This is a genomic window from Mycobacterium sp. IDUB_17, from assembly GCF_055419465.1.
In genome coordinates, this window is the sequence record NZ_JBVAXS010000003.1 from 679882 (window position 1) to 909575 (window position 229694).

Annotated in this window: 207 protein-coding genes, 3 tRNA genes, 1 other RNA gene and 6 pseudogenes (1 of these 217 running past the window's edge); 115 read left to right on the forward strand and 102 right to left on the reverse strand. The window is 67.1% G+C overall.

Features of this window, described 5'->3' with window-relative positions:
* Window positions 1–265 precede the first annotated feature (265 nt).
* From ACZYZ7_RS16270 to ACZYZ7_RS16305, 8 genes are all read right to left on the reverse strand, one after another.
* Entirely contained in the window at window positions 266–2368 is a 2103-nt protein-coding gene (locus tag ACZYZ7_RS16270; protein ID WP_450072540.1) for a P-loop ATPase, Sll1717 family, read from the reverse strand.
* Window positions 2369–2741: 373 nt separating this feature from the next.
* Entirely contained in the window at window positions 2742–3317 is a 576-nt protein-coding gene (locus ACZYZ7_RS16275) for a TetR/AcrR family transcriptional regulator (RefSeq protein ID WP_135459339.1), read from the reverse strand.
* 25 nt (window positions 3318–3342) lie between these two features.
* Window positions 3343–3807, reverse strand: coding sequence for a GreA/GreB family elongation factor (locus ACZYZ7_RS16280; protein ID WP_450072541.1), 465 nt, complete (start codon window positions 3805–3807; stop codon window positions 3343–3345).
* Window positions 3808–3904: 97 nt separating this feature from the next.
* A complete protein-coding gene (locus ACZYZ7_RS16285) occupies window positions 3905–5155 on the reverse strand; it encodes an NAD(P)/FAD-dependent oxidoreductase (protein WP_450072542.1) in 1251 nt (416 codons plus the stop codon).
* A 74-nt stretch (window positions 5156–5229) separates the two neighbouring features.
* On the reverse strand, window positions 5230–6765 hold the full coding sequence (locus ACZYZ7_RS16290; protein WP_450072543.1) for a PucR family transcriptional regulator: 1536 nt from the start codon (window positions 6763–6765) through the stop codon (window positions 5230–5232).
* A 3-nt stretch (window positions 6766–6768) separates the two neighbouring features.
* Entirely contained in the window at window positions 6769–7791 is a 1023-nt protein-coding gene (locus tag ACZYZ7_RS16295) for a S1C family serine protease (RefSeq protein ID WP_135459335.1), read from the reverse strand.
* Between the two features lie 52 nt (window positions 7792–7843).
* Window positions 7844–8605, reverse strand: a complete 762-nt coding sequence (locus ACZYZ7_RS16300; RefSeq protein ID WP_450072544.1) for a hypothetical protein — start codon at window positions 8603–8605, stop codon at window positions 7844–7846.
* Between the two features lie 83 nt (window positions 8606–8688).
* Window positions 8689–8774: transfer RNA gene (locus tag ACZYZ7_RS16305), tRNA-Ser, on the reverse strand.
* A 70-nt stretch (window positions 8775–8844) separates the two neighbouring features.
* Here ACZYZ7_RS16305 and ffs point away from each other — a divergent pair.
* Window positions 8845–8939, forward strand: an RNA gene (ffs, locus tag ACZYZ7_RS16310) — signal recognition particle sRNA small type.
* Window positions 8940–8974: 35 nt separating this feature from the next.
* Window positions 8975–10258 (forward strand): aspartate aminotransferase type Ic, encoded by a 1284-nt coding sequence (locus tag ACZYZ7_RS16315; protein ID WP_450072545.1) that lies wholly within the window; start codon window positions 8975–8977, stop codon window positions 10256–10258.
* 21 nt (window positions 10259–10279) lie between these two features.
* Here ACZYZ7_RS16315 and ACZYZ7_RS16320 read toward each other — a convergent pair whose 3' ends face one another.
* Window positions 10280–10927: an MmpS family transport accessory protein gene (locus ACZYZ7_RS16320; protein ID WP_450072546.1), complete on the reverse strand. Its 648-nt coding sequence runs from the start codon at window positions 10925–10927 to the stop codon at window positions 10280–10282.
* An 80-nt stretch (window positions 10928–11007) separates the two neighbouring features.
* On the opposite strand from ACZYZ7_RS16320, the gene ACZYZ7_RS16325 reads away from it, so the two are divergent.
* Window positions 11008–13119 (forward strand): DNA polymerase III subunits gamma/tau, encoded by a 2112-nt coding sequence (locus ACZYZ7_RS16325; RefSeq protein WP_450072547.1) that lies wholly within the window; start codon window positions 11008–11010, stop codon window positions 13117–13119.
* A gap of 6 nt (window positions 13120–13125) precedes the next feature.
* Here ACZYZ7_RS16325 and ACZYZ7_RS16330 read toward each other — a convergent pair whose 3' ends face one another.
* The 4 genes from ACZYZ7_RS16330 to ACZYZ7_RS16345 all read right to left on the reverse strand — a co-directional run bounded on the left by ACZYZ7_RS16330 (window position 13126) and on the right by ACZYZ7_RS16345 (window position 17644).
* Window positions 13126–14055: an AraC family transcriptional regulator gene (locus ACZYZ7_RS16330; protein WP_450072548.1), complete on the reverse strand. Its 930-nt coding sequence runs from the start codon at window positions 14053–14055 to the stop codon at window positions 13126–13128.
* Between the two features lie 34 nt (window positions 14056–14089).
* The gene (locus ACZYZ7_RS16335; RefSeq protein WP_450072549.1) at window positions 14090–14839 is read right to left on the reverse strand and encodes an SDR family oxidoreductase; all 750 of its coding nucleotides are present in this window, start codon (window positions 14837–14839) and stop codon (window positions 14090–14092) included.
* A gap of 86 nt (window positions 14840–14925) precedes the next feature.
* Entirely contained in the window at window positions 14926–16239 is a 1314-nt protein-coding gene (locus ACZYZ7_RS16340) for a class I SAM-dependent methyltransferase (protein ID WP_450072550.1), read from the reverse strand.
* Window positions 16240–16252: 13 nt separating this feature from the next.
* Window positions 16253–17644 carry an FAD-binding oxidoreductase gene (locus tag ACZYZ7_RS16345; protein WP_450072551.1) on the reverse strand — a complete coding sequence of 464 codons (1392 nt, stop codon included), beginning with the start codon at window positions 17642–17644 and terminating at the stop codon, window positions 16253–16255.
* A 65-nt stretch (window positions 17645–17709) separates the two neighbouring features.
* On the opposite strand from ACZYZ7_RS16345, the gene ACZYZ7_RS16350 reads away from it, so the two are divergent.
* Window positions 17710–18150 carry an SRPBCC family protein gene (locus tag ACZYZ7_RS16350; protein WP_135459321.1) on the forward strand — a complete coding sequence of 147 codons (441 nt, stop codon included), beginning with the start codon at window positions 17710–17712 and terminating at the stop codon, window positions 18148–18150.
* Between the two features lie 24 nt (window positions 18151–18174).
* Here ACZYZ7_RS16350 and ACZYZ7_RS16355 read toward each other — a convergent pair whose 3' ends face one another.
* Window positions 18175–18903, reverse strand: coding sequence for an Rv3717 family N-acetylmuramoyl-L-alanine amidase (locus ACZYZ7_RS16355; RefSeq protein ID WP_167858209.1), 729 nt, complete (start codon window positions 18901–18903; stop codon window positions 18175–18177).
* Window positions 18904–19051: 148 nt separating this feature from the next.
* Between ACZYZ7_RS16355 and ACZYZ7_RS16360 the strand changes: the two genes are divergently transcribed.
* From ACZYZ7_RS16360 to ACZYZ7_RS16375, 4 genes are all read left to right on the forward strand, one after another.
* Window positions 19052–19384 carry a YbaB/EbfC family nucleoid-associated protein gene (locus tag ACZYZ7_RS16360; protein ID WP_135459319.1) on the forward strand — a complete coding sequence of 111 codons (333 nt, stop codon included), beginning with the start codon at window positions 19052–19054 and terminating at the stop codon, window positions 19382–19384.
* A complete protein-coding gene (recR, locus tag ACZYZ7_RS16365; RefSeq protein WP_135459316.1) occupies window positions 19385–19996 on the forward strand; it encodes a recombination mediator RecR in 612 nt (203 codons plus the stop codon). It abuts the gene before it with no gap.
* Window positions 19997–20101: 105 nt separating this feature from the next.
* The gene (locus ACZYZ7_RS16370) at window positions 20102–20989 is read left to right on the forward strand and encodes a hypothetical protein (RefSeq protein ID WP_450072552.1); all 888 of its coding nucleotides are present in this window, start codon (window positions 20102–20104) and stop codon (window positions 20987–20989) included.
* Window positions 20990–21035: 46 nt separating this feature from the next.
* A complete protein-coding gene (locus ACZYZ7_RS16375) occupies window positions 21036–21743 on the forward strand; it encodes an MBL fold metallo-hydrolase (RefSeq protein ID WP_450072553.1) in 708 nt (235 codons plus the stop codon).
* 81 nt (window positions 21744–21824) lie between these two features.
* On the opposite strand, the gene ACZYZ7_RS16380 is transcribed toward ACZYZ7_RS16375, so the two are convergent.
* Both ACZYZ7_RS16380 and ACZYZ7_RS16385 read right to left on the reverse strand, forming a co-directional pair.
* Window positions 21825–22526 (reverse strand): type 1 glutamine amidotransferase, encoded by a 702-nt coding sequence (locus ACZYZ7_RS16380; RefSeq protein ID WP_135460318.1) that lies wholly within the window; start codon window positions 22524–22526, stop codon window positions 21825–21827.
* A gap of 5 nt (window positions 22527–22531) precedes the next feature.
* Window positions 22532–23752 (reverse strand): MurT ligase domain-containing protein, encoded by a 1221-nt coding sequence (locus ACZYZ7_RS16385; RefSeq protein WP_463741328.1) that lies wholly within the window; start codon window positions 23750–23752, stop codon window positions 22532–22534.
* Window positions 23753–23826: 74 nt separating this feature from the next.
* Here ACZYZ7_RS16385 and ACZYZ7_RS16390 point away from each other — a divergent pair, with 74 nt between their 5' ends.
* The gene (locus tag ACZYZ7_RS16390) at window positions 23827–24816 is read left to right on the forward strand and encodes a DEDDh family exonuclease (protein WP_463741329.1); all 990 of its coding nucleotides are present in this window, start codon (window positions 23827–23829) and stop codon (window positions 24814–24816) included.
* Between the two features lie 34 nt (window positions 24817–24850).
* Here the strand turns inward: ACZYZ7_RS16390 and ACZYZ7_RS16395 are convergent, their stop codons facing one another.
* The 3 genes from ACZYZ7_RS16395 to ACZYZ7_RS16405 all read right to left on the reverse strand — a co-directional run bounded on the left by ACZYZ7_RS16395 (window position 24851) and on the right by ACZYZ7_RS16405 (window position 28403).
* The gene (locus tag ACZYZ7_RS16395) at window positions 24851–25237 is read right to left on the reverse strand and encodes an SHOCT domain-containing protein (RefSeq protein ID WP_135459305.1); all 387 of its coding nucleotides are present in this window, start codon (window positions 25235–25237) and stop codon (window positions 24851–24853) included.
* Window positions 25238–25287: 50 nt separating this feature from the next.
* Window positions 25288–27117, reverse strand: coding sequence for a 2-isopropylmalate synthase (gene leuA / locus ACZYZ7_RS16400; protein WP_135459303.1), 1830 nt, complete (start codon window positions 27115–27117; stop codon window positions 25288–25290).
* A gap of 227 nt (window positions 27118–27344) precedes the next feature.
* Window positions 27345–28403 carry a lytic transglycosylase domain-containing protein gene (locus ACZYZ7_RS16405; RefSeq protein WP_463741330.1) on the reverse strand — a complete coding sequence of 353 codons (1059 nt, stop codon included), beginning with the start codon at window positions 28401–28403 and terminating at the stop codon, window positions 27345–27347.
* Window positions 28404–28677: 274 nt separating this feature from the next.
* Here ACZYZ7_RS16405 and ACZYZ7_RS16410 point away from each other — a divergent pair, with 274 nt between their 5' ends.
* On the forward strand, window positions 28678–28896 hold the full coding sequence (locus ACZYZ7_RS16410) for a hypothetical protein (RefSeq protein WP_450072557.1): 219 nt from the start codon (window positions 28678–28680) through the stop codon (window positions 28894–28896).
* A 13-nt stretch (window positions 28897–28909) separates the two neighbouring features.
* On the opposite strand, the gene ACZYZ7_RS16415 is transcribed toward ACZYZ7_RS16410, so the two are convergent.
* The 7 genes from ACZYZ7_RS16415 to ACZYZ7_RS16445 form a co-directional block, all read right to left on the reverse strand.
* Window positions 28910–29554: a helix-turn-helix domain-containing protein gene (locus tag ACZYZ7_RS16415; RefSeq protein WP_135459298.1), complete on the reverse strand. Its 645-nt coding sequence runs from the start codon at window positions 29552–29554 to the stop codon at window positions 28910–28912.
* Window positions 29555–29570: 16 nt separating this feature from the next.
* On the reverse strand, window positions 29571–30755 hold the full coding sequence (locus tag ACZYZ7_RS16420; RefSeq protein WP_463741331.1) for an NAD(P)/FAD-dependent oxidoreductase: 1185 nt from the start codon (window positions 30753–30755) through the stop codon (window positions 29571–29573).
* Window positions 30752–32044, reverse strand: a complete 1293-nt coding sequence (locus tag ACZYZ7_RS16425) for an FMN-binding glutamate synthase family protein (RefSeq protein WP_450072559.1) — start codon at window positions 32042–32044, stop codon at window positions 30752–30754. Before ACZYZ7_RS16425 ends, ACZYZ7_RS16420 begins: the two co-directional genes overlap by 4 nt.
* Complete coding sequence (locus ACZYZ7_RS16430) at window positions 32044–32730, reverse strand: protein glxC (protein WP_463741332.1); 687 nt, start codon at window positions 32728–32730, stop codon at window positions 32044–32046. The genes ACZYZ7_RS16425 and ACZYZ7_RS16430 overlap by 1 nt, the downstream gene beginning before the upstream one ends.
* A complete protein-coding gene (locus tag ACZYZ7_RS16435; protein WP_450072561.1) occupies window positions 32718–33587 on the reverse strand; it encodes a class II glutamine amidotransferase domain-containing protein in 870 nt (289 codons plus the stop codon). Before ACZYZ7_RS16435 ends, ACZYZ7_RS16430 begins: the two co-directional genes overlap by 13 nt.
* A 13-nt stretch (window positions 33588–33600) precedes the next feature.
* Entirely contained in the window at window positions 33601–34905 is a 1305-nt protein-coding gene (gene glnT / locus ACZYZ7_RS16440) for a type III glutamate--ammonia ligase (protein ID WP_463741333.1), read from the reverse strand.
* A gap of 133 nt (window positions 34906–35038) precedes the next feature.
* On the reverse strand, window positions 35039–36298 hold the full coding sequence (locus ACZYZ7_RS16445) for an ammonium transporter (RefSeq protein WP_450072563.1): 1260 nt from the start codon (window positions 36296–36298) through the stop codon (window positions 35039–35041).
* Window positions 36299–36486: 188 nt separating this feature from the next.
* Between ACZYZ7_RS16445 and ACZYZ7_RS16450 the strand changes: the two genes are divergently transcribed.
* From ACZYZ7_RS16450 to ACZYZ7_RS16460, 3 genes are read left to right on the forward strand one after another with little or no spacing between them, the layout of a single operon-like run.
* Complete coding sequence (locus tag ACZYZ7_RS16450; protein WP_463741334.1) at window positions 36487–37800, forward strand: cytosine permease; 1314 nt, start codon at window positions 36487–36489, stop codon at window positions 37798–37800.
* Window positions 37797–38486, forward strand: a complete 690-nt coding sequence (biuH, locus tag ACZYZ7_RS16455; RefSeq protein WP_418028956.1) for a biuret amidohydrolase — start codon at window positions 37797–37799, stop codon at window positions 38484–38486. The genes ACZYZ7_RS16450 and biuH overlap by 4 nt, the downstream gene beginning before the upstream one ends.
* Complete coding sequence (locus tag ACZYZ7_RS16460) at window positions 38483–39205, forward strand: GntR family transcriptional regulator (RefSeq protein WP_463741335.1); 723 nt, start codon at window positions 38483–38485, stop codon at window positions 39203–39205. The genes biuH and ACZYZ7_RS16460 overlap by 4 nt, the downstream gene beginning before the upstream one ends.
* 7 nt (window positions 39206–39212) lie before the next feature.
* Here ACZYZ7_RS16460 and ACZYZ7_RS16465 read toward each other — a convergent pair whose 3' ends face one another.
* The 3 genes from ACZYZ7_RS16465 to ACZYZ7_RS16475 form a co-directional block, all read right to left on the reverse strand.
* On the reverse strand, window positions 39213–40481 hold the full coding sequence (locus ACZYZ7_RS16465; protein ID WP_450072567.1) for an alpha/beta hydrolase: 1269 nt from the start codon (window positions 40479–40481) through the stop codon (window positions 39213–39215).
* 108 nt (window positions 40482–40589) lie between these two features.
* On the reverse strand, window positions 40590–41534 hold the full coding sequence (locus ACZYZ7_RS16470) for a UTP--glucose-1-phosphate uridylyltransferase (RefSeq protein ID WP_135459275.1): 945 nt from the start codon (window positions 41532–41534) through the stop codon (window positions 40590–40592).
* Window positions 41535–41578: 44 nt separating this feature from the next.
* Window positions 41579–42178, reverse strand: coding sequence for a nitroreductase family protein (locus ACZYZ7_RS16475; protein WP_450072568.1), 600 nt, complete (start codon window positions 42176–42178; stop codon window positions 41579–41581).
* Window positions 42179–42265: 87 nt separating this feature from the next.
* Between ACZYZ7_RS16475 and ACZYZ7_RS16480 the strand changes: the two genes are divergently transcribed.
* The 13 genes from ACZYZ7_RS16480 (at window position 42266) to speB (ending at window position 54798) form a co-directional block, all read left to right on the forward strand.
* The gene (locus tag ACZYZ7_RS16480; RefSeq protein ID WP_450072569.1) at window positions 42266–43531 is read left to right on the forward strand and encodes an aspartate kinase; all 1266 of its coding nucleotides are present in this window, start codon (window positions 42266–42268) and stop codon (window positions 43529–43531) included.
* Between the two features lies 1 nt (window position 43532).
* Window positions 43533–44567 (forward strand): aspartate-semialdehyde dehydrogenase, encoded by a 1035-nt coding sequence (locus ACZYZ7_RS16485; protein WP_135459269.1) that lies wholly within the window; start codon window positions 43533–43535, stop codon window positions 44565–44567.
* A 65-nt stretch (window positions 44568–44632) separates the two neighbouring features.
* Complete coding sequence (locus ACZYZ7_RS16490) at window positions 44633–45715, forward strand: DUF4185 domain-containing protein (RefSeq protein ID WP_463741423.1); 1083 nt, start codon at window positions 44633–44635, stop codon at window positions 45713–45715.
* A gap of 157 nt (window positions 45716–45872) precedes the next feature.
* On the forward strand, window positions 45873–46334 hold the full coding sequence (locus ACZYZ7_RS16495) for a hypothetical protein (protein WP_135459265.1): 462 nt from the start codon (window positions 45873–45875) through the stop codon (window positions 46332–46334).
* 50 nt (window positions 46335–46384) lie between these two features.
* Window positions 46385–46822: a Fur family transcriptional regulator gene (locus tag ACZYZ7_RS16500; protein WP_463741336.1), complete on the forward strand. Its 438-nt coding sequence runs from the start codon at window positions 46385–46387 to the stop codon at window positions 46820–46822.
* Window positions 46823–46935: 113 nt separating this feature from the next.
* A complete protein-coding gene (locus ACZYZ7_RS16505; protein WP_463741337.1) occupies window positions 46936–47463 on the forward strand; it encodes a hypothetical protein in 528 nt (175 codons plus the stop codon).
* Window positions 47464–47480: 17 nt separating this feature from the next.
* A complete protein-coding gene (locus ACZYZ7_RS16510; protein ID WP_463741424.1) occupies window positions 47481–48122 on the forward strand; it encodes a sensor domain-containing protein in 642 nt (213 codons plus the stop codon).
* 77 nt (window positions 48123–48199) lie between these two features.
* Window positions 48200–49471, forward strand: a complete 1272-nt coding sequence (gene egtA, locus ACZYZ7_RS16515; protein WP_463741338.1) for an ergothioneine biosynthesis glutamate--cysteine ligase EgtA — start codon at window positions 48200–48202, stop codon at window positions 49469–49471.
* On the forward strand, window positions 49468–50742 hold the full coding sequence (egtB, locus tag ACZYZ7_RS16520) for an ergothioneine biosynthesis protein EgtB (protein WP_463741339.1): 1275 nt from the start codon (window positions 49468–49470) through the stop codon (window positions 50740–50742). The genes egtA and egtB overlap by 4 nt, the downstream gene beginning before the upstream one ends.
* Window positions 50742–51434, forward strand: coding sequence for an ergothioneine biosynthesis protein EgtC (gene egtC / locus ACZYZ7_RS16525; RefSeq protein ID WP_463741340.1), 693 nt, complete (start codon window positions 50742–50744; stop codon window positions 51432–51434). Before egtB ends, egtC begins: the two co-directional genes overlap by 1 nt.
* Window positions 51431–52396, forward strand: a complete 966-nt coding sequence (gene egtD / locus ACZYZ7_RS16530; protein ID WP_463741341.1) for an L-histidine N(alpha)-methyltransferase — start codon at window positions 51431–51433, stop codon at window positions 52394–52396. The genes egtC and egtD overlap by 4 nt, the downstream gene beginning before the upstream one ends.
* A complete protein-coding gene (egtE, locus tag ACZYZ7_RS16535; protein WP_463741342.1) occupies window positions 52393–53508 on the forward strand; it encodes an ergothioneine biosynthesis PLP-dependent enzyme EgtE in 1116 nt (371 codons plus the stop codon). The genes egtD and egtE overlap by 4 nt, the downstream gene beginning before the upstream one ends.
* A 300-nt stretch (window positions 53509–53808) precedes the next feature.
* Complete coding sequence (gene speB / locus ACZYZ7_RS16540) at window positions 53809–54798, forward strand: agmatinase (RefSeq protein ID WP_135459248.1); 990 nt, start codon at window positions 53809–53811, stop codon at window positions 54796–54798.
* A gap of 70 nt (window positions 54799–54868) precedes the next feature.
* On the opposite strand, the gene ACZYZ7_RS16545 is transcribed toward speB, so the two are convergent.
* The gene (locus ACZYZ7_RS16545; protein WP_463741343.1) at window positions 54869–55651 is read right to left on the reverse strand and encodes a carbon-nitrogen hydrolase family protein; all 783 of its coding nucleotides are present in this window, start codon (window positions 55649–55651) and stop codon (window positions 54869–54871) included.
* A 164-nt stretch (window positions 55652–55815) separates the two neighbouring features.
* Between ACZYZ7_RS16545 and ACZYZ7_RS16550 the strand changes: the two genes are divergently transcribed.
* On the forward strand, window positions 55816–57345 hold the full coding sequence (locus ACZYZ7_RS16550; RefSeq protein WP_463741344.1) for an APC family permease: 1530 nt from the start codon (window positions 55816–55818) through the stop codon (window positions 57343–57345).
* Window positions 57346–57358: 13 nt separating this feature from the next.
* Here the strand turns inward: ACZYZ7_RS16550 and ACZYZ7_RS16555 are convergent, their stop codons facing one another.
* The 4 genes from ACZYZ7_RS16555 to ACZYZ7_RS16570 form a co-directional block, all read right to left on the reverse strand.
* Window positions 57359–58375 carry a LacI family DNA-binding transcriptional regulator gene (locus tag ACZYZ7_RS16555; RefSeq protein WP_450072580.1) on the reverse strand — a complete coding sequence of 339 codons (1017 nt, stop codon included), beginning with the start codon at window positions 58373–58375 and terminating at the stop codon, window positions 57359–57361.
* Window positions 58372–59391, reverse strand: a complete 1020-nt coding sequence (locus ACZYZ7_RS16560) for a polyprenyl synthetase family protein (protein ID WP_167858021.1) — start codon at window positions 59389–59391, stop codon at window positions 58372–58374. The genes ACZYZ7_RS16555 and ACZYZ7_RS16560 overlap by 4 nt, the downstream gene beginning before the upstream one ends.
* 113 nt (window positions 59392–59504) lie before the next feature.
* Entirely contained in the window at window positions 59505–60188 is a 684-nt protein-coding gene (locus tag ACZYZ7_RS16565; protein WP_135459237.1) for a class I SAM-dependent methyltransferase, read from the reverse strand.
* An 18-nt stretch (window positions 60189–60206) separates the two neighbouring features.
* Window positions 60207–61676 carry a glutamate--cysteine ligase gene (locus ACZYZ7_RS16570; RefSeq protein ID WP_135459235.1) on the reverse strand — a complete coding sequence of 490 codons (1470 nt, stop codon included), beginning with the start codon at window positions 61674–61676 and terminating at the stop codon, window positions 60207–60209.
* A gap of 74 nt (window positions 61677–61750) precedes the next feature.
* Here ACZYZ7_RS16570 and ACZYZ7_RS16575 point away from each other — a divergent pair, with 74 nt between their 5' ends.
* Window positions 61751–62887 (forward strand): acyltransferase family protein, encoded by a 1137-nt coding sequence (locus ACZYZ7_RS16575; protein ID WP_450072582.1) that lies wholly within the window; start codon window positions 61751–61753, stop codon window positions 62885–62887.
* Here the strand turns inward: ACZYZ7_RS16575 and ACZYZ7_RS16580 are convergent.
* Together ACZYZ7_RS16580 and eccE are read right to left on the reverse strand one after the other, a co-directional pair.
* Window positions 62835–63524: a DUF5336 domain-containing protein gene (locus tag ACZYZ7_RS16580; RefSeq protein ID WP_135459231.1), complete on the reverse strand. Its 690-nt coding sequence runs from the start codon at window positions 63522–63524 to the stop codon at window positions 62835–62837. The genes ACZYZ7_RS16575 and ACZYZ7_RS16580 overlap by 53 nt on opposite strands.
* A 15-nt stretch (window positions 63525–63539) precedes the next feature.
* Window positions 63540–65243 (reverse strand): type VII secretion protein EccE, encoded by a 1704-nt coding sequence (eccE, locus tag ACZYZ7_RS16585; RefSeq protein ID WP_450072584.1) that lies wholly within the window; start codon window positions 65241–65243, stop codon window positions 63540–63542.
* 62 nt (window positions 65244–65305) lie between these two features.
* On the opposite strand from eccE, the gene eccB reads away from it, so the two are divergent.
* Window positions 65306–66805 (forward strand): type VII secretion protein EccB, encoded by a 1500-nt coding sequence (gene eccB, locus ACZYZ7_RS16590; protein ID WP_463741345.1) that lies wholly within the window; start codon window positions 65306–65308, stop codon window positions 66803–66805.
* 8 nt (window positions 66806–66813) lie between these two features.
* Here eccB and eccD (ACZYZ7_RS16595) read toward each other — a convergent pair whose 3' ends face one another.
* On the reverse strand, window positions 66814–68319 hold the full coding sequence (gene eccD / locus ACZYZ7_RS16595; RefSeq protein ID WP_450072586.1) for a type VII secretion integral membrane protein EccD: 1506 nt from the start codon (window positions 68317–68319) through the stop codon (window positions 66814–66816).
* A gap of 45 nt (window positions 68320–68364) precedes the next feature.
* Here eccD (ACZYZ7_RS16595) and eccCa point away from each other — a divergent pair, with 45 nt between their 5' ends.
* From eccCa to ACZYZ7_RS16675, 16 genes and pseudogenes are all read left to right on the forward strand, one after another.
* A complete protein-coding gene (gene eccCa, locus ACZYZ7_RS16600) occupies window positions 68365–72366 on the forward strand; it encodes a type VII secretion protein EccCa (RefSeq protein ID WP_450072587.1) in 4002 nt (1333 codons plus the stop codon).
* Window positions 72363–73799 (forward strand): type VII secretion integral membrane protein EccD, encoded by a 1437-nt coding sequence (eccD, locus tag ACZYZ7_RS16605; RefSeq protein WP_463741346.1) that lies wholly within the window; start codon window positions 72363–72365, stop codon window positions 73797–73799. The genes eccCa and eccD (ACZYZ7_RS16605) overlap by 4 nt, the downstream gene beginning before the upstream one ends.
* Window positions 73796–75178: a type VII secretion-associated serine protease mycosin gene (mycP, locus tag ACZYZ7_RS16610; protein ID WP_135459220.1), complete on the forward strand. Its 1383-nt coding sequence runs from the start codon at window positions 73796–73798 to the stop codon at window positions 75176–75178. The genes eccD (ACZYZ7_RS16605) and mycP overlap by 4 nt, the downstream gene beginning before the upstream one ends.
* Window positions 75179–75256: 78 nt before the next feature.
* Window positions 75257–76669: pseudogene (locus ACZYZ7_RS16615) on the forward strand (MinD/ParA family ATP-binding protein); the annotation flags it as partial.
* Window positions 76670–76920: 251 nt separating this feature from the next.
* The gene (locus ACZYZ7_RS16620; RefSeq protein ID WP_463741347.1) at window positions 76921–77385 is read left to right on the forward strand and encodes a YbaB/EbfC family nucleoid-associated protein; all 465 of its coding nucleotides are present in this window, start codon (window positions 76921–76923) and stop codon (window positions 77383–77385) included.
* A 4-nt stretch (window positions 77386–77389) separates the two neighbouring features.
* Complete coding sequence (locus tag ACZYZ7_RS16625) at window positions 77390–77686, forward strand: hypothetical protein (RefSeq protein WP_135459213.1); 297 nt, start codon at window positions 77390–77392, stop codon at window positions 77684–77686.
* A gap of 56 nt (window positions 77687–77742) precedes the next feature.
* Window positions 77743–84717, forward strand: a pseudogene (locus tag ACZYZ7_RS16630) (alpha/beta hydrolase); the annotation flags it as partial.
* Window positions 84718–85410: 693 nt separating this feature from the next.
* A pseudogene (locus ACZYZ7_RS16635) lies at window positions 85411–86163 on the forward strand (glycerophosphodiester phosphodiesterase); the annotation flags it as partial.
* A gap of 528 nt (window positions 86164–86691) precedes the next feature.
* Window positions 86692–87192 (forward strand): annotated as a pseudogene (locus tag ACZYZ7_RS16640) (alpha/beta hydrolase); the annotation flags it as partial.
* Between the two features lie 3468 nt (window positions 87193–90660).
* On the forward strand, window positions 90661–95208 hold the full coding sequence (locus tag ACZYZ7_RS16645; protein ID WP_463741425.1) for a toxin glutamine deamidase domain-containing protein: 4548 nt from the start codon (window positions 90661–90663) through the stop codon (window positions 95206–95208).
* Window positions 95205–95465, forward strand: a complete 261-nt coding sequence (locus ACZYZ7_RS16650; protein ID WP_463741348.1) for a DUF7161 family protein — start codon at window positions 95205–95207, stop codon at window positions 95463–95465. The genes ACZYZ7_RS16645 and ACZYZ7_RS16650 overlap by 4 nt, the downstream gene beginning before the upstream one ends.
* Window positions 95466–95467: 2 nt before the next feature.
* Window positions 95468–95704, forward strand: a complete 237-nt coding sequence (locus tag ACZYZ7_RS16655) for a hypothetical protein (protein ID WP_135459207.1) — start codon at window positions 95468–95470, stop codon at window positions 95702–95704.
* Between the two features lie 5 nt (window positions 95705–95709).
* On the forward strand, window positions 95710–97248 hold the full coding sequence (locus ACZYZ7_RS16660) for a hypothetical protein (RefSeq protein ID WP_463741349.1): 1539 nt from the start codon (window positions 95710–95712) through the stop codon (window positions 97246–97248).
* A 104-nt stretch (window positions 97249–97352) separates the two neighbouring features.
* The gene (locus ACZYZ7_RS16665; RefSeq protein ID WP_450072324.1) at window positions 97353–98306 is read left to right on the forward strand and encodes a WXG100-like domain-containing protein; all 954 of its coding nucleotides are present in this window, start codon (window positions 97353–97355) and stop codon (window positions 98304–98306) included.
* A gap of 2 nt (window positions 98307–98308) precedes the next feature.
* Window positions 98309–98755 (forward strand): YbaB/EbfC family nucleoid-associated protein, encoded by a 447-nt coding sequence (locus ACZYZ7_RS16670; RefSeq protein ID WP_450072325.1) that lies wholly within the window; start codon window positions 98309–98311, stop codon window positions 98753–98755.
* Window positions 98752–99048, forward strand: a complete 297-nt coding sequence (locus tag ACZYZ7_RS16675; protein ID WP_135459201.1) for a hypothetical protein — start codon at window positions 98752–98754, stop codon at window positions 99046–99048. The genes ACZYZ7_RS16670 and ACZYZ7_RS16675 overlap by 4 nt, the downstream gene beginning before the upstream one ends.
* A gap of 4 nt (window positions 99049–99052) precedes the next feature.
* Here the strand turns inward: ACZYZ7_RS16675 and ACZYZ7_RS16680 are convergent, their stop codons facing one another.
* The 13 genes from ACZYZ7_RS16680 to ACZYZ7_RS16740 all read right to left on the reverse strand — a co-directional run bounded on the left by ACZYZ7_RS16680 (window position 99053) and on the right by ACZYZ7_RS16740 (window position 108681).
* A complete protein-coding gene (locus tag ACZYZ7_RS16680; protein WP_463741350.1) occupies window positions 99053–100822 on the reverse strand; it encodes a hypothetical protein in 1770 nt (589 codons plus the stop codon).
* A gap of 2 nt (window positions 100823–100824) precedes the next feature.
* Entirely contained in the window at window positions 100825–101157 is a 333-nt protein-coding gene (locus tag ACZYZ7_RS16685; RefSeq protein ID WP_463741351.1) for a hypothetical protein, read from the reverse strand.
* Between the two features lie 21 nt (window positions 101158–101178).
* Window positions 101179–102105, reverse strand: a complete 927-nt coding sequence (locus ACZYZ7_RS16690) for a 3-oxoacyl-[acyl-carrier-protein] synthase III C-terminal domain-containing protein (RefSeq protein WP_463741352.1) — start codon at window positions 102103–102105, stop codon at window positions 101179–101181.
* A 94-nt stretch (window positions 102106–102199) separates the two neighbouring features.
* On the reverse strand, window positions 102200–102988 hold the full coding sequence (locus ACZYZ7_RS16695) for a hypothetical protein (protein WP_135459192.1): 789 nt from the start codon (window positions 102986–102988) through the stop codon (window positions 102200–102202).
* 96 nt (window positions 102989–103084) lie between these two features.
* A complete protein-coding gene (locus ACZYZ7_RS16700; RefSeq protein WP_135459190.1) occupies window positions 103085–103375 on the reverse strand; it encodes a hypothetical protein in 291 nt (96 codons plus the stop codon).
* A gap of 31 nt (window positions 103376–103406) precedes the next feature.
* Window positions 103407–103676, reverse strand: a complete 270-nt coding sequence (locus ACZYZ7_RS16705) for a WXG100 family type VII secretion target (RefSeq protein ID WP_055118232.1) — start codon at window positions 103674–103676, stop codon at window positions 103407–103409.
* Between the two features lie 77 nt (window positions 103677–103753).
* A complete protein-coding gene (locus ACZYZ7_RS16710; RefSeq protein WP_463741353.1) occupies window positions 103754–104566 on the reverse strand; it encodes an ESX secretion-associated protein EspG in 813 nt (270 codons plus the stop codon).
* Window positions 104563–105645 carry a PPE domain-containing protein gene (locus tag ACZYZ7_RS16715; RefSeq protein WP_463741354.1) on the reverse strand — a complete coding sequence of 361 codons (1083 nt, stop codon included), beginning with the start codon at window positions 105643–105645 and terminating at the stop codon, window positions 104563–104565. The genes ACZYZ7_RS16710 and ACZYZ7_RS16715 overlap by 4 nt, the downstream gene beginning before the upstream one ends.
* A gap of 48 nt (window positions 105646–105693) precedes the next feature.
* Window positions 105694–105987, reverse strand: a complete 294-nt coding sequence (locus ACZYZ7_RS16720) for a PE domain-containing protein (RefSeq protein ID WP_135459183.1) — start codon at window positions 105985–105987, stop codon at window positions 105694–105696.
* Window positions 105988–106011: 24 nt separating this feature from the next.
* Window positions 106012–107190 carry a hypothetical protein gene (locus tag ACZYZ7_RS16725; protein WP_463741355.1) on the reverse strand — a complete coding sequence of 393 codons (1179 nt, stop codon included), beginning with the start codon at window positions 107188–107190 and terminating at the stop codon, window positions 106012–106014.
* A 135-nt stretch (window positions 107191–107325) separates the two neighbouring features.
* Window positions 107326–107610: a hypothetical protein gene (locus ACZYZ7_RS16730; protein WP_135459179.1), complete on the reverse strand. Its 285-nt coding sequence runs from the start codon at window positions 107608–107610 to the stop codon at window positions 107326–107328.
* Between the two features lie 403 nt (window positions 107611–108013).
* Window positions 108014–108367 (reverse strand): YbaB/EbfC family nucleoid-associated protein, encoded by a 354-nt coding sequence (locus tag ACZYZ7_RS16735; protein WP_450072332.1) that lies wholly within the window; start codon window positions 108365–108367, stop codon window positions 108014–108016.
* On the reverse strand, window positions 108364–108681 hold the full coding sequence (locus ACZYZ7_RS16740; protein ID WP_463741356.1) for a hypothetical protein: 318 nt from the start codon (window positions 108679–108681) through the stop codon (window positions 108364–108366). The genes ACZYZ7_RS16735 and ACZYZ7_RS16740 overlap by 4 nt, the downstream gene beginning before the upstream one ends.
* Before the next feature lie 69 nt (window positions 108682–108750).
* On the opposite strand from ACZYZ7_RS16740, the gene eccA reads away from it, so the two are divergent.
* Together eccA and ACZYZ7_RS16750 are read left to right on the forward strand one after the other, a co-directional pair.
* Window positions 108751–110559 carry a type VII secretion AAA-ATPase EccA gene (gene eccA, locus ACZYZ7_RS16745; RefSeq protein ID WP_135459173.1) on the forward strand — a complete coding sequence of 603 codons (1809 nt, stop codon included), beginning with the start codon at window positions 108751–108753 and terminating at the stop codon, window positions 110557–110559.
* A gap of 54 nt (window positions 110560–110613) precedes the next feature.
* Window positions 110614–111603: pseudogene (locus ACZYZ7_RS16750) on the forward strand (MinD/ParA family ATP-binding protein); the annotation flags it as partial.
* A gap of 6 nt (window positions 111604–111609) precedes the next feature.
* Here ACZYZ7_RS16750 and ACZYZ7_RS16755 read toward each other — a convergent pair.
* A complete protein-coding gene (locus tag ACZYZ7_RS16755) occupies window positions 111610–112329 on the reverse strand; it encodes a class I SAM-dependent methyltransferase (protein WP_135459169.1) in 720 nt (239 codons plus the stop codon).
* Window positions 112330–112430: 101 nt separating this feature from the next.
* On the opposite strand from ACZYZ7_RS16755, the gene glpK reads away from it, so the two are divergent.
* Window positions 112431–113897 carry a glycerol kinase GlpK gene (glpK, locus tag ACZYZ7_RS16760; protein ID WP_286175351.1) on the forward strand — a complete coding sequence of 489 codons (1467 nt, stop codon included), beginning with the start codon at window positions 112431–112433 and terminating at the stop codon, window positions 113895–113897.
* Window position 113898: 1 nt separating this feature from the next.
* Here the strand turns inward: glpK and ACZYZ7_RS16765 are convergent, their stop codons facing one another.
* The 3 genes from ACZYZ7_RS16765 to ACZYZ7_RS16775 all read right to left on the reverse strand — a co-directional run bounded on the left by ACZYZ7_RS16765 (window position 113899) and on the right by ACZYZ7_RS16775 (window position 115910).
* Entirely contained in the window at window positions 113899–114579 is a 681-nt protein-coding gene (locus ACZYZ7_RS16765) for a hypothetical protein (protein ID WP_450072335.1), read from the reverse strand.
* Between the two features lie 20 nt (window positions 114580–114599).
* A complete protein-coding gene (locus ACZYZ7_RS16770) occupies window positions 114600–115322 on the reverse strand; it encodes a PadR family transcriptional regulator (protein WP_463741357.1) in 723 nt (240 codons plus the stop codon).
* A 69-nt stretch (window positions 115323–115391) separates the two neighbouring features.
* Window positions 115392–115910, reverse strand: a complete 519-nt coding sequence (locus ACZYZ7_RS16775) for a PadR family transcriptional regulator (protein WP_135459161.1) — start codon at window positions 115908–115910, stop codon at window positions 115392–115394.
* Window positions 115911–115968: 58 nt separating this feature from the next.
* On the opposite strand from ACZYZ7_RS16775, the gene ACZYZ7_RS16780 reads away from it, so the two are divergent.
* A complete protein-coding gene (locus ACZYZ7_RS16780) occupies window positions 115969–117279 on the forward strand; it encodes a carotenoid oxygenase family protein (protein ID WP_463741358.1) in 1311 nt (436 codons plus the stop codon).
* 9 nt (window positions 117280–117288) lie between these two features.
* On the forward strand, window positions 117289–118458 hold the full coding sequence (locus tag ACZYZ7_RS16785; protein ID WP_450072338.1) for a cation:proton antiporter: 1170 nt from the start codon (window positions 117289–117291) through the stop codon (window positions 118456–118458).
* Here ACZYZ7_RS16785 and ACZYZ7_RS16790 read toward each other — a convergent pair.
* Together ACZYZ7_RS16790 and ACZYZ7_RS16795 are read right to left on the reverse strand one after the other, a co-directional pair.
* A complete protein-coding gene (locus tag ACZYZ7_RS16790) occupies window positions 118430–119356 on the reverse strand; it encodes an AraC family transcriptional regulator (protein ID WP_463741359.1) in 927 nt (308 codons plus the stop codon). The genes ACZYZ7_RS16785 and ACZYZ7_RS16790 overlap by 29 nt on opposite strands.
* Window positions 119357–119373: 17 nt before the next feature.
* Entirely contained in the window at window positions 119374–120126 is a 753-nt protein-coding gene (locus ACZYZ7_RS16795) for a class I SAM-dependent methyltransferase (protein ID WP_450072340.1), read from the reverse strand.
* Window positions 120127–120224: 98 nt separating this feature from the next.
* Here ACZYZ7_RS16795 and ACZYZ7_RS16800 point away from each other — a divergent pair, with 98 nt between their 5' ends.
* Window positions 120225–120704 carry an anthrone oxygenase family protein gene (locus ACZYZ7_RS16800; RefSeq protein ID WP_463741360.1) on the forward strand — a complete coding sequence of 160 codons (480 nt, stop codon included), beginning with the start codon at window positions 120225–120227 and terminating at the stop codon, window positions 120702–120704.
* Here ACZYZ7_RS16800 and lfrA read toward each other — a convergent pair.
* From lfrA to ACZYZ7_RS16815, 3 genes are read right to left on the reverse strand one after another with little or no spacing between them, the layout of a single operon-like run.
* On the reverse strand, window positions 120695–122221 hold the full coding sequence (gene lfrA, locus ACZYZ7_RS16805) for an efflux MFS transporter LfrA (protein WP_463741361.1): 1527 nt from the start codon (window positions 122219–122221) through the stop codon (window positions 120695–120697). The genes ACZYZ7_RS16800 and lfrA overlap by 10 nt on opposite strands.
* Before the next feature lie 24 nt (window positions 122222–122245).
* Window positions 122246–122821, reverse strand: coding sequence for a TetR/AcrR family transcriptional regulator (locus ACZYZ7_RS16810; protein ID WP_135459148.1), 576 nt, complete (start codon window positions 122819–122821; stop codon window positions 122246–122248).
* A gap of 52 nt (window positions 122822–122873) precedes the next feature.
* Window positions 122874–123707 carry an RDD family protein gene (locus tag ACZYZ7_RS16815; RefSeq protein ID WP_450072343.1) on the reverse strand — a complete coding sequence of 278 codons (834 nt, stop codon included), beginning with the start codon at window positions 123705–123707 and terminating at the stop codon, window positions 122874–122876.
* 32 nt (window positions 123708–123739) lie between these two features.
* Here ACZYZ7_RS16815 and ACZYZ7_RS16820 point away from each other — a divergent pair, with 32 nt between their 5' ends.
* Window positions 123740–124732, forward strand: coding sequence for a stage II sporulation protein M (locus ACZYZ7_RS16820; RefSeq protein ID WP_463741362.1), 993 nt, complete (start codon window positions 123740–123742; stop codon window positions 124730–124732).
* On the opposite strand, the gene ACZYZ7_RS16825 is transcribed toward ACZYZ7_RS16820, so the two are convergent.
* Genes ACZYZ7_RS16825 through ACZYZ7_RS16845 form a run of 5 tightly spaced genes read right to left on the reverse strand, consistent with a single transcriptional unit; the run spans window position 124729 to window position 129676 of the window.
* Window positions 124729–126051, reverse strand: coding sequence for a DUF58 domain-containing protein (locus ACZYZ7_RS16825; protein ID WP_463741363.1), 1323 nt, complete (start codon window positions 126049–126051; stop codon window positions 124729–124731). The two genes, ACZYZ7_RS16820 and ACZYZ7_RS16825, sit on opposite strands and share 4 nt — an antisense overlap.
* Complete coding sequence (locus tag ACZYZ7_RS16830) at window positions 126051–127010, reverse strand: AAA family ATPase (protein ID WP_210115595.1); 960 nt, start codon at window positions 127008–127010, stop codon at window positions 126051–126053. The genes ACZYZ7_RS16825 and ACZYZ7_RS16830 overlap by 1 nt, the downstream gene beginning before the upstream one ends.
* Window positions 127007–128119 carry a DUF4350 domain-containing protein gene (locus ACZYZ7_RS16835; RefSeq protein ID WP_463741364.1) on the reverse strand — a complete coding sequence of 371 codons (1113 nt, stop codon included), beginning with the start codon at window positions 128117–128119 and terminating at the stop codon, window positions 127007–127009. Before ACZYZ7_RS16835 ends, ACZYZ7_RS16830 begins: the two co-directional genes overlap by 4 nt.
* The gene (locus ACZYZ7_RS16840; protein ID WP_463741365.1) at window positions 128116–128703 is read right to left on the reverse strand and encodes a DUF4129 domain-containing protein; all 588 of its coding nucleotides are present in this window, start codon (window positions 128701–128703) and stop codon (window positions 128116–128118) included. The genes ACZYZ7_RS16835 and ACZYZ7_RS16840 overlap by 4 nt, the downstream gene beginning before the upstream one ends.
* A 1-nt stretch (window position 128704) precedes the next feature.
* Window positions 128705–129676 carry a DUF7847 domain-containing protein gene (locus ACZYZ7_RS16845; RefSeq protein ID WP_463741366.1) on the reverse strand — a complete coding sequence of 324 codons (972 nt, stop codon included), beginning with the start codon at window positions 129674–129676 and terminating at the stop codon, window positions 128705–128707.
* 39 nt (window positions 129677–129715) lie between these two features.
* Between ACZYZ7_RS16845 and ACZYZ7_RS16850 the strand changes: the two genes are divergently transcribed.
* Together ACZYZ7_RS16850 and ACZYZ7_RS16855 are read left to right on the forward strand one after the other, a co-directional pair.
* The gene (locus ACZYZ7_RS16850; protein ID WP_463741367.1) at window positions 129716–130390 is read left to right on the forward strand and encodes an SIMPL domain-containing protein; all 675 of its coding nucleotides are present in this window, start codon (window positions 129716–129718) and stop codon (window positions 130388–130390) included.
* 20 nt (window positions 130391–130410) lie between these two features.
* A complete protein-coding gene (locus tag ACZYZ7_RS16855; RefSeq protein ID WP_463741368.1) occupies window positions 130411–130875 on the forward strand; it encodes a GatB/YqeY domain-containing protein in 465 nt (154 codons plus the stop codon).
* A 6-nt stretch (window positions 130876–130881) separates the two neighbouring features.
* Here the strand turns inward: ACZYZ7_RS16855 and ACZYZ7_RS16860 are convergent, their stop codons facing one another.
* Window positions 130882–131676: an acyl-CoA thioesterase gene (locus ACZYZ7_RS16860; RefSeq protein WP_135459130.1), complete on the reverse strand. Its 795-nt coding sequence runs from the start codon at window positions 131674–131676 to the stop codon at window positions 130882–130884.
* Between the two features lie 36 nt (window positions 131677–131712).
* Window positions 131713–132210, reverse strand: a complete 498-nt coding sequence (locus ACZYZ7_RS16865) for an SRPBCC family protein (protein ID WP_463741369.1) — start codon at window positions 132208–132210, stop codon at window positions 131713–131715.
* Between the two features lie 69 nt (window positions 132211–132279).
* Here ACZYZ7_RS16865 and ACZYZ7_RS16870 point away from each other — a divergent pair, with 69 nt between their 5' ends.
* The gene (locus tag ACZYZ7_RS16870; RefSeq protein ID WP_463741370.1) at window positions 132280–133413 is read left to right on the forward strand and encodes a serine/threonine-protein kinase; all 1134 of its coding nucleotides are present in this window, start codon (window positions 132280–132282) and stop codon (window positions 133411–133413) included.
* 48 nt (window positions 133414–133461) lie between these two features.
* Here ACZYZ7_RS16870 and ACZYZ7_RS16875 read toward each other — a convergent pair.
* The 4 genes from ACZYZ7_RS16875 to ponA2 all read right to left on the reverse strand — a co-directional run bounded on the left by ACZYZ7_RS16875 (window position 133462) and on the right by ponA2 (window position 138305).
* Window positions 133462–133535, reverse strand: a tRNA-Pro gene (locus ACZYZ7_RS16875).
* A gap of 244 nt (window positions 133536–133779) precedes the next feature.
* A complete protein-coding gene (gene cds1, locus ACZYZ7_RS16880; RefSeq protein WP_450072353.1) occupies window positions 133780–134886 on the reverse strand; it encodes an L-cysteine desulfhydrase Cds1 in 1107 nt (368 codons plus the stop codon).
* Complete coding sequence (locus ACZYZ7_RS16885; protein ID WP_450072354.1) at window positions 134883–135827, reverse strand: metallophosphoesterase; 945 nt, start codon at window positions 135825–135827, stop codon at window positions 134883–134885. Before ACZYZ7_RS16885 ends, cds1 begins: the two co-directional genes overlap by 4 nt.
* 27 nt (window positions 135828–135854) lie before the next feature.
* Window positions 135855–138305 (reverse strand): transglycosylase/D,D-transpeptidase PonA2, encoded by a 2451-nt coding sequence (ponA2, locus tag ACZYZ7_RS16890; RefSeq protein ID WP_450072355.1) that lies wholly within the window; start codon window positions 138303–138305, stop codon window positions 135855–135857.
* Between the two features lie 325 nt (window positions 138306–138630).
* Here ponA2 and ACZYZ7_RS16895 point away from each other — a divergent pair, with 325 nt between their 5' ends.
* From ACZYZ7_RS16895 to ACZYZ7_RS16915, 5 genes are all read left to right on the forward strand, one after another.
* Entirely contained in the window at window positions 138631–138960 is a 330-nt protein-coding gene (locus tag ACZYZ7_RS16895; RefSeq protein ID WP_090430830.1) for a WhiB family transcriptional regulator, read from the forward strand.
* Between the two features lie 94 nt (window positions 138961–139054).
* Window positions 139055–140668 carry a PucR family transcriptional regulator gene (locus ACZYZ7_RS16900; protein ID WP_463741371.1) on the forward strand — a complete coding sequence of 538 codons (1614 nt, stop codon included), beginning with the start codon at window positions 139055–139057 and terminating at the stop codon, window positions 140666–140668.
* A gap of 123 nt (window positions 140669–140791) precedes the next feature.
* Window positions 140792–142159, forward strand: a complete 1368-nt coding sequence (locus ACZYZ7_RS16905) for a diaminopimelate decarboxylase (RefSeq protein ID WP_463741372.1) — start codon at window positions 140792–140794, stop codon at window positions 142157–142159.
* Between the two features lie 26 nt (window positions 142160–142185).
* Complete coding sequence (locus ACZYZ7_RS16910) at window positions 142186–143598, forward strand: amino acid permease (protein WP_450072358.1); 1413 nt, start codon at window positions 142186–142188, stop codon at window positions 143596–143598.
* Window positions 143595–144455 carry a serine hydrolase gene (locus ACZYZ7_RS16915; RefSeq protein ID WP_450072359.1) on the forward strand — a complete coding sequence of 287 codons (861 nt, stop codon included), beginning with the start codon at window positions 143595–143597 and terminating at the stop codon, window positions 144453–144455. Before ACZYZ7_RS16910 ends, ACZYZ7_RS16915 begins: the two co-directional genes overlap by 4 nt.
* On the opposite strand, the gene bagB is transcribed toward ACZYZ7_RS16915, so the two are convergent.
* Both bagB and bagA read right to left on the reverse strand, forming a co-directional pair.
* Window positions 144422–145555, reverse strand: a complete 1134-nt coding sequence (bagB, locus tag ACZYZ7_RS16920) for an ArsA family ATPase (protein ID WP_450072360.1) — start codon at window positions 145553–145555, stop codon at window positions 144422–144424. The two genes, ACZYZ7_RS16915 and bagB, sit on opposite strands and share 34 nt — an antisense overlap.
* On the reverse strand, window positions 145555–146586 hold the full coding sequence (gene bagA / locus ACZYZ7_RS16925; protein WP_450072443.1) for an ArsA family ATPase: 1032 nt from the start codon (window positions 146584–146586) through the stop codon (window positions 145555–145557). The genes bagB and bagA overlap by 1 nt, the downstream gene beginning before the upstream one ends.
* A 44-nt stretch (window positions 146587–146630) precedes the next feature.
* Between bagA and ACZYZ7_RS16930 the strand changes: the two genes are divergently transcribed.
* The 3 genes from ACZYZ7_RS16930 to ACZYZ7_RS16940 are packed head-to-tail and all read left to right on the forward strand — an operon-like array spanning window position 146631 to window position 148026.
* Window positions 146631–146792, forward strand: coding sequence for a DUF4177 domain-containing protein (locus tag ACZYZ7_RS16930; protein ID WP_018603531.1), 162 nt, complete (start codon window positions 146631–146633; stop codon window positions 146790–146792).
* A complete protein-coding gene (locus ACZYZ7_RS16935) occupies window positions 146789–147244 on the forward strand; it encodes a RidA family protein (protein WP_135459106.1) in 456 nt (151 codons plus the stop codon). Before ACZYZ7_RS16930 ends, ACZYZ7_RS16935 begins: the two co-directional genes overlap by 4 nt.
* Entirely contained in the window at window positions 147241–148026 is a 786-nt protein-coding gene (locus ACZYZ7_RS16940; protein WP_450072361.1) for an MBL fold metallo-hydrolase, read from the forward strand. Before ACZYZ7_RS16935 ends, ACZYZ7_RS16940 begins: the two co-directional genes overlap by 4 nt.
* Window positions 148027–148099: 73 nt before the next feature.
* On the opposite strand, the gene crp is transcribed toward ACZYZ7_RS16940, so the two are convergent.
* Entirely contained in the window at window positions 148100–148774 is a 675-nt protein-coding gene (gene crp, locus ACZYZ7_RS16945) for a cAMP-activated global transcriptional regulator CRP (protein ID WP_003883807.1), read from the reverse strand.
* A gap of 507 nt (window positions 148775–149281) precedes the next feature.
* On the opposite strand from crp, the gene nth reads away from it, so the two are divergent.
* Genes nth through marP form a run of 4 tightly spaced genes read left to right on the forward strand, consistent with a single transcriptional unit; the run spans window position 149282 to window position 152606 of the window.
* On the forward strand, window positions 149282–149962 hold the full coding sequence (gene nth / locus ACZYZ7_RS16950; protein WP_463741426.1) for an endonuclease III: 681 nt from the start codon (window positions 149282–149284) through the stop codon (window positions 149960–149962).
* Between the two features lie 6 nt (window positions 149963–149968).
* Window positions 149969–150616: a TlpA family protein disulfide reductase gene (locus tag ACZYZ7_RS16955; protein ID WP_450072362.1), complete on the forward strand. Its 648-nt coding sequence runs from the start codon at window positions 149969–149971 to the stop codon at window positions 150614–150616.
* 11 nt (window positions 150617–150627) lie between these two features.
* The gene (locus tag ACZYZ7_RS16960) at window positions 150628–151404 is read left to right on the forward strand and encodes an NUDIX hydrolase (RefSeq protein ID WP_463741373.1); all 777 of its coding nucleotides are present in this window, start codon (window positions 150628–150630) and stop codon (window positions 151402–151404) included.
* A gap of 11 nt (window positions 151405–151415) precedes the next feature.
* Window positions 151416–152606 (forward strand): acid resistance serine protease MarP, encoded by a 1191-nt coding sequence (marP, locus tag ACZYZ7_RS16965; RefSeq protein WP_135459093.1) that lies wholly within the window; start codon window positions 151416–151418, stop codon window positions 152604–152606.
* Here marP and ACZYZ7_RS16970 read toward each other — a convergent pair whose 3' ends face one another.
* A complete protein-coding gene (locus tag ACZYZ7_RS16970; protein WP_463741374.1) occupies window positions 152607–153542 on the reverse strand; it encodes an alpha/beta fold hydrolase in 936 nt (311 codons plus the stop codon).
* Entirely contained in the window at window positions 153542–154048 is a 507-nt protein-coding gene (locus tag ACZYZ7_RS16975) for a phage holin family protein (protein ID WP_450072365.1), read from the reverse strand. Before ACZYZ7_RS16975 ends, ACZYZ7_RS16970 begins: the two co-directional genes overlap by 1 nt.
* A 174-nt stretch (window positions 154049–154222) precedes the next feature.
* Between ACZYZ7_RS16975 and ACZYZ7_RS16980 the strand changes: the two genes are divergently transcribed.
* Entirely contained in the window at window positions 154223–154858 is a 636-nt protein-coding gene (locus tag ACZYZ7_RS16980) for a S1 family peptidase (protein WP_450072444.1), read from the forward strand.
* Window positions 154859–154924: 66 nt separating this feature from the next.
* On the opposite strand, the gene acs is transcribed toward ACZYZ7_RS16980, so the two are convergent.
* A complete protein-coding gene (gene acs / locus ACZYZ7_RS16985) occupies window positions 154925–156886 on the reverse strand; it encodes an acetate--CoA ligase (RefSeq protein ID WP_463741375.1) in 1962 nt (653 codons plus the stop codon).
* A 126-nt stretch (window positions 156887–157012) separates the two neighbouring features.
* On the opposite strand from acs, the gene ACZYZ7_RS16990 reads away from it, so the two are divergent.
* Window positions 157013–157753, forward strand: coding sequence for a Fic family protein (locus ACZYZ7_RS16990; RefSeq protein WP_135459085.1), 741 nt, complete (start codon window positions 157013–157015; stop codon window positions 157751–157753).
* Between the two features lie 427 nt (window positions 157754–158180).
* On the opposite strand, the gene ACZYZ7_RS16995 is transcribed toward ACZYZ7_RS16990, so the two are convergent.
* Window positions 158181–159038, reverse strand: coding sequence for an HAD-IB family hydrolase (locus tag ACZYZ7_RS16995; RefSeq protein WP_463741376.1), 858 nt, complete (start codon window positions 159036–159038; stop codon window positions 158181–158183).
* Window positions 159039–159460: 422 nt separating this feature from the next.
* Between ACZYZ7_RS16995 and ssd the strand changes: the two genes are divergently transcribed.
* From ssd to ACZYZ7_RS17030, 7 genes are read left to right on the forward strand one after another with little or no spacing between them, the layout of a single operon-like run.
* Window positions 159461–160546, forward strand: coding sequence for a septum site-determining protein Ssd (ssd, locus tag ACZYZ7_RS17000; RefSeq protein WP_463741377.1), 1086 nt, complete (start codon window positions 159461–159463; stop codon window positions 160544–160546).
* The gene (locus ACZYZ7_RS17005; protein WP_450072368.1) at window positions 160543–161703 is read left to right on the forward strand and encodes a TadA family conjugal transfer-associated ATPase; all 1161 of its coding nucleotides are present in this window, start codon (window positions 160543–160545) and stop codon (window positions 161701–161703) included. The genes ssd and ACZYZ7_RS17005 overlap by 4 nt, the downstream gene beginning before the upstream one ends.
* On the forward strand, window positions 161700–162485 hold the full coding sequence (locus ACZYZ7_RS17010) for a type II secretion system F family protein (protein ID WP_450072369.1): 786 nt from the start codon (window positions 161700–161702) through the stop codon (window positions 162483–162485). Before ACZYZ7_RS17005 ends, ACZYZ7_RS17010 begins: the two co-directional genes overlap by 4 nt.
* Window positions 162482–163063, forward strand: a complete 582-nt coding sequence (locus ACZYZ7_RS17015) for a type II secretion system F family protein (RefSeq protein ID WP_463741378.1) — start codon at window positions 162482–162484, stop codon at window positions 163061–163063. Before ACZYZ7_RS17010 ends, ACZYZ7_RS17015 begins: the two co-directional genes overlap by 4 nt.
* Before the next feature lie 27 nt (window positions 163064–163090).
* Window positions 163091–163294 (forward strand): DUF4244 domain-containing protein, encoded by a 204-nt coding sequence (locus tag ACZYZ7_RS17020; protein WP_463741379.1) that lies wholly within the window; start codon window positions 163091–163093, stop codon window positions 163292–163294.
* Between the two features lie 50 nt (window positions 163295–163344).
* On the forward strand, window positions 163345–163617 hold the full coding sequence (locus ACZYZ7_RS17025) for a TadE family type IV pilus minor pilin (RefSeq protein WP_450072372.1): 273 nt from the start codon (window positions 163345–163347) through the stop codon (window positions 163615–163617).
* Between the two features lie 31 nt (window positions 163618–163648).
* On the forward strand, window positions 163649–163960 hold the full coding sequence (locus tag ACZYZ7_RS17030; protein ID WP_450072373.1) for an Rv3654c family TadE-like protein: 312 nt from the start codon (window positions 163649–163651) through the stop codon (window positions 163958–163960).
* Here ACZYZ7_RS17030 and ACZYZ7_RS17035 read toward each other — a convergent pair.
* Complete coding sequence (locus ACZYZ7_RS17035; RefSeq protein WP_450072374.1) at window positions 163957–164982, reverse strand: PAS domain-containing protein; 1026 nt, start codon at window positions 164980–164982, stop codon at window positions 163957–163959. The two genes, ACZYZ7_RS17030 and ACZYZ7_RS17035, sit on opposite strands and share 4 nt — an antisense overlap.
* 294 nt (window positions 164983–165276) lie before the next feature.
* Window positions 165277–167613, reverse strand: coding sequence for a DEAD/DEAH box helicase (locus ACZYZ7_RS17040; RefSeq protein ID WP_450072445.1), 2337 nt, complete (start codon window positions 167611–167613; stop codon window positions 165277–165279).
* 303 nt (window positions 167614–167916) lie between these two features.
* On the opposite strand from ACZYZ7_RS17040, the gene ACZYZ7_RS17045 reads away from it, so the two are divergent.
* The 3 genes from ACZYZ7_RS17045 (at window position 167917) to topA (ending at window position 171720) form a co-directional block, all read left to right on the forward strand.
* A complete protein-coding gene (locus ACZYZ7_RS17045) occupies window positions 167917–168120 on the forward strand; it encodes a cold-shock protein (protein ID WP_003882601.1) in 204 nt (67 codons plus the stop codon).
* Window positions 168121–168215: 95 nt separating this feature from the next.
* Window positions 168216–168809, forward strand: a complete 594-nt coding sequence (locus ACZYZ7_RS17050; protein WP_450072375.1) for a hypothetical protein — start codon at window positions 168216–168218, stop codon at window positions 168807–168809.
* A gap of 103 nt (window positions 168810–168912) precedes the next feature.
* Window positions 168913–171720, forward strand: a complete 2808-nt coding sequence (topA, locus tag ACZYZ7_RS17055; RefSeq protein WP_450072376.1) for a type I DNA topoisomerase — start codon at window positions 168913–168915, stop codon at window positions 171718–171720.
* A gap of 5 nt (window positions 171721–171725) precedes the next feature.
* Here topA and ACZYZ7_RS17060 read toward each other — a convergent pair whose 3' ends face one another.
* Window positions 171726–173363 carry an adenylate/guanylate cyclase domain-containing protein gene (locus ACZYZ7_RS17060; RefSeq protein WP_210115710.1) on the reverse strand — a complete coding sequence of 546 codons (1638 nt, stop codon included), beginning with the start codon at window positions 173361–173363 and terminating at the stop codon, window positions 171726–171728.
* Window positions 173364–173412: 49 nt separating this feature from the next.
* On the opposite strand from ACZYZ7_RS17060, the gene ACZYZ7_RS17065 reads away from it, so the two are divergent.
* The 3 genes from ACZYZ7_RS17065 (at window position 173413) to ACZYZ7_RS17075 (ending at window position 175348) form a co-directional block, all read left to right on the forward strand.
* Complete coding sequence (locus ACZYZ7_RS17065; RefSeq protein WP_135459062.1) at window positions 173413–174621, forward strand: DNA polymerase III subunit delta'; 1209 nt, start codon at window positions 173413–173415, stop codon at window positions 174619–174621.
* Window positions 174622–174677: 56 nt separating this feature from the next.
* Window positions 174678–174753: transfer RNA gene (locus ACZYZ7_RS17070), tRNA-Thr, on the forward strand.
* Between the two features lie 64 nt (window positions 174754–174817).
* Complete coding sequence (locus tag ACZYZ7_RS17075) at window positions 174818–175348, forward strand: hypothetical protein (RefSeq protein ID WP_463741380.1); 531 nt, start codon at window positions 174818–174820, stop codon at window positions 175346–175348.
* Here the strand turns inward: ACZYZ7_RS17075 and ACZYZ7_RS17080 are convergent.
* The 6 genes from ACZYZ7_RS17080 to ACZYZ7_RS17105 all read right to left on the reverse strand — a co-directional run bounded on the left by ACZYZ7_RS17080 (window position 175345) and on the right by ACZYZ7_RS17105 (window position 180175).
* A complete protein-coding gene (locus ACZYZ7_RS17080) occupies window positions 175345–175713 on the reverse strand; it encodes a carboxymuconolactone decarboxylase family protein (protein ID WP_135459058.1) in 369 nt (122 codons plus the stop codon). The genes ACZYZ7_RS17075 and ACZYZ7_RS17080 overlap by 4 nt on opposite strands.
* A 27-nt stretch (window positions 175714–175740) precedes the next feature.
* Window positions 175741–176232 carry a hypothetical protein gene (locus ACZYZ7_RS17085; RefSeq protein ID WP_463741381.1) on the reverse strand — a complete coding sequence of 164 codons (492 nt, stop codon included), beginning with the start codon at window positions 176230–176232 and terminating at the stop codon, window positions 175741–175743.
* A gap of 119 nt (window positions 176233–176351) precedes the next feature.
* The gene (locus ACZYZ7_RS17090) at window positions 176352–176777 is read right to left on the reverse strand and encodes a hypothetical protein (RefSeq protein ID WP_463741382.1); all 426 of its coding nucleotides are present in this window, start codon (window positions 176775–176777) and stop codon (window positions 176352–176354) included.
* Window positions 176774–177754, reverse strand: coding sequence for a hypothetical protein (locus ACZYZ7_RS17095; RefSeq protein ID WP_463741383.1), 981 nt, complete (start codon window positions 177752–177754; stop codon window positions 176774–176776). Before ACZYZ7_RS17095 ends, ACZYZ7_RS17090 begins: the two co-directional genes overlap by 4 nt.
* A gap of 36 nt (window positions 177755–177790) precedes the next feature.
* On the reverse strand, window positions 177791–178354 hold the full coding sequence (locus ACZYZ7_RS17100) for an EspA/EspE family type VII secretion system effector (RefSeq protein WP_463741384.1): 564 nt from the start codon (window positions 178352–178354) through the stop codon (window positions 177791–177793).
* Window positions 178355–178411: 57 nt separating this feature from the next.
* Window positions 178412–180175, reverse strand: coding sequence for a hypothetical protein (locus tag ACZYZ7_RS17105; protein WP_463741385.1), 1764 nt, complete (start codon window positions 180173–180175; stop codon window positions 178412–178414).
* Window positions 180176–180231: 56 nt separating this feature from the next.
* On the opposite strand from ACZYZ7_RS17105, the gene ACZYZ7_RS17110 reads away from it, so the two are divergent.
* From ACZYZ7_RS17110 to ACZYZ7_RS17120, 3 genes are read left to right on the forward strand one after another with little or no spacing between them, the layout of a single operon-like run.
* Entirely contained in the window at window positions 180232–181173 is a 942-nt protein-coding gene (locus ACZYZ7_RS17110; protein WP_135459046.1) for a GDP-mannose 4,6-dehydratase, read from the forward strand.
* A gap of 39 nt (window positions 181174–181212) precedes the next feature.
* Window positions 181213–182994 carry an N-acyl-D-amino-acid deacylase family protein gene (locus ACZYZ7_RS17115; RefSeq protein ID WP_463741386.1) on the forward strand — a complete coding sequence of 594 codons (1782 nt, stop codon included), beginning with the start codon at window positions 181213–181215 and terminating at the stop codon, window positions 182992–182994.
* Between the two features lies 1 nt (window position 182995).
* Window positions 182996–183577: a TetR/AcrR family transcriptional regulator gene (locus tag ACZYZ7_RS17120; RefSeq protein ID WP_450072384.1), complete on the forward strand. Its 582-nt coding sequence runs from the start codon at window positions 182996–182998 to the stop codon at window positions 183575–183577.
* Here ACZYZ7_RS17120 and ACZYZ7_RS17125 read toward each other — a convergent pair.
* The 6 genes from ACZYZ7_RS17125 to ACZYZ7_RS17150 are packed head-to-tail and all read right to left on the reverse strand — an operon-like array spanning window position 183574 to window position 192433.
* A complete protein-coding gene (locus ACZYZ7_RS17125; protein ID WP_463741387.1) occupies window positions 183574–184869 on the reverse strand; it encodes a tetratricopeptide repeat protein in 1296 nt (431 codons plus the stop codon). The genes ACZYZ7_RS17120 and ACZYZ7_RS17125 overlap by 4 nt on opposite strands.
* Window positions 184862–185212 (reverse strand): DUF2304 domain-containing protein, encoded by a 351-nt coding sequence (locus ACZYZ7_RS17130; RefSeq protein WP_450072386.1) that lies wholly within the window; start codon window positions 185210–185212, stop codon window positions 184862–184864. The genes ACZYZ7_RS17125 and ACZYZ7_RS17130 overlap by 8 nt, the downstream gene beginning before the upstream one ends.
* Complete coding sequence (locus ACZYZ7_RS17135; RefSeq protein WP_463741427.1) at window positions 185209–185895, reverse strand: glycosyltransferase family 2 protein; 687 nt, start codon at window positions 185893–185895, stop codon at window positions 185209–185211. Before ACZYZ7_RS17135 ends, ACZYZ7_RS17130 begins: the two co-directional genes overlap by 4 nt.
* A 24-nt stretch (window positions 185896–185919) precedes the next feature.
* A complete protein-coding gene (locus tag ACZYZ7_RS17140; protein ID WP_450072387.1) occupies window positions 185920–187170 on the reverse strand; it encodes an MATE family efflux transporter in 1251 nt (416 codons plus the stop codon).
* Window positions 187167–188504 carry a M1 family metallopeptidase gene (locus tag ACZYZ7_RS17145; protein ID WP_463741388.1) on the reverse strand — a complete coding sequence of 446 codons (1338 nt, stop codon included), beginning with the start codon at window positions 188502–188504 and terminating at the stop codon, window positions 187167–187169. Before ACZYZ7_RS17145 ends, ACZYZ7_RS17140 begins: the two co-directional genes overlap by 4 nt.
* The gene (locus ACZYZ7_RS17150) at window positions 188501–192433 is read right to left on the reverse strand and encodes a Pls/PosA family non-ribosomal peptide synthetase (RefSeq protein ID WP_463741389.1); all 3933 of its coding nucleotides are present in this window, start codon (window positions 192431–192433) and stop codon (window positions 188501–188503) included. The genes ACZYZ7_RS17145 and ACZYZ7_RS17150 overlap by 4 nt, the downstream gene beginning before the upstream one ends.
* A gap of 239 nt (window positions 192434–192672) precedes the next feature.
* Here ACZYZ7_RS17150 and ACZYZ7_RS17155 point away from each other — a divergent pair, with 239 nt between their 5' ends.
* The 3 genes from ACZYZ7_RS17155 to ACZYZ7_RS17165 are packed head-to-tail and all read left to right on the forward strand — an operon-like array spanning window position 192673 to window position 194963.
* On the forward strand, window positions 192673–193641 hold the full coding sequence (locus ACZYZ7_RS17155; RefSeq protein WP_135459031.1) for a TerC family protein: 969 nt from the start codon (window positions 192673–192675) through the stop codon (window positions 193639–193641).
* Window positions 193642–193696: 55 nt separating this feature from the next.
* Window positions 193697–194104 carry a hypothetical protein gene (locus ACZYZ7_RS17160; protein WP_135459029.1) on the forward strand — a complete coding sequence of 136 codons (408 nt, stop codon included), beginning with the start codon at window positions 193697–193699 and terminating at the stop codon, window positions 194102–194104.
* Between the two features lie 19 nt (window positions 194105–194123).
* Entirely contained in the window at window positions 194124–194963 is an 840-nt protein-coding gene (locus tag ACZYZ7_RS17165; protein WP_450072390.1) for an SDR family NAD(P)-dependent oxidoreductase, read from the forward strand.
* A 34-nt stretch (window positions 194964–194997) separates the two neighbouring features.
* Here ACZYZ7_RS17165 and ACZYZ7_RS17170 read toward each other — a convergent pair whose 3' ends face one another.
* Complete coding sequence (locus ACZYZ7_RS17170; RefSeq protein ID WP_167858015.1) at window positions 194998–195519, reverse strand: 2-oxo-4-hydroxy-4-carboxy-5-ureidoimidazoline decarboxylase; 522 nt, start codon at window positions 195517–195519, stop codon at window positions 194998–195000.
* 61 nt (window positions 195520–195580) lie between these two features.
* A complete protein-coding gene (locus ACZYZ7_RS17175; RefSeq protein ID WP_450072392.1) occupies window positions 195581–196069 on the reverse strand; it encodes an inorganic diphosphatase in 489 nt (162 codons plus the stop codon).
* Window positions 196070–196196: 127 nt separating this feature from the next.
* On the opposite strand from ACZYZ7_RS17175, the gene dacB reads away from it, so the two are divergent.
* From dacB to ACZYZ7_RS17205, 6 genes are all read left to right on the forward strand, one after another.
* Window positions 196197–197576: a D-alanyl-D-alanine carboxypeptidase/D-alanyl-D-alanine endopeptidase gene (dacB, locus tag ACZYZ7_RS17180; protein WP_135459019.1), complete on the forward strand. Its 1380-nt coding sequence runs from the start codon at window positions 196197–196199 to the stop codon at window positions 197574–197576.
* Complete coding sequence (locus tag ACZYZ7_RS17185) at window positions 197564–198640, forward strand: zinc-dependent metalloprotease (protein WP_450072393.1); 1077 nt, start codon at window positions 197564–197566, stop codon at window positions 198638–198640. The genes dacB and ACZYZ7_RS17185 overlap by 13 nt, the downstream gene beginning before the upstream one ends.
* The gene (tilS, locus tag ACZYZ7_RS17190) at window positions 198619–199578 is read left to right on the forward strand and encodes a tRNA lysidine(34) synthetase TilS (protein WP_463741390.1); all 960 of its coding nucleotides are present in this window, start codon (window positions 198619–198621) and stop codon (window positions 199576–199578) included. Before ACZYZ7_RS17185 ends, tilS begins: the two co-directional genes overlap by 22 nt.
* 37 nt (window positions 199579–199615) lie before the next feature.
* Window positions 199616–200203 (forward strand): hypoxanthine phosphoribosyltransferase, encoded by a 588-nt coding sequence (gene hpt, locus ACZYZ7_RS17195; protein WP_135459015.1) that lies wholly within the window; start codon window positions 199616–199618, stop codon window positions 200201–200203.
* Between the two features lie 45 nt (window positions 200204–200248).
* Window positions 200249–202474 carry a molybdopterin-dependent oxidoreductase gene (locus ACZYZ7_RS17200; protein ID WP_463741391.1) on the forward strand — a complete coding sequence of 742 codons (2226 nt, stop codon included), beginning with the start codon at window positions 200249–200251 and terminating at the stop codon, window positions 202472–202474.
* Window positions 202475–202890: 416 nt separating this feature from the next.
* Window positions 202891–203196 (forward strand): hypothetical protein, encoded by a 306-nt coding sequence (locus ACZYZ7_RS17205; protein WP_463741392.1) that lies wholly within the window; start codon window positions 202891–202893, stop codon window positions 203194–203196.
* Here ACZYZ7_RS17205 and ACZYZ7_RS17210 read toward each other — a convergent pair.
* On the reverse strand, window positions 203193–203915 hold the full coding sequence (locus ACZYZ7_RS17210; protein ID WP_135459009.1) for an SIMPL domain-containing protein: 723 nt from the start codon (window positions 203913–203915) through the stop codon (window positions 203193–203195). The two genes, ACZYZ7_RS17205 and ACZYZ7_RS17210, sit on opposite strands and share 4 nt — an antisense overlap.
* Window positions 203916–204040: 125 nt before the next feature.
* Window positions 204041–204964: an alpha/beta fold hydrolase gene (locus ACZYZ7_RS17215; protein WP_463741393.1), complete on the reverse strand. Its 924-nt coding sequence runs from the start codon at window positions 204962–204964 to the stop codon at window positions 204041–204043.
* A gap of 91 nt (window positions 204965–205055) precedes the next feature.
* On the opposite strand from ACZYZ7_RS17215, the gene ACZYZ7_RS17220 reads away from it, so the two are divergent.
* The 14 genes and pseudogenes from ACZYZ7_RS17220 (at window position 205056) to ACZYZ7_RS17285 (ending at window position 218285) form a co-directional block, all read left to right on the forward strand.
* Window positions 205056–206081 (forward strand): alpha/beta hydrolase family protein, encoded by a 1026-nt coding sequence (locus tag ACZYZ7_RS17220; RefSeq protein WP_463741394.1) that lies wholly within the window; start codon window positions 205056–205058, stop codon window positions 206079–206081.
* Window positions 206078–207286 carry a saccharopine dehydrogenase family protein gene (locus ACZYZ7_RS17225; protein WP_463741395.1) on the forward strand — a complete coding sequence of 403 codons (1209 nt, stop codon included), beginning with the start codon at window positions 206078–206080 and terminating at the stop codon, window positions 207284–207286. Before ACZYZ7_RS17220 ends, ACZYZ7_RS17225 begins: the two co-directional genes overlap by 4 nt.
* Window positions 207283–208168: pseudogene (locus tag ACZYZ7_RS17230) on the forward strand (PaaX family transcriptional regulator C-terminal domain-containing protein). Before ACZYZ7_RS17225 ends, ACZYZ7_RS17230 begins: the two are co-directional and overlap by 4 nt.
* A 124-nt stretch (window positions 208169–208292) precedes the next feature.
* Window positions 208293–210593: an ATP-dependent zinc metalloprotease FtsH gene (ftsH, locus tag ACZYZ7_RS17235; protein WP_463741396.1), complete on the forward strand. Its 2301-nt coding sequence runs from the start codon at window positions 208293–208295 to the stop codon at window positions 210591–210593.
* 19 nt (window positions 210594–210612) lie between these two features.
* Entirely contained in the window at window positions 210613–211230 is a 618-nt protein-coding gene (gene folE, locus ACZYZ7_RS17240) for a GTP cyclohydrolase I FolE (RefSeq protein WP_450072401.1), read from the forward strand.
* Window positions 211231–211274: 44 nt separating this feature from the next.
* Window positions 211275–212084, forward strand: a complete 810-nt coding sequence (gene folP / locus ACZYZ7_RS17245; RefSeq protein ID WP_450072447.1) for a dihydropteroate synthase — start codon at window positions 211275–211277, stop codon at window positions 212082–212084.
* On the forward strand, window positions 212077–212448 hold the full coding sequence (folB, locus tag ACZYZ7_RS17250; protein WP_450072402.1) for a dihydroneopterin aldolase: 372 nt from the start codon (window positions 212077–212079) through the stop codon (window positions 212446–212448). The genes folP and folB overlap by 8 nt, the downstream gene beginning before the upstream one ends.
* Complete coding sequence (folK, locus tag ACZYZ7_RS17255; protein WP_450072403.1) at window positions 212445–212981, forward strand: 2-amino-4-hydroxy-6-hydroxymethyldihydropteridine diphosphokinase; 537 nt, start codon at window positions 212445–212447, stop codon at window positions 212979–212981. The genes folB and folK overlap by 4 nt, the downstream gene beginning before the upstream one ends.
* Complete coding sequence (locus ACZYZ7_RS17260; RefSeq protein WP_450072404.1) at window positions 212981–213457, forward strand: DUF3180 domain-containing protein; 477 nt, start codon at window positions 212981–212983, stop codon at window positions 213455–213457. The genes folK and ACZYZ7_RS17260 overlap by 1 nt, the downstream gene beginning before the upstream one ends.
* A gap of 78 nt (window positions 213458–213535) precedes the next feature.
* Entirely contained in the window at window positions 213536–215059 is a 1524-nt protein-coding gene (locus ACZYZ7_RS17265; RefSeq protein ID WP_463741397.1) for a DUF6779 domain-containing protein, read from the forward strand.
* Window positions 215060–215141: 82 nt separating this feature from the next.
* Entirely contained in the window at window positions 215142–216113 is a 972-nt protein-coding gene (locus tag ACZYZ7_RS17270) for a Rossmann-like and DUF2520 domain-containing protein (RefSeq protein WP_135458977.1), read from the forward strand.
* Window positions 216110–217054: a pantoate--beta-alanine ligase gene (gene panC, locus ACZYZ7_RS17275; RefSeq protein ID WP_450072407.1), complete on the forward strand. Its 945-nt coding sequence runs from the start codon at window positions 216110–216112 to the stop codon at window positions 217052–217054. The genes ACZYZ7_RS17270 and panC overlap by 4 nt, the downstream gene beginning before the upstream one ends.
* Window positions 217054–217470, forward strand: a complete 417-nt coding sequence (panD, locus tag ACZYZ7_RS17280) for an aspartate 1-decarboxylase (protein ID WP_135458973.1) — start codon at window positions 217054–217056, stop codon at window positions 217468–217470. Before panC ends, panD begins: the two co-directional genes overlap by 1 nt.
* On the forward strand, window positions 217470–218285 hold the full coding sequence (locus tag ACZYZ7_RS17285; RefSeq protein ID WP_135458971.1) for a type III pantothenate kinase: 816 nt from the start codon (window positions 217470–217472) through the stop codon (window positions 218283–218285). The genes panD and ACZYZ7_RS17285 overlap by 1 nt, the downstream gene beginning before the upstream one ends.
* Here the strand turns inward: ACZYZ7_RS17285 and ACZYZ7_RS17290 are convergent.
* Window positions 218269–218415 carry a hypothetical protein gene (locus ACZYZ7_RS17290; protein ID WP_463741398.1) on the reverse strand — a complete coding sequence of 49 codons (147 nt, stop codon included), beginning with the start codon at window positions 218413–218415 and terminating at the stop codon, window positions 218269–218271. The genes ACZYZ7_RS17285 and ACZYZ7_RS17290 overlap by 17 nt on opposite strands.
* A gap of 23 nt (window positions 218416–218438) precedes the next feature.
* On the opposite strand from ACZYZ7_RS17290, the gene lysS reads away from it, so the two are divergent.
* The 6 genes from lysS (at window position 218439) to ACZYZ7_RS17320 (ending at window position 225063) form a co-directional block, all read left to right on the forward strand.
* Complete coding sequence (gene lysS / locus ACZYZ7_RS17295; RefSeq protein WP_135458969.1) at window positions 218439–219962, forward strand: lysine--tRNA ligase; 1524 nt, start codon at window positions 218439–218441, stop codon at window positions 219960–219962.
* A 131-nt stretch (window positions 219963–220093) separates the two neighbouring features.
* Entirely contained in the window at window positions 220094–220435 is a 342-nt protein-coding gene (gene lsr2, locus ACZYZ7_RS17300; RefSeq protein WP_135458967.1) for a histone-like nucleoid-structuring protein Lsr2, read from the forward strand.
* 313 nt (window positions 220436–220748) lie between these two features.
* Entirely contained in the window at window positions 220749–223277 is a 2529-nt protein-coding gene (gene clpC1 / locus ACZYZ7_RS17305; RefSeq protein ID WP_450072408.1) for an ATP-dependent protease ATP-binding subunit ClpC, read from the forward strand.
* 221 nt (window positions 223278–223498) lie between these two features.
* Window positions 223499–223714: a CbtB domain-containing protein gene (locus ACZYZ7_RS17310; RefSeq protein WP_463741399.1), complete on the forward strand. Its 216-nt coding sequence runs from the start codon at window positions 223499–223501 to the stop codon at window positions 223712–223714.
* Between the two features lie 24 nt (window positions 223715–223738).
* Window positions 223739–224509, forward strand: a complete 771-nt coding sequence (locus tag ACZYZ7_RS17315) for a CbtA family protein (RefSeq protein ID WP_463741400.1) — start codon at window positions 223739–223741, stop codon at window positions 224507–224509.
* Complete coding sequence (locus ACZYZ7_RS17320) at window positions 224506–225063, forward strand: histidine phosphatase family protein (RefSeq protein ID WP_463741401.1); 558 nt, start codon at window positions 224506–224508, stop codon at window positions 225061–225063. The genes ACZYZ7_RS17315 and ACZYZ7_RS17320 overlap by 4 nt, the downstream gene beginning before the upstream one ends.
* 11 nt (window positions 225064–225074) lie before the next feature.
* On the opposite strand, the gene ACZYZ7_RS17325 is transcribed toward ACZYZ7_RS17320, so the two are convergent.
* The 4 genes from ACZYZ7_RS17325 to ACZYZ7_RS17340 are packed head-to-tail and all read right to left on the reverse strand — an operon-like array spanning window position 225075 to window position 228698.
* Window positions 225075–225587 (reverse strand): hypothetical protein, encoded by a 513-nt coding sequence (locus ACZYZ7_RS17325; RefSeq protein WP_135458957.1) that lies wholly within the window; start codon window positions 225585–225587, stop codon window positions 225075–225077.
* Window positions 225584–227023 carry a serine/threonine-protein kinase gene (locus ACZYZ7_RS17330; protein WP_463741402.1) on the reverse strand — a complete coding sequence of 480 codons (1440 nt, stop codon included), beginning with the start codon at window positions 227021–227023 and terminating at the stop codon, window positions 225584–225586. Before ACZYZ7_RS17330 ends, ACZYZ7_RS17325 begins: the two co-directional genes overlap by 4 nt.
* Window positions 227024–227041: 18 nt before the next feature.
* Window positions 227042–228406, reverse strand: coding sequence for a serine hydrolase (locus ACZYZ7_RS17335; RefSeq protein ID WP_450072413.1), 1365 nt, complete (start codon window positions 228404–228406; stop codon window positions 227042–227044).
* The gene (locus ACZYZ7_RS17340) at window positions 228381–228698 is read right to left on the reverse strand and encodes an antibiotic biosynthesis monooxygenase family protein (RefSeq protein WP_064883921.1); all 318 of its coding nucleotides are present in this window, start codon (window positions 228696–228698) and stop codon (window positions 228381–228383) included. The genes ACZYZ7_RS17335 and ACZYZ7_RS17340 overlap by 26 nt, the downstream gene beginning before the upstream one ends.
* A gap of 39 nt (window positions 228699–228737) precedes the next feature.
* On the opposite strand from ACZYZ7_RS17340, the gene ACZYZ7_RS17345 reads away from it, so the two are divergent.
* Entirely contained in the window at window positions 228738–229499 is a 762-nt protein-coding gene (locus ACZYZ7_RS17345) for an alpha/beta fold hydrolase (RefSeq protein WP_463741403.1), read from the forward strand.
* Here the strand turns inward: ACZYZ7_RS17345 and ACZYZ7_RS17350 are convergent.
* Window positions 229482–229694, reverse strand: partial view of a hypothetical protein gene (locus ACZYZ7_RS17350; protein WP_135458951.1) — the 3' portion only. Its footprint extends 18 nt past the window's final position; only the last 213 of its 231 coding nucleotides appear in the window; the start codon falls outside the window, past its right edge; it ends in the stop codon at window positions 229482–229484. The genes ACZYZ7_RS17345 and ACZYZ7_RS17350 overlap by 18 nt on opposite strands.

The window sequence follows — 229694 nt, forward strand, 5'->3', positions numbered from 1 at the left end:
TCACTCCCACGATAACTTCTGGCGGTGCCTCAGACGCTGGAATCGTGCGGAGTAGCTTCTACCGCTCCCTTCGGGTGGAAGGAAAGGCGGACCGCACAGTGACGCCCCTGGGGTGCGCCCTCCGGCGCGCTCTGCCTCGCCTCGAACTGCCAGCGTCCTCTTTCCTTGGAACGAGCCGGACAAGCGTTTGCCGATTGTGCAATTGCCAGGCCCTCTAGCTAGGGCGTATGTCTCACGTCGCTTCGGGATTCCGCCAGGCCAGCTTCTACGAGATTGCCCGAACGGTGTGGTCGTAGCGATCCTGTATGTGGTCGTCCTTGGTGACTCCGTTGCGTGCTTGACGCAGGAAGACGTTGAGGTCCTTTTCATTCAGGACCAGCATAACTCCGTTATTTCCGGCCGTGCGCTTTATATGCTCCATATAATGCTTTTTCAGTTCACCCCTGAACACAATGACAATGAATCTTCCAGTTGTGTCGTTCAGGTAGTACGCGGCTTGTTGAAAATCGCTGGCTTGTAATTCTGAGTAATTCTTGCATTCGAAGATTACTTGCGTGGCGTTGTAGCGCGTCCTTGCCATTTCCCAAAATCCGAAGCTCGCCCGGTTGGATGCCATCCAGTCGCGCCGGATCGTACCATCAATTTCTCGGACTTGAGCCTCTATATTACAGAGGGGGCGGTAGAAGCAGAGCCTAAGAACTTCGCCGACAAGATCTTCGAATGCGTCCGCGCCTTCGCGCCCGTGTGGGAGCGACTTAAGGGTCTCGATCAATCCATTAACCTTGTCCCGGTATTCTTCGGGATTGAGTGCTCCAGGCAACTCCAAGATCATTCCTGATCGACGTAGCTTCTGACCTTCCGTGAAACTGCTGACAAGCACATCTTGTAAATCGAGCGCCTCGTAATACGACGGATGGATACGGACTTCTGTGCCTATCGAAATCGGAGGGGGGGTGGTATCTCGCGGCCCCAGTGAACGGAAAATCGGCTCTGCTTTGTGTCGTGTGGACTTCTTATCTAAAATGCCAGCGAAGCCGATGTCGTAGAGGAGGCGCGTAAATCGATCGACAGTAGAGTATTCGTAAATCCACTCTTTGCATGAAGAGACGACTTGAGTATCGTCCAGAAGTTTATTGAGGAAGTCCTCCATCGCATTGATCGTAAATGTGGTGCCGAGGCCATAGAAGCTTTCGAGTACCACCGCAATCTGTGGATAGTTTTCCTGATATTCATCGCTTAAGTCTTTGAGCCTACTGTCCGAAAATCGCCGGCGAGCGTCCTGCAGGTCTTCGATCATCACCTGGGAATGCTTGCTACCTTGAGCGTTGTCAAGAGCCAGGGTGCAATATGTCAGCACGTCGCGAGGTCGATGCTGGCAATATTCGAGTATGAGTTCCTTCGCGTGATCGCCGTCTTCGAAGAATGCGTTCCAAGTGGTACCCCCCAGTGCGAGCTTACTATTGAGGGGAGCGTTTATCCTGCGCTCGATCATCTCCACTAGTTGTGCGGGTGTCCAATCTAGCCCGACGACACAAGTTTCCAGCCGTGAGAATTCGCTGTCGAAAACGCGGACACGCTCAAATATATTTTCGCGCAAGAAGATTAAGACTCGGGCTGCTGCCGCCTGTGTGTTCACCTCGAGTGCTGCGTGCATTAATGCTGTTAGGTATAGGACAGCCTGCTGGCTGCCATCCCAGAAGTCGTCGATGGCGTCCAGAACTATCGTGTAAGGGCTATGGATGTGCGCATTATTCACCGCCTTTAATGCGCTTTTCGTTGCGGACATTTCTGTGAGCCATGCGATGTCATCTTCGGTCTGCAGACCGCGTGTATAGGAGGCGATGAAGTGAAGCACGCGGATGTCGAAATCCATGTCGCCGTAACGCTCACGTTCTTTACGGGCGAAATCAGGGATGGAGCGGGATTCCGAAGGCTTTCCAAAATGATCTAACAGGATTTCGTCTACTAAGGCCCGCTTAAATGCGGCTATGAGTGAACGGAATGGCTTTTGGTTCGCATCGGCGAAGTCGTGCAGCGGTAGAGTTAAACTGCTCGGACTGAAAATCTCCGGACGGATTAGGCGCAGATTTTGCACGCGGTCTTGCAGATAGCGTGTAGTTGCAGTCTTTCCGGTTCCTCGCCGGCCTACGAAAAAACAGTGCGGGTTGTCGTGATCGGAGGCAGCCTTCAGAGCGGCAGTCTGTACGTACACTTGGGGATTTGTTAGATAGGTGTCGTACTCTGCGAATGATTGCCCAAGATGGATGCGGTCCAACGCCTTGCGAGGCAAGTTAACTGGTCCGGCCGTATTGCTAGAGTATGTCGGCCGAGGACTTCTACTGTCTGTCGATCGCGCCCTCTTCGCCATCCGTGCAATTTATCTCAGAATCCGATTATTCGCCTCGATTTCAATCGGTGGCGGATTCGCTTGCGGTGGATATGCGCTGCAGTGGAGGGGAGGCCAGGAGAAGCGGGGTCTGAAACGGTCGCGATGCTGTACCGGACGCGCGGGCCCCGCCGGGAACGGATGCCTGCAGAAGGCACTTGTCGCGTGTCGTGTCGCTGAGGACTGGGCAGATAACCTTGCCCACAACGCGCGTAGGCGACCTGCATTCTTGCTGTACAGTGCAACGCTCAAGTGACCGAACTATCCCAAGATGCCGGGCGAGCCGCCGCGGGTGCAGCCGAGCAAGAAGGTCGCCGAGAACTGGGACGAGGATGGGAATCCCAAGTAGTGGACCTCAGGCCGTGGGTGTCCCCAGCATGAGGTCCAGGAATCGTTCGGAGCGGTCGGCGGCGGTCAGGGCATCGGCTGAGTCCATGAGATGCAGCACCCCGATACCCGTCGCGAAAGTGGCCTGGCCGCGCAGGGCCGCGTCCTCGGGGCTGAACCCGTAGTCGAGGTAGGCCTTCGTGACGGCGACCAGGACCCGGTGATCGGCCGCCCGCACGTTGGCCGCGGCGACGTCGTCGGACCTGGCCCACTCCCGCATCGCGCGTTCCAAGGTCCAATGCTGCGGGCTGAGCAGTTGCTTCATCATTTGCGACAGCCGTTCGCGCGGCGGCAGATCTTCGAGTTCGGCCAGCGAGCGACGGTCCTGCTCCAGGAACGCATTCCACGACGCCACCAGGGCGGCCCGGTAGCCCTTCATGTCGGTGAAGTGCCAGTAGAAGCTGCCCCTGGTGGCGCCGATCTGCTCGCAGAGCCGCTCGATCTTCAGCGCCCGCATCCCGTCGGAGGCGAGCAGGGCGTACCCGGCCTGGATCCAGTCATCGGCGGTCAAGCTGCCGGGCGTGCCCTTGCGTTCGCCTGCCATTCGGACAGAGTAAGGCGCGCGCACCCTACCCCGCGGTTGACAGGTGCATCCCGAACGGCACCGCCCTGATCAGGGTGACGGGCACAGCCTCGCCGCTGGGTACCGGGTAGTGGCGCTGCTCGCCGGGGCGCGCGCCGACGATGGCCTCACCAAGCGGTGAGTTCACCGAATAGACCTCCAGATCGCCGTATTCGGCGCCGCGGATGCCCAGCAGGAACGTCTCGACCTCGTTGGTCTCGTCGTAGCGCACGGTCAGCACCATGCCCGGCTCGGCCACCCCGTCGTCGGGCGGCGTCTCGCCCACCACAGCGTTGAGCAGCTGATCATGGATCTGCTGGATGCGGGTCTGGCGGGCCCGCTGGACAGCCACTTGGTTCTCGTCCGAGTCGGACGGGGCTTCGGTCGAGATCAGGTCCCGCAGCGCCGACAACTCGGTCTGCAGGCGCTCGTAGGCCTGTGGGGACAACCAAATACGTTGGCTGACAGTCATTGTGGTTTCCTTCCGATGAGGCGGATATGCCGTCAGGGGCGGGCTTGCGCGCCGCCCCTGACGGCTTGTTGGCCCGTCAGGGCAATGTCGTGGGCCGTCAGCGCAGCGGGTCGAATTCCCGTAAGGCTTCGGGTTGTTTTCCGGTGGTGATGTGTTCGGCAAGTAGCCGGCCGGTGACCGGGCCGTGGGCCAGGCCCCACATGCCGTGGCCACCCGCCACGTAGATGCCTTGTGCCACTTCACCGATCAGCGGGCGCCCGTCCGGGGTGACCGGACGCGGGCCCACCCAGACGTCGGTGCGGGCCTCCCAGTCCACGCCGTCGAGCAGTGGGGCAGCGGAAGCGACGATCGCGTCGACCCGGGGCGGTTGCAGCGGATCGTCGGGGGAACGGAATTCCATGGTTCCGGCCACCCGAAGCCCGCCCTGGTACGGCGTGCAGGCCACGCGCGCGTCAGGCAGGTAGATGGGCCCGAGAATCGGGTGGTGGACCGGCACTGTGAACGAGTAGCCGCGTCCCGCCTGCACCGGCGTGCGGACCCAGGGCTTGGCCAGTTTCGACAGCCATGCGCCGGTGGCGATCACCGCGGTGTCGGCCCACAGGGAACGATCCGCCATATCCACGTTCACGCCGGCGCCCTCGGCCCGAACGTCGGTGACCTCGCCGATGACCAACTCGGCGCCCCTGTCGACGACGGCATCGCCGAGGGCCTGCACGAACCGGCCCGGGTCCACGAAGCGCTGGCCCTCCACGTTGATGCCCGCGGTGATCGCCGCCGATGCCACCGGCACATGCTGGCGCAGCGTTTCACCGGACAGGCCGGTCACGGTCACGGTCTGTCCGACCGCGGCCATCCGGCGCAGCTCGGTCATGAGATGTTCGGCCTGTTGGGCGGTTTCGAACAGTGCCGTGATCGGGCCGTCGGTGGTGGGTACCGATACCCCGTTGGATGTCAGTACGTCGTAAGCCTCGAGGCACTCCTCGTTGAGCGGCACATTGGCTTTCGCGACCCTGGTCCACGTCGAGAGCCGGCAATTCATGGCGAACCGGGCCAGGAATGCCAGCAGTCGGGGCCCCGAGGTCAGCGGGATATGCAGGGGCGCGGTCGGATCGAACAGTGACCGCAGGCCATCGCGCAGCACGGCCGGGTCGTTGAGCGGGATGGTCAGCGTCGGAGAAACCCAGCCGGCATTGCCCCACGACGCGCCTGCCGCCACGCCGCGGCGGTCGACAACGGTGACCTCGACCCCGCGTTCCTGCAGAAACCATGCCGTGGACAGGCCGACGATGCCCGCACCCACGACGACCGCTGATCGCGGTCCGCCGTCAATACGCTCCAGCCCATCCATGCCCCCATGGTGAGGCCGACCAGGCGTTTCGCGTTTGCAGGATCTCGACAAACAGTAGGGGTGTGATTGTCGAACTACGACAATTCTTCAGTGGCGGCCAGTTCGATCATCATCGCCAACCGCTTGCGGGCGTCGTCCAGGTCGAGCTGGGTCAGCTCGACCATCTTGCGCAGCCGGTAGCGCACGGTGTTCTCGTGGACGCCGAGTGCGCGGCCGGCCTCGGCCAGATCGCCCTGGGCCTCCAGCCAGGCCCGTAGCGTCCCCGCGTACTGCGTGCCGTGGGCCTGGTCGTGGGCCCGCAACTCGGCGACCGGACCGCGCTGCGGGGCACGGCCGGAGCGGGCCGCGATCCGAAGCCGTTGCAGCAGGATCTCGTCCCAGGCCTCGTCGTAGACCGGCGCCGGACCCTCACGCCGCACTTCGTGCAACGCCAGGCACTCGTCGGCCTCGCTGCGGGCCAGCGCCAGCTCAGCAGCGATGGCGGGACCACTGATCCCGGCCAGTACGGTCACCCGCTCGGGCAGCGCGGCGCGTAATCCCGTCACCCAGTTGCTGGCGGCCTCGGCCTCGGCGCCGGGCAGCACGGTGTAGACGGTGTTGCCGGCCAGGGCGCTGCGGCCGGGACGTGACCAGCCGAAGCCGGCGGTCGCTCGCTCGAATGCCAGCAGCAGCGCGGCGTGCCGCTCGTCGGTGGTCTGGGCCCGCAGCGCGATCACGCGGAGCGGCGTCTGCGGCAGACCGAGCCGGCTGGCCGCCGTGGTGGCGTCGGCGGCACCCTCGAGTAGGCGGATGACGAGTTCCGACTCCACCTGACGTTCCAGGTCGGCGCTGGCGCGTGAACGCAGTAGGTGCAGGGCGACCATGCGAGCGCCGTCGGCCAGTGCAGCCCGGCGCGCGTCGGGCAACGGCTCGGCACACGTCACCCAGATCGAGCCGAGTAGTTCGCGACCGGCACGGGCGGCCACCACCATCCGGCCAGTCAGGCCGCGTTCGTCGTCGCCTTCGACGAATATCGGCTCGTCGGATTCGGCCAGATGCCGGAACACCCCGCGGGCTTCGAACAGGGCGCGGAGCCGTTCCGGTGCCCCGCGGCTCAGGATCGTCTCGGCGCGGGCCGGATCGGCGTGCTGTTGCAGCCGCGAGTACGCCAGCACCGAACTGCGCCGGTCCTCGATGGTGACCGAGCCGCCCACCGCATCGGCCAGGCTGTCGGCCAGCGCGAACAAATCGGTTGGGCCGCGCCCGGATTCGGTCTCCCGGCCCTCCAGTACCACGCCGTAGACCACGGCCGCCAGCTCGCTCCAGGAGACTTCGGGTTCCACCGTCATCACCGCGATGCGGTCGTCGGCGACCGGCTCGTCGTCGTCGGGGGTGTGCGCACCGCGAACCAGCACCACCACGGCGCGCGCCGCCGAGGCCCACTGCACCGCCTCGGCGACCGAGGAGGCCCCGACCGCCAGCAGGACGTCGCCGATCACCTGGCCGGGTTCGTGCATCACGACGCTGCGCAACTCGGTCGAGCGCGGCGCCGGGGAGGTTCCATTTGCCGGGGCGCGCAGCCGCACCCCGTAGCCGCCCAAGACGTTGATCAGGCGGTCCAGTGTGACCACGGATTACGGCCCAGCGGCGAGCGTGGCCTTGCCGGTGCGTTGCTGGCCGGCCTGGTCCAGCCACGTCAGGCCCACGACGTCGCCCGGGTAGTGCTGATCGAGAACCAGCGTCAGGGTGCGGGCCGAATCCAGCCGGGCTCCCTCGATGTTGGTGAGCAGATCGCCCGGGATCAGGCCGGCCGCTTCTGCCGGACCGCCGGGAATGACGTCCTGGACGATCACGCCGCCGTTCTGGCGCTGTGCGGTGCGCACCCCGACGCCGAGCATGGTCGGCGGTCCGATGTGCACCGAGGGTGACGGGATGCGGGCGCGGATCTGTCCGGCGATGCCCATCGCGTCATTGATCGGGATCGCGAATCCCTTGCCGCCGGGACCCATTCGGAAGTTCACCGACGCGGCTGTCGTCATGCCGACGACCTGGCCGGCATCGTTGACGACCGGGCCACCTGAATCGCCGGCGCGTACCGGTGCGGCGAACTCGAACAGCCCGTTGATCTCATCGCTGGTGCCGGTCAGCTCGTCTTCGGCGTTGACGGTCCGGTTGAACGCGCTGACGGTGCCGATCTCGCGGGTCAGCGGCGCGCCGCTGCCCCCGGCATTGCCGAGTGCGACCACCGGCTGACCCGGTGCCAGCACCCTCGAATCGCCGATCGGGGCCGGTGGCAGCCCGGCTGCTCCGTGCAGCTGCAGCACCGCGATGTCGTTCTGACGGTCGTAGCCGACCAGGTCGGCGGGGAAACTCTGGCCGCCGACCGTGGCGCTGATCGAGTTGGCCCCTTGGACGACGTGATAGTTGGTCAGCACCTCGCCGCTCGGGGACAGCACGATGCCGGTGCCGATGCCGTAGGCCTGCTGGTAATCCACTCGGGTGTCGATGCGCGCCACCGATGGTTCGATCTGGGTGGCCACGGCCTCCGGGTCACCGGGTGCGGCACCGGCAGGTGCTGACGGGGCGACGACGGCAGCCGCGGCGGCAAGGGCCGCCGCGACAATCACTTTGAACGAATGTGAGCCCACTTTGCTCATGTACCCATCTTGGCTGGGCAAGAACCCGATGTCGACGCGATTGGTGTGTGTGTCAGTCTTCGGTGGCGACTTCGCCGCGCGAGCGCAAGCCCCGCCGCTTGGTGCCGCTCTTGCTGGACGGCCGCCGGTTACGCAGAGATGCGCCTGCCGGCTCCTCGTCCTCGGTGGCCTCTTCGGCCTCTTCGGCCTCTTCGGAAGCTTCGCCTTCTTCAGCCTCTGGCTCAGCCTCGGTCTCTTCTGCGTCAGCGTCAGCTGCGGGAGCCTCTTCGGTCTCCTCGACCTCGTCCGCGTCGGCAGCCTCATCGGTATCAGCCTCGGCCTCGGCGCCGGCCTTCGTGCGCCCGCGGCGCTCGGCCTTCTCGCGGGTCTTGACCGGCTTCGGCGGCGGGGGCGGCAGTTCGGCGACAAACGCCAGGTAGAAGCTGAAGATGCCGAGCAGGGCGATCGCTGCGGCGGCGCCGTATATCCCGAACAGCCACGGTCCGAAGCTGTCCAGTGACAACCAGATCTCGGAGACCGCGGTGCCGACGATCAGCACTGCCGCCGCGACGTGCAGGGAGATCGAGGCGGTCCGCAGGCGCAGCGCCAACTCCGGGGTGGCCAACTCGGGACGCTTGGTCCGCTGCAGGGTGAACACCACGGGCAGGGCCGCGAGACCGATCAGCACCCCGGTGACGATGCGCAGGATCAGCCCGAGCGTCGGCGAGGTCTGACCCATCAGTTCGGGCCATCGCGGAAGAACGAAGAAGAAGAACAGGCCGGCGGCCACGATCGAAAACGACACGTGCCAGATCACCGCGACGGTGCGGCCCATACTCCTCCTCGGGTACTTAATTGGGCCGGGGTGCGAACTGCTGATCAGGGTTGATTCAGCAGTTCGCACCCCGGACCCGAGCGCGGAGGATAGGGGATTTGAACCCCTGAGGGCTGTTAACCCAACCCGCGTTCCAGGCGAGCGCCATAGGCCACTAGGCGAATCCTCCGTCGGCAATCCTAACTGACGCCCGGACCGGTCCCGTACGCGCCGGGGATAGGGGCGGGTATTACACTCGCTGTGGACCCCGCGCGGCGTCCATCCTGTGAACTCCCCCAGGGCCGGAAGGCAGCAAGGGTCAATGGGCTCTGGCGGGTGCGCGGGGTCCCCTTACGTTCCAGTTCATTCAGCTTCTGTGAAAGGCGCGCGGTGTCGTTCCAGTCCCTCGGCCGCGACGATCTGCTCGCGCAGCACGAACTCCAACAGCGCAACTACGCAGAGCTCCAGGCCAAAAAGCTGAACCTGGACCTGACCCGCGGCAAGCCGGCCCCCGAGCAGTTGGACCTGTCCAACGCGCTGCTGTCGCTGCCCGGCTCGGAAAAAGACTCCTTCCGTGACCGCGAAGGCACCGATACCCGCAACTACGGCGGCCTGCACGGTCTGCCCGAACTCCGGGAGATCTTCGGCGAGCTGCTCGGAATCCCGGTGCAGAACCTCATTGCGGGCAACAACGCGAGCCTGGAGATGATGCACGACGCCATCGTGTTCTCGCTGCTGTACGGCGGGGTGGACTCGGTGCGGCCCTGGGTGCAAGAACCCGTCATCAAATTTCTCTGCCCGTCGCCCGGCTACGACCGCCACTTCGCGATCACCGAGTCCTTGGGAATCGAGATGATCGCGGTGCCGATGCGCGAGGACGGTCCCGACGTCGACCTGATCGAGGAACTCGTCGCGGCCGACCCGGCGATCAAGGGCATGTGGTGCGTTCCGGTGTACGGCAATCCCACCGGGGCCACCTATTCCTGGGAAGTTGTCCGGCGCCTCGTCCAAATGCAAACGGCAGCAAACGATTTCCGGTTGATGTGGGACAACGCCTACGCGGTTCACACCCTGACCGGCGAGTTCATCCGTCAGGTCGACGTGCTGGGCCTGGCCGAAGCGGCCGGCAACCCGAACCGTCCGCTGGTATTCGCCTCGACCTCCAAGATCACCTTCGCCGGGGCGGGGGTCAGCTTCCTGGGCGGCTCGCTGGGCAACATCGCCTGGTACCTGCAGCACGCGGGCAAGAAGACGATCGGGCCGGACAAGATCAACCAGCTGCGCCACAGTCGCTTCTTCGGCGACGCCGACGGCGTGCGCCTGCAGATGCAGCGCCAACGCGAGCTGATCGCCCCCAAATTCGCCCTGGTCGCCGAGATCCTTGAGGACCGGTTGGGGGAGTCGAAGATCGCGTCGTGGACCGACCCGAAGGGCGGCTACTTCGTGAGTCTCGACGTGTGGCCCGGCACTGCCAGGCGGACCGTCGCGCTGGCCAAGGACGCCGGGATCGCGGTCACCGAGGCGGGTTCGGCCTTCCCGTACCGCAAGGACCCCGAGGACAAGAACATCCGCATCGCGCCGACGTTCCCGTCGCTGTCCGACGTGCGTGAGGCGATCGACGGCCTGGCCACCTGCGCGCTGCTGGCGGCGACCGAGTCACTGCTGGACGACTAGGGGGGTCGAAGCCGCGGCAGACTATCCGGGCTTCACCAGGCAGAAGGTCTGGGCGTGGGCGCCGTCGCTGGTTCGCTCATCCTTGATCTTGTCGTCGATGGTGATTCGGCAGCCGATTGAGTCACCGTCGCTCTGGGCCACGATGTTGGGGAGGACCGAGGGGCCGGTGGACTCCAGCGTCAGCGTCCACGGCAGGGCCGCGCCGTCGATGCGCTGCGGAGTGGCGTCCTGATCGAGGTAGTTGATGTCGACGGAGGAACCGTTGCCCCAGACCTCGTAAGTGATCCGCTGGCGGATGCCCGTCTCGGGGTGCTTGGACTTGGTCCCGGCCGAAGCGGCACCGGGGGAGGTGTCGGTGCGGGTCGCGCTCACGACGATCATGCCGCCCACGATCGCGATCGAGGCCAGCGTGCATATCCAGCCGATGATGATGGCAGCCATGGCCAGGCCGGCGCCGCCCTCGTGGTTGCGCCGGATCTGACCACGGGCGACATAGCCGAGGACGAGCCCGACGGGCGAGATGAGCAGCGAGAAGACGAGGGCAGCGATCGCTGTGCTGTTGGTTGGCGGCGGGGCCGGTGGGTACCCGGTCGGCGGCATCGGGTAGCCGTACGGCGGTTGCACATAGGGCGGCTGCGGGTAGCTCACTGGAATCCCCCCCAAGGGCATCGACGATGGGGGTGAGCGTAACAACGCCGGGCGGGCAGGCGCCGACACGCTGCGTCAGAGCGAGTCGGTAGCCTTCTCCCGTGGCTCTTTACCGCAAATACCGGCCAGCAAGCTTCGCGGAAGTCGTTGGCCAGGAACATGTCACCGAGCCGCTATCTACTGCGCTGACAGCAGGGCGGATCAACCACGCCTACCTGTTCTCCGGGCCGCGCGGATGCGGCAAGACGTCCTCGGCGCGCATCCTGGCCCGTTCGCTGAACTGTGAGCAGGGGCCCACGCCCACACCGTGCGGCGTGTGCGATTCGTGCGTCGCGCTGGCGCCGAACGGCTCGGGCAACCTTGACGTCACCGAACTCGACGCGGCCAGCCACGGTGGCGTCGATGACACCCGCGAACTGCGCGATCGCGCGTTCTTCACCCCCGCGCAATCGCGGTACCGCATCTTCATCATCGACGAAGCGCACATGGTCACCACGGCCGGTTTCAACGCGCTGCTCAAGATCGTCGAGGAGCCGCCCGAGCACCTGATCTTCGTGTTCGCCACCACCGAACCGGAGAAGGTGCTGCCGACCATCCGGTCGCGTACCCACCACTACCCGTTCCGGCTGCTGGCCCCGCGCACCATGCGCCCACTGCTCGAACGCATCTGCGCCGAAGAGAACGTCAACGTCGACGACGCGGTGTATCCGTTGGTCATCCGAGCCGGCGGCGGCTCACCCCGCGACACGCTGTCGGTGCTCGATCAGCTGCTGGCCGGCTCCCAACAGGGCGCCGACGGTAACCACATCACCTATCAGCGGGCGCTCGCGCTTCTCGGTGCCACCGACATGGCGCTCATCGACGATGCGGTCGAGGCGCTGGCGGCCGGGGATGCGGCCGCGCTGTTCGGTGCGGTGGAAGCGGTGATCGACGCCGGTCATGATCCGCGGCGGTTCGCCACCGATCTGCTGGAACGCTTCCGCGACCTGATCGTGCTGCAGGCTGTTCCCGACGCGGTCACCCGCGGTGTCGTGGACGCGCCCGACGACGTGCTGGAACGGATGCGGGAGCAGGCGGCCCATATAGGCGCGGGCACGTTGACCCGGTACGCGGAGGTGGTGCACGCCGGCCTCGGCGAGATGCGCGGTGCGACCGCGCCTCGGTTGCTGTTGGAAGTGGTGTGTGCCCGGTTGTTGCTGCCCTCGGCGCATGACACCGAATCGGCGTTCCTGCAGCGCATCGAACGCATCGAGAACCGGCTGGATATGTCAATCCCGGCCGGGGAAATGTCGACTTCGCCGTCGCCCCCGGCTTCGGCCGCCAGGCCCGCCGCCCCGACCGCCGACCCAGCGGCCCCGTCCGCTGCGGAGCCGACCAAGACGTTCACCCGTCGTAGTCAGGCTGCTCGGGAACCGGAAGCTGCCCCGACACCCGCACCACCGCCTGCGCCCGCTCCTACGCCAGCAGCCGCGCCGGAACCGGCAGCCGCGCCGGAACCGGCAGCCGCGCCGGAACCGGCAGCCGTGCCCGAACCGGCAGCCGTGCCCGAACCGGCAGCCGTGCCGGAACCGGTGGCTGCGCCGCCGCCACCACCACCTGCTGCGGACTCCGAGCCCGAAATTCCCCTGCCGCCCGAGCCCGAGTTCGAGCCAGATCTCCCACCGGAACGTGCGCCCGAATCCGAGCCCGCGCCGGTGGCTGCGCCCGGTGCGCTGGACACGACCGCCGTACGTAACGCGTGGGCGGAAATCCGATCCAAGGTTCGCGTCCGCAGCAAGACGCTCGACGCGATGATCAACGATGTCATGGTGATGGCGCTCGACGGCAATACGCTTGCCTTGTCCCATGTTTCGCCGCAGCTTGCCAAACGCATCACCGAGTCACACAACGCCGAAGTGATCCGGGAGGCGCTCAAGGATGCCTTGGGTGTCGACTGGCAGATCCGGTGCGAGGTCCGCCAACCAGAAACTCCGGCCTCCGTCGCCCCGTCAAAGGCCGCCAAGCCCCCGCCAAGGGTGCCGACCCGGCCGGGCCGTGTCATTCCCGAACCCGACCCGGAGCCGGATCCTGAACCGCCGTCGTCCCCGGAGCAGGAAGAGGAAGAGATGCTCGCCGAGGCCTCGCAGAGTGAGGCCGGGCCGCGTCGCGACCCCGAGGAGGTCGCGCTGGAGCTGCTTCAGAACGAGTTGGGTGCGCGAAAGATCGAGAGCTGACGCTGCTCAGTCCCCGCTGCCGCGGGCGTATTCGCGTGGAGCGCGTCCGGTCACCCGGGTGAACGCGGTGGTGAACGCACTGGCCGACTGGTAGCCGGTCCTGGTCGCTATCTCGCCGATCGAGAGTTGTTCGGATTGCAGCATGTCCTTGGCCAGCGCTACCCGCCACTCCAGCACGTACTGCATCGGTGGCATCCCGATCGTGCTCGCGAAACGTTCCGCGAACACGGCGCGGGACATGTTCGCGGTGCGGGCCAGCTTCTCGACTGTCCAGTGCTCGGCGACGCCGTCGTGAATCTCTCGCAGGGCACCGGCGAGCTGAGGATCGGAAAGCCCGGCGATCAGTCCGTGCTCGCCGGCGGTGGGCCGTTCGGTTCGGAACCGGCAGGCCTCGATCAGCAGCACCTCGACGAGCCGCTCGAGAATCGGTTCGCGGCACGGACGTTGGGCGATCGCCTCGTCCGTGATGAGTTCGACGATCCGGTTCAGGCGGTCCGAGCCGGATTCGTCGTGGCGGATGAGAATCGTTGGCGGAAGGAGCTTTACCAGCAGCCTGGCGTTGGCCCGATCGAAGCGGAAGTATCCGCCGAGCATCCGCATCGGCCCCGGTCCGTCCGTCGGCCCGTAGTGGGAGTCGGCGGTCGGATGGAGCTCTACGTCGGTCGGTGCCAACACCGGATCGCTGGCCATCACGAAACTCGGCGTCTCGGGCAGTAGCAGGAAGTCGCCCGCGGAGAGTTCGACGGGATCGATCCCGTCCGGGCTGAGCCAACAACTCCCCGCGAGCATCAGGCAGAAGGACGGTTCGGCATAGCGCGGCTTGCGGATACTCCAGTCGCCGGCACCGCTGACCACCTTGGACAGCACGACCTGGGGACGCAGCAACGGAATGATCGCTTCGAGCGGATCAGAGCTGCGGGCGATGTCTGCCGGCATGCCGCCAAGATATCGCCCGCACGACGCTGATCGTCTACGTTGCCGCGCTGCCGGCCAACGCCACCGCGTCGGCGCCCGCCGGGAACCGCAGGCAGCCGGTCGTGTCGGTCGCGGCCCGGTAGACGGTCTCGGCGACATCGGACTCGGTCGTGAAGACGGTGGCCTGCCCGAACGCCGCCAGGATCGGCGCGGCGAACGCCTGATACGGCTCGGGAATCAGTCCGTCCATCCGCGTTGCGCCGTTGCTGGTGAAGCTCGTCGTCGGCCCGTAGCCCGGTTCGACAAGTTTCGCCGCCACGTTCACCGCGTCGAGCTCGAGTGCGAGCGACGCGGTGAACCCTTCGATCGCCATCTTGCTGGCGGTGTACACCGCGGCCAACGGCATCGCGGTCAGAGTCACGCTCGATGTCACGTTGACCACCACCCCGGATCCGCGCGTTCGCATCTGCGGCAGCACAGCCTGTGTCATGGCCATTACGCCGAATGTGTTGGTTTCGAACACTTCCCGGATCGTCTCCATCGGCATGGGCTCGAAGGTCCCGACAACGCCGATGCCCGCGTTGTTGACCAGCACGTCGATCGGGCCACTGGCTTCGAGCGCCGCCGAGATGCTGTCGGGGTCGGTGACGTCCAACGCCACCAGCTGGATTCGGTCCGAATCCGGCAGTAGCCCGGCGCGCGGTGTACGCATCGTGGCGATCACGTTCCAGCCGTTGGCATGGAAGTGACGGGCGGTTTCGAGTCCGTACCCTGATGAACAACCCGTGATGAGAACCGTTTTCATGGTTCAAACGGTATGGGGTCCTCGCAAGACGTTCAATAACGAATAGTCCGAAAAACGTTACTGATCGTCTTGATGGGGCTGGCGTTCTAGGGCGCCCACCAGGGCCGCAGCGGCAGGCCGCCGTCGTTGCCGCGGTCGTCGAGTTTGACGGCCAGAACCTGGTGTAGCTGAACCACATTCGTCTCGAAGCCGAGCCGGGAGCCGGCCATGTACAGGCCCCACACCTTGGCGGTGGGGAGCCCGACCTCGGCGACCGCCTCGTCCCAGTGCTCGACCAGGTTGGCGCACCAGTCGCGCAGCGTCATCGCATAGTGGTTGCGCAGGTTCTCCTCGTGCATGACCTCCAGGCCGACGTCCTGCACCTCGGTGATGATGCGCCCCGAGCCGGTCAGCTCGCCGTCCGGAAACACGTAGCGGTCGATGAACCCGCCTGCGGCCGCTCCGCTTCGGTTGTCATGGCGGGTGATGCAGTGGTTGAGCAGGAGCGCACCGGTACGCATCTTCGACTTCAGGAAACCGAAGTACGACGGGTAGTTGTGCACGCCGATGTGCTCGGTCAGGCCGATCGAGGACACCGCGTCGAACCCGGTTTCGGCGATGTCGCGGTAGTCGCTGTGACGCACCTCGGCGAGGTCCTCGAGGCCTTCCTTGACGATGGCCTCCTGCGCCCACCGGGCCTGCTCCATGGACAGCGTCACCCCGAGCGCATTGACACCGTGGCGCGCGGCGTATCGCACCATGCCGCCCCAGCCGCAGCCGACGTCGAGCAGGCGATCGCCGGGTTGCAGCCGCAGCTTCTCGAACACCAGGCGGTACTTGTTGTCCTGCGCCTCTTCCAGGCTGGCATCGGCATCCGGGTAGCACGCGCAGGTATAGGTCATCGACGGCCCGAGCACCCACTCGTAGAACGTGTTCGAAACGTCGTAGTGGTGATGGATCGCCTCGGCGTCGCGGGTCTTGCTGTGCCGCAAGCCTTCTACCACCCGCCGCCACCGCGGCAGCGCTTCCTGGGGCGGCGGCGCGATGGGCTTGAGATGCTCGATGCCGATGGACCGGACGATGTTGGCCAGCACCCGTGCGGGCGGACGCTTGAACGCCATCTTCTCGGCCAGTGCGCACAGCAGCGGGTACGGGTCGCCGGGATGCACCCCGTACAGGTCCAGGTCGCCGGACACGTAGGCGCGGGCCAGGCCCAGATCCCCCGGGGCGGTCGCCAGGTACGTGGTGCCGCGCGGGGTCTTGAGGTCCAGGCCGAGGGTGGCATCGCTGGGGCCGGAGGTACTGCCGTCGTAGGCGGTGAATTTCAGTGGCTGCGAGCCGGAGGCGAAGATCTCCAGGATCTCGGCCAGGCTGAGCTTGTGATCGCCTGCGTGCGTCGAGTGTTCTTTGAAGGTGGTCATCGCTGTTCTCCGTTCATCGGCGCAACACGGCTTTCGAGTACAGGTCAAACAGGCGTGAATCGGGGTCGTAGGACTTCTTGACGGCCTTGTAGGTCTCTCCGCCGTAGAGCTGGTCGAAATCCTCACGCGGGTAGTAGGAATCGGAATACAGGGACTTGTGTCCGTCGAGCTCGCTGACCTTGGTCTCGATCAGCTTGTTGGTGTGGCCTTCCACCGGGCCGACCGGTACCGAGGACCAGAATCCGACGTTGACGTAGGTGTGGTGGGCGCGAAGGGGATACAGAGGCCAGCCCGCGGTATGGCGGTCGTCATCGCGTAACCGCAGTGGGCACAGCCAGATCGGTTCGATCGGCACGTTCTCCAGGAACCACGCAAGGAACCGTTCACAGTTCTCGATGGGCACCTCGATGTCCTGTACCACCCGCTCGCGGGGTGGGCGTCCGTTGCGCTTTTCGATCCGGTCGGCGATGTTGAACCGCTGGTCGTAGCCGATGAGTTTCCAGTAGAAGCTGCTGCGTCGTAGCCGGCGTGGCCAGAACCGCCGGATCGTGGGGTGCTGCGCGCCGAATGCCCGCGAGCACCAGAACCAGTCGGTGTCCCACCGCCACAGGTAGTCGTGAATCGTCAGCCGGTCGTGCTTCTCACCCCGCGCGTGCTGGATCGAGCGGTAGTAGATGTCCTGGCCGGTGTAGTCGCTGACCGGCCCCGGCGTCGTCGTCTTGAAACCGACGCACAGGTAGCTCTCGTCGGCGCTGAACACCACGCCGTCGAGGTAATCGACCGGTTCGCCGTCGAGTCCACCGGTCTCGATGATCCGATCCATCGCGGCGACGAGTTCGGTCAACGAGTGAAAGCGCAGGTGGCGCAACGCGACAAATGGTGTGACGGGTTCCAGCTCGATCCGCAGCCGGGTTGAATAACCCAGCGTGCCATACGAATTGGGGAATGTCCGAAACAGGTCGGAATGCTGTTCCGGTGAGGCGGTGACGATCTCGCCTGTTCCGGTGAGAATGTCCATCTCCAGCACCGATTCGTGTGGCAGACCGTTGCGGAACGAGGTCGACTCGATGCCGAGCCCGGTGACCGCGCCACCGAGCGTGATGGTCTTGAGTTGCGGTACCACCAGCGGTGCCAGGCCGTGTGGCAGCGTCGCCGCCACCAGGTCCTCATAGGTGCACATGCCGGCCACGTCGGCGGTGCGGGCTTCGGCGTCGACCGCAATCACATCGGTCAACCCCGATACGTCCAGACCCTTGACATCGCTGCGATCTCGCGCACGGAACAGGTTCGACGTGGGCTTGGCAAGCCGCACCGTCGAATTGGGCGGTATGGCGCTGTAACTGTCCAGGAGGCGCTGCACGCCAAGGGCATGGACAGCTTGTGCGTCAGTCGTAACAACAGACACACATATACGCTAGTCGGAGGTTGCCGACGATGCGACCGCAGACACGAGTTGAAGGAGTTTCAGTCATGGGACAGGTCAGTGCGGTCAGCACGGTTCTGATCAACGCCGAGCCGGCCGCTGTGTTCGCGGCGATCGCGGACTACCAGACCGTGCGCCCGAAGATCCTCTCCTCGCACTACCGCGACTACCAGGTGCTCGAGGGTGGTCAGGGCGCCGGCACGGTGGCCAGCTGGAAGCTGCAGGCGACCGAGTCCCGGGTGCGTGACATCAAGGCGTCGGTGGACGTGGCCGGTCACACGGTGATCGAGAAGGACGCCAACTCCAGCCTGGTGACCAACTGGACCGTCGCCCCCGCGGGCGCCGGATCGTCGGTCAACCTCAAGACCAGCTGGACCGGTGCCGGCGGGGTCAAGGGCTTCTTCGAGAAGACTTTCGCGCCGCTTGGCCTGCGCAAGATCCAGGACGAGCTGCTGGCCAACCTGAAGAAGGAAGTGGAGGGCGCGTAGCGCCTGACCATCTGGGGCGGCGAGCTATCGCTGCTGGCTGCCCAGATAGGCGGCGACACCCCGGGCGATTGCCTCGGCATACTTCTGCTGGCCGTCCGGAGTCTTCATCAGTGCCGAGTCGACCGGGTTCTTCATGTTGCCGCACTCGACGAGGATCGACGGGAACTGCGCCAGGTTGAGCCCGGCGATGTCCGAGCGGGCGTCCAGGCCACCCGAACCGATGTAGGTGGCGGGTGGGATGCCCGACGCCGAAAGCTGATCGCGCATGGTCTGGGCGAACTGCACCGACGGCCCGGCCTGCACGTTGTTCAGTGGCGGCGACGAGTAGAGCACGTGGAAGCCGCGGCCGTTGGGCGGGCCGCCGTCGGCGTGGATGGACACGATGGCGTTGGGCCGCAGGGCGTTGGCCATCGAAGCTCGTTCGTCGACGCACGGCCCCAGCGCGTTGTCGTTGCCGCGCGACATGGCGGTGCGCACACCCATCTGGTTCAGGATGGCGCGTACCCGCAGAGTGGTGTCCCAGGTGAAGGTGTGCTCGGGGTACCCGTCCGCGGTGGAGGTGCCGCTGGCCTGGCAGTCCTTGGTGCCGCCGCGGCCGGTGGGCACCTGGCGGCTGATCGACGCGTCGTTGGCGCCGTTGTGGCCGGGATCGAGGAACACGATCATGCCGGCGATGTTCGAGGGAGCGGCGTTGGCGTGGGGAGCGTCGACGATCGCCGGGACAGCCGCGGCGATGAACACGCTGCTGACCATCGCGGTGCCGACACGCACGCAGGCTGGGACTCGCACGGGCGCCACGCTAGCCCGCACGCCGACTAGGCTGAAAGTCCGAATCGCCGCCGACAGGCGAGAGCAACCAAGTCGAGACCAAGACGCAATCAACACGGCAAGGGGACCACTCATGCAACCCGGAGGCACGCCCGACATGTCGGCCCTGCTGGCGCAGGCGCAGCAGGTACAGCAGCAGCTCATGGAGGCGCAGGAGGCGCTGGCCAACTCCGAGGTGCACGGCCAGGCCGGCGGCGGGCTCGTACAGGTCACGGTCAAGGGCAGCGGTGAGGTGATCGCGGTGGCGATCGACCCCAAGGTCGTTGATCCCGAGGACGTCGAGACCCTGCAGGATCTCATCGTCGGTGCCCTTGCCGATGCCTCCAATCAGGTGACCACCCTGGCGCAGAGCCGCCTGGGCCCGCTGGCCGGCGGGCTGGGTGGGTTCGGACTTCCGGGACTCTGAGTGTTTGAAGGCCCGGTCCAGGACCTGATCGACGAGCTCGGCAAGCTTCCCGGGATCGGGCCGAAGAGCGCGCAGCGGATCGCGTTTCACCTGCTGAGCGTCGAGCCGCCGGACATCGATCGGCTCACCGCGGTACTGGGCCGCGTCCGTGACGGCGTCACTTTCTGTGCGGTGTGCGGCAACGTCTCCGACGAGGAACGCTGCCGGATCTGTAAGGACCCCCGCCGCGACGGCTCGTTGGTGTGCGTGGTCGAGGAGCCGAAGGACGTGCAGGCCGTCGAGCGCACGCGCGAATTCCGCGGTCGCTACCACGTGCTGGGCGGGGCGTTGGATCCGTTGTCCGGCATCGGGCCCGACCAGTTGCGCATCCGGGAGCTGCTCAACCGGATCGGTGAACGCGTCGACGGCGTCGATGTGGCCGAGGTGATCATCGCGACCGATCCCAACACCGAGGGCGAGGCGACGGCCACCTATCTGGTCCGGATGCTGCGCGACATCCCCGGCCTGACCGTCACGCGTATCGCCTCGGGCCTGCCGATGGGCGGTGACCTGGAGTTCGCCGACGAGCTCACGCTCGGCCGGGCGCTGGCCGGCCGCCGCGCGATGGCCTGACACCTATTTGCGCCGAAACGGTATTCCAGCAGAAAAAGTGCGAGTAGCTGCCTGCTGGATTACAGCCTCGGCGAGCTTGTCTCACCCCCGCGCCAGTATCTGCGCATGGGGGAGGTATTCGTCGGCACAGAAGCCATCGCAAATGGTGTCGTGACCCGATATGAGCTGCAGCGCTGGTATCGGCCGATTTATCCGAATGTCCACACTCCCCGAAATCATGTGCCCTCATTACGGGACAGAACGGTGGGTGCGTGGCTGTGGACGCATCGCGAAGGCATCGTGTCCGGGGTCGCGGCCTCGGCACTGCACGGAGCCGAGTGGGTCGACGATGACGTCGCGATCGAGCTCATCTGGGACTGCACTCGACCACCACGCGGCATCATCGTCCGGCACGAACGTATCGCTGATGACGAGATGACCTGTGTTGCGGGCATACCGGTGACGACACCCGCACGTACGGCCTTCGACCTCGGGCGTTTCCTGCCCCGCAAGAAGGCCATCCAACGCCTGGATGCCCTGATGCGCGCGCGCCCGTTCTCCGCCGAGGAGGTGCTGTTACTGGCCAAGCGCTACCGGGGCGCACGCGGGGTGGCGAGGCTCAAAGCTGTACTGCCGTTGGTCGATGGTGGCGCGGCGTCACTTCCGGAGACCCGCCTGCGCCTGCTCTACATCGACGCCGGGCTGCCACGGCCGACAACGCAGATCACGGTCGTGGACGAGTGGGGCCGGTTGGTGCGCACACTGGACATGGGCTGGGAGGAGTTCCAGGTCGCCTCGGAGTATGACGGCGGTCAGCATCAAACGGATCGGGCACAGTACGTCAAGGATCTGCGGGTGCTGCCGAAACTTGAGCAGCTCGGATGGGATGTCATGCGAGTCATCAAGGAGGACCGCGAAGCAGACGTGGTCCAGCGGGCCTACCGGGCATTGAAGGCGCGTGGTTGGGACGGCACTCTCCGCGAAACTGTATTCCGGCCGCGAAAGTACGGGTAGCGGCCCGCTGGAATGCAGTTTCGGCGTGAGCCACTAGCGTCGAGTCATGCCCGACCTACTTCAGATGGCGCCCTCGCTCTATCGTCTGCGCATCCCCGGCGGCCAGGCTCATCTGCTCAACAGTTACCTGTGGCTGGACGGTGAAGGTGTCACGCTCATCGACACCGGTTGGCCGGACAGCTCCGGTCTGATCGCTGAGGCGCTGGCCGTGCTCGGGATGCGACGTCTGCACGTCAGGCGCATCGTGCTCACTCACTTTCACGAGGACCATTGCGGTGCCGCGGCCGAGATCGCCGATTGGGGCGATGTGGAGGTCGTCGCGGGGGCCGCGGATGCGTCCTATGTCCGCGGCGAACCGGGTCCGCTGCCGGTGCTGACCGACTCGGAGCGGACGCTCCGCCCCGACTTCGACGCGTCACCGCACGGCCCGGCCTGCCGAGTGGACCGCGTGGTCGAGGACGGCGACGTACTGGACTTCGCGGGTGGTGCCCGGGTGATCGGGGTCCCCGGCCATACCCCGGGCAGCATCGCGCTCTATCTCCCGGATGCCGACGCCGTGCTGACCGGGGACACGGTCGCCGAGTTCAACGGCCAGGTGATCGTGGGCGTTTTCAACACCGACCGCACCGAGCTCACCGACTCGGTGTCCAAACTCGCGGCCACGGGCGCGCAGCGCGCCGGATTCGGCCATGGCGAGCCGATTCTCACCGACGCCGCAGCCCACATCGCCGCTGCGGTCGATGTTTTCGCATAAAGCCGCCGCGAAACGGTATTCCGGCAGGGAAAGTGCGAGTAACGGTCTGCTGGAATACCGTTTCGGCTGAAGAGAGGCGAGCTACACCCGGCGCGGGGCCGCCAGGCGTTCGCGGCGCAGCAGGTCAACCTCGGGCAGCTCCAGCGGCGGCAGCTCACCGACCACCCGAGACAGCAGATGGTCGGCAAGTTCCGGATTGCGGGCCAGGCACGGCCCGTGCAGATAGGTCGCCACCACGCTGCCTTGCACCGCACCGTCGTAGCCGTCGCCCAAGCGGTTGCCCGCACCTTTGGTGACCGCGGCCAGCGGACGGGCGTCGGAACCGAGAACCGTTCCGCCACGGTGGTTTTCGAATCCCGTCAACGGCTGGGTGAGCCCGTCGAGCAGGGGCTTGGAGGCCACCTCGCCGATGGTGCGGGCTTCTTGCGGGGAGGTGGTGACGTCGAGCAGTCCGACGCCTTCCACCCGCTCACCGGCCGACGTCTCGTACCAGTGGCCGAGGACCTGGATCGCCGCGCAGATCGCGAGCACCGGCGCACCCCGCGAAACCGCTTGCTGCAGACCGGGATACCGGATCAGGTGTTTGGTGGCCAGGCGCTGCGCATAGTCCTCGGCGCCACCGAGGGTGTACAGATCCAGCGAGTCGGGCACCGGGTCGGCCAGGGTGATCTCCACGATCTCGGCGTCGATACCGCGCAGCCGCAACCGCTGTTGCAGCACCACCGCGTTGCCGCTGTCACCGTAGGTCCCCATCACGTCGGGCAGCACGAGCCCGATCTGCACAGCACTCACGAGATCCGCCGATTCAGTTGCAGGAACGCGGTGTAGTTGGCGATCACCTCGACATGCCCGGGCGGGCAGGAGTCGATCGCGGCGATGGTGTCGTGCACCAGTGAATGCTCGACGCCGGCGTACCCGAGCCGCACCGCGAGGTCGGTGCCGCGCTCACCGGCGGCGACGACGACAGTGTCGTCGAAGTGTTCGAACCGGACATCCCACAGCCAGGACAGGTCCTCGCCGTCGGGCACCTGCCCGTTGACCGAGATGACGACTCCGGCGCCGTGCTTGTCCACCATGGACAGGGCTTCCTGCCAACCGGCCGGGTTCTTGGCCAGCAGGATCCGGGCGGTGTGTGTGCCGATCTGCACGGTGCGGTACCGCCCGGCGACCTCGTCGACGCCGGAGACCGCGGTCACCGCGGCAGCAGGGTCGGCGCCGAGGGCGACGGCGGCCGCGACGGCCTGGGTGGCGTTACCGCGGTTGACGGCGCCGGGCAGGGCCAGCGTCATCGGCAGGACGAGGCCGTCCGGACCGTAGATGTGGGTGTCGTCGAACCACCACTGCGGGCTGGGCCGCTTGAAGTCACTGCCGGTCGAGTACCAGTCCCGCCCGTTGCGCTCGATGATCTCGCCGGATCGCGGACAGCTCACCGAGTCGCCCGCCCAGCTGCCGCCGGCGGCCACCCACACGACATTGGGGCTGTCGTAGGCGGCCGAGGTCATCAGTACGTCGTCGCAGTTGGCCACGATCACCGCGTCGCGATGGCGGGCCAGGCCGCCGCGCAGGGTGCGTTCGATGTGGTTGATCTCACCGACCCGGTCCAGCTGGTCGCGGGACAGGTTCAGCAGGACGATCACCGCCGGCGACACCGCATCGCTGACGTGCGGGACGTGCATCTCGTCGACTTCCAGGGCGGCCAGAGTGGCTTCGCGGGCCCCGGCCAGTGCCGCCACGAGCCCGGCGTCCATGTTGGCGCCCTCGGAGTTACTGGCCACCGGGCCCAGCGTGGCCAGGGCGGCCGCGGTCATCCGGGTGGTGGTCGATTTGCCGTTCGTGCCGGTCACGATCACGCTACGGCGGTCCTGGCCCAGTTGACGCAGGATCGATCGGTCCAGCGTCATCGCCACCAGGCCGCCGATCATCGCGCCCGCGCCGCGCCCGGTGACCCGCGACGCCCAGCGCGCGGTTGATCCGGCGGCCAGTGCGGCACGCCCGCGAAGGGTCAGCATTCCGGCGATTTTAGGGGCACGACACGCTGCCGCGCCGCCCGAGGTTGTCGGGCCCGCGTGCCATCCTGGCGAATATGAGCAGCGCGTGGGGCAGACCGGCGGATGAGCCGGGCGCGGGCTGGGCCGTCGTCGACGTGGAGACCACCGGGTTCCGCCCGGGTCAGGCACGTATCGTCAGCGTCGCCGCCCTCGCGGTCGGGGATGACGGAAATGTCGAGCGCAGCGTGGCCACCCTGCTGAATCCGGGGGTGGATCCCGGGCCCACCCATGTGCACGGGCTGACGGCCGAGATGTTGGAAGGCCAGCCGACGTTCGGGGCTGTCGTCGACGAATTGAGCGACATCCTGCGCGGGCGCACGCTGGTCGCGCACAACGTGGGCTTCGATTACAGCTTCCTGATCGCCGAGGCCGAGTTGGTCGGGGCGGCGCTGCCGATCGACAGCGTCATGTGCACCGTCGAGCTGGCCCGCCGGCTGGCACTGGGCACCGACAACCTGCGCCTGGAGACGCTGGCCGCGCACTGGGGCGTGAGCCAGATGAAGCCACACGATGCCCTCGATGACGCGTTGGTGCTGGCGCAGATCCTCAAGCCCACCCTGGCCCGGGCCCGGGACCGCAAGATCTGGCTGCCGCTGCGGGAGGTGAGCCGACGCAGCTGGCCCAACGGCCACATCACCCATGAGGAGCTGCGACCGCTGAAGGTCCTGGCTTCGCGGCTGCCGTGCGAGTACGCAAACCCGGGTGTCTATGTGCCGGGGCGGCCGCTCGTCCAGGGCATGCGGGTGGCGCTGTCGGCGGAGGTGGCGCGCACCCATGAGGAGCTCATCGAGCGCATCCTGCACGCCGGGCTGGCATACACCGATCTGGTGGACCAGCAGACGTCGCTGGTGATCTGCAACGAATCCGCGCCTGATCAGGGCAAGGGCTATCAGGCCGTGGAGCTCGGTGTGCCACTCCTCGACGACGAGACGTTCATGGGCCTGCTGGCCCATGTCGTCGGTGGCGCCAACGTCGAGGAGTTCTGCGACACCCCCGCGGACAGCGATCAGTACACGCTTTTCTGATTCGCCGCCCGCCGGGGCGTCCTGCGTCAGAACCTCAGCCCAGCGCCTTGGCCTTCAGCCCGTCGAACTCGGCCTGGCTGATGGTGCCGGCATCCAGCAGCGCCTTGGCGTCGGCGATCTCCTGAGCCGGGGATCGGCCGGCCGCCTGCTTGATGTAGTCGTCGGTTTCCTTCTTGGCCGCCAGCGCCGCCGCCTGCGCGCGCTCGGACATGCCTTTACCCCGGGCGATCAGGTACACCAGCGCGGCGAGCCACGGGAGCACGATCAGGAAGACCACCCACAGAGCCTTGACCCAGCCGGAGGTCTTGTGATCACGCCAGAACAGATCGGTGAGGATCTGGAACAGGACCAGCAGGTATGCGATCCAGGCGAAGATGATCAGGAAATGCCAGAGGAAATCCCATGTTGAGCCCCAGTCCATGGACTGCTCCTTGTACTTGGCGGAGGCGCAGTGATCTACGCCGACGTCAGCTAAGCACGCGCGGCGCGGTTGACAGCAGATACGACCGCACGAAGTGATGCAGTTGTGATCGAAGTCGCGATGCCGACGCCCCAGACGGTCCGACCGCCGATCGACGCCTCGACGTAGGCCGCGGCCTGCGCCTCTTCACCTGAGGACATGGCGTGCTCGGAGTAATCCAGCACGTTGATGTCGTAGCCGATGGCTCCCAGGGCATCGACGAACGCCGCCAGCGGGCCGTTGCCGGCACCGATGATCTCGCGCTCGACGCCGTCGATCTTCACGATCGCGGTGATGGTGTCGGTGCCACCGTCCACCTCGGAGGCCACGACCTTCTGGCGAATGCGCTCCAGGGGGATGATCGGGGCCAGGTACTCCTCGGAGAACGCGTCCCAGATCTCCTTGGGCGACACCTCGCCGCCCTCGCCGTCGGTGATCTGCTGAATCGCCTGGCTGAACTCGATCTGCAGCCGGCGCGGCAGCACCAGGCCGTGGTCGGCCTTCATGATGTAGGCCACGCCGCCCTTGCCGGACTGCGAGTTCACCCGGATCACGGCCTCGTAGGTGCGGCCGACGTCCTTGGGGTCGATCGGCAGGTAGGGGACCTGCCACAGGATGTCGTCCATGTCGGCGTCGGCCTCGTCCGCGTCCACCTTCATCTGGTCCAGGCCCTTGTTGATGGCGTCCTGGTGGCTGCCGGAGAACGCGGTGTAGACCAGGTCACCGCCGTAGGGGTGACGTTCGTGCACGGGCAGCTGGTTGCAGTACTCGACCGTGCGCCGGATCTCGTCGATGTTGGAGAAGTCGATCTGCGGATCGACCCCTCGGCTGAACATGTTCAGGCCCAGGGTCACCAGGCAGACATTGCCGGTGCGTTCGCCGTTGCCGAACAGGCAGCCCTCGATCCGGTCGGCGCCGGCCTGGTAGCCCAATTCCGCTGCGGCGACGCCGGTTCCGCGGTCGTTGTGCGGGTGCAGGCTCAGGATGATCGAGTCGCGCGGGGCCAGGTGCCGGCTCATCCACTCGATCGAATCGGCGTAGACGTTCGGGGTGGCCATCTCGACGGTGGCAGGCAGGTTGACGATCAGCGGCCACTCGGGAGTGGGCTTGACGATGTCGGCGACGGCGTTGCACACCTCGACGGCGTACTCCAGCTCGGTGCCCGTGTACGACTCGGGGGAGTACTCGAAGCGCCACCGGGTCTGCGGGTACTTCTTGGCCTCCTCGACACACATCTGGGCGCCGTCGGTGGCGATCTTCTTGACGGCCTCACGGTCGGCGCGGAACACCACGCGGCGCTGCAGGATCGACGTCGAGTTGTAGAAGTGCACGATCGCCTGCGGGGCTCCCGCGCAGGCCTCGAAGGTGCGTTCGATCAGCTCGGGCCGGCACTGGGTCAGCACCTGGATGGTGACGTCGTCCGGGATCGCGCCGTCCTCGATGATCTCGCGGACGAAGTCGTAGTCGGTCTGGCTCGCTGACGGGAAGCCGACCTCGATCTCCTTGTAACCCATCCGGACCAGCAGGTCGAACATACGGCGCTTGCGCGCGGGGCTCATGGGGTCGATCAGGGCCTGGTTACCGTCGCGCAGGTCGACCGCGCACCACATGGGCGCCTTGTCGATGACGCGGTCCGGCCAGGTGCGGTCGAACGGGACGCCGGCGCCGAAGGCCGGGCTGCCGCCGGGGACCTCGTCGGCGAAGCTGCGATAGCGGCTGACCGGCATGGATGAGCCGCGCTGGGTGTTCCAGACGGGCTGTCCGGGGTTGGGGGCGCCGGCCGGCGTATTGATCGCGCGAACCGAACTGAAGGCATCTGCAGAGATGTCGGGGGTGGTCATGTTTTTGCTCCGGGAGTTGAAAGGGGACCCGACCGGCGCATCGCAAAAACCCGCGACAGGAAGCCGGTCTGATCAGACCCCGTCGCGGCGTCCGAGAAGGAGCACCCGCTGCACGCGCTCAACTGTACGCCCGGGGGATTGGTTGGCCAAAATGCCGCCAGATGCCAGCGGCCCGGCCGTTATGCCAGGGATTGCGGTCATTGGGGTGGCCGGTCGGGGCCGCGGCGTCAGCGCGCACCGCCGGAACGGCCGTTGCCGAACTTGACCTTGGGTGTGGCGGTGCCAGTGCTGTGCCGGGACCCGCTCGTCGTGCTCGTGTTGGTGGAGCCCGAGTGCGGCACCGAAGATCCCGGCCGGGGTGTCGCTGAACCGGTGTCCCCGGCGTCGTCTCGACGCACGGTCTTGTCCGGCGTGGCGGTTTCAGCCGACCCGACGGCCGATGCGGCGGGGCCGACCGCGCGAACAGCGACGCTCGGAGGCTGCGGCGCGGTGAGCGGCGGCAGGTTCACCGGAGCCACACCGGTGGCGTAGGCCCGCGCCCAGCCCAGCACGTTGGCGACGTAGGCCATGGAGTGGTTGTAGCGCAGCACCGCGGTGGTCTGCTGCGCCTGGTCGCGCAGGTCCGCAGCATCGCTGCAGAGGTAGCGGGCCGCGGCCAGGGTGGCATCGAACAGGTTGTGCGGATCGGCCCGGCCGTCGCCGTCGCCGTCGGCGCCGTGCAGCAGCCACGTGCTCGGCAGGAACTGCATGGGCCCCAGCGCGCGGGCGTAGGTCGTGCCGCCGCCAAAGCTGCTGGCGACGATGATCTCGTTGCCCGGCAGTGAGCCGTCGAGGGTGGGGCCATAGATGGGACTGACGGGGTCACCGCGTTTGCCGGCGGCGCCGCCGAACGCATGCGTGGACTCGACGTACCCGATCCCGGCGAGCAGGTTCCAGGTCACACCGCAGTCGGGTTGGCTCTGCGCCATCATGGCGTCCGCGTTCTGGTAGGCCGCCAGTGCGATCGCGGGGATGTGCACCGCGCCCGGTGCCTGAACCTCCGGGGGTGGCGGTGGCCCCGTCGTAGCCGGCGCCGCGGCGGTTGGACGCGCCGACGGCGTCGCCGCCCAGGGTTGGCCGGCGAGGTCGGGCAACGGCAGGACCGCGGCCACCGGCCGTACCCGGTTCTCCTGGGTCAGGCCGACCAGGCTGGGCGCGACGGCGACCGCGCTGGTCAACGCCATCCGAACGATCACGGCGAGGCAGGTGGAGGCGTCGCGGACCGCTCGACGGGCACGGTGGCGCATAGCACAACAGTGACACCCGCGCCGCTGCCTGCCAACTCCCGACACACCGGGCCCCATCGCCGGTCAGAGGCTCGTCGCGGCGTCCGACAAGGCGCACCCGCTGCACGCGGTCAGCTGACCTGCACTTCCCCCGATCGGGGGAACGCAACTTCACCCACGTCACCGCCCGATCGCCCGACAGACCCAGAGCCGTCCAGGCCGCACTCTTGTCTCAGTGGCCGAACAAGCCGCAACTGAAAACCAAAACCCAACTGAGACAGAAGGATTCACGACAATGGCGAACTTCACCAAGGCTCTGGCACTGCCCGTCCTGTCCGCAGGCATCCTCGGCGCCGTCGCGCTGGGCCTGGCCGGCACGGCTGCCGCTCAGGAGCCGTCCGGCTCGGGCAACCTGTACAGCCCCGACACCTACGCGACGCCGGCTCCCGGCATGAAGCCCGGTTGGCACAACCACCACGGCCCGCAGCGGATCATCAGCCTGTACGAGCAGTGACCGAAGCGGTGGTTCACACCTGCGAATCGGGGAAGGCGATCACCGACAGGAACCGGATCGGCAGTTCGATCAGGTCAACCGGTCCGTGAGCGCCTTCCCCGTCGATCTGCAGGGAATCGCCCGGCTGCAGCCGATACACCGAGCGGCTGTGGCTGTAGTCCATGACGCCTTCGAGCATGTAGATGAACTCGGTGCCGGGATGTTGGAACAGCGGGTACGTCTGACTCTTCTCGGTCAGCGTGACGTACAGACATTCCAGGCGCTTGTGCTCCCCGCGCAGGGAGCTGAGCAGTTGGTATTCGTGACCCTGCTTGGTGCCGTTGCGCACGATCTCCGGGCCGGTGCCGGCCTTGACGAATGCCGCCGGACGTTCGACGTCGGCCCCGCGGAACAGACTGGTCACCGGAACGTCGAGACCCTTGGCGAGCAGCGCCAGGGTGGACAGGCTGCATGAGGTCTGGGCGTTCTCGATCTTGGACAGCATCGCCTTGGAGATGCCCACCCGGGCGGCCATGTCGGCGACGGTGAGCCCGTGCTGCTGGCGCAGTTGACGGACGTTGCGTCCGATCGCCGCCTCGAATTCCAGTTCCTCGACCGGTTCGTTCGGATCGCGGTCGCGAGCTGTGCCGGTGTTGCGCAGCAGCGGGACGTCACTCAACTTGTACGCCCCCGGTCTATCGCATCTCCCCAGCCCCGACGTACGGGTACCGGCTCTTGAGCAAATTGTCCTCTGCGAACCGGGCGAGGAGGAAATCCGACTCGGGTATCCGCGGGTCGCAGCTGCGCCCCTCGATCACAAGGTCGGCGACCAGCCTGCCGACCGCCGGCGCGATCTTGAAGCCGTGCCCGCTGAATCCGGCCGCCACCAGCAGGCCGTCGATACCGGTCGCGGAGATGACGGGGTTCCAGTCCGGCGTGACGTCGTAGCAGCCGGCGTAGCTGCCGGTGATCGCCGCGTCGGGGAAGCCGGGAAATCGGGTGCCGACCTTGTCGACGGTCAGCTCGATGAAGTCGTCGGTGGCCCGGTTCAGGTAGTCGTCCGGGTCGGCGAGCTCACAGTGCGCCAGGTCGCTGTTGCCGAACAGGATCTCCCCACCCAGCTCGGGCCGGACGTACTGCAGCGACACCAGATCGGAGAACACCGGGACTGCGCCGATCGGCACCCCGGGCGAGATGGTGACGATCTGCTCCCGAACCACCCTGATCGGCACGTCGACGCCATAGGGGGCCAGGAACGGCCGGGTCCATGCGCCGGTGGCCACGACGACGGTGCCCGCCGAAACCCTTGTGCCGTCGGCCAGTTCGACGCCGGTGGCCCGACCCTCGTCGAGCACCAGCCCGGTGACGTTGGCGCCCTGGCGGATTCGCACCCCGGCTGCCCGAGCCGTCACGGCGAACGCCTGTGCGGTCTGGTAGGCGTCACCGTATCCGCCGCGCTCCTCCCAGCCGAAGGCCGCGAACTGTTCCAGATCGGCCCACGGCCACAGCTCGGCCACCTCGGAGGCGTCGATCTCCTCGGTCTGCACCCCGACCTCGCGTTGGGCGGCAAGGCTCTTGCGCAGATTGTCGACGTTGGGTTCCCCGACGCCGACGACATAGCCGGTCTGCCGAAATCCGATGTCGGTCCCGAAATACTGTTCGGCTTTCTCGAACACCTCGAGGCCGACGGTGGCCATGGCGGCCAGCGAGCTGACCCCGTAGTGGCAGCGCACGATCCCGCTGGATTTCCCGGTCATCCCGGAGCCGACGGTATTGCGCTCCAGGACAGTCACATCGGTGACGCCGCGTTGGCTCAATGCCCAGGCCGCCGCCGCGCCCTCCAGGCCGCCACCGACGATGACCACATCTGCGGTACTCACGAGCCCGGAATCCAGTTCGTGCCCGCCAGCGGAACCCGGGCCATCGCCGCCGCCTCGATGGTCACTGCCACCAAGTCCTCGGGCTCCAGGTGGCACACGTGGGCCTTGCCGCAGGCCCGGGCGATGGTCTGGGCTTCCATGGTCAGCACGCGCAGGTAGTTGGCCAACCGTCGGCCGCCCTCGACCGGGTCGAACCGGGCGGCCAGCTCCGGGTCCTGGGTGGTGATACCGGCCGGATCGCGTCCGTCCTGGAAGTCGTCGTAGAAACCGGCCGCGCTGCCGAGCTTCTCGTACTCGGCGGCGTAGCGGGGGTGGTTGTCACCCAACGCGATCAGTGCGGCGGTGCCGATCGCGACCGCGTCGGCGCCCAGCGCCAGTGCCTTGGCCACGTCGGCGCCCGAGCGGATGCCGCCGCTCACGATCAATTGAACTTGGCGATGGACCCCCAGTTCCTGCAGGGCCTGCACCGCCTGCGGCACCGCGGCCAGGGTCGGGATGCCGACGTGTTCGATGAACACCTCCTGGGTGGCGGCGGTGCCGCCCTGCATGCCGTCGACCACCACCACATCGGCCCCGGCGTGTACGGCCAGCTTCACGTCGTAATAGGTGCGGGTGGCCCCGACCTTGACGTAGATGGGTTTCTCCCAGTCCGTGATCTCCCGCAGCTCATTGATCTTGATGGTGAGATCGTCGGGACCGGTCCAGTCCGGGTGCCGGCACGCACTGCGCTGGTCGATCCCCTCGGGCAGGGTGCGCATCTGGGCCACCCGCGGGGAGATCTTCTGCCCCAACAGCATTCCGCCGCCGCCGGGCTTGGCGCCTTGGCCCAGCACCACCTCGATGGCGTCGGCCTTGCGCAGGTCGTCGGGGTTCATCCCGTAGCGCGACGGCAGGTACTGGTACACCAGGTGCTTGCTCTGCCCGCGCTCCTCAGGCGTCATGCCGCCGTCGCCGGTGGTGGTCGACGTGCCCGCCTCGCTGGCCCCGCGGCCCAGGGCCTCCTTGGCCGGCCCGGACAGCGCGCCGAAGCTCATGCCCGCGATGGTGACCGGGATATCCAGGTGCAGAGGATGTTTGGCGTGCCGGTTGCCGAGGATCACGTCGGTGCCGCAGCGTTCCCGGTAGCCCTCCAGCGGGTAGCGCGACATCGACGCACCCAGGAACAGCAGGTCGTCAAAATGCGGCAGCCGTCGCTTGGCACCCCAACCGCGGATGTCGTAGATGCCGGTCTCGGCGGCGCGCTGGATGTCGGCGATCGTGGATCGATCGAAGGTGGCGGATTCGCGCATCAGTACTCACTCGCATGGTCGACGTGGAAGTGGTAGAGGTTCCGGGCTGAGCCGTAACGGGTATAGCCCGCGGTGTCGTCGTCGCTGAAGCCACTGGCTGCCAACAACTCCGCGAGTTCGGCATGGTGCTCGGCACGCATCGGTTTGGCGATGCAGTCGGCGCCCAGGGAAGCCACCTCGCCGCGCACGTAGATGCGGGCCTCATAGATCGAATCGCCCAGCGCCTCTCCGGCGTCGCCGCGCACTACGAGCCGGCCGGCCTGGGCCATGAACGCGCTCATGTGGCCGATGCTGCCGCCCACCACGATGTCCACGCCTTTCATCGAGATGCCGCACCGCGCAGCGGCGTCTCCCTCGATGACCAGCAGCCCGCCGTGCGCCGTCGCACCCGCGGACTGTGAGGCATTTCCGGTGACGCGGACCGTGCCGCTCATCATGTTCTCGGCCACCCCGGTCCCGGCGTTGCCGTTGATCGTGACCTCGGCGAGCTGGTTCATCCCGGCGGCGTAGTAGCCGACGTGGCCTTCGACCGTCACCCGCAACGGGGCGTTGAGGCCGACGGCCACATTGTGTGCGCCGTCGGGGTGCGCGATGACGTAGTCACCCTCGACGCCCGGCTGATGCAATGCGGCGTTGACCTCACGCAATGGTGTTGTGCGCAGGTCAAACCCAACTAACGTGTCCATGCGTAGACCACCTCCGGTTCCGGTTCCCAAATGCGTGCCTGCTCGACCCCGGGGAGCCCGGCCAGCGCGCGGTACTCACTGGCCATCGCCACCCAGTCGGCCGTCTCGGCGATCACCGCTGGCTTGCACGCGATGGCGTCACGCACCACCGCGAATGAGTCGTGATCGGAGACCAGCAGGGTGTAGAAGCCATCAAAGGCTGCGAGGAGCTCCTTGAGCGCGGTCGCCACATCCCGGCCCGCGGCCAGCTGCTCGGCCACGAACCGGGCGCCCACCTCGGTGTCGTTCTCGCTGTCGAACGCCACCCCGGCCCGGCGCAGCTCGCGGCGGATGGTGGCGTGGTTGGCGAAAGACCCGTTGTGCACCAGGCACTGTCCGGGGCCGACGGTGTACGGATGGCAGCCCGACGGCGTCACCGCCGACTCGGTGGCCATCCGGGTATGGCCGACGCCCTGCCAGCCCTGCGCCTTGGCCAGGCCCCAGGCCTCGGTGAGGGCGCGCGGATGACCGACCCCTTTGAGCACCGCCAGATCGGCGCCGAACCCCGAGATCAACGCGGTCGGGTAAGCCGCCCGCACCAGGCTCAGCAGTTCCTCGGAGTCCATGTCGGCCGACAGCAGGTAGGTCGAATCCACCTGCACCACATCCACATCCGGACCCAGCTCGGGTGCCTCGGCGATATCGGTGACCGAGACGCAGCCCTGCCCGTACGGCGACCACTCCGGGTCCCCGTAGACCGCGATTCCCGCCGAGTCGGCACCGCGGTCGGACATCTCGCCCAGCATCGCGGCCAGCAGTTCGCCGAGCCGCGGGTACAGCTCTGGTGTGCGCAGGTGTAGCCCCACGATCCCGCACATGTTGTTCTCCCTTCTAGAAAGCCGTCAGGTATTGGTCGATTTCCCACGGCGTGACGGTGCCGTGGTAGGCGAAGAACTCCTCGCGTTTGACGCCGGCGAAGTAGGAGGCGACCCCGTCGCCCGCGACGTCGAGCACGCCGGTGACGATCGGATCGGTCTCCAGTGATTCGATCGCGTGCAGCAGCGTGGGTGGCAGGGCCGCCGGTCCCTGGGCCCCCACCGCTCCCGGGTCGAGGCTGCGCTTGACGCCGTCGAGCCCGGCGCCCAACGCCGCGGCGATGGCGAGATAGGGATTGGCCGAGCCGTCGCCGCCGCGCAATTCGATTCGTTGACTGTCGGGCACGCGGATGTAGTGGGTGCGGTCGTTGCCGCCGTAGCTGGGCTTGCGAGGGGCCCACGAGGCGCCTGATGCGGTCGAGATGGCACCGGTTCGCTTGTAGGAGTTGACGGTTGGCGCGACGACGGACTGCAGCGCGCAGGCGTGGTCGAGGATGCCGCCGATGAACGCGTACGCCGTCTCGGACAGGCCGAGGCCCCGCTCGTCGGCGTCGGCGGGGAAGACCGGCGTCCCGGCGCTGGTCAGTGACAGGTGCAGGTGCAGCCCGCTGCCGGTGCGGTCGGCGAACGGCTTGGGCATGAAGGTGGCCACCATGTCCCGTTCGGCGGCGATCATCGACAGCAGGTAGCGCAGTGTGATCACCCGGTCGGCGGTGGTCAGCGCGTCGGAGAACTCGAAGTTCTGCTCGAACTGCCCGTTGCCGTCCTCGTGGTCGTTGGCGTAGTTGGACCAGCCGAGGCTGTTCATCGCGGTGGAGATCGCGGTGAGGTGTTCATACATCCGGGTGACGCCGCGCGCGTCGTAACAGGGTTGGGCGGCCGTGTCCGCCGCGTCGGCGGTGGCCAGGGTGCCATCGTCGTTGCGGCGCAGCAGGAAGTACTCGACCTCGGCGCCGACCCAGGGTTCGAATCCCGCGTCGGCGGCGCGCTGGATCAGGCCCTTGAGGATGACCCGCGGCGCGTATGGCCACGGTGCGCCGCCGACGTGGGGGTCGCAGTGCACCAGGGCCAGGCCTTCTTTGATGAACGGTATCGGGGTGAACGATGCGGGATCGGGGATGGCGATCAGGTCGGGGTCTTTGGGTTCCTGGCCCATGGCGCCGACGGCGTAGCCGGCGAAGCCGACGCCCTCGGTGGCCAGAAGCTCGACCGATTCGACGGGAACCAGTTTGGCGCAAGGCTTTCCGCGCAGGTCGACGAACAGCGCGAGGATGAATTTGGTACCGGATTGTTCGGCGAGGGCGGCGAGATCGGAGGGCATAGCACCAGCACTTTCGTCTCTTGTTATGAATCAAAGTATCACAGTAGGAAACATCGGCAAGCCGAGGAAACCCCGGTCACCGGCTGCCGTGAGAGCGGCCCACGGCAGCCGGGCCGGGGAATCGTGGGTCAGGTCAGGCGAATTCGAGCTCGTAGGCCGAATCCCGGTGGAACGTGGTGTCGATACCTTTCTCCTCTGCCTCGGGGGAGATGCGGATACCCATGGTTTTCTTGAGCACGTAGGCGATGACGAACGCGACCACGAACGAGTAGGCGGCCACCGCGCCCGCGGCGATCGCCTGTTTCCACAGCTGGTCGAGGCCCCCGCCGTAGAACAGGCCACTGACCTTGCTGGGCATGGCTTCGCTGGCCAGGAAGCCGATCAGCAGGGTGCCGATCACGCCGCCGACCAGGTGGACACCCACCACGTCCAGGGAGTCGTCGTAGCCGAGCTTCTCCTTGAGGCCCACCGCGAGCACGCACACCGCACCGGCGATGGCGCCCAGGATGATGGCGCCGACCGGCGTCACCGCACCGCAGGCCGGGGTGATGGCCACCAGGCCGGCGATGGCGCCAGAAGCGGCGCCCACGCCGGTGACGTGGCCGGTCTTGACCTTCTCCACCGCGATCCACGCCAGGGTGGCCGCGCAGGTGGCGACGAAGGTGGTGACCATCACGATGGCCGCGGAATTGCCTGCGGCGAGGGCGGATCCGCCGTTGAAGGCGTACCAGCCGGCCCACAGCATTCCGGCGCCCAGCAGGGTCAGCGGGACATTGTGCGGCTTGCGCAGCTGGCCGAACAGGGCGGACTTGCCCAGCACGATGGCCAGCGCCAGGGCGGCCGCGCCGGCGTTGATGTGCACGGCGGTACCGCCGGCGAAGTCGATGGCGTGCAGCTTGTTGGCGATCCAGCCGCCGACGGAGTCGTCCGAGAACGTCTTGTCAAAGGCGAACACCCAGTGCGCGACAGGGAAGTACACCAAGACGGCCCACACGCCGGCGAATACCATCCACGCGCCGAACTTCATCCGGTCGGCGACCGCGCCGGAGATCAGCGCCACGGTGATGGCTGCGAAGAGTGCCTGGAACAACGAGAACAGGCTGACCGGAAGGCCGTTGACCGAGGTCATCGGCTCCACCAGATCCTTCATGCCGGCGAATTCGGTGAAGCTACCGACCAACCCGGTGCCGCCGATCGAGCTGCCGAAGGCCATCGAGAAGCCGAACAGCACCCACAGCACGCCCACCAGGGCGACCGCGCCGAACGTCATCATCATCATGTTGGTCGAGCTCTTGACCGAGACCATGCCGCCGTAGAACAGGGCAAGGCCGGGGATCATCAGCGTGAGGCCGATGATGCAACACAGCATGAACGCCGTGGTTCCTGTATCCATCAACATCTCCTGGGGGTGGCGGCCCGGACGGGCCGATCACTGGGAGTTGACGACGTTTCTGTTACGTGGACCGGCTCGTTGTGTTGCGGTGACGTAAACCTCGGCGCTGCAAGGCGGTGAGGACCCCGTTACGGAACGTTCATCGACAGAAACGCCGGAGAAATCCGTATACCGCACCGTATACAGCCATGGATACAGCGCACGCCGAACATCATTCGGCGCTTGGTGAGGAGTACGAGAACCAGCCCGTCCCGGTGTCCGCCCGCAAATCACTGTTCGCGGTGTCGGCGGTTTGGGTCGGATTCCCGATGATCATGACCTCGGCGGTGTTCGCCGGCATCGTCGTCTACAACCTCGGCTTCGTCGCCGGAATGGCGGCGATCCTCGTCGGCGACCTCATCCTGATGGGCTACGTGGGCACGCTGAGCTACCTGGCCGGTCGCTCCGGTAAGAACTTCGCGCTCACGGCGGCAGACACCTTCGGAGCCAAAGGCTTTCGCATCGTGTCGGCATTCCTGTCCGCGCTGGTGATCGGCTGGTTCGCCTTCCAGACGGGCATGGTGGGGTCCACGCTCAACCTGTCCATGGGGTGGAGCGCACCGTGGATCACGCTGCTGGCCGGGGTGCTGTTCGTGGCGCTGACCTTCGTCGGGATCCGGGCGATCTCGTGGATCGGCGTGGTCGCATCGGTCCTGTTCATCCCGCTCGGTGTGGTCGCCGTGGCGTTGGCCGCGGCCGATCACGGCATCGGCTCGGCCCTGTCCTACGGCGGTGGAGCCGGGGCGAGCCCGTTCAGTTTCGGTGTCGCCGTGACGATGGTCTTCGCGTGCTTCGCCGACTCGGGAACCATGACCGCCGATTTCACGCGGTGGGCCCGCAACGGTAGGGAAGGTGCACTGGCGGCGTTCGCCGCATTCCCGGTGGCCTACTTCATCGCTCAGCTGGCCGGCGCGCTCGTGGTCGCACTCGGTGCCGCCGCCGCGGCCGACACCGCCGGAGGCGACTTCCTGCATGTCCTGGTCAGCGCCGGGGGAGTCCTGGTGCCGTTGGCGATCGTGTTCGTCTTCGTCAACCTGGGCAGCGTGTGTGCACACTGCCTGTACAACGGGGCTGTCGGATTCGGCAATATCACCGGAAAGACCATGCGCCAGTTGACGATCGTGCTCGGCATTATCGGAACCGTTGCCGCCGTCGCCGGTATCTGGTCGTACTTCGCAACCTGGCTGAACATGCTCGGGGTGCTGGTACCCCCGATCGGCATCGTGCTCATCCTCGACCAGCTGGTGTTCTCCGCCAGGCGCACGTCGTCGACCGCCGGGCTCTACTGGAAGCCGTTCGCCGCGTGGGCGATCGGCGCCGGGGGAGCGCTGCTGACGCACTACTACGCGCCTCAGCTGTCCGATGCGGTCGTGGCGATGGTTGTCGGCGGCCTGGCCTTCACCGCCCTGGCGTACCTGCCGGTGCGCACCGAGCAACCCGTTCTCGTGGGAGAGACCGCATGACCGTCACCATTGCCGCCAACCCCTATGCGTGGCCCTACGACGGTGACATCCCCACCGGGCGAACGGCGTTGATCAACATCGACTGGCAGGTCGATTTCTGCGGTGAGGGCGGATACGTCGACACCATGGGCTACGACCTGTCCCTGGTGCGTACCCCGCTCGGCCCCGCGCAGGAGGTGCTCGCGGCGGCCCGCGCCGCCGGGCTGTTCATCGTCCACACCCGTGAGGGCCATCGGCCCGACCTGTCGGACCTGCCTGCCAACAAGCGCTGGCGCTCGGCCCAGATCGGTGCCGAGATCGGCTCGGCCGGGCCGTGCGGACGGATCCTGACCCAGGGCGAGCCGGGCTGGCAGTTGGTACCCGAGATGGCTGCTCTGCCAGGCGAACCCGTCATCGACAAGCCGGGTAAGGGAAGCTTCTACGCGACGGATCTGGAACTGGTGCTGCGCAGCCGCGGCATCACGCACATCATCTTCACCGGGATCACCACCGACGTCTGCGTGCACACCACCATGCGTGACGCCAACGACCGCGGATACGAATGCCTCGTCGTCTCCGACGCCACCGGTGCCACCGACTACGCCAACCACGTTGCGGCGCTGAACATGATCACCATGCAGGGCGGGGTGTTCGGGGCGCATGCCACCAGCTCCGATGTGGTGGCCGCGCTCAAGGAACTGCAATGACCACGGCCCAAGTGGAGGAACCGGTCTCCCTGCGCGACCGCGTCTACCTCGACCTCGGCAAGAAGCTCATGGTCGGTGAGATCGACCATCGCACCCGGTTGGTCGAGTCCCAGCTGTGCGAGACGCTCAACGTCAGCCGGACCCCGCTGAGAGAGGCACTGGTCCGGCTGCACGCCGACGGCATGCTCGAACGCAGGCCCGACGGGTACTACCCGGTCGCGCTGGATATCCCGGGCGTCCGCGACCTCTACGAGCTGCGCATCACCATCGAACTGCGCGGCATCACCCGGATCCTGGAAACCGATGAGCTGCACTACGACAAGGACCGGCTCGCGACATTGCGCGCGGAGTGGCTGGATCTGAAGGCCAGCCCGCCCCCACCGGACGGTGACATGGTGCTGCGCGACGAGTCATTCCACCTCGAGCTGTGCGCGGCATCCGGGAACAAGGCGATGGTGGCCACGCTCGACAACCTCAACCGGCGGATCCGGCTGATCCGGATGTATGACTTCGTCACCGAGGAACGGGTGATCGCCACGATCGACGAGCACCTTCAGATCGTCGACCTCCTGCTCGATGATCAGCTCGACGCCGGCCGCACCGCCTTGCACGAGCATGTCGGGGCGAGTTTCGACGTGGTCGAGCGGCGTGCACTGCGAGCGCTGAGCGCCCGAGCGCTCGGCCAGTCCGTCACCTCGCTGGAGGCACTCTGGAAGTAGCGGTCGGCTAGTTCCCGTCCGATCCGGGCAGCGGTCGTTCTCGCACACTCGGCGTACCGAGCCGCCAGGCCAGCCAGGGCAGCGCTGCATCGAATGCCGTACTGGCCGCCTGGAAATCGTGCCCGCCCTTGTAGCCCACCACGGAGCATTCGACGTTGTAACCGCTCAGCAGGGCGCACAGCTTGTTGGCGTTGGAGGCGTGCTCCTCGGAGAACGTGTCCCACCCGGCGATCGCCTCCTCGGATGGAGGGGTGGTCGTGGGGTCACGGTGGACGGTCGGTGTGCTTTCGCCGACGCCGAGCCACGCCGCCATGGTGTCGTACGGGCCGTGCCGGGTGATCACCGTCTTGGGGTCGAACGCTTCCCAGGCCGCCTGGTCGCCGCCGAAGAGTCGTGCGATGGTCTGGTCTTTGGTGCCCGCATTGGGCCCGAGGGTGCCGTCCAGCCAGACGAAGGCGCTGAACATCTCGGGATTGCGGACTGCGGTGTTCAGGGCGCACGTCGCACCCGAAGACCACCCGGCCAGTCCCCAGTTCTCGGCTTTCGGGCTGACCCCGAAGCGTGAAATCAGGTAGGGCACGAGGTCTTTGGTCAGGTGGGACGCGGCGTTGCCGCGGGTCCCATCGACGCATTCGGTGTCATTGCTGAACTTGCCTGCGATGTCGGGGAATACGATGACCGGCGCATTGCCGTGATGCAGTCCGGCGAAGTCATCGAGCGTCTGCAGGGCGCCGGTCGACTGCAGCCAGTCGTTGGGATGGTTGAACTCGCCGCCCATCAAGATGACCGCGGGTAGTTGTGGCGGCGGGTTGCTGGCGAACCAGGCCGGCGGAAGATAGACCACCTCGGTCCGGTGTTCGAAACCCGATGCGTCGCCTGGGATGTTGACCCGCACCACCGTGCCGCGCGTCGGTACCTCACCGGACTGCTGAAGCGCGGCGAGCTGGGATTCGTCGATCCACTGTTCCGGCTCGGTTTGGGTCAGCCGGAGCCAGGCAGCCCGAACCGTGGGGAAGTAGCCGGTCGCGGTGTTGAGCGCGGCCAGACCGCACACCACCATCAACACCACGGACAGCACCGATACCAGCCGGCGCCACCACTCACTGCCATGCCAGCCGGCGATCAGCACAGTCACGGCGAATCCGAACATCGCCGTCCAGAAAATCGTGCCGAACGAGATGGCGTCGGCGGACCAGCCCTGTTCCCGGACGAACAACCGCGCGGCCGCGGCGAGACCGACACCGACGAGCACTGCGACGAGCAGCCAGCGCTGCATCCACTCCCGCGACCGCCCGCGACCGCCCGCGACCGACTGCGACCACGATCGCGATCAAGGCAAGCAGCTGCAGAGTTATCGGAATCAGGCCGTTGGTCAGGGACAGGTTCATGTGGGTGGGCTGTCTCCGATCTCCCGTGAAAGCTTGTGCAGCAGCGGGTCCGGATCGTCGGCCGATTTCCGTAGCACGGGGCCGTATTCGGGATGGGCCAGCGCGAAGGCGAACTGTGCGACCAGGTAGTCGGCCGGATTGCCGGTGTCATACCAGTGCCCCTGGATCACCTGGCCGTAGACGGCATGGTCTCTCGCGTAGGCGTTGATCGCGTCGGTCAGGTAGATCTCGCCCGACTTGGGCTGCTCATACCAGCGCTTCGTCTGCTCGCGAAGCTCATCGATGATGCCCGGAGTGACGACATAGCCACCGATCGCGGCATAGCCTGACGGGGCCTCGTTCGGCTGGGGTTTCTCGACGATTCCGGTGATCCGGAGTAACCCGCCGTCCAGATCCTCCTTGATGACCGGCACGCCGTACCGGCGTGAATCCGCTGGGGCCATCGGCATCAACGCCAGCACCGGGGACGACGTCTGCTCGTAGGCCCGGATCAGCTGCTGGGCGCGCGGCACCTCGGCGACGAAGACGTCGTCGGGCCACAGCACCAGGACGGGCTCGTCACCGAATGAACGTGAGGCATTGAGCACCGGGGTGCCGTTGCCGTACGGACCGTGCTGATGGAGGTACGTGATGTGGCCCAGCGCGGACAACTCGCCGACCTCTTCGACGGCGTCGGCGTATGCGTTCTTGCCGTCCGCGCGCAGCTGATCGACCAGCGTCGTATTCGGTCGAAAATGCTCCTCTATCAAGGTCTTTCCACCGGACACCACGATCGTGATGTCGGTGATCCCGGAATTGACCAACTCGCGCACTGTGTGTTCGATGACCGGCTTGTCGCCGACCGGCAGCATCTCCTTGGGGATGGCCTTGGTCAGCGGCAGCAGCCGTGAACCGATCCCGGCGGCGGGGATGACGGCTTTGCGGATGGCCTGTCGTGCCATGTGTTCCTCTCCCGGTGCTTCACCAAAACTAGCCGGTGCGCCCGTCAGTCGAGCGGAATTCCCCAGCTCCCCGCAAACACAATCTGCTCCAGCGGTAGCCGTTCGCGGGGCCGGCCGTCCCGTTCGGCGATCGCGGGGTCGGTCTTCGAGTAGTCGCCGAGCACGCCGATGGCGATGACGGCAAGCGGCCGCACGCCGTCCGGAATGCCGAACGCTGCCCGGGCGCCGTCGACGTCGAAGCCGGCCATCGGGTGGGCGATCAGCCCGCGGGACACCGCCTCGATGGTCAGCTGCGCGATCGCGGCGCCGGCGTCGACGCAGGCGTAACGCGCGGTCCGCTCATCTTCTCCCTGGTCGGCGCACACCAGGATCAGCGCCGAGGCCGCATGCGCGTAGCTGTTGCCGCGTTTGAGCAGGCCGGTCAATGTAACGAAGGTCTCATCGCCCCGCCGGCCCACCAGGAACCGCACCGGCTGGCGGTGGCCCCAGCTGGCGGCCCAGCGGGCCGCCTCCAGGAGTGCGGTGAGTTGGTCAGCGGTAATGGCGGCATCGGGATCGAACGCCCGGGGGCTCCAGCGGGCCGCGATATCGGGATGGATCGGCACGCTGGTGCTGGCCAGTCGGCCGTTCGGCGTGTCAGGCACGTGAGCCAAGCTACCGGCGGGGAAAATCGCGTGCGCGTCTCCCTTATCCTTGTCTCGACTCATTCCAGCGTTCTGAAGGGTTGGACAGTGGCGCTCGTCGTACAGAAGTACGGTGGATCGTCGGTATCGGATGCCGATCGGATCCGTCGCGTGGCCGAGCGCATCGTCGAGACGAAGAAGGCCGGCAACGACGTCGTCGTGGTGGTCTCGGCAATGGGCGATACCACCGACGACCTGCTTGACCTGGCCCGTCAGGTCTCCCCGGCCCCGCCGGCGCGCGAGATGGACATGCTGCTGACCGCCGGTGAGCGCATCTCCAACGCCCTGGTCGCGATGGCCATCGAGTCCCTCGGTGCGCAGGCCCGCTCGTTCACCGGGTCGCAGGCCGGCGTCGTCACCACGGGCACCCACGGCAACGCCAAGATCATCGACGTCAGCCCCGGCCGCCTGCGCGATGCGCTGGACGAGGGCGTCATCGTGCTGGTCGCCGGGTTCCAGGGCGTCAGCCAGGACAGCAAGGACGTCACCACGCTGGGCCGCGGCGGCTCGGACACCACCGCGGTCGCGCTGGCCGCGGCGCTCAAGGCCGACGTCTGCGAGATCTACACCGACGTCGACGGCATCTTCACCGCCGACCCGCGCATCGTGCCCAATGCCCGCCATCTCAACGCCGTTTCCTTCGAGGAGATGCTCGAGATGGCCGCGTGCGGCGCCAAGGTGCTGATGCTGCGCTGCGTCGAATACGCCCGCCGGTACAACGTGCCGATTCACGTTCGCTCGTCGTACACGGACAAGCCCGGCACCATCGTCAAAGGATCGATCGAGGACATCCCCATGGAAGACGCCCTTCTGACCGGAGTAGCCCACGACCGCGGGGAGGCCAAGGTCACCGTCGTCGGTCTGCCCGACGTACCCGGGTATGCCGCCCAGGTGTTCCGCGCGATCGCCGAGGCCGACGTGAACATCGACATGGTGTTGCAGAACATCTCGAAGGTCGAGGACGGCAAGACCGACATCACCTTCACCTGCCCGATGGACAACGGCCCGACGGCCGTGGAGAAGCTGACCGCGCTCAAGGACGAGATCGGCTTCAGCCAGGTGCTCTACGACGACCACATCGGCAAGGTGTCGCTGGTCGGTGCGGGCATGCGCAGCCATCCCGGCGTCACCGCCAAGTTCTGCGAGGCGCTGGCCGAGGTCGGCGTGAACATCGACCTGATCTCCACTTCAGAGATCCGGATCTCGGTGCTGGTCAAGGACACCGAGTTGGACACGGCCGTCCGCGCGCTGCACGAGGCCTTCGATCTCGGCGGCGATGACGAGGCCGTGGTCTACGGCGGAACGGGGCGCTGAGATGGTCTCGATCGGAGTCGTCGGTGCGACCGGCCAGGTCGGCCAGGTCATGCGCGCCCTGCTGGAGCAGCGGAACTTCCCGGCCAGCTCGGTCCGGTTCTTCGCCTCGGCGCGGTCCGAGGGTAAGAAGCTGACCTTCCGCGGCCAGGAGATCGAGGTCGAGAACAGCGAGACGGCCGACCCGTCCGGTCTGGACATCGCGTTGTTCTCCGCCGGTGCGACGATGTCGCGCGTGCAGGCCCCGCGGTTCGCCGCGGCCGGCGCCGTCGTCGTCGACAACTCGTCGGCCTGGCGCAAGGACCCCGAGGTTCCGCTGGTTGTCTCCGAGGTGAACTTCAAGCGCGACGCGGGGCTGCGCCCCAAAGGCATCATCGCCAACCCGAACTGCACCACCATGGCCGCCATGCCGGTGCTCAAGCCGCTGCACGAGGAAGCCGGGCTGACCCGCTTGATCGTGTCGAGCTACCAGGCGGTGTCGGGCAGTGGCCTGGCCGGTGTCGAAGAGCTCGCATCGCAGACGCGCGCGGTGGTCGAGGGAGCAGAGCAGCTCGTGCACGACGGGTCGGCGCTCACGTTCCCCGCGCCGGTTAAATACGTTGCGCCCATTGCGTTCAACGTGATCCCGCTGGCCGGTTCGCTGGTTGACGATGGCTCCGGTGAGACCGACGAGGACCAGAAGCTGCGCAACGAGAGCCGCAAGATCCTGGGCATCCCGGATCTCCTGGTGAGCGGCACCTGCGTGCGCGTTCCGGTGTTCACCGGACACTCGCTGTCGATCAACGCCGAATTCGCCCAGCCGCTTTCGGTCGAGCGTGCCAAGGAACTGTTGGCCGCAGCGTCGGGAGTGAAGCTGGTCGATGTACCGACCCCGCTGGCCGCCGCCGGCGCCGACGAGTCATTGGTCGGCCGGATCCGGCAGGATCCGGGTGTGCCCGACGGGCGTGGTCTCGCGCTGTTCGTGTCCGGCGACAACCTGCGAAAAGGTGCCGCGCTGAACACGATTCAAATCGCCGAGCTGTTGGCCGCCGAGCTTTAAACGCCGCCTTGCGCCGAAACCGCATTCCAGCAGGGGTTCTCTCGGTTTTTCTCTGCTGGAACGCCATTTCGGCGACACCGGCAGCGGGTGCGAACCCGGGCTTCGGGCTGGGCGACCCGGTGGTACCGCCGCTGGCTCCCGGTCAGGTGTTGCGCATCGGGCCGAGTGCCGGGACCGGTACTCCCACCCGTGATTACGGGATCGGCGCGACGGACCTCTGTGAGTTCATGGAGTTCCCCAGCCGGGTGCTCCAGGTCTGTGGTGACAGCTTCGCCGGGCAGGCCGTGGGCTTCGGCGGTTGGCACTCACCGGTGGCGCTACATGTCGATGCCGATTCGATCGAGGATGCGGGCGGTGTGCGCTACCGCGGTGTCACCGGCGTGGACAAGCCGTTGCTGGCCGATCCTGCCCCGCCGGGTGGATCCCAGTTGCCGGCCGGCGTGATCTCGATCAACCGCGAGAACTACATGATGGTGACGACCACCCACAATCTCGTGCCGCAGAGCTCCCGGTTGGTGAAAGCAGATGCGGCCCAGCCGAATTGGCCGACGGTGCCCGGCTCGGTGCGCGACGCCAAGTATCAGGGCGGCGCCCAGTCGCAGATCACCGGCTACTACGACCCGGTCCCGGCGCCGGATTCACCGAGTGGGTGGGTGTACATCCTGGCCAACAATTTCGACCGCAGTAGCCCGCCGTTCCTGTACCGGGCCAACCCGAAGACCTTCACCGACCGGGCCGGCTGGCAGGGCTGGTCGTCGGCGGGTGGTTGGGGCAAGCCGCCGACGGCATTGTTCGCCGACCGTACGGGGGAGATGAGCATCCGGCAGATCGACGGCAAGCCCGTGCTGTCGTACTTCAACGCCACCAACGGAAACATGGAGATGCGGGTCGCCTATGACCCCACCGGACTGGGTACTGCACCCGTGACGACGGTGGTGTTCGCCAGTGCCTGGCCGGACCCGGTCGACTCGTTGCCCCCGCCGGAGGTCAACCAGCTGGCGCAGCCCTATGGCGGCTATATCTCACCGGGCTCGACGCTGGATCAGGTCCGGGTGTTCGTCAGCCAGTGGAACACCATGGCCCGCGGCGGCACGCCGTACCGCGTGATCCAGTACGCGGTGAACCCGTTCAAGCCGTGGGAACAGTAGGTCAGCGTGAACGAGCGCGCCGATTTCTACCGTCGGGCTGTAGTCAGCGGTGCGAGCAGCCGTGGTGCAGAAAACGGCGGGGCAGTCTCGGGTCTTTCAAAGCTGATTCACAGCCAATTCTTGATCAGCACCTCAGCAGCGCTCGCATGCTCGTGTCATGACTGAAACACCCCCTGATCCTGCGACCGAACCCGTCGCTACCACCGAGCCGGTGGCCGCCGCTCCCGCACCTGTGGCTGCCCCGCCCGCCGAGAACAAGCCGAGCCGCCTCATGCAGGCGCTGGCCTGGGTGGGCATCGCGGCCGGCACGGTGTTCATCGTCGCCGTGGTCTTCGGCACCGGGTTCTTCCTCGGTGCGCATTCCGGTGGCGACGGCCATCACCACCGCGGCGGTCACGACCGTGGCGGCATGATGATGTTCCACCGCGGCGGACCGGACGGCGGACCGGGGCGGATGGGACCGGGGCACGGCATGATGCCGCCGTGGGGCCCCGGTGGGCCCGGCTCATTCGGCCCGGGTGGCCCCGGTGGATGGGGTCCCGGTGGACCCGGCGGTCCCGGCGGTGGCTCGGAACGCCCTGAGACCCCGCCGACACCGGCACCGCCTGCGCGACCATAATCACAGCCCGCTCTTTTGGACTGACTCCAAAGAGCGCGCATACTGGAGCCGTGACCACGGTGCATGAACACGACCCCAAGGCCCTGTTGCGGGCTGCCGGGCTGCGTGTGACCGCGCCGCGGGTCGCGGTTCTCCAGGCGCTGGCCGACAATCCGCACTCGACTGCAGACGATGTGGCCGGCCTGGCCCGCGAGAACCTCGGCTCGGTATCGACCCAGGCGGTCTACGACGTCCTGCGAGCCTGCGTGAATGCGGGTCTGGTCCGTCGTATCGAACCCGCCGGCTCCTCGGCACGCTACGAGACCCGCGCCGGCGACAACCATCATCACCTGGTCTGCCGGGTGTGTGGTGTGGTTGCCGACGTCGACTGCGCCGTCGGGGAGACCCCGTGCCTGGAACCCTCTGACCTGGCCGGTTTCGCGGTTGACGAAGCCGAGGTCGTGTTCTGGGGCGTCTGTGCGGATTGCCAGGCGGCCGCCCCCAACTAGACCACTCTGCAGCCCAACGGACGCCCCGGCCACTTCCCCTTGGTGGCCGGGGCGCCTGGCTTTTCGCCCAAGCACTGGGTGGCGTTCCCGGAATCGTGAGATTCTCGCTAACCATGACGCGCAATCGGTTCCTGGTTGCCGCACTGCTCGCAGTGCCGGTCCTGGCCGCCGGCTGCGGTATGGGCACCGCACCTGAGCGCGGCGCGGCCATGGTCTTCGCCGTGGGCGATTGCGTGAGCGTCCCGGCCACCACGCCGGCTGCTCCCGAGGTGACGCGGGCCGGCAAGGTGTCCTGCAACGTCGACCCCAGCTACACCGTCGGTGCCATCGCCGACGGCACCGGGACCTGCCCTAGCGCCGAGTATCAGCATCTGCCCGCAGAGATCGCCGATCCGTCGACCGCCCGCCTGTGCCTGGTCCCCAATCTGGTCGCCAGTCACTGCTATGAGCTCGGTATGCCCGCCGGCATGGTGGCGCTGGCCGACTGCACCGCCCGTACCGACCGCGGCCCCGGGGTGACGGTTCAGGTGACCCAACGACTCGACGTGCGGGACGGATCGGCCTGCCCTGCCGAAACAGGGCACTACGCCTGGCCTTATCCGTCGCCGGCGCGAACCTATTGCACGAGGACGGTTCACTAACTGGCATGATCGAGGCCATGCGTGCCGTGACTGTCGGTTTCGGACTGGCCGGTCTCGTGCTGGCATTGGCTGCACCTGCTGGTGCGCGTCCCTCGGATCCTGGTGTGGTGTCCTACGCCGTCATGCCCAAAGGTTCGGTGGGCAACATCGTCGGTGCTCCGATGCGGTGGGAGTCCGAGTTCACCGATCCGTTCCAGGAGTACTCGGTCGACATCCCGGTGTGCAACAACTGGGCCGATATCGGCCTGCCTGAGGTGTACAACGACCCGGACCTCGCGTCGTTCAACGGAGCGACCACCCAGACCGCGGGCGATGACCAGTCTCATTACGTCAAGCAGGCGGTCGGGGTGTTCGCGACGCCGGAGGCCGCTGACCGGGCGTTCCACCGGGTGGTCGACCGCACCAACGGCTGCTCGGGCCAGACCACCGCGATGCACCTGGACAACTTCGTGACCCAGGTGTGGACCTTCACCGGCGGTCCGGCGAGCGCCACCGACGCCGATTGGGTGAAGCAGGAGGCCGGCACGGACCGCCGCTGTTTCAACACCACCCGCAAACGGGAAAACGTGCTTCTACAAGCCAAGGTGTGCCAGTCCGGCAACGCCGGCCCCGCGGTCAACGTGCTGGCCGGCGCCATGCAGAACACGCTGGGGCAGTAGAACGTGTCGGTCCTATCTGGATGATGGAACACAACCGAACCGATTGACTCCGGTGAGGACCGGGAGGGGTGGTTGCGATGGCGGTACCCGCCAGGGCTGATGCGGCCCATCTACCTCCCGTCGAGTTCACCGGTGCCGAGGACGCCGCGGCGTTCATCGAAGCCAGCTGCCTGCACGATGGGCCGGTCGGCCAGGTGGGCCTGGAGATCGAGGCGCACTGTTTCGACCTTGACGATCCGTTGCGGCGCCCAGGCTGGGGTGAGCTTTCCGAAGCCATCGCCTCGGTGCCCGCGCTACCCGGCGGCAGCCGGATCACCGTCGAACCCGGCGGCGCCGTCGAGCTCTCCGGCCCTCCGACCGACGGACCCTCAGCCGCGATCACCGCACTGCTCGCCGATCGGGCCGTGCTGCGCGCGGAGTTCGAACGCCGCGGCCTGGGGCTGGTGCTGCTGGGCGCCGATCCGGTACGGCCCACCCAACGGGTCAACCCCGGCCCGCGCTATCAGGCCATGGAGAAGTTCTTCGCAGCCAGCGGATCGGCCGCGCCCGGCGCCGCGATGATGACATCGACCGCTTCGGTTCAGGTCAACCTCGACGCCGGCCCGCGGGATGGCTGGGCGCAGCGGGTGCGGCTGGCCCACGCGCTCGGTCCGACGATGATCGCCATCACCGCGAATTCGCCGATGCTGGGCGGGCAATTCACCGGCTGGCAGTCCTCACGGCAGCGGGTGTGGGGGCAGCTGGATTCCGCACGCTGCGGGCCGATCCTGGGCGCCGACGGCGATGATCCGGCCAGTGACTGGGCGCGCTATGCGCTGCGGGCGCCTGTCATGCTCGTCAACACTCCAGATGCCGTCCCGGTGACCAACTGGGTCCCGTTCGCCGACTGGGCCGACGGGCGCGCGGTACTCGGCGGCCGCCGCCCCACTGAAGCCGACCTCGAATACCACCTGACCACGCTGTTCCCGCCGGTGCGGCCACGGCGCTGGCTGGAGATCCGCTATCTCGACAGCGTGCCGGACGCCCTGTGGCCCGCCGCGGTGTTTATGACGACGACTCTCCTGGATGATCCGGGGGCCGCCGCGATCGCCACCGAGGCGACCGCACCGGTGGCCACGGCATGGGACCGGGCCGCCCGGATCGGACTGGCCGATCGCCGGCTGCAGGAGGCGGCCGTCGCATGCGTGTCGGCCGCGGCCGAGCGCGCTCCGGCCGATCTAGCGGAATCGATGGGGCAGTTGATGCGTTCGGTCCAGGAGGGGCGCTGCCCGGCCGACGATTTCGCCGACCAGGTGGTGGCTCACGGAATCGCTTCTGCGATGAGCCAACTGGTGAAGGGCGAGCTTTGACCACACGCGAGACGCTGGCGCAGCAGCTCACCAGGGCGCGGGAACGTACCCTGCATCTGGTCGACTTCGACGACGCTGAACTGCACCGCCAGTACAGCCCGTTGATGAGCCCGCTCGTCTGGGACCTCGCCCACATCGGTCAGCAGGAGGAGCTGTGGCTGCTGCGGGGCGGGAACCCGGACCGCCCGGGCATGCTGGATCCCGAGGTGGACCGGCTGTACGACGCCTTCGTGCACTCGCGGGCCAGTCGCGTCGGCCTGCCGCTGCTACCGCCGGCGGACGCCCGAACCTATTGCGCGACCGTGCGATCCAAGGCGCTCGATGCCCTGGACGCATTGGACACAGACGATCCCGCGTTCAACTTCGGTCTGGTGATCAGTCACGAGAACCAGCACGACGAGACCATGCTGCAGGCGCTGAACCTGCGGGCCGGGCCACCGCTGTTCGACACCGGCAGCGCGTTGCCCACCGGCCGTCCCGGGCTGGCCGGCACGTCGGTGCTGATCCCGGGCGGGCAATTCGTGCTCGGTGTCGACGAGCTCACCGAACCGCATTCGTTGGACAACGAACGTCCGGCGCACTCCGTCGACGTGGCGTCATTCCGGATCGGCCGGGTACCCGTCACCAATGCCGAATGGCGCGAGTTCATCGACGACGGCGGCTATCAGCAGTCCCGTTGGTGGTCGGAGCGCGGTTGGGCCCATCGTCAGGAAGCGGGTCTGGCAGCGCCCGAGTTCTGGGGGCCGGACGGCACCCGCACCCGGTTCGCCCACATCGAGACCATTCCGGCTGATGAACCCGTCCAGCACGTCACGTTCTTCGAAGCCGAGGCGTACGCCGCCTGGGCCGGGGCCCGGCTGCCTACCGAAGTCGAATGGGAGAAGGCCTGTGCCTGGGATCCGGTGGCCGGGGTCCGGCGCCGATTCCCGTGGGGCGCTTCCGAACCCACCAACGCGCTGGCCAACCTCGGGGGCGATGCGCGTCGGCCCGCCCCGGTGGGGGCGTATCCGGCCGGTGCATCGGCCTACGGTGTCGAGCAGATGTTGGGTGATGTCTGGGAATGGACGACGTCCCCGCTGCGGCCGTGGCCCGGCTTCACGCCGATGGTGTACGACCGCTACACCGAGCCGTTCTTCGACGGTGACTACCGGATCCTGCGCGGCGGTTCGTGGGCGGTGTCCGCAGACATCCTGCGGCCGAGCTTCCGCAACTGGGACCATCCGATCCGGCGTCAGATCTTCTCCGGTGTGCGTCTGGCCTGGGACGCCTGATGTGCCGGCATATCGGGTGGCTGGGCGCGCCGCGATCGCTGGCCTCGCTGATGTTGGACCCGCCGCAGGGCCTGCTGGTGCAGTCGTATGCCCCGCGTCGCCAGAAGCACGGGTTGATGAACGCCGACGGTTGGGGTGCAGGGTTTTTCGACGACGGAGCGCCGCGTCGGTGGCGTAGTGACAAGCCGTTGTGGGGCGACGCCTCGTTCGCGTCGGTGGCACCGGCGTTGACCAGTGGGTGCGTGGTCGCGGCCGTGCGCTCGGCGACCATCGGCATGCCGATCGAACCCTCGGCTTCGGCGCCGTTCACCGACGGACACTGGCTGCTGTCGCACAACGGGGTGGTGGACCGTGCGGTGCTGCCGTTGACTGCTGCCGCCGAATCCACCGTGGACAGCGCGGTGCTGGCCGCGCTGATTTTCGCCCGGGGCGTGGATTCGTTGGGTGACACCATTGTCGAGGTAGGGGCCCTGGATCCGAACGCCCGGCTGAACATCCTCGCTGCCAACGGTTCTCGTATGGTGGCCACCACCTGGGGCGATACCCTGTCGATGCTGCGGCTGCCGGATGGCGTCGTGCTCGCCAGTGAGCCCTACGACGACGATCCCGGCTGGTCCGACATCCCGGACCGCCATCTGGTGCACGTCTCTGACTCGCATGTCGAGCTCACCCCACTGAAAGGTTCGGTATGACGCTCACCCTGTCCAACTATCTGGCGGCCGATTCCGCCGTCACCGCGCTCCGTCGCGATGTGCGCGAGGGGCTGGCCCAGTCGCCGAAGATGCTGCCGCCCAAGTGGTTCTACGATTCGGTGGGCAGCGATCTGTTCGACCAGATCACCCGGCTGCCCGAGTACTACCCGACCCGCACCGAGGCGCAGATCCTGCGGGACCGCTCGCCGGAGATCACCGCGGCCGCCGGTGCCGACACCCTCGTCGAGTTGGGCAGCGGCACGTCGGAGAAGACAAGGATGCTGCTCGACGCCATGCGCGACGGCGGCCAGCTGCGCCGGTTCATCCCGTTCGACGTCGACGCCGGCGTGCTGCGGGCCGCCGGCGACGCTATCGGCCAGGAGTATCCGGGCATCGAAATCGATGCGGTATGCGGTGATTTCGAAGAACACCTGGGCAAGATCCCGTCGGTGGGACGCCGTTTGGTGGCGTTCCTCGGCTCGACCATAGGCAACCTGACGCCCGGCCCGCGGGCGGGTTTCCTGATGTCACTGGCGGAGACCCTGCAACCTGGCGACAGCGTGTTGCTGGGCACCGACCTGGTCAAGGATTCCGGCCGTCTCGTCAGCGCCTACGACGACAGCGCCGGTGTCACCGCGGCGTTCAACCGCAATGTGTTGTCGGTGGTGAACCGTGAGCTCGACGCTGACTTCGATCTCGACGCCTTCGAGCATGTGGCGAAGTGGAATGCCGACGAGGAGCGCATCGAGATGTGGCTGCGGGCGGATGCGCCGCAGCAGGTCAGGATCGCAGGCCTGGATCTCGACGTCGCATTCGGTGCCGGCGAGGAGATGCTGACCGAGGTGTCCTGCAAGTTCCGGGCCGACGGGGTTGCCGGCGAGCTCGCGAAAGCCGGTTTGCAGCAGACACATTGGTGGACCGATGAAGCCGGTGACTTCGGCCTGTCGTTGGCGGTGAAATGAGCCTCGCACAGCAGTGGACTGATGCCCGTCCCAAGGTCGCCGGTTTGCACCTCGACAGCGGCGCGTGTTCGCGGCAGAGCCTCGCGGTCATTGATGCCGTCGCCGCACATGCCCGCCATGAGGCCGAGGTCGGCGGCTATGTGGCCGCCGAGGCGGCAGCGCCGGTGCTCGCGGCGGGCCGGGCTGCGGTCGCGGCGCTGACCGGACTCGACGCCGCCGATGTGGTCTACACGTCAGGGGCCAGCCACTCGTTGGACCTGCTGGTCGGCAGCTGGCCGGGGGAGCGCACGCTGGCCTGCCTGCCCGGCGAGTTCGGGCCGAACCTGGCGGTCATGGCCGCCAACGGTTTTCAGGTGCGCGCCTTACCCGTCGATGGGGACGGTCGGGTCGTGATCGACGAGGCGGCCCGCGTGCTGGCCACCGATCCACCGGCTTTGGTGCACTTCACAGCGCTGGCCAGTCATCGTGGCGTGGCTCAGCCGCTGGCTGAGATGGTCGCGGTGTGCCGTGAGGCGGGCGTCCCGATCGTGGTGGACGGCGCGCAGGCATTCGGGCATCTTGACTGCAACGTCGGCGCCGACGCGATCTACTCGACGTCGCGCAAATGGATCGCCGGGCCACGCGGAGTGGGGTTCCTGGCCGTGCGGCCGGAACTGGCTGAGCGGCTGCAGCGGCGGCTGCCGCCCGCGTCGTGGGATGTTCCGGTGAGCGTGCTGGCGAGCTTCGAGCACGGTGAGCACAATGCCGCGACCCGCATCGGTTACTCGGTGGCGCTGGGTGAATACCTCGCTGCTGGACTGGAAAACGTCCGCGGCCGGCTGGCGGAGCTGGGCCGCACGGCGCGGCAGGTCCTCGCCGACGTGCCCGGCTGGCGGGTGGTGGAACCCGTGGATGAGCCGACTGCGATCACCACGCTCGAGCCCACCGATGGTGCCGATCCGGTTGGGGTGCGCGCGTGGCTGATCGCCGAACGCGGAATCGTCACCACCGCATGTGAACTCGCGCGGGCGCCGTTCGAGATGACCAAGCCGGTGCTGCGGGTCTCGCCGCATGTCGACACGACGGCCGAGGACTTGGAACAGTTCGCCTCGGTGCTGCGCGACGTGCCTTAGAGCCGCGTCGAGATCACGTCCAGTCGCGCCGGGCTGCGGCCGAGCACCCGAAGAGCTACCCCGGATTGGGAACCGCCCCGACCTCCGCCGCCTGAACCCGACGACCCACCGTTCTGAATTGAACGGCTACGTCACCGGGTCGGCAGCGGGTCGCAGTACTCCCTAGACGTCGGTGGAGTCGAATGCTACGGTCGTGCCGAATCGTTTCGGCAGACATGCCCCCGGGGCGATGGATGTCCAGACGGTTCTGCCAAATGGACGTGCGAGTGTCTGCTCGTGTGAAGAAAAGTGAGGAAAACCATGACTGAGGTGACTGCGGGCTCATTCGACGAGACCATGTGGAGCGGGCTCTTGCATGGAGGCCACGGCGGAACTTTCATGGGTGTGCCGAGCATCGAACTCGACCGCGACGTGATCAGGGCGTCTGGTACGAAAGCGGTCGTTTACGGATTCCCGTTCGACGCTACGACGATCAGCCGGAGCGGCGCGAACTATGGCCCTCGCGCGATTCGCGAGACTTCGGTGCAGTTCACGAACTTCCAGGCGACCTACGATTTCGACCTGTTCGCGCATCTACCGCTCGCCGACGGTGGAGACTGCAAAGTCGCTCTCGGCAACACCGTGAAGACATTCGAGCGGGTAGAGGCTGACATCGCCGAGATCGTGGCGGGCGGAGCCATTCCGGTGGTCTTCGGCGGCGATCATTCGGTGAGCATTCCGGTCGGCAAGGCCGCCAAACGACCGGGTACGAGCCCGGGATGGGTGCAGTTCGACACGCACCTCGACGCCGCACCGAACGTCGGTGGCGAGGAGCTGAATCATTGCTGCACCATCACCCGCGCGGTCGATAACGGCTACGACCCGTCGAAGATGGTGCTCGTCGGCATCAGCGGCTGGATGAACCCGAAGACCGAGTTGAAATATTGCCGTGACCACGGCATCCGGGTCATCTGGCTGGAAGATATCTGGGAGCACGGTGCCGCCTGGGTGGTCGATCAGATTCTCGAGCGCATCGGCGACGACGGGTTCTACCTGACGTTCGACGTCGATTCGCTCGACGCCGCCTACGCGCCAGGAACCTGCGCTCCGACACCGGGTGGAATGACCATGCGCGAGGCGCTGGAGATCACTCGCGGTATCTCGCCGGCCGGGCTTATCGGCGTCGATGTCGCGGAGGCGCTTCCGGCGCATGACCATTCGACCCGGACTCAGCTGATCGCTGCTCGCGTCGTACTGGAGGCACTCGCCTTCCACGCGGGGTCGCCCCGCACGCCGGTAAGAGTCGGCTGAGGTGACGTGAACGGGTGCGGGTTCGGGCTGAGCAGGCCCGGGCCCGCACCCGTGTGTGCGTCTACTGCTTCTACGATTCGTACAGTTCGGGGCGGCGCTGACCGAGCATGTCGATCACTCCGTCGCTGCTCATACCGACCTCCACCTCGGCAGTCAGGCCGCCGGTCTCGACGGAGTCGAGTGAGGCGAGCACGGAGCCGTCCCGGTCGATGATCCGGCTCGATCCGCAGAAGCTGTGTCCCGATTCGCTTCCTACCCGGTTCGCGTAGGCCAGCGGGACGCGGTTCTCCAGTGCGCGAGCGCTGCTTGCGATGACATGATCGCGCTCGTAGGGGTGCATGTTGGCCGACCCGGCGACGAGAAGGGCGGCCCCGCGGAGGACCAGGGTGCGGGATACCTCGGGGAATTCGAGCTCAAAGCAGTTCAGTACGCCAATCCTGGTGTCGCAGAGGGTGACCGGTTCGAGCACGTCGCCGCTGAGGAATGCCTCGCGCTCCGTCCCGAACAGGTGTGTCTTGCGAATGGGATCCTTGATCGTGCCGTCTCGGTCGATGGCCAGATAGGCATCGAAACAGCCACCCGGGCCGCGTTCGACGAACCCGGCCAGCAGGGCTGTGCCTGAGGAGCGACAACGGTCCGCCAGTTCGGTGATCCTCGGATCGTCAAGCTGCAGCGCGATCTCGTCGAGAGCGGTCGTCTGGTACCCCGAGAGGAAGAGCTCGGGGAAGACGATCAGGTCTGTTCCACGCGTCGCAGCAATGCCCTCTCCGACCCGGGAAATGTTGGCTTCGAGATCGCGTGGGCTGGGTGCTTCCTGAATTACGTTGAGGCGCAGTGTGTCCGGCGGCGTCATAGTGCTCTCCAGTATCTCCGAGGGTGGGCGGGGGCGGGCTAACCTGAATCGTTTCGATCAACAATCACACTTTCACCAGCATTTTAACTTGGGTTGCTAAAACGTTTCGGCGACCGTAGTGTGAGCGCCGTTACATGCCTTCACCTGTGAATCAAGGGAGCCCCATGGCCGAGGCGCCGATGGTGATGAAGAGAGAATTCACCACGTTTTCCGCTCTGTCTGTCGCGTTCGCATTCGTTTCGCCGATCGTGGCGGTCTACAGCGTCCTGGGCGTCGGGCTGGCTACCTCGGGGCCCGCGTTCATCTGGGGCGGCCTCATCCTCTATGCCGGCCAATTCGTCGTGGTGCTCACGCTGGGTGTGCTTGCTTCGAAGTGGGCGGATTCGGGCGGTATCTATCAGTGGTCTCGCCGGCTCCTGGGATCTCGCTACGGTTGGTTCGCCTCGTGGACCTACATCTGGACACTGCTGATCACGCTTCCTGCCGTCGCATACGCCGGAGCGGTGCTGATGCCGCCCATCTTCGGTCTTTCGGGCGCCGATCATGGGCTGGTGACGTGGTTGGCGGTCGCGATCCTCGCGTTCAGCACGCTGGTGAACCTCGCTGGGCGAGTGTTCATCAAGATCCTGATGGTCGCAGTGATCGCCGCCGAGGCGGTGGGGTCCGTCGGGGTTGCGATCTGGCTGCTCGTGTTCGAACGCCACCAGAGCCTCGAGTACATTTCACCGACGGCGCTCCCTGACCACCAAGGGGTGCTGTTCGCGGCTCCACTCGTGATGGCCATCGCGTTCTCGAGTTACTTCGCGATCGGCTTCGAGAGCGCGAGTTCGATCGCCGAGGAGGTCAAGCGCCCGAAGCGGGCTGTGCCCCGGGCGATGGTGGTCTCGTTCTTCGCCATCATGGCCATCGTGGTGTTCAGCACGCTCGCGTTCACGCTCGCGGTGCCGAGCGAGGACTTCCTGCGAAACCCCGAGAACGCCGCGGATCCGGCCGTCGCCATCATGGCCGGCGCGCTTCCCGAGCCGATGTTTCGCGGCATCCTCGCCCTTTTCGTCATCGCATTCGCTGCGAGCCTCATGACGATTCAGATCACGGTCTCTCGAATCGTCTGGGCGACAGCGCGAAACGGAGAGCTGCCGTTCGCCCATACCCTCACGAGTCTTTCGGGAGCGACCGGGCTGCCGAGGAAGGCGGTGGTCGTCACGGCGATCATCGCGGCGCTGCTCTTTATCCCGTTCCAGAGCGAGGGCATCCAGATGGCCCTGATCTCCTTTTCCTCGGTGGGATTCTTCATCTCCTTCCTCTTCCCGATCCTCGGCCTGGCCATCGCGCGCGTTCGCGGCCAGTGGAGCGAGGAGCCCGGCCTCTTCCTGGGACGCGCGGGACGAGTGATCGGGTGGATTGCGCTTGCGTGGCTGGGATTTCAGATCGTGAACGTCGCGTGGCCCAGAGAGTCCGGCAGTGGCTGGGCCAGCGACTGGTCGACGATCATCGGGGCGCTGGCGGTCGGACTACTCGGCGTGGTGGTGGAGAACTGGGTGCACCGGAGGAGACTGCACGCGGCCTCGACGGGCCAGTCGATCGTGATTTTCGAGCGTGACGAGTCGGCCGACGAAGAACCCGACCGCGACCCGGAGCCAGAGCCTGGTTGCGACCCGCTGCGGAACTACAGTGCCAGCCCGGAGACCGTGTGAGGAGCCCGTTCACTCAGTCCGCGAGCGTCGATTCTCGAACGGTCAGCGATGCGTTCACGAGTTCGCGACGGCGGCCGGTCTCCCCGTCGAGTGCCGCAACAAGCAGATCCACTGCGACCTCTCCCAGCCGAACGGGGTGCAGATCGAGTGCGGTGATGGGTTTCTGCAGGCCGTAGTCGAGGTAGCGGCTGTCCGTGAGGCTGACCACCTGGAGGTCGTCGGGGACGGCCAGCCCGAGCATGTGGGCGCTGCGCTCGGTGGCGAATGCCAGCGTGTCGAGTGTGGCCAGCACCGCGTCGAAACGGCGATCGGGAGAGGCGAGTGCGGCCCGGATAACCGGCTCGGCCTCATCCACACGCGGGCCGGGAGAGCGGATGATGATCGGGTCCAGCGAGACGGTCGAGCACCAATCGAGGTATGCGGAGAGCTCGTCTCGCACATAGGAGGAGCTGGTCTCGCTCAGGAACAGCGCCGTTCGCGAACTGCGGACCGCGTTCAGATGCACCAGAGCCGTCGTTGTGCCGGTGGAGAAGTCGTTGTCCACCCAGCTGAAGTCGCCGGAGTTCCGACCGATGGTGGCGCAGGCCAGGCCGGTGCGCGCGACTTGTGTGAGCAACTCGTCGTCATCGCTCGGGTCGACCACGATGAGGCCGTCGGCTGCGGAGAGGAACGCCTCTGAGGACAGCTGGGACGGGAGCATGGACAGGAGGAACCCGCGCCGGAAGGCTTCAGCGCTGGCCCCGTTGAGGACCCTGAAGTAGTACTCGATGTCCCATTCGGGTTGTAGATCGGTGGTCGAGGACCGTACGGCCATAGGGGAGACGGTCAGCACGAGCGAGCCGGTCCTGCCCGCATTCAGGTTCTTGGCGATCCGGTTTGCCGTGTACCCCAAGCGATTCGCGACATCGATCACGTTCTGACGAGTGGCCGCGGCGACGCGTCCCTTGCCGTTCAGCGACTCTGATGCCGTGGCGATCGAGACGCCGGCTTCATGCGCGACGTCCTTGATGGTGATGCGGCGGGGTTTCACGGAGCGCCCGACTCGCAATCCGTATTTGAGAACTGGTCAAGATTGGCCAGGACTGTGTCCACCGTGAGGTCGAGTGTCCCGAGTTGATTCGCAGGGGGCAGCAACGTCCGGAATTCTTCGACCAGAGCGCCGATTCGCTCCTTCGTGTAGCGCAGCGTGCGATCCGAACCTGCTTCGTCGGCCAACACGGTTCGCAGGGACGGGTCTGAGGCGGAACGCGTTTCGCCCAGATCGACGAGGTGCCGATACGCGCTCCACAGTGGCAGTGTCGGAACTCCGTTGCGGAGATCGGCCCCGTGATCCTTGCCGAGGTTCAGCGCGTCGTCCCTGACGTCAAGAAGGTCGTCGGTGAGCTGAAATGCGAGGCCGAGCCGCTGGCCCGACTCGCGGAAACGATCCTGGCACGCCGGGTCGTACGAAGCTGCCATGGCACCCAGCTCGAAGGCCGCTCCGAAGAGGGCGCCGGTCTTGAGCGTCGCGTAGTCCTCGATTGAGGGCTGGCCGTCGTCACCCCATCCGAGCGTCGGTTCGAGAAGTTGGCCCTTGCAGAGCTGCCCGAAGGCGCGAGCGAGGGGGGTGACGGCGCGCTCGCCGAGAACTGCCGCGGTTTCGAACGAGACGGCGATGAGCAGATCTGCGATGAGGATGGCGGTGGCCTCGTCCGCGGCGGAGTGCAGCGATGGCAGCCCCCGGCGAAACTGAGACCTGTCGATGATGTCGTCATGGACCAGTGAAGCGGTGTGCAACAGCTCGAGGGCGACGGCGGCATCGGCAGCGAACCGTGGATCCGGCGTGCCGAATGAGTGCGCTATGAGGAGCAGGGTCCGGGCGCGCAGGTGCTTCCCTCCGGAGAGGGCGTCGATGACCGTCGATGGATCCTCAACTGGGAGCGGGGTTTTCGCAAGGCGCTCGGAGATCTGAGCCCGAAGACCGGCGGCCACGGCGGACACCTGGGCATCGATCGCCTCCGGGGAGAATGGTTCCACGTCTCGTGCGAGCGTGATCGGCGTCGTCACTTGGGTCCCTTCTCCGTTGGATGCGAGGAATCCAACCAGGATACGGACACGCATGACGGGTGCCAAATCGATTCGGCACCAGTGCGGCCACCGCTCTGACGCGGCGGCCTATCTCAGCCTGCCTTGTGTGCGGTCAGCAGGAATGCCGGGAACTTGATGCGGCCCTTCTCGTCAAAGTCGTGCTTGGGCAACTCGAACGGAACATCGGCAGGCATCGCGACGGCATTCGCATGGATGAAGGCCGGCCGGATGTCGTCGACCTCCCAGTGCTTCGACACCGCGGCGCGCAGTTCGTCTTCGGACACCTCGTTGGGCTTGGTCTCCAACTCGGCCGGGAACGCGCCCTTGGCGAACACCAGTACGTAGTAGTGCGCACCCGGGGCCGAGGCCCGGCGGATCGATTGCAGGTATCCGTCGCGACCTTCGACCGGCAGCGAGTGGAACAGGGTCGAATCGATCACGGTGTTGAACCGGCCGTCGTAACCCGTAAACGACGTGATGTCGGCCTGGGCGAAGCTGGCCGTCGACAGCCCGCGCACCTGCGCAGCCTGATTGGCCGCCGCGATCGCCGTCGGGCTCAGATCCAGCCCCACGACGGTGTAGCCGTCCGACGCCAGCGCCAGTGACAACTCGGCATGGCCGCAGCCCGCGTCGAGCACATCGCTCTCGAACTTCCCGGCCTGGTGCAGCGCCGCAAGCTCGGGCTGCGGCTCACCGATATTCCACGGCGGCTGGCCCTCGAAACCTGCTTCCCCCTTGTACGCGCCGTCCCAGTCCAAGACCTGTCCAGAAGTCATTCCTCCAACGTACGCGTCTCAATCCCACGTATGGACGGGCTCATTACTGTGCATCCGCTGGACATACTCCCGCAACATTTCGGCCAGCGCCTTGGGCCTGGTCAACCCCTGTGACTGCAGCTTTTGCACGGTAGCCACCTGCCACGTCGACCCGGTCCGTCCGGTCTTGGCGCGACCTTCGATCACCCCGAGATAGCGGTCACACACCTCCCCCGCCACACCCCAGCGGCGCAGCCCGTCGTGCGCCATCGGGAGCAGCCTGCGCAGCACCAACTCATCGGGCGTCACCTCGCCCAGACCGGGCCAGTACAGCCGGGCATCCAGGCCGTTCTGGGCGCCCTCGATGAAGTTGTGGTGGGCCGCGGCGAAGCTCATCTTGGTCCACAGCGGGCGGTCTTCCTCGGACAGCGTTCGCAGCAGGCCGTAGTAGAACGCCGCATTGGCCAGCATGTCCACCACGGTCGGGCCGGCCGGTAGCACGCGGTTCTCCACCCGCAGGTGGGGAACACCGCCCACCACGTCATATACCGGGCGGTTCCACCGGTAGATCGTCCCGTTGTGCAGCCGTAGCTCAGCCAGCTGAGGCGCCCGACCCGCGGCGAGCTCGGCGACCGGATCCTCGTCGGACAGCTCGGGTAGCAGCGACGGGAAATACCGCACGTTCTCCTCGAACAGATCGAAGATCGACGTGATCCAGCGCTCGCCGAACCAGACCCGCGGCCGCACGCCCTGGGCCTTGAGCTCATCGGGCCGGGTGTCGGTGGACTGGGTGAACAGCTCGATGCGGGTCTCGGCCCACAGCTGATGACCGAAGAAATACGGTGAATTGGCCCCCACCGCGAGTTGCGGGCCGGCCAGCACCTGGGCGGCATTCCAGTTGCGGGCGAAATCGGCGGGGGATACCTGCAGATGCAGCTGCATGCTGGTGCATGCGGACTCCGGCGCGATGGACGCCGACTGCAGACTCAGCCGCTCCGGCCCGGAGATGTCGATGGGCATGTCCTCGCCGCGGGCGGTGAAGATCGAGTCGTTGAGCGCCTGATAGCGCGTCGACTGGCTCATCCAACCGTCCGACAGGTGCTCGGGCATCAGGGTCGGCAGGATGCCCACCATCACGATGTGCGCTCCGTCCTCGCTGGCCTTGGCCTCGGCGGCATTGAGGCTCAGCCGCACCTCGTCCTCAAGGTCCAGCGCGGCTCGGCCGGGCAACGGTCGTGGAGGGACGTTGAATTCGATGTTGTAGGCGCCCAATTCGGTTTGATAGGCCGGATCGGCGATCGATGCCAGCACTTCCTGGTTGGTCATCGCGGGTTGGTACTCATCGTCGACGAGGTTGCACTCGATTTCCATGCCGGTGAGCGGGCGCTCGAACTCGAAACTCGACCGGGACAGCATGGTTTCGAACACGTCGAGGCACAGTTGCACCTTGCGCCGGTACTCCTGCCGGTGCGCGCGGCTGAACTCGGTGTTCTTGACCTCTTCACCCACACCGCGATGCAACAACGCGAACGGGCGTGCGCGCAGCAGAATGGCCAAATGACCACGGAGGCGGAGGCCGACCGATGACCTCAGCGGTTGAGGACGACCAGGGCGGGCTCGAGCAGGTCTCGCACGTCGATCGCGTCGCATCACTCACCGGGGTGCGCGCGGTCGCCGCAATGACGGTGATGGGAACCCACGCGGCGTACGGCACCGGCCTGCTCTCGCACGGATACCTGGGGCTGATGAGCGCCCGCCTCGAGGTCGGGGTGGCGATCTTCTTCGTGCTCTCGGGGCTCCTGCTGTTCCGCCCCTGGGTGCAGGCCGCGGCCTCGGGGGCCGACGCGCCGAGCACCCGACGCTATGCGCGAAATCGGTTCCGCCGCATCATGCCCGCCTACGTCGTCACGGTCCTCGTCGTCTACGGGATCTACGAACTGCGGCCCGTACAGCCGAATCCCGGACACACGTGGCCCGGCCTGCTACGCAACCTGACCCTGACTCAGATCTACGGCGACAACTACTTCGCGGAGTACCTGCACCAGGGATTGAGCCAGATGTGGAGCCTGGCGGTGGAGGTCGCGTTCTACGCCGTGTTGCCTCTGCTGGCCTATCTGCTGTTGGTGGTGTTGTGTCGCAGGCGTTTTCGGCCGGTTCTGCTATTGGCCGGGCTGACTGTCCTGGCTGCGGTCAGCCCGGTGTGGCTGGTGCTGCTGCACAACACCGAATGGATGCCGGTCGGAGGTGGTGCCTGGCTGCCGCACTATCTGGTCTGGTTCGTCGGCGGGATGGTGCTGGCCGTGCTGGGCACGATGGGCGTGCGCTGCTATGCGATGGCGGCGTTGCCCCTGGCGCTGGCCTGCTATCTGGTGGTTTCGACCCCGATCGCCGGGATCACCACCGCGGTATCCCTCGACCTGACCGAGGACCTGGCCAAGACGATGTTCTACGCGATCATCGCGACACTCGTGGTGGCCCCGCTGGCGCTGGGCGGGAACGGTCTCTACGCGCGGCTGATGGGCAGCCGGCCGATGGTGTGGCTGGGCGAGATCTCCTACGAGGTATTCCTGCTACACGTGGTCGCCATGGATCTGGTCATGGCGTTCGTGTTGGGCTGGCACGTCTACACCGGATCGGCCACGGTGTTGTTCATCGTGACCTTGGTGTTCACGGTGCCGTTCGCCTGGCTGTTACATCGGCTGACTCGGCCGCGCGGTTAGTCACGGGGCCTGCCCCGGCCCGCCCGGGCGGGGGCAGGGATCCACCGGGCTGGGCCGGTGCCGCAGCCGCGGCCCGGCCGTAATCCTGTTGTGGCGACAGCAGATCGGCGTAATCGCCGTATTGCGGTGCTTGCTGGGTTGCCTGCGACTGGGCGTAACCCTGGCCATACGCCTGGCCGTAACTGCTGTGCTGCGACGAATCCTGTTGTGCGACCGCGCCCTGCTGGTAGTACTGCTGCACGGCCTGGTTGTAGTAGTCGAGATAGGCCTCGTAGCCGCCGGCGGCGGTGGCCGCGGCCGGCGGCTCCGGTGCCAGCCACATCGCCGCGACGGCCGCCACGGCCTGCAGTCCGTTGAGCACCGCGATGGTCGTCAGCACCCAGCCCGAGGTGGAGGAGGTCAGGACGCTCGACAAGGCATCGAGAAAACCCGCGGCGGCCAGGACGGCGGGCAGCCATGGGAGGGCAGTCTGCTTGGGCAGCAAGCCGATTGCGGCGGCCAGGGCGGCCAGTGCGGCGAACCTGACGTGCCAGTCGTTGCCGCCGCCGTCGGCGGCCGGTCCGAAACTCACGCAGTAGCCGATGAGACCCAGCACCACCACCGCGATCGACAGGTTGCGATGAAGCGGATTGACCACGATCACTCCTTCATATCAGTCAGTGCTGTTCGCGGACGCTCTCAGATAACGCATCTCGTCGTCGGTGGCGACCATCGTGACCACCGCCGAACCGGCCTGCGTGCTGACCTTGACCGTGTCGTGTTCCAGTGAGATCAGATCGAGGACCACGTCGGCGTGGCCGGCGGGGGTGTTCGGTGGGGCGAGCACCATGGTGGTGACCCCGATCCGGACTGATTGCTCTGGAACACCGTCGAACATCTCGACGGTGTAATTGCGCTCCGCACCGGCCTGGATGGCGCGCCGGTTGAAGTCGGCAACCCACAGCAGGTCATGGCGCCCGACCACGTCGACCATGTCGCGCCAGAACGCCGGACGCCGGCTGTGCACCAGCACCCGGGCGCCCAACGCCAGCGAGCGCAGCACCACCTGCTGCGCCAGGTGCAGTGTGCCGACGATCTCCACCCGGCGGATCTGAGCGCCGAACAGCGGCAGCGCGACCGCGCGGCCCTCCTGGTCGGCGCCGATCACCTGTCCGCAGCCCGAGGCCGGCAACGCCAGATCACTGAGCGCATCACCGCGGAGGCCGGACGCCCAGTGCTCGATGTGGTCGGACCCGGGGACCGTCGGGATCGGAAGCGTCGCGGCCAGCGCGGAAAACTGCTGACCGTGCAGCGGGATGAGACCGCGCAATTGGGTGGGGACGCGCACGTCGCTGTCGAAGCGGACCAATCCGCGGACCTGGACCAGATCCTCGTCGGTGCCGTGATCGGGTGCCTCGCGCAGTGACAGGCACACGGTGGTGGAGTAGCTGGGTACCGTCCACAACAGCCCGAGTCCCGCCGTGGTCAGCATGTTCGGCTGCACGGCGAAGCTGGACAGCCGGAAGTGGCCTTCGCGGCAGTCCTCCCAGGTTTCTTCGACGGTGCCGAGATTGATGCCGTCGCTGAGCTGATTGGTGGCCGCAGCGATGCCGCTGGCGGACAGGAACTGGGGCTGAAGGCCCGCCTCGGCCAGCCGGTTGGCGACGCGACGGGTCGCAGTGGTGGCGGCGCGCAGGATGCCGTCACGGTCACCGCCCCGGCGCCGGACCGCCTCCGCGCAGCGTGACGGGTTGAACCGCACGGCAATCCACACGGTGCGCTGGGCGATCGCGGGCAGCGGCCCCAGCACGGAGTCATAGACGGCGGCGACGTCGGTGTGACCGGCCGAGCGGGCGCCCTGGCTGATGATGTCGATGGATTCGAGCGTGATGTCGAACTGGCGCAGGCAGTCCAGCAGCGCCTGCACGGGAACCATCTCACCGGAAACCGTGACCCCGGGCTCCAAAACGGTCAGAGCCCTGGGGTTTTCGTCGATCTTGAGCAATGACAGCAAAGTCGAGCCGTTCCAACGGAATCCAATCTGCAACCCGTCGGAGGTCGGAACGTCGAACGGTTCGGTCGGCAGGGAACCCGGCTCGGTCTTGCCCGCGCGTCGCCGTCGATTCCGCAGAAACCTCCCGCGCAGCGCCAGCGCCCGCGGTGCTGTCGTGCCCTTGACGACCGGGGCAACCAGCAACAGCGCCGCCACCAGACCCACCGCCGCGCCCTGCCAGCCGGGCCGGTGCAGTTGCTGCGCGACGACGATGCCGGCGCCGACGAGTATTTGCAGGACGATCAGGTCGGCCAGGGGGACGAGCCGCTGCGGGCCGGTATCGCCGGCGGTGGTCAGCTTTGCTGCGAAAGTCAATGGACGCATCGCTTTTCGAATAGGCGCTCGGACGTCATGTCGAGGTGGTGCGGACGTGCTAAACACTACGCATGCCAGCGCAAGTTACCACTCGCGCACAGGTGAACGGCTACCGTTTCCTGATCCGCCGGCTTGAGCACGCGCTCATCCGGGGCGATTCGCGGATGATCCACGATCCGATGCGTGGCCAGATGAGGGCCCTGATCGTGGGGGTGGTGATCGCTGTCCTGATCACCGGGGCCTCGGCCGTGATGGCGTTCTTCAAACCGGCACCCAACATCGGCGACGCGCAGATCGTGCTGAGCAAATCCAGCGGTGCGCCGTTCGTCCGGATCGGTGACCAGATCCACCCCGTGCTGAATCTGGCCTCGGCCCGGCTGATCGTCGGCAGGAACGACAGCCCCAAGCAGGTTGACGACAAGTTCCTCGACGTCGTACCGCGCGGGCCCATGGTCGGCATCGTCGGCGCGCCCGCGAGCATCAACCGCGGCGACGACCTGGCGACGTCGTCGTGGACCGTCTGCGACAACCTGCTGATGCCGGCCGTCACCGAAACCACCGGCACGCCCAGCCTGCAGACCACGGTGCTGGCCAATGACCCGGTGCTCGACGGCGGCATTCGCCCGGCCGACTCCGCCGAGGCGATCCTCACCGAAACCGGCGGCACCACCTATCTGGTCTACCGCGGTGTACGGGCCCCGATCGATGTGTCAGATCCGGTCCTGGTCAACGGACTTCACCTCCAAGGCGCGGCAACACGGCCGATGTCGCTGTCCGTGCTCAACACCTTCCCGCTGGTCGACCCGATCACGCCGGTGCTGATCCAGGGTTCGGGGGAGCCCGGCCTGCTCGGACCGGACCACCCGGTGGGCGCCATCGTCAAATCCGTCGACTCGCGAGGTGAACAGCTCTACGTCGTGCTGCGTGAAGGTCTGCAGCCTGTCTCGCAGGCCACCGCCGACATCATTCGCTACAGCGCGTCCGGCGAGGTGGCCACCGGCGAGTTCGACGAGATCGCGCCCGCAACACTGGCCGAGGTGCCGACCGTGCACCGGCTGCCGATCGACCACTACCCGCTGGTGTCGCCGCGGATCGTGTCGCCCAATCCCGATCGGGTGGTGTGCATGGGCTGGCAGCGGTCCAACACCGACGCTGGAGCGGACGTACGGCTGCTGGTCGGGCACCGGCTGCCCACCGCCGAGGGAGCGCAGATGGTTCGGCTGGCCAGCGCCGACGGCAGCGGGCCGGGGGCGGATTCGGTCTACCTGACCCCGGGAGCCGGCGAGTACGTGCAGGCCACCGGCAACGATCCCGACAGCCGCTCGGCGGGACAGCTGTTCTACGTCTCGGATACCGGAGTGCGTTACCACATCAAGGATTTGCCGACGGCCGAGGTGCTCGGGGTCAGCGGCGTCAAGGTGCCCGACGGCCCGGCCAACGCCCCGCAGTGGGCACCCTGGCCGGTGCTGTCGCTGTTGCCGCCCGGGCCGGAGCTGTCTCAGGAGGCGGCCCTGGTCGCCCATGACGGGATGGCCGCCGACCCGGACAGCAGCAAGGTGTCAACCGGCTGACCAGCCGTTTACAGTCGCATCTCGCGGAAGAACGCGTAGACCCGGATGATCCAGAAGCACAGCGGGAAGAGCGATCCCACGGCGATGTATTCGAGTATCTCGACCTGACGCCGCGCCACCGGGGAGAACTCGCGCAGGGGTGCGACCAGCCCGCACGCCAGGATCAGCACCATCAGGACGAGCAGCACGACCGCGGCGCGGGCCTGCCACCCCTCGACGTTCAGCGCGGTCTTGAGGACCACGGCGACGGCGATGGTCAGCCCGCTGCCGATGAGCGTCGCCGACTGCACCAGGTCGTGATGGCCGCGACCGCGCAGGCACAGCACCGTCGCCACCATGACGGCGAAAACGGTGCCCTGCCAATAGAACCCGTTGCTGACGTCCACGGCCAGATAACAACCGGCCAGGGCGGCCAGCGCGGCCGCGACGAGAATCCCGGTGAGGTGCTGATTGGCCCGCCGAACCCGGCTGATCAAGTCTTCCTCGGTGGGGATGATCTGTTTGCCGATCGCGTTGACGCCCTCGACGGTGGGGCCACCCTGGGTCTCGATGTCATCGAGCGGCTCACCGGCGGTGGGCACCCGTGGGATCGGGAGTTTCGACAGCCCGATCGTCACCCGCGGGGCAAGGTAGACGACGATAACGGCCACGGTGGCGAGCAAAGCACCTACCGCGCGGATGGGTGGCTGCCACAGCAACATTGCCGTCGAACTGACGCCGCCGAAAGCGCACGCCGCGATGATCGCGGTGTACACCGCGGATCCGCTGCCCGAGACGAGCAGCACCAGGAGCGCGCCGAAAGCGGTCAGGGCGAACGCCATCGGCAGGGAGGTGGCGCCGGAACCGTCGGGTACCAGGTACAGCGAGCCCGCGAAGACCAGTGGCGTCGAGACCGCGGTGATCCAGCCCGGCGCCGCGGCGAACCCCGGCCGGTGCGCCACCAGGCAGGCCAGCAGCATCCCCATCACGCCGAGGGCCAGTACCGCCGCGGGCACTGCGGGTTGGGCGGTCCACCGTGCCGTCACGCCGGCCAGCGTCACGGCGGCGGCCGCGGCGACACCGAACCCGGCCAACACGTTGGCGTTGTCCGCGAACCAGCTCGCCACGGTGCCGGCCGCTGTGTCGTGGGTGTCGTCGACGTCGTCGAACAACAACGGGCTGACCGGCTGGCCGACCGCGCGGATCATCAACAGGTCGCCGTCGTGGACGCCCGCCTCGGCGATGGACAGGTGCGGGGCGATCGGTTCACCGCCGAGTGGTGCCAGGGTCCACCGCCCGTCGGCGGCGTCGAACTCGATGATCGCGTCGTGCGCGGTGATCTGTTCATTCGCGATATCGATGACATCGGGAATGTATTGGGCGATGCTGACGTGTGCAGGCAACCCGACGTCGATGTTCAGTTCACCGACCACCAGGGTCAATCGGCTCAGCTCGGGTTCGGCTTCTTGATCAAGCTCTGACTCAAGTAGGGTCACAATCCAGTCGGCCTCCTGCGCAATGGGATTGCTCGACACGAACAATACCCAGCATCCGGCCCAGCAGCTTCCGGGGAGGGAAGGTTGAGTACGCAGGGGTTCGTCCGCCGCCTTCGTGTGGCGCCGCCGCGGATGCCCGGAGGCGAGGTCAACCTGGCCCCACCGCCCGAGGTGCCGCGGGCCATCCCGGGCAATCTGTTCATGCGGCTGATGCCGTTCGTGATGCTGGTCGCGGTGATCGGCATGATCGCGCTGATGATCACGGTCGGTGGCCGCGACATGGCCAGAAGCCCGATGTTCCTGCTCTTTCCGATGATGATGGTCATGTCGATGGTCGGCATGTTCATGGGCGGCGGGAACAAAAATGGCAAAGCCGCCGCCGAGCTCAACGAGGAACGCAAGGACTACTTCAGTTACCTGGCGAATCTTCGCGAGGAAGCCGACACCACCGGGGCCGAACAACGCACGGCACTGGAATGGAGCCATCCCGATCCGCGCGCGCTGACCGATGTGGTGGGCACCCGGCGCATGTGGGAGCGACGGCCCAGCGATGCCGATTACTGCCATATCCGGGTCGGTATCGGGACCCACCGGTTGGCGACGCGATTGATGGCGCCCGAGACCGGCCCGCCCGAGGACCTGGAACCGGTGTCGACGGTGGCGTTGCGCCGGTTCGTCAAGACCCACTCGGTGGTGCATGCGCTGCCTACCGCGGTGTCGCTGCGGGCGTTTCCCACGATCACCTTCGAAGGGGAGCGCAAGCTCGCGCAGCAGCTGGTGCGCTCGATGGTGTTGGAGCTGTGTACTTTTCACGGTCCGGACCATGTGCAGGTGGCGATCGTCACGGCCAACCCCGACGGTGAGAACTGGAGCTGGGTCAAGTGGTTGCCCCATGCGCAGCATGCCTCGACCCGCGACGGCATGGGTTCGATGCGGCTGCTGTTCCCCACGCTCGAGCTGATGGAGACCGCGATGTCTGCGGAGCTGGCCGAACGCGGCCGGTTCACCCGGAACGCACAGCCGACGCAGGGCCTCAAACAGCTCGTCGTCGTGCTGGACGACGGATTCGTCACCGGCGACGAGCAGTTGATCACCGACGCCGGGCTGGACAGTGTGACGCTGCTGGACCTGAACGGCCTGCGTCCAGGCGGGTCGGCTCGGCGCAGCCTGCAACTGGTCGTCGAGGGCGACGACGTCGCCGCGCGTACCGCGGTGGGCGTCGAACGGTTCGCCACCCCGGACACGATCACGATCCCCGAGGCCGAGACCACGGCACGGCGGATCGGCCGTTACCGCCCGGCCAACGCCGCGCACATCGTCAGCCTGGAAGCCGATTCGAGGGCGGTCGACCCAGGCCTGATGGCGCTGTTGAAGATTCCCGATGCCGCCGGGATCGTGCCGGAACAGGTGTGGCGACAGCGGTCCCCGCGGGAGCGGCTGCGGGTGCCGATCGGGATCACCCCGAACGGTCAGCCCATCGAACTCGACATCAAGGAAGCCGCCGAAGGCGGGATGGGCCCGCACGGTCTGTGTATCGGCGCCACCGGATCGGGCAAGTCGGAATTCCTACGCACGCTGGTGTTGTCGATGATCACGTCGCACTCGCCCGAGCAGCTCAACCTGGTGCTGGTCGACTTCAAGGGCGGGGCGACGTTCCTCGGTCTGGACGGGATCGCCCACATCGCGGCCATCATCACCAACCTCGAAGACGAACTGACCATGGTGGACCGCATGCGTGACGCGCTGGCCGGCGAGATGAACCGCCGCCAGGAGTTGCTGCGCTCCGCCGGAAACTTCCCCAACGTCACCGAATACGAGCGGGCCCGCGCGGCGGGCGCCGACCTCGAACCTCTTCCCGCCCTGTTCATCGTGGTCGACGAGTTCTCCGAGCTGCTGTCGCAGAAGCCGGATTTCGCCGAGCTGTTCGTGATGATCGGCCGGCTGGGCCGCTCGCTGCACATGCATCTGCTGCTGGCCTCGCAGCGGTTGGAGGAAGGCAAGCTGCGCGGCCTGGACTCGCACCTGTCCTACCGGATCGGCCTCAAGACGTTCTCGGCCGGCGAGTCGCGCAGCGTGCTCGGCGTGCCCGACGCCTATCACCTACCCAGCGTCCCCGGTTCGGCGTTCCTGAAATGCGATGCCTCCGAACCGATCCGGTTCAATGCCTGCTATGTGTCGGGGGAGTACGTCAAGCCGCGGATATCAGCCCGCACCGGGCGGGTGACCCAGTTGGGCGCACTCGCGCCCAAGCTGTTCACCGCCACGCCGGTCAAGAAGGACGCGGTGCCCGCGCGCGGCCCGGCGCCTTCGGCGCTGCCCGTCGAGGTGGATTCCGCCCCGGCCGGACCGGTCAAGACGACGCTGCTCGGTATGGTCGTCAGCCGGCTGCGCGGCCACGGCAGGCCCGCGCACGAGGTGTGGCTGCCGCCGCTCGATGACAGTCCGGCGGTGAACGAGCTTCTGCCGGAATCGGATTGGTCGGCACCGGTGAATGTCAACGGCCGGTTGTGGATGCCGATGGGCGTGGTGGACCGGCCCTACGATCAGCGCCGCGACCTGCTCATGGTGGACCTGTCCGGCGCCCAGGGCAATGTGGCGGTGGTCGGCGGGCCGCAGTCGGGCAAGTCCACCGCGCTGCGCACGCTGATCCTGTCCGCGGCCGCGACCCATACTCCCGAGCAGTTGCAGTTCTACTGCCTGGACTTCGGCGGCGGCACGCTGACGAGCCTGGCGAAGCTGCCGCACGTCGGCGGGGTGGCCGGCCGGATGGACGCCGACGCGATCAGGCGCACCGTCGCCGAGGTGGCCGGGGTGCTCCGGTCCCGCGAGCAGCTGTTCCGCGAACTGGGCATCGAATCCATGCGGGACTTCCGCCAGCGCAAGGCCCAAGGCGGCGTGAGCCAGGACAAATTCGGTGATGTGGTGCTGGTCATCGACGGCTGGGCGTCGATCAAGAGCGACTTCGAGGCGCTGGACACGGTGATCCAATCGCTGGCCATCCAGGGCCTTTCGTACGGCGTTCACCTGGCCATCACCGCGTCGCGCTGGATGGAGATCCGGCCCGCGGTCAAGGACATGCTCGGTACCCGCGTCGAGCTGCGCCTCGGCGATCCGATCGACAGTGAGGTGGCACGGCGGTCCGCTGAGCTGGTGCCCATCGGACGGCCCGGCCGCGGTATCAACTCCGAGCGGCTTCACATTCTGATCGGGTTACCCCGGCTCGACTCCAGTTCGGAGGTGGAGGATCTGCCCGCCGGAGTGGCCGGGGCGGTCGAGGCCGTCCGCGCGCACTACGGGGACCGTGAGGCGCCGAAGGTGCGGATGCTGCCGCACGATGTGAACCGCGACGACGTCGTGAAGGTGGCTCGCGATGCCGGTCAACTGGGCAAGGCCCGCATCGCGATCGGCATCAACGAGGAAGAACTGGCCCCCGTCGTCCTGGATTTCGATTCGCAACCACACCTGGTGGCCTTCGCCGACACCGAATGCGGAAAGACCGGTCTGCTGCGCAACATTGCCGCCGGTGTGATGGAGAACGCCAGCCCGCTCGAGGCCAAGATCATCCTGGTCGACTTCCGCCGCTCGATGCTGGGCGTCGTCCCCGACGAGTACCTCGGCGGCTACGCGACTGCCCCGCAGTCGTGTACGGATCTGATGATGGCGCTGGCCGGTGCCCTCAAAGATCGGCTGCCGCCCAACGACATCACCCAGCAGCAACTCAAGGAGCGGTCCTGGTGGTCAGGGCCGGACCTGTTCGTGATGATCGACGACTACGACCTGATTCCCGGCGGATCGCTGAGCCACCCGCTCGGCCCGCTGGTGGAGTATCTGCCGCAGGCCCGCGACATCGGTCTGCGCGTCGTCGTCGCGCGGCGCAGCGGTGGTGCCGGGCGGGCGATGATGGATCCGATCATCGGGCGTCTGAAAGACCTGTCCTGCAACGGTTTGGTGATGAGCGGAAGCAGAGACGAGGGCGGGCTGTTCGGCGGATACAAGGCCGGCGCGATGCCCCCCGGCCGCGGCATGCTGGTCTCGCGGACCACCCGCAGCGGCGTGGTTCAGCTGTCCAGGATGCCTGACCTGTGACCGGGGTCGAGGAGCTTCGCGCGGTGCTCGTGGTGTCCGCGGCACCCGAGGCGATCCGGGTGTCCGTGGTCGGGGGACGCACCCAACTCGATGTCGCGCTGCCGGCCGACGTCCCGGTGGCGGCGTTCCTGCCGGAGCTGGCCCGGCTGATCAGGTCCCGCGATGACGAGCGCAGCGACGACGTGGCCGATCGCGATGAGCGACGGACGTTCTGGGCGCTCAGTCGTGAGGGCCGGGCCGGCAGCGGTGTGCTGGCGCCCGACCGGACCTTGCGTGAGGCCGGGGTGGAAAACGGTGAGCTACTGCGACTCTCGGCTCACCGTGCGCTGTCGCCGCCCACGCTGTACGACGACGTGGTGGACGCCGCGGCCCGGCTGAACCGGGCGTCGTACGCGGCCTGGAGTGCCTCCGCGGCGCGGATGATGGCCTTCGCCGGGTGGTGGCTGTGCTCGGCGGTATGGGCCGTCCTGCTGCTTGCACCCGCGTTGACGGCGCACCGGCCGGCGATCGTGATCGCTGCGGCGGTGATGCTGGTGACGCTGGTCGCCGGCGCGGCACTCGTGCGCCGAGTGCTCGGCAGGGCCGATATCGCCGCGGCGGCGGGTCCTCCGGCGATTGCCATCGGTGCCGCAGCAGGCTGGGTGCTGGCGGCGCCCCACGGCGCGGTCGGCCTGACCTCCGGGTGCGCAATATTGTTGGGGCTCACGGCGATCTGCCATCGTGCGATCGGTGCCGGCCATTGGACCTACGTCGCCACGGCGGTGGTGCTGGGCTTCGGCACGGCGGCATTCGCGGCCCGGGCCCTGGGCACACCGGTCACGGTGGTGGCCACCGTCGTCGCCGTGGTCGCGGTGTTCGGATGCCTGGCGGTGCCGGCGCTGACGGCACGGCTGGACCAATATCCGGTGGCGTCGGCCGGCGCATCGCGCACCGACGACCCGTTCACCACGTCGGCAGTACAGACCCAGCCCGGCGCCCCGATGCCGAGCGCGGAACAGGTGTGGGATCGCGTGCATTCAGCGGTGCTGACCCGCTCTGGGCTGCTGGCCGGTGCGGCAACGACCGCGCTGATCGGCACCACCGTATTGATGCGGGCCGACACGGGTTGGGCGGCATTCGCTTTCGCCCTGGTCTGCACTGCGGTGCCGGCCTTGCGAAGCCGTCGGGCCGACACCTGGCCGGAACGTGCCGCGCTTGCGGTGCCCGCCCTGGGGCTCGTACTGATGGCCTGTGTGCAAGCCCAGACCGGGGTGTGGACGTTGCAGCTCACCGGCGTCGTCGTGCTTGCGGTGCTGGCCGTCGCCGGGGTCGCAGCCCCGTACCTTCGCCGGATCCGGACCGCCGCCGGGTATCTCGAGTATCTGGCTGTGGCCGCGGTGATCCCGCTGGCGCTCTGGTCGCTCGGACTGTACGAACGGCTGGGCGGCTGGTGAGCGCCCGGCGACACGCGGCGGTGGTGACCGTCGTCCTGACCGTGGCGCTGGCCGGCTTCGGTGCACCTCCGGCCGGTGCGGTGACGCCGCCAGTCGTCGAGCCCGGTCCGCCGCCGATCGGGCCCGTCGCACCGGCGCAGCCCACCGAACTGAAGGCGATCTGCGGTATTCCGACCGGCGTGCTGCCGGGCACCGACTTCACCAAGCAGACCAGTGCCGAGGCGATGCTCGAATACCGCAGGGCCTGGCGCTTTTCCCGCGGTGCCGGGCAGAAGGTGGCGGTGATCGACACCGGCGTCAACCGTCATCCGCGGCTTCCCGCGCTCGAACCCGGCGGCGACTATGTGTCGAGCAGCGACGGCCTGGTCGATTGCGATGCGCACGGCACCCTGGTCGCCGGGATCATTGCCGCGGTGCCCGCCGACGGTGACAGCTTCGCCGGCGTCGCGCCGGAGGCTTCCATCCTCTCCATCCGCCAGAACAGCGGCGCTTACAGCGTCGCGGGCACGAGCAGCAGCCAGAACGACGATCCGAACGCGACGTCGATCGGCTACGGCAACACACACACGCTGGCGCTTGCGATCGCTCGGGCGGTGGATCTCGGTGCCACGGTGATCAATCTGTCCGAGGTGGCCTGCGCTCCTGTTGCGGCCGGAATGGACGATCGGGAGCTCGGCCGCGCGGTGCGATACGCCTACGAACGCAATGTCGTGGTGGTGGCGGCGGCGGGCAACTTCAACTCCCAGAGCATGTGCAACGCGCAGAACAACATGAATGATCCGAACCAGCCGTTGCACAAGGGCTGGAGCAGCGTCAGCACCATCGCCAGCCCGGCCTGGTTCGCCGACTACGTCCTGACGGTCGGGGCAGTGACCACGGCGGCCGCCCCGGCCGACTTCAGCCTGCACGGACCATGGGTAGCGGTGGCCGCCCCCGGCGAGCGGGTCACCTCGCTGGACCCGGGCGGGCCCGGGTTGAGCAACGCACAACTCGGCCAGCAGGGGCTGGCGCCGCTGAACGGCACGAGCTTCGCGACGCCGTTCGTATCGGGGGTGGTGGCGTTGATCCGGTCGCGGTATCCCGATCTGACCGCAGGTGAGGTCAAGGATCTGATCGAGCGCACCGCCCGCACCCCCGGGAATGGACCCAACCAGGCCACGGGTTATGGAGTCGTGGACCCGGTCGCGGCACTGACCTACCAGCTCCCGCCGGGGGCCGACGGTCGCGATGTCACTGCCTCTTCACCGATCAGCGGGCCACCGCAACCTGATCCGGGTAATGTGCGGGCCCGCAGGATCGTCTTCACCGTCACCGCGGCGTGTCTTGCGTTGATGGTGGCGGCGGTAGCGGTGGCTGCTGCCCGGCGACGGACCAGGTGAGTTAGGGGAAAGATGCCGGACGAGAATCGGCCGATCGGCGAGCCCACATCGCTCGACGACTTGGCTCCTGGCGAATTGGACGAGGTGGAGGCCCGGGCGGCCGCGCTGCTGGAACAGATTGCGGCACAACGGTCAGCCCGGCAGATCCACACTGCCAAGTCGCCCGCCGACGACACAACCGATGCTTTGGTGGTGCCGCCTCCGCCTCCGCCGCCGCCCGCGTCTGCGGCACCGGTCCGCCGGCTCGCCCCGCCGCCGTGGCAGATGCACAGCTCGATCGGATCAAGGGAGTTCGCCGAACGGTTCGACCTCGAGGAGCCTGCGCCTGAACGTCCGGCTCCTGAGCCGCAGGTAGCGCCGGCTCCTCAACCGGAACCGGCGACGGATTTGATCCCGATTCCGCCGCTACCCGCGCCGCCGCGGCCGGTCCCACCGATGCCTGCGCCGCCGTTGCCACCTCCGCCGCCGCCGTTACCGCCGCCGGGATTCATGCCGCCGTTGCCGCCACTTCTGCCGCCGCCGGGTGTGGCTCCGCCGCCGCAGTACTCGCCGGTGCCGCCTTCGCTCGACGACGCCGGGATCCTGAACCGCTCACGCACCGCACCTCATTCCGGATGGCGCCGGGCCGTGCACCTGGCCAGCGCCGGTCGTGTCAGCCCGGGAGAATCGCGTAGGGAGCGTGAGCGGGACGACCTGCTGGCTCAGATCCGCCAGCCGATCGCCGGTGACTTCCGGATCGCCGTGCTGTCGATCAAGGGTGGGGTCGGAAAGACCACCACCACCTTGGGATTGGGCTCGGCGCTGTCGATGATGCGCCACGACCGGGTGATCGCGGTCGACGCGAACCCGGACCGCGGGACACTCGCCGAACGGGTGCGTGATGTGTCGAGCGAGTCCACGGTGCGCGACCTGCTGTCGGACCCGAACATCGAGCGCTATGCCGACGTGCGCAGCCACACCCGGATGGCGGGCAGCCGACTGGAAGTGCTGGCCAGCGAGCAGGAGCCCGCGGTTTCGGAGGTGTTCGGCGAGTCCGACTACCGCCGCACCGTCAGCATCCTGCGTCGCTACTACAACATCATCCTCACCGACTGCGGTACCGGCATCATGCATTCGGCGATGGCGGGCGTGCTCGATCTGGCGCACGCGATCGTGCTGGTCAGCTCGCCGGCGATCGACGCGGCCCGCAGTGCGTCGGCGACGCTGGACTGGCTGATGCAGCACGGACATTCGGCATTGGTCCGCGAGGCGCACGTGGTGCTCAGCGCCTCCCGGCCCGGTTCGGCGAAGCTGAAACTGGACAAGGTCTACGAACACTTCGAAGCGCGCTGCCGCTCAGTGCACATGATCCCGTTCGATCCGCACCTGGCCGAGGGCGCTGACGTCGACTTCGACCTGCTGGACCCGTCCACCCTCCAGGCGTATCTGGAACTGGCTGCAGCCGTTGCGGAAAAATTTCCCCGGCTGCGCGGTGCACCCCAGTACCGGTGACCGCACCGCGCTCGAGCATCGAGGCAAAGTATCGGCGAATCCGCAAAGGGGCTGTGAGCTATCTGTGCGGAATGCGGACCAACCCGTTGGCCTTGGTTGTCCCTACGAGTTGGCAAATTGACGCGTGAGCAGCATTGTGACGATGGCAATTTCGCCATGCGTAATTGTTCGCGCACTCAAATATGGTCAGCCGTAATCGAATTCGACTAAGTCTGTGGCGGCGCCATTGCGAATCTGGAACACTGATCCGAATGAGCAACGATGCCCTCCGGCATCAGATGACCGAGGTGCTGGCCCTGGTCCAAGAGCAGATGGCCGATATTGCTGCGGTGCAGCGCGAGCAGGCGCAGCTCACCGCAAGTGCTGAGGAGGCAGACGGCTTGGTCGCGGTGACGGTCGACGCCCGCGGTCATGTCATCGAGACCGTCATCGACGAGTCGTATCTCGAAGAGTACGAACTCGAAGAACTCGGCGGCCACGTGACCGCGGCGGCGCAGTCAGCGGCGCAGCTCGTCGCGCAGCGGTCGGCTGCCCTGATGATGCCGATCGAAGAACGGCGCCGGTTGATGCCGTCACTGTCCGACTTCGCCGACAGCGCGCCCGATCTGCGCGAACTGACCAGATCCGTGTTCGGCAACGACGATGCAGTCGTCGGAGCGGGCCAGCCGGAGGATGACGACCGGGACGAATCCGCATTCCCCACTGTGAGGAGCTGAATCGATGGCTGACGAACTCGGTGTCGGACCTTCTGACCTGCGGGCGACCTCGAGGAACCTGAATGATGTCAGCGTCAGGATGAAGAACGTGCTGTCCACCCTGCAAGCCAATCTGATGGCCGAAGGTGCCGCATGGGGTGACGACAAGATGGGTGACGGGTACGCGAAAGGCAGTGCCGGGTATCTGGCGCAAAAGGATTGGGTCGACGGCTCGGTGGTGGTCAAGACCGATCTGCTCGACTACTACTCGGACGGTTTGAAGGGTTCCGCGGACTCCTTCGAACAGAACGACCAGCCGTAGTCGTCTGCCGCATGGAGTGGTGCGCCACATAGGCCTGTTGCCACACCAATTCGCTTATGGACATCCAGATCCCACCCGAACTCCAATGGGTGTCATATCTCGCGGGCGGTGAGTGGCCGCAAGGCAGCGAAACCCGAACTCGCCGAATCGGCGAGCATTATCAGGCCGCGGCCGAAGCACTGCAGGACCTCGTCCCGGATCTGAACAGGGTCCGCGCTGAGACGATGTCGGTACTGACCGGCGACACCGCCGATGCTGCGGATCGACAGTTCGCCATGCTGTTCGACGGCGAGTACACGGTGGACAAACTTGCCCAAGGCATCTCGGGAATGGGTGAGGGCGCCACCAATTTCAGCTCCGAGATCGAATACAGCAAGCTGTCGACCATCGTCGGGCTGGCGCTCGCCGCCGCTGAGATCTCGTACAGCCTCGCCATGGCCGGTCCCACCTACGGGGCGTCGACGGCGGCGATCCCCGTCATCGAGACAACGACCATCGCGTGGATACGTGCGGTCATCATGTGGGCGATTCGGCGTCTCGGCGAGAAGATGGCCGAACTGCTGACCAAGACGATGTTGAAGCGGCTCCTGCACGAAGCCGGGCAGGAATCCTTGGAGGAGCTGGGGCAGGGCCTACTTCAAGAAGAGATTGTCCAAGGCATCCAGGCCAGCAACGGACATGCCGACTACCGGTGGGACCGGTTCCAACAGACGGCGATCTCCTCCGTGGTCGGTGGCGGAGGGGGCGGCGCCACCGCCGTCCCGATTGCGCACGGGCTCGGACCCGCTCGCAACTGGTTCACCGCGGCGACCAAGGGCGCGACCACCATGTTCACCGCCGGGGTGTCGGGCAACGTGGCCGGCACGTTGGCCGTCGGCGGCGAATTCGACACGATCTCGATCCTTGCCAGTTCCACCAGCACCAGCATCGGTGGTCTGAAAGGCATCGGCGGAGGTCATCCGGCCCAACAGGGCAACCAGACCAATCCGGCCGGTCTCCGGCGGCCCGATGCGCCGAACGTCGGGCTGCGGGGCCAGGATCCGGATGGCCGGCTGGACACCGGCCGGCCGGACAGCGAGAACGACGGCGAGAACGACACCAACCGAACTTCGCAGAACGATTCCGGCGGGCAACCGGCCGCCCCCGCCAAGGCGAGTCCGGGACGCGCCGGCGCCGGCCAGACGAATAACACCACACCGCAGTCGGATTCGAAGTCCGCGTCCCGCAACCCCGAACCGCGCGGCGCGGCCGACAAGTCGACGGGCCAGGACTCCGATGAGTCGCCGGATCAGGCAGACGCCGATACGGACGCCGATGGCGATAGCCACACCGATACCAGCACCAAGCGCGAATCCGACGATGCGCCCGTCGGCGCGCAGGACGAACAGCACTCGTCGAATACACAGCACGACAACAACGATTCGGCCGACCCACCCGCAGATGAGCCCGTGCACACGGCCTCGCTCAGCCCGGACCAGGAAGTCGCCAACCCGGCGGCGCATGTTGCGACAACGGATGTGCCGCACACCGCAGTAGCTGCCGACCCGGTGTCGGCCGATACCGGGCAAGTCAATGCCGCTCAGGACGTCGAGGGTGCACCAGACGTTGAGGGTGCACAGGTTGCCCCCGAGGTCACAGACGTCGCACAGGCGCCTGCTGATCCACCACAGGTGCAGCAGGCTCCCGCGCCGGAAGCCCCCGATCAGCAGGGCCCGGCGATCGTTGCCGCCCAACCGTCGTCGACGAGCAATGTACCGCCGGCCACTACGCCGGCCTCGGCCAACGCCCCACAGACAACAGCCGAGCAGAGCGCCAAACCAACTGCTGCAAAACCTGATTCGACGCCCACGGAGCCAAAGTCGGCATCTCCGGCAGCGCGCCCCGCCGGCCCGGAAACACAGGTCGCCGGCGTTCCCGCTGCGCGGATCCAGGAGACGGCCCAGGGTGCCGGCCCGGATGTCGCGACTACCAATGTGGCGCCCGAGGTCACCGACACCGGCGGCCCGCCGCATGGCGACCAGAACTGTCTGCTCGACGCGGCCGACGATCTGTCGCGGCACTTCGGCAAAAAGTACCAGGTCGCCGGGGAACCATCGTCCACCGGAATGCCTGCGCGGGCGTTGTATGAGGCCACCGGGTCACGGGCCGACTTCGCTACCTACCGTGATATCGAGGCCAGGCTGCGGGGCATGAAACCCGGTTCGGCCGCGGTCATAACGTCGGCGTGGGCCGGCGACGGGCAGCGCCAGGGCGGGCACGCCTATGTGGCTGTCTTCGACGGCACGGACGTTTACCTGCTTCACCGCGGAGAGCGGCAGGGCTGGCCGCCGGCGTGGGGTGAGCACGCGGTGTCGACGACCGCGGTCGGTTACCTTGACGCACAGGGCAATCCGGTCAGTAATCTCAGCGGCCCCGACGATCTCGCCGCGGCGATGGCGGTGGGCGACGTGCAGGGCACCCAGGAACAGTCGCCGGGTGAGCAGTGGCGAGATGTCACACGGCAGAGCCAGATCGCCGACGATGCACTCGCGAAACGCGTACCTCCCGTCGATGTCGGCGACCTGCGAAACCCGCTGGGGTTGATGGAGTCGGCCGATGCACGGGCGCGGGCGAATGCGACCTGGTGGGCCGGGCTGAGCGGGCCTGAGCAGCGCGCCCTGATCGACGTGCACCCGCAGCAGATCGGCAACGCCGAGGGCATTCCACCTGCCGCCCGCCATGAGGCGAACACGCAGCTCCTGGAGGCCCAACGCCGGCAGTTGGAGGGTTGGCGGGACAGCGGCCATCGGCTCAGTCGCAGCCAGAGCAAGATGCTGGCCCGGCTGGTTCGGATCCAGAGCTCGATCGCCGACGCGCAAACCCGAGCCCGGCAAGCCGGGGTCGACGGTCCGATGCTGTTGGCCTTGGATGTGTCTGAGTTCGGTGGCCACGGGCGGGCGATCGTCAGCTTCGGCGCTGATCCGTATCTGGCGGATTCTGTGTCATGGCATGTGCCCGGCCAGGGCATGACGATCGACCGTATCGGCGCCTGTATGGGTGACGCGCTCAACCACCTTCAATCCATCCGACTGGAAGACCCGACAGTGTCGGCCGCCTCGATCGCGTGGCTCGGCTACGACACCCCAAGCGGTTGGAGTAGTTGGCGCGCGGCCGGACAGAGACTCGCCCGCGAAGGCGGCGCGATCCTCTACAGCGATATCCGGGCGTTCAACGCAGCCCGCGACACCCTTGCCGGTGACGGCAGCCATTTCACCGGCAACCATGTCTTCGCCCACTCATATGGCACGACCGCGACGAGCTATGCCGGGCGAGACGGCCGGCTGGCCAACGACGTCCGAACGGTCACGCTTGCGGGCTCTCCGGGTACCGGGCCGGTGCGCCAAGCCAGTGCATTCGGCATCGGGGACAACGTATTCGTCGCTACGTCGTCGCGGGATCCGTTCACCGCTCTGGGCGGACGGACGCCGGGCTCGTCCGGGCGGATCTTCGGGTTCGGCTTGGGCGCCGATCCATCGATGAGAACCTTTGGTGCGCAAAGGATTACTGCTGAGTTCTCTTCGGATATGGATCGGATGGTGAGCCGAGGTACACACAACTCGTACTACCGCTTCGCCGACCGGACCGGTGCGACACCCGTACGCAGCGAGTCGCTCGCCAACTTCGGTCGGATCGCGGCAGGCCATGCCGACAGGGTCGACACCGAGCAGCACCGGACTGTCGATACCCAGCCGCGGCGGTTCATCGGAACCCGTGAGGGGACAGTTGAACCGGCAGCCGGCCGGCCGCTACGACTCGACGGCGATACCAACACCTCAGGCGACCGGACAACTCGCCGGCCGTGGAATCCGCGGTGGATGGCCGAGTCGAACAACGAGGTCAACTCGACGGAGCCCGTCGACACGAGAAGTGCCCGCGAGATTGCCGAGGAGGCGCTCGGACAGTTGGGTGTGCCCGCTTCGGGTCTGGTGAGTCCGGCTGATCATCGGGTGGCGGTGGTTGATGCGGTGGCGCGGGCGCGGGCGAATGCGCGGTGGTGGGGGGATTTGTCTGCGGCTCAGCAGCGGGCGTTGGTCGAGACGTATCCGAATGAGATCGGTAATGCGGAGGGCATTCCGCCGTTGGTTCGTCATGAGGGGAATTCGATTATGTTGCGCCGGTATTTGGCGCATCGTGATCTGTTGGTTTCTCGGCGTGAGAACGGGGTGGCGCTCGATGCGATGCAGGAGCGGTACGTCGATCTGATGAATGATGTTGAGGCCGCGATGCGTTCGGGGCAGCGCAATGCTGCCCGGTTGGGTGTGGGTGGTCCGTATCTGTTGGCGCTGGATCCTCAGGCGTTTGGTGGTAACGGGCGTGCGATAGTCAGTTTCGGTGCTGATCCTTATACGGCGCAGTCGGTTTCCTGGTATGTGCCGGGGATGACGACGTCGATCGAGAGTCTGAATACGATCATGCGTCGGAGTTTCAATCAGTTGCAGTCGACGTTGCAGGAGGACCCGGGTCTGTCGGCGGCGTCGATTGCCTATCTTGGTTATCGGCCGCCGGGGAGTTGGGATCCGCGGGTTGGGTTTCAGTGGATGGCCCAGCGAGGCGGGCAGATTTTCTGTAGTGATATTCAGTCGTTCAATGTTGGGCGCGACGTATTCACTGGTGATGGAAGTCATTTCAGGGACAATCACATCTTCGCGCATTCGTACGGGTCGAGCGCGGTCAGTCATGCCGGTCATGGTGAGCGGTTGGCTGACGAGGTGCGGACGATCACGTTGATTGGGTCCCCGGGGGCGGGGCCGTTGCGGACGGCTGCCGATTTCGGGATCGGTGACAACGTGTTCGTGGCGTCGTCGTCGCGGGACCGCACGACTGGGCTTGGCGGTGAGCGGACCGGTGATCGGGGTCGCACTGTCCGTGGGATGGGTCAGGGCATCGATCCGGCCATGGATATTTTCGGTGCCCGCCGGATTACCGCTGAGTTCCCGGCTGCGCTGGACCATATGGGTCCGGGATCGCGGATGACGCACAGTTTGTACTGGGCCTATATGGATCCGGGAACCTTGCAGGTGCGTAGCGAGTCGCTGACTAATTTCGGTCGGATCGCGGCGGGGCAGGCCCATCGGGTCGACACTGAGGGGCGGCGCACGCTCAGTCAGCGTCCGCGGTGGTTGTTCGGTGGTGCCCGGGATCAAACTCTGGACCCCGCTATCGGTCGCCGGTTGAGGCTTCCCGACGACCCCACCGCCCAGCATCCGGTCCAGGGCAGCCACTGGTGGAACCCGGCGTTCGGCAGGCAACAGGTCGGACAAGTCGAGTCTGCTCAGGTCGACAACCCGACGGTGAATTCACTGGACAGCGATGTCCAACAGGTGCCTGCGCCCGCCAGGATCGTGGCCGATGTGGCGTTGGCCCAGCGGGGGATAGCGGTGGCTTCGGGTCTGGTGAGTCCGGCTGATCATCGGGTGGCGGTGGTTGATGCGGTGGCGCGGGCGCGGGCGAATGCGCGGTGGTGGGGGGATTTGTCTGCGGCTCAGCAGCGGGCGTTGGTCGAGACGTATCCGAATGAGATCGGTAATGCGGAGGGCATTCCGCCGTTGGTTCGTCATGAGGGGAATTCGATTATGTTGCGCCGGTATTTGGCGCATCGTGATCTGTTGGTTTCTCGGCGTGAGAACGGGGTGGCGCTCGATGCGATGCAGGAGCGGTACGTCGATCTGATGAATGATGTTGAGGCCGCGATGCGTTCGGGGCAGCGCAATGCTGCCCGGTTGGGTGTGGGTGGTCCGTATCTGTTGGCGCTGGATCCTCAGGCGTTTGGTGGTAACGGGCGTGCGATAGTCAGTTTCGGTGCTGATCCTTATACGGCGCAGTCGGTTTCCTGGTATGTGCCGGGGATGACGACGTCGATCGAGAGTCTGAATACGATCATGCGTCGGAGTTTCAATCAGTTGCAGTCGACGTTGCAGGAGGACCCGGGTCTGTCGGCGGCGTCGATTGCCTATCTTGGTTATCGGCCGCCGGGGAGTTGGGATCCGCGGGTTGGGTTTCAGTGGATGGCCCAGCGAGGCGGGCAGATTTTCTGTAGTGATATTCAGTCGTTCAATGTTGGGCGCGACGTATTCACTGGTGATGGAAGTCATTTCAGGGACAATCACATCTTCGCGCATTCGTACGGGTCGAGCGCGGTCAGTCATGCCGGTCATGGTGAGCGGTTGGCTGACGAGGTGCGGACGATCACGTTGATTGGGTCCCCGGGGGCGGGGCCGTTGCGGACGGCTGCCGATTTCGGGATCGGTGACAACGTGTTCGTGGCGTCGTCGTCGCGGGACCGCACGACTGGGCTTGGCGGTGAGCGGACCGGTGATCGGGGTCGCACTGTCCGTGGGATGGGTCAGGGCATCGATCCGGCCATGGATATTTTCGGTGCCCGCCGGATTACCGCTGAGTTCCCGGCTGCGCTGGACCATATGGGTCCGGGATCGCGGATGACGCACAGTTTGTACTGGGCCTATATGGATCCGGGAACCTTGCAGGTGCGTAGCGAGTCGCTGACTAATTTCGGTCGGATCGCGGCGGGGCAGGCCCATCGGGTCGACACTGAGGGGCGGCGCACGCTCAGTCAGCGTCCGCGGTGGTTGTTCGGTGGTGCCCGGGATCAAACTCTGGACCCCGCTATCGGTCGCCGGTTGAGGCTTCCCGACGACCCCACCGCCCAGCATCCGGTCCAGGGCAGCCACTGGTGGACTCCGAGCTTCCTGAGTGGCAACGACTGCGCCCATGTTCTGGTGCAGGAAGTGTCCGCACGCACCCGCCGGAATATCCAACTCGACTCCGCGCCTTCGCACCGGGGTACGCCCGCCCGGGTGATGTTCCAGGCGTTCCAATCGGGCGCCCACTTCGCGACGTACAGGCAAGTCGAAGAGACGCTGCTGGGCATGCCCCCGAACTCCATGGCGGTACTGGCCTCGCGCTGGAGCGGAGGGCAGCCGATCGGGCACGCGTACCTCGCAGTCAACATCGATGGCCAGGTCTATCTGTTCGACCCGCACACCCGGCAGTATTCGGGGTGGCCACCGCACTGGGGAGAGGCTGCGGTGGCTCAGACCGCGGTCGGCTACCTGCGCAGCAATGGTGAGCCCGTCCTGCGGGGACGGTTGAACAACCAGTTCGCCGCGGTGGCCGTCGGCAGAGTCCAGGGCCTTCCGGACGGTCCGGCACACGGGGACGTCGACACCAGGACGGCCGCCGACCGGGACGCCGCGAATCGCACTGCGCTGCAGCATTACCGGGACCGCGCCGATCACATCCGGACGAAGCTCGACCAGTTCGGCCGGGCCACCCGTGAGGAACATGCGTTCCTGGGCCGCGTGGACCGGCTCGACCTTGCGGTACGGAAAGCTGATGCCGATGCTGTCCGGGCAGGCCTGGACGCGCCGCTGGTGCTGACCTTGGACACCTCGGCATTCAACGGCGGCGGCCACGCCGTCATCAGCTTCGGCGCCGACCCCCACCACGCCTCGAGCGTCACCTGGCAGACCGCGCGGGGATCGATCGAACAGTTGGGCACCGTGACCGCCCGTGCCTTGGACGGGCTGCAGGCCACCGGGCTGCAGGATTCTGCTGCCATAGCGTGGATCGGCGCCGATACCGGGGCGCTGCATCAGGACCTGGCCGCCTTCCATACGACCCGCGAATCGTTGGGTGAGGCAGGACCGTTCGCCGGTAATCACGTGGTGACCCAGGCAGACTCACGGACTCTCGCAGACCGCTCCGGAACTCAGGTGGTGGCTCACCGGGGAGCCTCCCACGACTTCCCGGAGCAGACTCGGGCCGCGTACACCGAAGCGCTGCGGCAGGGCGCGGACGCCCTCGAATGCGATGTCCGGCTCACCAAAGACGGTGAGTTGGTACTCATCCACGACAAGACCGTGGACCGGACGTCGAATGGCACCGGTCGGGTCGGCGATATGACGCTGGCCGAGTTGCAGGCGCTCGACTACAACGGCCACGGCATCCTGACCCTCGACGAGTTCGTCCAGTTGGCGCTCGACGCCGACCAGCCGGTGCGGCTGTTCATTGAGACCAAGCACCCGGCGCAGCAGGGATGGAAGATCGAGCGCCAGGTCGTCGAGGTTTTGGAACGCCACGGGTTGACCAATCCTCGCCCGGACCAACAGGTTCAGGCGGCGGTGATCTCCTTCTTCCCCGACGCGCTGCTGCGGGTCCGTATGGCCGCGCCTCACCTCCCCACGGTCCTGTTGGGCCCGGCGGCCCGGTATCTGGCCGGCGCGGTCGGCGCCAGTGCGATCGGGCCGTCGATCGGTGTGCTGCGGAGCAACCCCGAACTCGTCGGCGCAGCGGCCGCGCGGGGACTGGCCACCTACTGCTGGACGGTCAACAACGAAGCCGACGTGCAATTCGCGCGGGACCTCGGCGTGGACTGGATCGCCACCGATCACCCGGGCCGAACCGACACGTTGCTCGGGGATGCTCCGTCACAGCAGCATTCCGGCCCGGTGCCTGACAGCGTCAGCAGCACGGCGGAAGCGGTTGATCGCCAGGCGATTCAGCAGATGGCCGACGATGCCTTGTTGCGGCGCATACCGCCGGTGCGGCCCGACGAGCTCCGTAATCCGATGGGGCCGGCCGAGGAGGCCTCAGCACGCGCGGCCAACAACGCCCGCTGGTGGTCCGGACTGACCGAAGACCAGCGCAGCGCCCTCATCGAGACCTACCCGCAGCACATCGGCAACGCCGAAGGCATCAGCGCGGCGGACCGTGACCACGCGAACCGCAATGTTCTGCAGCAGATGCGGGAACAAGCGGATGCGGTCCAGTCGAAGGCGGATCGCGGGGAGCGGTTGACGGGCGCCGAGCGGAAGTTCCTCCGCCGGATGAACAAGCTCGACCTCGCATTGCGCAAGGCCGCCGTCGACGCAGCGCAGGCCGGGGTGGACGGGCCGCTGCTGTTGGCCTTCGACGCAACAGAATTCGGTGGCGACGGACGCGCGGTGCTGAGCTACGGTGCCGACCCGTACACCGCGGACTCGGTGTCCTGGCACGTGCCGGGTGTCGGCACCACGGCGGATGCACTGCTCGGCTTCAACGCCATGTCCGCGCTCAACCACCTGCAGGCCGTGCAGCAGGAGAATCCGGGGATGTCGGCGGCCTCGATCGCCTGGGTCGGGTACGACGCCCCGAGTGGCTGGAACATCCTGCGTGCCGCGGGCCACGCCATGGCCCGCACCGGCGGCGACATCCTCTACAGCGACATCATGGCGTTCAACGCCGCCCGCGACACGCTCGCCGGCGACGGCAGCCACTTCACCGGCAACCACGTCTTCGGGTACTCCTACGGATCGACGACCACCGGATACGCCGGTCAGAACGGCAGATTCGCCGGTCAGGTCCGCACCGTGTCCCTGGTCGGTTCACCCGGAGCGGGCCCGGTGCGTACCGCCGGTGAGTTCGGTATCGGCGCCGACAACGTGTTCGCCGCCTCCTCGTCACGCGATGTGGTCACCGCTTTGGGCGGGCGCAGCGCCGGCTCCAACGGCCGGATCTTGGGCATCGGCCTCGGTACCGATCCGGCGATGGATTCCTTTGGCGCCGTGCGGGTCACCGCCGAGCCGCCGGCGTCGATGAACGGGTTGCTCACGGGCGGCACTCATCACGCCTACTTCCTGAACACGGAGGCGACGACAAACCTCGGCCGTATTGCTGCCGGGCACCAGGACCGGGTCGTCCATGAGCAGCACCGCACCGAGCTGGGCCGGAGTCGACACGCGCCGGGGCTGCGCACCGTCGAACCCGCCGGAGATCGGTTGGGGGGACGGCGATTCTGGAATGCACTGTGGCGCCGGCCTCCCAACTGTGCGGTCACGGTCGCCGAGGAATTGACCTCGTTGTTCGGCCGGAAGTTCGGCTTGGACGCCACCCCGTCGCGGCGCGGTGTGCCGGCGCGCGCATTGCTCCAGGCCGTCGGCTCCGATGCGCGGTTCGCGACGTACGACGAGATCGAGGCAACACTGCTGGGAGATCCCACGCTGAGGGTGGCCGTGGTGACGTCGCAGTGGACCGGCGGTCGGCAGGGCGGTCACGCCTACCTGGCCGTCAAGGTCGACGGCCAGGTGCAGCTTTACGATCCGCACACCCGGAAGTACTCACCATGGCCACCACATTGGGGTCAGCCGGCGGTGAGCCAGACCGCAGTCGGCTACCTGCGCGCCAACGGCGATCCGGTCGGCCCAATGGCCGTGGATATGCCGCTGCAGCTCGACGCTGCCGATGCCGTTGGAAATGTTCAAGGCCCCCAGCGTGATCCGGACTTCTCCCGGCAGCAGGCCGAGTACCGTGCGCAGAACCCGGCCACAAGACTGGTCGATACCCGCTATGCCGAGCCACTGGGCGACGTGGTCGACAACGCCTCCGACCACGCCCGGGTTCGCAGGCTCGCCGAGGACCTGTCCGGGAGATACGGGCCGTACCGCATTGCGCTCCGCGCCGAGAACCTGACCGACGAGGTCATGCTGACCGGTGAGATCTTCAACGGCGACACCAAGATCGGGACCGTCCAGCGGTCGTTCGCCAGGGACGGTGAAGGCAACCTCGTCGCTTATCACACCGGCCTGGTGATCGACGACAAGCAATTGCGCGGCAAGGGATTCTCCAAAGCCCTGACCTCGGAGCTGGAACGCTTCTACGTGCACTCGGGCATCGACCGCATCGAGCTGACGACCCACGACAAGGGTGCTTTTGCCTGGGCCCGACGGGGTTACGCCTGGGATCCCAGTACACGTCAGCTCCAGGAATCGCTCGACCGGGTGAAGATGTCGGCCGGCCAGCTGCGTGAGACGGTCAGTGACGAGGCCAAGGCCGTCCTGGATCAGGTTGTCCAGCAGCTGGATCCGGCTAACCCGCGATTGCCGGAGCCCATCGACCTGGCCAATTTGTCCACCACCGCTGAACCTGATCTGGGCCAACGCCTGCTGGACGGCACCGGGGCGGTGCGGGGCCGCAACGGGGTGCACTACGTCAAGTACCTGGACTCCGCCCCCGCCACTCCGGCGCGCACCGGCCTCAAGGGGTGGCTGCAGAACCTGCTCGGGCGCGACGTCGCAACGCGCGCGGACGCCGACGGTAACTGCGCATACGGCGTGGCCGGCGAGCTGTCGAGGATCTACCCCGGGCATTTCGGCCTGTCCGTCGCACCGTCGAGCACCGGGGTACCCGCTTGGGCGCTGTTCCAGGCGGCACAGTCCCGCTCCCAGTTCGCGACCTACGCCGACATCGAGACCGAACTGCTGGGCAGGCCCGCCGGGTCGTCGGCAATCGTGGTGTCGCGCTGGGCGGCCGGTGGTGAGCGTCAGGGCGGACACGCCTTCCTCGCGGTTACCGACGGACAGCGCGTGCAGCTCTATGACCCACGCACCAAGAAGTACTCGCCGTGGCCACCGTACTGGGGCGACAGCGCAGTGGACCGCACCGCCGTCGGCTACCTCGACGAGAACGGAGAGCCGGTCCACGCGATCGGCGATGAGCCGGTACAGATCTCGCTGCACGCCGCCGACAGCGTCGGCGACGTGCAGGGTGATCCGGCCGCCGCTGATTTCCTGGCAGCTCAACAGGACTATCGCGACCAGGACCCCACCACCCGCCGCGTCGACACCCGGTATGCCGAACCGTTGGGTGAGATCGTCGACAACTTCGATGCCGACCAGGTACGGCAGCTGGCCGCGGACCTCTCCGGGGTCTACGGCCCGTACCGCGTCAAGATGTTCCGGGCGATCGCCGATGAACGGACCGGTGAGGTCATCGTGGGTGGCGCGATCATCAGCGGTGACGAGGAAATCGGTTTCCTACAACAGACCTACATCCGCGACAGTGAGGGCAGCCTGGTCGCTCATCAGAACGTGGTGGACATTCCCGACAAGCATTTCCGAGGCAAGGGCTTCTCAAAAGCGTTCAGCTCTCAGTTGGAGCACTATTACCTAATCTCGGGCGTCGACCGCATCGAGCTGCGTACCGAACAGGACGGTGGCTACGCCTGGGCCCGACAAGGATTCAGCTGGAACGCCGATCCGGCCAAGTTGCAGGCATCGGTCGACAACGTCAGGAATTCTGCCCTTCGCTTGCGCGATCAGGTCAGCCCCGAGGCGCGAGCGGTCCTCGATGACATCGTGCAGCGCCTTGACCCGCGGCACCCCCGCCTGCCGGAACCCATCGATGTGGCGGCGCTGGCCACGGTCGAGGAACCGCATCTGGGCCGCGACGTGTTGGCCAACACGTACTGGAGCGGCGTCAAATACTTCGGTGCCGCCGACGCCATCGGCGATGTCCAAGGGCATGTGGACGAGTCGAATTTCGCTCAGCGACAACAGCAATACCGGTCGCAGGAGCCAGCCACCCGACGGGTGGACACGCGCTTTGCCGAGCAGTTGCGGGAGGTGGTCGACAGCTTTGACCGTGACGACGTCCACCAACTTGCGGAGGACCTGTCGGGGCTTTACGGGCCATACCAGGTCGAATTCTCGCCCGAGCGCATCATCGGCGGCGAACGCTTCGAGCTCTACGGTCTGATTCGCAGTGGGGATACCGAGATCGGCTATCTGACCCGGCAGTTCTCGCGTGACGACGACGGCAACCTCGTCGTAGAGAACAAGATCATCAGAATCGAAAATGACGAGTATCGCGGGCGCGATTTCTCCAAGGCGCTGACCTCGGAGCTGGAGCAGTACTACGTGCGCTCCGGTGTCGATCGAATCGAGTTGGTGTCCAAATGGCAGGGCAGCAACGCGTGGTCACGCCGCGGCTTCACCTGGTCCCCTGATCTTTATCATCTCGATCAGTCCCTCGATCAGATCAAAGACGCCGCGCGCCAACTCCGTGACCACGTCAGTACCGAGGCTCAGGCGGCTCTTGACGAGATCATCGCGCGACTCGAAGTCGATCACCCACGGCTACCCGAGCCGATCGACCTGGCGATGCTGGCGACCTCCGACGAACCCAAGTTGGGCCGTAAGTTGCTCGACAACACCTCGATTCACTTTGTGAAGTATCTACCCAGCCCGGCGGTTGTCGACGCGCACGCGTCTGAGCCGAACTGCGCGTACGGGGTCGCCGACGAGTTGACGGCGCGCTACGGGCGCACGTTCCAGATCGACGTCGAACCCACCCGCACCGGCGTCCCGGCCCGGGCGCTGTACGAAGCCGTCGGATCCGGATCGCGCTTCGCTACCTACGACCAAGTAGCCGAAACCCTGCGGCAACTCGGTGACGGCTCGTCGGCGGTATTGACCTCGCGATGGACGGGCGGGCGCAGCGGCGGACATGCCTACCTGGCGGTCAACGACGGTGGTGAGATCTACCTGATCGATCCGACGACTCGAGAACGCTCAGGGTGGCCGCCGCATTGGGGTCAAGGCGCAGTGGACCGCACCGCAGTCGGCTATCTCGACGCCGACGGTGAAGCGGTGAACCCACTGCACGATGTTCCGCTCCGGCTCGGAACCGCCGATGCAGTCGGCCATGTGCGGGGCGCTCCCGGTGAAGCTGAGAGCGGGCCGGCCCGGTATCAGTCCCCGGACGACGTCGAGCACGCCAGATTCAGGGACCGGATCGGGGAGTTGGATTCGACCGCGCTGTCCCCGGAAGCGATCGCAGATGCGATTTATCGGCCGGTGCCGATGGACAGCGTCACCGGCTTCTACGAGGGAAGGATCTCCGGGTTCAAGAGCGGCGAGGTGATGCGGGCTCAGCAACATGTCGCCGACACGCTCGACAACGCATATTTCGTGTCGGCCGACATCGCCAACCTGCGGGGTCTCAATCAGGCGTCCGCGGACCGGAATGAAGCCAACGCCCACTTCGCCGCTCTGGCAGGCATTTTCCATGCCGTGCTGGCGGAATACGGGGCTGACGTGGTCCCGATGCGGGTGGGCGGCGATGAACTGAGCGCGGTTGTGGTGGGCGACATCGACCAGGAGACCATCGATTCGGCGATCGCGACGATCCGCGCCCGGGCCCACGAATACGCTCAAGCACACAACCTGGCCGACATCCCACATCCGAAACATCCGGGCCAGCCCGAGTTCAACGGCGTGGGGCTACACGTCGGCTACGCCGAAGTGCTACCCGATTTGGATATCGCCGACATCTTCGACGCCGCGGACCTCGGCGTTGACCGCAGCAAGACGAGGAGGACGGATGTCGCAGGAAGAGCGGGATCAGCGACTGGGCCTGACGGGGCTGACACCGGAGCAGCGCGAGAAGCGGATCGAGGAGCTGGAACGCGAACTGGCCGCGAAACAGCAGGCGGCGAGGGAGAAACTACAGGCCGCACGGGCACGGAAGGCGAATCCCGAGGACCGCTGACTGACCGGGTTCGCTACCGGCAGCCCGAGGAAGTCAAACGCGCCGCGTTCCTGAAGGAGGCGGCTCGAATTCGTGACGCGCGCCCGGAGGAGCTCAACGCCCGCTACGAAGCTTTGTACGAGCCGCTCCTCAGAGACGCAGTCTCGGGTTTCTACGATGGCCGCGGTCCAGCATTCAAAACGGGCGAGGTGGCGCGGGCCCGCCAGTGGATCTCGGAATCCGGTGGAGCCGGCTACTTCGTGTCGGCCACGCTGGACAATCTCTCGGGTCTGAATCAGCACACACAGAACCGGGCTGAAGTCGCCAACGCCCACTACCGTGCGATCACCGAGATCTTCCGCTCCGAGATCGAGGGGACCGGGGCGGACATCGTCCCGATGCGGAGCAGCGGTGACCGATTCGACGCCGTTGTCGTGGGCTCGATGATCGACCGGGCCGCCCTCGATGCCGCGTTGGCCAGGATCGACAGCCGCGTCGATGCATACGCTCGACAGCAGGGCTTGGCTGACATCGCGAATCCCTCGGACCCGGGCCAGCCGGGTATTCGCCTGCGATTCGGCTACGCCGACGTTTCATCGAGTGATGTCGCGGGTGTCGTCGAAATCGCCGAAGGGCGGATGTTCGGACGCGAGGGCATCGAAGACCAGGCGCGCGCGGAGTATCGGGCACAGGACCCGCGCACGCGCAGGGTGGACACGCGCTACGCCCAGCCGTTGGATGAGGTGGTCGACAATCTGGACCGCGACGAAATCCGCCAGCTGGCCGAGGACTTGTCCGGTAGATACGGTCCGTACCGCGTCGAGTTCGACGGAAAGATCCTGCTCGGCTATCACAAGGTCGTTCTCGAAGGCGTGATCCTGCACGGCAATACCGAGATCGGCACTGTCGAGCGCACGTTCTACCGTGACGATGAGGGCAAGCTGGTTGTCTACAACGTCATCGTGACCGTTGACGAGGACTACCGCGGCAATGGCTTCTCGAAGGCGCTGACCGCAGAACTGGAGCGCTACTACGTAAGGTCCGGTGTCGACCGCATCGAGCTGCTGTCGGAGTGGCACGGCAGTAACGCATGGGCCCGTCGCGGATTCACCTGGGATCCGGACCTACACCGGCTTAACGAGTCGCTTCAGAGCGTCAAGGCCAATGCACACCGAATGCGAGATTACGTCAGCACAGAGGCACAGGCGGTCCTCAACGATGTCGTGGCCCGGTTGGAACCAGGGCACTCGCGGCTACCCGAGCCCGCCGATCTGGCTGCTCTCGCGACTTTCGCCGAACCCAAACTGGGACGCCAACTGCTGTACCGCTCCACCATCCGCTTCGTCAGGTATCTCGAAGGTTCTGGACCGGCATTGGATTTCTCTGCGAGACAAGAGAACTACCGCACCCAGGACCTGACCACGCGTCGAGTGGATGCCGGTTACGCCGACTCGATGGGCGATCTGATCGACGGCCTGGACGCGGCGCGCGTCACGCAACTGGCTCGCGACCTCTCCGGAACCTACGGGCCCTACCGCGTGGAGTTCAGAGGGGAAGCCGAAGAGGACGTCTTCCTGTCCGGCATGATCCTCAACGGAGATAACGTCATAGGCAAGATCGCCTACAGTTTCTTCCGGGACGGTGACGGACTGCTCGTCGCACATCACGAGGAAGTGCGGATCTTCGACAACCAGTTCCGTGGTCAGGGATTCTCCAAGGCGTTCTCCGCGGAACTGGAGAGCTACTACCGACGCAGTGGTGTCGACCGGATCGTGTTGGTGGCAGAGGAAGACGGCGGCAATGCCTGGGCCCGAAGGGGTTTCACCTGGGACCGAGAGCCGGAAAGACTGGCCCGGTCGCTCGGATCGGTGAAGGACGCCGCTCAGGTACTGCGGGAGCAGGTGAGCCCCGAGGCCCGGGCCCTCCTGGACGAGATCATCGCTCGGCTGGAGCCTGATCATCCTCGGCTGCCCGAACCGATCGACCTGGCCTCGCTGGCCAGTGCGCAGGAGCCCGCGCTCGGCCGTCAGTTGATGACCGACACCGGTTGGTTCGCCGTGAAGTATGTCGGCGACGTCTCGGCTGATCCCGTACGTGTGTTGGGCCTACTTGACCATCAGCCGGGAACGCTCTCGGAAGGCCAGGCAATCGCGGCGTTCAGCCATGGTGAACTCCGGATGCGTGAGTTCAACGAACAACTCGCCGAGGCCGGAGTCAGTGCCGAGACACGGGCCCGGCAGCTCTCGGAACTACGGAACTCGTTGCGCACCTGGGCTTACCAGTTGATGAGCAATCAGGTTGCCGCGGAGTTCCTGTCGCGCATCACGATCAACCCGACATTCGAGGACCTGGTCACCCGCAATGCCGAGCGCGGCCTCACCGGAGACGCGATCTTTGAAGCGATCATCGACAGCTCCACCCACAGCCGCCTCGAACCGGGCAGCCTGTCCGACATCGAAACCGGCGCGGTGTACTCGCAGTTCGAGCTCGGACTGCGGGCCCTCAACGAGCAGATGGTCAGCGACGGCCTCAGCGCCGAGGATCGGGCCAGAACTCTGTCGGGCCTGCGCAGTTCGCTGCGCGCCTGGACGCGGGAACTGATGGAGAACCGCTCGGCGGCGGACTGGATGGCGGCCAACGAGAGCAATCCGTCGTTCGAGGATCTCGTCGCCCGCTACGAACGCAAGGGACTGTCGGGCGATGCCGTCTACGAGGCGATCATCGACGGCGCCACCCACAGCCACTATGCCGCCGGGACCTTGACCGATGAGCAGACCCGGACCGTTTACACCACCTATGAGATGCGGATGCGTGAGCTCCGGGACCAGCTCCTGCGCGACGGCGTCGGCGCCGAGGAACGAGCCAGGACGATGTACGGGATGAGAGCGACCATCCGCACCTGGACGCGTTCGCTGATGGTAGACCGGGAGATGGCCGAATGGCTGAACGCCAACGAGCCGAACCCGACCTTCGACCAGCTGGTAGAACGAAATCGCGCCAAGGGCCGCGTCGGCGATGAGATATACGAGGCCATCGTCGACAGCTCAACCCGTAGCCGTGGCAGTGTGAACGCAGGTCTCGGTATCGATCCGGACAATCCGCCCGATCTGCCGCCCATGAGGGGGCCCGACGACGACGGCAGTCCACCGGATCAGGATCAGGAAGAGGACACGACATGACCGAGCATCAGCGGTTCACGCCGCTGCGCTACGACCAGTCCGGGCTGCGCGGTAAGCGCGCGCACGTGCTCGTCGACGAGCCCACCGACGAGATCGACTGGCCCGCCGATCTCCCGGCCGGGATAAAAAGCGTGGTCATCGTGGATGACGCTCCGAACCCGCACCACACGCTGAGGGTGCACCCGACCGACGACCCGGACCGGGTGGCGTTGGTGGTTTTCGACCAGTTGGCGCTGTACGAAGGCGACGAGGAGTAGGCATGGACCCGCGACGGATTGAGCTCAACCGCAGGCACAGCCGGGAGATGGGTGCGCTGTTCAACCAGTTCCTGGACATTCATCCAGACGTCGAATCCGAGGTACACGGCGCCCAGATGACGCCGGAGCAGGACGCGGCGTGGACGTCATTCAGCGCGGAGCTGCTGGCCCGCCACCAAGCCGAGCGCTCGGCACTGGCCGACGAAATCGAAGCCGAACAGCAGAGTCTGGGAAGGTAGACGCAATGGAAGCGGCACAGGCAATCTCGTTGGTCACAGACTGGATCAGGTCCCGGGGGCTCGACTACCCGACCGAAGGTCTGGCAGCCGATCGCTTCGACAAGGGCTGGAGCGTGTACGCACCGGTCGAGATCGACGACAGCGATCCGATGGCGTTCCTGGACATCCCGGTCGGGCGGTCGATTTTCCTGGTGGGCGACTCCGGGCGCATCGAAGAGGTGTCGTCGTCGATCCCTCCTCAACAGGCACGTGACCAGTTCGCCGCACAGGAACCTGCGCGCCCGGCCAACGGTGCCGCCGCGCCGAACAACTCCGCCTCTGACGAGGCGGCCTTCATGGCCGAGTTCGAGCGCCAGTTCAGGTTGGCCGCAGCCGACGACCCGTCCGCGATCGCCGACTTCACGATCGTCGGCGAGCCGCCGGCACCGGTGGGCGGCGCACCCAGCAGCGCGGACGCCGCGACGGCCGAGGAGGCGTCCCGCCTCATCGACTCGATCGTGCAGCAGCTGGCCCAGATCGGCCCGGAAGGCTGGGACGAATTCTCCGCGGTGTTCGCCTTCACCGTCACCTCCCAGATCGCCCAGTTGCAGTTCTGGGCCCATGACCGTACCGGCCTGGTTCCGGTGCCGCAGTCGATCGCCGACCTGGTTCGCCAACAACGTGAGGTCTCGGCCCGCATGAGTGCCGGACCGTGGTGGCGGCTGCTGTTGAACGTCACCAATCGTGGCGAGACGACGGTCGACTACGACTACGGCGACGAGCCGTTCCCGGACGACCAGATCGTGGCCGCCGAGCACTACCGCAACGACCTTGATACCTATCCGCGCGCGCAGGTACCGGTGTGGCTTGCCGGGTATACCGCCGGGCCCGACGCGCAGGGGCGCGATGCCGCCCAGGCAGCGGCCGCGGCGGACGCCGACAGAGCGGCGGGTCGCACGGGCGTCGTCACCGACCAGATCCCCCCGCTTCCCGACCTGCTGGCACGCTGGGCGGTGCTGTCGGCCGCCTATACCGGTGTCGGATCGGGCTGGGGTCCACGGATCTACCCCGGTTACGCCTGGTTCGAGAGCGATGCCCGCAGCGGCGCGACGCTGTTTCTCCTGCCCGGTGACCGCGCGGTGCTCTCCGGCGGAAAATGGAATTCCGAGTTGCTGGAGGCTGCCTACAACGGCGGTGGTCCGCTACCCGATCTCTACGGCGGAGCCCCGGCGTGGGTCAATGACTCCGTGTTGAACACCCGAAATCGCAACGGGCTGTTGAGTTTCTGCTTCTGGTGGGCGAACGGTCAGTGGTATCGAGGTACTGCCGACACCTCAGGTGAACTGGATCTATCGGTGCCGGCCATCTGGACACCGGAGGCCACCGTCGCCGGCATGGTGACTCAGGCCGGATCCGCGACAACGCAAGCGTGCCAGGCTCTGTTGGAGGTCGCCACCGAGCGCACCGCCACGGTCGACGACGTGGCGGCAGTGTTCGACGAGCGCCCCGACGCACAGGTGTATGCCGCTGCCAATCAGCTGAGTTTGGCCGGCCTGCTGACTTAGAACTGGCGGGTAGCTGAACTCTCGGCGAACAAGGCCGTCTGGCATGGCGGTCTGCGGTAACGCGCAATAACGTGAATTGCGATGCTGCATAGAATGTTTCGCCGATGGGGGATCGGGTGACCCTGCAAATTCCCGGCCCGCTGCAGTGGGTGTCCTACCTCGTCGGCTCGCAATGGCCCAAGGGCGACGAGGATGCCATGTACCGCATCGGCGGGGAATGGGGCGATCGCGCCGAACAATTGACGGAGCTGATACCCGAACTGAACCGGATGCGGGCCAGTACCAGTGCTGTGCTGCAGGGCGTGACGGCAGGCGCCGCGGACGGTGAGTTCGCGTTGCTGTTCGACGGGGAGGCATCCGTCGACAAACTCGCCGAGGCGATGGCGGCCCTCGGCACGCTTGCCGAAAGCACCGGCAAGAACATCGAATACACCAAGTTGCAGATCTTGACGTCCCTGGCGATCGCGGCGTTCGAGATCTCCTGGGCACTGGCTCAGACCTCGGTGACCTTCGGCGCATCGGCGGCCGAGATCCCCATCATCGAGACGACGACATCCGCCGCGATCCAGCGGATGGTGTCGGTGCTGCTCAAGGATGTCATGACCGACCTGGGCAAGGCGATGACGAAGACGACGGTGCACCGGATCATCAAGAAGTCCGGCGTCGAGGCGGCTGAGGCTCTCGGGCAGGAGCTGTTCATCCAGAACGTCCAACAGTCCAAGGGGCATCAGAACGGGTTCGACTGGAACCGCCTGGGAACCGTCGCACTGGCCAACTCCGTCGGCGGTGCCACCCAGGGCACCGTCAGCATTTACGGTCAGCGCGCACTGGGTAATTCGGCGGTCAAAGGTGCGGCCGTCGGATACGTCGCAGGCATGTCCAAGAAGGTGACCGGAGCATTGGCCACCGGCAGTGAGATCGACCCGGTTTCCGTCCTCGGATCGGTGCCTACTTCAGTCACAGGCGGGGTACGGGGTCGAGCCGCGGCACACAGCGCCAAAGCGTCGACGCCCGATGGGGGCGGTGCCTCGGCTGCCAGTGGGGGAGACGGGGACTAGACATGGACAACGACGCGGCGCGCCATGAACTCATCGATGCGCTGGCCCTCGTACAGGAACAGTTTGCCGATCTCGCCGTACTCGAGCAGGAGCGGGCAGCGTTATCCTCGGCAGCCACCTGCGCTGATGGCACCGTCACGGTGACCGTGGACTGCGACGGCGTTGTCATCCACACATCTGTCTGCGAAACATATTTGGATGAACACGATCTGGTCGATCTCGGACGGCACATCACCGGCGCAGCCCAGGACGCCGCCCGCGACATCGAGCGGAAAATGGCGGATCTATTCGCCCCGCTGGCCGAGCGACGGGAGCGGTTTCCCTCGCTGTCCGACATCGTCGAGGGCGCACCCGACATCAGAGAGCTGCTGTCGATCGCGGTGCCGGTTCCTTGTGGTGACGGCGAAGAAGAACCAGACGACTACCCCACCGTGAGGAGCGTGCGATGACCGTACCGCTGGGCGTCACGCCGGCCGACCTACGCGGCACCGCGCGATACCTTGCCTCTGTCAGCAACGACATGAAAGCCGTGCAATCGGCGCTGATGCAGATGCTCAGCGGTGAAGGCGAAGCGTGGGGGCACGACAAGATCGGCAAGCAGTTCGCCGACGGCGGCAAAGGCTATAAGGCGCAGTTGGACTGGGTCGATGGGTCGATCACAGCGAAGACCGATCTGCTCGACTACTACGCCGCGGGCCTGCACATCACCGCGGATGCGCTGGAACAGCAAGACAAACCCTGACGCCTCACTCTGAGCGACCCGGCGTGAACTGCTCCCCCCGGGCCGGGCGTGCGGGTCCGGGCTGGACAGCCGAGTCAGGCTGCCAGGTGGTGCCGCGCTGCGGAATGCGGCGACGGGACTCGGGCTTGTCGGCCGGCGTGCTCTCGGTCTGCGCCGATTCCTCGTCGGCGCCGACCACCGGCACCGACGCATCGGCGTCACCGATGACGTCTTTACCGTTCTTCTTGCGCCGCAATGCCTTGTTGACCTGATGGCCTTTGCCGTTTTGATCGCCGGCGCGCTGGCCGGCTGCGGGGGAGCCCGCTCCCGGGCTGCCTGCGCCTGCACCCAACCCGGCCCCGGCCCCGGCTGCCGTCGTGGGCATCTTCGCCGCGGCTGTTGCGGGCGCGCTGCTCGGCAGACCACTCGCTATGCCGCGCATCGGAACTCCGCCACCGGCGCCGCCCGCACCCTTGCCGGCGCCCGCACCACCGAGCCCCTGCGGCCCGAGGCCGAGGACACCCTCAGGCGGGCCTCCCAGCCCTGACCCCAGCGGGTTCTGTTGGGCCGCGTTCTTGGCGGCGTCCATCGCCTGGCCCATCGCGTCCTTGGCGGCATTGGTTGCCGCGTCGACCGCCGACTTTGCGGGATCGGTCAGGCTCTTGAGGGCGTCCTTGGTGGGATCAGTCGTGGAATCCTTTTGGTCGATGGACCTTTGGTCGATCGGCTTCAGCTTGTCGAGATCGGTCGGTTTGTTGGGATTCAGCTTGTCGAAGGCCGACTTGTCGAAAGGCTTGATGCCTCCGGGGGTTTTCCCGCCGCCCGGGCTGAACGGCTTGGTGCCACCGGGCCCGCCTGGCCCGCCGGGGCCGGTCGGATCGGTGGGGGCTTCGAACTTCATGTTCGGCAGCGGAGGAAGATTGGGGAAGCCCTGGGCCACCGCTTCGATCGCCGGCTGGTAGGTGCCGTCAAAGAGTTGCACCGCGTCGGTGTAGTCCTTGATCGATTGTTCGACCCGCTCCTTGTCCTTGACCGCGGTGTCTACGTTCACGTACTGGCCATTGTCGAGCCGTAGGAGGCCCTCAGAGTCGAAGTGGTACCTATTGTTGTATGCCACGACCTCGGCATTGACCCCCTGCAAATTCTTTGAATCAAAATCCTTGACCACGTCATCGCTTGCAGAGTTGGGGAAATGGGCTTGGACATAGTCGAATGCGGTATGGAGCACCTTCAGCCGGTCGGAGATCTCTTGCGACGACGGCGTGAAATCGTAGATCGAGGTCTTGGTGACCTGCTTGGAGGCGGCTTCCGCCGCCGTCGCGCTGTCGCCGGACCACTTTCCCTCAATTGCCTTGTCGACTTTGTCCTTGAAGGTCTCGGAATCTTCCTTCAAGTTGTTCCCGTGAGTTGTCCAGGCCGTGGCCAGGGTATCGATCGCGGTGAGGTTCGACTTCAACGTGGACTTTTCGTCGCGGAGTTCTTTGAAGGTCCAGCTCTCGAAGTTGATCTGCTTACCGCCGGTGGTCGCGGCAGTCACCGCATCCTGAACGGTTCGATCTGCGGTCAGCCCCGGAATTTCGTCAAGTGTTGAGGTGTCCGGTGCTCTCTTCTCATCCCGGATGGTGAACTGGTCCATCGCCTTGAGTTTGTCGCCCGCATCGGGATATTCGTTGTATTTTGTGGGCTCGTCGTGCCCCATCAATTTGTTCCACTCCGATGGGGTCCAATTGTGGGAATCCGAGGTGAACAGCTCGCCGCCGAACAGAGCGCCCGTCCAATTTCCGAAGCCGCTCATGGCTAGCCGGACTCATGTTTCTTCAGCGCATTCGCCGCGTCGTGCGCCGTCTTGATGAAATCCTGTGTCTGGGCCAGCTGCTCCCTGACGTAATCGGTCAGCGCCTTGCCCTTTGCGTTGAAGGCGTTCTCCATGGCCTTCGCCAGGTCGTTGTTCGCATTACTACCGAAGTAGCCCGTGGTGTCGTCCAGCGCATTGTCGATGATCGCCTGCAATTTCGCCTCGTAGGGATCGAAGGCGCTGCTCTCGAGTCTCTCGACAGCCCCCGGTTCGAGGTGGAGGTAAAGCTTTCCGTCGGCGGTAGCGGCGTCCAGGCCGCCCCAGGGACTAGTCATGATTCTCCTCTGCCGCGATCGTTACGGTTGTGCTGGATCTGATTGTGCTGCATTGAACGGCAACGTCACCTCTTTCTCGATTCGAAGCAGCACCGCTGCCGAGTTGACGAAATTCCCGGCGGCAAACAGCATGACCAGGTCGCCGGGCTTGGCGATCTTCTGGTTCATCAGATAGGCGAGACTCACCCCGAAGTCCGAGACCGTCAGATGCCCGAACTGTGCCTGGAAGTCACGCAGACCGGGGGCCGGCCGGAGCCGGGCGTGCATGGCGAGGGCGTCGGTCACCTGTCTCGGCTCAATGAATGACGGTGCGAACCAATCGATGTCATCCGGTTTGAGGCCGGCGCGTTCGTAGCATTCGATCACGGTTCCGACGGCTACCCGGAAACTGGCTATTGCGTTGTCTTTCACGGTCCCAGAACCACGTCGGTCATAGTTCTCCCACCTGGCGATCCAATCCGCCAAGGTCGGAAACGTCGGATCGTCGATGCCGCCATCAGTCCTGCCGTGCATCATGCCGGCCGACGGATTGTGCGAACGTGCCGCGGCAGACACGATGCGGGCGAACCCCTCGGTCCGGTTCAGAAGTGCGCAGAAACCGCTGTCGCCCAGCAGGGAACCTTCGGTCGCCGGGCTAGCCGCATACTCGTGCCGGTCGAAGTAGAAGATGCTGTCGCCACCGGTCACCATCGCGTTGTCCCCGGCCCAACCCGCCTGCAGCACCGCATCGGCGAGCATCACGCCGTACAGGCCACCGGAACAGAACTGCCGGATCTCGGTCGCGGAACCGGCGGATGTCCTGCCCAGCACGGACTGTTGGAGTGAATTCTGTATCGGCCAGAAATGCTCGCCCTGATACAGGGTGCCGCAATGGAAGGAAGCGGCCATGCTGTCCGCCGCCGCGGTCAGCGCGGTGCCGTCGATCTGTCGCGCTGCGTTCTCCACCATTTGATGAACGGACTGCATCTCGGCCGCTGCGGTCGCGAGATGCTTCGGGCGACCGGCGCTGTCCGTGCCACCGGGTATGTACGTCGAAACCGCACTAAGGTACGCCATTGAACTCTTGTTCTGTTCGCGCTGCGGCGAGGCGTTCCTCCGCCCCCTTGACGTGTGCAGCCTCGATCTTCTTGAAGGCGGCCAAGGCATTGGGGACCGTGGCCGGAATGATCTGGAACGAGCTGATGCCCTCGTTCACCAGGTAGGCGCCGTCGTCGGCGACGTTGATCAGCGTCAGGTGATTCGCGTTGCGCAGCGTGTAATCCTTGGTGAATTCCGAGGATCCGGACAGCAGTACCGAACCGGTGATTCGCGAGTCGCGCAGCACCTGCTCGGGAGTCTCGTCCTCGAACTGACCGTCTTTCCGCGGTCTGCTGCCGGGCGGGTAGTCCGGCAGGGCCTCGAGGACCACCTGCGGGAAATCCACGTTCACGCACCCGATGATCTGGACGTCTTCGCCGAAGATCGTCTCTCTACCGGGGTCTTGGGTGATGACTGCGCAGTATCCCGACGCTCCGATAACACCGAACAGGCGATACAACCGCGCCCCGGTGCCGTCTTCGATCTGTCCGAACCCCTGCAGCAGGAACACCGGCGAGCGCAGCGCGTCGAGTATGGCAAGTCGAGTCTGCGTCATGCCGGCGCGCTGACGGGCCAGGGCGGTCTGCCGATCGGCCTCGAGTTCGGTCTTGTACCGCTGCTTGCTGTTTCGATATGCCAGGGGGAGCGGCAGCCGGTCGAGGCCGACCACCTCGCATAGGCATCTGAAGTCGAACCCGCTCATGAACCACGGTTCGACGTCATGGCGTAGCGGGGCCACTTTATCGGTGATCACGTTGAGCCCCTTTCGGTCTGGCAGTTGGAAATCGGACGCGTAAGCGGGCCCGGTCGCGGTGGAGCCGTCAACCGAGCCCGCCGACGAACGGCTGTGCTAGAAGCCGCCGGCAAGATGCCTGTCGAGCGCCGCCGCGTCTTCCTGCGACTGATTGCCCCCGGACCGGGTCTGGGTGATCTCGTTGAGGATCGCGTCCATCTGCTGCAGGATCTGAGTCTGCTTCTGGTGCAGCGTCGCCGCGGCATCGCCCTCGTAGACGCCCTGCAGCGCGGCGAACACCTGGCTGACTTCCTCACGCATCTGCTGCGCGTTGTTGGTCATCCCCTGAATGTCGTCCAGGGACGCGTAGTTGGCTCCGTACTGGTACCGAATGCTGTCTGTATCCATGGATCAAGCCCTTTCGATGTCTGGCCGGCAACTAGTCAGCGTCGTGGCTGACGAGTGCGTTGATGTCGGACTTTCCTTTGTCGACGATGTGCTGCAGGTTGTTGATGACGTAGTTGAAGTCTTCGTGGTGCTGCGTCATGATGCCGCGAAACTTGGCGGCCTTGCCGCCAGTCCACGAGCTGGCGGTCATCGACTCGGTTTGGTCGAGGATCTGGGAAGCCAGCCGCCGGACATCCATCATCTGTTTGTCGATGTTCTCGATCTTGCTCTGGGCTTCCGCGGGCGTCAGATGGAGCGTCATGCCTTACCTCTCTTTGTCAGACCCGGCGCGAATCGCCGGACGGTGGTTGAGAATTCGCTGGTGAACACGGAGCGGATCTAGCAGTCCCCCCATCTGTAGCCGGACAGCTCGACAAGCTGGCCGATGGCCTGCCTGATCGTGTGGTCCGATCCCGGCTTGAGGGTGGTCCACAACTGCCCACTGGGCGAGGCGCTCGGGGCGCCCACGATCCGTCCCCGCTTGGTGTAGAAGATGGCGACCGCCCCGGCAGAACGTGACACGCGGTCCACGTCGTCATCGAGTGCGTAGTAGACGATCTCGGCGAAGGCCAGCCGTGCGGCCAGCGCCGAGCCCAGCATCATCGCGGTTCGGGTGTCGGCTCCCAGAGCCCGGATCCGGTCGGACAACTCGGTGGGTTCATGGGAGTCCGACAGTGCCTGGGCGACCTCGGTCAGCGGCGCGCCGACGGGACTGATCTCGGCCGGGACGGCCGCGGGGAGGCGACGCAGCAGGGCACCGGTGGCGCTGGAAAGGTTTGCGCCGTCGTCGATCAGGTCCAGGGTGATCTCGTCGCCGACCCGGCAGGCCGAGACGCACTGCGTGCCATGGCGTACGACCGTGACGCGGGCCAGGCCATCGGGGGTGACCAGGCGCATCGCGAGCTCACGATCCGGCCTTTGCAGTGACTCCACGACCACGGCGAGTTCGGTGCCGACCTCCCCGGCGGACAGTAGGCCGCGTTCGGTCATGTTCCGGGTGGCCGCACCGGCTGCCTCGGCCCGTGCCGTCCCAGTGGGGTGCCGCGGTCGGAGGTCCAGCACCACTGGTAGCGCCTGGACTCCGAGACATGCTGCCAGAACGTGCAGTTCGTCGTCGGTGACGACGAACTGGGGAGCGAGCGAGGCCGTCATAGGTTGAGCCCCCGGTCCACGCCGATCACCGGAGGAGTGACCCAGCGGTTGTCCACCTGCTCAAGCGTGCGCTCGGGTTCGTCGGCGAAGCCCTCGCCGGCGGGCATCTCGGGTGCGGCCAGTTCGTCGAACACCGCGGTGTCGGGACCCCAACTGACGTTCGACACCGTGAACGGTGCGTCGTTCTGCTGCGCGGTGGGAAGCCAGGACTGTCCGGCATCGGAAACCCCGGCACCCGGTTCGCCCGCCCCGTCGAGAGTTGCCGCAGGCTGCACCGACTCGTAGTCGCGGCTCTGGTCGTTACGGCCCATGGCACCCATCGGTGCATAGGGCGCCCCACCCATGCCGGTGCCCGAGGAGCCTCCGGCACCGATGAATCCGGTCTTCTGCAGCGCCTTCGGGTCAGCGCTCGACTTGACGCCCGGTGCGAACATGGGGGCCAGCGGCGGTGGTGGCACCGCCGCAACCCCGCCGGAGGCACCGCCGCCACCGCCGGGTGCGCCGTCGGTGCCCTGTTCGGCCTTGAGCGCATTTCCTTTTGACACCTGCGGAGGCAGAGGCTGCTCCCACGGCTGGGCCAGCGGAGCAGCGGCCTCCTCGTACTGTTGCATGACGGCCGCGGCGTTGGCCGCATCAGCGGTGGCGGCCGCGTCGAACTCGGCGAACATCCCGGTCAGGACGGCCCCGTTGTACGCCGCCAGCGAGGCCATCATGTCCTGGGCGGTCTTTGTCTCGACGGCCTCCGCCACGCTGGGCATCGCGAGTACCGCCACCGTGTTCGCGACCGCGGCTTCCTCGGCGCGTTGGCCGTTGCCTGCTGCGCTGAGGCTGATCGCCTGCAGCCACTGGCCGAACTCTTCCAGGCGTTGCGCCGCCGCGCTGGAGGCCTGGCTGTCCCAGGCGGTCCGCAGGCGTGCCACCAGCTTGTCGAAATCAACGGAGACATTTGCCAATTCGTTGGCGACCCGGATCCAGGCCGCGCCGGCACCGCCGACCGATGACGGACCGGGCCCCTCGGTGAGGTCACGAGCCAGCTGCTCGGTGCTGCGTGACTCCCACGCAACGTCGGTGAACCCCACGCCCAGCAACCTCCCCTCGCGAAACAGAACCGGATGTACGTGTGACGGTCAGGCGGAGAAGTCCTCCGAGGCGGCAATGTTGGACGAATGGCCGCGCAGTGTCGCGGCCACCTCGTGGACCTCGGCCATACCCTGATCGGTGGAGGTGCCGAACGAGGTGTGGACCTCGTTGAGAGTCTGGGCAATTCGTTGTGACACCTCGTCACGGGCCGACGGGGTCACCGTGAGGTTGGGCGCCTCGTCGGTCATCACCCGCTGAACCCGGTTGGCGAGTTCGTCGAGCTGGCGGCTGATCTCCTGCACCTCTGCGGGCTGGATGGACATTCCGTCGGTGTCGGCCATGACCGTTCTCCTTGGTTGGGATGACTAGATCCGGAGTTCGACGTCCGGAGGCTGATACGGGTCGGCCTCCCCGAGGACCGGGGGTGCCGCAGTGCCGAGATCGCCGACGATCTCGCTGCCCTGGTCGGTGGTGTGCAGGAAGGACGCCGACGTGTGGTTGTTGCCGGACGAGGCGTTCGCGCCCTGGCCGGCGCCCATCGCCCCCATGGGCGCGCCCCCCATCATGCCGGGCGAGCCGACGCCGCCGACCCGTGGTGCAGCTGATTGTGATGGGGCGCTGGCACTTTCGGCCTGAATCATGGCCGACATCGGTAGCGACCGGGGCGCGGGCGTTCCGCCGCCCCCGATTCCGCCGCCGACACCGCCGGTACCCATTCCCCCACCCGCGAGCGCAGGGTCGCCTTCACCTTCTCCCAGAGCGTCGGCGGCCGGGTCCATCGGATCGATCGCGGGATTCGCGGCGTTCTGACTGGCCGCCGACGCCGCGCCGGTGCCGGCCTGCACTCCCGCCTCGGCGCCTTTGATCGCCATCGGCATCAGCGGGGCCAGGCCGGCCAGCGACGAGGCGCCCTCGGGGGCGGCGGTGATGCCCACCGGTGCACCGGCCGTGGTGACCTGGGCGGCCTGGGTGGCGAGCGAAGTCTGCAGCTCCGTCATCACCTCGGCAGTGGTGGCAATTGCCTTGTTGGCAGCGGCGATTGCCGCGGCCCACCCCCACGGGAAGATGATCATGGGCCCGATGGCCGCGATCGTCGCGGCGAACTCGGTGATGATGGCGATGAGCCGGACCCTGGCCTGGCCGACGTTGGCGGCGGCCGCGGTCAAACTGCTATTCAGGGCTTCGGATTGGGCACCTACCTCGGCCCCGTTGGAAATGGCGGTCGTGGTCTTGGCCGCCGCGGCGGTACCGGACGCGCCCTGCCAGGCGTCGCCCGCCGAGCTGACCGACCTCGCCATGGGGCCGCCGGTGGCCTGGAACATCTTGGCGATGGCCGGCAGCATCGTCGTCGGATCGACCCCTTCGAACATGCCGCTGCCCAGCGTGCTGAGCGCATCGGTGACCGGGCTGATCAACGCACTCGGATCCATCGGATTGGCGGGTGGCTGCTGTTCGGGTTGGCCTTCGGGCGGCGGTTCTTCTGCCGGCTTTTGATCCGCAATTGGCGGCAAACCCAGGCGGTCGAGAATTTGTTGGACTGGCAAATTCAGAAAGTCTTGCAGATTCTGTTCTTGAGCAGCGATAACCGGTGTGGCGTCGTAGCCGGGAATGCGTTGAGCCAACTGTCCAACGGGGGTTACCGGCTGGGGAGGCAAAACTGTGGGCATATGGCGTCGGGCCTAGGCGTCGTCGTTGGACAGGACGGCGGACCGAGCGCCTTCGGTGGCGGCCCCGGTGGCGGCGTGCACGCCGCCCACGAGCAGTGTGCCGGCCAAATTATTGGCTTGAGCTGGGCCGAATGCTGCCAGATAGACCGCTCCGATCGGGCCTAGGGCGGCGGCCGCGGACATCAGCATCGCCGCTGAGTCGGCCGATCCGGCTGTGGTTATCGCGGATCCGGCCGCCTCGTTCGCGGCTGAAAAGGTGGCCATCCCCGAAGGTTGGGCGGCGAAAATATCGCTCATCGTGCTAATACCTTTCCAGCTGGAAGCGGGGCTGTGTGGGCACGAGACCAATAAACTATAGCCGCGCCTGCCGTCCGCAGCTAACTGAATTTTCCGCGAATAATGCGTGTAGATCGTTCGTTTTGGTAATTAGCGCAATGGCAAAAATTGCTGATCACGGTGATTTTGGATGGTTTCTGCGTGCACGCTGGGAAGGAGCTGTCGTCGGGTGTTTGCCGGATTGGGCGGCGATGTGGCGCGAGTGAATCATCTTGTGTTGAAACCCAATCCATGTCCCCGCGCTGATATTTGCGGGTAACGCCCTGTGCGGTAACCGATTCGAATATCGACAGCGAACGTCAATTTTCAGCGCTGATAGCGGACTGTCAGCGTGAAACCCGCACGGATGGCAGATGAGCGAACCCTAGGCGCGTGGTTCGAAAGCGCCGCCGTCCCACCGCGTCAGCGGAGCCTGGTTCAATTCCCGCAGCCGCTGCGCGAATTCCTGGGACAAGAACTGCTGGCGGGCCGTCGCCACCTGCGCGGCAGCGCCTGCGGTTTCGACGATGAGCTTGGCCAGCGCGTCTGCACCCAGCTTGTGTGCGGTGGGTCCGAGCCAGAGCCCGGTCATCGCGCCCATGCCGTCGACTTCGGCGCTGACGTTCCCGTCACGGCTGGTGACCCGCGCCGAAATCGATTGGCAGTGCTCATCCATGGCTTGGACGAGATCACGTTGCTTGCGGATGCGGCTGATGAGGGAGTCGGCGAGACCGGTCACACTGACCTGCCCCAGGTCGTCGGGAGGTGGTCCTCCTCGCCCAGGACCTCGTCCTCGGCGCGGCCCAACTCGTCTTCGGTCGCCAACTTCAGTGGATCGATGACCGATGCGCTGTAACCCTTTTCGGCCAGCTCGCGCCTGCGCTCGACCTGGGCGCGCGCCGCTGACAAACGGCACAGCGCCAGGATCTCATCGGCCAGTTGTGCAGGCGGTTTCTTCAACTCGACGGCGTCGAGGCGTAGCGCGACCGGCAGACCGCGTTCGGTGGTGCGCACCGTAATCGTTCCGCCAGCTGACTGCACCGGCTGTGCCATTCTGCTCAACTTAGTACACTCGCGGGCGGATCGCGGCTGACCGTGCAGTGAGGAGATGTGTCACCTCCGATGAGTGGATCTACCGATGCGCAGCGGGTTTTCGATGCCGGGGTGCTGTCGCTCGGCATTCCCATCGACGGGTTGGAGACCGAGCGCGACCTGCAGTACGCGACGCTGGCGTTCCGCCGGGCCACCGAGTACGACCCGGACATGTGCGATGCGTGGTTGGGCCGCGCGGCCACCGGAGACACGAGCCCCGAGGTCGTCTACCACCTCTACCGCACCAGCACACTCTCGTTGTTCCGTGAACAGCGCCGACTCGGGCTGCCGCAACGGGCATTGAGCGGACGCTTCCAGACCGGCCTGTACCTCGACTACCCCTTGAGCACCAAGACCGAGATGTGGCTTGCCTACGCGGCCAGCATGATTGGCGCCAGGGATTTCGACGAGGCCGAGCAGGTGCTCGACAAGCTGGAGCAGACCCTGGCGGCGTCGGACGGTGATACCGGCGAGATCTGTGCGTATATGCGTGGGGTACTGCATTTCACCACGCAGCGCTGGCCTGACGTACTGAGCGCGTTGAGCAAGTCGGGATCGTTCACCGACAGCTACATCGGCGCCGGCGCCGATCTGATGGTCGGGTCGGCCTGCGCGCAGATGGGATTGTTCGGAGAGGGCATCCGGCGGCTCGACCGGGCGATCGAGGGGCCGGTTCCGGGAGCGCGGCGCGCTGCGGAATTCTGCAAGGGGCTGACCCTGCGGGAGATGGGCGAGGAGCAGGACGCCCGGGTGATCTTCGAACGGATCTACAGCGAGGACCCCGGATTCGAGGCGAACGCCGCGGCGTTGGCCGATCCGAAGTACCGCCTGGTGATCACCTCGAAGGAGATCGTCGACTCGCGCTCCGACCGATGGGATCCGGCCAGCGTGCCGTCGGCAGAAGACCTGCTGGCGGACGATCTCTCAGAGCGCGGCAACGAATACCTGCGGGCAGCGCAGGAGGAGCTGGACCGGCAGATCGGCTTGTCGGAGGTCAAACTTCAAGTAGCCAAACTGAAGTCGGCGGCGATGCTGGCAAAGGTCCGCGGGGACAAGGGGCTCAGCTCCGCGGCGCGCAGCCTGCACCTGGCGTTCACGGGACCGCCCGGGACCGGCAAGACCACGATCGCCCGGGTGGTGGCGCAGACCTACTGCGGGCTGGGGTTGCTGAGAACACCGAACATCGTGGAGGCCAAGCGGCACGACTTCGTCGGCCAGCATCTCGGTAGCACGGCGATCAAGACGACCGCGCTGATCGACTCGGCAATGGACGGGGTGCTGTTCATCGACGAGGCCTACACACTGATTCAGACCGGGCTTTCCGGCGGCGACGCCTTCGGTCGTGAGGCGGTCGATACCTTGCTGGCCCGCATGGAGAACGACCGCGACCGCCTGGTCGTGATCATTGCCGGCTACGACGCGGAGATCGATCGCTTCCTGGCCTCCAACGATGGTCTGGCGTCACGGTTCACCAAACGTATCCGGTTCGGCTCGTACGGCCCCCACGAACTCGGGGACATCGGAAAGCTGGTCGCACGCACGAGGGATTCGGAACTGTCTCAGGCCGCCCACGAGGAACTCGTCAGCTCGTGCGTCGGGCTGTGCCAGAGCGAGGCGCTCGATTCGACGGGACAACTGCGGCCCGGCATCGACCTGGCCGGCAATGGCCGATTCGTGCGCAACGTGATCGAGGCGGCCGAAGAGGAACGGGAATACCGGCTCAGCGAGGTCCACGGTACGAACCTGTCGGAACTCGATGAGACGCAGCTGATGCGGATCGAATTGGCCGATATGCAGGCGGCACTCAAACAGGTGCTCGGTATGACGGCATCGAGTTGACGGAAGGAAGCAGCCATGACCGACAGCGATGACCAGCGGCTTGTGCTCGGGCCGCCGGAGCAGACTCCGTTCACGTCCATCAAGCCGGAGACTGCGACGAGTCATCGCCCGTCGCTGGTGCCGAGCAACGGCGATCTCGGGCTGGTCCGTGCCGCGCCCACCCCGAAATCGGGCTGGCGCAAGGCCGTCTACCGGGCTACCGGCATCAACCCGGGAGTCTCCGAGCAGGAAGCCGACCGCAAGTCACTCCTCGATCGGGTCAACCAGCCGGTGGTCGGCGGTCCGTTCAACATCGCTCTGTTGTCTCAGAAGGGCGGGGTGGGCAAGACGACCACCACGGTCGGGTTGGGGGCCACACTGGCGGCGACCCGCGGTGACCGGGTGATCGCGGTGGACGCCAACCCCGACTTCGGCACCCTGGCCCAGCGCGGACCCAACGAATGCGATTCCACGGTGCGTGACGTGCTCCTCGATGACGGCATATCGCGGTACTCCGACATCCGTCGCCACACCTCTCAAAGCACGAGCCGCCTGGAGATCTTGGCATCCGAGCGGGACCCGGCCACCTCGGAAGCCTTCTCGGAGTACGACTATCGCGGTGTTCTGAGTGTTTTGCAGCGCTTCTACAACATCATCCTGACGGACTGCGGCACCGGCCTGGTGCACTCGGCGATGGCGGGCGTACTCGATGCCGCGGATGCGATCGTGATCGTGGCCTCGCCTGCCATCGATTCGGCGCGCAGTGCGCTGGCGACCCTGGATTGGCTTGAGCGCAATGGTTATTCGCACCTGGTCCCGAAGGCGGTCGTGGTGGTCAGCGCGTCACGGCCGGGCGCACTCGGGCTCGACATGGGGCAGCTGTCCAACCACTTCCTGCCCAGGGTGCGAGCCCTGCACGTGATTCCGTTCGACGATCACCTGGCCGAGGGGGCCGAAGTGGACCTGGGCTTCCTGAGCGGGCCCACGCGGCAGGCGTTTCTGGAGCTGGCTTCCACTGTGGCCGACCTCTTCTCGGTGGCGCCGCAGGTCAAAAGGCGCGCCTGATGCGATTCACCGTGTGCGCCTTGCGATGACGATCTGGGGCAGGTTGAGTCCGCCGCGCAGGGTGAGCTCGATCGAGGGGTCGGCGTGACGAGCGAGGCTGCGCAATGCCGAGGGGCTGTAGCTGTGCAACGAGCTGATGACACCGTCGTGCACGAACGGCAGCAGCACGGCCGCGGGCAGCATCGTCGCCACGCCCAACAGATGCAGCGGGGCGGGCGGTCGCGGCAGATCGATGATCAGCAGGGTGTCGGCAACCCGGGTGCCCTCGGCGAACACCCGCGCCGCCTGCGCCGGGCGCAGGCGGTGGAACGACAATGCGAACAGGGCCAGGTCGTAACTGCCGTCGGCGGCGTCGATCGCCGTGGCGTCCATCTGACGGACCTCGGCGCGGGGATGGCTGCCCACATCACTCGCGGCGATGCGGGCCACCGACTCCGGGTCGACGTCGGTGACGGTGACCCGCGCCGACGGGTGATCGGCCAGCAGTTGACGCGACACCCCTCCGGGCCCGGCGCCCAACTCCAGGATCCGCGGATCGGGCACGTCGGCGACCAGATCGAGCGCGATCGCGGCGAACCGCTGGTCATTGTTGAAAAGCCGACTGGTCCAGTCCAACGCGCCGCTCGCCTGCCGGTCGGTCTCGAGCAGCCGATCCAGGCACGACGCGCGGAACCCGCCCCGTGGCATCCGGTCGATATCTGAGGGGTCGGGAGCCATGTAAGCCATGATGGACGTTTCGGCGGGCAGGAGCGACAGCGACCCGGGAAAGGGGCACAGTGGCCGACTTCGTAGCTGCAATCGACCAGGGCACCACCAGCACCCGATGCATGATCTTCGATCACGCCGGTGCCGAGGTGGGGCGCCATCAACTCGAGCACCAACAGATCCTGCCCAAGGCCGGGTGGGTGGAACACAACCCGGTCGAGATCTGGGAACGCACCTCCGCGGTGATCATGACCGCCCTGAACAAGACCAACCTGGTGGCCGGCGATCTTGCCGCGCTGGGCATCACGAACCAGCGGGAGACCACGCTGGTCTGGAACCGCCACACCGGGCGGCCGTATCACAACGCCATCGTCTGGCAGGACACCCGCACCGACCGCATCGCCGCCGCGCTCGACCGTGACGGCCGCGGTGACGTGATCCGGCGCAAGGCGGGCCTACCGCCGGCGACCTACTTCTCGGGCGGCAAGATCCAGTGGATCCTGGACAACGTCGAGGGGGTCCGGCGCGACGCGGAGAACGGCGACGCGATCTTCGGCACCCCCGATAGCTGGGTGGCCTGGAATCTCACCGGCGGCTACCGCGGCGGCGTACACGTCACCGACGTCACCAACGCCAGCCGCACCATGTTGATGAACCTGGAAACTTTGGACTGGGACGACGAACTGTTGTCGTTCTTCTCGATTCCGCGGCAGATGCTGCCCGAGATCAAGCCCTCGTCATACCCGGCCTCGTTCGGGATCACCCGCGACAACGGGCCGCTGGCCGGGCAGGTACCGGTGACGGGAATCCTCGGCGATCAGCAGGCCGCCATGGTGGGGCAGGTGTGCCTGGAACCCGGTGAGGCCAAGAACACCTACGGCACAGGCAATTTCCTGCTGCTCAACACGGGCGAGAAGATCGTGCGTTCGGACAACGGACTGCTCACCACGGTGTGCTACCAATTCGGCGACTCGAAACCCGTTTATGCCCTTGAGGGTTCGATTGCGGTGACCGGGTCGGCGGTGCAGTGGCTGCGCGATCAGCTGGGCATCATCAGCGGTGCGGCGCAGAGCGAGGCGCTGGCCAGGCAGGTGGCCGACAACGGCGGCGTCTACTTCGTGCCGGCGTTCTCCGGGTTGTTTGCCCCGTACTGGCGTTCCGACGCCAGGGGCGTCATCGTCGGGCTGTCCCGCTTCAACACCAACGCCCACCTGGCGCGGGCCACCCTGGAGGCGATCTGTTACCAGAGCCGCGACGTGGTGGAGGCCATGGAGGCCGATTCCGGTGTGCACCTTGAGGTTCTGAAGGTCGACGGCGGTATCACCGCCAATTCGCTGTGCATGCAGATCCAGGCTGACGTGCTGGGAGTCGACGTGGTCAAGCCCGTGGTGGCCGAGACCACCGCGCTGGGTGCGGCGTATGCGGCCGGGCTCGCGGTGGGGTTCTGGGAGAGCGCCGACGATCTGCGGGCCAACTGGCAGGAAGGCCAGCGCTGGAGCCCGCATTGGGATGACGAACAGCGTTCCGGCGGTTACGCCGGTTGGCGCAAAGCTGTGTCACGCACCCTGGACTGGGTCGAGATCGACTGATCTACTGTCGCTGGCACTTGGCGACGATCGCCTTGAACTCGTCGGAATACTGCACGCCGAGAACCGCGTGGTCGGCGCTCTGCTTGTTGCGGACGGCATCGGTGATCTGTCCGGCCAGCTCGGCCATCTTGTGGGCGTGCGGCCCGACCTCGCTGTCGGTCACCTGATCGGCGGCCTCGCGGATGAGTTTCGACCAATTCTCGTAGTCGCCCACCGCCGGACCTGGCTTGCCGGGGGGCGGGGGTGTGAGCGCGCCCAAGCTTGCGTTCGTGTAGTCCACCAGTAGCTGGGCCTGCCGGCAGCCCTTGTTCCCGGTGTAGGTCAGTGCGGTCACGCCCACGATCACCAGGACGGCGCACGCGGCGGCGGCGGTCGCGATAGCAATGTTGCGTGGCTCGGCATCGGGGACGCGTCGACGCCACATCACATGCGCGACGACAACGGCGGCCACACCCACCACCGCCATGATGATGGCATCCCGCAGGTCCCCGGAACCGACACCGGATGCCGAGCCGACGGCCCCCATCGTCGCGGCGGCGGCGAGAAGGACCAGAAGCCACTGCCAGATACCGCGCCGGCGCTGGTACGCGTCGACGTCACGGAATTGGAGTCCGATGACCGCGCCGGCCGCGGTCAGGACTGCGACGACGGCCGGCGCGATGATTGTGACGAGGCTGCTCACAAAGGGCAGCCTACGGGCCGCTACTCCTCGCCGAGGATCTGGTAGATCTCGCGGCGGGCGTTGTTGACGGCGTCGAGGATGCGTTGGCGCTGGTCCTCGCTCGCGGTGAAGCTCGACTGACCGACGGCGGCCATCAGTTGGCTGGCGGCCGCGTGCAGGTTGGCTGCGCCGGGGTCGACATCATCGGCGATCTGCGCCCACGGCGGGGTTTCGATCTGGGCCGCGGCCTTCCGGCCCTCTTCGGTCAGCTCGAAGGTCTTCTTGCTGCCGTCGGATTCGGCCGGGACGATCAATCCCTCATCGACGAGCAGTTGCAGCGTCGGGTACACCGAGCCGGGGCTGGGCTTCCACAGGTTGTTGCTGCGGGCGGCGATTTCCTGCGTCATCTCGTAGCCGTGCATGGGCCGTTCGGCCAGCAGGGTCAGGATGGCGGCACGCACGTCGCCGCGCCGGCCGCGTCGCCCGCCGCGGCCCCGGTGGCCGCCGAAAGGTCCGCCCATGGGGCCGCCGAGAGATCCCGGCCCGAAACCGAAGCCGAAGCCTCGGGCGCCGCGCGGGTCGAAATTGAATCCGGTCTGGCAGGTGGGGTCGACGCTCTCTTCGCAGGCCGCCTCCGCCTGCGCGCGCATCTGCTCGCGCAGGTCCCGTCGGGCGTGGCGGATCTGGTGAAACATCGTGCGGGCTTCTTCGCGCCCGAAGGGTACGAAACCGAAGCCGCTCTGTGGGTTGAATGGGTTGGTCATTGGATAAGTCCTTCGTTGTCGTGGAGGAGCGCTGTCAGCGCTTCCGATGCGTCAACGATATATCGGGATCTATCGGTTGTCGATAGTCTTTTTGAGCCAATGTGCCCACTCGGCCTGCATGGCGTTGAAGCGCAGGCCGTACTCCAGGGCCCCGTGCCCGTACCGGTCCTCGTCGGTGTCGGCCCAGGGGATGGAGGCCTCCAGTTCCTTGAGTCGCGATACCTCGGATTCGGAGTGGGCGGCCAGGGCGGTGAGATGGTCAAGTGCCTGGTCGCGGGGCAATTCGCCGAGTAGGAACACCCGCAGCAGCCCGGCGCTGCGCTCGGGTGGGTCGTCGGCGGGATTGGTGATCCAGCGCTCGAGTTCGGTGCGGCCGGCGGCGGTGATGCGGTACTCCTTGCGGCCGCGGGGGCCGATCGCCGACACCTCGATCAGGCCGGCGTCGGCGAGCTTGTTGAGCTCGCCGTACAGCTGGCTCTGGGTGGCCGGCCAGACGTTCGCCATCGATTTCTCGAACCGCTTGAGCAGGTCGTACCCGCTGCCGGGGTGCTGTGCCAACAGGCCAAGTGCCGCCATGCGCAGACTCATGCCCGGAGTCTACCGTCCACTATTGACATGTCAGTTATGGAATGTCACCGTGGAACGCATGACTTCAGCCCTGCCCATCGGTGAAACCGACTTCTTCCGGCGCGGCAACTACGCGCCCGTCGCCGACGAACTCACCGAATACGACCTGCCCGTCGACGGCGCCATCCCCGCCGAACTCGACGGCTGGTACCTGCGCAACGGCCCGAACCCACGTCAGGCGACCGAGCACTGGTTCACCGGCGACGGCATGATCCACGGCATCCGCATCGAGAACGGCGCGGCCAAGTGGTACCGCAACCGCTGGGTGCGCACCGACAGCTTCATCAAGGACTTCCCGCTGTACAACAAGGACGGCACCCGCAACCTGCGGTCAGCCGTCGCCAACACCCACGTCGTCAACCATGCGGGAAAGACCCTGGCGCTGGTGGAAAGCTCACTGCCGTACGAGATCACCAACGAGCTGGAAACGGTGGGCGCCTACGACTTCGGGGGAAAGCTCGTCGATTCGATGACGGCGCACCCCAAGATCTGCCCGACGACCGGCGAGCTGCATTTCTTCGGATACGGCAGCATCTTCGAGCCCCACGTCACCTATCACCGGGCCGCCGCCGACGGTGAATTGACCGTCAACCAGCCGGTGGATGTCAAGGCGCACACCATGATGCACGACTTCGCGATGACATCGCGTCACGTCATCTTCATGGATCTTCCGGTGGTGTTCGACCTCGACATCGCCGTCAAGGGTGAAGGCGACATGCCCTACCGGTGGAGTGACGACTACGGCGCCCGCTTCGGCGTCATGCGCCGTGATGATCCGGCCGCCCCGATCCGCTGGTTCGACATCGACCCGTGCTACGTGTTCCACGTGGCGAACGCCCACGAAGACGGCAATTCCATCGTGCTGCAGGCAGTTCGATATCCCGAGCTGTGGCGTAACAACGGCGGGTTCGATGTCGAAGGCGTGCTGTGGGAGTGGCGGATCGACCTGACGGCCGGCACCGTCCGCGAACGCCAGCTCGACGACCTCGGGGTGGAGTTCCCGCGTATCGACGATCGCCTGGCCGGCCTGCCCGCCCGGTACTCGGTGTCCGTCGCGGACAACGCCTGGATCCGCCATGACCTGACCACCGGTGCCGGAGTGCGCCACGACCTCGGGTCCGGCGGACCCGGCGAAGCCGTCTTCATCCCCGGCGCGGGTCCGGCCGACGAGAGCAACGGGTGGTACCTCGGCTACGTCTACAACCCCGAGCGCGACGGCAGCGACCTCGTGATCCTCGATGCGTCGGACTTCGGCGGAAAACCCGTCGCCACCATCAAACTGCCGCAACGCGTTCCATATGGCTTCCACGGGAACTGGATCAGCGCCTAATGTGAGCCGGTGGCCGCGTTCGGGTTCGACACATTGGCGCTGGTCACGGTCATCGGCCTGACCGGACCGGCGTTGGCTGCCGTGCCGCGGTTGCGCATCCCGGTGATCATCGGTGAGCTGGTCGCGGGGATCGTGGTCGGTAGCACCGGATTCGGCATCGTCGATCACACCGACCCGACATTCACCCTGCTGGCCAACATCGGTTTCGCGTTGGTGATGTTCGTCGTCGGCACCCACGTCCCGGTGCGCGACACCACGCTGCGCACCGCGATCCCCAAGGCGCTGCTGCGGGCGGTCTTCGTGGGTGCGGTGGCCGCGGTGCTCGGCGTTGTGATCGCGCGTGCGTTCGGCTCGGGGCACGCGGCGCTGTACGCCGTGGTGATGGCGTCGTCTTCGGCAGCCCTGGCCCTGCCGGTGATCGACGGGTTGCGCCTGGAAGGGCCGCCCGTGCTGTCCGTGACCGCTCAGATCGCCATCGCCGACACCGCGTCGATCGTGTTGCTGCCGTTGGTGATCGACATCCAGCGGGCCCCACGCGCGGCCCTGGGGGCGCTGGCCATCGCGGGTTGCGCGGGTGTTCTGTTCGTCGTGTTGCGGGCCGGGTACGCGCGGGGCCTGCGCCGGCGCGTGCACCACTACTCGGCGAAACACAAGTTCGCGCTCGAGCTCCGGTTCAGCCTGATCTTCCTGTTCGGGCTGTCGGCGGTCGCGCTGACCACCCACGTCTCGATCATGCTCGCCGGTTTCGCGCTGGGCCTGGTGGTGTCGGCGATCGGTGAGCCCCGCCGGCTGGCCAGGCAGCTGTTCGGTATCACCGACGGGTTCTTCGGCCCATTGTTCTTCGTCTGGCTGGGCGCCTCGCTGCAGGTGCGCGAACTCGCCGACCATCCCGAATTCATCCTGCTCGGTGTGGCGTTGGGCCTCGGTGCGGTGCTCGCGCACGGCGCGGGCCGGTTGTTCGGCCAGCCGGTGACGCTCGCGGTGTTCTCCGCTGCCCAGCTCGGCGTCCCGGTCGCGGCCGCCACCCTGGGTACCGAGCAGCACCTGTTGGCGCCGGGTGAGCCCGCGGCCCTGATGCTCGGTGCGCTGCTCACCATCGCCACCACGTCGATCGCCGGGGCGTTGGCGGCGCGGCGGGCAGGTGCGCCGATCAAACCGCCCGATGTTCATTCGGACTGACCCCGTAGGACCGCTTGAATGCGCTGCTCAACGCGAACGGTGTGGAGTAGCCGACCTGCCGGGCCACGGCGGCGATCGTGGCCTCACTGCCGCGCAGCAGGTCGGCCGCCAGCGCCAGACGCCAGCCGGTGAGGAACGCGATCGGCGGTTCGCCGACCTGATCGGTGAACCGGCGGGCGAACGCCGCCCGCGAACACCCCACGGCTGCAGCAAGATTGGCAACGGTCCAGGGATGCGCCGGATTGTTGTAGATCAGTTTGAGGGCAGGTCCGACGACAGGGTCCTGTTCGGCCTGCCACCACGACGGTGCATTGCCGTCCCGGTCGAACCACATGCGCAGCACGCCGATCAGCAGCAGGTCGAGCAGGCGGTCGAGGTAGGCCTCCTGGCCGGGTCCGTCGCGGCCCGCCTCGGTGGACAGCAGGTCGATCAGCGGGGTGTCCCACTCATCCGCCCGCAGCACCAGCACCGCCGGCAGGGCATCGAGCAGACGGGCGCTGACCTCGCTGCGGCCCTCGTAGGCGCAGACGATCGACTCCGATGATCCGGTCGCGCTGTTGCCCCAGCTGCGAAGGCCCAGCGACATCTCGAATTGCAGATCTTCACCGGACAGGGTGGTGCAGCGTTGGCCGGGATTGATGACGACGCTCGGCGGCGTGGCCGGATCGTCTGCGAAGACATAGTTTTCGGTGCCGCGGGTCAGGGCGACGTCGCCCGCGCCCAACCGGAACGTGCCACTGCGATCAGCGACGATCACCGCGTCACCGCGGGTCTGACAGATCAGCGCCAAAGGTGCTTCGTCGCGGATGGCCAGCGACCAGGGCGGATCCATGCGCAACCGCAGAACGAACGCACCCCGCGCGCGTACCCCATCGAGCAGTCCGACCAGGGCGTCCACGACCGTAGGGTAGCGGCTCAACCCGGCTTGCGCGCCTCGATCAGGTGCCGTGACGAGTGCGCGACGAACGAACCGTCGGCCTGGATCTGCCGGTGCAACGCGGAGAGTTGGTCCCGGTAGGCGCCAACGGTGAAGCCGGGCACGATCCAGATGACCTTGCGCAGGAAGTACACCACCGCGCCGATGTCGAAGAACTCCACCCGTAGCCGCTCGGCACGCAGGTCGACGATGTCGAGGCCGGCGGCCCGCGCCGCGGCGGCCTCGGTTTCGGGGTCGCGGGCCCTGCGAGCCTCCGGCTGTGGCCCGAGAAAATGCTCGGTTAGTTCGAAAACACTTGCCGGACCCACGTGTTGGGCCAGATACGTACCGCCCGGGGTCAATACGCGGACGATCTCGTCCCACCAAACGGTGGCCGGATGCCGACTGAGCACCAGATCGAATGCCGCGTCGGCGAACGGCAGCGGCGGCTCGTCGGGATCGGCGACCACGACGACGCCGCGGGGTCCCAGCAGCCGGGTGGCGCGGTCGAGATTGGGTGGCCAGGATTCGGTGGCCGCCATGGTCGGTGGGAACTCCGTCGCTCCGGCGAGCACCTCGCCGCCACCGGTCTGGACGTCCAGCGCTGAAGACACGTTCGCCAACCGCCGGCTCATCAGGCGCTGATAGCCCCACGAGGGCCGGGCCTCGGTGGCCCGGCCTTCCAGCCAGGAGAAGTCCCAGCCGTCCACCGATGCAGCGTCGGCCTCGGCCACCAATTCGTCGAACGTCACCGCCCCACCATGGCAGTGCGAAGTTGGTGAGACAACCGAATATGTAATCGGGACTCTCGACTATGGAACGTCTTTCGGTGACGCCGTTGACTGAAGCCATGACCAACAGCCCCGTCGTCGTCCTCACCGCAGCCGCCGCCCTCGGCAGTGCCGCTGCCGGTGGAATCTTCTACGCGTTCTCCACTTTCGTGATGCGCGTCCTCGACCGCACCGGCCCGGCCGCTGCGATCACCGCCATGCGCGGTATGAACGCCGAAGCCAATACCAACGCGCCGTTCCTGCTGTTCCTGCTCGGTTCGGCGCTGCTATCGGCGATCGTCGGCGTGATCGCGGTGGCCCAGATCGGCCGGCCGGGCAGTTGGTTCCTGCTGGCCGGCGCGATCTTCGGGGTCCTCGGCATGGTGATCACGATGGCGTTCAACGTGCCGCTCAACAACCATCTCGACCAGATCGACCTGGCCGATGCGGCCGCCGAATGGCAGGCCTACTTCAGCACCTGGACGGCCTGGAACCATGTGCGCACCGCCTCGGGGTTCATCGGCGCAGTGCTGCTGCTGACCGGCCTGCGTTACCGCTGAGCCTGCCTGCGGAACGCCGCCGCCACGATCCCGGCCGCCGTCAGTGCCAGGACCGCCGCGATGACCGCCGTCGGCGCGATGCCGGAATCGAACGCCGTGCGGGCCGAATCCAGCAGGCGCTCCCCGATTTCCGCGGGAAGATCCGCGGCCACCGAGGTGGCACCGCCGATGCTCTCACCGGCGTCGGCGGCCTGCGCCGGGGTCAGCCCGGCCGGTACCTGGATGTTGTTGCGGTAGAACGCCGTGAAGATCGTGCCCAGTGTCGCGGTGCCCACCACCGCGCCCAGCTCGTACGCCGTCTCCGAGACAGCGGACGCCGCACCGGCTTTCGCTGCCGGCACCGACGCCACGATGGTGTCGTTGGACACCGTCTGCGAGACACCGACACCCAGCTCCAGCACCAGGAACGACGCGATCACCGCGGCCACCGACAGATCGTGACGGAAGGCCAGGATCAAGCCGAACCCGGCGGCGACGAACACCAGACCGAAGATCATCAGCTTGTCCGGCGCAAACCGTTTGGCGGCCTTGACCACCCCCAGACCGGCGATCATCGACACCACCGCACCCGGCAGCGTCACCAGACCGGCCGCCAGCGGCGACAGGCCGAGCACCAGCTGCAGATGCTGCGAGATGAAGAAGATGAACCCGATCAGGCCGACGATCGACAGGAAGTTCGCCAGGATCGACGCGCTGAACGGCGCGTAGGAGAACAGCCCCATGTCGAGCATCGGTGTGGCACTGCGGTTCTGCCGGCGCACGAACAGCACGCCGGAGGCGATGCCGATCGCGAACGCGGCGACGACGCCGGCCGAGAGACCGTCGTGGGCAGCGGTCTTGATCGCCCACACGAACGGCAGCATCGCGGTGAACGACAGCGTCACGCTCACCAGATCCAGCGGGCCCGGGTTCGGGTCACGCGATTCCGGCACCAGCCGGGGGCCCAGCACCAGCAGCGGCAGCAGGATCGGCACGGCCACGAGGAACACCGAACCCCAATGGAAATGCTGCAGCAGCGCACCGCCGACGATCGGGCCCAGCGTCGAGCCGGCCGTGAAGCACGAGGCCCAGATGGCGATCGCGAGCCGACGCGACGACGCCTCGGTGAAGATGTTGCGGATCAGCGACAGCGTCGACGGCATCAGCATCGCGCCGAACACGCCGAGCGCCGCGCGGGCGGCGACCAGATAGGCCGCGCTCGGCGCGAAAGCCGCGGCGGCCGAGACGATCGCGAAGCCCGTGGCGCCGATCAGCAACAGGCGGCGCCGGCCGAACCGGTCACCGAGCCCGCCCATGGCGACCAGCAGTGCGGCCAGCACAAGGGAGTAGACGTCGACGATCCACAGCTGAGTGGACGCCGCGGGACGGAAATCCTCGGCGATCGCCGGAAGGGCGAAGGCCAGGACGGTGTTGTCGATGGCGATCAGCAGTACCGGCAGCATCAGGACCGCGAGCGCCACCCAGGCGCGTTTCGGGGTCGGCGTCACAGCCGGGCTGCCGTCGAGGCAGGTGGACATTGGGTTTCTCCAAGCAAGTTTGGGTCAGCCGCGCGGGAGTTGGATGGTGCCCGCGGTCAGGCTGGTCATGATGGCGTCGACGATCTGGTGGCGCGGTGTGCGGTCCTGCTTGGCGGCTTCATAGCCGGCGTCGAGCAGTGCCCAGAACACTCGCCGGGCCCACCCTGGGGGGTATTCGGGCCTGTCGACCGAGGCGCGGTTGAGAACCTCGACGATCGCCTCATCGCCGGTGTCCAGGTAGGCCGCCAGCTCGCGATCGGCCAGGATCGTCGGCTCGCTGTAGACGAACAGGACGATCGGCCCCAGGTCGAGCTGGCATTCCACCACGCGACGCAGCGCCGCATCGACCGGCCCGTGCATCGGATCCGCGCGGTCGATCGCGGCGGTACTGAGCTCATGGACGTGCCGGGCCAGGGCGCGCAGCAGATCGGAGCGCTCCGGGTAGTACCGGTGCACGGTGCTGCGGCCGACGTCGGCGGCGGTCGCGATATCGCTGAGCGAGGCCGTCGGATTGTCGGCCAGGACCGTCATCGCGGCATCGAGAATCGCCTTGCGGGTGCGCTCACGCGGCCCGCTGTGCGTCGTTGCCGAACTGGTCATGGATCAAAATGTAGCACGGCTGGGCCAAAATGGGACAGTGATGTCCCACACGTCAGCTGGGCGGAGTGAAACCGCTGGTCGGAGGTGGTGGCGGATAGCTCGGATAGGGCGCCGGGTACACCGCCGCAGGCGCTTGCGGCATCAGCCGGGCCAGCGCTCGACGGTGCCGCTCGGCCAGCACCGCGGCCAGCACATACTCGGCCGGTGCACCCGGTGGAGGCGGGGGTGAGATGCGCGAGACGACCTCGCCGAAGATCCGATGCGCCATCTCATGACGTATCCGCGGATCGAGCTGCCCCGACCGGGACAGGAACTGCCTGGCCAACTCGGCCTGCTCGGGACCCAGGCCCGACAGTTCCAGCGAGCCGGCCCACCACGCCAGCGCCGGCGGCATGACCGGCGGCGGATTCAGCTTGGGTCCGCGCTCACTGATCACCACCGTGCCGGCGAAGATGTCACCGAGCCGTTTGCCCTTGGCCGACACCAGGCTGCAGATCACCGCGGGCCCACCGGTGAGCATCCAGATCTCGACGAAGCCGGCCAGCCCACGAAACAGGGCCTGGCGGAAGCGTTCCGGGCCGCCGTCCTCGGATACCACCCGCAGCCCCAGCGCCATCTTGCCCAGCGACCGGCCCCGGGTCGCCGTCTCCATCACCACCGGATAACCCACCAGGGTCAGCACCGTGAAGATGATCAGGATCGCGGCCGACAAGGCCTCGTCGAACTGGGTCAGGGTGATCGACCACAACACCACCCCCACCACGTACCCGACCGCGATCACCACGATGTCGATCAGTGCGGCCAGGGTGCGCACCGGCAACTGGGCGATCGCCACGTCGAGGACGACGGCGTCCCCGGTCACCACCGGTGCGGGCTGCCAAACCATACCGACACACGCTACCGACTACGCTTTGCCAGGTGGATGTCGATGCGTTCGTCGTGGCCCATCGCCCCACCTGGGACCGGTTGGAGCAGTTGGTAAGACGACGCCGACGGTTGACCGGTGCCGAGGTCGACGAGCTCGTCGACCTCTATCAACGGGTCTCCACGCATCTGTCGATGGTGCGATCGGCCTCGCAGGATTCGGTACTGGTCGGTCGGTTGTCGGGGCTCGTGGCCCGGGCTCGCGCCGCGGTGACCGGTGCGCATGCCCCGCTGTGGCGTGAATTCGTCCGGTTCTGGACGGTGTCCTTCCCGGTGGTGGCCTACCGGTCCTGGCGCTGGTGGCTCGGATCGGCGGTGGCATTCTTCATCGTCGCCGTGGCAATGGCGCTGTGGATATCGGGCAACCCCGAGGTGCACGCCGCCATCGGAACCCCCAGCGAGATCGACGAATTGGTCAACCACGACTTCGAGTCGTATTACAGCGAGCACCCGGCCGCCTCATTTGCGTTGCAGGTCTGGGTGAACAACTCCTGGGTGGCCGCCCAGTGCATCGCCTTCGCGATCGTGCTCGGGCTGCCCATCCCGTACGTGTTGTTCCAGAACGCGGCGAACCTCGGCGTGAACGCCGGGCTGATGTTCAGCGCGGGTAAGGGGGACCTCTTCCTCGGCCTGATCACCCCGCACGGACTGCTCGAGCTGACCGCGGTGTTCCTGGCCGCGGCGGTCGGGATGCGGCTGGGCTGGACCGTGATCGCCCCCGGCGACCGGCCCCGCGGCCAGGTGCTGGCCGAACAGGGCCGGGCGGTGGTCGCGGCCGCCGCCGGACTGGCCGTCGTGCTGCTGGTGTCCGGTCTGATCGAGGCGCTGGTGACGCCGTCGCCGCTGCCCACGTGGATGCGGATCGGCATCGGCGTCGCCGCCGAACTGGCCTTCCTGGGCTACGTGTTCCATTTCGGGCGCAAGGCCGTGCGGGTGGGGGAGAGCGGCGACCTCGAGGACGCACCCGATGTAGTTCCCACTGCTTAGAGCTTGCCTGCCGCCTTCATCGCCAGGTAGTGGTCGGCCAGCGCCGGCGCCAGGTCTTCCGGCCGAGCGTCGACCACATCGACACCGTGCCCGCGCAACCGCGAGGCAATGGCCCGGCGGTCATTACGGGCCCGCTCGGCGGCGGCGGCGTCATAAACCTGTGCGGCATCGGAACGACCGGCGGCCAACTGGTCCACCCGTGGATCGGCGACCGCGGCCAGCAGCACCTGATGGCGCGCCGACAGTTGCGGCAGAACCGTCATCAATCCCTCATCGAGGGCCGAGGCATTCAGATCGGTCAGCAGCACCACCAGGGCCCGGCCCCGCACCCGGCGCAACACCGCCGAAACCATTGCGGTGGCATCGGATTCCACCAGCGCCGGCTGTATCGGTGCCATCGCCGCGACGAGTGAGGCCAGCAGTTCGGTGCGCGAGGCGCCCCACACCCCGGCGCGGGTGATGCGGTCGATGGCCAGGAAGTCGACGTGATCGCCGGCCCGCGAGGCCAGGGCCGCCAGCAGCAGCGCCGCATCCATCGACCAGTCCAGTCGCGGCCACCCGCCCGGATCCAGCGAGGTCGGGTCCACCCCGACCCGGCCGGCCGAGGTACGTCCGGTGTCGAGCACGATCACCACCCGCCGGTCGCGCTCCGGGCGCCAGGTACGCACCACCACGTCGGCGCGCCGTGCAGTGGCCCGCCAGTCGATGGAGCGGACATCGTCGCCGACCACATATTCACGCAGGGAGTCGAATTCGGTGCCCTGACCGCGGATCAACACCGGTATCGCGCCGTCCAGCTGCCGCAGCCTGGCCAGCCGGGACGGCAGGTGCTTGCGGGACAGGAACGGCGGCAGGATGCGTACCTGCCCGGGCAGCCGCTGCGAACGTTGCCGACCCGCCAACCCCAACGGGCCGATCGAACGCACCGTGACCAGCTCGCTGCGTTGGTCACCGCGTCGCACCGGATGCAACCGGGTGGCCAGGGAAACCTGCTGTCCGGCAGCGATGTTCACCTGGTGCGAGCGTGGCTGCGCCGACGCGCTGGGCGGCCAGGCGTCGCGAATCGCGCCGCGCACCGGGCGGCGTCCGGTGTTGTGCACGTTGAGCACCGCGTCGACCGTCTGGCCCAGGCGTGCGGTGGACTCACCGCCGCGGGCCAGGCGCAGCCCGCCGATCCGGCCGGCCAGCGCCACATCGGCGGCCACGGCCACGGTCAGCAGCGTCCCCAGCACCGCGAAAGCCGTTGCCGGCCAGGGGGCCAACGCGATCGGCAGCACACAGACCAGGGCCACCAGACCGGCGCGGCCGGTGAGAATCATCAGCGCGGTACCGGAACGGCGGCCAGGATGCCGTCCAGCACTCCGTCGGCGGTGGCACCCTCCAGCTCGGCCTCCGGGCGCAGCGCCACCCGGTGGCGCAGCGTGGACCGCGCCATCGCCTTGACGTCGTCGGGGGTGACGTAGTTGCGGCCGGAGAGCCACGCCCAGGACCGTGACGTGCCCAGCAGTGCGGTCGCGCCACGCGGTGACACGCCGAGCTGCAGCGACGGGGAATGCCGGGTGGCCCCGACGATGTCGACGATGTACCCCAGCACCTCGTCGCCGGCCAGCACCTGCCGCACCGCATCCCGGGCGGCCGCCAGCTCAGCAGCCCCGGCCACCGGCTGTACGGCCGACAGGTCACGCGGGTCGAACCCCTGCGCGTGCCGGCCTAGGATGGCGATCTCCTGATCCCGCGGCGGCAGCGGCACCGTGAGCTTCAACAGAAAGCGGTCCAGCTGAGCCTCGGGCAGCTGGTAGGTGCCCTCGTACTCGATCGGGTTCTGGGTCGCAGCGACGATGAACGGGTCGGGCAGCGGACGCGGCAGGCCGTCGACGCTGACCTGACGCTCCTCCATGGCCTCCAGAAGTGCCGCTTGGGTTTTCGGCGGTGTCCGGTTGATCTCGTCGGCCAACAGCAGATTGGTGAACACCGGGCCGGAGCGGAACTCGAACTCGGCGGTGCGCGCGTCGTACACCAGCGAGCCCGTGACGTCGCCGGGCATCAGGTCCGGTGTGAACTGCACCCGCTTGAACTCCAGTTGCAGGGCCGCGGCCAGCGTGCGCACCAGCAGCGTCTTGGCCACACCGGGTACCCCCTCCAGCAGCACGTGCCCGCGGCACAGCAGCGCCACCACCAGTCCGCTGATCACGGCGTCCTGACCGACCACCACCTTCGCGATCTCGTTGCGCAGGGCCAGCAGCGCTTCACGGGCCTGGTCGGAGGTGGGCTGAGTCACGAGTGTGCGACCTGCCTTTCGATGTCGTCGAGTTGGTGTGCGAGGTGGACGAGTTCGGCGTCGGTGGCCGGGGGCGGGCCGAACAGGATGTAGCCGGCCGAGTTCGCGGCGGTGCCGCAGCGCACGGCGACAGCGGCCGCGACGGCCTGCGGTGGCGCTGCGGTGTTCAAGCCGAGTCTCGGCAACAGCCGGCCCAGCGCCGCGGTGCGCAACGCGTCGGCGGCCCGGTCGCGCGCCCGGCGGGAGCGGTACAACCGCCCACGGCCCTCGACGGTCTCCGAGGCGCGGACCACGACCGGCAGGGATTCGGCCACCAATGGGCCGAGGCGCCGGGCCTGAGCCACCGCCAGCAGCGCCACCACCAGACACAGCTGCAGGACGATCCACCGGACCTGCGGCGGCATCAGATCCGACAACTTGCCGTCACCGGTCGAACTGGCCTCGAAATGCTGTGGTGCATACCAGATCACCCGTGGCGCGGCGCCGGCCAGATTCATCGCCAAGGCGGCGTTGCCCTCTTTGAGCAGACGTGAGTTCGTCATGAAGTCGCCGGTGCCGACCACGGTCACGGTGCGCGGCCCGTCGTGGTAGCGGGCCAATGCGCCGTCGTAACAGAGGGTGACCGGGGTACTCCCGGCGGCGGCATAGGTATCGGTGGTGCCCAGCTGTGTCCGGCCGGCCCGATTCGCCTCGGGCAGCTCGCAATCCGGCTCGCCGCCGCCGAACTCCGTGGGCGTGTCGAGCCGGACCTGCGGGGCCAGCTTCTCCCTGGTGAGCCCTGAGGGCGCCACGAGCAGCAGGTCGCCGGGGGCATCGGTCAGCCGGGCCACGGTTTCTTGGCTGGCCAGGAACATCGTCTGCGCCACCACAAGCAGGGTGCCGGGGCGCGCGGCCCGCTGTGCCTCGTCGGCGGTGTCGGCGATGACCACCTCGACACCGTGGTCGCGCAGCAGGCTGACCAACGCGTGCGTCCCGTCCGGCGAAGTCGACTCGGGATCCATCACCCCACCCGGGCGTGGGGCGGTCAGGTACACCGTCGCGACCGCCAGCACGACGATGACGACGAATGTCAGCAGCACCCAGCGGGCCGTGCGAAGACGCTCTCTCATGCGGGGACCACTTCGTCGAGCGCTGCGATCGCCCGATAGGTCGATTCGGTGCCCGGCTGCTCACCGTAGGTGACGTCGTTGAATGTGGTTGCCGCGCTGAATAGTTCGGCCGACAGGCTGGGCAGTGCTGCCGCGGCGTCGCGGGCGAGTTCGGTCGCGGTACGCCCGGGGACGGCGTCGAGCACCCCGGTTTCCTCAAGGCGGCGGGCCAGCGCGCGGACCCGATGCCGGATCGCCGCCGACCAATCGCCTTGTGCGGCATATTGTTCAGCGATCGACCGGTGCTGTGCGGCGCTGAGCTCCTGGCTGCCGAACAGGGCCTGGTCCGCGGTACGGGAGGTCCGCATCGTGCGACGCGCGATCCGCACCGCCACCACAACGGCCACCACGATGAGGATCACCAGCACCGAGATGGTGAACCAGCCACCGGGAATCGTGGAACCCGCGGCGGTGATCCGGTACAGCAGATCTTTGAGCCACTCGCCGATCTGATCGATCGGCGACGCCCGAGGGTAGATCGGCTTGGTCAGTTCGTTCTGCGCAGCGTCGTGCGCCGCGTCCCGGTCGATGTCGATGCTCGTCACCTCAGGTGGTCCGGGGCAGCCATAGTTGGTCGGCGGTCTCGACCGGTGCACCCGCACCCGTCGCCAGCATCAGATCGAACGCCTCGGCCCGGAACCGGCGATCGGCATACAGCAGCACCACCACACCCGCGCTGAACGGTGCGGTGACGATCTGCCCGATCGCGGCACCGACGGTGCTCAGGATCAGCGCCGGCATCGTGGGGCCGTCGGCGACCATCGTCATGATCTCCCCGGCCACGTTGAACGGCGCACCCACTCCCCAGCCGATCACCGCGGCCACGATCGTGGCCAGCACCCAGATGCCGAACACACGCCAGAAATCCTTGTTCACCAACGTGAATGAGCGCCTGACCGCCGCGACGATGCCGAGGTGCTCCAACACGATCACCGCGGGGGCGAACAACAGAACCGTCGACACGTAGAGCACGCCGAGCAGCGCCACCGGCACCAACAGCGCGCCGACCGCGAACGCGGCCAGGCCGCCGCCGAGGGCGCTCGCACCGACGATGACGATGGCGACGCCGCCGGCGACGACGGCCAACGCCATGGCCTGTAACGCGGTCAGCCCGATCAGCGCGGGTAACCGGCCGCGCAGCCGCTGCCAGGCCTCACCGACGGTGATGCTTCCACCGAACACCGAGCGGCCGATCACCACCGTGAGCATGCCGCTGAGCAGAAGTGAGGCCAGCGTGGTGACCACGATGCCGGTGAACGCACCACCGGCGAACGCCGCGATCGCCCCGGCGGACGGCGCCTCGCCCTGCAGCGTGGAGTCGAATTCGCCGAGCGCGGACAACGGCCCGACTTGCAGTGCGAGCGTGATGATCTGCGAGGCGAGCACGACCACGGTGGCAAGCCCCAGCGTCGCTTTCGGGTTGGTGCGGACGTAGGCGACCGCGCCGTTGAAGATGTCGGTCAGGCTCAACGGACGAAGCGGGATGACGCTCCCGAGATAAGGCCGACCGCTCGTCATCCCTTCACCGTAGTTCCCGTCAGCAACTACGGTGTGGGCATGCCGACCGAGATCATCGTGCGCGGGTCGTTCTCCGCCTTTCAGCCGCCCGAGCGTGCGACGGTCCACGCCACTCTCGGCTACGAAGGCCCGGCCATCGAGCCGGTGTACCAGCGGGTGGTCCGCGACCTGGACGCGGTGAAATCCTCGATCACACCGCTACACAACCCCGATGGCGGCCCGGTCACCTGGTGGTCCACCGGCCAGGTGCGTACCTGGGCCGACCGGCCCTGGAACAACGAGGGCAAGCAGCTGCCGCTGGTGCACCATGCCAGCGTCGACATCAAGGTCAAATTCAGCGATTTCACCGCGCTGTCACGGTGGGTCGGCGGCCACGTCACCGAGACCGGCGGGTTCGCGTTGTCGCGGATCGAATGGGCGCTGACCGCAGAACATCGCGACGAACTCGTCGTCGAGGTGCACACCGCCGCCGTGCGGGACGCCGTCACCCGGGCCCAGCGTTATTCCGACGCACTGGGCCTCGGGCCGGTCCGGCCGGTGGTGATCGGCGATGCCGGCATGGTGAGCCGGCCGCCCGAGGACTCGTCGGCACCGCGGGCCCTGCGGGCGATGGCCACCACCCGCGGTGGTGGTGCGCCGGAACTGGACTTTTCACCCGCCGATATCGAGGTCGCGATATCGGTCGATGCGAAATTCGTGGCGGGCGAGGGCTAGTCGCAGCGTAGGTTGACGCTATGGCCGAGCTCAAGGACAAGCTGCGCGCGGATTTGACCAGCGCGATGAAGTCGCAGGACAAGTTGCGCACCGCAACCCTGCGGATGGTGTTGGCCGCGATCGGAAGCGAGGAGGTCTCGGGCAAGCAGGCTCGCGAGCTGTCCGATGCCGAGGTGATCGCGGTGCTGGCCCGCGAATCGAAGAAGCGCGGCGAGGCGGCCGAGATCTATACCCAGAACGGCCGCGGCGAATTGGCGGCCAACGAGCACGCCGAGGCCCGCGTCATCGACGAGTACCTGCCCACCCCGCTGACCGACGCCGAACTCGCCGACGTCGCCGACACCGCCATCGCACAGGTCGCCGAGCAGATCGGGGAGCGCCCCGGCATGCGTCAGATGGGCCAGGTGATGAAGGCCGCCACGGCAATTGCGGCGGGCAAGGCCGACGGTGCGCGGCTTTCCGCGGCGGTCAAGGCGCGGCTGTAGCGCGGCTCAGACGGGGATCCGCCAGAGTGCTTCCTGGCTGACGCTGGCGATCAGCGTGCCCGCAGCGTCGTAGAGCGAGCCGCGAGCCAGCCCACGGGAATCGTTGTGGTTCGCCGACTCCAACTCGTAACGGTGCCAGCCGCGGGGCACGAACGGGCGATGGAACCAGATCGAGTGGTCGAGGCTGGCGGCGAAGCCGAGATCGGACCGCAGCGGGACCGACGGCGGAAGCGCCGAGGGGACCGGTCCGAGGTCGGACAGAAACGTCAGGGTGCAGGCCCGGATCAGCGGATCGTCCTCGATCTCGTGCTGTGTGCGGATCCAGAACGGCGAGATCGCGAACTCGGAGTGGTCGGTGGGCATGGTGCGCAGGTCGAACTTGTCACCGAAATCCATGACATCGTGCTTGGGGCTGGCCGCGTCGAACTCCAGGGCCGGCGGAGTCTCGGGGGACCAGTCCAGACCCGGCTCGGGCTGATGGAACGAGGCCATCATCTCCAGGATGACCTTGCCGTCCTGGCTGGCGGTGACGTGCCGGGTGGCGAACGCGCGCCCGTCGCGGGTGCGGTCGACGTGGAATTCGACGTCGGCGTTGTAGCTGCCGCCGCGGACGAAGTAGGCGTGCAGCGACTGCGGCAGCTTGCCGTCGTCCACGGTGGCCCCGGCCACTGCCAGCGACTGCGCCGCGATCAGGCCGCCGAACAGCCGCTCGGTCGCCCCTCTGCGTGGTTCGCGAATGCAGAAGTCATCGCCGTGACGGTCGAACTGCAACAGTTGGGCGATCCAGCTCAGCGCGGCCATCGGCCGAGGCTATCAACTGCTTGGTTGGGGCTTCGCTCACACCTGCTTGGCGAAATAGCGCTGGCCGTCGGAGGCCAGTCGCCCGAACGCCGCCTTGACCACCGGCGCCAAGCCTTTGAACGGCAGCGCGAACAGCGGCTTCGGCTCGATCGCGACGATCCAGGTGAACTGCGTCTGTCCGTCGCCCGTGGGTTCGACCAGGTAGTCCTCGGCGAACCGGCGCAACGACGGAATGTTGGCGTGATCAACGGTGAACGAGTAGCGGCGGCCCTCCTCCCAGCGGAAGAACGTCTCATGCACCCGGACCACCCCGGGTGCCAGCGTCACTTCACGGGAGCTGCCGACACCGAAGGGCCGCGGCGTCAACCAGTTCACCTTGGTGACCGACGGACCCCACGCGGCCAGGGACTCATCGGATACCAGCGACTCCCACACCTTTTCGGGCGGTGCGGCGAAGCGCTTGTGATAGGCGAAGATGTGCGGCGCCGTCGTGAAGAAATCGGGATCGGCGGGTTCCAGCGTGAACCGGGGCATGGTGCCAGCATGCCGCAGAACGGCACTGCGGGATACTGGGTTGCAAGCCCATTTCCGGAGGGGAGAAATATGACGGCGGCGCTCGGCGGCCGCTACGAGCTACGCGGCGTGCTCGGCCGCGGCGGCATGGCCGAGGTGCACGATGGCTGGGACACCAGGCTGTCGCGTCCGGTCGCGGTCAAACTGCTCTATCCGGCCCTGGCCGCCGACGAGGTGACGCGTCGGCGGTTCGAGAACGAGGCGCGGGCCGCCGCCGCGCTGAACCACCCGAACATCGTCGCGGTCCACGACAGCGGTGAAGACCGCGGGACGCCGTACATCGTGATGGAGCGGCTGCCCGGGCCCACCCTGGCCGAGGAGATCGCGGCCGGACCGCTGTCCGCTGACCGCGTGCGCTGGGTGCTGGCCGACCTGCTCGGTGCGCTGACCGCAGCACACGAGGCAGGAATCCTGCACCGCGACATCAAACCCGGCAACGTCCTGATCACCGCGTCCGGTACCGCCAAGCTCGCCGACTTCGGAATCGCCAAGACCGACGGGGCCGCCCACACCCGAGTCGGGATGGTCTTCGGCACCGCGAATTACCTGAGCCCACAACGGATTACCGGCCGGCCGGCGTCGCCGTCGGATGATCTGTACGCCCTCGGCGTGCTCGGATATGAGGCATTGACCAGGCGGCTTCCGTTCGAACGCGACAACCCCGTGGCCACCATGCGGGCGGTTCTGGAGGAGCCGCTGGTGCCGATCGGGGTGCTGCGTCCGGACGTCGATCCGGTTCTGATCCGCGTGCTGGAACGCGCTATGGCGCGGGATCCGGCCTACCGCTTCGCCGATGCCGCCGAGATGCGCGCTGCCCTGCAGGCTGCGCCACCGGCGCGGCCCGCGACCCTGCTGCTGCCGTCTCCACCCCCGCCGCCCGCGCCCCGTCGCTCCCGCGTCCGGATGGCCCTGCTGACCGCAGGCCTTCTGGCCGGTGTCATCCTCGGGGCCATCTTGTTGATCTCGGACCCTCCGCCGCAGCGTGCGCCCGTCACGCCGGTGACCACGTCTGTTGAGCCGACCGTGCCGGCCGCGACGAGCATCCCGACGTTCACGCCGACCGTGCCCGAGGACCAGTGGGATCAGGGCAACAACGGGAACGGCAATGGCAACGGCAACGGCCATGGGAATGGCAAGGGCCACGGCAAGAAGGGCCACGGATAAAAGCAAGGCCCAGACCGGATTTCTCTGGTCTGGGCCTTGCTTGCACTGTCGGGGTGGCGGGATTCGAACCCACGACCTCTTCGTCCCGAACGAAGCGCGCTACCAAGCTGCGCCACACCCCGCGTGAAGCTTCGACAGCCTATCGCACCGGGTACCTCGAAAGCCAAACGGCCACCTCTGCGCCGATTTCTACCTCTGGGTTGTGGCGCGGCGCGGATCGCAGCCCAGGCGTAGAAAACGGCGGGCAACGGGAAGGAATGCGTGGGTGGGTGGCGTTATACAACTCATGACTGTCCTGGGCGCCTCCGTCTACCTAGGGTTCTTCGCCCTGGCGGCGTTGTGGCTGTTCCTGACGGCCGAGACGGATCAGGACCAGCTGCCCGAGCGCTCGAACTCCGAGAGCACCGCCGCGGACTCCGAGGTGTCCAGCCCCTGGGCGCTGAGCCAGTCCGCATCGAAGTAGGTATCCGCGTAGCGGTCACCGCTGTCGGCCAGCAGGGTCACCACCGACCCGCTGCGGCCGTGCGCGATCATCTCGGCCAGCAGCTGGAACGCGCCCCACAGGTTGGTCCCGGTCGACGGACCGACCCGGCGTCCCAGCACGCGGCTCGCGTGATGGGCCGCTGCCACCGACCCGCCGTCGGGGACGGCAATCATCTGATCGACCACACCCGGCAGGAACGACGGCTCGACCCGCGGCCTGCCGATGCCCTCGATACGTGAGGACGCGCCCGTCACGACGTCATCGCGGCCCTGCGAGAAGCCGGGGAAGAACGCCGAATTCTCCGGGTCGACGACACACAACTGCGTGGCATGTCTGCGGTAGCGGATGTAGCGGCCGATCGTTGCGCTCGTGCCGCCGGTGCCGGCCCCCACCACGATCCACTCCGGGACCGGATGCGGCTCCAGGCGCATCTGCTCATAGATCGACTCGGCGATGTTGTTGTTGCCGCGCCAGTCGGTGGCCCGCTCGGCATTGGTGAACTGGTCCAGATAGTGCCCGCCGGTCTCCTCGGCCAACCGATGCGCCTCGGCATACACCTGCGACGACTCGGCGACGAAATGGCAACGGCCGCCCTGGGCTTCGATCAGCGCGATCTTCGAACCGCTCGTCGAGGCCGGCACCACGGCGATGAACGGCAGACCGAGCAGCGCTGCGAAGTACGCCTCCGACACCGCCGTCGACCCCGAGGACGCCTCGATGATCGTGGTGCCCTCACCGATCCAGCCGTTGCACAACCCGTACAGGAACAGGGAACGGGCCAGCCGGTGCTTGAGGCTGCCGGTGATGTGGGTGGACTCGTCCTTGAGGTACAGCGCGACGTCCACTTCCTCGCGCCATCTGGTGGGCAGCGGATACCGCAACAGGTGGGTGTCGGCGCTGCGCTTGGAATCAGCCTCGATCAGCCGCACCGCGTTGTCGACCCACCGGCGTGGCCGGGGCCGCGACGCGGTACAGCCCGCTTCGCTCAACGGGCCGAGACGGTCGGGCTGGATTGCCCGGCCCTGATCCCGACGTGCCCGCCACCGGTCGGCGCTGCGACCAGCGTCAGCAGCGTGGCCTCCGGGCGGCAGCAGAACCGCACGGGCGCGAACGGCGACGTGCCGATGCCCGCCGACACATGCAGCTGCATGTGCGATCCCCACTTCGAGGCGCCCTTGGCCCGGGACCGGTCCAGCTCGCAGTTGGTCACGATGGCCCCGTAGAACGGCAGGCACAGCTGCCCGCCGTGGGTGTGCCCGGCCAGCACCAGCTGATAGCCGTCGGCGGCGAAGCGATCCAGCACCCGCGGTTCGGGGGAGTGGGTGAGACCCAACGTCAGATTCGCCGCACCGTTGGCCCGGCCGGCGATGGTGTCGTAGCGGTCGCGCTTGAGATGAGGATCGTCGACGCCGGCCACCGAGATGTGCAGCCCGGCCACCTCGACGTCGCGACGGATGTGGGTCATGTCGAGCCAGCCGCGCTCGGTGAACGCCGCGCGCAGGTCCTGCCACGGCAGCGGCTCACCGTGCGTCCGGTGCTGCGGATTGGTGACGTAGTTCAGCGGGTTCTTCAGCCGCGGTGCGAAATAGTCGTTGCTGCCGAACACGAACAGGCCGGGCGCCGACAGCAGGTCGGTCAATGACTGGACCACGGCAGGCACGGCCTTCGGGTGGGCCAGGTTGTCGCCGGTGTTCACCACCAGATCGGGCTCGAGGCGCGCGAGATCACGCAGCCAGGCCTGCTTGCGACGCTGGTTGGGACGCATATGCAGATCGGAAAGGTGCAGCACCCGCAGGGGTGAGGAGCCCGGCGCCAGTACCGGCATGGTCGCTTCCCGCAGTACGAACGCATTGCGCTCGATGAGGGACGCGTAGCCGATTCCGGCAACCAGCGAACCGGCGGTGACGGCAGCTGCCTTCTTCACTGACATGCAGGCAAGCCTACTGCGAACCGCTCATCACGGGGGCGGTGGAGGCCCGAGCACCGGAACGGTGATCGGCGGCAGACCCGGGATTTCGACCACCGTCTGGCCGATCTCGGGCGGCGGACCACCTGGCATCGGGAACGGGAATTCGGGCGGCGGCGGGGCCGGCGGGATGCCGTTGCTGATCTGGATGGTGATGATCGAGCCGGGAATCGTCTGCCCGCTGGGAGCGGTCCCGACCACGGTGCCGGCGCGCGAGCTGCTGTTGACCGAGGCGGAACCGTCGGCCACCTGGAATCCGGACTCCTTGAGCCGCAGGCGCGCGGCCGTCTCATCCAGTCCGGTCACGGTCGGCACCACCGAACCCGGCCCGCCGTCGACGTAGCGCGGGTCGGTCGGCGGCAGGGCGACCGGGCCGAAGTTGTTGGCGATCGGCTTCAGCGCCGTGAACCACGTACGGGCCGGCTCGTTACCGCCGAACAGATTGCCGTCGCCGCACTGGCGCAGCGGGAACGAGCACAGCTCGCCCGGGGTGGTGGAGTCGTCATAGATGTAGTTGGCCGCGGCGTACTGGTTGGTGAAGCCCAGGAAGCCCGACGAGCGGTGCGCCTCGGTGGTGCCGGTCTTGCCCGACATGGGCAGGTCCCAGCCCACCGAACCGGCCGAACCGGAGGCGGTACCGCCGGCCTGGTCGTCCTTGCTCATGGCATTGGCCAGGGTGTTGGCCAGGCCCTCGGGCACTGCCTGATCGCACGTCTCGGTGGTCACCGACACCTCATTGCCGCGCCGGTCGAGTACCTGGGCGATCGGGTTGGGCGGGCACCAGGTCCCGCCCGAGGCCAACGTGGCCGCCACATTCGACAACTCGAGTGCGTTGACCTCGATGGGGCCCAGGGTGAACGAGCCGATGTTCTGGCGTTTGACGAAGTCGGCGAGGCTTTCGTTGCTCTCCGGGTCGTAGTCGCGGGCGGTGCCGGGCAACGCGTAGGACCGCAGCCCCAGCTTGACCGCCATGTCGACCGACCGCTGCACGCCGATCTGCGAGATGAGCTTGGCGAATGCGGTGTTCGGCGAGGTGGCCAGGGCATCGGTGACGCTCATCGAGCCTCGGTAGCCGCCGGCGTTCTTCACACACCAGGTTTCCTTCGGGCATCCCGGGGTGTCGCTACTGCCCAGCCCCTTGGCCTGAAAGAACGGAGGCACCTGCAGCTGAGTGTTGATGCCCATTCCCATGTCCATGGCCGCGGCCGTGGTGAAGATCTTGAAGATCGACCCGGCGCCGTCGCCGACGAGTGAGAACGGCTGCGGCTGCATGGTCTCGCCGGCGTCGGTGTTCAGGCCGTACGTGCGATTGCTGCCCATCGCCAGGACCGGATGAGATTCCTTACCGGGCTTGATCACGCTCATGACGCTGGCGACGCCGGGGGTATCCGGCCGGGCGATGCTGTCGATCGCCGACTTCACCGTGCCCTGCACGTCCGGGTCCAGCGTGGTCTTGATCAGATAACCGCCCTTGGCGACCTGCTCCTTGGACAGCCCGGCGCGGGCCAGATACTCCAGCGCGTAATCGCAGAAGAACGCCCGGTCACCGGCGGCGATGCAGCCGCGCGGGAGCTCGTTGGGCTGCGGCAGGATGCCCAGCGGCTGCTGCTTGGCGGCCCGCAGCGCCTCGGCTTCCTGAGGGATGTTGTCGATCATGGTGTCCAGCACCAGGTTCCGCCGAGCCAGGGCACCGTCCGGGTTGGTGTAGGGATTGAGCGCGCTGGTGGACTGCACCATGCCGGCGAGCAGGGCGGCCTGCTGCCAATTCAGCTCCGAGGCATTGACACCGAAATAGGTCTGGGCGGCGTCCTGAACGCCGAACGCGCCGCTACCGAACGAGACCAGGTTGAGATAGCGGGTCAGGATCTCGGGCTTGGTGAACGTCTTGTCCAGCGTGAGCGCCATCCGGATCTCGCGCAGTTTGCGGGCCGGAGTGGTCTCGATCGCGGCGCGGCGCTCGGCATCGGTCTGGGCGACGACGAGAAGTTGGTAGTTCTTCACGTACTGCTGCTCGATCGTCGAACCGCCGCGGGTGTCCATGTCGCCGCTCATATATCCGGTCAGGCCGGTCAGCGTGCCCTGCCAGTCCACGCCGTTGTGTTCGGCGAACCGCTTGTCCTCGATCGAGACCAGGGCGAGCTTCATGGTGTTGGCGATCTGGTCGGTGGGCACCTCGAAGCGGCGCTGTGAATACAGCCAGGCGATCGTGTTGCCCTTGGCGTCGACCATCGTCGAGACCTGCGGAACCTCGCCGTCCACCAGGGCGGCCGAGCCGTTGGCCACCACATCGGAGGCCCGGTTGGACATCAGGCCGAATCCACCCACGAGGGGGAACATGAACGTGGCCACCAACACGCTGGCCAACAGGCAGCACCAGGCGAGTTTGATGATGGTGACCGCTTGGGGTGGCTGCGCGGGCGGTCGTGTCGGCTGCTCCGGCATGGGTACAGAGTAACTATCTCGCTGAGGCGGCCTTCTCGCGAGCGGGGCCACCGTCATATCCCGCTTGCCTGCAGAAACACCTCAGAGGGCCACGACTCCGGCTAGACGGCACGGCCGTCCCAAAAAAGTGGGTCGCAAACTGTTGCGTTAATACCCTCTGACCACCTAGCTTGGACACACAGTGCGATCCAGGTTACACGGGCTGGCGCAATGTGGCGTAGATCGCAGAGGCGCTCTACACCGGGAGGTTCAAGGCCCGCCGTCTGGGGAGATGGCTGGAACGAAGGGATCGCTGGTGTCAGGTACACGAACTGTCGCAGACAAGATGAACGCTTCCGCCCCAGCCGCCAACCTGGTTCACCGAGGCGAGGGGGAAGCCCGGATCGCCTGGGTTTCCCAGGCGAGATGCCGCCAGGCCGATCCGGACGAGTTGTTCGTTCGCGGTGCAGCTCAGCGCAAGGCCGCGGTGATCTGCAGGCACTGCCCCGTGATCCTCGAATGCGGTGCAGATGCACTGGACAACCGCGTGGAATTCGGAGTTTGGGGCGGCATGACAGAACGTCAGCGTCGTGCCCTGCTCAAGCAGCATCCCGAAGTCATCTCCTGGTCCGAGTTCTTCGCCGCCCAGCGCAAGCACCACCGCAGCGCGGTCTAGCCTCCGTGTCCTTACGCGGGCTCACTCGGCCCGCGCGCGCCAAAATGCAGCCGACGGTAGTGTTTTCGGTTGTGGCACATGGTAATCAGCAGCAGTGAGTGAGCCTGCCAGCGTTCTTCCGTTGTCGGCGATGGTTTCTGGTGCCGCCGGCATGCTGATACCGCTGCCTGCGGCGGAAACCGGCGACGATCCGTTGTTGAGCGACGTCGCCCTGCATGAGCCCGGCACCCCGGCGGACTACAGCGGCACCATCGTGTTCGTCAGCACTCGCGTCGAGGACCGCTTCGCGCTCGGGTCGTTGCTCGATGAGGTGGGAACCGCTGCGGCCGTTGTGCTTCCACCCGACGCGACAACCGACGTGTCGATGTTGCCCAGCCACTCCACCAGACTGTTCCGGCGTTCACCATGGGTGGGCTGGAGCGAGCTGTTCCGGGTCCTGGTCCGGCTGCTCGGTGCGGGCCGCATCGTCAGCCCGGCCCCGCAGGTGGACAACTTGCAGGCTCTGGCCCGGTGGATCAGCAGCCAGACCGGCGCTCCGGTGACGATCGAGGACCTGGATTCCAGAGTCCTGGCGTATGCCGTCGTCGGGCCGGGTGTCGACCCGATCCGAAACCAGACGATCCTGGGTGGCGCGGTACCCGCCTGGCGGGTCGAGCGGCTGATGTCCACCGGATTCCTGCCCGCGGTCTGGCGATCCGATGACGTGGTCGTGCGCAATGCCGAGGATGACGACCCGGCCCGCATGGTGGTCGCGATGAAATCCGGCACCGAAACGCTCGGCACGATCTGGGCGGCGTTGGACGACGACACCGATCGCGAAGAACTACGGCAGCTGCTGCTGCAGGTGCGTCAGACCGCCGCGGCGATGATGCTGCGAGAAGTCCACCGCGACCAATACGAACGCCGACTCCAGGAGTCGGCTCTGGTCGACCTGCTATCGCGCGGGGTGGACCCCGGAGTCCCGGCGGCGTTGCTCGGGCTGCAACCGGACAGCAGACACACCGTGGTCGCGCTGGGGTCCGATACTCCCGCGTCGCGCTCCCTGATGTTCCATGTTCAGGCCCTGCGGGCCGGCGCCCGGACGGCGCGGGTCGGGGACGATCTGTTCGTCGTGCTGCCGGTGCTGGACGACGAGTCCGCCGAGGCGGATCTGGCCGACAGCCTGTCGAGGCATTTGACCCGGGTTTCGGCTGCCCACGCCGGCCCGGTCGCGGTCGGTCCCGTCGTCGACGCCATCGCCTACTTGCGGAATTCCGCAATCGTCGCCCGTCAGGTCCTCGACGCAGCCGCACTCAGCGTCGCGCAACAGCCGCGCGACCAGCGGCCTGTGCTCACCGCTGCCGACGTGCAGGACGCGCTGACCCTGGTTCGGGCGGCCGATCTGCTCGATCCGATGACCGACACGATCACCGAACCGCTGTCTGCCCTGCGCCGGCACGACACCGATCACGGCACCGCGTTCATCGACACCGTCGCGGCCGTGCTCGACCACCCGGGCAATCTGAGCGGGGCGGCCCGGGACCTGGGCATCCACGCCAATTCGCTGCGGTACCGACTGGACCGGATCCGTGTGGTCTCCGGTATCGACCTGCACTCGGCGGCAGCCCGCCTCCGCGCGTCCCTGGGGCTGCTGGTGTGGGAACGACGCGGTGAGGTCCGCGCCGCCCGCCCGCCCGTCGACATCGACAAGAATCGCGGATCCGGTTAGTGCATTTCGGAGATACCGCCATCAGGGTCTCGGGGGCTTCCTCCGAATCCGACGAAGATCCGCGCGGAATTCCTCAGCCCGCATGGCTCTCCCCACCATGGGCTGTATTCATAGGGTTTATCTGTGATTGATGCACCACTGCGTACCGGGCAACCACTGCCGGATCCGGACACGCTCCTGCACCGGCGCGGCGAAATCGTGGCCGGTGTGGTTCGGCAGGGATTCATCGGCGACCTGCACCCGATGTGCGGAGTCATCGACCTGGACACCCTCGATGAACTGATGCGGTCGCTGACCGAGGCCTACCCGTCGAGCATGCCGGCACTGCACACCATCGCGGCCAAGGCCATCACCCTGCGCCCGGTGCTCGCGCGGTTCGCCCAGGCGGGATTCGGATGCGAGGTGGCCAGCCCCGGTGAGCTCGAGCTGGCGCTGGCCGCGGGCTTCCCGGCAGAACGCATCGTGTTCGACTCTCCGGCCAAGACCACGACGGAGATAGAGCGGGCGCTCGCGCTGGGGGTGTCGTTCAACATCGACAACTTCGAGGAGCTGACGCGGGTCGATCAGACGATCGCCCGGGCGGCTGGGCATCGGTCGGTGATCGGGATGAGGCTGAATCCCCAGACCGGCGCCGGCACCATCGGCGCCATGAGCACGGCCACCACCACCTCCAAGTTCGGGATCGGGCTGGCCGACCATCGCGACGAAATCGTCGACGCCTTCGCGGACCGGCCGTGGTTGACCCAGCTGCACGTGCACAGCGGATCGCAGGGGATGAGCCTCGCGCACGCCGCCGAGGGCGTACGGCTGGTGGCCGAGCTCGCCGCCGAGATCACCGCACGGGTCGGCTTCCGGCAGATTCAGCGGATCGACATCGGCGGAGGATTGCCGGTCAACTTCGAATCCGACGACATCACACCAAGTTTCGCCGATCACCGCGCCGCGTTGGAGGCTGCGGTACCGCAACTGTTCGACGGCACGTACGCCTTGGTGACCGAGTTCGGACGGGCGCTGACGGCCAAGGCCGGCACCATCGTCGCCCGGGTCGAGTACACGAAAGTCACCGGCGGCCGGCCGATCGCCATCACCCACGCCGGTGTGCAGGTGGCCACCCGTACGATCTTCGCGCCCGAGGCGTGGCCGTTGCGGGTCGAGATCTACGACCGGCAGGGGCGGCGCCGCGACGACGGTATGCGGGTACAGGATGTGGCCGGGCCCGCCTGCTTCTCCGGTGACATGATGGCCGTCGGCCGCGAATTGCCGTTCATTCGCGGGGGAGACCTGGTGGCTGTTCCGGATACCGGCGGCTACTACTTCTCCACTCACTTCTCGTACAACGCGCTGCCCCGACCCGCGGTGTACACCGTGGGGACCGACGCCGAGGGCGACCGACGCTGGTCGCTTGCCCGTCGGGCCCAGACGATCGAACAGATCGTCACCGAGGCCGGAGAACCGTCTCTTGTGCCGCTGCCTCTGCTCCCGTCCGCCTGACCCTCCGACTGATTGCGACCGCCCACATGCTCGAATCGACATCCCAGTCGTCCTCTACCGACGAACCCCGCTCCGGCCTGGCCAGGTCGCTGAAAACGCGACACATGACGATGATCGCGATCGGCGGTGCCATCGGAGCCGGGCTGTTCGTCGGTAGCGGTGCGGTCATCAAGACCGCCGGCCCCGCCGCGATCCTGTCCTACGTTCTGGCCGGCGCGCTGGTGTTGTGCACCCTGCGCATGCTGGGCGAGATGGTGGTCGCAAAGCCGCGGACCGGTGCGTTCGCCGACTACGCCCGGATGGGCATCGGGCCCTGGGCGGGCTTCACCCTCGGCTGGTTGTACTGGTACTACTACGTGATCATCATCGCGGTGGAAGCCGTTGCCGGGGCGAAGATCCTGTCCGTCTGGGTCGGTTTGCCGCTGTGGATCATGGCCATGCTGTTGATGGCCGTGATGACCGTGACCAACCTGATCTCGGTGCGGTGGTTCGGTGAATTCGAGTTCTGGTTCTCCGGCATCAAGGTCGCCGCCATCGTGTCCTTCATCGTGCTGGGCTTGCTGTGGGTCCTGGGGTTGTGGCCGGGCGATACCAGCGGACTGAGCAATCTGGTGTCCCACGGCGGCTTCGCGCCCAACGGCGTCGGGGCGATCCTGGGCGCCGTGGTGGTGGTGATCTTCGCCTTCGGTGGAGCCGAAATCGTCACCATCGCAGCCGCGGAGAGCGCCGAGCCGGCGAAGTCGGTGGCCAGGGCCACCACCGGAGTCATCTGGCGGATCATCCTGTTCTACGTCGGGTCGATCTTCCTCGTCGTGTGCATCCTGCCGTGGAACGACGCATCCGTGCTGTCCAGCCCGTATGTGGCCGCGCTGGACAAACTGGAGATTCCCGGTGCCGGCGCGATCATGAACTTCGTCATCCTCACCGCGGTGCTCTCGGTGCTGAACTCTTCGATCTACACGTCCTCGCGCATGCTGCGGGTCCTCGCGTCACACGGCGACGCGCCGGAGTGGTTGGTGCGCACCAACTCCCGCGGCGTACCGACTCGGGCCGTACTGGCCAGCACGGTCATCGGCTGGATCTCCGTGGTGCTCGCCTACATCGCTCCCGATTCACTGTTCCTGTTCCTGGTGAACTCGTGCGGCGTGGTCGCGATCTTCATGTACGTCATGATCGGCATCTCCGAACTGCGGGTACGCCGGGCCATCGAACGTGAAGACCCGTCCAAGCTGACGCTGAAGATGTGGTTCTTCCCGTATCTGACCATCGTGGTGATCGCGTGTTTCGTCCTGGTGCTGCTGGCCATGCTCTTCGACGTCGATCAGCGCGTCCAGCTGCTGGCCAGCGTGGTTAGCCTCGTCGTGGTCGTGGTGGCCTACGTCCTGCGCAAGCGGTTCGGGCGGGTGCCCGTCGACGCCGAGGTCGCCGAACTGGCATGAGCGGCTTCTTCTCCCGGGCCTCGTCCTGGCTGGCCGGCGCGGCGACCTGGTCGGCCCGCGTCACGGACCTCAACACCGGCCAGACCTTGTGGGAGCACACTCCGGACCGCGTGCTCAAGACGGCGAGTGTGGGGAAGGTCTTCCTGCTGGCCGAGGTGGCACGCCGGTTCGACGACGTGACCCTGAACCCCGGTGAAGTCGTCGCCGCCACAGCCGAGGACCAGGTGGCGGATTCCGGCATCCTCTATCTCCTGCGGCAGCAGGACCACCGGATCGATGACCTATGCCTGCTGATCGGTGCGGTCAGCGACAACATGGCCACCAACATGCTGCTTCGCCGGCTGGGGCTCGACGAGGTGCAGCGCGCCACCCGCGACCTCGGGTTCACCGCCAGCGGGTTGCGGGACCGGGTGCGGCTGAACCGATCCCAGGATGATCCGCTCACCCTCTCAACGGGCAGCGCCGCAGAACTGTGCGACTTCGTCGGACGTCTGCACGCGGGTGACATCCACGGCGCCGCGGCGTCCGAGCGGGTGCGGCGATGGCTCGGCGTCAACACCGATCTGTCCATGGTGGCGCGGGCATTCGGCCTGGACCCACTGGCCCACACCGAGCCCGACGCCGGCTTCGAACTCTGGAACAAGACCGGGACCATCTCCGATGCGCGCATCGACATCGGATGCGTCGGGCACCCTGCGAGCGGGCGCCGGGTGGGCTACGCCGTCCTGGCGAACTGGGCCTGGGGTGAGGACCATCGCGATCCCTGTCTGGAGGCGATGGGGCTGCTGGGCAACGAGATCCGCCGATATCTGGAGGATGCCGGTCAGGCGGCGTCGGCCGCTTCTCCGGTGATCTGATCGGCGATCGCCCGCAGCGCTTCGAGATCGGATACATCGAACGGCAGCGACGGCACGCCGACGATCGCCACATGCGGGTTGGCGCCGGTGAACCGCGACAGCAGTCGGATCTCACGCTTGGCGGTGTGTGCCCGCTCGGCGTGGATGCGCAGCACTGCTGCGGTCAGCGATTCCGGATCCTGCGCCGCCAACTCGTCAGCGGCTTCCTCGGCCTTCTCGGCATGCAGATCGCACAGCGTGGGGTGGGTGCGGTTGAGGATCAGCCCGGCCAGCGGCATGTGCTCGGTCGACAGCCGATCGACGAAGAACGAAGCCTCACGCAGGGCATCAGGCTCGGCTGCCGACACCACCACGAACTGGGTGCCGCGCCGCTTGAGCAATTCGTAGGTGCGGTCGGCCTTCTCGCGGAACCCGCCGAACGTGGCATCCAGTGACTGCACGAAACCTGCCGCGTCGGAAAGCATTTGCGACCCCAGTACGGTGGACAGGGCCTTCATGGCCAGCCCGACGGCGCCGGTGACCAACCGCCCGATGCCGCGTCCCGGCGCCAGCAGCATCCGCCACAGCCGGCTGTCCATGAAGCTGCCCAACCGCTTCGGCGCGTCGAGGAAGTCCAGGGCGTTGCGCGACGGCGGGGTGTCCACCACCACCAGATCCCACTTGTCCTCGGCCAGCAACTGGCCGAGTTTCTCCATCGCCATGTACTCCTGCGTGCCCGCCAGCGACGTCGCCACGGTTTGGTAGAACTGGTTCTCCAGAATGCTGTCGGCGCGGTCCGACCCGGAGTACTGCACCACCATCTCGTCGAAGGTGCGGCGCATGTCCAGCATCATCGCGTGCAGTTCACCGGTGACCTCGGGAGCCAGCGGGACCCGCTGCGGGGTGTTGCCGAGATCCTTGATGCCCAGCGCCTGGGCCAGCCGCTTGGCCGGATCGATGGTGAGCACCACGACGGTGCGGCCGTATTCGGCGGCCCGCAGCGCCATCGCGGCCGCGGTGGTGGTTTTGCCGACTCCGCCTGCGCCGCAACAGACTACGACGCGGTTGGCGGTGTCGGACAGGATGGCGTGCATGTCAAGGGTGGGCGGTTTCGTGCTCACTATCGGACCCCCTGCTGTTCGAGTGCTTCGGCGAGTTCATACAGGCTGCCCAGATCGACACCGTCGGCCAGCGCCGGCAGCTCCAGGCGGGGTACATCGATGGCGTCGAGTAGTTCGGCACTCTCGGCGCGGGCCGCGATCCGGGTGGCATGCTGGATCGATTCGGTGAGCAGGCCGGCGAAGTCGTTGTCCGCCAAGGTGATTCCAGCCTTTTCCAGGTCGGCGCGGACGGCATCGGCGTCGATGTCGCCCTCGGCGGCCTTGGCCAGATCCTCGGCGGGTAGGTAGGCCGGGATGTTGCGGTTGACGATGACGCTCCCGATCGGCAGGCCCATCTCGGTGAGCTCGTCGATCGCCTCCAGCGTCTCCTGGATCGGAAGTGCCTCCAGCAGCGTCACCAGGTGAATGGCGGTCTGCTCGGAGTGCAGCAGCTTGACCACGCCATCGGCCTGGGAGTGCACCGGGCCGCCCTTGGCCAGGTCGGAGACCGCCTTGGTGACATCCAGGAACCGCGAAATACGGCCGGTGGGAGGAGAATCCACCACCACAGCGTCATAGACGCCGCGCTTGCCCTTGGCGTCCTTGGCGGTCCGTGTCACGATCTCTTTGATCTTGCCGGTGAGCAGCACGTCGCGCAGACCCGGCGCGATGGTGGTGGCGAACTCGATGGCCCCGATGCGGCGCATCGCCCGGCCGGCCAGCCCGAGGTTGTAGAACATGTCGAGGTATTCCAGGAACGCGGCCTCGATGTCGATCGCGAGTGCGTTGACCTGACCGCCTCCGTCGGCCGTGGCGACCTTGACCTCCTCGTACGGCAGCGGCGGCACGTCGAACAGCTGCGCGATGCCCTGGCGCTCCTCGACCTCGACCAGCAGCACCTTGCGGCCGCCGGCCGCCAAGGCCAGGGCCAGGGCCGCAGCGACGGTGGACTTGCCGGTGCCGCCCTTACCCGATACGAAATGCAGCCGGGCCTTGGTCAGCCGCGACGGCCAGCCGACGTGTTTGGCGCCGCTCTCAGTGGTTGCCACCAGTGCATGCTAACCAAGCCTGAGCGTCCGACCGATAAGCTCAGCCCATGAGCGAACCAACCCGGTGGGAGTACGCCACGGTGCCGTTGTTGACCCATGCCACCAAACAGATTCTCGACCAGTGGGGACATGACGGCTGGGAGCTGGTCTCGGTGCTGCCCGGCCCGACCGGCGAACAGCATGTCGCCTACCTGAAGCGGCCGAAGTGACCGTGAGCGGACGGCTGGCCGAACTCGGGATCGAACTGCCCGACGTGGTCGCGCCGCTGGCCGCCTACGTGCCCGCGGTCCGGACCGGCAACCTGGTCTACACCGCTGGTCAACTGCCGATCCAGGGCGGCGAGCTGCAGGCCACCGGCAAGGTCGGCGCCGAGGTCAGCCCCGAGCAGGGCGCGGAGCTCGCCCGGATCTGCGGACTCAACGCGCTGGCAGCGGTGCACGCGTTGGTGGGCATCGACTCCGTCGTCAGGATCGTCAAAGTGACCGGGTTCGTCGCCTCCGCGCCCGGGTTCAGCGGGCAGCCTGGCGTCATCAACGGCGCCTCGGAGTTGTTCGGTGAGATCTTCGGTGAAGCAGGCGCTCACGCGCGTTCAGCCGTTGGCGTGTCGGAACTGCCGCGCAACGCGCCGGTCGAAGTCGAGATCATCGTCGAAACCGTGTGAGTGCCAGCGTGACCCAACACCCGGCCTACGGGCTGCTGAGGCCCGTGACCGGATCGGCCTCGGTCCTGCTGTGTGACAACCCTGGGCTCATGACCCTGGAGGGCACCAACACGTGGGTGCTGCGCGGCCCTGGTAGCGACGAGATGGTCGTCGTGGACCCCGGGCCCGACGATGAGGCGCACATCGCCCGCATCGCCGAACTGGGCACCGTCGCGCTGGTGTTGATCAGTCACAAGCACGAGGACCACACCGGCGGAATCGACAAGCTCGTTGAGTTGACCGGCGCCACCGTCCGGTCAGTCGGCAGCGGTTTCCTGCGTGGCCTGGGCGGCCCGTTGACCGACGGCGAGGTGATCGACGCCGCGGGCTTGCGGATCAAGGTGATGGCCACCCCGGGGCACACCGTGGATTCACTGTCGTTCGTGCTCGACGACGCCGTGTTGACCGCGGACACCGTGCTGGGCCGCGGCACCACCGTCATCGACACCGAGGACGGCAGCCTGCGCGACTATCTGGAATCCCTGCACCGGCTGCAAGGTCTCGGCGCCCGCACGGTGCTTCCCGGGCACGGACCGGACCTTCCCGATCTTCAGGCGGTGACCGCGATGTACCTGGCCCACCGCGAGGAGCGGTTGGACCAGGTACGGGCAGCGCTGAGAGAACTCGGGGACGACGCCGGGGCGCGACAGGTCGTCGAGCACGTCTACACCGACGTCGACCAGAAACTCTGGGATGCCGCCGAGAAGAGCGTCCAAGCTCAACTTGATTACCTGCGGAGCTGAGTAAACGCCGAAACGGTATTCCGGCAGCCGATTGCTCGAACGAATGCTGCCGGAATACCGTTTCGCGGAAAAACTAGCGGGCGCGCCGCGCCAACCTTTCAGAGTCGCTGATCAGCACGCTCTTGCCCTCCAGCCGGATCCAGCCGCGGTGGGCGAAATCGGCCAGTGCCTTGTTGACGGTCTCGCGCGACGCGCCGACGAGCTGGGCGATCTCTTCCTGCGTCAGGTCGTGCGTGACGCGCAGCGCCCCGCCCTCCTGGGTTCCGAACCGCTGGGCCAGCTGCAGCAGCTGCTTGGCCACCCGGCCGGGAACGTCGGTGAAGATCAGGTCGGCCAGGTTGTTGTTGGTGCGACGCAGACGGCGTGCGAGCACGCGCAGCAGCTGCTCCGCGATCTCGGGACGGTCGGCGATCCACGCGCGCAGCGCATCACGGTCCATCGACACAGCGCGCACCTCGGTGATGGTGGTGGCGCTCGAGGTACGAGGCCCCGGGTCGAAGATCGACAGCTCGCCGAACATGTCCGACGGACCCATGATGGTCAGCAGGTTCTCGCGACCGTCCGGTGACCGGCGGCCGATCTTCACCTTGCCGGAAATGATGATGTACAGGCGGTCGCCGGGCTCGCCCTCGGCGAAGACTGTATGCCCGCGCGGGAAGTCGACGGGCTGCAACTGCTTCGTCAGCGCCGACACGGCGGTCGGTTCGACGCCCTGGAAGATTCCGGCCCTGGCCAGGATCTCGTCCACGTTGCCCCTTAAGCTATTGGGTGTGTTGTCCTCTTACTGATACTTCCTGCTCAGTCTAGAGGTACGCGGTTTCGCGACTAGCCCACGCTACACACGATTGACAGGTCGAGACGCAGGAAACCCGGTATTGATGGCCTGCGGCTCGTAGTACCGCGTCGGCAAACGCTCACTATCGAGGTCGATGATCACCGGCTTGACCCGTGGTATCACGGCCGCCGCCGGGCCCGGTTTTCGGTCCAACCCCGATTCGAGTCGCTCGAGCCCGAACGCCGCCAGCATGAGCAACCCCGGGATGAGCGCTACCAGCAACCACGACACAAGGCAGTAGTTAACACGGCGCAGGTCTCAGCGGGGTCACGAATCATCACCGGTCCGCGCCACGGTATGTCCGTCGAGGTCAGTACGCTGACTGTCGTGACTGCGGCTGCCGCCCCAACAGGGAAAACGCGCCGGTCCAAGAAGTGGGACACCGAAACCCACCTGGGCCTGGTGCGTCGGGCTCGACGGATGAATCGTGAACTGGCCCGAGCATTTCCGCATGTCTACTGCGAGCTGGACTTCACCAACCCGCTGGAGTTGGCGGTGGCGACCATCCTGTCGGCGCAGAGCACTGACAAACGGGTGAACCTGACGACCCCGGCCCTGTTCAAGAAGTACCGCACGGCGCTGGACTACGCGCAGGCCGATCGCACCGAGATGGAGGAGCTGATCCGGCCGAACGGTTTCTACCGGAACAAGGCCAACTCGCTGATCCGGCTCGGCCAGGAGCTCGTGGCCCGGTTCGACGGCCAGGTGCCCGACAACATCGAAGACCTGGTGACTCTGCCGGGGGTGGGGCGCAAGACGGCCAACGTCATCCTGGGTAATGCCTTCGACATCCCCGGGATCACCGTCGACACGCACTTCGGGCGGCTGGTGCGGCGCTGGCGCTGGACGACCGAGGAGGATCCGGTCAAGGTCGAGTTCGCGATCGGTGAGCTCATCGAACGCAAGGAATGGACCCTGCTGAGCCACCGGGTGATCTTCCACGGGCGCCGGGTCTGCCACGCCCGCAAGCCTGCGTGCGGGGTGTGTGTGCTGGCCAAGGACTGCCCGTCGTTCGGGCTCGGGCCCACGGATCCGGAGACCGCCGCGGCCCTGGTCAAGGGTCCCGAGACCGAGCATCTGCTGGCGCTGGCCGGGCTGTGAACCCAGATGAGTAGATCGGCCCGCTGGACCGTGGTGGTCCTGGTGGTCTTGGTGGCGCTGGGTACCGCGCTCTGGATGGAATTGCGCGACGAGCCGGCACCGCAGGCCGGGGCGGGGCAGTCCACCTCCCGTGATCACCGCGACGCCGATACCCCCGAGGCCCTCGCCGGGCCCCGGGCCCGCGCGGATCTGCCGCCGTGCCCGGGCCCCGGGACCGGAGAGGGTCCGGAAGCCCTGCGCGGCATCACCCTGGACTGCGCAGGTGACGGGAAGCCCGTCGACGTGGCGTCCGCGCTCGCGGGCCGGACCGTGGTGCTCAACCTGTGGGCCTACTGGTGCGGGCCGTGCGCCGACGAGTTGCCGGCGATGGCCGAATACCAACGCCGGGTCGGTGACGATGTGCTGGTGGTGACCGTGCACCAGGACGAGAACGAGACCGCGGCGCTGGTGCGGCTGGCCGAACTCGGAGTGCGGCTGCCGACGCTGCAGGACGGCCGGCGGCTGGTCGCGGCCGCGCTCAAGGTGCCCAACGTCATGCCTGCGACGGTGGTACTGCGCGCGGACGGTAGCGTGGCCGGGACCCTGCCCCGCTCGTTCGTCAGCGCCGACGAGATCGCGGCGGCGGTCGACGAGAAGATCCGCTCTAGCCGATAGGAGCACCCGGGGTGAGATCGACGCGCGACGGGCTGTTCCCGGATGCCGCCCCGGCATGGCTCAAGCCGCTGGTCGACAACCTCGACCGGGTGCCCGACGCCTATCGCCGGCGGGTGCCCCCGGACGTACTGGCCGGCATCGTCGAAGCCAACAACCAAGCCGCCCAGGCCGGCGCTCTGCGCGACGCCGCGGTGCTGGTGCTGTTCTCGGGCCCGCCCGAGGGCGCACCCCCACTCCTTCCCGAGGACGCCGACCTGCTGGTGACGGTCCGCGCCTCGACACTGCGCCACCACGCCGGCCAGGCCGCGTTCCCCGGCGGCGCCACCGATCCCGGCGACCAGGGCCCCGTCGGCACGGCTTTCCGCGAGGCGTGGGAGGAGACCGGCATCGACACCAGCCGGCTGTACCCGCTGGCCACTCTGGAGAAGATGTTCATCCCGCCGTCGGGGTTCCACGTGGTCCCGGTGCTGGCGTATTCACCCGACCCGGGCCCGGTGGCCGTCGTCGACGAATCCGAGACCGCCGTCGTGGCACGGGTTCCGGTGCGGGCCTTCATCAATCCGGAGAACCGGATCATGGTGTGTCGGGAAGCCAGCACCCGTCGGTTCGCCGGGCCGGCCTTTCTCCTCAACGAGATGCTGGTGTGGGGTTTCACCGGCCAGGTCATCTCGGCGATCCTCGACGTCGCGGGCTGGGCCAAGCCCTGGAACACCGAGGACGTCCGCGGACTCGATGACGCAATGGCCCTCGTCGGGCATGACAACGGTTACGGTGAAGCCCCATGTTGAAGTGGATATAGATGACACCCTCGGTCTGGCTCGATTTCGCAATCCTCGGCATCGGCTTCGTCGCAGCCATCTCAGGCTGGCGCTCCGGCGCGCTCGGTTCCTTGCTGTCGTTCATCGGTGTGGTGCTGGGTGCGGTGGCAGGCGTGCTGTTGGCGCCGCACGTGATCCCGCACGTCAGCGGTGACCGCACCAAGCTGTTCGCGACGCTGTTCCTGATCCTCGCGCTCGTGGTGATCGGTGAGATCGCCGGTGTGGTGCTTGGCCGTGCCGTGCGCGGCACCATCCGCAACCGCCTGTTCCGGGCGTTGGACTCGGTGGTCGGAGTCAGCCTGATGCTGGTCGCGGTCCTGGTCGCGTCGTGGCTGCTCGGTAGCCTGCTGACCTCCTCTGATCAGCCCAATCTGGCTGCGGCAGTGAAGAATTCGCGGGTGCTGACCGAGGTCGACAAGGTGGCGCCGGACTGGATGCGCTCCGTCCCGAACCGGTTGTCGGCGCTGCTGGACACCTCCGGGCTGCCCGATGTGCTCGAACCGTTCGGCCGCACCCCGATCGTCAACGTCGACGCCCCCGACGCCTCGCTGGCCACCGATCCCATCGTGACGACGAGCCGGCCCAGCGTGGTCAAGATCCGCGGTATCGCACCGAGCTGCCAGAAGGTGTTGGAGGGCAGCGGGTTCGTGGTCGCGCCCAATCGCGTGATGTCCAATGCCCACGTGGTGGCCGGCGCCGACAGCGTGACCATCGAGGCCGACGGCAAGACCTACGACGCGGGCGTTGTGTCGTACGACCCCAACGCCGACATCTCGATCCTCGATGTCCCGAATCTGCCGATCACACCGCTGCAGTTCGCCGAACAACCGGCCCCCAAGGGCACCGACGCGGTGGTGATGGGTTACCCGGGCGGTGGTGACTTCCTGGCCACCCCGGCCCGCGTGCGCGAGATCATCGAGCTCAACGGACCCGACATCTACCGGAGCACCACCGTCACCCGTGAGGTCTACACGGTCAGGGGCACAGTGCGGCAAGGCAATTCCGGCGGCCCGATGATCAACCGGGCCGGCAAGGTGCTCGGCGTGGTGTTCGGTGCGGCAGTCGACGACGCCGACACCGGGTTCGTGCTGACCGCCAAGGAAGTCGAGCGTCAGCTGGCCAAGGTCGGCAACACCCAGCGGGTGGCAACCGGGACGTGCATCAACTCCTGATCACTTGGCGTGCAGCTGGGCCAGGAAGCGGCCCAGCTGCTCGTTGACCGCCTCAGGCTGTTCCTCATGGCCGAAATGCCCTGCATCCGTGATCGATACGTAGCGGCCGTGCGGCGCATAACGTTGGGTCCGGTGCACCGGGTCGGTGAGGACATACGGGTCGGCGTCGCCGCGCATGTGCAACACCGGCACGTTGATCGGGCGTTTCATCGAGCGCATGAACCGCAGACCCTCGCCGCGCAGTTGGCTGCGAACCGCCCACCGCTGATATTCCAGTGCGCAGTGCGCGGCTCCCGGAATCTGGATGGCCTGGCGCAGATGGCCCATGGTGTCGGAGAAGTCTTGGCTGGTCTGCCATTTGGCCCCGGCCCGGCTGCGGATGAGGCGCTCCAACTCAGCGCCGTCGTGCCGGGTCAGCGCGTGTTCGGGCCACCCGGGCAGTTGGTAGCGCAGCATCGACGGCAACAGGGCCCGGCCCTGGTCCCGGCGGGTCAGTGTGGAGGCCCGCAGAGCCACCGGGTGCGGTGAGCTGACGAGGGCGATCGCGTTGACCACGCGAGGGTGGAGCACAGCCGTCGCCCAGCACACGAGGCCACCGTCGGCATGACCGACCAGCGTCGCGGTCTTGTGTCCCAGCGCCCGGACCAGTCCGGCGGTGTCCCCGGCCAGGGTCCAGCCGTCGTAACCGCGCGGTGGTTTGTCGCTGTCGCCGTAGCCGCGCAGGTCGACCGCGACGACCCGGGCTCCGGTCAGTCCGGTGAGTTGGTGACGCCACGACCACCAGAACGAGCCGAACCCGTGCAGAAGGATGACCAGTGGACGGTCGGGTTGCGAGCTCTCGCCCTCGACGACATGGAAGCGAATGCCGTTGGCGTGCACCTGCAGATGCCGCCATGGCCCCTCGATCCTGGCGATCGACGGGTCGGGTGGGGGCATTACCAGCCTGACGGGTCGGTGGCCGACTTGGTCTGGACGGCCGGGAGGGCGCCCTTGTCGTGGCCGGGCGTCAGTGCCTCGCGTGTCTCCTTGACCGATTCGATGGTCTGCTGGGGACCCTTGATCCGTCGCACCTTCAGGAAGCCGAACACCGCCAGCGCCCCGGTGGTCAGCACCATGAGGCCGAACACGATCAGGAAGGCAACCCAGCGCCAGAGCCAGGTGTCGAGCAGCTCGGCCAGGAAGAAGAAGAAAAAGAAGGTCGAGTAGAACAGGACGACCAGCGCGGCGATGAAGAACACGCTGCCGGTCAGGCCCTTCTTCACATCTCGGGTGATCTCGGCCTTGGCCAGCTCCACCTCGGCGCGCAGCAGGGTGGAGACCTGCGCGGTGGCGTCCTTGACCAGGTCGCCGATCGAGGGGTCCGGCTTGGGGGCATGCGGGTCGACGAGCGGAATCGAGGTCACCGTCGTCGGAACGCCGTCCCTGCGGTCGCCTGTGCTCATGGCGTTCATGTTGCCATGCGGCGAACCCGTTAACGATCCCGGCCGACATCCGCGTCTTAGTAGACTGACCTCATTCTTGACTTGCGCGGGTCGGGCGCGTCGATCGGAGGACTCTTGACGAGCAGACACCGCTGGCAGTGGCTCATTGGTGCATCCGTCATCGGCATCGTGGCGATGCTGACCCCTGCCCCGGCGCATGCTGATCCGCCGGTGGTGCTGGGCGGCGGCTCGGGCATCGTGGTCAACGGCGATGCGTTCTGCACGCTCACCACGATCGGGCACGACAGTGCCGGCCGGCTCATCGGTTTCACCTCGGCGCACTGCGGCGGACCGGGTGCCACGGTGTCGGCTGAAGGCGCCGACAGCGCGGGGGTGCTGGGCACGATGGTGGCCGGTAACGATGGCCTCGATTACGCGGTCATCCAGTTCGACCCGGCGAAGGTGACCCCGACCAACAACGTCAACGGGTTTCAGATCGACGGCCTGGGGCCGGATCCGGCGTTCGGTGAGATCGCGTGCAAGCTCGGGCGCACCACGGGATATTCGTGTGGCGTGACATGGGGTCCGGGCAAGGACCCGGGCACCATCGTCAACCAGGTGTGCGGGCAGCCCGGTGACTCGGGTGCGCCGGTGACCGTCAACAACCGGCTGGTCGGCATGATTCACGGCGCCTACTCCGAGGAACTGCCGACCTGCGTGGTGAAGTTCGTGCCGCTGCACACGCCGGCCGTGACGATGTCGTTCAACACGCAGCTGGCGGACATCACCGCCAAGAACCGACCGGGAACGGGTTTCGTCCCGATTTCCTAGCGCCAGCAGACGCAAAACTGCCCCTTTTCAAGCGAAAAGGGGCAGTTTTGCGTCTGCTCGGCGGAGTTACTTGCTGGCGCGGATGGCCTCGAACACGCTCGGGTCCACCAGCGTCGAGGTGTCACCGAGCTCACGGCCCTCGGCGACGTCGCGCAGCAGCCGGCGCATGATCTTGCCGCTGCGGGTCTTGGGCAGCTCGGGCACCACGTGGATCTCCCGCGGCTTGGCGATCGGGGAGATCTCGGTGGCCACCTGGGCGCGCAGCTCGTCGATCATGGTGTCGGCACCGCCGTGCGCGCTGGCCTTCAGGATCACGAACGCGCAGATGGCCTGTCCTGTGGTGTCGTCACTGGCGCCGACGACTGCGGCCTCGGCCACCCCGGAGTGCCCGACCAGGGCCGACTCCACCTCGGCGGTCGAGATGCGGTGCCCCGAGATGTTCATGACATCGTCGATGCGGCCCAGCACCCAGATGTTGCCGTCAGAGTCGTAGCGGGCGCCGTCACCGGCGAAGTACCAGCCCTGCTCGGCGAAGCGTGACCAGTAGGTTTCCTTGAACCGCTGCGGGTCACCCCAGATGCCGCGCAGCATCGCCGGCCACGGCTTGTCCAGCACCAGGTAGCCGGTGACGTGCTCGGCTTCGTCGGCGCCGGGTACCAGCTCGGTGCCTTCGTCGTCGACGATCCTGGCTGAGATGCCGGGCAGCGGAGTCATCGCCGAGCCGGGCTTGGCTGCGGTCACACCGGGCAGCGGCGAGATCATGATGGCCCCGGTCTCGGTCTGCCACCAGGTGTCCACGATCGGAGTCTTGTTGGCGCCGATGACTTCCCGGTACCAGCGCCAGGCCTCGGGATTGATCGGCTCGCCCACCGAGCCGAGCAGCCGCAGGCTGGACAGGTTGTGCGCGGACGGGATCTGACGGCCCAGCTTCATGAAGGTGCGGATCAGCGTCGGCGCGGTGTAATAGATTGTGACGCCATACTTTTCGATTATCTCGAAGTGGCGGTGCTCGGTCGGTGAGGTGGGGGTGCCCTCGTAGACCACCTGGGTGGCGCCGTTGGCCAGCGGTCCGTAGGTGATGTAGGTGTGCCCGGTCACCCAGCCGATGTCGGCGGTGCACCAGTACACGTCGGTCTCGGGTTTGAGGTCGAAAACGTTGTAGTGCGTGTACGCCGCCTGGGTGAGGTAGCCGCCCGAGGTGTGCACGATGCCCTTGGGCTTGCCGGTGGTGCCCGAGGTGTAGAGCAGGAACAGCGGCTGCTCGGAGTCGAACGACTCCGGGGTGTGATCGGTGGAGGCGGTATCCACGGTCTCGTGCCACCACAGGTCGCGGCTGTCGGTCCAGTTCACGTCGATTCCGGTGCGCCGCACCACCAGTACGTGCTCGACCGACGGCTGGTCCGAGACGGCCTCGTCGACGGCATCCTTCAATGAGGCGGCCTTGCCGCGCCGGTACTGGCCGTCGGTGGTGATGACGAGCTTGGCCTGGGCATCCTCGATGCGTGCCTTGAGTGCACTGGCGGAGAAACCGGCGAACACCACAGAGTGCATGGCGCCCAGTCGCGCGCAGGCCAGCATCGCCACGATCGCCTCGGGCACCATCGGCATGTAGATGGCGACGCGATCGCCGGCGGTCAGGCCGAGTGCGGTCAGGGCATTGGCCGCTCGGGAGACCTCGTCCTTGAGTTGGGCGTAGGTGATGTCGCGGGCGTCGCCGACGGGCTCACCCTCCCAGTGGATCGCGACCCGGTCGCCGTTGCCCGCCTCGACGTGACGGTCGACGCAGTTGTAGGCGACGTTGAGCTTGCCGCCCACGAACCACTTCGCGAACGGTGCCTCCGACCAGTCGAGTACCTCGCTGAACGGGGTCTGCCAGCTCAGCCGGTTGGCCTGGGCGGCCCAGAACGCCAGCCGGTCTTGCTCGGCCTCGGCGTACAACTCACCCGTCGCGTTGGCGTTGGCCGCGAAATCGGCAGGCGGCGGATAGGCTGACGGAACTTCGGTAGACGTCGCTGGGGCGTTTGACATGCGTGTGAGCCTAGTCACCAAACGTTGCAGCGGCGTTGGGACATCACATGGCGGCTGCCGGGCGGCGGTCTTGATGCGCCCAACGGTCGGCGAGATGACGTTCAGCGGTCGGCTAGCGTTTCGGCTATGACCGATCCACTCGCACCGCTGGTCGACTTGCCCGGTGTTTCTGCGGCCAGCGACGAGGCGCGTGAGGCCCTGGGCCGGGCGCATCGACACAAGTTCAATCTGCGCGGCTGGCCGCAGACCGCTGCCGAAGCTGCCCTGCGGGCGGCGCGGGCCTCGGCGGTGCTCGACGGTGGGGCCGTCCAGCTGTCCGCCGACGGTGAACCCGACGCGGTGACCGCGGGCGCCATCCGGGTCGCCGAGGCGCTCGAAGGCGGCGCCACCGCGCTGGTCGGGGTGTGGCAGCGGGCCCCGATGCAGGCACTGGCCAGGCTGCACGCGCTGGCCGCCGCCGACCTCACCGACGACGAGCATCTGGGCCGGCCGCGGACCGATCCCGACGTCGGTCGTCGTCTCGAGCTGCTGACCGAGATCCTGGCCGGCGGCTCCAAGGTTCCCGCCCCCGTGCTGGCCGCCGTCGCGCACGGCGAACTACTCAGCCTGGCTCCGTTCGGCACCGCCGACGGCGTGGTGGCCCGCGCGGTCTCGCGCCTGGTGACGATCGCCAGCGGGCTGGACCCGCACGGGCTCGGGGTTCCCGAGGTGCACTGGATGCGGAAGTCGGGGGAGTACCGGGCTGCCGCACGAGGATTCGCCTCGGGCACACCCGACGGGCTGACCGCATGGCTGCTGCTGAGTAGTGAGGCCTTGAAGGGCGGAGCGCGGGAAGCGCTGCAGATCGCCCAGTCGGCAGCCGGTTGACGCTCCCGGTCACAGGGCTCTCAGCAAACGAAAGCGGGCGACGTTCCGAAACGATGTTTCGGCTCGTCGCCCGCTAGCACGGATACCGGTTACCAAGCGTGCCAGATGGGTTACGTGGGTGGCCTCGGCGTCCTTGCAATGCGCTTCGGCTGCAACCCTACCCAAAGGACCGTCGGTGCCGTCCGCTCTTCGCAATCACGCAGGCCCGCAACACTTTTGCCTATTCCGCGGCATGTGCTCCGCGTGGGTGCCGGGACCCGTGCTGGGGAGCCCGGTTCGGGAGATCTAGCCTTCTCTTCCGGCTACACCTTGGCCTCATCCAAGCTTCCGTGGTTCCTTTGTACTACGTGACCACGGTCACAGCAAGGGTGAAATGCGCCTGACTTCTGATCGTTACGCCGGGGTGTCAGCTACTACGTGCGGTAGGTCAGGAAGTGAAGCGGCGAAGGAGTGAATATGTCAGTGCGCCGGCCGCCAGGGCGCTGATTCCGACGGCCGCAGTGGTGGCCACCGCGGCCCCCGACGGTGCCGGAATCCGGTCACGCAGCGACACCGGCCTGGTGAAGGTCAGCACCGGCCAGCCGCGCGAGGCGGCCTCCTTGCGCAGTCCCCGGTCCGGATTGACCGCGGTGGGGTGGCCCACGGACTCGAGCATCGGAACGTCGGTGATCGAATCCGAATAGGCATAGCAGTGGTCGAGGGCGTAGCCCTCGCGTGCGGCCAGGGCGCGGATCGCCTCGACCTTGCCCTCGCCGAAGCAGTAGAAGGCGATCTCGCCGGTGTAGCGGCCCTCTTCGACCACCATCCGGGTGGCCATGGCGTGGGTGGCACCCAGTGCCCTGGCGATCGGCGCGACGATCTCCTCGCCCGAGGCCGACACCACCACAACGTCGCGGCCGCACAGCTTGTGGTCGGCGATCAGCTCGGCCGCCTCGGCGAACACCAGTGGGTCGACGATGTCGTGCAACGTCTCGCCGACGATCGACTTGACCTGTTCGACATCCCACCCCGTGCACATGTTGGTGATGTAGCTGCGCATCCGGTCCATCTGCTCGTGGTCGGCGCCCGACATCAAGAACAGAAACTGGGCATACGTCGACTTGAGAACGGTGCGCCGGTTCAGCAGCCCCTGGCTGAAGAAAGGTTTGCTGAAAGCAAGCGTGCTGGACTTGGCGATGACGGTCTTGTCGAGGTCGAAGAAGGCCGCCGTACGCACCGGCCGACCGTCGCGCGGTCCGGATTGCTGTGCCATCAACTCCCCGGCAGCCCGATCGGATGCGGTCACAAGCGCCAGCATAGAGGCAGGTGCATCGTCTTATCCGACTGCCAGTGCAAAATGGCAGTTCACGACACATTCTTTCGGGCGTGACTCCCCGAATCCCGGTTGGTAGCCCGCACGGGTGTCTCTTGCATGTTTTGGCAGTTCCGTGTGTATAGTGAGCATTACTCGGCTTATGCCGAGGGTGTATCAGCCCGACCCCCCGGGGCTGATACACGACGACCTCCGCCTCCTCCCCCCCTGGCGGGGGTCGTCCCTTTTCTAGGGGAAGAATCCTCGGCGACCGAGCCTCGTTGGTTGCGGAACCGTATTTTCACTGGACCTGGTCGGTACGTTCGCGGACCGCGGTTCATCCCCAGCGCGCATTTCATCCACAATCCGTGAATTCGTGATGGTGCCCGGCGCGGGGTTGCCCGCAGGGTGGGCACATGGCCGTCCCGAACCCCTCGATCACCCCGACCGGCACCGTGCTGGCCTTGATCGGCGACCCACTGCTGCGTGAGGACGTGTCCCGGGTGGCCGCGGCCGCCGGCGTCGGTCTCGTCGTCGTCGACGAGCCGTCCGGGCGCAAGGCCTGGGTGGCGGCGGCCGCGGTCCTGCTCGACTCTCCGGCCGCGCAGCGGTGCGCCGCCCGGACGCTGCCCCGGCGCACCCGGGTGATCCTGGTCGGTCACGACGACCCACGGCCGGGCGACTGGCAGGCCGCGATCTCCGTCGGCGCACAACACGTGGTGACGCTTCCCGCCCAGGACGCCGACCTTGTGGCGGCCTTGTCCGAAGCCGCCTGCCACGACGATGCCGGCCGGGGTCCGGTGGTGGCCGTGGTGGGCGCACGCGGGGGTGCCGGGGCATCGGTGTTCGCGGTGGCATTGGCGCAGTCGGCGCCGGCCGCGCTGCTGGTCGAGGCAGACCCGTGGAGTGGGGGGATCGATCTGGTGGCGGGCAGCGAGGACCTGGCCGGCCTGCGCTGGCCGGATCTGGCTCTGCAGGGCGGCCGGTTGGGTTATCCGGCGTTGCGTGACGCGCTGCCCCGCCGGGACGGGGTCAGCGTGCTCTCCAGCGGGCGCTCCGGTACCGACATCGAGGCCGGGCCGCTGGGCGCAGTCGTCGACGCGGGGTGCCGCGGCGGTGTCACGGTCGTGTGCGACGTGCCCCGGCGCGCCACCGAAGCGGCCGAAACCGCCTTGGACGCAGCCGATCTGGTGGTCCTGGTGACGCCCGCCGATGTGCGATCGTGTACCGCGGCGGCGGCCGCGCGACCGTGGGTGCTGGCCTGTAATCCGAATGCCGGTGTCGTGGTGCGGGGCCCATCGCCGGGAGGGCTGCGGGCTGCCGAGGTGGCCCGCATCGTGGATCTGCCCCTGCTGGCCGCGATGCGACCACAGGCCGGCATCGCCGAGATTCTGGAGCGCGGCGGGTTGCGGGTGCGGCCGCGGTCGCCGTTGGGTTCGGCGGCACGGCGGGTGCTGTCGGTGCTCGCCGGTCATCCTGCGCAGGAGGCGGGCGCGGCATGAGCGCCTCGCTGATCGATCGGGTGCGTGAACGGTTGGTGGCCGAAGCCTCTCCGTTCAGCCCGGGCGTCGTCGCCGCGGCGATCCGGGCCGAGTCGGGCGGCCTGCTCGGGGACACCGAGGTACTGAGCAACCTACGGCTGCTGGAGACCGAGCTGACCGGAGCCGGAATCCTGGAGCCACTGCTGTGCGCGCCGACCACCACCGATGTCCTGGTGACCGCCCCCGATGCGGTGTGGGTGGATGACGGCAGCGGGTTGCACCGCAGCGCAGTCTGTTTCCCCGACGAAGGCGCGGTCCGCCGGCTGGCCCAGCGGTTGGCGCTGCTGGCCGGGCGCCGGCTCGACGAGGCGCAGCCGTGGGTGGACGGTCAGCTCACCGGCATCGGACCGTTCGCCGTACGCCTGCATGCGGTGTTGCCTCCGATCGCCGCCGCGGGCACCTGCCTGTCGCTGCGGGTGTTGCGCCCGGCTACCCAGAATCTCGACACCCTCACCCGGTCCGGGGCGATCCCACCGCAGGCCGCCGACCTCGTGCGGGCGATCATCCGCGCCCGGCTGGCGTTTCTGATCTCGGGCGGCACGGGATGCGGGAAGACCACCCTTTTGGCCGCCGCGCTCGGCGCCGTCCCAGACCATGAACGCATCGTGTGCGTCGAGGACGCTGCCGAATTGGCCCCGCCGCACCCACATCTGGTCAAGCTGGTGGCCCGGGGCGCCAACGTCGAAGGCGTCGGCGAGGTCACCGTGCGCGAGCTGGTCCGGCAGGCATTGCGGATGCGTCCGGACCGCATCGTCGTCGGTGAGGTCCGCGGGGCCGAGGTCGTCGACCTGCTGGCCGCGCTCAACACCGGGCATGACGGTGGGGCGGGCACCGTGCATGCCAACAGTCCCGCGGAGGTCCCGGCCCGGTTGGAGGCACTCGGTGCGCTCGGCGGGTTGGACCGCGCCGCGCTGGTCAGTCAGCTGGCGGCGGCCGTGCAGATCCTGCTGCACGTCGGGCGCGACGGTGCCGGGCAGCGCCGGCTCGCCGAGATCGCTGTGCTGCGCCGAGCCGCCCGCGATGATCTGGAGGTGGTGACGGCCTGGCATGCCGATACCGGGTTGGGTTGTGGTGCAGACGCTCTCAATGCCCTCATCGAACATCGGGTGGCGCCGTGACGGCGAGTGCACTGGCACTGGCAGCCGCACTGCTGCTGTGGCCGGCCACACCCCGGCGGGCGGCCGCGCTGCTGCGGGTGGATTCACCGGTCCGGCGCCGGGTGCGTGCAACGCCGGTCGTGGTGCCGGTGGGTGTCATTGTGGCCTGGCTGGTTCCGTTGCCGGTCGCCCTGGCCGCGGCGGTGGTGGTGGGCACTGTGGCGATACGCCGTCGGCGCCGCGCGGCCCGGCGGCAGCGACAACAGGAATCCGGGGCACTGCAGGCTGCCTTGGACGTGTTGGTGGGTGAACTGCGCACCGGAGTGCATCCGGTGACCGCTTTCGCGACTGCGGCCGGCGAAGTGGCCGGGCCGGTTCATCACGGCATGAGTGCCGTCGCCGCCCGGGCGCGCCTGGGAGCCGACGTCGCGGCCGGGTTGGACGATGTCGCGGCAGGCTCACAGATGCCGATGCACTGGGAGCGGCTCGCTTCCTGCTGGCGCCTGGCCCACGCGCATGGACTCTCCATCGCCACGCTGATGCGCACCGCGCAGCGCGACATCGTTGAGCGTGAACGCTTTTCCTCACACGTCGAAGCGGCGATGGCGGGTCCGCGGGCGACGGCGGCGGTGCTCGCCGGGCTGCCGGTGGCCGGGATCGCGCTGGGCCAGTTGATCGGTGCGCGGCCGTTGGCCTTCCTGTGTGGTGCGGGAGTGGGCGGATGGCTGCTGGTCATCGGAGTCCTACTGGCGTGCGCCGGCTTGATGTGGTCGGACCGGATCACCGAACAGGCGCTGAGATGAGCTGGGCAGCACTGTTTCTCGCCACCGCCATACTTGTCGGAGCGGATCCGGCCCGCGTACGCAACCGTGCTGTACCCACGCCGGTGCGGCGGGCAAGCCTGCATCCGGTGCGGGCTGACGATCCGCTGGCCGCGGCCTCGACGTTCGACTTGTTCGCTGCCTGCCTGGCCGCCGGGATGGCGGTGTCGACGGCGGCTGCGGCCGTCACCCCATCAGCCCCACCGGCACTGGCGCCGCTGCTGCGCCGCGCGGCCGAACTCCTGGCACTCGGAGCGGACCCGGCCAGGGCCTGGGCGGCAGCAGATGCCGCTGTGCCCCATGACAAGAACGCTGAAGCGCTGTTGCGACTGGCCCGCCGCTCGGCAGCCTCGGGCAGTGCCTTGGCCGACGGGGTGGCGGAGTTGGCCGTCCAGACGCGGCACGACGCCGCCACCTCGGCCGACGCGGTCGCGGAACGCGCCTCCGTTCTGGTCGCCGGTCCGCTCGGGCTGTGCTATCTGCCGGCGTTTCTGTGTCTGGGCGTCATACCTGTGGTTGCCGGCCTGGCCGGTGACGTACTGGGTTCAGGTCTGTTGTGAACACACATCGCAAAGAAAGGAAAAACCATGGCAGGAAACATGATTCGGTGGGCAAACGCCAGGGCGACGCTGTTGGTGCTCGACGAATCAGGAATGTCCACCGTCGAGTACGCGATCGGGACGATTGCCGCGGCGGCGTTCGGGGCGATCCTGTACACCGTGGTCACCGGAGACTCGATCGTGAGTGCGCTGACCAACATCATCAGCCGGGCCCTGAACACCAACGTCTAGATGACCGGGGTGCGGTCACCGTCGAGGCCGCGTTCGCGGTCGCGTCGCTGGTGGCTGTCCTGGTGCTGTGCGTCGGCGGCCTCAATGCGGTGGGCGTACAGATCCGCTGTATCGACGCCGCGCGTGAAGCCGCCCGCCTGGCCGCCCGAGGTGACAGCGAGGAGGCGACGGCCGCCGCGCGCCGGGTCGCTCCGTCGGGCGCGGTGGTGCATGTCGGTCAGGACGGCGGTCTGGTGGTGGCTCGGGTCAGCGCAGCCACGGTGCTGCCGGGGTTCACGGTGTCCGCCGAGGCGGCCGCGGCTCCCGAGCCCGGCGTCGGGTGAACGGGGATCGGCCACGCTGCTGGCCGCGGCCATGATCGCGATGCTGATCGCGTTCGCTGCGGGCGGCGCCTACCTCGGTGCGGCCGTGACGGCCCGGCACCGGGCGCAGGCCGCAGCGGACCTGGCCGCCGTGGGCGCTGCCGGCGCCGTGGTGTCCGGCCCGGATGCGGCGTGCCGACAGGCCAACCAGATCGCGGCCCGGATGAGATCGATCGTCGGGTCCTGCCGGATCGACGGGCTCGATGTCGTGCTCGAGGTCTCGGTGCCGGTCCGCCTCGGTCGCTGGGGCGTCGGCCCGGCTCGGGCGGCTGCTCGCGCGGGTCCGGTGGACGCAGCCGGTTAGTCGAGCTGGTCGAGGTCTGCCGCGGCCACCTCGTCATCGGTCGGCAGTCGAAGGGAGATCAGGCCCGCGAAGGTGTCCTCGTCGAGTTCGATCCGGTTGATCGTCATGTGCACCGGCAGCCAGCCACCGTCCTCGGCACGCATCCGCAGCACGGCAGCGGCGGCGCCGTCGGTGAAATCCGACGTCATCCGAGCCATGTGCCGGGCGTCGGCAGGGTGGATGCGGGCCTGCCCGCCGTCGTGGTTACGCCAGTCGAAGAACGGTGCGGGATCGTCGAGCCATTTCAGAAGCTTCCAGTCGTCGAGGCCGACCAGCGCCCGGTGCACACCGGGCCGGGCCAGCCCGTTGAGGATGCGTTGGGCCAGATTGTCGGGGCGCGCCACCGCTTTCTCACGCTCGCTGCGCCAGTTCATCGCCCGGCAGATCAGCCGCTCGGAGCCGTCATCGTGGGGTTCCAGCATTACCCGGGCCACGAATCCCGCGGTGATGGGCTCCCCGCGGTGGTCGGTGAGATCCCAGGTGGCGCACATAGTGTGGCCCACCACGGGTTTGATCGTCATGGCCAACACCTTGGCCTCACTGCCGTTGAGGTCCCTGGCCGGCAGGTCATCGGCGAACATTCGGCCATGGGTGGCTTCGATCTCCGGGTTCTTACCGCCGTTGAGCAGGGATTCGGCAGTGTCGGTAGCCACGCCGGTTGTCAGGTCCCAGACCAGCGGGCCCGGAACGGGCCGCGGCGGCGGCTCGGCATCGGTCGGCCCGATCCAGACGTGCACCCCGTGGATGTGTCCGTCTGACATCCGCACCACCTCAGTGCGGATTACGCGGTCGTTCTTGGGTGTGATGCTGCTGAGGCCCTGGCCGGCCTGCACGGTTTCCCTGATGGCGCTCTGAATTGCCATCAGGTGCGGATTCCGGCGCAGAAACACACTGATCGGGACGAGGTTCTTTGTCTGCAGACCTCGTGCGACCACAACAGGCTCGCTACCCAGTGTCTCCACGAGCAGCCAGTCGTGGGTCATGCGCGGCATTTTACCGGCGGGACCGTAGCTGTCTGCACACCCGACAACGACGGAATCCGCACCTGAAAACTGCGGATTACGGTCGCAGTTTCCGAAACTAGCGCCTGTCGGGTTGCAAACATGAGTGAGGTCACGTAATTTGCCACTGCGCCCGGCCTCCGGGATTGGGAACGGATCGCGTTGTCCGACCGTTCGTCGCAACGTCTGTGTGTTCGGCGTGGCCGAATGCAGCCACGTAGTTGTCGATCCGCGTAGTCGGCCGTCGAGGGGTCGGTCGTCAACGCGGTCGGGGGATCACGCTGAGGACGTACTCAGCGCGCCGAGCACCAGGCGGAGCACTTTCACCGCGCCCGTCTTGTCCAGCGGGTCGTTGCCGTTACCGCACTTCGGTGACTGCACGCACGAGGGGCAACCCTGCGGGCACTCACAAGCTTCGATCGCGTCGGCCGTCGCGCCCCACCATGTACTCAGATTGCGGAATCCGCGGTCGGCGAAGCCGGCACCGCCCGGATAGCCGTCGTACACGAAGATCGACGGCAAACCGTCCACCGGCCCGACGGCCGTCGAGACCCCGCCGATGTCGCCCCGGTCGCAGCTGGCCACCAGCGGCAACAGACCTATCGACGCGTGTTCGGCGGCGTGCAGGCTCCCCGGGACGGCGAGCGGGTCAATACCGCTGTCCTGCAGTGCTTCCGGGGTGATGGCGCACATCACCGCCATGGTGTCCAGCGTGCTGGGTGGCATGTCCAGTTCCACGAAATCGATGACCTCGCCGTCGATGCGGCGGCGCAGGTAGCCGACCACGGTGTTGGTCACCGACACCGGAACCAGGCCGACCGTGACCGGCCCGAACGTCCTGCGTTCGCCGGGCCCGGTGACCGATATGTCGGTGAGTTCCCTGGCGAAGGTGCTGTAGCCGGGATCGGTGGCGTACACGAACGCCACACCGTCCTCGAAAGACAGCGAGTCGACCAGGTATGTCTCGCCCTGGTGCAGGTATACCGCGCCGGGATGCAGCGAGGCTGCTGCCCGGCCGGCGCCGGTGCTGCCCAGCATCCGGCCGGTATCGGCTTCCAGGATCGCGATCTGGCCGCCGCTGGAGCCGCGGATGTCCACGGCCGGGTGCGGATCCACCCCGGGCGCGGGGAAGTAGCCGCCCGGACGCTTGCGCAACAACCCGTCGTCGACCAGCGTTCCGGCCACCGCCTCGGCGTTCCACAGCCGGACCTCGGCCGCCGTCAGCGGCAGCTCGGCTGCGGCGCAGAGCAATTGCGGGCCCAGCACGTGCGGATTCGTCGGGTCGATCACCACCCGCTCGATCGGCTTGTCCAACAGCGCCGCGGGATGATGAACGAGATAGGTGTCCAGGGGGTCATCGCGGGCGATCAACACGATCAACGCGCCCTGCCCACGCCGGCCGGACCGGCCGGCCTGCTGCCAGAACGAAGTGACGGTGCCGGGAAATCCGGCCAGCACCACCGCATCCAGCCCCGCGATGTCGATGCCCAGTTCCAGCGCATTGGTGGTGGCCAGCCCACGCAGCCGCCCGTCGGTCAGCGCGCGTTCCAGCTCGCGGCGGTCCTCGGCGAGATAGCCGGCGCGGTAGGACGCCACCAGATCGGCCAGCTCGGGTGCGGTGTCCTCCAACCGGGCCCGGGTTCCCAGTGCGGTGAGCTCGGCGCCGCGGCGGGACCGGACGAATGTCAGGGTCCGCGCGCCCTCGGTCATCAGATCGGCCATCACTCGGGCGGCCTCGGCGCCCGCCGAACGTCGCACCGGCGCGCCGTTCTCGCCGGTGAGATCGTCCAGCAGAGCCGGCTCCCACAGCGCGATCGTGCGAGCGCCCTGCGGGGAACCGTCCTCGGTCACCTCGGCGACGGTCTGCCCGATCAATTCGGCGGCGGTCTCGGCCGGTGACGCCGTGGTGGCGCTCGCGAAAATCACCGTCGGCCCGGAACTGTCAGGGGAGTAGCGTTCGCACAGCCGCAGGAGCCGGCGCAGCACCATGGCCACGTTGGAGCCGAAAATGCCACGGTAGTAATGGCATTCGTCGACGACGATGAACTTGAGGTGGCGCAGGAACACCGCCCAGCGGGCGTGGTTGCGCAGCAGCGACAGGTGGATCATGTCGGGGTTCGAGAAGATCCAGCGTGATCGCTCCCGGGCGAACCGGCGCACCTCGGTCGCGCTGTCGCCGTCGTACGGAGCCGGCGCGACATCGCGCAGTGCGGTCACGGTCTCGGTCAGATGCTGCGCGGTACGCAGCTGGTCATGACCGAGCGCCTTCGTCGGTGATAGGTAGAGCACCCGCGCCTGCCGGTCTTCGGCCAACGCCGACAGGATCGGTAGTTGGTAGGCCAGAGACTTGCCCGACGCGGTTCCGGTGGACACGACCACGTGACGTCCGTCGTGGGCCAACTCGGCGGCGGCGAGTTGATGCGACCACGGTGCGGAGATCCCGCGGTCGGTCAGCGCCTGCACGACCTCCGGATGAGCCCATTCTGGCCACTGCTGCGGTTTGCCGTGTCGTGGCGGGATATCCGCAACATGGCGTAGCGGATCTTCGCCGGACGGGGTGCCGTCGACAGCGCAAGCCAGCAGCTCACGGCCGAAATCCGACCCCTGATCCAGCACTCCTGATCCTCCTACCATCTACCCCGCCGACATCGGCCCGGATTTGTAAACGAATTGTTCACCACGCGCCGTATCCCGAGACTGTTGCAGCGGCCCTCAACATGATTGACTGATCACGGTCGCAGCTTCTGTGTTTGTACTCGCACTCGCAGGATCGTCGTTGCGATCGCGGTTCCTGCGAGGGTTGTAGGTCGGGTCTAAGTTCCGGGCGACTCCACGAAGGTATGGCGGTCGGAACGGGCCCGGTGCACCGGAAGTAGGTGGACCGCACCCGGTTGAAAGAGAAGGAAAGAACAAAAGATGCCACAGGGAACTGTGAAGTGGTTCAACGCGGAGAAGGGCTTCGGCTTCATTGCTCCCGAGGACGGCTCTGCTGACGTGTTTGTCCACTACACGGAAATCCAGGGCAGCGGATTCCGCACCCTGGAGGAGAACCAGAAGGTTGAGTTCGAGGTCGGCCAGAGCCCCAAGGGGCCGCAGGCCACGGGTGTTCGGGCCATCTGAGCCACAAACCCAACGAGACACCCCCGTGTGAGTCCGTACCGGACACCGCGGGGGTGTTCTCGTTTTTGCGGCCCGCGCTGGCCTAGTGTCGATTTGTGAGCCAGCTGTCCTTCTTCTCGGCTGAGTCGGTGCCGCCCGCGGTGGCCGACCTGACCGGGGTTCTCGCCGGGCCGGGGCAGGTTGTGCTGGCGAGTCACGGCGGCCAGCAGGCGGCCCGGATCTCGGTGGTCGTCGACGAGCTGTGGCGCGCCCAGGGCCTGGCCGAGATGATGAGTGAGGCCGGGCTCGTCTCGGAGATCTCCAGGACCGACGAGAACAACCCGCTGGTGCGCACCGCGCTGGACCCGCAGCTGATGCTGATCGCCCGGGAGTGGACCAGGGGCGCGGTCAAGACGGTGCCGGCCGGATGGCTGCCCGGTGCCCGCGAGTTGCGGGCCTGGACGTTGGCGGCGGGCACGCCTGAGGCTGACGACCGTTATCTGCTCGGGCTGGACCCGCATGCGCCCGATACCCACGCGGCGCTGGCCGCGGCCATGATGCGGGTGGGGATCGCCCCGACATTGATCGGGACGAGAGGCTCACATCCGGCCCTGCGGATCAGCGGGCGGCGACGGCTATCACGCCTGGTCGAGAACGTCGGGGAACCACCCGGGGAGGGCGCGGCGTTGGCGCACTGGCCACGTATTTAATGGTGGACACACGGAGAGCCGGTTTGCGTAGGCTCGCGCGTAATGCGAAATTGTCAGTTGCCGGGCGTGGCGCGGCAACTATAGAAGTGGAGCGTAGGCACAGTTGGCTGGCGATAGCGGCAGCGGTAGCAAGGGACCTGTCCGGCGACTCGTGATTGTGGAGTCGCCGACAAAAGCGCGCAAGATCGCTGGCTACCTAGGCTCCAATTATGTGGTCGAATCCTCCCGCGGGCACATCCGTGACCTGCCGCGCAATGCCGCTGACGTGCCGGCAAAGTACAAATCCGAACCGTGGGCGCGCCTCGGGGTCAATGTCGACGACAACTTCGAACCGCTGTACATCGTCAGCCCGGAGAAGAAGAGCACCGTCACCGAGCTGAAGGACCTGCTCAAGGGCGTTGACGAGCTCTACCTCGCGACGGACGGTGACCGCGAGGGTGAGGCGATCGCCTGGCATCTGCTGGAAACGCTGAAGCCCAAGGTGCCGGTCCGGCGGATGGTGTTCCACGAGATCACCGAACCCGCGATCCGCGCCGCCGCGGAGAATCCGCGTGACCTGGACATCGCGCTGGTCGACGCGCAGGAAACCCGCCGCATCCTCGACCGGCTCTACGGCTACGAAGTGTCGCCCGTGCTGTGGAAGAAGGTCGCACCGAAGCTCTCGGCAGGCCGGGTGCAGTCGGTGGCCACGCGCATCATCGTGCAGCGCGAGCGGGAGCGCATGGCGTTCCGCAGCGCAGGCTACTGGGACGTCAGCGCCGAACTGGACGCGAGCGTCTCCGACCCGCAGGCCACCCCGCCCAAGTTCACCGCCAAGCTCAACACCGTCGACGGCCGTCGCGTCGCCGCCGGTCGTGATTTCGACTCACTGGGCCAGCTGAAGAAGCCCGACGAGGTGCTCGTGCTCGACGAGGCCAGTGCCGGGGCCCTGGCCGCCGGACTGCGTGGCGCCCAGTTGGCCGTCAGCTCCGTCGAGCAGAAGCCGTACACGCGCAAGCCGTACGCACCGTTCATGACGTCGACGCTGCAGCAGGAGGCCGCCCGCAAGCTGCGGTTCTCCTCGGAGCGCACCATGAGCATCGCGCAGCGGCTGTACGAGAACGGCTACATCACCTACATGCGTACCGACTCGACGACGCTGTCGGAGTCGGCCATCAACGCCGCGCGTAACCAGGCGGGCCAGCTGTACGGCTCGGAGTACGTGCACCCGACGCCGCGGCAGTACACCCGCAAGGTCAAGAACGCCCAAGAGGCGCACGAGGCGATCCGCCCCGCCGGTGACGTGTTCCAGACCCCGGGCCAGCTGCACGCGCAGCTCGATACCGACGAGTTCCGGCTCTACGAGCTGATCTGGCAGCGCACCGTGGCCTCGCAGATGGCCGACGCGCGCGGTACGACGCTGTCACTGCGCATCGCCGGCGCCGCGGCGGGTGGCGAGCAGGTCGTCTTCAACGCCTCCGGTCGCACCATCACCTTCCCGGGCTTCCTCAAGGCCTACGTCGAGAGCATCGACGAGCTGGCCGGCGGTGAGTCCGACGATGCCGAGAGCCGCCTGCCGAACCTCACTCAGGGGCAGCGCGTCGACGCCGCCGATCTGACCGCCGACGGCCACCAGACCAGCCCGCCGGCGCGCTACACCGAGGCCTCGCTGATCAAGGCCCTCGAAGAGCTGGGCATCGGCCGTCCGTCGACGTACAGCTCGATCATCAAGACCATCCAGGACCGCGGCTACGTGCAGAAGAAGGGCAGCGCGCTGGTGCCGTCCTGGGTTGCCTTCGCGGTCGTGGGCCTGTTGGAGCAGCACTTCGGCCGGCTGGTGGATTACGACTTCACCGCGGCCATGGAGGACGAGCTCGACGAGATCGCCAACGGCCAGGAGCAACGCACCAACTGGCTGTCGAACTTCTACTTCGGCGGCGACCACGGCGTCGAGGGTTCGATCGCCCGGGCCGGTGGGCTCAAGCACCTCGTCGGCGGCAACCTCGAAGGCATCGACGCGCGAGAAGTCAACTCCATCAAGCTCTTTGACGATGAGGAAGGCCGCGCGGTGGTGGTCCGGGTCGGCCGTAACGGGCCGTACCTGGAGCGGATGATCGCCGATCCGGACAACCCGGGCGAGCTCAAGCCGCAGCGCGCCAACCTCAAGGACGAGCTGACTCCGGATGAGCTGACCCTGGAGTTGGCCGAAAAGGCTTTCGCCACACCGCAAGAGGGCCGGGTGCTGGGTGTCGACCCCGTGTCCGGACACGAAATCGTCGCCAAGGACGGACGATTCGGTCCCTATGTCACCGAGATCCTCCCGGAACCCCCCGAGGACCCGGATGCGGGCGCGACGGCCAAGAAGGGCAAGAAGCCGACCGGGCCCAAGCCGCGCACCGGATCGCTGTTGCGGTCAATGGATCTGGAGACGGTGACGCTCGACGACGCGCTCAAGCTGCTGTCGTTGCCGCGTGTGGTCGGCGTCGACCCGTCGAACAACGAGGAGATCACCGCGCAGAACGGCCGCTATGGCCCATACCTGAAGCGCGGCACCGACTCTCGCTCGCTGGCCACCGAGGAACAGATGTTCACCATCACCCTCGACGAGGCGCTGAAGATCTACGCCGAGCCGAAACGCCGTGGCCGCCAGGCCGCTGCCGCCCCGCCTCTGCGTGAGCTGGGCACCGACCCGGCGTCGGGCAAGCCGATGGTGATCAAGGATGGCCGGTTCGGTCCGTACGTCACCGACGGTGAGACCAACGCCAGCCTGCGCAAGGGCGATGACGTGCAGTCGATCACCGACGAGCGGGCCTCGGAACTGTTGGCCGATCGCCGGGCCCGTGGACCGGTGAAGAAGGCCGCCAAGAAGGTTGCGAAGAAGGCGCCGGCCAAGAAGGCCCCGGCGAAGAAGGCCGCTGCCAAGAAGGCCTGAGCCTTCTAGCTGGAGACGTCGCTCTCGGCCGCGCGTTCGAGGTCGCGGGGCAGCACCAGGTTCATCGGGCGGGCCAGCTGGGTGGGCACCGTGCGGCCGCGCAGTTCCACGATCTCGCCGACGTCCCAGCTCAAAGCCTCGGCATCGAGTGCGCCGCTGACCGCGATCGCCGAGGCCAGCACGTGGCCTTCCTCCAGCTTGGCGAGCTCGGTGAGGCGGGCCGCCTCGTTCACCGGGTCGCCGATCACGGTGTATTCGAAGCGGGCCTGAGCGCCGATGTGGCCGGCGATCGCGCGTCCGGCCGAGACTCCGATACCGAACTCGGTGTCGCTGCCCAGCACGCTGAGCAGCTCGTCGTGCAGTTCGCGGGATGCCGCCAGCGCGCCACCGGAGGCGTCGGGATGCTCGATGGGGGCGCCGAAGATGGCCAGCGCGGCGTCACCCTGGAACTTGTTGACGAACCCGCCGTGACGGTTGACGGTGTCGACGATGACCCGGAAGAACTCGTTGAGCAGGTTCACCACGTCGCCGGCCGGGATGGTCGACGCCAGATGCGTCGAACCCACCAGATCCACGAACAGCACGGCGACGTCGCGTTCCTGGCCGCCGAGCTCGGTGCCGCGCTCCAGGGCGCGACGGGCCACGTCCTCACCCACGTACCGGCCGAACAGGTCGCGCAACCGTTGCCGCTCGGCCAGCTCGCGCACCATGTCGTTGAAGCCGGCCTGCAGCAGGCCGAGCTCGCTGGCGTCGTAGATCTGCATGTGCGCGTTGTAGTTGCCGCGCTGCACCTCGCCCAGCGCCCAGCGCAGCTGGCGCAGCGGATCGGCGATCGACATCGCCACCAGCACGGTGCTGGACAGCCCGATCACCAGCGCGGCGATGGCCAGCAGCAACAACGGCGTGGTCAACCGGTCGGCGGATGCGGTCAGGATCGAGAACTTGCTCGCCACCAGGGCCAGCACGATGGCCAGGAGCGGCACGCCCGTCGAGAGCACCCAGGTGAGCACCTGGCGCAGGATCACCCCGGGGGCGCGGAAGTTCTCCGGAACCCCGCCGCGCAGCGCGGCCACCGCGACCGGCCGCAGCACGCGCTCGGACTGCAGGTACCCGATGATCGCGGTGGCCGTCGCACCCAGGGCGGTGGCGACCAGAACCACCGGAGCCGACTTGCTGGCCACCGGCCAGCTGGCCACGATGAACACGATCGAGCCCAGGAACCAGTTCGTGACGCTGATCAGGGTGCGGTAGAAGGGCATCTTCAGCGCCCGCACGCGGGCCAGCTCGGTGATGGCCGGGTCGGACTTGGACAGCAGGGTGTCGCGGCGCTGCCACCGGATCACCGGGATCAGCAGGCGTAGGGCCAGGTAGGCGCCGATGGTGAACGACACGAACAGGTAGCCCAGGAAGATCGCCAGGTTCACCACCGGGAGGTCCTGGAGCTGGATGCGGTCCTCCGGCGGCAGGCCGAAGCGCAGGAAGCCGAGCACGAACAGCGCGCCGATGATGTCGGCCTGCAACATGCCCAGTGTGAACACCGGCCACGGGGTACGCGCCACCCATCGCGCGAATGCACCGATTCGCGCGATGGGTATGGGCTCCGTGGTCACCCGTTCACCGTATCGGGCCGCAGGGACGTTCAGCGCCTGCTGTGACGTGGTTGTGTCGGCTTGACCACTACTGTTGGGGACGATGAGCGGGGTCTTTTCGCGGCTGGTGGGCCAGCAGGCGGTGGAACAGGAGCTGGTGGCGGCTGCGTCGGCGGCCCGGGGTGATTCGCCACACAGTGGCACCACCGTCGGGACGATGACACATGCATGGCTGATCACCGGCCCGCCCGGATCAGGGCGTTCGGTGGCGGCGCTGTGCTTCGCGGCCGCCCTGCAGTGCACGTCCGAGGGGACTCCGGGCTGTGGTGAATGCCGGGCCTGTACGACGACGATGGCCGGCACGCACGCCGATGTGCGGCGGATCGTGCCCGAGGGGCTGTCCATCGCGGTCAAAGAGATGCGCGAGATCGTCCAGATCGCGTCGCGCCGGCCCGGGACCGGGCGCTGGCAGGTCGTGGTGATCGAGGATGCCGACCGGCTTACGGAAGGCGCCGCCAACGCGCTGCTCAAGGTGGTGGAGGAGCCGCCGGCGTCGACGGTGTTCCTGCTGTGCGCGCCGTCGGTGGATCCCGAGGACATCGCGATCACGCTGCGCTCTCGGTGCCGCCACGTCGCGCTGACCACGCCGTCGGTGGATGCCATCGCCGACGTGCTGATCTCCGGTGACGGGCTGCCCGAGGAGGACGCTCGCTGGGCGGCCTCGGTCAGCGGCGGGCATGTGGGCCGGGCCCGGCGGCTGGCGACCGATCCCGAGGCCAGAGAGCGCCGCAAGCGGGCGTTGGGGCTGGCCCGGGACGCCGCGACACCCGCGCGGGCGTTCGCGGCGGCTGAGGAGATGGTGGCCGTCGCCGAGGCCGAGGCGCTGGCGTTGACCGCCGGACGCAACGAGACCGAGACCGAGGAGCTCAAAACCGCCCTGGGCGCCGGTGGCACCGGAAAAGGCACCGCGGCCACCACCCGCGGGACTGCTGGCGCGCTCAAAGAGCTGGAGCGACGGCAGAAATCCCGGCAGACCCGGGCCTCCCGCGATGCGCTGGACCGCGCCCTGATCGACCTGGCCACCTACTTCCGCGATGCACTGCTGGTGTCATCGGGAGCGACGGCGGTGACGGCCAACCACCCGGACATGGCCGAGAAAGTGGAGGCCATGGCCGCCCACGTGCCCCCGGACCGGCTGCTGCGCTGCATCGAGGCGGTGCTGGAATGCCGCGAAGCGCTGGCCATCAACGTCAAGCCGAAGTTCGCGGTCGATGCCATGGTGGCGACCATCGGGCAGGCGTTGCGAGGGTGACTTTGGATTGGGGCGGGGACCTGCCGTAGACTCGTCCCGCCCGGTCCGCCGGGTGCGCCACCTTAGCTCAGTCGGTAGAGCAATTCACTCGTAATGAATAGGTCAGGAGTTCGATTCTCCTAGGTGGCTCCACAAGTCCAAGTCGGCCGAAAGTGCTGCGCCGCCGCAGGTTGAAGCGGCGATAGGCTCCCTGTTTATGGCACGGATCGTAGTGGGCGCGGTTCTCGTCGCCGCGGTTTCACTGACATCTCCGGTGGCGGGAGCCGACCCGGGGCACATCCCTGATCTGGGTAGTTACACCGCGGTGGATATCGACGACTACAACACGTACTACAACTATCCGACGACGAACGGCGCGCAGTTCGTCACCCCGGGTGGGTACCGATGCCGGATCACCTACACGGGCCGTGCCAACCCACCCATGAAGCAAGCCAGCTGCTGGGGTGAGCTGCCCGGTACGTCGAGCAACATGGTCAGCGTCTTCGCGGCCATGTCACTCGATCCGGCGACTTTCTCTACCGGGGATCTGGCCGGCATGGAGAAGTACACGGACTACAAAGAGCCGCGTGACCGCACGGTTGATCCGGCCGACTACAAGCTGCTTCCCGCGGGCAGCAAGCTCGTCTACCCCAATACCGGCACGTGCGCCGTCACCGAGGTGAGCACGGTGTGCGTGGTGGGCGACCACGGTTTCGAGCTGTCGGCGAAGGGCAGCCGCGTCTTCTAGTCCTTGGACAGCGCTTCACGGGCCACGTTGCGGGCCGTATTCGCCGCAGGAAAGCCGGCGTAACCGCTGGCGTGGTAGATGACTTCGGCGATCTCGTCCTCGGTGAGGCCGTTCCGGAGGCCGATCCTGACGTGCGACTCGAACTCATCGGTGGCCCGCAGGGCGATCAGGATGCCCATGGTGACCAGGCTGCGATCACGCCGGCTCAGGCCCTCGCGGCTCCACAGCCGGCCGAAGACATTGTCGACGCCGATCGCCAGCAGCTCATCGCCGAAGCTGCCGTCGGGTTCGACGTTCTTCTCCGACAGATGCGGCACCATCTCTTGAAGGACCCGCAGACCCTTTTCACGTACGTCGTCAGTCATGCTTGCCAGCTTGGCACCACGCCCGTTCTAGTCGTCGACCGACCGCATTACGAGCGTGTTTGAACCGCTGCGCAGGTAAGCAGTCGATCGCCAATCGTTGTTGCTGAGTGCGGTATCCAGCGCTCTGCTGGTGAGAAACGGGCCAGCAGGTACTTCAGTACGAAGGCTCTCCTTGAGGCTCGGAGCCTCGCCGGTTGCCGTAGGCGCGTATTTCGACCGCAACGCGTCTGCGGTGGTCGGTTGAAGTTCGATGATCGCTTCGATCCAGTAGACCGAGGGCCCCGGCACCGTGACCCGGCTGTCCGATTGTGCGCCGAGGGTGCCGCTCATCCATGTGGCAGAGATCGGGCTGCCAATGTTGGGGAACCGTTTGGTCAGTGGCCCGAGATCATGCCGAATCTCGTTGGCCTGTGCCGAAGTTTCTGTCCGCGGGGATTCGTCACCGCTGCGACAGCCTCCGAGCGAAATCGCGACTGCGAAAACGAGGGCCACACCGACTGGTCTCAGTAGCGTCGTCATTGTGTTGTCCTGACTAACTTCCCGATGCAATCTGCCTGGGGAAGCCGATGTCGTCGCGGGCGATGCTTCCCGGGTAGCAGGGTGGTTTCCGCTTGGTTCCGAAGTATCCGTTCAGATGGTCATTCGATGAGTGCATTGATTTCCTCGGGGATGTCGCCGGCCGTCTCCGGATAGATGTTGGCCTTGACCCACGTCCCATCCGGCTGTCGGTCAACGTGAGACGTGCCTACATCGCCTGATAGCAGCCATAATTGGTCGTTGGTGGACAGCCAGGTGATACCGATTCCGTGGCGGGTGCTGTAGGCGTACGGGTCGCGGAACACCTCGGTGCCCGTTGTGTTGTTTCGGATCACCGCAACCCAGGTGTCGACGCCGTTCTGATTCCGACCCAGGTCAACCGACGCCGTGTAGTGCCCGGAGGGCGAGTCCCGCGGATGGTCGGGCCGCGCGAAGCGGTCGTCAGCGCTACGTGAACTACCGCCGAGAATCCCGCAGCCGCCGAGGGTGCCGGCGATCAGCAGCGCGATGGCGAACTGTCGGATCATCGTGCTAGCCATGTCTCATAACTGGCCACGCGCAATACGTTGTACGCGCTGCCGAACTGTCGGATCGCGTCGTTGATGCGGGGCCATGGCGCCAGGTACACCGTCAGTTGACTGTCGTAGATGCTCCAGTCCTCGACAGCAATTTCACTTGGAGATAGCAGGCGACCGTCTCTGAAAAACTCTTCATTGATGTGAGGATCATCCGGGCGAGCGGTGAGTGAGACAACTTGAAACGCGAGTCCTGTTTGGGCAACTGAAGGTGTGGGATTCTCCGAGCTCGGATTTGCCAAGTGGGCGCCGGTCGCTACAAGGCTGCGGAGGCGAGCAGCTCGAAGAAGGTCTTTTTGGGCGGACGCCCTGTCAGCCAGAGGTGGCTCCGCCACAGCGGTTTTCGCGAACGCGATTTCGTAAGTGTTAGCACGCTCAGAAACGGTGGTGGTGAAGGTCTGGTTCGCTTCGGAATCCTTCGTCATCGCCGCGAACAGAGATGCTGTACGACGCATCTGCGAGCCTGGGTCATCGAGGGGTTCAAAACCTGCTACACCAGCGGCATCTCCGACCATCGCTCCGATGTACGGGACGAGTGCCTGCGCAAAGGCTTGCCAGAGTGCAGGATTCGCCGGAGCGCTCGCGATCTTCTCCCGCTCGTCAGCCAGGAACGATGCGATGGCGTGCGCGGTTTGGCCGGCCCGCGTTGCCGAGGCCTGGTCGGTCGACTGTGCATCCCGTGGAACCCGAGCGAAGAGCTCGGCCGCGCGACGGCCATCGTCACCCCACGACGCAGAGGTGATCTCCCACAGGAACGCCTGACCATCCGGGCCCGTGACTCGGTCCCCGATGGCGGCGGCGTCCGTGCTTGCGGGAAGTTGGGGCTCGGTATCCGAGGTACAGCCGACGAGAGTGACTAGGAGCGTCAGGACAACGGCGAGCCGGCCGAGGTATCCGAGAATTCCGCGATAGCCATCAAGCGCGCTCACAGAACATCCCCTCGACAGGATCCCGACAGTCGACCGTCAGGATTTTCCCTCGGCGCGTCCTTTGTTCGGATCGCTGCTCTCAGCGCCCGGCCCGAGCTTCTGATTCTGGAGCTCATCAAACGCGTTCTTGAGCCCGTTCACGTTCTGCCCGATGGCGAGCATGTCCTTGTTGGCGTTCTGGACGGTGTTGTTGACCTGGGTGATGCCTTCCCTCGCGATCGGGATAAGGCTTTTCTCGCGGGCTTGGGAGCTCAGCGATTTGGGCAGTGAGTCGACCGCGCTGTCGACCCAGGACTTCGTTGCGTCGAGTTGATTGCGCCCGCTGGTGACGACGTTCGCGGCGTTGGTGACTTCGGCGGCCAGCTTCTTGTCGAGTTCAGCCAGCTTTTCGTACACGGCGGCATGTTCTTTGTTGGCGGCGGCATAGGCCTGCGAGGCGGGCCCTTGCCACCGGTGGTCCGGCGCAGCCGATTCGACCATGCTTTTCATGCGCAGCAGCTGGGAGCTGCCGTCGTGCTGAGATCCGTCGACAGGCGTGCCGACTCCGAACGTGTCCTTGGCTTTTGACCATGTCGAATAGAAGCCATCAAGCGCGCTCACAGATCGTCCCCCTCGACAGGATCCCGACAGTCAGCGTTCATTATCCCAGCACCCGAACTAGCTGGGTGCCAGGAATCCGACGGGCCCGGGGGAGATGCAGACCGACAGTGCGGCGGTGTTGGCGTGCACGGTGATGGACTGGCCGGCCCCGGGTAGCCGAACGAAGACGCGGTTGAGGCCGGGCCGCACCGGCACCTTCACCTCGGGTCCCTCGGCCAGGGCCATGGTCAGGGAACCGTCGCTGTTGGCCAGATAGTTGATCTCGGTGGTCCAGTCGGCAGGCAGCAATGGGCCGTCCAGCGGCATGACGACGGGTTCGTCGGGCTGCACCAGGAATCCGCATTTGGGTGCCGGGCCTTCGACGATGGTGCGCACCCAGGTCACCTTGGCGTCGACCAACGTGCCGGTCCGGTCGAACATCCGCAGATCGGTTGTTGCCGAGGCGAACTCGGGGCGCGGTGAGGCAAGGGCGAACATGTGGCTGGCCAGGTTCTCCGGAGCGGCCACCCGCTGCAGGATCAGCGGATCGACCTCTTGATCCAGCAGGGGAGCGGCCGAGGAGGTGGAGGCCAATGATGCGCGGGCATTGTTCAGGTAGGCGGGCACGGGATTGTCCTGCCACACCTTCAGGAAGGTGAAGGTCGAATACAGGCTGCTTGCCACGAAAAGCGCTGCAAGACCGACACATACGGCAGTGCGTGCCCGTGAGGCCGAGAGGACGGAAGAGAGTCGTGAGTCTCGGTTCGGCGCACAGAATCCCACAGCCGCGAGCAGCGCCAGCACGACGACCAAGTCCGGCAGATAACGCAGCGTCTGTGCCAGCTCCAGCGCGGTGAACCGCGACGAACGCATCAGATAGATCGGGATCTGGCAGGCCACGGCATAGCCCAGAGCCACGACCAGCACCGGCCAGATGCGGGTCTTGCGTACCAGCACCACCGCCACCGCGACGACCAGAAACACCCAGCCCAGCACCATCACGGAGACCGGCGGCGTGGCCCACGGGGAGGCGGGCGCCCAGCGTTGCCAGGACCATGGGCCGCCGACGAGCCCGGGCACGATGCCGTGCGTGAACGAGCGGCTCAGCAGGTCCCAGGTCATGGTCAGGTCGAAGCTCCATCGCTTCTGATCGACGACGACGAGGTAGACCCCGATCCACGCCACGATCAGGGCCAGGGACCCGACCCACAGCCGAAGGCCGCGCTGCCACACCTCACGCACGCTGAAAGTCCCGGTGACGTACCCGAGCAGCGCCACCACTGCGAACGCCACGAACGGGATCACCGCGGCCTTCTCGAAGAACAGCAGTCCGCCGAGAAACACCAGCACACCTGTGACGGCGTGCCGCGAAGACCCGGTCCGCACCAGTAGTACGGCCTCGCCAACGACCCACGCCAGTGCCGCCTGCATCGGCAACGTATTCAGTCCCGCCGCCCACCACGCGAACCCGGGCAACGCCAAGGGCGTGAACAACGCGAAGGTCAGGGGCACGAGCAACACGGGGCGCCAGCCCAGGATCACCCACAGCGCCCGCAGCAACGCCAAGGACGCCAATAGCTGCATCACCACCAGGCTCACCGCGGCGAGCACCCAGGAGAACGGCGCCACCCGGGTGACCGCCCCTGACACCAGGAACGCCGCGGGCATGACGTGGCCGTCGTGGTCGTCGAACAGGTAGGACGGTGACAGCAGATTCTGGGTCCCGGCCCGGCCGATCAGGATCAGATCGTCCCAGTAGAAATAGCCCCCGAACGCGAGTATCGCCCGGACCACCAGGTGCAGCGCGATCAGCGCAGCGGCGATGCGGGCGACCTTGTTCACTCTTGCCGACTGTACGGACCCAGCGGGGGCACATCTGCCGTCGGTATGGTGAGCCGGTGCGAACACTGGTGACAGGAGCGGCAGGTTTCATCGGATCGACGCTGGTTGACCGCCTGCTGGCGGACGGGCACAGCGTCGTCGGGCTCGATGACCTGAGCTCGGGGCGGGCAGAGAACCTGAGCAGCGCCGACAACAGCGACAACTTCGAGTTCGTCAAGGCCGACATCGTCGACGCCGATCTGCTGGGCTTGTTCAAGGACACCCAGCCCGAGGTGGTCTTCCACCTGGCCGCCCAGATCTCGGTGAAGCGTTCGGTGGACGATCCGCAACTGGACTCCACGGTGAACGTGGTGGGCGTGGTGCGTCTGGCTGAGGCGGCCCGTCAGTCCGGTGTGCGCAAGGTGGTGCATACCTCCTCGGGCGGTTCGGTGTACGGCACCCCGCCGTCCTATCCGACCAGTGAGGACACCCCGACGAATCCGGCTTCGCCGTATGCGGCGAGCAAGGTGGCCGGCGAGGTCTACTTCAACATGTTCCGCAATCTGTACAACCTGGATTGCTCGCACATCGCGCCGGCCAACGTCTACGGTCCGCGTCAGGACCCGCACGGTGAGGCCGGTGTGGTGGCGATCTTCGCTCAGGCGCTGCTCGCCGGGCGGCCCACCAAGATTTTCGGCGACGGCTCCGACACCCGCGACTATGTGTACGTCGACGACGTGGTCGACGCCTTCGTCAAGGCGTCCGGACCGGACGGCGGCGGTCAACGGTTCAACGTCGGTACCGGGGTGGAGACCTCGACCCGCGAGATGCACACCGCGATCGCGCTGGCTGTCGGTGCCGCCGACGAACCGGAGATGCACCCGCCGCGGCTCGGTGACCTGCGTCGTTCCCAGCTCGACATCAGCCGGGCCCGGGACGTGCTGGGCTGGCGGCCGCAGGTGGATCTGGCCGCGGGTATCCCCAGGACGGTCGAATTCTTCCGGGGTAATTCTCACTAAAAGATTGTGAGTACTCACTTTCTCGTTTAGCGTTGCGTCATGTCCTACGACGTCATCGTTCGCAACGGCCTGTGGTTCGACGGCACCGGCGCCCCGCCGCAGGTTCGTACGCTGGGGATTCGTGACGGGGTAGTGGCCGCGGTATCGGCCACCCCGCTCGATGAGTCCGACTGCCCGGACGTCATCGACGCCGGCGGCAAGTGGGTGCTGCCCGGCTTCGTCGATGTGCACACCCACTATGACGCCGAGGTCCTGCTCGATCCGGGCCTGCGGGAGTCGGTGCGCCACGGCGTGACCACGGTGCTGCTGGGCATGTGCTCGTTGTCCACCGTCTACGCCGACACCGAGGACGCTGCCGACCTGTTCAGCCGCGTCGAGGCGGTCCCGCGTCAGTTCGTGCTGGGCGCCCTGCAGCAACACAAGACCTGGTCGGGTCCCGCCGAGTACGTGAAGGTCATCGACGAGTTGCCGCTCGGCCCGAATATCGCGTCGCTGCTGGGGCATTCGGACCTACGGGCCTCGGTGCTGGGGCTGGACCGGGCCACCACCCGCGGGGTCATTCCGACCGACGCCGAGCTGGAAACCATGGCGGCCAAGCTCGACGAGGCCCTCGAAGCGGGCATGCTCGGTATGTCCGGGATGGACGCGGCGATCGACAAGCTCGACGGGGACCGGTTCCGGTCCCGTGCACTGCCATCGACGTTCGCGACCTGGCGTGAGCGCCGGCGTCTGATCAAGGTGCTGCGCAAGCGCGGACGGATGCTGCAGAGCGCCCCGAGTACGGCCAAAGCCTATGAGGCACTGAACTTCTTCCTGGAGAGCAGCGGCCTGTTCGGTCGGCGTCAGGGTGTCCGGATGAGCCTGCTGGTCTCGGCTGATGCCAAGTCCGCGCCCGTCGCGGTGCACGTGCTGGGGCCGGGCATCCGGCTGCTCAACCGGCTCCTGGGCGCCAAGGTGCGATTCCAGCATCTGCCCGTGCCGTTCGAATTGTATTCGGACGGAATCGATCTGCCGGTCTTCGAGGAGTTCGGCGCCGGTACCGCGGCGTTGCACCTCAAGGATCAGATCGAGCGCAACAAGCTGCTCGCCGACCCTGAGTACCGCCGCCGGTTCCGCAAGTCGTTCGACCGCCGCGTGCTCGGACCGACCCTGTGGCACCGCGACTTCCACGACGCCACCATCGTCGAATGCCCCGACAAGACGCTGATCGGCAGGAGCTTCGGCCAGATCGCCGACGAGCGCGGCATCCACCCACTCGACGCCTTCCTCGACGTGCTGGTCGACAACGGTGAGCGCAACGTTCGATGGACCACCATCGTGGCCAACAACCGCCCCAAGTACCTCGACCGGCTGGCCACGGATCCCTCGGTGCACATGGGCTTCTCGGATGCCGGTGCGCACCTGCGCAACATGGCGTTCTACAACTACCCGGTGAAGCTGCTCAAGCGGGTGCGCGACGCACAGCTCGGCGGCAGGCCGTTCATGTCCACCGAGCACGCCGTCCACCGGCTGACCGCCGAGGTGGCCGACTGGTTCGGCGTGTCGGCCGGCACGCTGCGCCAAGGTGACCGGGCCGATTTCGTGGTCATCGATCCGGCCGGCCTGAACGACTCGGTGGAGGCGTACCACGAGGAGTCGGTCCCGTTCTACGGCGGGCTGAGCCGCATGGTGAACCGCAACGACGACGCCGTCGTCGCCACCGCCGTCAACGGGCAGGTGGTGTTCCGCAACGGCCGGTTCCGCGACGGCTACGGTGAGTCGGTGAAATCGGGTCGCTACCTTCGGGCGGGAACCAAGCAGCTGGACCATACGCCGGTCTGACATGGCCAGAACCCAGCAGCAGCGCCGCGAGGAAACCGTCGCACGACTACTCGATGCCGCCATCGACACGATCATCGAGGTCGGGTACGCGCGGGCATCGGCGGCGGTGATCGCCAAGCGGGCGAAGGTTTCCGACGGCGCGCTGTTCCGGCATTTCCCGACCATGAGCGACTTCATGGCGGCCACCGCTCGCGAGGTGGCACGACGTCAGCTGGAGCTGGGCGGCAAGTTGGGCTCGGAGATCGCCGCCGAGCAGCCGCCGTTACCGGCGCAGTTGAGGATCCTGCGCGACATCGCGGGGAGTGACACCAACACGGTGTGGCACGAGCTGCTCATGGCGGCTCGCACCGACGAAAAGCTCAGGGCCGCACTGCAGACCGTGCTTGCTGAGTACATCGACAGTATCTATGAAATCGCCAAGGGCGCGCCCGGGATGGATCAGTTCCCCGAGGATGTTTTCGCCGTACTGCTGTCCATCGTGATCAACACGTTCGACGGCGCGGCCATGGTGCGGCGCGTGCTGCCGATGCCCGAGCTCGAGGACGCCAGGATCGAAATGTTGGCGGCGTTGCTCAGCCGCTAGCTTCCGGTCAGTTCAGCGGCGTCGCTACCGTCCCAGAACGGTGAGAGTCCCGTCCATGCCTGGGTGTCGCTGAAGGACAACAAGATCTGTGCTGCGTCGGTCAATGGATGGTCCTCGCCGAGGATGATCGTGCTGTCCTTGACCAGCCGTCGGGCCCGCTGACCGGCCGAGCCGAATTCGTGTCCGGCCCACAGGCACCATGCAAGGTAGTAGTGCCATAGCAACGTCTGGTAGTCATCGTTGCCCACGCCCCGGGCGCACTGCGACAGGGCTCTTTTCGCCGTCAGAACGCATTCGAAGAAATGAGCTCGGTCGGACTCTTCCTCGTCTGCGGCGTCAGTAGCCCTGGTCTCGGCTTCGGCTTCGGCGTCGGGGCAGTCCGGGTCGCCGCTGCGCTCCTCGAGCTCCAGGCTGTAGGCGAGTTCGCGGGTCAACTCCAGCAGGTCTTGCCACTCCACGCGTGCTGCGTCCCGCTTGTCCAGAGCCGATAGGGTCAATGGGTCCGCATCGCCTCGTCCGCGGGCGAGATCGTCTGCGAGGACCTCCCATTCGGAAATGCGCTCCATCGGGTTGTCAGCTGATTCCGGGGTCCACAGTGCTCGGGTATAGCGGGCCGTCAACGTGGTGGGATCGTCGTGGCCGAGCGCTTTTTCCAGCACCTGGATCAGGTCGTCGAGGTCGGCGAGGGTGTTCGCGGTGACCCCCGTCGCCTCACCGTGCCAGCTCACATGCGCCAGACGCGCCGCCAGGGTTTCGGGATGGTGCTCACCGAGGAGGCGGACTCGGTGCCGGTGCACCACGAGCGCCTCCATACTCGCCCCGTAGGGATCGCCGAGATCGCGACGGGCCAACGCCGCCGCGTATGCCGCCGCCAGCGTCAGCGGGTGGCGTGCGCCGAACACTCGAGTGTCGGCACCGCACAGGTGAACCCATCGCAGCAGGCGATCGGCTGGATCTGTTGCGCTGTCGTCGATTGCGGCCAGGGTGTGCCGGGCCCACAATGTATCGCGGTGCTCGGCACCGAGAACGCGGATCATTGTCGGGAGCAGGTCACGCAAGGCTTCGACGGCCCCGGCTTCGCCGAGATCGTGTCGCCAACTGACCACCAGCCACGCCACGGCGAGTGTGTCCGGATGATCGTTGCCCAGGGTGGTGCGTCGGGCTTCGAGAACCTCGATGGCGATGTGCAGCGCCCCGCGTAGATCGCCTGCGCTTTGGCGCTCGGCCGCCACAGTCAGCAGCGCGTTCAGCGGCGCTGCGTCATCGGCATCGACGGATGCCTCGTCACTCATCTTCTGCGGCGGCCGGCACCCGTACGTTCTGCAGAGCCACGGACCGGGCCAGCCGGGCGTAGCGCAGCTCGATGTCCTTGAAGCGCAGGTATGTCGACAGCGTGACGAACACGAACGCGATGATCAGCACGTACTCCATGAGGTCCGTACCGCGTTTCACGCCAAGCCAATTCGCGAGGACCGTGGTGTCGTCGGGCCGAAGGATGGCGTAGATGCCCGCGCCCACGAACAGCACGAAGCCGACCTTGACCCAGGCTTTGGACCGTGCGCTGCGTCGAGATCCCAGAAGGTAGGCCAACAGCGCCAGCACCGAGACGATCAGCAGGGCCTGAATCCAGTTCACCGGGACATCCTCCTGCGTAGCAGTCCGTCGAAGACGATGTTGACGCCGTTGAGCAGCGGCTGTCCCTTCGACTTCGAGTAGTCGGTGTAGAGAATCTCGACCGGTTCCTCGGCCACCCGCCAATGGTTTTCGGCTGCCAGTGCGATGAACTCGCCGGCGTGACTCATGCCGTTCATGGTCAGGTTGAGTGCATCGGCGACCGTCTTGTTGAACACCCGCAGTCCGTTGTGTGCGTCGGTGAGGCCGAGGCTGCGGCTCTGCGGGCTGAGAAACGCCGCGGCGCGCAGGATGACGCGTTTGACCGGCGGGACGTGGGTGACGGTGCCGGCAAACCTGGTGCCCACCACGAGATCGGCGTTGTCGGTATCGAGCCGATCGATCATCCGGATCACATCTTTGACCTGGTGCTGCCCGTCCGCGTCGAAGGTGGCGAAGACCCGGGCACCCGGACGGCTGCGGGCGTACTCGACCCCGGTCTGAATGGCCGCGCCCTGACCGAGGTTCACCGGATGGGGGACCACGTGTGCGCCGGCGGCGAACGCCCTATCGGCGGTGTCGTCGCGACTGCCGTCGTCGACGCACACCACGTTAGGAAAAACCGAGCGCACGTCGGAGATGACGTCGCCGATGATGCTCGCCTCGTTGAAGGCGGGGATGATGATCCAAACGTCGTGAAAGCGCATGTCGATGGGCACCAAACTACACGGTCACTGCATTGCCAGCTTGGCCAGCGCGACCAGGTGAACCGCGATTCCTACCAGCGGTCCGCACAGCAGCGCGACGATGGTCCGAGTCTCCAGCCCCACCGGTAGCAACAGCAGTGCCACCGCTGCGACCGTGGCAAGGATCCAGCCCAGTGCGTAGGCCCGGTGCAGGGCGGCTGCGACGGTAGCGGCGCCGGTCAGCGTGAGCATCGCGATGGCGACGGCGGCCGCGGTCAGCCAAGCCAGCAGGGCGCCGCCGGCGCGGTACTCGTCGCCGAACCCGACCCGCAGCAGCCAGGGGCCGAGCAGCCCGGCCGCGGCCACGCCCACCGCACCCAGTGCGGCTACCGCGGCCGCCGGCGCCAACAGTGCCCGCAGCCGTTTGTCGCGCTGGTCGACGAAGTGTGCGATCAGATTGCCCTGCATCGCGGTGAGCGGAACCAACAGCGGGGCGCGGGTCAGCGTCACGGCGAGGATCACCACACCGCCGGCCGCGCCCAGATCCCCCGAAGTGGCCTTGAGCAGCACCGGGAAGCCCATCACCAGGATCGCGCTGGCGCCGGCCGCGGCGATCGAGTGTGCGGCCCCGCGTAGGAATGTCGACGGACTGCCCGCGGTGAGCAGCCCGGCCGCCAGGCGCGCTGCCGGCGCGGCGATCAGCATGATCAGCCAGGCCACCGCTCCGGCCACGGTGGCCCACAGGAACCCGGCCAACCCCCAGCCGAGCACGAACGTCGCCGCGGCCACGGCCACCCGGATTCCGGCGTCGGTGACCATCAGGGCCCCGTACTCGGTCCAGCGGTTCACCCCGGCGAGCATGCCGAGCAGCGTGGCGTGCAGACAGAATCCGGCCAGCCCAACGCTGAGCAGCACGACGCTCAGCGCGCGCGACTCGGCGAACACGTGCGCGCTCCACAGCGGTGAGCTGGCCGCGATCACCAGGGCCGCGACGATGCCGACCAGGGCGGCGATCCGCATCGGGTGGGTGGTCGGCCCGCCGCTGAGGTCGCGGTGCCGAGACGAGCGCACCTCGCGGGTGGCCTCCTGCAGCAGACCGTTGGCAGCCCCGGTCACCAGGCCGAACGCACCCCAGAACACGCTGAAGACCGAGAAGCCGGCGGGCTCGAGATCGCGCGCGGCCAGGTACAGCACGGCGTAGCCGCACAGCGCACTGAGCGCCGTCGCCGCGCCGACGCGGGCGACGCTGCTGCGCGTGACCGGTCCGGGTGCGGGTGCGCCGCCGGCATCGGTCACAGGTCCGGCAGCTCTTTGGAGTACAACCAGGCCTGCCACAGCGATTGCAGTGGCTCGTCGGTGTAGCCGGCGGCCAGCCCGGTGAAATCGTCGGTGAACGCCGTGCTGTGTCGGTAGCGGGCTGTCCAATCCCTCAGTAGCGCAAAGAAATTCCGGTCGCCGATCAGAGTGCGTAGCGCGTGCAGGGTCAGTGCGCCGCGCTTGTAGATACGGTCGTCGAACATGTCCTCGGGCCCGGGATCGGACAGCAGAATGTCCTGGGGCTTGTCGCGCAGCCGCTCGTAGTAGTGCTCGGCCCACTCGGCGGCGGTGTGGTCGCCGCTGTGCTCGGACCACAGCCACTCCGCGTAGCAGGCGAATCCCTCGTGCAGCCAGATGTCGCGCCAGCGTCGCGCCGTGACTGAGTTGCCGAACCACTGGTGGGCCAGTTCGTGGGCGATGAGCCGTTCGGCGCCGCGGTGCCCGTCGCAGTGGTTGGCCCCGAAGATCGAGATGCCCTGGGCCTCCAGCGGGATCTCGAGATCGTCGTCGGTGATCACCACGGTGTAGCCGCTGGCCAGTGGATATGGGCCGAACAGCTTGATGAACAACTTCATCATCTGCGGTTGGTGCTCGAAGTCGTGGTCGAACTCGCGCCGCAACCGAGCGGGCAGCACCGCGTGCATCGGTACCGGCGTCTTGGTCAGCCGTTGGCTCTCGTACTGGCCGATCTGCAGGGTGATCAGGTAGCTCGACGTCGGCTCGGCCTGCTCGTAGGTCCACACGGTGTGCCCGGCGCGGGCCTTGCGGGAGATCAGTTCACCGTTGGCCAGGGCGTAGTACGGGCTGTCGGTGCTGATCTGGATCCGGTAACTGGCCTTCGAGCTGGGGTGGTCGTCGCACGGGAACCAGGAGGCCGCCCCGTTGGGCTGGCCGGCCACCAGGGCCCCGTTCGACAGTTCCTCGAAACCGACGTCACCCCAATATGTTTCGATGGGGCGCGGGGTTCCGCTGTAGCGGACGACGATGGTCATCGCGGCCCCGGCCGGTAACGCCGAGGACAGGGTGACCGACAGCTTCCCGCCCGAACATCGGTATTGGGCCGGACGGCGGCCGTTCACCGACACCCGCGACACCGTCAGGGCGTCGGACAGGTCGAGGGTGAAGGTGCGCAGCGCGGCCAGGGTGACCGCGGTGATCGTGGCTGTCCCGGCCAGCCGGTTGATCGCCACCTTGTACTCGAGGTCGAGTTCGTAGCGCGACACCCGGTACCCGAAATTGCCGTTGCGCGGCAGATACGGGTCGATAACGGGCGGGGGTGCCAATTTCTTCGCTGCTTTCTTCGATCGGGTCACGCGGCGGAGTCTTCTGTTTTCTTGGCGGTCTTGTCGGTGGTCTTGTCGGCGGAACGCTTCTTGCCGAACATGTTCCACGGCGCGATCGGGTTGCCCTGCCACCTCGTCGACGGCGGTACCTCGTCGCCGCGCATCACCAGTGAGCCCGGTCCGACCGTGGCGCCGGCACCCAGTCGGGCCGCGGGTAGCGCCACGCAGTGCGGCCCGAGTGTCGAACCTTCTTCGAGCACAACGCTGTCCAACCGCATGATGCGGTCGTGGAACAGGTGGGTCTGTACGACGCAGCCGCGGTTGACGGTGGAGGCGGTGTCCAGTGCCACCAGATCGGCTTCGGGCAGCCAGTAGGTTTCGCACCACACGCCGCGGCCGATCGAGGCTCCCAGCCCGCGTAGCCACAGGTTCATCACGGGGGTGCCGCTGGCGGCCCGGGCGAACCAGGGGGCCGCGACGGTTTCGACGAAGGTGTCCGACACCTCATTGCGCCACACGAACGATGACCACAGGGGGTGTTCGACGGCGCGAATCCGGCCGACCACCAACCACTTCGCGATCACCGCGATGGTCCCGGCCACGGCGCCGGCGGCCAGCAACACCAAGCCACCGGTCAGCGTCGCCCAAAGGAATCCGAACCGGATCGTCACGGCCTGCATCGCCCCCAGAACCGCGACTCCGATCGCGAAGGTGACGATCACCGGGATCACCCGGCAGGTCTCCACGGTCGAGCGCATGATCTTGAGCCGAATCGACGGGTGGAAGGTGCGTAGTGCGTCGGCCTCGGTGGCGTTGCGGCGCAACCGGACCGGTGGGCTGCCCAGCCAGGATGAGCCGGCCTTGGCCTTGTGCGGCGTGGCCGACAGCACGGCCACCAGGCCGTCGTCGGGCACCTTGCGGCCGGGCTGGGTGATGCCGGAGTTGCCGAGGAACGCGCGCTTGCCGATGGTGGCCTTGGCGACGTGGATCCAGCCGCCGCCCAGCTCGTAGGACGCCACCATGGTGTCGTCGGCCAGGAACGCGCCGTCCTGGACCTCGGTGAACTTCGGGGTGAACAGGGCTGTCGAGATCTCGGTGTCCCGACCGACTTTCGCGCCGAGCAGCCGCAGCCACCAGGGTGTCAGCAAGCTGGCGTAGATCGGGAACAGGTAGTTGCGGGCCGCATCCATCAGGCGTTCTGTGGTCCACAGCTGCCAGCCCACGCGGCTGCGTACGGGGTGGTAGCCCTCCGAGAGCCGCACCGAGAGGATGCGCACGCCGATCACGGTCAGCGCGGCATAGGTCAGCAGCGAGACGACGGCCGCGGCCGGGGTCCATGCGAGCGCGGGCAGCACCGCTTCGGCCGGTGAGGCAGTGCCGTGCACGGCCCAGACGATCACCGCCAGGCCGGCGGCCAGAGCGAGCAGCGGCAGACCGGCCAGCAGCACCGAGGACACGCCGTACACCGCGACCCACACCGGGGCGCGTCCCGGCCGGTGATCCGGCCAGGGGTGGCGGGCCTTGCCCGATTTCACGGCCGGCGAGCCCTTCCAGAACTGACCGTTCTTGACCTTGCCGACCACTGCCGATCCGGGGGCGACGTCGGCGTTCTTGCCGACGCTCGCCCCGGGTAGCAGCGTGGTGCGGGCGCCGATCGTGGCGTCGTTGCCGATCGACACCGGGCCGACGTGGAAGAGGTCGCCGTCGATCCAGTGCCCCGTCAGGTCCACCTCGGGCTCGACCGAGGCGCGGTGGCCGATCTTGAGCATGCCGGTCACCGGCGGAGCCGAGTGCATGTCGACGCCCTTGCCGACGCTGTTGCCCAGGGCGCGGGCGTAGTAGACCATCCACGGTGCACCGGCCAGGTTCTCCGCACCGCTGGCAGCGCCCAGTCGTTCGGCGATCCACACCCGCAGGTGCACGGCGCCGCCACGGCGATAGGTGCCGGGCTCGAGTCCGGTCAGCAGCATCCGGGCGAACAGCACCGCGATGCCCATGCGGCCCAGTGGCGTGACGAACAGCAGGAACCCGGCCAGCACCCACCACCAGCTGAGCGGATGCGCCCACGACACGATCCCCGTCTGGGCGGCCACGTTGTTCAAAATGGCCAGCCAGACCACCCACTGCATGCCGGTGAGGGTGGCCAACGGCAGTGACAATGCGACCTGTGCGGCCTGGGTGAACAGCGGAGTCGGTTTGACCTCGCGGGATTGGATCTCCGGCGGTGGTTTGAGCTCGTCGAGATAGCCGGCCAGCGAGCCGAGCCGGGGGTGATCGTAGAGGTCGGCGACGGTCACCAGCGGGTAGCGCCGTCGCAGTGCGGCCACCAGCTGCGCAGCCGACAGCGAACCGCCGCCCAGCGCGATGAAATCGGCCTCCGGCCCTTCGACGGGCGTGCCGAGCACGTCGCGCCACAAGCCGGCCAGCCAGCCCATGGTGCCGTCGAGTTGCGGCGCCTCCTGATCGGCGTCTCCGGGCGGTGGCCACGGCAGTGCGTTGCGGTCCACCTTGCCCGACGTGCGGGTCGGTAGTTCGTCGAGCAGCACGAGCCTGGGCACCAGGGCGGCAGGCAGCGACTCCGACAGCGCGGCGCGCGCGGCGGCCAGGTCGAATTCCGGATCGGCGCTGGCGATGTAGCCGACCAGCAGCGGGGTGCCGCTGGTGGTCTTGCGGACCGCTGCCGCACCGCCGCTCACGCCGGGCAGGTGCACGAGCGCGTTATCCACTTCGCCCAGTTCGATGCGGCGGCCGCCGACCTTGACCTGATCGTCGGCGCGGCCCTGGAAGTACAGGCCGTCGGCCTCCAATCTCACCAGGTCACCGCTGCGGTAGGCCCGGTTCCAGCCCAGCGTCGGCATGGGCGCGTACTTCTCGGCGTCCTTCTCGGGGTCGAGGTAGCGGGCCAGGCCCACCCCGCCGATCACGAGCTCGCCGACGTCGCCGATCGCCACCGGCAGGCCATCTTTGTCGACCACCGCCAGGTCCCAGCCGGCCAGCGGCAGGCCGATGCTGACCGGGCCCTGCCCGTCCAGCTGCGCGGCGCAGGCCACGACGGTCGCCTCGGTGGGGCCGTAGGTATTCCACACCTCCCGGCCGTCCACCGCGAGCCGGGCCGCGAGTTCAGGTGGGCAGGCCTCGCCCCCGAAGATCAGCAACCGCACGGCTTCCAGTGCCTCGGCCGGCCACAGCGCCGCCAGCGTCGGAACGGTGGACACCACGGTGATGTCACGGCTCACCAGCCAGGGGCCCAGGTCCATGCCGCTGCGCACCAGTGACCGTGGGGCGGGCACCAGGCAGGCGCCGTGCCGCCAGGCCAGCCACATCTCCTCGCACGACGCGTCGAAGGCCACCGACAGCCCGGCCAGCACCCGGTCTCCGGGGCCAATCGGGTTGTCCGTCAAGAACATCTGTGCTTCGGCATCGACGAACGCCGCGGCGCTGCGATGGGTGACGGCCACACCTTTCGGGGTGCCCGTCGAGCCCGACGTGAAGATGATCCAGGCGTCGTCGCGACCCAGCGGCTCCGCGGCCCGCCAGCCCCGCGACGAACCCGGTCCGCGCACCAGCCCGGCCTCGGTGATCACGCCGACCACGTTGGCCTCCCCGAATACCAGCTCGGCGCGTTCGTCGGGGTCGTCGGCGTCGACCGGGACGTATGCCGCGCCGCAGGCCAGCACTGACAGGATCGCCACGTACAGGGCATAGCTGCCCGAGGGCATCCGGATTCCGAGCTTGTCTCCGCGGCCGATACCGCGTGCTGCCAGCCAGGACACACTGTCGGCGACGTCGGCGATCAGCTCGGCGTAGGTGAGCTGGACCGTGCCGTCGTCGAGGGCGGGTGCGTCGGGAAAACGCCGGGCCGTGTCGTGGAGGATGTCGACGAGAGTGCGCGGCTCGGGTGCCAGTGGGGATAGCACGTACTGCGGGGGAATCTCGTGCGGACCGGCGGGAGCTGTCACGAGTACAAACTACTAAGCCCCGGCCATCACGGCCCAGTGGCGCACGGCGGGTCGGTCCGGCGTGCCGCTTCGATTTCGGTTCGTGGGATCCGTCAGGCAGACTGGTCGGCGGAGGGGAGTATTCCTTTCGCTGCGATGTCGTCATCACGTCGGTCGTCAATGATCGATCGGTGTCGCGGACCGGTGTGTTGTAACCGGTGGAAGAGACCTCCGGCGTTTTGACGACCGGAGGATTTTCGATGCAGGTAACCCAGCTGGAATGGATTGTCACCCTCGCAGTGACCATCGCCGTTCTGCTGTTCGACGTCGTCGTGATCGGGCGACGCCCCCACGAACCCACCACGCGGGAGACCGCGACGTACCTGTCGATCTACATCGGCATGGCGGTGGCCTTCGGCGTGTGGGTGTGGTACTTCCACGGCAGCCAGTTCGGGCTGGAGTTCTTCGCCGGATGGCTCACCGAATACAGCCTGTCGGTGGACAACCTGTTCATCTTCTTGATCATCATGGCCAGCTTCAAGGTGCCGAGGATCTACCAGCAGCAGGCCCTGCTGGTCGGCATCATCCTGGCGCTGATCTTCCGCGGCATCTTCATCGCGCTCGGCGCGGTCGCGATCAACGAGTTCTCCTGGGTGTTCTACATCTTCGGTGCGTTCCTGGTGTACACCGCGATCAACCTGGTCCGTGACACCGACCACGACGACGACGGCGACAACGGTCTGGTGCGGTTTGCCCGCAAGCACCTGCGGACCACCGACAAGTGGGACGGTCTGCGGCTGTGGGTGCACGAGAACGGCAAGCGGTTGATGACGCCGATGTTCCTGGTGATCGTGGCGCTGGGCACCACCGATCTGCTGTTCGCGCTGGACTCGATCCCGGCGATCTACGGCCTGACCCAGGAGCCCTACCTGGTGTTCACCGCCAACGTGTTCGCCCTGATGGGGCTGCGGCAGCTGTACTTCCTGCTGGGTGACCTGCTCAAACGGCTCGTCTACCTCTCGCAGGGGCTGGCGTTCATCCTGGCCTTCATCGGCGTCAAGCTGGTGCTGCACGCGCTGCACGAGAACGAGCTGCCGTTCATCAACGGTGGCGAGCCGGTGCACGTTCCGGAGATCCCGACCCTGGCCAGCCTCGGCGTGATCGTGGTGACGCTCGCCATCACGACCGCCGCGAGCCTGTACAAGACCCGGGTGCGGGACGCCCGGTAGTCCTTTGGATTCCGGCTGAACGTAACTCTGTGCTGGTGCGGTATTCGCGCTTAGCGTGGCCGGGGTGCGGATATTCGTGGCGGATGCCGAGTCCTGGACCGAGCTGACCGACGGTGACGAGCCGACGGCGCGGATCTCCGCGCCCGACCTGGCCCAGGCGCGCCGGATCCGGTCCGGCCTGAAATCCGAGGACGACGGCGTCTCGGTGATCCTCGATGTCACGGTTGCCGTCGCCGGGGACTACCGCTCGGCCCGCTGCAGCCTGACGGTGGCCGGCCCCGAGGCGCAGGTGCGCTACGTCGGGACGGTGGACGGCCTGGCCGGCCTGATCGCCGATATCAAGGCCGCCGAGGTGGCCGACGGTGTCACCCTGATCCCGGCCACGGCGGGCCAGGACCCGCACGGACTCGGGGCCGACGTGCTGCGCAGGCTGGAGTTGCGGTCGCAGGCGAGAGCGTCGTAAGCGACGTACCCTCGCCGGTATGCCTTCAGTTCTGGTCACCGGCGCCGGCCGTGGAATCGGCAGAGCCATCGTCGAACACCTGGCCGCGACCGGATGGGACGTCATCGCCGGAGTGCGCTCGAAAGCCGATGCCGCCTCGGTCACCGAGGTCGACCCGCAGCACATCTCTGCGGTGATCCTCGACGTCACCGATTCCGGGAACATCGACGCGCTGGACGCTGCGCTGCCGGCGCGACTGGATGCGGTGGTGAACAACGCCGGCATCGTGGTCGCCGGGCCGGTCGAGGCATTGACGGCCGACGACTGGCGTAAACAGTTGGAGGTCAACGTGATCGGCCAGTTCGCGGTGACCAGGGCGGTACTGCCGAGGCTGCGCGAATCCCGTGGCCGGGTGGTCTTCATCTCGAGCGTGAACGGCCAGATGTCCATGCCGATGCTCGGTGCCTACGCCGCGTCGAAGTTTGCTCTGGAGGCCGGTGCCGAGGCGATGCGAATCGAGCTGAGGCCCTGGGGCATTCCCGTGGTGGTGGTGGAGCCGGCGCAGACCGACACCGACATGTGGCGCAAGGCCGATGACATGGTCGTCGAGGTGGAGGCGGGGATACCGCTCGAGCAACGGGCTCTGTACGCCAAGCACATCGAGGGGATGAAGAAGTTCATCCCGGTGTCGCAGCGCATGGCCGTGCCGCCGGCGAAAGTGGTTGCGGTAGTGCAGGAGGCGCTCACCGCGGACAAGCCGAGGGCCCGGTACCTGGTCGGATTGGGCAACAAGGTTCAGGTGGCCTTGATGCGGAACACCCCTGCGGCGCTGCGGGATCGGATCATGGCGAAGATCTTCGGGGTGCCCCGCCGGGCATGATGGAGCTCGAATACCGCGACGCAGGCGGATACGGCTACCAGTTGTAGTAGCCGCCCTCGGGGCCGAGCATGCGTTCCAGGCGGGCCCGGTTGATCCGGGCCAGCTCGTTGCGGACGACCTTGCGCTCGGTCTCCTGGTCGTTGTGCAACCGGTCGATGATCCCGGCCAGGGCCCGGTGCGCGCAGCAGTCCTCGACGAACATCACGAAACCGAACCCGAACCGCTCGGTGTAGTGGACGTCCTCGGTGCTGAGCTGTGACATCACCGCGGGATCGTCATCCCATACCGAGCACTGTTCGCACACCGACTTCGGGCTGCGCGGACGCCTGCCGATATGCGGATAGGCCTGCAGCACGCGGTCGATGGAACCCTCACCGAGGCTGAACAGCAGGGTGTCGGCCTGCCGGAACAGCGAATCGTGGTCGGCGAACGGGCGCCCACCGGCGAGGTCGGTCGCCAGCACCACGCTGTAGCAGCACTCGTACACGGCATGCACCGCACGCCGCAGGGGCAGTGCGTTGTACGCCTCAAGTCCCATGCCCTGATGCATCAACACCTGGTCAAGCATGAGAGGCGCAGAGCACAGGGGAGTTACCCCGTGTTACAGCGAGGCTAAATCAGTGATCTGAGCTCTTGAACCGCTCGATCGAGCGCTGCAGTTCGGCCTCGGCCTCTTCGCGGCCCGCCCAATCGGCGGCCTTGACGAACTTGCCCGGTTCCAGGTCCTTGTAGTGCACGAAGAAGTGCTTGATCGCCTCGAGCTCGAAAGGCGGCACGTCACCGAGGTCCTGGATGTGGTCCCAGCGGGGATCGCCGGCCGGCACGCACAGCAACTTGTCGTCGCCGCCGGCCTCGTCGGTCATCTTGAACATCGCGACCGGGCGGGCCTCGACGATGCAGCCGGGGAACACCGACTCGGGCAGCAGCACCAGCGCGTCCAGCGGATCGCCGTCCTCGCCGAGGGTGTCCTCGAAGAACCCGTAGTCGGCCGGGTAACCGAACGACGTGTAGAGGTAGCGGTCGAGCTTGACCCGGCCGGTCTCGTGGTCAACCTCGTACTTGTTGCGCGAACCCTTCGGGATCTCGATGACGACGTCGAACTTCACCGTCGTGGCTCCTTCGCATCTGCGGTCAGTCGTGGGTCGTCGGGCGACGACGCGGGTCAACCCTAATAGAGCGATAGTCTGGCCTAAACGGGTGGCTCGTCCCCACCACCGGCAGAGCAGGAGAAATATGCGGCCCACTCGGTGGCGGCAGTCCACCCATGTGGCGGTTGGCGTCGTGGTCCTGGTGCTGGTCGCCGCCGTCGTCGCGGTTGCTGCCGTACTCACCGGGCACCGGTCCAGCGATGCCGAGGCGGCTCCGCCGGCACCCCCGCCGGCGACGGCCAGCCCGGGGATCGTCCCGGTGGACATGTCGGCGCCGACACCGACCGTGAGCGGCCTGGCCGCCGCGCTGGGCCCGGCCCTGGCGAATCCCGACCTCGGTGAGGTGACCGGCCGGATCACCGACGCCGAGACCGGTGCTGAACTGTGGGAACAGAATTCCGGGGTGCCGATGCAGCCGGCTTCGGTCAACAAGGTGCTGACGACGGCGGCTGCGCTGCTCACGCTGGACCGTAATGCCCGGCTCGCCACCACCGTCCTGGCCGTCGATTCGCAGCCCGGTCTGGTGGTGCTCAAGGGCGGCGGGGACACCACGCTCTCGGCGGCGCCCGCGGACACCGACACCTGGTACAAAGGCGCGGCCCGGATCAGTGATCTGGCCGAGCAGGTGCGCAACAGCGGCATCACGGTCACCGCGGTCCGGGTGGACATCAGCGAGTACAGCGGCCCCACGATGGCGCCGGGCTGGGACCCTGCCGATATCGAGGGTGGTGACATCGCACCGATGGAGCCGGTGATGCTCGACGGCGGACGCATCCAGCCGACGACGGTGGAATCCAGGCGGTCGACCACACCCGCGCTGGACGCGGGCCGGGCCCTGGCCGCCGCACTCAAGGTGGACCCCGCGACGGTGACCGTGCTGGCCAATGCGGTGCCGGGCAAGCAGATCGCCGCGGTGCAGTCCGCGCCGCTGATCGAGCGGCTGCGCCAGATGATGAACGAGTCCGACAACGTGATGGCCGAGTCGATCGCCCGTGAGGTTGCCGCCCAACTGCACCGGCCGCAGAGTTTCGACGGCGGTGTCGACGCGGTGCTGACCCAACTGGAAGGCATCGGCATCGACATGTCGGCGGCCAGGCTGGTCGATTCCAGCGGCCTGTCGACCGAAGACCGGCTGACCGCCCGGATTCTCGACGAGGTCGTCAACATCGCGGCGGGCAACACCGAGCCCGCCGTGCGGCCGCTGGTGGACCTGCTGCCCATCGCCGGCGGCAGCGGCACGTTGTCCAACCGGTACCTGGACACCGACGCCGGCCGTGACGCCGCGGGCTGGCTGCGGGCCAAGACCGGGTCACTGACCGGGACCAACGCGCTGGCCGGCATCGTCACCGACGACAGCGGGCGGGTGCTCACGTTCGCGCTGATCTCCAACAACGCCGGGCCCACCGGGCGCACCGCGATCGACGAGCTGGCCGCGTCGCTGCGGTCGTGCGGATGTGGCACGTGAGCGACAAGGTCGCCATGACCGCGGGCCGCGCGGTCGACTGGGATTTCGCCGCAACGGTCGGGGCGAAGCTGGCCCGGCCGGCCCCGGCCTCCAGCGACTACACCCGCAACCAGGTGATCGAGCAGCTCTCGGAGAGTTCGAAGGCCGCCGAGCTGCCGGTGCGTGAGGTCACGGGTCTGATCGAGGGTGTCGAGGTTCCCGAGGCCCGCGTGGTGGACCGTCCCGAGTGGATCCGGGCGGCCACCCGGTCGATGCGGGTGATGACCACCGGCCTCCAACCCGGTGACGAAAGTGACACGCACAAACCGGGATTCATCACCGGCCGGGTGACTGGGGCGCAGACCGGTGCGGTGCTGGCGTTCATCTCCTCGGGCATCCTCGGCCAGTACGACCCGTTCGGCCCCGACGGTGGCGAGCTGCTGCTGGTGTATCCGAACGTCATCGCGGTGGAACGTCAATTGCGTGTCGCCCCAGCTGATTTCCGGCTGTGGGTGTGCTTGCACGAGGTCACCCACCGGGTGCAGTTCCGCGCCAACCCCTGGCTGGCCGACCATATGTCGCAGGCGCTGGCCGTGCTCACCCAGGACGCCGGCGAGGATGTCGCCGAGGTGGTGGGCCGGCTCGCGCAGTTCGTCCGCGATCAACGTAACGGGTCGGCGCCGGACCCGAATTCGAGCGGCGTGCTCGGCCTGATGCGTGCCGTGCAGGCCGAGCCGCAGCGCCGCGCGCTCGATCAGCTTTTGGTGCTGGGCACCCTGCTGGAGGGGCACGCCGATCACGTGATGGATGCCGTCGGGCCGGCGGTGGTGCCCACGGTCTCGACCATCCGGCGTCGCTTCGACGAACGCAGGCAGCGTAAGCAGCCCCCGCTGCAGCGCGTGGTCCGCGCCCTGTTGGGCTTCGATGCCAAGATCAGCCAGTACACCCGGGGCAAGGCATTCGTCGACCATGTGGTGCGGGAAGTCGGGATGGCCCGGTTCAACACGGTCTGGTCCAGCCCCGACACCCTGCCGCAACCCGACGAGATCGACGAACCGCAACGATGGATCGAACGGGTGCTGTAGCCGCGCTGCGGCAAGCGGTCGCGGCCACCGGCGAGGGCGTCGATGGCTCGACATGGTGTGTGGCATTGTCGGGCGGCCCGGACTCCCTGGCGTTGACCGCCGTCGCGGCCGGCCTGCGGCCCACCACCGCGCTGATCGTCGACCACCGGTTGCAAGCCGGATCGGACGCCGTCGCCGAAGCTGCGCGCAGGCACGCAATGGCATTGGGATGCGTTGCAGCGCATGTTCTTTTGGTTGACGTAGGCCGTACCGGCGGGCCGGAGGCGGCGGCACGTCAGGCCCGTTACGCAGCACTCGACACGGCCCGTGCCGGCGCCCCGGTACTGCTCGGCCACACGCTCGACGACCAGGCCGAGACGGTGCTGCTCGGGCTGGGCCGCGGATCGGGTGCCCGCTCGATCGCCGGGATGCGCCCGCATGACCCGCCGTGGCACCGGCCCCTGCTGGGGGTGCGTCGCACACTGACGCACGCCGTCTGCGACGAACTCGGCGTCAGCCCGTGGCAGGACCCGCACAATGCCGAACCCCGGTTCACCCGGGTCCGGCTCCGCCGCGAGGTGCTGCCGCTGCTGGAGGACGTGCTCGGCGGCGGGGTGGCCGAGGCCCTGGCCCGCACCGCGACCGCGCTGCGCGAGGACACCGAGACGCTCGACGCGCTGGCCGGCGAGGCCCTGGCCGGGGCGCGCACCGAGGCCGGCGGTCTGGACATCGCCGGGTTGGCCCCGTTGCCCGACGCGGTGCGGCGCCGGGTGATCCGGGCCTGGTTGCTGGACAGCGGCGCGTGTGATCTGACCGACATCCAGATCCGCGGCGTCGACCGGCTGGTGACGGCCTGGCGCGGGCAGGGTGGCGTGGCCGTCGGGTCCGGGCTGCGCAAACAGCGGTTGTTCGCGGCGCGGCGCGGCGGCGTGCTGATGATGCATACCGAACCGGTCTAGCGATCCGCGTTGGAAAGCAGCTGCCTCGCATGGCACGCTGTTCGATGTGGCTGTCGACTCTGCCGAGCTGTATGCGGGAGACATCAAATCGGTGCTGTTGTCCGAGGAGCAGATCCGGACCCGCACCGTCGAACTCGCCGAGATGATCGCCGAGCAATACCGAGACAATCTGGGCAACGACGACCTGCTGTTGGTCACCGTGCTCAAGGGCGCGGTCATGTTCGTCACCGATCTGGCCCGGACCATCCCGCTGCCCACGCAGCTGGAGTTCATGGCGGTCAGCTCGTACGGCTCGTCCACCTCGTCCTCGGGTGTGGTGCGCATCCTCAAAGACCTCGACCGCGACATCAATGACCGCGACGTGCTGATCGTCGAGGACATCATCGACTCGGGGCTGACCCTGTCCTGGTTGCTGCGCAACCTGGCTACCCGTGGCCCGCGCTCGCTGCGGGTCTGCACGCTGCTGCGCAAGCCCGACGCCGTCAGGACCGAACTCGACGTCGCCTACGTGGGCTTCGACATCCCCAACGAGTTCGTCGTCGGATACGGCCTGGATTTCGCCGAGCGCTACCGCGATCTGCCCTACATCGGCACCCTGGAACCGAAGGTGTACGAAACGCCCTAAGCCGGAGGCTTACAAAAGGCCGGAGTCCGGCGCACAATTCGGGGCATGGCTGATACCCGCACGGCCCTTCGGATCTGCCCCTTCTGCGAGGCCACCTGCGGCCTGACGCTCACCATCTCCGACGGTCGGGTGACCGCCGCCCGCGGCGATCGTGACGACGTGTTCAGTGCGGGATTCATCTGCCCCAAGGGCGCCAGCTTCGGTGAGCTCGACAACGATCCGGACCGGCTGACGCGACCACTGATCCGGCGTGACGGCGTACTCACCGAAGCTACGTGGGCTGAGGCGTACGCGGTGGTCGCCGAGCGACTCGCCGCGGTGATCGCCGAGCACGGCGGTGCCTCGGTCGGGGTGTACCTCGGCAACCCGAACGCGCACACCATCGCCGGCAGTCTGTATGCGCCGCTGATCATCCGGGGCCTCGGCACCCGGCAGGTGTCCAGTGCCAGCACGCTCGACCAGATGCCCAAGCACGTCGCGCTGGGTCTGATGTTCGGCAGCCCGGTCGCGTTCACCGTCCCCGATCTCGACCGCACCGACTATCTGGTGATCATCGGTGCGAATCCGCTGGTGTCGAACGGCAGCCTGGCCACCGCCGCCGACTTCGGAGGCAAGCTACGGGCCTTGCGCAAACGTGGCGGCAAGCTCGTCGTCATCGATCCGGCCCGCACCCAGACCGCCAAACTGGCCGACCGCCACCTCGCCCCGCGGCCGGGTACCGATGCGGCGCTGCTGTTCGCCATCGTGCACGTGCTGTTCGAAGAGGAGCTCGTCGAACTCGGCGGGCTCGCCGAGCACGTCACCGGAGTCGAGCAGGTCCGTGACCTGGCCGACGAGTTCTCACCCGAGGCCGTCGAGCAGGCGTGCGGCGTGGCAGCCGAAGAGATCCGGGATCTGGCCCGCGAGCTCGCCGCCGCCCCGACCGCCGCCGTCTACGGCCGGATGGGTACGTCCACAGTCGAGTTCGGGACCATCGGCAGCTGGCTCGTCGACGTCATCAACGTCCTCACCGGCAACCTCGACCGCCCCGGCGGAGCGATGTTCGCGCTCGGAGCCGCCGCACCCGCACCGCGCCCGCCGAAACCCGGCCGCGGATTCCAGACCGGGCGGTGGGCCAGTCGGGTCTCGGGCTATCCCGAAGTGCTCTCCGAACTGCCGGCGGCCGCGCTCGCCGAGGAGATCGACACCGCCGGTGAAGGGCAGATCAAGGCGATGATCACGATCGCCGGAAACCCGGTGCTTTCCGCGCCGGACGGCGACCGCCTCGACCGGGCCCTGGACCGGGTCGACTTCATGCTGTCTGTCGATCCGTACCTCAACGAGACCACCCGCCACGCCGACGTCATCCTGCCGCCGCCCCCGCCGGCCTGCAGCGCGCACTTCGACGTGGCGCTGAACAACCTCGCCGTCCGCAACAACGTGCGGTACTCCCCGCCGGCACTGCCGCTGGACGGACGGCCCGACGAGCCCGAGATCCTGTCCCGGCTCGCCCTGATCCTCTACGGCATCGGGGCCGATGGGGATCCGGCTCTCGTCGACGCCCAGGTGATCGCCAAGACGCTGGCGAAGGAGACAGCCGACCCCGATTCGCCGGTGGCGGGCCGCGACGTCGAAGAGCTCACCTCGATGTTGTACGACGGCCCCGGGTACGAACGCCGCCTCGACATGATGTTGCGGCTCGGGCCCTACGGCGACGCGTTCGGTGCCAAGCCCGACGGGCTCACCATGGAGCTGCTGAAGGCCAACCCGCACGGCATCGACCTGGGGCCGCTGAAACCGCGGGTCCCCGAGGTCCTGCGAACCCCAAGCGGGCGAATCGAACTCGCGCCGGAGCCGATCGTCGCCGACGTGGCGCGGCTGCGCGATGCACTCGGCCGCGCGGTAGGCGGGTTCCTGCTGATCGGGCGGCGTCATCTGCGGTCCAACAACAGCTGGATGCACAACCTCCCGGCGCTGTCGGGCGGCTCCAACCGGTGCACCCTGCAGATCCATCCCGACGATGCCGCTGATCTGGGACTCACCGACATCGCCGTGATCAAGGGCCCCGGCGGTGAACTGCTGGCCCCGATCGAGGTGAACGACGGCATGCGGCGCGGCGTGGTCTCGCTGCCCCATGGCTGGGGACATGACCGCGGCGGCACCGGCCAGCAACTCGCGGCCAGCCGGCCTGGGGCGAACGTCAATCAACTCAACGACGGGACACATCTGGATCCGTTGTCGGGCACCGCGGTGCTCAATGGCATCCCCGTCGACATCGCACCAGCGGGTTGACCCCGGCTAGGCGTCTCGGCGTGCCGGCGTGTCGGCGCGGGAAAGCGATGTCCGACCTGCCCGGCTGTTAGCGACTTTTCAGCGACAATCGCCTCGTGGGCATCTGTGACCACTCTGGTCGCAGACACGATTTGTACTCGCGTCACTTAGGGTGCAATTTGCCTCGTGCATAACAGATTTCGGGGTGCCCGGCTGTCAGCGACAGAGTCGCTATGAGTCGGGCGCTGGACTGATGAGGCTCGTGGGGTCAGAGATGCTGGCGTCGCAAAACTGGTTAGCGACAATGGGTTTGGTGAGTTCCATGTTGTCGATGTGGCGATTGTCGCTGAAAAGTCGCTGATAGCCGGGCACATCGGATACCCCGCTGGAATTTGTGACTGGCGTGACTTGTCGGTCCCTCTTGGCACTGTGACGCCATGAGGGACAAACTCCTGCTGCGGGGCATCAATCTTCGCTATGTACTGACCGTGCAGCTGCTCCGGTACGGCGCGCAATCGGTGGCCGACCTGGTCGATGCACTCGAGGATCAGGGATTCACCACAAGGGGACGGCCGTCGAAGGCGATCTCCGACGCCCTGCGTTGGGAGATGGCCCACGGCCGGGTGTGCCGGGTCAGGCACGGGCGTTACCGCCCCGCCGGGATGCCGCGTTCCACGGAGTACCGCATCCGCGAACGAGTCGCGGCACTCCGCGCGGCAGCCGCCGACCGCACGGCGGCCTAAGTCAGCTCCCAGATGACGGTCACCGAGAAGTTCACCGTCTGCTGACCGGGTTCCAACGGAACGGCTTCCATCGCCGCCCGCGGCATCGGGGTGGGCGTGGGCGGGGTGGAGCCACCGGACTGCTCGGATATCGAGATCACCTTGCCCAGGTGAAGCCCCGACAACCCGGCGTACTGATCGGCGCGGTTCTTGGCGTCGTCGAATGCCCGGGCACGGGCGTCGCGCACCAGGTCCGAATCGTCCTCGATCGAGTAGTTGACCGAGTTGATGCGGGTGGCGTCGCCTCCGGTGCTCGCGATCAGCGCCAGGGTCTGGGAGGCCTTGGCGGTGTCACGGATCTTCACCTTGATCGCATTGCTGGCCTGATAACCCGAGATCTTGCTGTCGGTGAATTGTGGCTGCACGCTGACCTGCGTGGTGCTGATGTCCTTGCGGTCGATGCCCGATCCGACCAGCGCATCGATCACGGCCTGCTGGCGCTGGCTGGATTGGTTGAGCGCGCCCGACACGTCCGGGGCGGTGAACTCCATCGCCACATCGGCGGTCAGGGTGTCTGGCACGCCCTGCACCTGGCCGGATCCGACGACGGTCACCTGTCGGGCGCCGTCCGGCGCGCCCGCGGCGGGCCCTGAGGTCGCATCACACGCGCTTGCGCTGACGGCGATCAATCCCGCGGCGGCAACGCCGAGTACCCGCAATTTCGCATTCCCGATCGGCATGACCGAACCCTACCGGGACGTCACGCGGTCACCAGGACTTTGCAGTGCCGGTCGCAGCCGAGGCGGTCCCGCGCCCCGACCCGGTCCGTGTCGTATTGCAGTGCGGTGGTGGGGGATTGGCCCACTCACCGCAGACCTCCCAGGAACTCCAAGAGCGCTTTGTTGACCTCGTCGGGTCGTTCCTGCTGCAGCCAGTGCCCGGCGCCGTCGAGCAGCACCTCGCGGTAGTCGCCGGTGACCACGTCGTGCACCCGGTCGCGCGGGGTGAAGCCCAGTACCGGATCCGCGGTACCTGCCAGGAACAGGGTGGGCACCGTGATGGTCGATGCGGGAGTGTTTTCGGTCAGCTCCCAGTTCCGGTCGAAGTTGCGGTACCAGTTCAGCGGCCCGGTGAATCCGTTCTCGGTGTAGGCCTGCACGTAGCGCTCGAACTCGTCGGCGCTGATCCAGTCCGGCAGCGGCGGCAACGGGCGTCCCGACAGGCTTTCCGGGGGCGCACTGATGCCTTCCATCGAGAGCATCCGGCGCAATGATTGCCGCGGGTCGGCGCCCAGCGCGGCGTCGGCGACACCGGGTTCCTGGAAGTACAGGATGTAGAAGAAGTTGTCCCCGACGATCTTGCGCCAGATCTGCGTCGGGGGCGCGGGCGCTCGCGGTACCGGCGGCACGCTCATGGCCACGACTGCTCTGACCCGGTCGGGGTAGAACAACGGAAAGTTGGTCGCGACGGGCGAACCCCAGTCGTGGCCGACGAGCACCGCCTGCTCGGCACCGACGTCATCGAGCAGGCCGGCGATGTCGGCGGTCAACTCAACGATGTTGTAGGCGTCGATGTCTTCGGGTCGCGATGAACCGCCGTAGCCGCGCTGGTCAGGGGCCAGTACGTGATAGCCGGCCGCCGCGAGCGCCGGGATCTGGTGCCGCCACGAGTACGCGAGCTCGGGGAATCCGTGGGCCAGCACCACCACCGGATTTCCGCGTTCACCCGCCTCGGTCACCGTCAATGTCACGCCATTTGTATCGACTAACCGTTCGGTTGGTGTGAGCACGATCTCACCCAAGCACACGATCGACGGCTGCGTAAGCCTGCCGATTCAAAACTATCAAAACAAAAACGACCGTATGAGATACGATAGATTAATGCTTCGCGTGTGCGTCCGGGTGATCGCCGTCTGCTGCGTTGTCGCGGCTGCACTCGGTGCGGTGATCCTGTGTCAGAACGACTTCGACATCACCGAGGAGCATGTGGCGATACCCGGGTCGACGCAGCCGCTCGACGCGATCCTGGCGCTGCCGACCCGCGGGGAGAAGCCCTACGGTCTGGTGGTTTTCGTGCACGGCGATGGCCCCGCTGACGCGTCGCGCGATTCGTTCTACCGGCCGCTGTGGGAGTCGTTCGCCCGGGCCGGTTACGCCTCGGTGTCCTGGAACAAGCCCGGAATCGAAGGGGCGCCGGGCAATTGGCTGTACCAGAGCATGCATGACCGTGCCGTCGAGACCGAGGCTGTGCTGACCTGGGCGCGCGGCCGCGGTGATATCGACCCGCACCGCATCGGGGTGTGGGGGATCAGTCAGGCCGGCTGGGTGCTGCCCGAGGTGGCCGCGAACCACCCCGAGCTGCGGTTCATGATCCTGGTCGGGCCGGCGGTCAACTGGCTGCGTCAGGGCGAATTCAACCTGCTGGCCGAACTTCGGGCACAGGGAGCGGGCAGCCCCGAGATCGCCGCCGCGCTGAAACGCCGGGCCGAATCGGTGCGGCTGTTGCGTGCCGGCGCCGACTACGACCGGTACGTCGCGAGCGGCATCGACGACCCGCCGATGTCCGCCGACCGTTGGCGGTTCGTGAGCGCCAACTACCTGTCCGATGTCACTTCGGTACTGCCCCGGATAAAGGTTCCCGTGCTGCTGATGCTCGGCGCGGACGACCGCAACGTCGACGTCGCCGAAACTGAGCGGGTCTATCGCGCGCAGCTGCCGCCGGATCGACTCGCCGTCCAGAAGTTCCCGGACGCCTCGCACAGCATCGCCAAGGCCCGGCTCGACCATCACCAGGGGTTCCGTTCGTTCCTGGTGGCCGTGTTCGCGCCGCGCTCGCTATACGCACCCGGTTACCTCGACTCCCTGCGGGAGTTCGTCGATCATCTTCCTGACAGGAGCACACCATGAGAGTCCTCGCGCTGGGCGGAGCCGGAGCGATGGGTGCCGCAGCGGTGCGGACCGCAGCGTTCTCCGGAGACGTGGAGCGGATCGTGATCGCCGACCGCGATCTCGCGGCGGCCGAGCGCGTCGCCCGAGAGTTGGTGGGAGCGCCGGTGCCGACCGTCGCCCGCCGGGTCGACGTCACCGATGGCACCGAACTCCGCAGCGCCCTCGCCGAGGTCGACCTGGTGCTCAACACCGTCGGCCCCTACTACCGCTTCGGCCTGGAGGTGTTGCGTGCCGCGATCGACACCGGGACGCACTATCTCGACATCTGCGACGACTGGGAACCCACGGTGCAGATGCTCGAACTCGACGCCTCGGCCCGTGCGGCGGGGGTGACTGCCGTGATCGGCATGGGCGCCAGCCCTGGCGTGAGCAACCTGCTCGCCGCGACGGCAGCGGCTCCGCTCGACACCGTGCGCGACGTGTACACCGCCTGGCCGGTCGACGTGACAGCCGGGATCGAGGACAGCGGCGACCAGCTGATCGGCCCGGACGGATCACCGACCGCGGCCGCAGTTCATTGGATGCAGCAGAGCAGTGGCACCATCACAGCGGTGCGGGCAGGTTCATTGACCGAACAACCGCCGTTGCGTCCGGTGACACTCGAGCTGCCCGGCGGACGTCGCGGCACTGCCTACACCGTCGGACACCCCGAACCCGTTACGCTGCAACGCACCCTCAAACCGACCGGGGAATCGGCCAACCTCATGGTCGTCACGCCGTCGGCGGTCGCCTTTCTCGACGTGTTGCGGCGCGACATCGACAGCGGCAGGCTCACCAACGAGGCCGCCGCACGTCGCGTCGCCAAGCCGCATCTCACCACCGTCATCCGGTCGCTGCCGCGTGCGGTGCTGAACAAGGGCCCCGGCACGCTGCCGCCGTTCTTCGCGGTGGCCTACGGTGACCGGCAGGGCCGCGAGGTGGCGGTGCTGGCCCACCTCAGCGGTGAGGCCGGCATTGGCGCACTGCTGACGGACATGGCCCGCGCCACCGGAATTCCCTTGGCGCTCGGCATGTCCCAGGTCGTCGACGGCACCGCACGGCGGGCCGGTGTACACCCACCCGATGCGGTGATGAGCAGCGAGCGCTTCTTCGCCGACCTCGATCGCGAGCTCGGCCGCAACGGTTCACCGCCGCTGATCGTGACGGAGCAGGAGTACCGATGAGCCCTGAGGCGAGCACCGACGCCGACCGTGCCGTCCCGACCCGCACCCTCGTGGAGAGCCTGATCCGCGAGGATGCCACGGTCGACGCGGGCGAACTCTACGAAGTCGCCAACACCCTCGGCATGAGTGACCAGCAGGTCAGGTTGTGCATCAAGCGCCTCGTCGCCGAAGGGCAGTTCGTTCAGGACGGCCGCGGGCGGAAGGCGGTGTTACGCGCGACTCCCGAGGTCCGCAGCACCATCGAGCCGGACCTCGAGTTCGTCCGCTACATGTACGCGCAGGACCGCGGGCAGGCCGACTGGGACCACGAATGGCATGTGGTGGCCTTCGCGATCGGTGAGTCGGCCCGCGCGGCCCGCGACGCGATGCGCGATGCCGTTCTCCGGTTGGGCGGCGCACCCATCCAGGGCGGACTCTATGTATCGCCCAACGCGTGGGAGCCGCACGTGCGGGCTGCGGCCGACCGATTGGGCGTCTCCGACCGGGTCACCATCCTCACCACAACCGACCTCGACGTCGGGGGAGTCACCGAGCCGCAGGCGCTGGCCGGAGCGCTGTGGCCGCTGGAGGCCATCGCGGATGGCCACCGGCGACTCCTGGCGACCGCCCAGCGATCGGTGCGTGCGCTGCCCCGCGCCACCCGCGCCGTCCGACTCGGCGTCGCGATCGAGCTGGCCGCGGAGTTCACCCGGGCGGTGGAGCCGGATCCGCTGCTGCCACCCCAACTGTTGCCGCAGCCATGGATCGGTGCCGTGGCCCGCGCTGCGGTCGCGGACTGCTGGTCAGACCTGCTGCGCGACGATCAGCCCGAGCCGTTGAAACCTCTTCCGCTGGTATGCCGATGTCATCGCAGAAGTGGCCGGTATCGCCCGCCGGCAGTAGTGCTTCCAGTATGTGTAGTGGGGCTGGATACCGTCGGGAACTGCCGGACGTTGGTCTAGCGGTAGCCTTGAATGTCTCAACTGCGCACGTTGGAAGGACCGGGCCGAACTCGGCCGAGTGATCGATGAACCGCAAAAATGTGATCCGTACGCTGACCGTGATCGCGGTCGTGCTGTTGCTGGGCTGGTCGTTTCTCTATTTCAGCGACGACACCCGCGGCTACAAACCCGTCGACACCTCGGTGGCGGTGGCGCAGATCAATGCCGACAACGTCAACAACGCCCAGATCGACGACCGCGAACAGCAGCTGCGTCTCGATCTGAAGAGCGGCAAAGACGAGACCGAGAATTCCGACAAGGTCATCACCAAGTACCCGACCGGCTATGCCATCAAGCTGGCCGATCAGCTGGATGCCAAGCACATCAAGTTCGGCACCACTGTCAATCAGGGCAGCTTCCTCGGCTCGATGCTGATCTACATGCTGCCGCTGCTGTTGCTGGTCGGCCTGTTCGTGATGTTCTCCCGGATGCAGGGCGGCGGCCGGATGGGTTTCGGCTTCGGCAAGTCGAAGGCCAAGCAGCTGGGCAAGGACATGCCCAAGACCACATTCGCCGACGTCGCAGGTGTCGACGAGGCGGTCGAGGAGCTCTACGAGATCAAGGACTTCCTGCAGAACCCGAGCCGGTATCAGGCGCTGGGCGCCAAGATCCCCAAGGGTGTGCTGCTGTACGGCCCGCCCGGAACCGGTAAGACCCTCCTGGCCCGCGCGGTCGCCGGTGAAGCCGGCGTTCCGTTCTTCACGATCTCCGGTTCGGACTTCGTCGAGATGTTCGTCGGTGTCGGCGCCTCCCGGGTGCGCGACATGTTCGAGCAGGCCAAGGCCAACAGCCCCTGCATCATCTTCGTCGACGAGATCGACGCCGTCGGTCGTCAGCGCGGCGCCGGCATGGGCGGCGGCCACGACGAGCGTGAGCAGACGCTGAACCAGTTGCTCGTCGAGATGGACGGCTTCGGCGACCGCCAGGGCGTCATCCTGATCGCGGCCACCAACCGGCCCGACATCCTCGACCCGGCCCTGCTGCGTCCGGGCCGCTTCGACCGGCAGATCCCGGTGTCCAACCCCGACCTCGCCGGCCGTCGCGCGGTGCTCAAGGTGCACTCGGCGGGCAAGCCGATCGCCCCCGACGCCGACCTGGACGGGCTGGCCAAGCGCACCGTCGGCATGTCCGGTGCCGACCTGGCCAACGTCATCAACGAGGCCGCACTGCTCACCGCCCGCGAGAACGGCACCGTCATCACCGGTGCGGCGCTGGAAGAGGCCGTCGACCGCGTCGTCGGCGGACCACGCCGCAAGGGCCGCATCATCAGCGAGCTGGAAAAGAAGATCACCGCGTACCACGAGGGCGGGCACACCCTGGCCGCGTGGGCGATGCCCGATATCGAACCGATCTACAAGGTGACGATCCTGGCCCGCGGTCGCACCGGCGGCCACGCCGTCGCAGTCCCCGAGGACGACAAGGGTCTGATGACCCGCTCGGAGATGATCGCCCGGCTGGTGTTCGCCATGGGTGGCCGCGCCGCCGAGGAGCTGGTCTTCCGCGAGCCCACGACAGGTGCGGTGTCCGACATCGAGCAGGCCACCAAGATCGCGCGCGCCATGGTCACCGAGTACGGCATGAGCTCCAAGCTGGGCGCCGTGCGATACGGCACCGAGCACGGCGACCCGTTCCTGGGCCGCACCATGGGCACCACGCCGGACTACTCCCACGACGTCGCCCGCGATATCGACGATGAGATGCGCAAGCTCATCGAGGCCGCTCACACCGAGGCGTGGGAGATCCTCACCGAGTATCGCGATGTGCTCGACACCTTGGCCGGTGAGCTCCTGGAGAAGGAGACACTGCACCGCGCCGAGTTGGAGGCCATCTTCAGTGACGTGAAGAAGCGTCCCCGGCTGACCATGTTCGACGACTTCGGTGGCCGGGTGCCGTCGGACAAGCCGCCGATCAAGACGCCGGGCGAGATCGCCATCGAGCGTGGCGAGCCGTGGCCGCCGCCGGTCCCCGAGCCGGCGTTCAAGGCCGCCATCGCTGCCGCCAGCCGAGAGGCCGAGCGGGCCAACGAGACCAACGGTGCCGGCACCAATGGTGCGCCGCCGAACGGTTCGACCCAGCCCGACTACGGCGCACCGGCCGGTTGGCACGCCCCGGGCTGGCCGCCCGCGCCGTCGCAGCCGGGATACCAGCCGCCCCAGCAGCAGCAGGGTTACTGGTACCCCCCGCCGCATCCGTCGGGATGGCAACAGCCCCAGCCGTACCCGTATCAGCCCTATCCTCATCCCGGCCAGCCCGCCCCCAATGAGGAGGCGAGTCAGGATGGCGGTCCCGAGCGGGCCGACCGGTCCAACCCACCGGCCCACGGCTGATCCGAGAACGGAGGCTTCGATGTCGCAGTCGCTGCGCGAGCATCACAACAACACCGATACGACCACGCGGGTGTTCGACCAACCGCGGGCCGAGGCGGCGGTGCGTGAGCTGCTGATCGCCATCGGTGAGGACCCTGACCGTCAGGGTCTGCTCGAAACCCCGGCCCGCGTGGCGCGTGCGTACAAAGAGCTGATGGCCGGGCTCTACACCGACCCGGACGCGGTGCTCAACACGACCTTTGACGAGGAACACGACGAACTCGTGCTGGTCAAGCAGATCCCGTTGTACTCCACGTGTGAACACCACCTGGTGTCGTTCCACGGGGTGGCCCATGTCGGGTACATCCCCGGGGTCGACGGCCGGGTGACCGGGCTGTCGAAGATCGCCCGCCTGGTCGACCTGTACTCGAAGCGCCCGCAGGTGCAGGAACGCCTGACCGCCCAGATCGCCGATGCGCTCATGCGCAAGCTCGACCCGCGCGGGGCAATCGTTGTGATCGAGGCCGAGCACCTCTGCATGGCCATGCGCGGCGTCCGCAAACCCGGCGCGGTCACCACCACCTCGGCGGTGCGCGGACAATTCAAGACCGACAAGGCATCCCGGGCCGAGGCGCTGGAACTTATCCTGCGGAAGTGAACCTCCCCAGCCCGATTGTCCCTCGCGGAACGCGTGTGCAGGTCATGGGCGTGGTGAACGTGACCGACGATTCGTTTTCCGACGGCGGCAAGTTCATCGACCGTGACCGCGCTGTCGCACACGGGCTGGCGCTCGCTGCCGCCGGCGCCGCGATCATCGATGTAGGCGGGGAATCAACCCGCCCCGGTGCGGTGCGGGTTGACCCTGGCGTGGAAGCGGCCCGCGTCGCTCCCGTGATCGAAGCGCTTGCCTCCCAAGGGATCGCCGTCAGTATCGACACCATGCATGCCGACGTGGCGAAGGTCGCCCTGGAAAGCGGCGCGCAGATCGTCAACGACGTGTCCGGCGGACGCGCCGACCCGAACATGGCGCCCCTGCTCGCCGAGGCGAAGGTGCCGTGGATCCTGATGCACTGGCGTTCGGTCAGTGCCGAGCAGCCCCACCACGCCCCGGGTTACGGCGACGTGGTGGCCGAGGTCCGCGCCGAGCTGCTGGCCGCTGTCGATGCCGCGGTCGCCGCGGGTGTCGACCCGCAGCGGTTGATCATCGACCCGGGCCTGGGATTCGCCAAGACCGCCCAGGACAACTGGGCCTTGCTGCGTGCGCTGCCCGAATTCATCGACACCGGGATCCCGGTGTTGGTCGGTGCGTCACGCAAACGTTTCTTGGGTGCATTGCTGGCCGCACAAGATGGGACACCGCGGCCACCGGACGGCCGGGAGACCGCCACCGCGGCGATCTCGATGCTGGCCGCCCAGCACGGTGCCTGGGGTGTTCGGGTGCACGATGTGGTGGCCTCCGTCGACGCGCTCGCCGTGTTGGAAGCCTGGGAATCTGGAGGTCGGGTTGGCTGATCGAATTGAGTTGCGCGGCTTGCGGGTTCGCGGCAATCACGGGGTTTTCGACCATGAGCGCCGCGATGGCCAGGAGTTCGTCGTCGACATCACGGCGTGGGTGGACCTGCGCCGCGCGGCGGCCACCGACGATCTGGCCGACACCCTCGACTACGGCGCACTGGCCCAGCAGGCAGCTGACATCGTCGCGGGCCCGCCGCGCAATTTGATCGAGACGGTCTCCGCCGAAATCGCCGACGCCATCATGATCGACGAGCGCCTGCACGCGGTCGAGGTTGTCGTGCACAAGCCCAGCGCCCCGATTCCGCTGGCCTTCGACGATGTCGCCGTGGTGGCCCGGCGGTCCCGCAGGGGCACGCTGTGACCACCACTGTCCTGTCGATCGGGTCGAATCTCGGCGACCGGCTGGCCCGGTTGCAGTCGGTGGTCGACGGCCTCGGGAGTGCGGTGCGCGCGGTGTCGCCGGTGTTCGAGACCGACGCCTGGGGCGGAGTCGAGCAGGGCCCGTTCCTGAACGCGGTGCTGATCGCCGATGATCCCGACCTCGACGGACACGGTTGGCTGTGCCGCGGCCAGCGGCTCGAGCAGGCGGCGGACCGGGTCCGGGAGCAGAAGTGGGGCCCGCGCACCCTCGATGTCGACCTGGTGACCTGCCATGACGGTGACGTTGAGGTGCTTTCCCATGACGACGACCTGACGTTGCCGCATCCGCTTGCTCACCTGCGCGCGTTCGTCCTGATCCCGTGGTTGGTCGTGGATCCGGATGCCACGCTGACGGTGGCCGGCCGGTCCCGTCGGGTGGCGCACCTGCTGGAGGAGATCGATCCGGCCGAGCGGGCCGGGGTCAGGCGCACCGACCTGGCGCTGGACTTCGGCACTGGACCGGTGGCGGACTGATGGGCCCCACCCGCAAGCGTGACCTGGCCGGCGCGGTCGCCGTCGTCGCCATCGTCGGCTACGTGCTGATCGGGGTGCTCTACCGGTGGTTCCCGCCGGTGACGTTGTGGACCGGGCTTTCGCTGCTGGCGGTCGCGCTCGTCGAGGCGGGCTGGGCGTTCTACGTGCGGGCCAAGATCAACGACGGCCAGATCGGGGTTGGCGGGGGCCGGTTGCACCCGCTCACGGTGGCCCGGTCGGTCGTGATCGCCAAGGCCTCGGCCTGGGTAGGCGCCATCGTCGCGGGCTGGTGGATCGGTGTGCTGGTGTACCTGCTGCCCCGACGGGGCGAACTGCGGGTGGCCGGCGAGGACACTCCGGGCGCGGCGGTGGCAGCGGTCAGTGCCCTGGCTCTGGCTGTCGCGGCGGTGTGGCTGCAGCACTGTTGCAAGTCCCCCGAGGAACCGCCGGACAACGGGGACACTGCGCCTGAGTGACGGATTGTCTGAGGTAGTTTGGCCGAATCGCCGCGGTGGTCGCCAGGCTAGATGACCGGTGACGGGTACAGTCGGCGCATGACCGTTCTGCCCCGCGGTGGTCGGCCACGGCGCGGCGGCCGAAGGCCAGGCTGGCTGCTCTTAACGGTATTGCTGGTACTCGCCATTCTGGCCAGTTCCGCATTGGTGTTCACCGATCGCGTCGAGTTGCTGAAGCTCGCAGTCATCCTGGCCCTGTGGGCTGCGGTGGTGGCGGCCTTCGTCTCCGTCATCTACCGGCGTCAGAGTGACCTGGACCAGGCCAAGGCCCGGGACCTGAAGTTCGTCTACGACCTGCAGCTGGATCGGGAGATCTCGGCGCGGCGGGAGTACGAGCTGACCGTCGAGACCGAGCTGCGCCGGGAGCTGGCCTCCGAGTTGCGCGCGCAGGCCGCCGACGAGGTTGCCGCGCTGCGCTCAGAGCTGGCCGCGTTGCGGGCGAACCTGGAGATCCTGTTCGACACGGACCTGGTGCACCGCCCGGCGATCGAGACCGACAAGAGCGCCGTGCGCACCGCGGGCCGGGTGACCGCCAGCCGCCTGGACGTGCCGCCGGTCGAGGTCACCGACATTCGGATTTCGCGGACCGAGGAAAGCCCGATCATCGATGTTCCGGCCGAACCGCATCCGCCGGAGAACGACTGGGCGACCTCGGGTGGTGCGCATCGTCTGCCGTCGCGACCGATGCCTGCCGGTGAACAGGCCCGGCGCCGACGGCGTCAGCAGGAGGCCCCGCGTCAGCAGGAGGCCCCCCGTCAGCCGGAGCCCAGGCCCCAGCCGTGGCCTGAACCACAACCCGTATCTCGGCCAGAACCGCAACCTGCGCCTCGACCTGAGCCCCGACCTGAGCCGCAACCTGCGCCCCGGCCGGAGCCGCAACCCCGACCCGAGCCGCAACCGGCCGCACGCAGGCAGCCCGAGCCGCCGTCGACCTGGGCGCCGCCCCCACCGCCGCCGGCGATGCCGCCGATGCAGCCCTCGCCCACGATCGAAGCCCCTGAACCCGAGCCGGCGAGCACGCCTGCACCGGCAGTCGAGCCTGCGGCCACGGGTTGGCAACCGGCTCCCGCCGAGGGGCAGTGGATTCCCGCCGGCGCCCCCGGCAGCAACTGGGCTGCGCCCATCGCTCAGAACGGCGCCACGACGGAGTATGTCGGCAGGCGTCGCGCACCTGATTCAATGCTCGAAGCAACCCCGCCGAACGCCCCCGAGGCAACGCCGCCGGAGGCCCCCGAACCGGCCCCGGCGCCTGCCGAACCGGCCCCGCCGGCGGCCCCCGCAATGTCGGCGGCTCAGGCTCCCGAGCCGCCCCGTGGCCGGCACTCCGCCGCAGCGGAGATCGCCGATCCCGGCCGCTCCCCGGCGGCACCGGCGTCCCCGGCATTGGCCACAGAATCCTCGCAACCACCGACGCCGCCCCGGCGGGCTTCACGGCACGGCAGCGAAGCGGAACCTGAGCCGGCGAACGGACACCATGCCGACGGACAGTCGGTGAATGAGCTGCTGGCGCGGTTTCAGTCCGGCCCGGCCGAAGGCGGGCGTCGCAGGCGCCGCGAGGAGTGAGCTAGTCTCGTGACGACCGTCCGGTACCCGCAACGCGGGACTGGAACGAGAAGAACCTATTCATCCTGTGAGGTCGTCTGCGATGGAGCAGCCCCCTGCAAACGGGTGGTCCCCCCCTGAGGGATTGCGTCCTGCCAGGCTCAGCGTCGGCATCATTTCGGCCGGCCGGGTCGGCACGGCGCTCGGCTATGCCCTGGAACGGGTCGAGCACGTGGTGGTGGCGTGCAGCGCGATCTCCGAGGCCTCGCGGCTGCGGGCGCAGCGCCGGCTGCCCGACACCTCGATCCTTCCCGTCCCCGACGTGGCGCAGCGGGCCGAACTCCTGCTGTTGACGGTTCCGGACGCCGAGCTGCCGTCACTGGTGTCGGGTCTGGCAGCCACCGGCGTGGTGCGGCCCGGCACGATCGTGGTGCACACTTCCGGCGCCAACGGGGTCGCGGTACTGGCCCCGCTGACCGAGCAGGGGTGCATTCCGTTGGCCATTCACCCGGCGATGACGTTCACCGGCTCCGACGAGGACCTCGCGCGGCTGCCCGATACGTGCTTCGGGATCACCGCGGCCGACGAAGTCGGGTACGCGATCGGTCAGTCGCTGGTGCTGGAGATCGGCGGTGAGCCGTTCCGGGTGCCCGAGCACGCGCGGACGCAGTACCACGCGGCGCTGGCGCATGCCAGCAACCACCTGGTCACCCTGGTGCTCGACGCCGTCGACACCCTGCGGGCCTCACTGCGCGGCGAGGAACTGCTCGGCCAGGAACTTGTCGGCGATGCCCCCGGCGGTCTGCCCGAGCGGGTGGTGGGCCCACTGGCCCGGGCCGCGCTGGAAAATGCGCTCCAACGCGGCCAGGCCGCATTGACCGGACCTGTTGCGCGTGGTGACGCAGCAGCGGTGGCCGCGCATCTGAATGCCCTACGCGCATTGGATTATCAACTGGCCCAGGCGTATCGGGCCGATTCGCTGCGTACCGCCCAACGCGCCCACGCGCCCATGGACGTCTTCGAGGTGCTCTCAGGCACCGGCCCGGAAACCAGCCCTGAAACGAGTCAAGGATGACCCAGAGCAACCCTCCCAAGTTCGTCGCCGGTGAACTGAACGTCTACTCGGCACCTGCCGATGTCGCGGCCGTCACCCGGGCCCTGCGCGCCAGCGGGCGCCGGGTCACCCTCGTACCCACCATGGGTGCGCTGCACGAGGGCCACCTGACGCTGATCCGCGCCGCCAAGCGCGTCCCCGGTGCCGTCGTGGTGGTGTCGATCTTCGTCAACCCGTTGCAGTTCGGGGCCGGAGAGGATCTCGACGCCTACCCGCGCACCCTCGATGAGGACCTGGCCGCGCTGCGTGCCGAAGGGGTCGAGATCGCTTTCACCCCAACCGGTTCGGCAATGTACCCGGACGGCCCGCGGACCAGTGTGCAACCGGGTCCTGCCGGTGGCGAGCTCGAAGGCGCCTCGCGCCCCGGTCATTTCGCCGGTGTGCTGACCGTCGTGCTCAAGCTGCTCCAGATCGTCCGGCCCGACCGGGCCTTCTTCGGCGAAAAGGATTATCAGCAACTGGCATTGATCCGGCAGATGGTCACCGATCTCAACATCGACGTACAGATCGTCGGAGTTCCCATCGTCCGCGAATCCGACGGACTGGCGATGTCGTCGCGGAATCGATACCTGGACGCCGATGAACGTGAGCAGGCCGGGGCGTTGTCGGCGGCGCTGCTGGCCGGTAAGTACGCCGCGGCCGGCGGCGCGTCGGCCACCATCGATGCGGCCCGGGCCGTGCTCGATGAGGTACCCGCGATCGACGTCGACTACCTGGAGGTGCGGGACCCGATGCTGGGCCCCGCGCCGGGCGAGGGCCAGGCACGGCTGCTGGTGGCGGCTCGGCTGGGCCGAACCAGACTGCTGGACAACATCTCTGTCGACATCGGGGCGTCCGCCGGAATCGACGGACACCCTCGCGTCGGCGACGGCGACAATCACGAACTGCCCTGGAGGAACTGATGCAACGCACCATGCTGAAATCCAAGATCCACCGTGCCACGGTGACGCAGGCCGACCTGCACTACGTGGGCTCGGTGACCATCGACGCCGACTTGATGGAGGCGGCCGACCTGCTCGAAGGCGAGCAGGTGACCATCGTCGACATCGACAACGGTGCCCGGCTGGTGACCTACGCCATCACCGGTGAGCGTGGCACGGGGGTGATCGGGATCAACGGTGCCGCAGCACATCTCATCCACCCCGGCGACCTGGTCATTCTCATCGCCTACGGGGTGATGGAGGACGCCGAGGCTCGCACCTACCAGCCGCGGATCGTGTTCGTGGACGCCGACAACAAGCACATCGACCTCGGTGAACACAGCCACGACCCCGCGTACGTCCCCGCAGATGCGTCCGAACTGATGTCGCCGCGATAATGCTGCTCGCCATCGACGTCCGCAACACCCACACCATGGTCGGACTGATCTCCGGTTCCGGAGACCACGCGAAAGTGGTGCAGCAGTGGCGGATCCGGACCGAATCCGAGGTGACCGCCGATGAGTTGGCGCTCACCATCGACGGCCTGATCGGTGACGACTCCGAGCACCTGACCGGGGCCGCGGGGCTGTCCACCGTGCCTTCGGTGCTGCATGAGGTGCGTCTGATGCTCGAGCAGTACTGGCCCTCTGTGCCGCATGTGCTGATCGAGCCCGGCGTGCGTACCGGTATCCCGTTGCTGGTCGACAACCCCAAGGAAGTCGGCGCCGATCGGATCGTGAATTGCCTTGCCGCCTACCACAAATACGGCACCGCGGCGATCATCGTCGACTTCGGCTCGTCGATCTGCGTCGACGTGGTGTCAGCCAAAGGTGAGTTCCTCGGCGGGGCGATCGCACCCGGTGTGCAGGTGTCCTCCGACGCCGCGGCCGCCCGCTCGGCCGCGCTGCGCCGGGTCGAGTTGACCCGTCCGCGCTCGGTGATCGGCAAGAACACCGTGGAATGCATGCAGGCCGGTGCGGTTTTCGGGTTCGCCGGGCTGGTCGACGGACTGGTCAGCCGGATCCGCGAGGACGTCGACGGGTTCTCCGGCAGCGACGTCGCGGTGGTGGCCACCGGCTACACCGCTCCCTTGGTGCTGCCGGACCTGCGCACAGTCGAGCATTACGACCGCCACCTCACCCTCGACGGCCTGCGCCTGGTGTTCGAGCGCAACCGCGACAGCCAGCGGGGCAGGCTCAAGCCGGCCCGGTGACCGGTGTGAGGTTGTGCACACCTGGAGGGCGGTCTGACCCCCACCGGGGAGCGGGTATGCCCTTGAACCGCCAGTCCAGCGGCTCATGGTCGAGTGCTGCCACCTTGTCGGCGTGCAATTGAGCGCTCACGTGTTCATTTAAGCTGGCATTTTGTGAGCCCAGCCGATCGCGACGACGCGTCCCAGTCCCAGGCCGACCTTCCTGAACAATTCCGGATTCGTCAGGCCAAGCGGGAGCGCCTGCTGGCAGAAGGCCGCGAGCCCTATCCGGTGACCGTTCCGCGGACCCATTCGCTGGCCGAACTGCGCGCCGCCTATCCGGATCTGGCCGTCGACACCCAGACCGGCCAGATGGTCGGTGTCTCGGGTCGGGTGGTGTTCGCCCGGAATTCCGGCAAGTTGTGCTTCGCGACGCTGCAGGAGGGCGACGGCACGCAGTTGCAGGCGATGATCAGCCTGGCCCAGGTGGGGCAGGAGTCGCTGGATGCGTGGAAGGCCGACGTCGATCTGGGCGACATCGTGTTCGTCCACGGCGAGGTGATCAGCTCCAAGCGCGGTGAGCTGTCGGTGCTGGCCGATTCGTGGCAGATGGCGGCCAAGGCCTTGCGACCGCTCCCCGTTGCTCACAAGGAAATGAGCGAAGAGGCCCGCGTGCGTCAGCGCTATGTCGATCTCATCGTGCGTCCGGAGGCGCGCAGCATCGCGCGTCAGCGGGTGGCAGTGGTGCGCGCGGTGCGGGCGGCACTGGAACGGCGCGGTTTCCTCGAGGTCGAGACGCCGATGCTGCAAACGCTGGCCGGCGGGGCGGCGGCACGGCCGTTCATCACCCATTCCAATGCGCTCGACGTTGATCTGTACCTTCGGATTGCGCCGGAATTGTTCCTCAAACGCTGCATCGTCGGCGGTTTTGACCGGGTTTTCGAGTTGAATCGGAACTTTCGTAACGAAGGCGTCGATTCCACACACTCGCCGGAATTCTCGATGTTGGAGACATATCAGGCCTACGGTGACTACAACGATTCGGCGCAAGTCACGCGGGAACTCATTCAAGAGGTTGCCGACGAGGCGATCGGCACGCGTCAAGTGCCATTGCCCGATGGCACTGTCTACGATCTCGACGGCCAATGGGACACATTGGAAATGTATCCCTCGCTGTCTGAGGCGCTCGGTGAGGAGATCACGCCCGACACATCAGTTGAGTACTTGTGGCGTATTGCCGAGGGACTCGAGTTGGAGATTCCGCGGGACCGTGGCTACGGGCACGGAAAATTGGTCGAGGAACTGTGGGAACACACCGTGGGAGAGAAGTTGTGGGCTCCCACGTTCGTGCGCGACTTCCCGGTCGAGACCTCGCCGCTTACCCGGGCTCACCGCAGCATCCCCGGAGTGACCGAGAAATGGGATCTCTACGTGCGGCGTTTCGAACTCGCCACCGGATATTCCGAACTCATCGACCCGGTAATCCAGCGGGAACGATTCGAAGCCCAGGCCCGTGCCGCCGCCGCCGGCGACGACGAGGCAATGGTTCTCGATGACGATTTCCTTGCCGCATTGGAGTACGCGATGCCGCCCACAACGGGTACCGGAATGGGTATCGATCGCTTGTTGATGGCGTTGACGGGGTTGTCTATTCGGGAGACGGTTTTGTTCCCGATTGTTCGCCGTCACAGTAACTAGCCAGTGCAACCGATCCGACTTGATCGACAGGTCGTTGGAAATGTTTGCGTTTTTGTGGCACATTGGGTCGCGGGTGCAGGATACTCAGGTGTAGTCACCAATGCGTATGCAGAAGGGTTCGGTGCGGGGTAATGGCGAAAAAAGTGACCGTCACGTTGGTCGATGATTTCGACGGTGAGGCCACCGCCGATGAGACGGTCGAATTCGGCCTCGACGGTGTTACCTATGAGATCGACCTTTCCTCCAAGAATGCCGCCAAGCTCCGTAACGATCTGAAGCAGTGGGTGGAGGCCGGACGCCGGGTCGGTGGGCGTCGACGCGGACGGGCGGCAGGCCCGGTCCGTGGCCGTGGCGCCATCGATCGAGAGCAGAGTGCCGCCATCCGCGAATGGGCCCGCCGCAACGGGCACAACGTGTCCACCCGTGGCCGGATCCCCGCCGACGTCATCGACGCTTTCCATGCCGCAACATAAACGACTGCAACTTAACCGATAGTTGCCAGCTCCGGACCGGTGAGAATTCCCGGTCCGGAGTTTTTCGCTAGTGGCGAACCGGAAAGCCGTGGATTTCGGAAACGATTCGCCGACCGGCGGCGTTGCTCATCTGCAGAACTACATGTGGACAGCTCGTACCGGGTGATCGCTCTGCGGAACGGACCGCCAACCTCCGCGCCCGGGACGGCCGCCCATTAGAGTGGACGGTAGGTACTACGTGCGGGCTATTGGAAAACCGACAGAACGCGGCCGTACGCGGGTATCGCTAGCGATGGAGAGCAGGTAACCACCGATGTTTGAGAGATTCACCGACCGTGCCCGCAGGGTCGTCGTCCTGGCGCAAGAAGAGGCCCGGATGCTCAACCACAACTACATCGGGACCGAGCACATCCTGTTGGGTCTTATTCACGAGGGCGAGGGCGTAGCCGCCAAGTCGCTGGAGTCGTTGGGCATCTCGCTGGAAGGCGTGCGCAGCCAGGTCGAGGAGATCATCGGCCAGGGCCAGCAGGCCCCGTCCGGGCACATCCCGTTCACGCCGCGCGCCAAGAAGGTGCTGGAGCTGTCCCTGCGCGAGGCGCTGCAGCTCGGCCACAACTACATCGGCACGGAGCACATTCTGCTCGGCCTGATTCGTGAGGGCGAGGGCGTCGCGGCCCAGGTGCTGGTCAAGCTCGGCGCCGAGCTGACCCGCGTGCGCCAGCAGGTCATCCAGCTGCTGAGCGGTTACCAGGGCAAGGAGGCCGCCGAGGCCGGCACCGGTGGTCGTGGTGGCGAGTCGGGCAACCCGTCGACCTCGCTGGTCCTCGACCAGTTCGGCCGTAACCTGACCGCCGCCGCCATGGAGGGCAAGCTCGATCCGGTCATCGGCCGTGAGAAGGAAATCGAGCGGGTCATGCAGGTGCTGAGCCGCCGCACCAAGAACAACCCGGTGCTGATCGGCGAGCCCGGCGTCGGCAAGACCGCCGTCGTCGAGGGCCTGGCCCAGGCCATCGTGCACGGCGAGGTCCCCGAGACGCTCAAGGACAAGCAGCTCTACACCCTGGACCTCGGTTCGCTGGTGGCCGGCAGCCGCTACCGCGGTGATTTCGAGGAGCGCCTCAAGAAGGTGCTCAAGGAGATCAACACCCGCGGCGACATCATCCTGTTCATCGACGAGCTGCACACGCTCGTGGGTGCGGGTGCTGCCGAGGGCGCGATCGACGCCGCGTCGATCCTGAAGCCGAAGCTGGCCCGTGGCGAGCTGCAGACCATCGGCGCCACCACGCTCGACGAGTACCGCAAGTACATCGAGAAGGATGCCGCTCTGGAGCGTCGTTTCCAGCCGGTGCAGGTGGGTGAGCCGACCGTCGAGCACACCATCGAGATCCTCAAGGGTCTGCGTGACCGCTACGAGGCGCACCACCGCGTCTCGATCACCGACGGCGCGCTGGTGGCCGCGGCAACCCTGGCCGACCGGTACATCAACGACCGGTTCCTGCCGGACAAGGCGATCGACCTGATCGACGAGGCAGGCGCCCGGATGCGCATCCGCCGGATGACCGCACCGCCAGACCTGCGCGAGTTCGACGAGAAGATCGCCGACGCGCGCCGGGAGAAGGAGTCCGCGATCGACGCGCAGGACTTCGAGAAGGCCGCGAGCCTGCGCGACAAGGAGAAGCAGCTGGTCGCGCAGCGTGGCGAGCGCGAGAAGCAGTGGCGCTCAGGCGATCTCGATGTTGTCGCCGAGGTCGATGACGAGCAGATCGCCGAGGTGCTCGGCAACTGGACCGGTATCCCGGTGTTCAAGCTGACCGAGGCCGAGACCACGCGTCTGCTGCGTATGGAGGATGAGCTGCACAAGCGGATCATCGGCCAGGAGGATGCCGTCAAGGCCGTCTCAAAGGCGATCCGCCGTACCCGCGCCGGCCTGAAGGACCCGAAGCGCCCGTCCGGTTCGTTCATCTTCGCCGGCCCGTCCGGTGTCGGTAAGACCGAGCTGTCCAAGGCGCTGGCCAACTTCCTGTTCGGCGACGACGATGCGCTCATCCAGATCGACATGGGTGAGTTCCACGACCGCTTCACCGCGTCGCGGCTGTTCGGTGCCCCTCCGGGCTACGTCGGCTACGAAGAGGGCGGCCAGCTCACCGAGAAGGTGCGTCGCAAGCCGTTCTCGGTCGTGTTGTTCGACGAGATCGAGAAGGCCCACCAGGAGATCTACAACAGCCTGTTGCAGGTTCTGGAGGACGGCCGCCTCACCGACGGTCAGGGCCGCACGGTCGACTTCAAGAACACCGTGTTGATCTTCACCTCGAACCTCGGCACGTCCGACATCAGCAAGGCGGTTGGCCTCGGCTTCACCCAGGGTGGCGGCGAGAACAACTACGAGCGGATGAAGCAGAAGGTCAACGACGAGCTCAAGAAGCACTTCCGCCCTGAGTTCCTCAACCGCATCGACGACATCATCGTCTTCCACCAGCTGACACAGGACGAGATCGTCCAGATGGTGGAACTGATGATCGGCCGGGTCGGAAACCAGCTCAAGGCCAAGGACATGGCGATGGAGCTGACCGACAAGGCCAAGGCCCTGCTGGCCAAGCGCGGCTTCGATCCGGTGCTGGGTGCCCGCCCGTTGCGGCGCACCATCCAGCGTGAGATCGAGGACCAGCTCTCCGAGAAGATCCTCTTCGAGGAGATCGGCCCGGGCCAGCTGGTGACGGTCGACGTCGAGGGTTGGGACGGCGAGGGTGCCGGCGAGAACGCGAAGTTCACGTTCGCCGGAGCGCCCAAGGCGGCCGGCTCCGACGGGCCGGATCTGGCGAAGGCCGGAGCGACCGCCGAATAAGGTCCAAGACGAAAAATGCCCCCGCCGCAACGGCGGGGGCATTTTTCATGCCGGTTTCATACCTGCCGATGCGGAGAACTCCTGCGCGGTGTTTAGGATGCTGGTGTAATCGACAGGCAGAGGAACCTGGTGAGAATCCAGGACGGCCGCGCCACTGTTAACAGTCAGACCCTTACCTGTCACGACACGGACTGGGACGCGAATTCCCGGAAAGGACCGGTATGACTCCCACTGCGGCACGCAAGAGCCACGCCCCCGCGATCGATCTGTCGGCCACCAAGGCGGTGCTCTGGCTGACCCTGACGGCGTTCATCGCGCTGCTGGCCCTCTACTTCGTCGGGATGGACCAAGGCGCAACCTCGGTTCTGGGCAATAACACCTACGTGCACGAGTTCGTGCACGACGCCCGGCACCTGCTCGGTTTCCCCTGCCACTGATACGCAGCGGAGATCCCGAACAAAATGGAAAAACAGATCATCGGGCGCGGCCTTCTGGCCGGCGCCCTAGCTGGCGTGTTCGCCTTCATCTGGGCCAAGCTGCTGATCGAGCCGATCATCGGTCGGGCAATCGACTTCGAGAACGGTGTCGGTGCAGCGCATGAAGCGGCAGAGCATTCGCATGGCGCCGGGGGGCATTCCCACGGCGGCGGTGAGAGCGCCGAGGTGTTCACCCGCGGCGTGCAGTCCAACATCGGCATGGGTCTTGGCGTACTGATCTTCAGCGTGGCGATGGGAGCGCTGCTGGCCGTCGTGTTCTGCGCGGTGTACGGCAGGGCCAACCTGTCCGCGCGGGCGTTGGCGGCGCTGACCGCCGGCGGCATGCTGGTCTCGCTGTGGATCGTCCCGGCGCTCAAATACCCGCCGAACCCACCTGCGGTCAGCCTCGAGGAGACCATCCAGCAGCGGACCCTGCTGTACCTGCTGTTGGTGGTGCTCTCGGCCGGGCTGTTCGTCGGTTCGGTACTGCTGGCTCGTCGACTGACGTCGAGGCTGGGGGTGTGGAACGCCACCCTGGTCGGCGCCGCGGACTACGTGGTGTCGATGGCCGTGGTCTTCCTCATCCTGCCGGGCATCCATGAGACCCCGTCGACGTTCCCTGCCGATGACCTCTACCAGTTCCGGCTGTACTCGCTGGGCACCCAGGTGGTGATCTGGGCGACGATCGGACTGGTGTTTGGGGCGCTGGTGTCGAAGGTGCTCGAGGGCAAGCGACAGGAGCAACTGATCGCGTGAGTGAAGTCGTCCGGCTGACGTTGGTGTCTCATGCCATGACCGACGCCACGGCGGCCGGACGATTTCCCACCGATGAGCCACTGAATGCGTTGGGCCATCGGCAGGCCGATGCGACCGTCGAACTCGGGGTCGTCGACGCCGCGTACTGCGGCCCCGAGAAGCGGGCCCGCCAGACCGCCGAACTGCTCGGCCTGTCGGCGGCGGTCGAACCCCAACTGGCGGATCTGGACTTCGGGAGCTGGCGCGGAGCTGTACTGAGCGGCGTACAGCCCGCAGACCTGGCGGTCTGGCTGACCGATCCGACCCGGGCGCCCCACGGCGGCGAGTCGGTGGTCGACCTCGTCAACCGGGTGCACCGTTGGATGGACAGCCTGGCCTCGGCGCGGGGACGGCTGGTCGCCGTCACTCACCCCGCGGTGATCCGGGCGGCCATCCTGGTGGCCCTGGATGCCCCGCCAAAATCGTTCTGGCGCATCGATATCGCGCCGATGAGCCGGACCGTGATGAATTTCCGTGGTCAGGCCTGGACGCTGCGGAGCAGCGCTACCTCGTGAGGCCGGTCAGGTCACTGGGGATCGAAACTGTCGATGCGCCACTGTCCGTCGACTTTCTTCAGGCCCACCCGCACGGCGCTCTGACTGGTGGAGGGGTCTGGGTTGTCCGTGCTGGTGGTGACTTGATTGAGGAACACCAAAGCCGCTGCTGTGACGGGGTTGTCGATGGAGATGACGCCGGACTGCACAACGGTTGTCGTGGTCTTGACGTTCTTCTGGCGCGCGGCAGGAAGGACGGTCTGCTGGGTGAAATTCTTGTAGTAGTCGGCGAATGCGCCCGTGGTGACCGCAAGTCCCGCAGCCAGGTCCTGCTCGATGGTGTCGGAGGAGTACGTCATGATCTTGACGGTGTTGGTCGCCGCGGCATCGGTGACGGCCTGCCGTAGGTCAGCCTGATCGGCGAGTGCGGTCGGTGCTGGGCGGCTTTTCACGATCAGCTGGATGCCGCCGAGCGCAGTCACGGTGGCGACACCGATGATCAATGCGGCGTTGATGATCCACAGAACCGTCTGGCGGCCCGTCACGATGCGAACTCAACTTTCGAAGTCTTGAAGGTGCCGTCGACTTTCTCGATGGTCATGATCAGTCGCCAGCTTCGAGGGGTCTGGTCAGGGGCGGCGTTGCTCGCTGTCTGTGCGACTGCGGCAACGAGAATCATCGCGCTCTCGGCGCGATCGTCGAAGGACTTCAGCGCCACGGATTTGGTGGTCGCGGTCGTTGTGACACCGCTTCCTTTCAATGTCTGGACGAAAGTGTCACGCTGTGAGGCGAAGTCGTCGCGAAATGCTCCGGTCGAGTTGTCCAAGATCCAATCGACGTCGGTGTCACTGTTCTTTGCACTCACCGACATCATCCGTTCGGTGAAAGACTTGGCGAAATCGGTATACGGCTGCCACTGTGTCGACGTCGCGGCATGAGGGGTGGGGCGCGACCACTGCCACGCCGTGAACACGCCCGCGCCGGTGAGCAACACGAGGAGCGCCAGCATGACGGCCACCGCCGCGGCGGTCCCGCGAGGTGATGCCGCTGGGACGGCGAACTGCGTCGGTGCCTGCGCCATCGGCGCGATCGCAGCCGGCATCGTCATCTGCTGATGGATCGATTGCGGCGCACCGAACACGGCACCGCCGCCGACACCGGCAAGTGCCTGCGCAAGATCTGAGCACTTCGGGTAGCGGTCGGCGGGCGACTTCGCCAATGCTCGCGCGAAAACCGGGTCCAGCCGCGCCAGTTCGGGCCGGAACTGCGACAGGGGAGGCGGCGCCGCACTGAGGTGCTTGCCGATCACGACGGCAGGATTGGAATCGACGAACGGAGGTGTGCCGGCCAGAAGGTGAAACATCGTGGCGGCCAACGCATATTGATCGGCCCGGCCATCCAGTTGGTTACCCAACAGCTGCTCGGGGGCGGCGTAGGCGACGGTGCCCACGGTGGTGTTGGTTGCGGTCAGTCCGCTGATGTCCCCGGTGCGGCGGGCAATGCCGAAGTCGGCGAGCAGGATGCGTTGGTCGGCGTGGTCGCTCTCGCCGAGCAGAATGTTGGCGGGCTTGACGTCGCGGTGCAACATCCCGTGGCCGTGCGCGTAGTCCAGTGCTGAGGCGACCGCGGTGGCGATCGCCGTCGCCTGGGGCAGCGGCAGCCCCGCCGGATACGCCCGCGCCAGAACCGCAGCGTCCTGGCCGCGGACATAGTCCATCGAGATCCACAGTTGGCCGTCGGCCTCGCCGCGGTCGTGCAGGGCGACGATGTTGGGATGCCACAAACTTGAGGCCAGTTCGGCTTCTCGGGTGAACCGGTCGCGGTAGTCGGGATCCTGCGAGGCGCTGGCCGGCAGAATCTTGATGGCCTCCTGGCGGGGCAGGCGCGGGTGCTCGACCAGATAGACCTCGCCCATCCCGCCGGAGCCCAGCGGCTGTATCACCGTGAACCCAGCAAAATTCGACCCCGTCTGCAGCGGCATGCAGCGGATCGTACCGAGCTAACCCACAGGCGCCATGGCGAATGCCCGCTTGGCAATCTGCAACAACCAGCCCGCAGCGGTGGGGCTACGGAACTTCGGCCAGTTCAGCTGGAAACTGAACACCCACGGCTGCCCGGTGTAGTCCACCGCGTACCAGCTGAAGGTCAAATCGCCGGGCAGGTTGCCGCCCTTGGCGCCGATGTATTTCCACTTCGCCGGGTCCGGGTCGATGCCGGGTAGTGCGGAGAGGATGTCCTTCACCGGCGCGGCGGGCCCGTATGCCGAGGCCTGCAGCGCGGCGTGCACCCGGCAGATGTCGGCGGCACTGGCGAACCACTCCAGGCCGTCGTTGGAAGCCGGGGTGTGGGTGCGGTACGGATCCGGTTCGTAGGGGCGGGAATTGGTCTGTTGGAGCAGTGCCACCCGGTCGGCGGGGGAGGCGGTCTTCCACTGGTCGCGGAGGTTCGGCTCGCCCCAACCAACGGAGAACACCTCGTGCATGGTCGGGAACGGGGTCATGCTGGCCGGATCGTGATGGCCCGCAGTCACCAGTGCGCGCTCCACCGCAGCCGGGCCCATCCGCCCGATCAGCAGATCGGTGGCCATGTTGTCACTGGCCGAGATCATCTGCTGGGCGGCGGTCCGCACGGTGATCTGAGCGCCGGGGGGAAGCTTGTCCAGCCCGGCGGAACCGAGCTTCTTGCCTTCTTTGGTGATCGTGAGGTGGTCGTCCCAGCTCAGCGTCCCGGCCTTGACCGCGTCCGAAACCGCAAGCAGCACATACAGTTTGAAGATGGAGGCCAGCGGCAGCGACATATCGGTGTTGGTGCCTGCGACCTGCTCGCACTTGCCGTTGTTGACCTTCGAGACCCGGTAGGAGTACCGCGCCCCCGACTTGGTCAGTTCGGCGTCGATGTCGGACCACTTGTCGATCTTCGGAGGCACGAGGGTGACCTCGAAGCGGTCGACCAGGCCCACGTCGTTGGTCCGCAGCTCGATGTCCTGGGCGACGTTGTAGGACGTCTGTACGTGCAACGTCGCCTGCGCGGCCCCGATGTCCACCGAGTTGACCGTGAACGGGCGATCCCACCAGATGGAGTCCATCTTGGTACCGACCAGATCGACCTTCTCGGGAACGGCGAGGGTGCGCACGCCGATGGGGCCGATCGGCCAGTCGGAGTTGAGCATGTCCATGGTCTGCTTGGCCCGCAGACCGGGCGGGGTGATGGTGTCGATGCGCGCGCCGTAGGACACTTCTGCCGCGGGCGCAACGCTCTGCGAACAGCCACAAGCCAGGGCCGCGACGACCGCGGTGATGGCCGTCAGGCCAACCGTGCGGTGCAGCGTCCGGCCGCGGCTACGCCTGGGCAGCGGGCCCTGCAACGTCCAGCACAACCTCGAACTCCAGCAGCGATGCGCCGGTGGCCACAGGGTTGGCGTGCTCGCCCTTGTGTGCCTCGGCGGCGCGGCCCGTGGCCCAGGCCTGGAAGGCCTCCTCGGTTTCCCACTGCGTGACCACGAAGTAGCGGTCTTCGCCCTTGACCGGACGCAACAGTTGGAAGCCGAGGAACCCGGGCTGGTTGTCGACGGAGTGTGCACGGTTGGCGAACCGCTTCTCCAGTTCCGGGCCTGCGTTAGGCGGTACCTCAATGGCGTTGATCTTCACGACAGGCATGCCGTTCAGGCTACCGTGAGTGCCCGGCAAGATAACGGGATGGTCACAGATCTGCTCACCCACAGAGGGGGCCGCGGCGAGCCCATAGTCCTGGTGCACGGCTTGATGGGCCGCGGCAGCACATGGTCACGCCAATCGCCGTGGTTGACGGAGTTGGGTGAGGTGTACACCTACGACGCGCCGTGGCACCGCGGGCGCGATGTGGTCGACCCGTATCCGATCAGCACTGAGCGGTTCGTCGCAGATCTCGGCGATGCCGTGGCCGGGCTCGGGCGGCCGGTGATGTTCGTGGGACATTCCATGGGCGCGTTGCATTCCTGGTGTCTGGCAGCGGCCCGCCCGGAACTGGCTCGCGCGGTGGTGGTCGAGGACATGGCCCCCGATTTCCGGGGCCGCACCACCGGCCCGTGGGAGCCGTGGGTGCACGCTCTCCCGGTCGAATTCGGTTCGGCACAGGAGGTTTACGACGAGTTCGGGCCCGTCGCGGGTCAGTACTTCCTGGAGGCGTTCGATCGGACGGCCACCGGTTGGCGGCTGCACGGGTATCCGCAGTGGTGGCTGGACATCGCTGCCCAGTGGGGGACGCGGGACTACTGGCAGCAGTGGCGGGACGTGCGCGTTCCGACCCTTCTCATGGAGGCGGGCAATTCAGTGGCGCCGCCCGGGCAGATGCGCCGGATGGCCGAGATCGGTCAGGACACAAGGTATCTGCACGTTCCCGGTGCGGGTCATCTGATCCACGACGACGCGCCCGAGGTGTACCGCGAAGCTGTCACCGGGTTTCTAACGGCGCTCGCCTAGGACGCCTGCGCTCGGCCAGGCCGGCTGGTGTTCGAACCGGCTGCGTATCGCGTCGAGGTCATGGCCGGCGCGATACGTCTCGTAGTCGGGTTGGTCGATGTCGAACAGATCGAGGCGGAACCGCAGGATCTTGCTGCGCCGTGCCGCCCAGCCCACTGCCGCGGCGACCGCGAAGGGCGAGATCAGGATGATCAG

Bases quoted from the DNA above. Each gene is read 5' to 3' on its own strand.
- ACZYZ7_RS16270 (WP_450072540.1), bottom strand. From the start codon at position 2,368: ATGGCGAAGAGGGCGCGATCGACAGACAGTAGAAGTCCTCGGCCGACA.
- ACZYZ7_RS16275 (WP_135459339.1), bottom strand. From the start codon at position 3,317: ATGGCAGGCGAACGCAAGGGCACGCCCGGCAGCTTGACCGCCGATGAC.
- ACZYZ7_RS16280 (WP_450072541.1), bottom strand. From the start codon at position 3,807: ATGACTGTCAGCCAACGTATTTGGTTGTCCCCACAGGCCTACGAGCGC.
- ACZYZ7_RS16285 (WP_450072542.1), bottom strand. From the start codon at position 5,155: ATGGATGGGCTGGAGCGTATTGACGGCGGACCGCGATCAGCGGTCGTC.
- ACZYZ7_RS16295 (WP_135459335.1), bottom strand. From the start codon at position 7,791: ATGAGCAAAGTGGGCTCACATTCGTTCAAAGTGATTGTCGCGGCGGCC.
- ACZYZ7_RS16300 (WP_450072544.1), bottom strand. From the start codon at position 8,605: ATGGGCCGCACCGTCGCGGTGATCTGGCACGTGTCGTTTTCGATCGTG.
- ACZYZ7_RS16320 (WP_450072546.1), bottom strand. From the start codon at position 10,927: ATGCCCTTGGGGGGGATTCCAGTGAGCTACCCGCAGCCGCCCTATGTG.
- ACZYZ7_RS16330 (WP_450072548.1), bottom strand. From the start codon at position 14,055: ATGCCGGCAGACATCGCCCGCAGCTCTGATCCGCTCGAAGCGATCATT.
- ACZYZ7_RS16335 (WP_450072549.1), bottom strand. From the start codon at position 14,839: ATGAAAACGGTTCTCATCACGGGTTGTTCATCAGGGTACGGACTCGAA.
- ACZYZ7_RS16340 (WP_450072550.1), bottom strand. From the start codon at position 16,239: ATGACCACCTTCAAAGAACACTCGACGCACGCAGGCGATCACAAGCTC.
- ACZYZ7_RS16350 (WP_135459321.1), top strand. From the start codon at position 17,710: ATGGGACAGGTCAGTGCGGTCAGCACGGTTCTGATCAACGCCGAGCCG.
- ACZYZ7_RS16355 (WP_167858209.1), bottom strand. From the start codon at position 18,903: ATGGTCAGCAGCGTGTTCATCGCCGCGGCTGTCCCGGCGATCGTCGAC.
- ACZYZ7_RS16360 (WP_135459319.1), top strand. From the start codon at position 19,052: ATGCAACCCGGAGGCACGCCCGACATGTCGGCCCTGCTGGCGCAGGCG.
- ACZYZ7_RS16370 (WP_450072552.1), top strand. From the start codon at position 20,102: ATGGGGGAGGTATTCGTCGGCACAGAAGCCATCGCAAATGGTGTCGTG.
- ACZYZ7_RS16375 (WP_450072553.1), top strand. From the start codon at position 21,036: ATGCCCGACCTACTTCAGATGGCGCCCTCGCTCTATCGTCTGCGCATC.
- ACZYZ7_RS16385 (WP_463741328.1), bottom strand. From the start codon at position 23,752: ATGCTGACCCTTCGCGGGCGTGCCGCACTGGCCGCCGGATCAACCGCG.
- ACZYZ7_RS16390 (WP_463741329.1), top strand. From the start codon at position 23,827: ATGAGCAGCGCGTGGGGCAGACCGGCGGATGAGCCGGGCGCGGGCTGG.
- ACZYZ7_RS16395 (WP_135459305.1), bottom strand. From the start codon at position 25,237: ATGGACTGGGGCTCAACATGGGATTTCCTCTGGCATTTCCTGATCATC.
- leuA (WP_135459303.1), bottom strand. From the start codon at position 27,117: ATGACCACCCCCGACATCTCTGCAGATGCCTTCAGTTCGGTTCGCGCG.
- ACZYZ7_RS16405 (WP_463741330.1), bottom strand. From the start codon at position 28,403: ATGCGCCACCGTGCCCGTCGAGCGGTCCGCGACGCCTCCACCTGCCTC.
- ACZYZ7_RS16410 (WP_450072557.1), top strand. From the start codon at position 28,678: ATGGCGAACTTCACCAAGGCTCTGGCACTGCCCGTCCTGTCCGCAGGC.
- ACZYZ7_RS16425 (WP_450072559.1), bottom strand. From the start codon at position 32,044: ATGCGCGAATCCGCCACCTTCGATCGATCCACGATCGCCGACATCCAG.
- ACZYZ7_RS16430 (WP_463741332.1), bottom strand. From the start codon at position 32,730: ATGGACACGTTAGTTGGGTTTGACCTGCGCACAACACCATTGCGTGAG.
- ACZYZ7_RS16435 (WP_450072561.1), bottom strand. From the start codon at position 33,587: ATGTGCGGGATCGTGGGGCTACACCTGCGCACACCAGAGCTGTACCCG.
- glnT (WP_463741333.1), bottom strand. From the start codon at position 34,905: ATGCCCTCCGATCTCGCCGCCCTCGCCGAACAATCCGGTACCAAATTC.
- ACZYZ7_RS16445 (WP_450072563.1), bottom strand. From the start codon at position 36,298: ATGGATACAGGAACCACGGCGTTCATGCTGTGTTGCATCATCGGCCTC.
- ACZYZ7_RS16450 (WP_463741334.1), top strand. From the start codon at position 36,487: ATGGATACAGCGCACGCCGAACATCATTCGGCGCTTGGTGAGGAGTAC.
- biuH (WP_418028956.1), top strand. From the start codon at position 37,797: ATGACCGTCACCATTGCCGCCAACCCCTATGCGTGGCCCTACGACGGT.
- ACZYZ7_RS16460 (WP_463741335.1), top strand. From the start codon at position 38,483: ATGACCACGGCCCAAGTGGAGGAACCGGTCTCCCTGCGCGACCGCGTC.
- ACZYZ7_RS16465 (WP_450072567.1), bottom strand. From the start codon at position 40,481: ATGCAGCGCTGGCTGCTCGTCGCAGTGCTCGTCGGTGTCGGTCTCGCC.
- ACZYZ7_RS16470 (WP_135459275.1), bottom strand. From the start codon at position 41,534: ATGGCACGACAGGCCATCCGCAAAGCCGTCATCCCCGCCGCCGGGATC.
- ACZYZ7_RS16485 (WP_135459269.1), top strand. From the start codon at position 43,533: ATGGTCTCGATCGGAGTCGTCGGTGCGACCGGCCAGGTCGGCCAGGTC.
- ACZYZ7_RS16495 (WP_135459265.1), top strand. From the start codon at position 45,873: ATGACTGAAACACCCCCTGATCCTGCGACCGAACCCGTCGCTACCACC.
- ACZYZ7_RS16505 (WP_463741337.1), top strand. From the start codon at position 46,936: ATGACGCGCAATCGGTTCCTGGTTGCCGCACTGCTCGCAGTGCCGGTC.
- ACZYZ7_RS16510 (WP_463741424.1), top strand. From the start codon at position 47,481: ATGCGTGCCGTGACTGTCGGTTTCGGACTGGCCGGTCTCGTGCTGGCA.
- egtA (WP_463741338.1), top strand. From the start codon at position 48,200: ATGGCGGTACCCGCCAGGGCTGATGCGGCCCATCTACCTCCCGTCGAG.
- egtC (WP_463741340.1), top strand. From the start codon at position 50,742: ATGTGCCGGCATATCGGGTGGCTGGGCGCGCCGCGATCGCTGGCCTCG.
- egtD (WP_463741341.1), top strand. From the start codon at position 51,431: ATGACGCTCACCCTGTCCAACTATCTGGCGGCCGATTCCGCCGTCACC.
- egtE (WP_463741342.1), top strand. From the start codon at position 52,393: ATGAGCCTCGCACAGCAGTGGACTGATGCCCGTCCCAAGGTCGCCGGT.
- speB (WP_135459248.1), top strand. From the start codon at position 53,809: ATGACTGAGGTGACTGCGGGCTCATTCGACGAGACCATGTGGAGCGGG.
- ACZYZ7_RS16545 (WP_463741343.1), bottom strand. From the start codon at position 55,651: ATGACGCCGCCGGACACACTGCGCCTCAACGTAATTCAGGAAGCACCC.
- ACZYZ7_RS16550 (WP_463741344.1), top strand. From the start codon at position 55,816: ATGGCCGAGGCGCCGATGGTGATGAAGAGAGAATTCACCACGTTTTCC.
- ACZYZ7_RS16565 (WP_135459237.1), bottom strand. From the start codon at position 60,188: ATGACTTCTGGACAGGTCTTGGACTGGGACGGCGCGTACAAGGGGGAA.
- ACZYZ7_RS16575 (WP_450072582.1), top strand. From the start codon at position 61,751: ATGACCTCAGCGGTTGAGGACGACCAGGGCGGGCTCGAGCAGGTCTCG.
- eccE (WP_450072584.1), bottom strand. From the start codon at position 65,243: ATGCGTCCATTGACTTTCGCAGCAAAGCTGACCACCGCCGGCGATACC.
- eccB (WP_463741345.1), top strand. From the start codon at position 65,306: ATGCCAGCGCAAGTTACCACTCGCGCACAGGTGAACGGCTACCGTTTC.
- ACZYZ7_RS16620 (WP_463741347.1), top strand. From the start codon at position 76,921: ATGAGCAACGATGCCCTCCGGCATCAGATGACCGAGGTGCTGGCCCTG.
- ACZYZ7_RS16625 (WP_135459213.1), top strand. From the start codon at position 77,390: ATGGCTGACGAACTCGGTGTCGGACCTTCTGACCTGCGGGCGACCTCG.
- ACZYZ7_RS16645 (WP_463741425.1), top strand. From the start codon at position 90,661: ATGCTGGCGACCTCCGACGAACCCAAGTTGGGCCGTAAGTTGCTCGAC.
- ACZYZ7_RS16650 (WP_463741348.1), top strand. From the start codon at position 95,205: ATGACCGAGCATCAGCGGTTCACGCCGCTGCGCTACGACCAGTCCGGG.
- ACZYZ7_RS16655 (WP_135459207.1), top strand. From the start codon at position 95,468: ATGGACCCGCGACGGATTGAGCTCAACCGCAGGCACAGCCGGGAGATG.
- ACZYZ7_RS16660 (WP_463741349.1), top strand. From the start codon at position 95,710: ATGGAAGCGGCACAGGCAATCTCGTTGGTCACAGACTGGATCAGGTCC.
- ACZYZ7_RS16665 (WP_450072324.1), top strand. From the start codon at position 97,353: ATGGGGGATCGGGTGACCCTGCAAATTCCCGGCCCGCTGCAGTGGGTG.
- ACZYZ7_RS16670 (WP_450072325.1), top strand. From the start codon at position 98,309: ATGGACAACGACGCGGCGCGCCATGAACTCATCGATGCGCTGGCCCTC.
- ACZYZ7_RS16675 (WP_135459201.1), top strand. From the start codon at position 98,752: ATGACCGTACCGCTGGGCGTCACGCCGGCCGACCTACGCGGCACCGCG.
- ACZYZ7_RS16680 (WP_463741350.1), bottom strand. From the start codon at position 100,822: ATGAGCGGCTTCGGAAATTGGACGGGCGCTCTGTTCGGCGGCGAGCTG.
- ACZYZ7_RS16685 (WP_463741351.1), bottom strand. From the start codon at position 101,157: ATGACTAGTCCCTGGGGCGGCCTGGACGCCGCTACCGCCGACGGAAAG.
- ACZYZ7_RS16690 (WP_463741352.1), bottom strand. From the start codon at position 102,105: ATGGTGGAGAACGCAGCGCGACAGATCGACGGCACCGCGCTGACCGCG.
- ACZYZ7_RS16700 (WP_135459190.1), bottom strand. From the start codon at position 103,375: ATGGATACAGACAGCATTCGGTACCAGTACGGAGCCAACTACGCGTCC.
- ACZYZ7_RS16705 (WP_055118232.1), bottom strand. From the start codon at position 103,676: ATGACGCTCCATCTGACGCCCGCGGAAGCCCAGAGCAAGATCGAGAAC.
- ACZYZ7_RS16710 (WP_463741353.1), bottom strand. From the start codon at position 104,566: ATGACGGCCTCGCTCGCTCCCCAGTTCGTCGTCACCGACGACGAACTG.
- ACZYZ7_RS16720 (WP_135459183.1), bottom strand. From the start codon at position 105,987: ATGGCCGACACCGACGGAATGTCCATCCAGCCCGCAGAGGTGCAGGAG.
- ACZYZ7_RS16730 (WP_135459179.1), bottom strand. From the start codon at position 107,610: ATGAGCGATATTTTCGCCGCCCAACCTTCGGGGATGGCCACCTTTTCA.
- ACZYZ7_RS16740 (WP_463741356.1), bottom strand. From the start codon at position 108,681: ATGGCACAGCCGGTGCAGTCAGCTGGCGGAACGATTACGGTGCGCACC.
- eccA (WP_135459173.1), top strand. From the start codon at position 108,751: ATGAGTGGATCTACCGATGCGCAGCGGGTTTTCGATGCCGGGGTGCTG.
- ACZYZ7_RS16755 (WP_135459169.1), bottom strand. From the start codon at position 112,329: ATGGCTTACATGGCTCCCGACCCCTCAGATATCGACCGGATGCCACGG.
- glpK (WP_286175351.1), top strand. From the start codon at position 112,431: ATGATCTTCGATCACGCCGGTGCCGAGGTGGGGCGCCATCAACTCGAG.
- ACZYZ7_RS16770 (WP_463741357.1), bottom strand. From the start codon at position 115,322: ATGACCAACCCATTCAACCCACAGAGCGGCTTCGGTTTCGTACCCTTC.
- ACZYZ7_RS16775 (WP_135459161.1), bottom strand. From the start codon at position 115,910: ATGAGTCTGCGCATGGCGGCACTTGGCCTGTTGGCACAGCACCCCGGC.
- ACZYZ7_RS16780 (WP_463741358.1), top strand. From the start codon at position 115,969: ATGACTTCAGCCCTGCCCATCGGTGAAACCGACTTCTTCCGGCGCGGC.
- ACZYZ7_RS16800 (WP_463741360.1), top strand. From the start codon at position 120,225: ATGACCAACAGCCCCGTCGTCGTCCTCACCGCAGCCGCCGCCCTCGGC.
- lfrA (WP_463741361.1), bottom strand. From the start codon at position 122,221: ATGTCCACCTGCCTCGACGGCAGCCCGGCTGTGACGCCGACCCCGAAA.
- ACZYZ7_RS16810 (WP_135459148.1), bottom strand. From the start codon at position 122,821: ATGACCAGTTCGGCAACGACGCACAGCGGGCCGCGTGAGCGCACCCGC.
- ACZYZ7_RS16815 (WP_450072343.1), bottom strand. From the start codon at position 123,707: ATGGTTTGGCAGCCCGCACCGGTGGTGACCGGGGACGCCGTCGTCCTC.
- ACZYZ7_RS16825 (WP_463741363.1), bottom strand. From the start codon at position 126,051: ATGATTCTCACCGGCCGCGCCGGTCTGGTGGCCCTGGTCTGTGTGCTG.
- ACZYZ7_RS16835 (WP_463741364.1), bottom strand. From the start codon at position 128,119: ATGAGAGAGCGTCTTCGCACGGCCCGCTGGGTGCTGCTGACATTCGTC.
- ACZYZ7_RS16845 (WP_463741366.1), bottom strand. From the start codon at position 129,676: ATGACGAGCGGTCGGCCTTATCTCGGGAGCGTCATCCCGCTTCGTCCG.
- ACZYZ7_RS16850 (WP_463741367.1), top strand. From the start codon at position 129,716: ATGCCGACCGAGATCATCGTGCGCGGGTCGTTCTCCGCCTTTCAGCCG.
- ACZYZ7_RS16855 (WP_463741368.1), top strand. From the start codon at position 130,411: ATGGCCGAGCTCAAGGACAAGCTGCGCGCGGATTTGACCAGCGCGATG.
- ACZYZ7_RS16860 (WP_135459130.1), bottom strand. From the start codon at position 131,676: ATGGCCGCGCTGAGCTGGATCGCCCAACTGTTGCAGTTCGACCGTCAC.
- ACZYZ7_RS16865 (WP_463741369.1), bottom strand. From the start codon at position 132,210: ATGCCCCGGTTCACGCTGGAACCCGCCGATCCCGATTTCTTCACGACG.
- ACZYZ7_RS16870 (WP_463741370.1), top strand. From the start codon at position 132,280: ATGACGGCGGCGCTCGGCGGCCGCTACGAGCTACGCGGCGTGCTCGGC.
- ACZYZ7_RS16885 (WP_450072354.1), bottom strand. From the start codon at position 135,827: ATGTCAGTGAAGAAGGCAGCTGCCGTCACCGCCGGTTCGCTGGTTGCC.
- ponA2 (WP_450072355.1), bottom strand. From the start codon at position 138,305: ATGCCGGAGCAGCCGACACGACCGCCCGCGCAGCCACCCCAAGCGGTC.
- ACZYZ7_RS16895 (WP_090430830.1), top strand. From the start codon at position 138,631: ATGAACGCTTCCGCCCCAGCCGCCAACCTGGTTCACCGAGGCGAGGGG.
- ACZYZ7_RS16910 (WP_450072358.1), top strand. From the start codon at position 142,186: ATGCTCGAATCGACATCCCAGTCGTCCTCTACCGACGAACCCCGCTCC.
- ACZYZ7_RS16915 (WP_450072359.1), top strand. From the start codon at position 143,595: ATGAGCGGCTTCTTCTCCCGGGCCTCGTCCTGGCTGGCCGGCGCGGCG.
- ACZYZ7_RS16930 (WP_018603531.1), top strand. From the start codon at position 146,631: ATGAGCGAACCAACCCGGTGGGAGTACGCCACGGTGCCGTTGTTGACC.
- nth (WP_463741426.1), top strand. From the start codon at position 149,282: ATGAATCGTGAACTGGCCCGAGCATTTCCGCATGTCTACTGCGAGCTG.
- ACZYZ7_RS16955 (WP_450072362.1), top strand. From the start codon at position 149,969: ATGAGTAGATCGGCCCGCTGGACCGTGGTGGTCCTGGTGGTCTTGGTG.
- marP (WP_135459093.1), top strand. From the start codon at position 151,416: ATGACACCCTCGGTCTGGCTCGATTTCGCAATCCTCGGCATCGGCTTC.
- ACZYZ7_RS16970 (WP_463741374.1), bottom strand. From the start codon at position 153,542: ATGCCCCCACCCGACCCGTCGATCGCCAGGATCGAGGGGCCATGGCGG.
- ACZYZ7_RS16975 (WP_450072365.1), bottom strand. From the start codon at position 154,048: ATGAGCACAGGCGACCGCAGGGACGGCGTTCCGACGACGGTGACCTCG.
- ACZYZ7_RS16980 (WP_450072444.1), top strand. From the start codon at position 154,223: ATGCTGACCCCTGCCCCGGCGCATGCTGATCCGCCGGTGGTGCTGGGC.
- acs (WP_463741375.1), bottom strand. From the start codon at position 156,886: ATGTCAAACGCCCCAGCGACGTCTACCGAAGTTCCGTCAGCCTATCCG.
- ACZYZ7_RS16990 (WP_135459085.1), top strand. From the start codon at position 157,013: ATGACCGATCCACTCGCACCGCTGGTCGACTTGCCCGGTGTTTCTGCG.
- ssd (WP_463741377.1), top strand. From the start codon at position 159,461: ATGGCCGTCCCGAACCCCTCGATCACCCCGACCGGCACCGTGCTGGCC.
- ACZYZ7_RS17005 (WP_450072368.1), top strand. From the start codon at position 160,543: ATGAGCGCCTCGCTGATCGATCGGGTGCGTGAACGGTTGGTGGCCGAA.
- ACZYZ7_RS17015 (WP_463741378.1), top strand. From the start codon at position 162,482: ATGAGCTGGGCAGCACTGTTTCTCGCCACCGCCATACTTGTCGGAGCG.
- ACZYZ7_RS17020 (WP_463741379.1), top strand. From the start codon at position 163,091: ATGGCAGGAAACATGATTCGGTGGGCAAACGCCAGGGCGACGCTGTTG.
- ACZYZ7_RS17030 (WP_450072373.1), top strand. From the start codon at position 163,649: ATGATCGCGATGCTGATCGCGTTCGCTGCGGGCGGCGCCTACCTCGGT.
- ACZYZ7_RS17035 (WP_450072374.1), bottom strand. From the start codon at position 164,982: ATGACCCACGACTGGCTGCTCGTGGAGACACTGGGTAGCGAGCCTGTT.
- ACZYZ7_RS17045 (WP_003882601.1), top strand. From the start codon at position 167,917: ATGCCACAGGGAACTGTGAAGTGGTTCAACGCGGAGAAGGGCTTCGGC.
- ACZYZ7_RS17065 (WP_135459062.1), top strand. From the start codon at position 173,413: ATGAGCGGGGTCTTTTCGCGGCTGGTGGGCCAGCAGGCGGTGGAACAG.
- ACZYZ7_RS17075 (WP_463741380.1), top strand. From the start codon at position 174,818: ATGGCACGGATCGTAGTGGGCGCGGTTCTCGTCGCCGCGGTTTCACTG.
- ACZYZ7_RS17080 (WP_135459058.1), bottom strand. From the start codon at position 175,713: ATGACTGACGACGTACGTGAAAAGGGTCTGCGGGTCCTTCAAGAGATG.
- ACZYZ7_RS17085 (WP_463741381.1), bottom strand. From the start codon at position 176,232: ATGACGACGCTACTGAGACCAGTCGGTGTGGCCCTCGTTTTCGCAGTC.
- ACZYZ7_RS17090 (WP_463741382.1), bottom strand. From the start codon at position 176,777: ATGATCCGACAGTTCGCCATCGCGCTGCTGATCGCCGGCACCCTCGGC.
- ACZYZ7_RS17115 (WP_463741386.1), top strand. From the start codon at position 181,213: ATGTCCTACGACGTCATCGTTCGCAACGGCCTGTGGTTCGACGGCACC.
- ACZYZ7_RS17120 (WP_450072384.1), top strand. From the start codon at position 182,996: ATGGCCAGAACCCAGCAGCAGCGCCGCGAGGAAACCGTCGCACGACTA.
- ACZYZ7_RS17125 (WP_463741387.1), bottom strand. From the start codon at position 184,869: ATGAGTGACGAGGCATCCGTCGATGCCGATGACGCAGCGCCGCTGAAC.
- ACZYZ7_RS17135 (WP_463741427.1), bottom strand. From the start codon at position 185,895: ATGCGCTTTCACGACGTTTGGATCATCATCCCCGCCTTCAACGAGGCG.
- ACZYZ7_RS17155 (WP_135459031.1), top strand. From the start codon at position 192,673: ATGCAGGTAACCCAGCTGGAATGGATTGTCACCCTCGCAGTGACCATC.
- ACZYZ7_RS17165 (WP_450072390.1), top strand. From the start codon at position 194,124: ATGCCTTCAGTTCTGGTCACCGGCGCCGGCCGTGGAATCGGCAGAGCC.
- dacB (WP_135459019.1), top strand. From the start codon at position 196,197: ATGCGGCCCACTCGGTGGCGGCAGTCCACCCATGTGGCGGTTGGCGTC.
- ACZYZ7_RS17185 (WP_450072393.1), top strand. From the start codon at position 197,564: ATGTGGCACGTGAGCGACAAGGTCGCCATGACCGCGGGCCGCGCGGTC.
- tilS (WP_463741390.1), top strand. From the start codon at position 198,619: ATGGATCGAACGGGTGCTGTAGCCGCGCTGCGGCAAGCGGTCGCGGCC.
- ACZYZ7_RS17200 (WP_463741391.1), top strand. From the start codon at position 200,249: ATGGCTGATACCCGCACGGCCCTTCGGATCTGCCCCTTCTGCGAGGCC.
- ACZYZ7_RS17205 (WP_463741392.1), top strand. From the start codon at position 202,891: ATGAGGGACAAACTCCTGCTGCGGGGCATCAATCTTCGCTATGTACTG.
- ACZYZ7_RS17210 (WP_135459009.1), bottom strand. From the start codon at position 203,915: ATGCCGATCGGGAATGCGAAATTGCGGGTACTCGGCGTTGCCGCCGCG.
- ACZYZ7_RS17220 (WP_463741394.1), top strand. From the start codon at position 205,056: ATGCTTCGCGTGTGCGTCCGGGTGATCGCCGTCTGCTGCGTTGTCGCG.
- ACZYZ7_RS17225 (WP_463741395.1), top strand. From the start codon at position 206,078: ATGAGAGTCCTCGCGCTGGGCGGAGCCGGAGCGATGGGTGCCGCAGCG.
- ftsH (WP_463741396.1), top strand. From the start codon at position 208,293: ATGAACCGCAAAAATGTGATCCGTACGCTGACCGTGATCGCGGTCGTG.
- folE (WP_450072401.1), top strand. From the start codon at position 210,613: ATGTCGCAGTCGCTGCGCGAGCATCACAACAACACCGATACGACCACG.
- folP (WP_450072447.1), top strand. From the start codon at position 211,275: ATGGGCGTGGTGAACGTGACCGACGATTCGTTTTCCGACGGCGGCAAG.
- ACZYZ7_RS17260 (WP_450072404.1), top strand. From the start codon at position 212,981: ATGGGCCCCACCCGCAAGCGTGACCTGGCCGGCGCGGTCGCCGTCGTC.
- ACZYZ7_RS17265 (WP_463741397.1), top strand. From the start codon at position 213,536: ATGACCGTTCTGCCCCGCGGTGGTCGGCCACGGCGCGGCGGCCGAAGG.
- ACZYZ7_RS17270 (WP_135458977.1), top strand. From the start codon at position 215,142: ATGGAGCAGCCCCCTGCAAACGGGTGGTCCCCCCCTGAGGGATTGCGT.
- panC (WP_450072407.1), top strand. From the start codon at position 216,110: ATGACCCAGAGCAACCCTCCCAAGTTCGTCGCCGGTGAACTGAACGTC.
- panD (WP_135458973.1), top strand. From the start codon at position 217,054: ATGCAACGCACCATGCTGAAATCCAAGATCCACCGTGCCACGGTGACG.
- ACZYZ7_RS17285 (WP_135458971.1), top strand. From the start codon at position 217,470: ATGCTGCTCGCCATCGACGTCCGCAACACCCACACCATGGTCGGACTG.
- lsr2 (WP_135458967.1), top strand. From the start codon at position 220,094: ATGGCGAAAAAAGTGACCGTCACGTTGGTCGATGATTTCGACGGTGAG.
- clpC1 (WP_450072408.1), top strand. From the start codon at position 220,749: ATGTTTGAGAGATTCACCGACCGTGCCCGCAGGGTCGTCGTCCTGGCG.
- ACZYZ7_RS17310 (WP_463741399.1), top strand. From the start codon at position 223,499: ATGACTCCCACTGCGGCACGCAAGAGCCACGCCCCCGCGATCGATCTG.
- ACZYZ7_RS17315 (WP_463741400.1), top strand. From the start codon at position 223,739: ATGGAAAAACAGATCATCGGGCGCGGCCTTCTGGCCGGCGCCCTAGCT.
- ACZYZ7_RS17330 (WP_463741402.1), bottom strand. From the start codon at position 227,023: ATGCCGCTGCAGACGGGGTCGAATTTTGCTGGGTTCACGGTGATACAG.
- ACZYZ7_RS17340 (WP_064883921.1), bottom strand. From the start codon at position 228,698: ATGCCTGTCGTGAAGATCAACGCCATTGAGGTACCGCCTAACGCAGGC.
- ACZYZ7_RS17345 (WP_463741403.1), top strand. From the start codon at position 228,738: ATGGTCACAGATCTGCTCACCCACAGAGGGGGCCGCGGCGAGCCCATA.